The sequence below is a fragment of the Rubrivivax gelatinosus IL144 genome, assembly GCF_000284255.1.
Classification (GTDB): domain Bacteria; phylum Pseudomonadota; class Gammaproteobacteria; order Burkholderiales; family Burkholderiaceae_C; genus Rubrivivax; species Rubrivivax gelatinosus_A.
Map to the genome: position 1 here is coordinate 1602695 of NC_017075.1, position 226365 is coordinate 1829059.

The 226365-nt window shown below is 71.0% G+C and carries 196 protein-coding genes, 2 tRNA genes, 2 pseudogenes and 1 riboswitch (2 of these 201 only partly in view); of the genes and pseudogenes, 112 read left to right on the plus strand and 88 right to left on the minus strand.

All coding sequences use genetic code 11. From position 1 onward, the window contains the following. The 10 genes in view from nuoG to RGE_RS07730 are tightly spaced (at most 30 nt apart) and all read left to right on the plus strand, a layout consistent with a single transcriptional unit that may run on beyond the window. Positions 1–1463: the 3' portion of an NADH-quinone oxidoreductase subunit NuoG gene (gene nuoG, locus RGE_RS07685; protein ID WP_014427772.1), read on the plus strand. Its footprint begins 862 nt before the window's first position; the window shows 1463 of its 2325 coding nt (coding positions 863–2325); its start codon lies beyond the left edge, outside the window; it ends in the stop codon at positions 1461–1463. A gap of 2 nt (positions 1464–1465) precedes the next feature. After that, on the plus strand, positions 1466–2527 hold the full coding sequence (gene nuoH / locus RGE_RS07690; RefSeq protein ID WP_014427773.1) for an NADH-quinone oxidoreductase subunit NuoH: 1062 nt from the start codon (positions 1466–1468) through the stop codon (positions 2525–2527). Between the two features lie 8 nt (positions 2528–2535). Beyond that, a complete protein-coding gene (gene nuoI, locus RGE_RS07695; RefSeq protein ID WP_014427774.1) occupies positions 2536–3033 on the plus strand; it encodes an NADH-quinone oxidoreductase subunit NuoI in 498 nt (165 codons plus the stop codon). Positions 3034–3037: 4 nt separating this feature from the next. After that, the gene (locus RGE_RS07700) at positions 3038–3676 is read left to right on the plus strand and encodes an NADH-quinone oxidoreductase subunit J (RefSeq protein WP_014427775.1); all 639 of its coding nucleotides are present in this window, start codon (positions 3038–3040) and stop codon (positions 3674–3676) included. Beyond that, on the plus strand, positions 3673–3990 hold the full coding sequence (nuoK, locus tag RGE_RS07705; protein ID WP_014427776.1) for an NADH-quinone oxidoreductase subunit NuoK: 318 nt from the start codon (positions 3673–3675) through the stop codon (positions 3988–3990). The genes RGE_RS07700 and nuoK overlap by 4 nt, the downstream gene beginning before the upstream one ends. 8 nt (positions 3991–3998) lie before the next feature. After that, positions 3999–6026 carry an NADH-quinone oxidoreductase subunit L gene (gene nuoL, locus RGE_RS07710; protein ID WP_014427777.1) on the plus strand — a complete coding sequence of 676 codons (2028 nt, stop codon included), beginning with the start codon at positions 3999–4001 and terminating at the stop codon, positions 6024–6026. A 30-nt stretch (positions 6027–6056) separates the two neighbouring features. Beyond that, entirely contained in the window at positions 6057–7532 is a 1476-nt protein-coding gene (locus RGE_RS07715) for an NADH-quinone oxidoreductase subunit M (RefSeq protein ID WP_014427778.1), read from the plus strand. A 13-nt stretch (positions 7533–7545) separates the two neighbouring features. Further along, entirely contained in the window at positions 7546–9039 is a 1494-nt protein-coding gene (gene nuoN, locus RGE_RS07720; protein ID WP_014427779.1) for an NADH-quinone oxidoreductase subunit NuoN, read from the plus strand. A gap of 7 nt (positions 9040–9046) precedes the next feature. Continuing rightward, the gene (locus RGE_RS07725) at positions 9047–9652 is read left to right on the plus strand and encodes an NUDIX domain-containing protein (RefSeq protein WP_014427780.1); all 606 of its coding nucleotides are present in this window, start codon (positions 9047–9049) and stop codon (positions 9650–9652) included. A gap of 6 nt (positions 9653–9658) precedes the next feature. Then, complete coding sequence (locus tag RGE_RS07730; RefSeq protein WP_014427781.1) at positions 9659–10108, plus strand: DUF1178 family protein; 450 nt, start codon at positions 9659–9661, stop codon at positions 10106–10108. A gap of 19 nt (positions 10109–10127) precedes the next feature. Here RGE_RS07730 and RGE_RS07735 read toward each other — a convergent pair whose 3' ends face one another. After that, the gene (locus RGE_RS07735) at positions 10128–11534 is read right to left on the minus strand and encodes an FAD-binding oxidoreductase (protein ID WP_014427782.1); all 1407 of its coding nucleotides are present in this window, start codon (positions 11532–11534) and stop codon (positions 10128–10130) included. Continuing rightward, positions 11531–11905, minus strand: a complete 375-nt coding sequence (locus RGE_RS07740; protein ID WP_014427783.1) for a DUF2069 domain-containing protein — start codon at positions 11903–11905, stop codon at positions 11531–11533. Before RGE_RS07740 ends, RGE_RS07735 begins: the two co-directional genes overlap by 4 nt. A gap of 18 nt (positions 11906–11923) precedes the next feature. Between RGE_RS07740 and RGE_RS07745 the strand changes: the two genes are divergently transcribed. The 3 genes from RGE_RS07745 to RGE_RS07755 all read left to right on the plus strand — a co-directional run bounded on the left by RGE_RS07745 (position 11924) and on the right by RGE_RS07755 (position 16621). Continuing rightward, entirely contained in the window at positions 11924–13162 is a 1239-nt protein-coding gene (locus tag RGE_RS07745) for a YihY family inner membrane protein (protein ID WP_052310976.1), read from the plus strand. Between the two features lie 118 nt (positions 13163–13280). Then, complete coding sequence (locus RGE_RS07750) at positions 13281–16073, plus strand: ExeM/NucH family extracellular endonuclease (RefSeq protein ID WP_014427785.1); 2793 nt, start codon at positions 13281–13283, stop codon at positions 16071–16073. Positions 16074–16087: 14 nt separating this feature from the next. Beyond that, positions 16088–16621, plus strand: a complete 534-nt coding sequence (locus tag RGE_RS07755; protein ID WP_043783895.1) for a PEP-CTERM sorting domain-containing protein — start codon at positions 16088–16090, stop codon at positions 16619–16621. A gap of 7 nt (positions 16622–16628) precedes the next feature. Here the strand turns inward: RGE_RS07755 and RGE_RS07760 are convergent, their stop codons facing one another. From RGE_RS07760 to RGE_RS07780, 5 genes are all read right to left on the minus strand, one after another. Continuing rightward, a complete protein-coding gene (locus RGE_RS07760; RefSeq protein WP_014427787.1) occupies positions 16629–17666 on the minus strand; it encodes a DctP family TRAP transporter solute-binding subunit in 1038 nt (345 codons plus the stop codon). Positions 17667–17689: 23 nt separating this feature from the next. Continuing rightward, on the minus strand, positions 17690–18988 hold the full coding sequence (locus RGE_RS07765; RefSeq protein ID WP_014427788.1) for a TRAP transporter large permease: 1299 nt from the start codon (positions 18986–18988) through the stop codon (positions 17690–17692). Beyond that, a complete protein-coding gene (locus RGE_RS07770; RefSeq protein WP_014427789.1) occupies positions 18985–19518 on the minus strand; it encodes a TRAP transporter small permease in 534 nt (177 codons plus the stop codon). Before RGE_RS07770 ends, RGE_RS07765 begins: the two co-directional genes overlap by 4 nt. Positions 19519–19763: 245 nt before the next feature. Beyond that, positions 19764–20570 carry an alpha/beta fold hydrolase gene (locus RGE_RS07775; protein ID WP_014427790.1) on the minus strand — a complete coding sequence of 269 codons (807 nt, stop codon included), beginning with the start codon at positions 20568–20570 and terminating at the stop codon, positions 19764–19766. Next, on the minus strand, positions 20567–21865 hold the full coding sequence (locus RGE_RS07780) for an O-acetylhomoserine aminocarboxypropyltransferase (RefSeq protein WP_014427791.1): 1299 nt from the start codon (positions 21863–21865) through the stop codon (positions 20567–20569). Before RGE_RS07780 ends, RGE_RS07775 begins: the two co-directional genes overlap by 4 nt. Before the next feature lie 52 nt (positions 21866–21917). On the opposite strand from RGE_RS07780, the gene RGE_RS07785 reads away from it, so the two are divergent. The 6 genes from RGE_RS07785 (at position 21918) to RGE_RS07810 (ending at position 31749) form a co-directional block, all read left to right on the plus strand. Continuing rightward, positions 21918–22379 (plus strand): CBS domain-containing protein, encoded by a 462-nt coding sequence (locus RGE_RS07785; protein WP_014427792.1) that lies wholly within the window; start codon positions 21918–21920, stop codon positions 22377–22379. Between the two features lie 53 nt (positions 22380–22432). Continuing rightward, positions 22433–23542, plus strand: coding sequence for a chorismate synthase (gene aroC, locus RGE_RS07790; protein ID WP_014427793.1), 1110 nt, complete (start codon positions 22433–22435; stop codon positions 23540–23542). Next, a complete protein-coding gene (locus tag RGE_RS07795) occupies positions 23539–24726 on the plus strand; it encodes an MFS transporter (RefSeq protein ID WP_014427794.1) in 1188 nt (395 codons plus the stop codon). The genes aroC and RGE_RS07795 overlap by 4 nt, the downstream gene beginning before the upstream one ends. Positions 24727–24793: 67 nt before the next feature. After that, entirely contained in the window at positions 24794–27196 is a 2403-nt protein-coding gene (locus RGE_RS07800; protein WP_014427795.1) for a putative bifunctional diguanylate cyclase/phosphodiesterase, read from the plus strand. A gap of 158 nt (positions 27197–27354) precedes the next feature. After that, positions 27355–28524, plus strand: coding sequence for an efflux RND transporter periplasmic adaptor subunit (locus RGE_RS07805; RefSeq protein WP_231384646.1), 1170 nt, complete (start codon positions 27355–27357; stop codon positions 28522–28524). Between the two features lie 3 nt (positions 28525–28527). Next, positions 28528–31749, plus strand: coding sequence for an efflux RND transporter permease subunit (locus tag RGE_RS07810; protein WP_014427797.1), 3222 nt, complete (start codon positions 28528–28530; stop codon positions 31747–31749). Positions 31750–31813: 64 nt separating this feature from the next. Here RGE_RS07810 and RGE_RS07815 read toward each other — a convergent pair whose 3' ends face one another. The 8 genes from RGE_RS07815 to gcvT all read right to left on the minus strand — a co-directional run bounded on the left by RGE_RS07815 (position 31814) and on the right by gcvT (position 42069). Then, positions 31814–32878, minus strand: coding sequence for an ABC transporter ATP-binding protein (locus RGE_RS07815; RefSeq protein WP_014427798.1), 1065 nt, complete (start codon positions 32876–32878; stop codon positions 31814–31816). 3 nt (positions 32879–32881) lie between these two features. Beyond that, positions 32882–33736: a carbohydrate ABC transporter permease gene (locus tag RGE_RS07820; RefSeq protein WP_014427799.1), complete on the minus strand. Its 855-nt coding sequence runs from the start codon at positions 33734–33736 to the stop codon at positions 32882–32884. Beyond that, complete coding sequence (locus RGE_RS07825; RefSeq protein ID WP_043783897.1) at positions 33733–34611, minus strand: carbohydrate ABC transporter permease; 879 nt, start codon at positions 34609–34611, stop codon at positions 33733–33735. The genes RGE_RS07820 and RGE_RS07825 overlap by 4 nt, the downstream gene beginning before the upstream one ends. Before the next feature lie 67 nt (positions 34612–34678). Continuing rightward, the gene (locus RGE_RS07830; RefSeq protein WP_014427801.1) at positions 34679–35929 is read right to left on the minus strand and encodes an ABC transporter substrate-binding protein; all 1251 of its coding nucleotides are present in this window, start codon (positions 35927–35929) and stop codon (positions 34679–34681) included. 249 nt (positions 35930–36178) lie between these two features. Next, positions 36179–37573: an L-serine ammonia-lyase gene (locus tag RGE_RS07835; RefSeq protein ID WP_014427802.1), complete on the minus strand. Its 1395-nt coding sequence runs from the start codon at positions 37571–37573 to the stop codon at positions 36179–36181. Positions 37574–37618: 45 nt separating this feature from the next. After that, entirely contained in the window at positions 37619–40507 is a 2889-nt protein-coding gene (gene gcvP / locus RGE_RS07840) for an aminomethyl-transferring glycine dehydrogenase (RefSeq protein ID WP_014427803.1), read from the minus strand. A 29-nt stretch (positions 40508–40536) separates the two neighbouring features. Continuing rightward, positions 40537–40911 carry a glycine cleavage system protein GcvH gene (gene gcvH / locus RGE_RS07845; protein ID WP_014427804.1) on the minus strand — a complete coding sequence of 125 codons (375 nt, stop codon included), beginning with the start codon at positions 40909–40911 and terminating at the stop codon, positions 40537–40539. Positions 40912–40929: 18 nt separating this feature from the next. Continuing rightward, a complete protein-coding gene (gene gcvT, locus RGE_RS07850) occupies positions 40930–42069 on the minus strand; it encodes a glycine cleavage system aminomethyltransferase GcvT (RefSeq protein ID WP_043783900.1) in 1140 nt (379 codons plus the stop codon). Between the two features lie 40 nt (positions 42070–42109). After that, positions 42110–42226, minus strand: a riboswitch (glycine riboswitch). Between the two features lie 193 nt (positions 42227–42419). On the opposite strand from gcvT, the gene RGE_RS07855 reads away from it, so the two are divergent. Genes RGE_RS07855 through RGE_RS07865 form a run of 3 tightly spaced genes read left to right on the plus strand, consistent with a single transcriptional unit; the run spans position 42420 to position 46859 of the window. Then, entirely contained in the window at positions 42420–44066 is a 1647-nt protein-coding gene (locus RGE_RS07855) for an acyl-CoA synthetase (RefSeq protein WP_014427806.1), read from the plus strand. A gap of 10 nt (positions 44067–44076) precedes the next feature. After that, positions 44077–44871, plus strand: a complete 795-nt coding sequence (locus tag RGE_RS07860) for an enoyl-CoA hydratase (protein WP_014427807.1) — start codon at positions 44077–44079, stop codon at positions 44869–44871. After that, positions 44868–46859: a S9 family peptidase gene (locus RGE_RS07865; RefSeq protein ID WP_052310977.1), complete on the plus strand. Its 1992-nt coding sequence runs from the start codon at positions 44868–44870 to the stop codon at positions 46857–46859. Before RGE_RS07860 ends, RGE_RS07865 begins: the two co-directional genes overlap by 4 nt. A gap of 63 nt (positions 46860–46922) precedes the next feature. On the opposite strand, the gene RGE_RS07870 is transcribed toward RGE_RS07865, so the two are convergent. Both RGE_RS07870 and RGE_RS07875 read right to left on the minus strand, forming a co-directional pair. Beyond that, positions 46923–48599 carry an electron transfer flavoprotein-ubiquinone oxidoreductase gene (locus RGE_RS07870; protein ID WP_014427809.1) on the minus strand — a complete coding sequence of 559 codons (1677 nt, stop codon included), beginning with the start codon at positions 48597–48599 and terminating at the stop codon, positions 46923–46925. Positions 48600–48670: 71 nt separating this feature from the next. Then, positions 48671–49798 (minus strand): NAD(P)/FAD-dependent oxidoreductase, encoded by a 1128-nt coding sequence (locus RGE_RS07875; protein WP_014427810.1) that lies wholly within the window; start codon positions 49796–49798, stop codon positions 48671–48673. A 71-nt stretch (positions 49799–49869) separates the two neighbouring features. Here RGE_RS07875 and RGE_RS07880 point away from each other — a divergent pair, with 71 nt between their 5' ends. The 4 genes from RGE_RS07880 (at position 49870) to RGE_RS07895 (ending at position 52253) form a co-directional block, all read left to right on the plus strand. Further along, the gene (locus RGE_RS07880; protein WP_014427811.1) at positions 49870–50652 is read left to right on the plus strand and encodes an SDR family oxidoreductase; all 783 of its coding nucleotides are present in this window, start codon (positions 49870–49872) and stop codon (positions 50650–50652) included. 12 nt (positions 50653–50664) lie between these two features. Beyond that, a complete protein-coding gene (locus RGE_RS07885) occupies positions 50665–51324 on the plus strand; it encodes a YceH family protein (RefSeq protein WP_014427812.1) in 660 nt (219 codons plus the stop codon). 46 nt (positions 51325–51370) lie between these two features. Next, on the plus strand, positions 51371–51793 hold the full coding sequence (locus RGE_RS07890) for an acyl-CoA thioesterase (protein ID WP_014427813.1): 423 nt from the start codon (positions 51371–51373) through the stop codon (positions 51791–51793). A gap of 190 nt (positions 51794–51983) precedes the next feature. Continuing rightward, positions 51984–52253 carry a hypothetical protein gene (locus tag RGE_RS07895; protein ID WP_043783902.1) on the plus strand — a complete coding sequence of 90 codons (270 nt, stop codon included), beginning with the start codon at positions 51984–51986 and terminating at the stop codon, positions 52251–52253. 52 nt (positions 52254–52305) lie between these two features. Here RGE_RS07895 and RGE_RS07900 read toward each other — a convergent pair whose 3' ends face one another. Together RGE_RS07900 and RGE_RS07905 are read right to left on the minus strand one after the other, a co-directional pair. Then, positions 52306–52980 (minus strand): glutathione S-transferase, encoded by a 675-nt coding sequence (locus RGE_RS07900; RefSeq protein ID WP_014427815.1) that lies wholly within the window; start codon positions 52978–52980, stop codon positions 52306–52308. A 16-nt stretch (positions 52981–52996) separates the two neighbouring features. Beyond that, the gene (locus RGE_RS07905; protein WP_014427816.1) at positions 52997–53542 is read right to left on the minus strand and encodes a PAS and helix-turn-helix domain-containing protein; all 546 of its coding nucleotides are present in this window, start codon (positions 53540–53542) and stop codon (positions 52997–52999) included. 103 nt (positions 53543–53645) lie between these two features. Between RGE_RS07905 and RGE_RS07910 the strand changes: the two genes are divergently transcribed. From RGE_RS07910 to RGE_RS07935, 6 genes and pseudogenes are all read left to right on the plus strand, one after another. Further along, the gene (locus RGE_RS07910) at positions 53646–54350 is read left to right on the plus strand and encodes a CoA transferase subunit A (protein ID WP_014427817.1); all 705 of its coding nucleotides are present in this window, start codon (positions 53646–53648) and stop codon (positions 54348–54350) included. Positions 54351–54362: 12 nt separating this feature from the next. Beyond that, positions 54363–55003: pseudogene (locus RGE_RS07915) on the plus strand (3-oxoacid CoA-transferase subunit B). 121 nt (positions 55004–55124) lie between these two features. Beyond that, entirely contained in the window at positions 55125–57641 is a 2517-nt protein-coding gene (gene ptsP, locus RGE_RS07920) for a phosphoenolpyruvate--protein phosphotransferase (protein WP_014427820.1), read from the plus strand. Then, positions 57638–58609: a 1-phosphofructokinase family hexose kinase gene (locus tag RGE_RS07925; protein WP_014427821.1), complete on the plus strand. Its 972-nt coding sequence runs from the start codon at positions 57638–57640 to the stop codon at positions 58607–58609. The genes ptsP and RGE_RS07925 overlap by 4 nt, the downstream gene beginning before the upstream one ends. Beyond that, positions 58606–60363 (plus strand): fructose-specific PTS transporter subunit EIIC, encoded by a 1758-nt coding sequence (locus RGE_RS07930; RefSeq protein ID WP_014427822.1) that lies wholly within the window; start codon positions 58606–58608, stop codon positions 60361–60363. The genes RGE_RS07925 and RGE_RS07930 overlap by 4 nt, the downstream gene beginning before the upstream one ends. 68 nt (positions 60364–60431) lie before the next feature. Continuing rightward, complete coding sequence (locus RGE_RS07935; protein ID WP_014427823.1) at positions 60432–61655, plus strand: lanthionine synthetase C family protein; 1224 nt, start codon at positions 60432–60434, stop codon at positions 61653–61655. Position 61656: 1 nt separating this feature from the next. Here RGE_RS07935 and RGE_RS07940 read toward each other — a convergent pair whose 3' ends face one another. Then, positions 61657–62697: a quinone-dependent dihydroorotate dehydrogenase gene (locus tag RGE_RS07940; RefSeq protein WP_014427824.1), complete on the minus strand. Its 1041-nt coding sequence runs from the start codon at positions 62695–62697 to the stop codon at positions 61657–61659. 56 nt (positions 62698–62753) lie between these two features. On the opposite strand from RGE_RS07940, the gene rpiA reads away from it, so the two are divergent. Beyond that, positions 62754–63416 (plus strand): ribose-5-phosphate isomerase RpiA, encoded by a 663-nt coding sequence (rpiA, locus tag RGE_RS07945; protein ID WP_014427825.1) that lies wholly within the window; start codon positions 62754–62756, stop codon positions 63414–63416. A gap of 116 nt (positions 63417–63532) precedes the next feature. Then, entirely contained in the window at positions 63533–63715 is a 183-nt protein-coding gene (locus RGE_RS07950; protein ID WP_014427826.1) for a hypothetical protein, read from the plus strand. Here RGE_RS07950 and mnmC read toward each other — a convergent pair whose 3' ends face one another. From mnmC to earP, 4 genes are all read right to left on the minus strand, one after another. Further along, entirely contained in the window at positions 63716–65635 is a 1920-nt protein-coding gene (gene mnmC / locus RGE_RS07955; RefSeq protein ID WP_014427827.1) for an FAD-dependent 5-carboxymethylaminomethyl-2-thiouridine(34) oxidoreductase MnmC, read from the minus strand. Then, positions 65632–66561 carry a heme-dependent oxidative N-demethylase subunit alpha family protein gene (locus RGE_RS23080; protein ID WP_014427828.1) on the minus strand — a complete coding sequence of 310 codons (930 nt, stop codon included), beginning with the start codon at positions 66559–66561 and terminating at the stop codon, positions 65632–65634. Before RGE_RS23080 ends, mnmC begins: the two co-directional genes overlap by 4 nt. A 67-nt stretch (positions 66562–66628) precedes the next feature. Further along, entirely contained in the window at positions 66629–67183 is a 555-nt protein-coding gene (gene efp, locus RGE_RS07965; RefSeq protein ID WP_009855330.1) for an elongation factor P, read from the minus strand. A gap of 124 nt (positions 67184–67307) precedes the next feature. Beyond that, positions 67308–68327 carry an elongation factor P maturation arginine rhamnosyltransferase EarP gene (gene earP, locus RGE_RS07970; protein WP_014427829.1) on the minus strand — a complete coding sequence of 340 codons (1020 nt, stop codon included), beginning with the start codon at positions 68325–68327 and terminating at the stop codon, positions 67308–67310. A gap of 35 nt (positions 68328–68362) precedes the next feature. On the opposite strand from earP, the gene uvrC reads away from it, so the two are divergent. The 8 genes from uvrC to RGE_RS08010 all read left to right on the plus strand — a co-directional run bounded on the left by uvrC (position 68363) and on the right by RGE_RS08010 (position 75930). Further along, positions 68363–70381 (plus strand): excinuclease ABC subunit UvrC, encoded by a 2019-nt coding sequence (gene uvrC / locus RGE_RS07975; RefSeq protein WP_014427830.1) that lies wholly within the window; start codon positions 68363–68365, stop codon positions 70379–70381. Then, entirely contained in the window at positions 70368–70841 is a 474-nt protein-coding gene (locus RGE_RS07980; RefSeq protein ID WP_014427831.1) for a hypothetical protein, read from the plus strand. Before uvrC ends, RGE_RS07980 begins: the two co-directional genes overlap by 14 nt. A gap of 44 nt (positions 70842–70885) precedes the next feature. Next, positions 70886–71449 (plus strand): CDP-diacylglycerol--glycerol-3-phosphate 3-phosphatidyltransferase, encoded by a 564-nt coding sequence (gene pgsA, locus RGE_RS07985; RefSeq protein WP_014427832.1) that lies wholly within the window; start codon positions 70886–70888, stop codon positions 71447–71449. Positions 71450–71537: 88 nt separating this feature from the next. Then, complete coding sequence (locus tag RGE_RS07990) at positions 71538–71849, plus strand: HU family DNA-binding protein (RefSeq protein ID WP_259371777.1); 312 nt, start codon at positions 71538–71540, stop codon at positions 71847–71849. An 11-nt stretch (positions 71850–71860) separates the two neighbouring features. Then, a tRNA-Val gene (locus RGE_RS07995) sits at positions 71861–71936 on the plus strand. 127 nt (positions 71937–72063) lie between these two features. Further along, positions 72064–73971, plus strand: coding sequence for a SurA N-terminal domain-containing protein (locus RGE_RS08000; protein ID WP_014427833.1), 1908 nt, complete (start codon positions 72064–72066; stop codon positions 73969–73971). A gap of 40 nt (positions 73972–74011) precedes the next feature. Continuing rightward, a tRNA-His gene (locus tag RGE_RS08005) sits at positions 74012–74087 on the plus strand. A gap of 115 nt (positions 74088–74202) precedes the next feature. After that, positions 74203–75930: a site-specific integrase gene (locus tag RGE_RS08010; protein ID WP_014427834.1), complete on the plus strand. Its 1728-nt coding sequence runs from the start codon at positions 74203–74205 to the stop codon at positions 75928–75930. Positions 75931–76034: 104 nt separating this feature from the next. Here the strand turns inward: RGE_RS08010 and RGE_RS08015 are convergent, their stop codons facing one another. After that, complete coding sequence (locus RGE_RS08015) at positions 76035–77864, minus strand: hypothetical protein (protein WP_014427835.1); 1830 nt, start codon at positions 77862–77864, stop codon at positions 76035–76037. A 660-nt stretch (positions 77865–78524) separates the two neighbouring features. On the opposite strand from RGE_RS08015, the gene istA reads away from it, so the two are divergent. The 6 genes from istA to RGE_RS08045 all read left to right on the plus strand — a co-directional run bounded on the left by istA (position 78525) and on the right by RGE_RS08045 (position 88980). After that, on the plus strand, positions 78525–79829 hold the full coding sequence (istA, locus tag RGE_RS08020; protein WP_014427981.1) for an IS21 family transposase: 1305 nt from the start codon (positions 78525–78527) through the stop codon (positions 79827–79829). Further along, complete coding sequence (istB, locus tag RGE_RS08025) at positions 79829–80629, plus strand: IS21-like element helper ATPase IstB (protein WP_014426902.1); 801 nt, start codon at positions 79829–79831, stop codon at positions 80627–80629. Before istA ends, istB begins: the two co-directional genes overlap by 1 nt. 509 nt (positions 80630–81138) lie before the next feature. Continuing rightward, a complete protein-coding gene (locus tag RGE_RS23575; protein ID WP_014427836.1) occupies positions 81139–83931 on the plus strand; it encodes a site-specific DNA-methyltransferase in 2793 nt (930 codons plus the stop codon). After that, positions 83928–85013, plus strand: a complete 1086-nt coding sequence (locus RGE_RS08035; protein ID WP_014427837.1) for a DUF3883 domain-containing protein — start codon at positions 83928–83930, stop codon at positions 85011–85013. Before RGE_RS23575 ends, RGE_RS08035 begins: the two co-directional genes overlap by 4 nt. Then, a complete protein-coding gene (locus tag RGE_RS08040; RefSeq protein ID WP_014427838.1) occupies positions 85010–88165 on the plus strand; it encodes a BPTD_3080 family restriction endonuclease in 3156 nt (1051 codons plus the stop codon). The genes RGE_RS08035 and RGE_RS08040 overlap by 4 nt, the downstream gene beginning before the upstream one ends. Positions 88166–88527: 362 nt before the next feature. Then, complete coding sequence (locus RGE_RS08045; protein WP_043783907.1) at positions 88528–88980, plus strand: hypothetical protein; 453 nt, start codon at positions 88528–88530, stop codon at positions 88978–88980. Here the strand turns inward: RGE_RS08045 and RGE_RS23980 are convergent. Together RGE_RS23980 and RGE_RS08050 are read right to left on the minus strand one after the other, a co-directional pair. After that, a complete protein-coding gene (locus tag RGE_RS23980) occupies positions 88914–89411 on the minus strand; it encodes a helix-turn-helix domain-containing protein (RefSeq protein ID WP_014427839.1) in 498 nt (165 codons plus the stop codon). The genes RGE_RS08045 and RGE_RS23980 overlap by 67 nt on opposite strands. Continuing rightward, positions 89408–89599 (minus strand): helix-turn-helix transcriptional regulator, encoded by a 192-nt coding sequence (locus tag RGE_RS08050; RefSeq protein WP_014427840.1) that lies wholly within the window; start codon positions 89597–89599, stop codon positions 89408–89410. The genes RGE_RS23980 and RGE_RS08050 overlap by 4 nt, the downstream gene beginning before the upstream one ends. A gap of 170 nt (positions 89600–89769) precedes the next feature. On the opposite strand from RGE_RS08050, the gene RGE_RS08055 reads away from it, so the two are divergent. Beyond that, the gene (locus RGE_RS08055) at positions 89770–90663 is read left to right on the plus strand and encodes a hypothetical protein (protein WP_014427841.1); all 894 of its coding nucleotides are present in this window, start codon (positions 89770–89772) and stop codon (positions 90661–90663) included. A gap of 342 nt (positions 90664–91005) precedes the next feature. On the opposite strand, the gene RGE_RS08060 is transcribed toward RGE_RS08055, so the two are convergent. Genes RGE_RS08060 through RGE_RS24380 form a run of 3 tightly spaced genes read right to left on the minus strand, consistent with a single transcriptional unit; the run spans position 91006 to position 92204 of the window. Continuing rightward, the gene (locus RGE_RS08060; protein ID WP_232504995.1) at positions 91006–91728 is read right to left on the minus strand and encodes a reverse transcriptase family protein; all 723 of its coding nucleotides are present in this window, start codon (positions 91726–91728) and stop codon (positions 91006–91008) included. Beyond that, positions 91706–92014: a helix-turn-helix transcriptional regulator gene (locus tag RGE_RS08065; protein ID WP_014427843.1), complete on the minus strand. Its 309-nt coding sequence runs from the start codon at positions 92012–92014 to the stop codon at positions 91706–91708. Before RGE_RS08065 ends, RGE_RS08060 begins: the two co-directional genes overlap by 23 nt. A 37-nt stretch (positions 92015–92051) precedes the next feature. Beyond that, positions 92052–92204 carry a hypothetical protein gene (locus RGE_RS24380; protein ID WP_014427844.1) on the minus strand — a complete coding sequence of 51 codons (153 nt, stop codon included), beginning with the start codon at positions 92202–92204 and terminating at the stop codon, positions 92052–92054. A gap of 537 nt (positions 92205–92741) precedes the next feature. Between RGE_RS24380 and RGE_RS08070 the strand changes: the two genes are divergently transcribed. Beyond that, positions 92742–93647 (plus strand): ArdC family protein, encoded by a 906-nt coding sequence (locus tag RGE_RS08070; protein WP_014427845.1) that lies wholly within the window; start codon positions 92742–92744, stop codon positions 93645–93647. Between the two features lie 46 nt (positions 93648–93693). On the opposite strand, the gene RGE_RS08075 is transcribed toward RGE_RS08070, so the two are convergent. From RGE_RS08075 to RGE_RS08080, 3 genes are all read right to left on the minus strand, one after another. After that, complete coding sequence (locus RGE_RS08075) at positions 93694–94455, minus strand: reverse transcriptase domain-containing protein (protein ID WP_014427846.1); 762 nt, start codon at positions 94453–94455, stop codon at positions 93694–93696. After that, positions 94427–94570, minus strand: coding sequence for a hypothetical protein (locus RGE_RS24270; RefSeq protein ID WP_014427847.1), 144 nt, complete (start codon positions 94568–94570; stop codon positions 94427–94429). The genes RGE_RS08075 and RGE_RS24270 overlap by 29 nt, the downstream gene beginning before the upstream one ends. Before the next feature lie 547 nt (positions 94571–95117). Further along, positions 95118–95765: a TetR/AcrR family transcriptional regulator gene (locus RGE_RS08080; protein ID WP_014427849.1), complete on the minus strand. Its 648-nt coding sequence runs from the start codon at positions 95763–95765 to the stop codon at positions 95118–95120. 220 nt (positions 95766–95985) lie between these two features. Here RGE_RS08080 and RGE_RS08085 point away from each other — a divergent pair, with 220 nt between their 5' ends. The 5 genes from RGE_RS08085 to RGE_RS08105 are packed head-to-tail and all read left to right on the plus strand — an operon-like array spanning position 95986 to position 103436. Then, positions 95986–97176: an efflux RND transporter periplasmic adaptor subunit gene (locus RGE_RS08085; protein ID WP_014427850.1), complete on the plus strand. Its 1191-nt coding sequence runs from the start codon at positions 95986–95988 to the stop codon at positions 97174–97176. A gap of 24 nt (positions 97177–97200) precedes the next feature. Beyond that, positions 97201–100362 carry an efflux RND transporter permease subunit gene (locus tag RGE_RS08090; protein WP_014427851.1) on the plus strand — a complete coding sequence of 1054 codons (3162 nt, stop codon included), beginning with the start codon at positions 97201–97203 and terminating at the stop codon, positions 100360–100362. Between the two features lies 1 nt (position 100363). Next, the gene (locus tag RGE_RS08095) at positions 100364–101827 is read left to right on the plus strand and encodes an efflux transporter outer membrane subunit (protein ID WP_014427852.1); all 1464 of its coding nucleotides are present in this window, start codon (positions 100364–100366) and stop codon (positions 101825–101827) included. Between the two features lie 13 nt (positions 101828–101840). After that, complete coding sequence (locus tag RGE_RS24900) at positions 101841–102533, plus strand: TetR family transcriptional regulator (protein WP_014427853.1); 693 nt, start codon at positions 101841–101843, stop codon at positions 102531–102533. A gap of 60 nt (positions 102534–102593) precedes the next feature. After that, entirely contained in the window at positions 102594–103436 is an 843-nt protein-coding gene (locus RGE_RS08105; protein WP_014427854.1) for a hypothetical protein, read from the plus strand. Here the strand turns inward: RGE_RS08105 and RGE_RS08110 are convergent. Next, positions 103433–103972, minus strand: a complete 540-nt coding sequence (locus RGE_RS08110) for an outer membrane beta-barrel protein (protein ID WP_014427855.1) — start codon at positions 103970–103972, stop codon at positions 103433–103435. The two genes, RGE_RS08105 and RGE_RS08110, sit on opposite strands and share 4 nt — an antisense overlap. 132 nt (positions 103973–104104) lie before the next feature. Then, positions 104105–106666 carry an ATP-binding protein gene (locus RGE_RS23095; RefSeq protein WP_014427856.1) on the minus strand — a complete coding sequence of 854 codons (2562 nt, stop codon included), beginning with the start codon at positions 106664–106666 and terminating at the stop codon, positions 104105–104107. Positions 106667–106680: 14 nt separating this feature from the next. Here RGE_RS23095 and RGE_RS08120 point away from each other — a divergent pair, with 14 nt between their 5' ends. Then, complete coding sequence (locus tag RGE_RS08120) at positions 106681–107439, plus strand: response regulator (protein WP_014427857.1); 759 nt, start codon at positions 106681–106683, stop codon at positions 107437–107439. Here RGE_RS08120 and RGE_RS23100 read toward each other — a convergent pair. Both RGE_RS23100 and RGE_RS08130 read right to left on the minus strand, forming a co-directional pair. Continuing rightward, positions 107403–107936 (minus strand): tetratricopeptide repeat protein, encoded by a 534-nt coding sequence (locus tag RGE_RS23100; protein ID WP_014427858.1) that lies wholly within the window; start codon positions 107934–107936, stop codon positions 107403–107405. The two genes, RGE_RS08120 and RGE_RS23100, sit on opposite strands and share 37 nt — an antisense overlap. A gap of 133 nt (positions 107937–108069) precedes the next feature. After that, positions 108070–108444: a hypothetical protein gene (locus RGE_RS08130; RefSeq protein WP_014427859.1), complete on the minus strand. Its 375-nt coding sequence runs from the start codon at positions 108442–108444 to the stop codon at positions 108070–108072. Between the two features lie 137 nt (positions 108445–108581). Between RGE_RS08130 and RGE_RS08135 the strand changes: the two genes are divergently transcribed. Then, a complete protein-coding gene (locus RGE_RS08135; protein WP_014427860.1) occupies positions 108582–108950 on the plus strand; it encodes a translation initiation factor Sui1 in 369 nt (122 codons plus the stop codon). Between the two features lie 28 nt (positions 108951–108978). Here the strand turns inward: RGE_RS08135 and RGE_RS24825 are convergent, their stop codons facing one another. Beyond that, on the minus strand, positions 108979–109113 hold the full coding sequence (locus tag RGE_RS24825; RefSeq protein ID WP_259373736.1) for a hypothetical protein: 135 nt from the start codon (positions 109111–109113) through the stop codon (positions 108979–108981). A gap of 263 nt (positions 109114–109376) precedes the next feature. On the opposite strand from RGE_RS24825, the gene RGE_RS08140 reads away from it, so the two are divergent. From RGE_RS08140 to RGE_RS08165, 6 genes are read left to right on the plus strand one after another with little or no spacing between them, the layout of a single operon-like run. Next, positions 109377–110666, plus strand: a complete 1290-nt coding sequence (locus tag RGE_RS08140) for a DUF3422 family protein (protein WP_014427862.1) — start codon at positions 109377–109379, stop codon at positions 110664–110666. 33 nt (positions 110667–110699) lie between these two features. Further along, positions 110700–111695, plus strand: coding sequence for a magnesium chelatase ATPase subunit I (bchI, locus tag RGE_RS08145; protein ID WP_014427863.1), 996 nt, complete (start codon positions 110700–110702; stop codon positions 111693–111695). After that, positions 111695–113440, plus strand: a complete 1746-nt coding sequence (locus tag RGE_RS08150; RefSeq protein WP_014427864.1) for a magnesium chelatase subunit D — start codon at positions 111695–111697, stop codon at positions 113438–113440. Before bchI ends, RGE_RS08150 begins: the two co-directional genes overlap by 1 nt. Continuing rightward, entirely contained in the window at positions 113433–114266 is an 834-nt protein-coding gene (gene bchO, locus RGE_RS08155; protein WP_014427865.1) for an alpha/beta fold hydrolase BchO, read from the plus strand. The genes RGE_RS08150 and bchO overlap by 8 nt, the downstream gene beginning before the upstream one ends. A 33-nt stretch (positions 114267–114299) precedes the next feature. Further along, positions 114300–115829, plus strand: coding sequence for an acyl--CoA ligase (locus RGE_RS08160; RefSeq protein WP_014427866.1), 1530 nt, complete (start codon positions 114300–114302; stop codon positions 115827–115829). Continuing rightward, a complete protein-coding gene (locus tag RGE_RS08165; protein ID WP_014427867.1) occupies positions 115826–116833 on the plus strand; it encodes a 2-dehydropantoate 2-reductase in 1008 nt (335 codons plus the stop codon). The genes RGE_RS08160 and RGE_RS08165 overlap by 4 nt, the downstream gene beginning before the upstream one ends. A gap of 60 nt (positions 116834–116893) precedes the next feature. On the opposite strand, the gene RGE_RS08170 is transcribed toward RGE_RS08165, so the two are convergent. The 4 genes from RGE_RS08170 to RGE_RS08185 form a co-directional block, all read right to left on the minus strand. Next, positions 116894–117328 carry a universal stress protein gene (locus tag RGE_RS08170; RefSeq protein ID WP_014427868.1) on the minus strand — a complete coding sequence of 145 codons (435 nt, stop codon included), beginning with the start codon at positions 117326–117328 and terminating at the stop codon, positions 116894–116896. Positions 117329–117405: 77 nt separating this feature from the next. Further along, positions 117406–118242, minus strand: a complete 837-nt coding sequence (locus tag RGE_RS08175; protein WP_014427869.1) for a sulfurtransferase — start codon at positions 118240–118242, stop codon at positions 117406–117408. Then, complete coding sequence (locus RGE_RS08180) at positions 118239–119162, minus strand: DMT family transporter (RefSeq protein WP_014427870.1); 924 nt, start codon at positions 119160–119162, stop codon at positions 118239–118241. Before RGE_RS08180 ends, RGE_RS08175 begins: the two co-directional genes overlap by 4 nt. Continuing rightward, the gene (locus RGE_RS08185) at positions 119159–120271 is read right to left on the minus strand and encodes an aromatic ring-hydroxylating oxygenase subunit alpha (protein WP_014427871.1); all 1113 of its coding nucleotides are present in this window, start codon (positions 120269–120271) and stop codon (positions 119159–119161) included. Before RGE_RS08185 ends, RGE_RS08180 begins: the two co-directional genes overlap by 4 nt. A gap of 225 nt (positions 120272–120496) precedes the next feature. Here RGE_RS08185 and xseB point away from each other — a divergent pair, with 225 nt between their 5' ends. The 4 genes from xseB to folE2 all read left to right on the plus strand — a co-directional run bounded on the left by xseB (position 120497) and on the right by folE2 (position 124514). After that, positions 120497–120727: an exodeoxyribonuclease VII small subunit gene (gene xseB / locus RGE_RS08190; protein WP_014427872.1), complete on the plus strand. Its 231-nt coding sequence runs from the start codon at positions 120497–120499 to the stop codon at positions 120725–120727. After that, positions 120712–121602, plus strand: a complete 891-nt coding sequence (locus RGE_RS08195) for a polyprenyl synthetase family protein (RefSeq protein ID WP_014427873.1) — start codon at positions 120712–120714, stop codon at positions 121600–121602. Before xseB ends, RGE_RS08195 begins: the two co-directional genes overlap by 16 nt. Before the next feature lie 108 nt (positions 121603–121710). Next, positions 121711–123597, plus strand: a complete 1887-nt coding sequence (gene dxs, locus RGE_RS08200; RefSeq protein WP_014427874.1) for a 1-deoxy-D-xylulose-5-phosphate synthase — start codon at positions 121711–121713, stop codon at positions 123595–123597. A 116-nt stretch (positions 123598–123713) separates the two neighbouring features. Then, the gene (gene folE2 / locus RGE_RS08205; protein ID WP_014427875.1) at positions 123714–124514 is read left to right on the plus strand and encodes a GTP cyclohydrolase FolE2; all 801 of its coding nucleotides are present in this window, start codon (positions 123714–123716) and stop codon (positions 124512–124514) included. A gap of 21 nt (positions 124515–124535) precedes the next feature. On the opposite strand, the gene fliR is transcribed toward folE2, so the two are convergent. The 13 genes from fliR to fliF all read right to left on the minus strand — a co-directional run bounded on the left by fliR (position 124536) and on the right by fliF (position 135285). Continuing rightward, positions 124536–125297, minus strand: coding sequence for a flagellar biosynthetic protein FliR (gene fliR / locus RGE_RS08210; protein WP_014427876.1), 762 nt, complete (start codon positions 125295–125297; stop codon positions 124536–124538). Between the two features lie 22 nt (positions 125298–125319). Continuing rightward, positions 125320–125589: a flagellar biosynthesis protein FliQ gene (gene fliQ, locus RGE_RS08215; protein ID WP_014427877.1), complete on the minus strand. Its 270-nt coding sequence runs from the start codon at positions 125587–125589 to the stop codon at positions 125320–125322. Between the two features lie 11 nt (positions 125590–125600). Then, complete coding sequence (fliP, locus tag RGE_RS08220) at positions 125601–126362, minus strand: flagellar type III secretion system pore protein FliP (RefSeq protein ID WP_014427878.1); 762 nt, start codon at positions 126360–126362, stop codon at positions 125601–125603. Continuing rightward, positions 126352–126705 carry a FliO/MopB family protein gene (locus tag RGE_RS08225; RefSeq protein WP_014427879.1) on the minus strand — a complete coding sequence of 118 codons (354 nt, stop codon included), beginning with the start codon at positions 126703–126705 and terminating at the stop codon, positions 126352–126354. The genes fliP and RGE_RS08225 overlap by 11 nt, the downstream gene beginning before the upstream one ends. An 8-nt stretch (positions 126706–126713) precedes the next feature. Then, entirely contained in the window at positions 126714–127148 is a 435-nt protein-coding gene (fliN, locus tag RGE_RS08230) for a flagellar motor switch protein FliN (RefSeq protein ID WP_014427880.1), read from the minus strand. Continuing rightward, positions 127141–128145 (minus strand): flagellar motor switch protein FliM, encoded by a 1005-nt coding sequence (fliM, locus tag RGE_RS08235; RefSeq protein ID WP_014427881.1) that lies wholly within the window; start codon positions 128143–128145, stop codon positions 127141–127143. Before fliM ends, fliN begins: the two co-directional genes overlap by 8 nt. Positions 128146–128155: 10 nt before the next feature. Continuing rightward, the gene (locus RGE_RS08240; RefSeq protein WP_014427882.1) at positions 128156–128758 is read right to left on the minus strand and encodes a flagellar basal body-associated FliL family protein; all 603 of its coding nucleotides are present in this window, start codon (positions 128756–128758) and stop codon (positions 128156–128158) included. 154 nt (positions 128759–128912) lie between these two features. Further along, on the minus strand, positions 128913–130013 hold the full coding sequence (locus RGE_RS08245) for a flagellar hook-length control protein FliK (RefSeq protein ID WP_014427883.1): 1101 nt from the start codon (positions 130011–130013) through the stop codon (positions 128913–128915). Positions 130014–130031: 18 nt separating this feature from the next. After that, positions 130032–130487, minus strand: coding sequence for a flagellar export protein FliJ (gene fliJ, locus RGE_RS08250; protein WP_014427884.1), 456 nt, complete (start codon positions 130485–130487; stop codon positions 130032–130034). Position 130488: 1 nt separating this feature from the next. Beyond that, on the minus strand, positions 130489–131898 hold the full coding sequence (gene fliI / locus RGE_RS08255) for a flagellar protein export ATPase FliI (RefSeq protein WP_014427885.1): 1410 nt from the start codon (positions 131896–131898) through the stop codon (positions 130489–130491). After that, positions 131895–132617, minus strand: coding sequence for a FliH/SctL family protein (locus tag RGE_RS08260; RefSeq protein WP_014427886.1), 723 nt, complete (start codon positions 132615–132617; stop codon positions 131895–131897). Before RGE_RS08260 ends, fliI begins: the two co-directional genes overlap by 4 nt. Beyond that, complete coding sequence (gene fliG, locus RGE_RS08265) at positions 132601–133596, minus strand: flagellar motor switch protein FliG (RefSeq protein WP_043783911.1); 996 nt, start codon at positions 133594–133596, stop codon at positions 132601–132603. The genes RGE_RS08260 and fliG overlap by 17 nt, the downstream gene beginning before the upstream one ends. 24 nt (positions 133597–133620) lie before the next feature. Next, the gene (gene fliF, locus RGE_RS08270; RefSeq protein ID WP_014427888.1) at positions 133621–135285 is read right to left on the minus strand and encodes a flagellar basal-body MS-ring/collar protein FliF; all 1665 of its coding nucleotides are present in this window, start codon (positions 135283–135285) and stop codon (positions 133621–133623) included. A 116-nt stretch (positions 135286–135401) separates the two neighbouring features. Between fliF and fliE the strand changes: the two genes are divergently transcribed. Continuing rightward, positions 135402–135737, plus strand: a complete 336-nt coding sequence (gene fliE, locus RGE_RS08275; RefSeq protein WP_014427889.1) for a flagellar hook-basal body complex protein FliE — start codon at positions 135402–135404, stop codon at positions 135735–135737. 123 nt (positions 135738–135860) lie between these two features. On the opposite strand, the gene RGE_RS08280 is transcribed toward fliE, so the two are convergent. From RGE_RS08280 to RGE_RS08325, 10 genes are all read right to left on the minus strand, one after another. Further along, the gene (locus RGE_RS08280) at positions 135861–137801 is read right to left on the minus strand and encodes a putative bifunctional diguanylate cyclase/phosphodiesterase (protein WP_014427890.1); all 1941 of its coding nucleotides are present in this window, start codon (positions 137799–137801) and stop codon (positions 135861–135863) included. Further along, positions 137795–138289 (minus strand): GspH/FimT family pseudopilin, encoded by a 495-nt coding sequence (locus tag RGE_RS08285; RefSeq protein ID WP_014427891.1) that lies wholly within the window; start codon positions 138287–138289, stop codon positions 137795–137797. Before RGE_RS08285 ends, RGE_RS08280 begins: the two co-directional genes overlap by 7 nt. Further along, positions 138286–138708 carry a type IV pilin protein gene (locus RGE_RS08290; RefSeq protein ID WP_014427892.1) on the minus strand — a complete coding sequence of 141 codons (423 nt, stop codon included), beginning with the start codon at positions 138706–138708 and terminating at the stop codon, positions 138286–138288. The genes RGE_RS08285 and RGE_RS08290 overlap by 4 nt, the downstream gene beginning before the upstream one ends. Then, complete coding sequence (locus RGE_RS08295; protein WP_014427893.1) at positions 138705–139463, minus strand: flagellar brake protein; 759 nt, start codon at positions 139461–139463, stop codon at positions 138705–138707. Before RGE_RS08295 ends, RGE_RS08290 begins: the two co-directional genes overlap by 4 nt. 57 nt (positions 139464–139520) lie before the next feature. Further along, on the minus strand, positions 139521–139820 hold the full coding sequence (locus RGE_RS08300; RefSeq protein WP_014427894.1) for a flagellar protein FliT: 300 nt from the start codon (positions 139818–139820) through the stop codon (positions 139521–139523). Between the two features lie 25 nt (positions 139821–139845). After that, positions 139846–140280 (minus strand): flagellar export chaperone FliS, encoded by a 435-nt coding sequence (gene fliS, locus RGE_RS08305; RefSeq protein WP_014427895.1) that lies wholly within the window; start codon positions 140278–140280, stop codon positions 139846–139848. A gap of 163 nt (positions 140281–140443) precedes the next feature. Beyond that, positions 140444–141886, minus strand: coding sequence for a flagellar filament capping protein FliD (fliD, locus tag RGE_RS08310; RefSeq protein WP_014427896.1), 1443 nt, complete (start codon positions 141884–141886; stop codon positions 140444–140446). 163 nt (positions 141887–142049) lie between these two features. Beyond that, positions 142050–142919, minus strand: a complete 870-nt coding sequence (locus RGE_RS08315) for a flagellin domain-containing protein (protein WP_014427897.1) — start codon at positions 142917–142919, stop codon at positions 142050–142052. A gap of 241 nt (positions 142920–143160) precedes the next feature. Then, on the minus strand, positions 143161–144027 hold the full coding sequence (locus RGE_RS08320) for a flagellin domain-containing protein (protein WP_014427898.1): 867 nt from the start codon (positions 144025–144027) through the stop codon (positions 143161–143163). A 232-nt stretch (positions 144028–144259) separates the two neighbouring features. After that, positions 144260–145123: a flagellin domain-containing protein gene (locus RGE_RS08325; protein WP_014427899.1), complete on the minus strand. Its 864-nt coding sequence runs from the start codon at positions 145121–145123 to the stop codon at positions 144260–144262. A gap of 454 nt (positions 145124–145577) precedes the next feature. Between RGE_RS08325 and RGE_RS08330 the strand changes: the two genes are divergently transcribed. From RGE_RS08330 to RGE_RS08340, 3 genes are read left to right on the plus strand one after another with little or no spacing between them, the layout of a single operon-like run. Further along, positions 145578–147590: an O-linked N-acetylglucosamine transferase, SPINDLY family protein gene (locus RGE_RS08330; protein WP_014427900.1), complete on the plus strand. Its 2013-nt coding sequence runs from the start codon at positions 145578–145580 to the stop codon at positions 147588–147590. 17 nt (positions 147591–147607) lie between these two features. Continuing rightward, positions 147608–148372: a glycosyltransferase family 2 protein gene (locus RGE_RS08335; RefSeq protein WP_014427901.1), complete on the plus strand. Its 765-nt coding sequence runs from the start codon at positions 147608–147610 to the stop codon at positions 148370–148372. Between the two features lie 36 nt (positions 148373–148408). Continuing rightward, positions 148409–149053 (plus strand): class I SAM-dependent methyltransferase, encoded by a 645-nt coding sequence (locus RGE_RS08340; RefSeq protein ID WP_014427902.1) that lies wholly within the window; start codon positions 148409–148411, stop codon positions 149051–149053. Between the two features lie 83 nt (positions 149054–149136). On the opposite strand, the gene RGE_RS23105 is transcribed toward RGE_RS08340, so the two are convergent. The 5 genes from RGE_RS23105 to glf all read right to left on the minus strand — a co-directional run bounded on the left by RGE_RS23105 (position 149137) and on the right by glf (position 158275). Continuing rightward, positions 149137–152031, minus strand: coding sequence for a glycosyltransferase family 29 protein (locus tag RGE_RS23105; protein ID WP_014427903.1), 2895 nt, complete (start codon positions 152029–152031; stop codon positions 149137–149139). 151 nt (positions 152032–152182) lie between these two features. Continuing rightward, positions 152183–154900 carry a glycosyltransferase family 2 protein gene (locus tag RGE_RS23110; RefSeq protein ID WP_014427904.1) on the minus strand — a complete coding sequence of 906 codons (2718 nt, stop codon included), beginning with the start codon at positions 154898–154900 and terminating at the stop codon, positions 152183–152185. A gap of 106 nt (positions 154901–155006) precedes the next feature. After that, complete coding sequence (locus RGE_RS23115; RefSeq protein WP_014427905.1) at positions 155007–155999, minus strand: DUF707 domain-containing protein; 993 nt, start codon at positions 155997–155999, stop codon at positions 155007–155009. 16 nt (positions 156000–156015) lie between these two features. After that, positions 156016–157134, minus strand: coding sequence for a class I SAM-dependent methyltransferase (locus RGE_RS08365; RefSeq protein ID WP_014427906.1), 1119 nt, complete (start codon positions 157132–157134; stop codon positions 156016–156018). Between the two features lie 25 nt (positions 157135–157159). Beyond that, positions 157160–158275: a UDP-galactopyranose mutase gene (glf, locus tag RGE_RS08370; protein WP_014427907.1), complete on the minus strand. Its 1116-nt coding sequence runs from the start codon at positions 158273–158275 to the stop codon at positions 157160–157162. A 391-nt stretch (positions 158276–158666) separates the two neighbouring features. On the opposite strand from glf, the gene flhD reads away from it, so the two are divergent. From flhD to RGE_RS08435, 13 genes and pseudogenes are all read left to right on the plus strand, one after another. Further along, positions 158667–158990, plus strand: a complete 324-nt coding sequence (gene flhD, locus RGE_RS08375; RefSeq protein WP_014427908.1) for a flagellar transcriptional regulator FlhD — start codon at positions 158667–158669, stop codon at positions 158988–158990. 37 nt (positions 158991–159027) lie between these two features. Beyond that, positions 159028–159594: a flagellar transcriptional regulator FlhC gene (gene flhC, locus RGE_RS08380; RefSeq protein WP_014427909.1), complete on the plus strand. Its 567-nt coding sequence runs from the start codon at positions 159028–159030 to the stop codon at positions 159592–159594. Between the two features lie 210 nt (positions 159595–159804). Next, positions 159805–160587, plus strand: a complete 783-nt coding sequence (locus RGE_RS08385) for a class I SAM-dependent methyltransferase (RefSeq protein ID WP_052310980.1) — start codon at positions 159805–159807, stop codon at positions 160585–160587. A 60-nt stretch (positions 160588–160647) separates the two neighbouring features. Beyond that, on the plus strand, positions 160648–161508 hold the full coding sequence (gene motA / locus RGE_RS08390) for a flagellar motor stator protein MotA (RefSeq protein ID WP_014427911.1): 861 nt from the start codon (positions 160648–160650) through the stop codon (positions 161506–161508). A 352-nt stretch (positions 161509–161860) separates the two neighbouring features. After that, entirely contained in the window at positions 161861–162820 is a 960-nt protein-coding gene (gene motB / locus RGE_RS08395; protein ID WP_014427912.1) for a flagellar motor protein MotB, read from the plus strand. Positions 162821–162849: 29 nt separating this feature from the next. After that, positions 162850–163245 carry a chemotaxis response regulator CheY gene (gene cheY / locus RGE_RS08400; RefSeq protein ID WP_014427913.1) on the plus strand — a complete coding sequence of 132 codons (396 nt, stop codon included), beginning with the start codon at positions 162850–162852 and terminating at the stop codon, positions 163243–163245. 14 nt (positions 163246–163259) lie between these two features. After that, positions 163260–163893: pseudogene (locus RGE_RS08405) on the plus strand (protein phosphatase CheZ). A gap of 268 nt (positions 163894–164161) precedes the next feature. Then, positions 164162–165319 carry a flagellar biosynthesis protein FlhB gene (flhB, locus tag RGE_RS08410; protein ID WP_014427915.1) on the plus strand — a complete coding sequence of 386 codons (1158 nt, stop codon included), beginning with the start codon at positions 164162–164164 and terminating at the stop codon, positions 165317–165319. An 8-nt stretch (positions 165320–165327) separates the two neighbouring features. Next, positions 165328–167406, plus strand: coding sequence for a flagellar biosynthesis protein FlhA (gene flhA / locus RGE_RS08415; protein ID WP_043784973.1), 2079 nt, complete (start codon positions 165328–165330; stop codon positions 167404–167406). A gap of 43 nt (positions 167407–167449) precedes the next feature. Continuing rightward, positions 167450–169009, plus strand: a complete 1560-nt coding sequence (flhF, locus tag RGE_RS08420) for a flagellar biosynthesis protein FlhF (RefSeq protein WP_014427917.1) — start codon at positions 167450–167452, stop codon at positions 169007–169009. A gap of 17 nt (positions 169010–169026) precedes the next feature. Then, on the plus strand, positions 169027–169809 hold the full coding sequence (locus RGE_RS08425) for a MinD/ParA family ATP-binding protein (protein WP_014427918.1): 783 nt from the start codon (positions 169027–169029) through the stop codon (positions 169807–169809). Between the two features lie 33 nt (positions 169810–169842). Beyond that, positions 169843–170556, plus strand: coding sequence for an RNA polymerase sigma factor FliA (locus RGE_RS08430; RefSeq protein WP_014427919.1), 714 nt, complete (start codon positions 169843–169845; stop codon positions 170554–170556). Positions 170557–170578: 22 nt separating this feature from the next. Then, positions 170579–171937 carry a methyl-accepting chemotaxis protein gene (locus RGE_RS08435; RefSeq protein ID WP_014427920.1) on the plus strand — a complete coding sequence of 453 codons (1359 nt, stop codon included), beginning with the start codon at positions 170579–170581 and terminating at the stop codon, positions 171935–171937. Here RGE_RS08435 and RGE_RS08440 read toward each other — a convergent pair whose 3' ends face one another. The 4 genes from RGE_RS08440 to flgA form a co-directional block, all read right to left on the minus strand. Beyond that, positions 171938–174115 carry a sensor histidine kinase gene (locus RGE_RS08440; RefSeq protein WP_014427921.1) on the minus strand — a complete coding sequence of 726 codons (2178 nt, stop codon included), beginning with the start codon at positions 174113–174115 and terminating at the stop codon, positions 171938–171940. It abuts the gene before it with no gap. A 290-nt stretch (positions 174116–174405) separates the two neighbouring features. Continuing rightward, positions 174406–174804, minus strand: coding sequence for a hypothetical protein (locus RGE_RS08445; protein ID WP_014427922.1), 399 nt, complete (start codon positions 174802–174804; stop codon positions 174406–174408). Positions 174805–174820: 16 nt separating this feature from the next. Then, entirely contained in the window at positions 174821–175114 is a 294-nt protein-coding gene (gene flgM / locus RGE_RS08450) for a flagellar biosynthesis anti-sigma factor FlgM (RefSeq protein ID WP_043784976.1), read from the minus strand. A gap of 135 nt (positions 175115–175249) precedes the next feature. Beyond that, positions 175250–175969, minus strand: a complete 720-nt coding sequence (gene flgA / locus RGE_RS08455) for a flagellar basal body P-ring formation chaperone FlgA (RefSeq protein WP_014427924.1) — start codon at positions 175967–175969, stop codon at positions 175250–175252. 131 nt (positions 175970–176100) lie between these two features. Here flgA and flgB point away from each other — a divergent pair, with 131 nt between their 5' ends. Genes flgB through flgF form a run of 5 tightly spaced genes read left to right on the plus strand, consistent with a single transcriptional unit; the run spans position 176101 to position 179706 of the window. Next, complete coding sequence (gene flgB, locus RGE_RS08460; protein WP_014427925.1) at positions 176101–176553, plus strand: flagellar basal body rod protein FlgB; 453 nt, start codon at positions 176101–176103, stop codon at positions 176551–176553. A gap of 15 nt (positions 176554–176568) precedes the next feature. Next, positions 176569–176988, plus strand: coding sequence for a flagellar basal body rod protein FlgC (flgC, locus tag RGE_RS08465; protein WP_014427926.1), 420 nt, complete (start codon positions 176569–176571; stop codon positions 176986–176988). Positions 176989–177004: 16 nt separating this feature from the next. Next, complete coding sequence (locus RGE_RS08470) at positions 177005–177649, plus strand: flagellar hook assembly protein FlgD (RefSeq protein WP_014427927.1); 645 nt, start codon at positions 177005–177007, stop codon at positions 177647–177649. 13 nt (positions 177650–177662) lie between these two features. Then, positions 177663–178958, plus strand: a complete 1296-nt coding sequence (flgE, locus tag RGE_RS08475) for a flagellar hook protein FlgE (RefSeq protein ID WP_014427928.1) — start codon at positions 177663–177665, stop codon at positions 178956–178958. Between the two features lie 25 nt (positions 178959–178983). Beyond that, positions 178984–179706 carry a flagellar basal-body rod protein FlgF gene (flgF, locus tag RGE_RS08480; RefSeq protein WP_014427929.1) on the plus strand — a complete coding sequence of 241 codons (723 nt, stop codon included), beginning with the start codon at positions 178984–178986 and terminating at the stop codon, positions 179704–179706. Between the two features lie 15 nt (positions 179707–179721). Here the strand turns inward: flgF and RGE_RS08485 are convergent, their stop codons facing one another. Genes RGE_RS08485 through RGE_RS08500 form a run of 4 tightly spaced genes read right to left on the minus strand, consistent with a single transcriptional unit; the run spans position 179722 to position 183560 of the window. Beyond that, a complete protein-coding gene (locus tag RGE_RS08485; RefSeq protein ID WP_014427930.1) occupies positions 179722–181215 on the minus strand; it encodes an ArnT family glycosyltransferase in 1494 nt (497 codons plus the stop codon). Next, on the minus strand, positions 181184–182431 hold the full coding sequence (locus tag RGE_RS08490; protein ID WP_014427931.1) for a beta-ketoacyl-[acyl-carrier-protein] synthase family protein: 1248 nt from the start codon (positions 182429–182431) through the stop codon (positions 181184–181186). The genes RGE_RS08485 and RGE_RS08490 overlap by 32 nt, the downstream gene beginning before the upstream one ends. Further along, positions 182428–182691 carry an acyl carrier protein gene (locus tag RGE_RS08495; RefSeq protein ID WP_014427932.1) on the minus strand — a complete coding sequence of 88 codons (264 nt, stop codon included), beginning with the start codon at positions 182689–182691 and terminating at the stop codon, positions 182428–182430. The genes RGE_RS08490 and RGE_RS08495 overlap by 4 nt, the downstream gene beginning before the upstream one ends. A gap of 5 nt (positions 182692–182696) precedes the next feature. After that, positions 182697–183560, minus strand: a complete 864-nt coding sequence (locus RGE_RS08500; RefSeq protein ID WP_014427933.1) for an alpha/beta hydrolase — start codon at positions 183558–183560, stop codon at positions 182697–182699. A 169-nt stretch (positions 183561–183729) separates the two neighbouring features. On the opposite strand from RGE_RS08500, the gene RGE_RS08505 reads away from it, so the two are divergent. The 11 genes from RGE_RS08505 (at position 183730) to RGE_RS08555 (ending at position 197852) form a co-directional block, all read left to right on the plus strand. Continuing rightward, positions 183730–184425: a response regulator gene (locus RGE_RS08505; RefSeq protein ID WP_014427934.1), complete on the plus strand. Its 696-nt coding sequence runs from the start codon at positions 183730–183732 to the stop codon at positions 184423–184425. Beyond that, positions 184422–185807 (plus strand): sensor histidine kinase, encoded by a 1386-nt coding sequence (locus tag RGE_RS08510; RefSeq protein WP_014427935.1) that lies wholly within the window; start codon positions 184422–184424, stop codon positions 185805–185807. The genes RGE_RS08505 and RGE_RS08510 overlap by 4 nt, the downstream gene beginning before the upstream one ends. A 123-nt stretch (positions 185808–185930) precedes the next feature. Next, positions 185931–186713, plus strand: coding sequence for a flagellar basal-body rod protein FlgG (gene flgG, locus RGE_RS08515; RefSeq protein ID WP_014427936.1), 783 nt, complete (start codon positions 185931–185933; stop codon positions 186711–186713). Continuing rightward, complete coding sequence (locus tag RGE_RS08520) at positions 186713–187396, plus strand: flagellar basal body L-ring protein FlgH (RefSeq protein ID WP_043783914.1); 684 nt, start codon at positions 186713–186715, stop codon at positions 187394–187396. Before flgG ends, RGE_RS08520 begins: the two co-directional genes overlap by 1 nt. A gap of 13 nt (positions 187397–187409) precedes the next feature. Continuing rightward, positions 187410–188516: a flagellar basal body P-ring protein FlgI gene (locus RGE_RS08525; RefSeq protein WP_014427938.1), complete on the plus strand. Its 1107-nt coding sequence runs from the start codon at positions 187410–187412 to the stop codon at positions 188514–188516. Further along, the gene (gene flgJ, locus RGE_RS08530; protein WP_014427939.1) at positions 188516–189376 is read left to right on the plus strand and encodes a flagellar assembly peptidoglycan hydrolase FlgJ; all 861 of its coding nucleotides are present in this window, start codon (positions 188516–188518) and stop codon (positions 189374–189376) included. Before RGE_RS08525 ends, flgJ begins: the two co-directional genes overlap by 1 nt. A 3-nt stretch (positions 189377–189379) precedes the next feature. Then, complete coding sequence (flgK, locus tag RGE_RS08535; RefSeq protein WP_014427940.1) at positions 189380–191377, plus strand: flagellar hook-associated protein FlgK; 1998 nt, start codon at positions 189380–189382, stop codon at positions 191375–191377. A 21-nt stretch (positions 191378–191398) separates the two neighbouring features. Continuing rightward, on the plus strand, positions 191399–192331 hold the full coding sequence (flgL, locus tag RGE_RS08540) for a flagellar hook-associated protein FlgL (protein WP_014427941.1): 933 nt from the start codon (positions 191399–191401) through the stop codon (positions 192329–192331). Next, positions 192331–193578 carry an EAL and HDOD domain-containing protein gene (locus RGE_RS08545; protein ID WP_014427942.1) on the plus strand — a complete coding sequence of 416 codons (1248 nt, stop codon included), beginning with the start codon at positions 192331–192333 and terminating at the stop codon, positions 193576–193578. The genes flgL and RGE_RS08545 overlap by 1 nt, the downstream gene beginning before the upstream one ends. A gap of 9 nt (positions 193579–193587) precedes the next feature. Beyond that, positions 193588–197202, plus strand: a complete 3615-nt coding sequence (locus tag RGE_RS23120; protein WP_014427943.1) for a PAS domain S-box protein — start codon at positions 193588–193590, stop codon at positions 197200–197202. 65 nt (positions 197203–197267) lie between these two features. After that, the gene (locus tag RGE_RS08555) at positions 197268–197852 is read left to right on the plus strand and encodes a response regulator (RefSeq protein WP_148280137.1); all 585 of its coding nucleotides are present in this window, start codon (positions 197268–197270) and stop codon (positions 197850–197852) included. Positions 197853–197868: 16 nt separating this feature from the next. On the opposite strand, the gene RGE_RS23125 is transcribed toward RGE_RS08555, so the two are convergent. Then, entirely contained in the window at positions 197869–199404 is a 1536-nt protein-coding gene (locus tag RGE_RS23125; RefSeq protein WP_014427945.1) for a PAS domain-containing sensor histidine kinase, read from the minus strand. A 310-nt stretch (positions 199405–199714) separates the two neighbouring features. Between RGE_RS23125 and RGE_RS08565 the strand changes: the two genes are divergently transcribed. From RGE_RS08565 to RGE_RS08580, 4 genes are all read left to right on the plus strand, one after another. Beyond that, the gene (locus tag RGE_RS08565; protein ID WP_014427946.1) at positions 199715–200059 is read left to right on the plus strand and encodes an Hpt domain-containing protein; all 345 of its coding nucleotides are present in this window, start codon (positions 199715–199717) and stop codon (positions 200057–200059) included. Next, a complete protein-coding gene (locus RGE_RS24550) occupies positions 200056–202269 on the plus strand; it encodes a putative bifunctional diguanylate cyclase/phosphodiesterase (protein WP_014427947.1) in 2214 nt (737 codons plus the stop codon). Before RGE_RS08565 ends, RGE_RS24550 begins: the two co-directional genes overlap by 4 nt. Then, a complete protein-coding gene (locus RGE_RS08575) occupies positions 202269–203918 on the plus strand; it encodes a GGDEF domain-containing protein (RefSeq protein WP_014427948.1) in 1650 nt (549 codons plus the stop codon). The genes RGE_RS24550 and RGE_RS08575 overlap by 1 nt, the downstream gene beginning before the upstream one ends. 74 nt (positions 203919–203992) lie before the next feature. Next, positions 203993–204613 carry a hypothetical protein gene (locus RGE_RS08580; protein ID WP_148280138.1) on the plus strand — a complete coding sequence of 207 codons (621 nt, stop codon included), beginning with the start codon at positions 203993–203995 and terminating at the stop codon, positions 204611–204613. A gap of 28 nt (positions 204614–204641) precedes the next feature. Here RGE_RS08580 and RGE_RS08585 read toward each other — a convergent pair whose 3' ends face one another. From RGE_RS08585 to RGE_RS08595, 3 genes are read right to left on the minus strand one after another with little or no spacing between them, the layout of a single operon-like run. Then, positions 204642–204998 carry a DsrE/DsrF/TusD sulfur relay family protein gene (locus RGE_RS08585; RefSeq protein WP_014427950.1) on the minus strand — a complete coding sequence of 119 codons (357 nt, stop codon included), beginning with the start codon at positions 204996–204998 and terminating at the stop codon, positions 204642–204644. 52 nt (positions 204999–205050) lie between these two features. Further along, positions 205051–205680, minus strand: coding sequence for a LysE family transporter (locus RGE_RS08590; protein WP_014427951.1), 630 nt, complete (start codon positions 205678–205680; stop codon positions 205051–205053). Between the two features lie 33 nt (positions 205681–205713). Continuing rightward, positions 205714–206964 carry a putative Na+/H+ antiporter gene (locus RGE_RS08595; protein WP_014427952.1) on the minus strand — a complete coding sequence of 417 codons (1251 nt, stop codon included), beginning with the start codon at positions 206962–206964 and terminating at the stop codon, positions 205714–205716. Positions 206965–207406: 442 nt separating this feature from the next. On the opposite strand from RGE_RS08595, the gene RGE_RS08605 reads away from it, so the two are divergent. The 8 genes from RGE_RS08605 to RGE_RS08640 all read left to right on the plus strand — a co-directional run bounded on the left by RGE_RS08605 (position 207407) and on the right by RGE_RS08640 (position 217123). Beyond that, the gene (locus RGE_RS08605; protein ID WP_310732397.1) at positions 207407–209194 is read left to right on the plus strand and encodes a carbon starvation CstA family protein; all 1788 of its coding nucleotides are present in this window, start codon (positions 207407–207409) and stop codon (positions 209192–209194) included. Positions 209195–209300: 106 nt separating this feature from the next. Next, a complete protein-coding gene (pflB, locus tag RGE_RS08610) occupies positions 209301–211556 on the plus strand; it encodes a formate C-acetyltransferase (protein ID WP_043783920.1) in 2256 nt (751 codons plus the stop codon). Further along, a complete protein-coding gene (gene pflA, locus RGE_RS08615) occupies positions 211543–212361 on the plus strand; it encodes a pyruvate formate-lyase-activating protein (RefSeq protein ID WP_014427955.1) in 819 nt (272 codons plus the stop codon). Before pflB ends, pflA begins: the two co-directional genes overlap by 14 nt. A 102-nt stretch (positions 212362–212463) precedes the next feature. Next, positions 212464–213948 carry a bifunctional enoyl-CoA hydratase/phosphate acetyltransferase gene (locus tag RGE_RS08620; protein WP_014427956.1) on the plus strand — a complete coding sequence of 495 codons (1485 nt, stop codon included), beginning with the start codon at positions 212464–212466 and terminating at the stop codon, positions 213946–213948. A 7-nt stretch (positions 213949–213955) separates the two neighbouring features. Continuing rightward, positions 213956–215218: an acetate/propionate family kinase gene (locus tag RGE_RS08625; protein WP_014427957.1), complete on the plus strand. Its 1263-nt coding sequence runs from the start codon at positions 213956–213958 to the stop codon at positions 215216–215218. Next, positions 215185–216120 (plus strand): formate/nitrite transporter family protein, encoded by a 936-nt coding sequence (locus RGE_RS08630; RefSeq protein ID WP_014427958.1) that lies wholly within the window; start codon positions 215185–215187, stop codon positions 216118–216120. Before RGE_RS08625 ends, RGE_RS08630 begins: the two co-directional genes overlap by 34 nt. 12 nt (positions 216121–216132) lie before the next feature. Continuing rightward, entirely contained in the window at positions 216133–216465 is a 333-nt protein-coding gene (locus RGE_RS08635) for a hypothetical protein (RefSeq protein WP_014427959.1), read from the plus strand. Between the two features lie 262 nt (positions 216466–216727). Next, positions 216728–217123 carry a YidB family protein gene (locus tag RGE_RS08640; RefSeq protein ID WP_014427960.1) on the plus strand — a complete coding sequence of 132 codons (396 nt, stop codon included), beginning with the start codon at positions 216728–216730 and terminating at the stop codon, positions 217121–217123. Here the strand turns inward: RGE_RS08640 and btsR are convergent, their stop codons facing one another. The 6 genes from btsR to RGE_RS08670 form a co-directional block, all read right to left on the minus strand. Further along, the gene (btsR, locus tag RGE_RS08645; RefSeq protein ID WP_014427961.1) at positions 217124–217837 is read right to left on the minus strand and encodes a two-component system response regulator BtsR; all 714 of its coding nucleotides are present in this window, start codon (positions 217835–217837) and stop codon (positions 217124–217126) included. Positions 217838–217851: 14 nt separating this feature from the next. After that, positions 217852–219549: a sensor histidine kinase gene (locus RGE_RS08650; RefSeq protein WP_043783922.1), complete on the minus strand. Its 1698-nt coding sequence runs from the start codon at positions 219547–219549 to the stop codon at positions 217852–217854. 143 nt (positions 219550–219692) lie between these two features. Continuing rightward, positions 219693–221831 carry a putative bifunctional diguanylate cyclase/phosphodiesterase gene (locus RGE_RS08655; RefSeq protein WP_232504996.1) on the minus strand — a complete coding sequence of 713 codons (2139 nt, stop codon included), beginning with the start codon at positions 221829–221831 and terminating at the stop codon, positions 219693–219695. Between the two features lie 159 nt (positions 221832–221990). Beyond that, positions 221991–223766 carry a methyl-accepting chemotaxis protein gene (locus tag RGE_RS08660; protein WP_014427964.1) on the minus strand — a complete coding sequence of 592 codons (1776 nt, stop codon included), beginning with the start codon at positions 223764–223766 and terminating at the stop codon, positions 221991–221993. Positions 223767–223934: 168 nt separating this feature from the next. After that, positions 223935–225506: a methyl-accepting chemotaxis protein gene (locus RGE_RS08665; RefSeq protein ID WP_014427965.1), complete on the minus strand. Its 1572-nt coding sequence runs from the start codon at positions 225504–225506 to the stop codon at positions 223935–223937. A gap of 262 nt (positions 225507–225768) precedes the next feature. Beyond that, positions 225769–226365: the 3' end of a methyl-accepting chemotaxis protein gene (locus tag RGE_RS08670; RefSeq protein ID WP_014427966.1), read on the minus strand. 1212 nt of this gene lie beyond the right edge of the window; 597 of the gene's 1809 nt are visible here — the last part of the coding sequence; the start codon falls outside the window, past its right edge; it ends in the stop codon at positions 225769–225771.

Here is a 226365-nt window from a genome sequence, read left to right on the forward strand (position 1 = left end):
TGGACTGGAACACCGCGCTGGGCTACGTCGCCGACGGCCTGAAGCGCGTCATCGCCGAGTTCGGCCCGCAAGGCGTCGGCGCGATCGGCAGCGCGCACTCCACCGTCGAGGAACTGCACCTGCTGGCCAAGCTCGTGCGCGGCCTGGGCAGCCAGAGCATCGACTTCCGCAGCCGCCACGCCGACTTCGCCAACACCGCACCGGCCGGCCGTGCGCGCTGGCTGGGCCTGCCGATCGCCGCGCTGTCGACGCTCGACACGGCGCTCGTCGTCGGCTCCTTCCTGCGCAAGGACCATCCGCTGTTCGCGCAGCGCATCCGTCAGGCCGCGCGCCACGGCGCCCGCGTCTATTCGCTGTCGGCATCGCGCGAGGATTGGGCGATGCCGCTGGCCGGCCACCTGACGGCGCTGCCGTCGGCCTGGCACGGCGCGCTGGCCGAAGTGGCCGCCGCGGTCGCCGCTGCCAAGGGCGTCGCCGCACCGGTCGCCGCCCAGCCGGGCGAAGCCGCGCAGGCCGTCGCCGCCGCGCTGGTGGCGGGCGAACACAAGGCGGTGCTGCTGGGCAACGCCGCCGCGCAGCACCCGCAGGCCTCGGCGCTGCTGGCGCTGGCGCAGTGGCTCGGAGAGCAGACCGGCGCCGCCGTCGGCTATCTCGGCGAAGCGGCCAACACGGTCGGCGCCCAGCTCGTCGGCGCCCTGCCGGGTGAAGGCGGGCTGAACGCCGGCCAGATGCTGTCGCAGCCGATGAAGGCGCTGCTGGCGCTGAACCTCGAGCCGGTGCTCGACGCCGCCGATGCCGCCGCCGCGCGTGCCGCGCTGGGTGGCTCGGGCCTGGTCGTCGCGCTGTCGCCGTTCCAGGACGCGATGGCCGACGTCGCCGACGTCATGCTGCCGATCGCACCGTTCACCGAGACCGCCGGCAGCTTCGTCAACGCCGAAGGCCGGCTGCAGAGCTTCCAGGGCGTCGTTCGCCCGCTGGGCGACACGCGCCCGGCCTGGAAGGTGCTGCGCGTGCTCGGCAACCTGCTGGGCCTGCCGGGCTTCGACCAGGACAGTGCCGAAGCCGTGCGAGCCGAGGCCATCGGCGACGCCGCCTCGATCGCTTCGCGCCTGGACAACACGCCGGCCGCCGCCTCGGGCACGCCGGTCCTGCGCCAGGGCGCGCTCGAACGTGTCGCCGACGTGCCGATCTATGCCACCGACTCGCTGGTGCGCCGTTCGCCGCCGCTGCAGCTCAGCGCCGACGCGCGCGTGCCGCGCGTGGGCCTGCCGTCGTCGCTGTGGCGCCAGCTCGGCCTGGCCAAGGGCGACAAGGTGATGGTCGCGCAAGGGCAGGGGGCCGTGCTGCTCGCGGCGCGTGAAGAGCCCTGGCTGGCCGACGGCGCCGTGCGCGTCGCGGCCGGCCACCCGGACACCGTCGCGCTGGGCGCGTTGTTCGGGCCGATCACGGTGGAGAAGGCCTGACCATGCTGGACACGCTGAACCAATACGGCACCGCCGCGCTCGGCGCCAACGGCTGGCTGGTGCTGTGGACGCTGATCAAGATCGTCGTCGTCGTGCTGCCGCTGATGGGCTGTGTCGCCTACCTCACGCTGTGGGAGCGCAAGGGCATCGGCTTCACCCAGATCCGCCTGGGCCCCAACCGCGTCGGCCCCTGGGGCCTGCTGCAGCCGATCGCCGACGCGGTCAAGCTGATCTTCAAGGAGATCATCCGCCCGACCGCGGCCAGCAAGGGCCTGTTCTTCGTCGGTCCGGTGATGACGATCACGCCGGCGCTGGTCGCCTGGGCGGTGATCCCCTTCGGGCCCGAAGCCGTGCTCGCCGACGTCAACGCCGGCCTGCTGTTCCTGATGGCGGTGACCTCGATCGAGGTCTACGGCGTCATCATCGCCGGCTGGGCCTCGAACTCGAAGTACGCCTTCCTCGGCGCGCTGCGCGCCTCGGCGCAGATGGTCAGCTACGAGATCGCGATGGGCTTCGCGCTCGTCGTCGTGCTGATGGTCTCGGGCACGCTGAACCTCGGTGGCATCGTCGCCGCCCAGGGCCGCGGCATGGGTGCCGACCTCGGTGCCGGCTTCCTGTCCTGGAACTGGCTGCCGCTGCTGCCGATCTTCTTCGTCTACTTCATCTCGGGCCTGGCCGAGACCAACCGTTCACCCTTCGACGTCGTCGAAGGCGAGTCGGAGATCGTCGCCGGCCACATGATCGAGTACTCGGGCATGGCCTTCGCGATGTTCTTCCTCGCCGAGTACGCGAACATGATCCTCGTCAGCACGCTGACGGTGCTCCTGTTCCTCGGCGGCTGGCTGTCCCCGTTCGCCTTCCTCGACTTCATCCCCGGCTGGATCTGGTTCGCGGCCAAGGTCTTCGTCGTCGTGACGATGTTCCTGTGGGTGCGCGCGACGCTGCCGCGCTTCCGCTACGACCAGATCATGCGCCTGGGCTGGAAGATCTTCATCCCGGTGACGCTGGTCTGGCTGGTCCTCGTCGGCCTGGTGATCCAGTCGCCGTTCAACATCTGGAAGTGAGGTCGACGATGCCCAACGCCTCCGCCATCAAGGACGTGTTCTCGAGCTTCATGCTCACCGAGATCTTCAAGGGCATGGCGCTCACGGGCAGGCATTTCCTGTCCAAGGCGATCACGATCCAGTACCCCGAGGAGAAGACCCCGCTGTCGCCGCGCTTCCGCGGGCTGCACGCGCTGCGCCGCTACGAGAACGGCGAGGAACGCTGCATCGCCTGCAAGCTCTGCGAAGCCGTCTGCCCGGCGATGGCGATCACGATCGAGAGCGACGTGCGCGCCGACGGCACGCGCCGCACGACGCGCTACGACATCGACCTGACGAAGTGCATCTTCTGCGGCTTCTGCGAGGAGAGCTGCCCGGTCGATTCGATCGTCGAGACCCACATCTTCGAATACCACGGCGAAAAGCGCGGCGACCTGTACTTCACGAAGGACATGCTGCTGGCCGTCGGCGACCGCTACGAGAAGGAAGTCGCGGCCAACCGCGAGGCGGACGCTCCCTACCGCTGAGAACATGAACACGACCACGGCGCTCTTCCATCTCTTCTCCGCGGTGCTGCTGTTCGCGGCGCTGCGCGTGATCACCGCGCGCAGCACGGTGCACGGCGTGCTCTACCTCGTGCTCGCGTTCTTCAACGCCGCCTGCATCTGGATGCTGCTGCAGGCCGAGTTCCTGGCCATCGTGCTGGTGCTGGTCTACGTCGGCGCGGTGATGGTGCTGTTCCTGTTCGTCGTCATGATGCTGGACCTCAACAGCGACTCGGTGCGAACGGGCTTCTGGAAGCACTTCCCGCTGGCAGGCATGCTCGGCGCGGTCATCGCGCTGGAGATGTCGCTGGTGCTGCTGCGCGGCTTCCAGCCGGTGCAGGCGCCCGAGCTCTCGGCGCAGGCGCTGGAGATCGGCAACACCCGGCTGCTGGGCATCGCGCTCTACACCCACTACCTGTACCCGCTGCAGCTGGCGGCGGTGCTGCTGCTGGTGGCCATCGTCGCGGCGATCGCGCTGACGCTGCGGCACCGCAAGGACAGCCGCCGCGTCGATCCGGCGGTGGCCGTGCGAGTCAAGCGCGCCGACCGGGTTCGCCTGGTGAAGGTGCCGTCGGCCAACGCCGCCGCGGCTGCCGCGCCTGAAAACAAGGAAGGCCAAGCATGAGCCTCGGACCGATCACGCTCGGCCACTACCTGTCGCTGGGCGCCCTGTTGTTCGCGCTGTCGGTCGTCGGCATCTTCATGAACCGGCGCAACCTGATCGTGCTGCTGATGGCCATCGAGCTGATGCTCCTGGCCGTCAACCTGAACTTCGTCGCCTTCTCGCACTACCTGGGCGACCTGGCGGGCCAGATCTTCGTGTTCTTCATCCTGACCGTCGCCGCCGCCGAGTCGGCGATCGGCCTGGCGATCCTCGTCGTGCTGTTCCGCAACCGCGCGTCGATCAACGTCGAGGAACTCGACGAACTGAAGGGCTGAGTTCCGACATGGCAGCGACTCTCTCGCAAAACCTCCTGCTCGCCGTCCCGCTCGCGCCGCTGGTCGGCGCGCTGGTCGCGGGCCTGGCCGGCAAGGCCGTCGGCCGCCGCGGCGCGCACACGGTGACCATCCTCGGCGTGCTGATCTCGTTCATCTGCTCGGCGCTCGTGCTCAAGGCCGTGGCGATGGACGGCGCGCGCTTCGCCGGCACGATCTACGAATGGGCCGTCGTCGGCGGTCTGAAGATGGAAGTCGGCTTCCTCGTCGACGGCCTGACGGCGATGATGATGTGCGTCGTGACCTTCGTGTCGCTGATGGTGCACGTCTACACCATCGGCTACATGGAAGAGGACCCGGGCTACCAGCGCTTCTTCTCGTACATCTCGCTGTTCACCTTCTCGATGTTGATGCTCGTGATGAGCAACAACTTCCTGCAGCTGTTCTTCGGCTGGGAGGCGGTGGGCCTGGTGAGCTACCTGCTGATCGGCTTCTGGTTCAAGAAGCCGAGCGCGGTCTTCGCCAACATGAAGGCCTTCCTGGTCAACCGGGTCGGCGACTTCGGCTTCATCCTGGGCATCGGCCTGATCGTCGCCTACGCCGGCACGCTGGACTACGCCGAAGCCTTCGCCAAGGCCCCGCAGCTGGCCGCGATGAGCTTCCCCGGCCAGGACTGGATGCTGATCACCGTGATCTGCATCTGCCTGTTCATCGGCGCGATGGGCAAGAGCGCGCAGTTCCCGCTGCACGTCTGGCTGCCCGACTCGATGGAAGGCCCGACCCCGATCTCGGCGCTGATCCACGCCGCGACGATGGTCACCGCCGGCATCTTCATGGTGGCGCGCATGTCGCCGCTGTTCGAGCTGTCGGACACGGCGCTGAACTTCGTGCTCGTGATCGGTTCGATCACCGCGCTGTTCATGGGCTTCCTGGGCATCATCCAGAACGACATCAAGCGGGTCGTCGCCTACTCGACGCTGTCGCAGCTGGGCTACATGACGGTCGCGCTGGGCGTGTCGGCGTACTCGGTGGCGGTGTTCCACCTGATGACGCACGCGTTCTTCAAGGCGCTGCTGTTCCTGGCCGCGGGCTCGGTGATCATCGGCATGCACCACGATCAGGACATCCGCAACATGGGCGGCCTGCGCAAGTACATGCCCATCACCTGGATCACCTCGCTGCTGGGCTCGCTGGCGCTGATCGGCACGCCGCTGTTCGCCGGCTTCTATTCCAAGGACAGCATCATCGAGGCGGTGCACGCCAGCCATCTGCCGGCGGCCGGCTTCGCGCTGTTCGCCGTCACCGCCGGCGTCTTCGTCACCGCCTTCTACTCGTTCCGGATGTACTTCCTCGTCTTCCACGGCGAGGAGCGCTTCCGCCACAAGCCCTTCCCGCCGGAAGACGACCACGCGCACGACGATCACGGCCATGGCCACGACGCCACGCCGCACGAGTCGCCGTGGGTCGTCACCGGGCCGCTGCTGCTGCTGGCGCTGCCCTCGGTGGTGATCGGCTTCATGACGATCGGCCCGATGCTCTACGGCGACTTCTTCGCCGGCGCGATCTTCGTCGACGCCGCCAGGCACCCGGCGATGGCCGAACTGGCCGAGGAGTTCCACGGCGCCGCGGCGATGGCGATGCACGCCTTCACGACCGCGCCGTTCTGGCTGGCGCTGGCCGGTGTCGTCACCGCCTGGGTCTTCTACCTGAAGGCGCCGCAGATCCCGGCCGCGCTGGACCGCAGCCTGAAGCCGCTGCGCACGGTGCTCGAGAACAAGTACTACATGGACTGGTTCAACGAGAACGTGCTCGCCGCCGGCGCGCGCCTCGTGGGCACCGGTCTGTGGAAGGGCGGCGACGTCGGCCTCATCGACGGCGCGATCGTCAACGGCTCGGCCAAGACGGTGGGCATGCTCGCGGGCGTGCTGCGCCGCGTGCAGACCGGCCACCTGTACTGGTATGCGCTGGTCATGCTGCTGGGCATCTTCGGCTTCATGACCTGGCGCCTGTGGCCGTTCTTCGGCGGCCTCGCAGGCTGACCGCGCGACCGGATAACAAGAGAGCAAAGAATGGGTCTTCTGAGTCTCGCGATCTGGATGCCGATCGCCTTCGGGGTGGTGCTGCTGGCCGTCGGCCGCGACAGCAATCCCAACCTCGCGCGCTGGATCGCTCTCGTCGGCGCCATCGTCAGCTTCCTGGTGACGATCCCGCTGATCACCGGCTTCGACGCCGGCACGGCGGCGCTGCAGTTCCAGGAGAAGGTCTCCTGGATCGAGCGCCTGAACGTCTTCTACCACCTCGGCGTCGACGGCCTGTCGGTGTGGTTCGTGCTGCTGACCGCCTTCATCACCGTCATCGTCGTCATCGCCGCCTGGCAGGTGATCACCGACCGGGTGCCGCTGTACCTGGGCGCGTTCCTGATCCTCTCGGGCCTGATGTGCGGCGTGTTCTCGGCGGTCGACGGCCTGCTGTTCTACGTCTTCTTCGAGGCGACCCTGATCCCGATGTACATCATCATCGGCGTCTGGGGCGGGCCGCGGCGCGTCTACGCGGCGTTCAAGTTCTTCCTCTACACGCTGCTGGGCTCGCTGCTGATGCTGGTCGCGGTGGTGTACCTGTACTACCAGTCGGGTGGCAGTTTCGAGATCCTCGACTGGCACAAGCTGCCGCTGTCGCTGCCGGCGCAGACGCTGCTCTTCGTCGCCTTCTTCGCCGCGTTCTCGGTCAAGGTGCCGATGTGGCCGGTGCACACCTGGCTGCCCGACGCCCACGTCGAGGCGCCGACCGGCGGCTCGGTGGTGCTGGCGGCGATCATGCTGAAGCTCGGCGCCTACGGCTTCCTGCGCTTCTCGCTGCCGATCGCGCCCGACGCCGCGCGTGAGTACGCCTGGGTCATCGTCACGCTGTCGCTGATCGCGGTGGTCTACATCGGCCTCGTCGCGCTGGTGCAGCGCGACATGAAGAAGCTGGTGGCCTATTCGTCGATCGCCCACATGGGCTTCGTAACGCTGGGCTTCTTCATCTTCAACCAGCTCGGCGTCACCGGCGCGATCGTGCAGATGATCTCGCACGGCTTCGTCTCCGGCGCGATGTTCCTGTGCATCGGCGTGCTCTACGACCGCGTGCACAGCCGCGAGATCTCGGCCTACGGCGGCGTCGTCAACACGATGCCCAAGTTCGCCGCCTTCGCGGTGCTGTTCGCGATGGCCAACTGCGGCCTGCCGGGCACCGCCGGTTTCGTCGGCGAGTGGATGGTCATCCTCGGCTCGGTCAAGTACGACTTCTGGGTCGCGGGCCTGGCCGCCACGACGCTGATCTTCGGCGCCGCGTACACGCTGTGGATGGTCAAGCGCGTCTACTTCGGCCCGGTGACCAACGAGCACGTCAAGAAACTCGAGGACATCAACAGCCGCGAGTTCCTGATGCTGGCGCTGCTGGCCGCCGCGGTGCTGTGGATGGGCCTGTATCCCAAGCCCTTCACCCAGGTGATGGACGTGTCGGTGAGCGAGCTGCTCAAGCACGTCGCCATCTCGAAGCTGCCCTGAACCGAGCCAAGCGATGCAGAACCTGAACCCGATGAACTGGCTCGCCCTCCAGCCCGAGATCTGGCTGCTGGCCGCGATCTGCGTGATCGCGATCGTCGATCTCTTCATCAGCGACCCCGAGCGCCGCCCGACCTTCTGGCTGACGCAGCTCGCGGTGCTGGTGTTCTCCGGCATCCACTTCGCTGCCTTCGACTCCGGCGCCACCACCTACGCGATGGGCGGCCAAGTCGTGACCGACCCGATGGGCCATCTGCTGGCCTTCTTCGCCGGCGTCGCGCTGCTGGTCACCGTGGCCTACGCGCGGCCGACGCTCGGCCCGCGCGAGATGCAGAAGGGCGAGTTCTACGTGCTCGCGATGCTGGTGCTGCTGGGCGTGTCGGTGATGACCTCGGCCAACAGCTTCCTCGTCGTCTATCTCGGCCTGGAACTGATGAGCCTGTCGCTGTACGCGCTGGCCGCGCTGCGCCGCGACCACGCCGTCGCCACCGAGGCGGCGATGAAGTACTTCGTGCTCGGCGCGCTGGCCAGCGGCTTCCTGCTGTACGGCATGTCGATGATGTACGGCGCCACCGGCTCGCTGGAGATCCCGCGCGTCTTCGAGGAGATCTCGACCAACCCGAACATCAACCGCGAGGTGCTGGTCTTCGGCGTCGTCTTCGTCGTCGCCGGCGTCGCCTTCAAGCTCGGCGCCGCGCCCTTCCACATGTGGGTGCCCGACGTCTACCAGGGCGCGCCGACCTCGGTGACGCTGCTGATCGGCGGTGCGCCCAAGTTCGCCGCCTTCGCGATCACGATCCGCCTGCTCGTCGAGGGCATGCTGGGCCTGGCGGTCGACTGGCAGCAGATGTTCATCGTGCTGGCCGTGGCCTCGCTGGTCGTCGGCAACGTCGTCGCCATCGCGCAGACCAACCTGAAGCGCATGCTGGCGTATTCGACGATCGCGCAGATGGGCTTCATCCTGCTCGGCATGTCCGCCGGTGTCGTCAGCGGCAACACGCTGTCGGCCGGCAACGCCTACAGCTCGGCGATGTTCTACGTCGTCGCCTACGTGCTGACGACGCTGGGCACCTTCGGCCTGATCATGGTGCTGTCGCGCCAGGGCTTCGAGAGCGAGCAGATCGAAGACCTCGCCGGCCTCGGCCGCCGCAGCCCGTGGATCGCCGGCGTGATGAGCATCTTCATGTTCTCGCTGGCCGGCCTGCCGCCGATGGTCGGCTTCTACGCCAAGCTGGCGGTGCTGCAGGCGCTGGTGTCGACCAACGTCGAAGGCTACGTCTGGCTGGCGGTGTTCGCGGTGATGATGTCGCTGATCGGCGCCTACTACTACCTGCGCGTCGTGAAGGTCATGTACTTCGACGAACCCAAGCTCGCCGGCCCGGTGGGCCAGAGCTCCGGCGTCAACGCGCTGCTGGCGGTCAACGGCCTGGCGGTGCTGGTCTTCGGCCTGCTGCCGGGCGGCCTGATGGCGATGTGCCGCGACGCCATCGTCAAGGCCCTCACCAGCTGATGCCCCGATGAACGACGAAACCAACGACGGCCACCTGCGCGAACGCCGCACCGGCGGACGCACGCTGCTCGAAGGCGGTTTCCTCGAAGTCCACCGCGACGACGTCGTGCTGCCCGACGGCAGCGCGGCGACACGCGAGTACATCCGCCACCCTGGCGCGGTGGCCGTCGTGCCGTTGCTCGACGACGGCCGCGTCGTGCTGGTGCGCCAGTACCGCTACCCGATCGCCCGCACGATCGTCGAGATCCCGGCCGGCAAACGCGACGCGGGCGAGAGCACGCTGGAGTGCGCGCGGCGCGAGCTGCGCGAGGAGACGGGTTTCCGCGCCCGCGAGTGGGCCTTCGCCTGCGAGATCCACAACGCCGCCGCCTATTCCAGCGAGAGCATCTGGATCTACTTCGCGCGCGGCCTGATCGGCGGCGAGCAGAAGCTCGACGACGGCGAGTTCGTCGAGGTCATGAAGCTCAGTGAAGCCGAGCTCGACGCGCTGGCGATGGGCGACGGCCTGCCTGACGTGAAGACGCGCATCGGCCTGCACTGGCTGCAGCGCTGGCGCGCTGGCGCCTGGCCGCTCGCGTGGCAGCCCGACCCGGAGGACGGCGAGCCCGCCTGAAGCGCGATGAAGGTGCTGGACCTGCGCTGCGCGAACGGCCATCGTTTCGAGGGCTGGTTCGCTTCCGACGACGACTTCATGGACCAGAACGGCCGCGGTCTTGTCGAGTGCCCGATCTGCGGCGACCACGTCGTCACGCGGCTGCCCAGCGCGCCGCGGCTGAACCTCTCCGGTGCCAAGGAGCCGCCGCCCGAGCCGCCCCAGGCGCCCAAGGCACCGGCGACCGACGCCGACCTGCAGGCCGCCTGGCTGGGCGCGGTGCGCCAGCTGCTGGCCGACACCGAGGACGTCGGCGGCCGTTTCGCCGAGGAGGCGCGGCGCATCCACTACGGCGAGAGCGAGAACCGCGGCATCCGCGGCCAGACCACGCCCGAGGAGCGCCAGGCGCTCAGCGACGAAGGCATCGAGGTGCTGACCGTGCCGCTGCCGGCGGCGCTGAAGGGGCCGCTGCAATAAGCGGCCGCCTGGCGCGGCGTCAGAGGACGCGGCCGGGGTTCAGCAGGTTCTGCGGGTCCAGCGCACGCTTGATCGCGCGCATCATCGCCAGCGCCACCGGCGACTTGCGTTCGGCGAGCTCCTCGCGCTTCAACTGCCCGATGCCGTGCTCGGCCGAGATCGAACCGCCGCAGGCCATCACCGCGTCGTAGACGATGCGGTTGACCGCCGGCTCCCGTTCGGCGAGGAAGGCCTTGGCGTCCTGGCCCGCGGGCGCCTGCACGTTGTAGTGCAGGTTGCCGTCGCCCAGGTGGCCGAAACACACCAGCCGCACGCCGGGAATCGCCGCGGCCAGCGCGGCGTCGGTGGCGGCGCAGAAGCGGGGAATGGCCGACACCGGCAGCGCGATGTCGTGCTTGATGTTGAGCCCTTCCTCGGCCTGGGCCAGCGGGATCGACTCGCGCAGATGCCACATCGCGTGGGATTGCGACAGATTGGCGGCCACCGCGGCGTCGCCGACGATGCCGTCTTCCAGCGCCGCGCCCAGCAGGGCCTCGAAACGCTCCTGCGCCGCGGCTTCGCCGTCGGTGTCGCTCTGCTCCAGCAGCACCGTCCACGGCGCACCGGGCAGCGGCCGCGGCAGTGCCGGGAAGTGTTTGGCCACCAGTTCCAGCGCGAAGCGGCCCATGACCTCGAAGCCCGTGAGCCCGGCGCCCAGCCGCGTGCGCGCCAGATTCAGCAGCGCGACGCAGTCGTCCAGGCTCTGGCAGGCGGCGAGTGCCGTCGTCACCGCCGCCGGCTGCGGGAACAGCTTCAGCGTCGCCGCGGTGATGATGCCCAGCGTGCCCTCGCTGCCGACGAAGAGGTCGCGCAGGTCGTAGCCGGTGTTGTCCTTGCGCAGGCCCGACAGGCCGTCCCAGACCTCGCCGGTGGCGGTGACGACCTCCAGCCCCAGGCACAGCTCGCGCGCGTTGCCGAAGCGCAGCACCTGGGTGCCGCCGGCGTTGGCCGCGAGGTTGCCGCCGATCGTGCAGCTGCCTTCGGCCGCCAGGCTCAGCGGGAACAGCAGGCCCTGCGCGGCCGCCGCTTCCTGCACCGCCTGCAGCACGCAGCCGGCTTCGGCGGTCAGCGTCAGGTTGGCGGCGTCGATCGTGCGGATGCGGTTCAGGCGTTGCAGGCTCAGCAGCACCTGCCGGCCGCTGTTGTCGGGCACGCCGCCGCCGACCAGGCCGGTGTTGCCGCCCTGCGGCACGATAGCCGCGCCGGCCGCGGCGCAGGCGCGCACGACGGCCGCGACTTCGGCGCTGCTGCCCGGGCGCACGACGGCCAGCGCACGGCCGCGCCAGCGGCGGCGCCAGTCGAGCTCGTAGGCCGAGAGATCGCCGTCGGTCAGCACCTGCGCTGCGCCGACCACCTCGCGCAGCGTCTGCAGCAAAGCGTCGCTCATGCCGCCGCCTTCACACCGCGCAGCCGCCGGCGCACGTACAGTGAGCAGAAGACGAAGAGAGCGATGCACAGCACCAGCTCGACGACGGCCATCGCCTGGCCGGCGCCGTGTTCGCTGGTCGAACGAACCAGCGCCTCGGTGACGTAGAGCCACAGCGCCATGCTCAGCCAGCGGAAGGTGTAGAGCCGGTGGCGCAGCATGCCGGGCACGGCGGCCACCAGCGGCAGCACTTTCAGCGCCAGCGTGCCGCTGCCGGTGGGCGCGATCCACAGCTCCCAGGCCAGGCCCTGCACGATCAGGGCGATCAGCGAGGCCAGGGCCAGCGCGCGGGTCTGCCGCACGGCGGCGTCGGGGACAGCGGGGGAAACCATGCTGGCATCATATCCAGCATGACTCCCCCTTCGGCCGCTGCGATCGGCCGCCGTTTGCGTGCCCTGTGGCACGACGCCGCCGCCGCCCTGCGCCAATGGCCCTGGCTGGACACGCTGCGCACGCTGCGCCAGCGTTTCCGCGAAGACCGCCTGGGCCTCACCGCCGGCAGCCTGACCTTCACGACGCTGATCGCGCTGGTGCCGCTGGTCACGGTGATGCTGGCCATCTTCACCGCCTTCCCGATCTTCGCCAAGTTCCAGATCGCGCTGGAGAAGTACTTCCTGCAGGCGCTGGTGCCGGACACGATCGCCCGCCCGGTGATGCGCGCGCTGACGCAGTTCGCCGCCCAGGCCAACCGCGCCGGCTCGGTGGGCCTGCTGTTCCTGGGCGCCACGGCGCTGGCGCTGATGCTGACCATCGACCGCACGCTCAACGCGATCTGGCGCGTGCGCCAGCCGCGGCCGATCGCCCAGCGGGTGCTCGTCTACTGGGCGGCGCTGACGCTGGGGCCGCTGGTCGTCGGCGTCAGCCTGTCGATGACGTCCTACGCGCTGTCGGCCTCGCGCGGGCTGGTCGGCGTGCTGCCCGGCGGCGTCAGCGCGGTGCTCAACCTCATCGAGTTCGGCCTGCTGGCCGCGGCGCTGGCCGGCCTGTTCCGCTACGTGCCGAACACCACGGTGCGCTGGCCGCACGCCTGGGCCGGCGCGCTGTTCGTCGCCGTCGCCTTCGAGTTCGCCAAGGAAGGCCTGGCCTGGTACGTCGACAAGGTGCCGGTGTACTCCTCGGTCTACGGCGCCTTCGCCTCGCTGCCGATCCTGCTGCTGTGGATCTACCTGAGCTGGGTCATCGTGCTGCTCGGCGCGGTCATCGCGGCCTATGCGCCCAGCCTGCAGATGCGCGTCGTGCGCCGGCCGCCGACGGCCGGCTACCGCTTCGAGCTGGCGCTGGTGGTGCTGCGCGAACTGGCCGCCGCGCGCCACGGGCCGGGCCACGGGCTGTCGCTGCCGACCTTGTCCGAGCGCCTGCGGGCCGACCCGCTGGAGCTCGAGCCGGTGCTGGAACTGCTGACCGCCTTCGACTGGGTCGCCCGGCTCGACGAAGGCGGTACCGCGCGCCACGTACTGCTCTGCGATGCCGAGGCCACGCCGGCGCTGCCGCTGTTGGACGCCTTGCTGCTGGCCCCCGGCGCGACGGTCGACGGGCTGCGTGAACGCCTGCGCCTGCGCGAGCTGACGCTGGCCGAACTGCTGCGCTGAGGTCGTCGCCCGGGGCCGCCCATCTCGGGGGGCCGCCGCGCCCGGCTCACGAGTCGTCACGGACGCTTCATCGCCCGCCGATAGCGTGCGCCCCCATTCACCTGAAGGAGGGGCATCCATGCACAAGCAGGCTTCGGCCATCGCGGCGGCCGTCGCGGCCTTGCTGGCGTCGACGCCGGCGTCCGCCGGCGTCGTGATCAGCCAGATCTACGGCGGCAACGGCAACGCGTTCGCGAGCGACTACGTCGAGCTGTTCAACAACGGCCGCAGCGCGGTCGACCTGAGCGGCTGGTCGGTCCAGTACGCCAGCGCCACCGGCACCGGCAGCTTCGCCGGCAACGGCGTGACGCCGCTCGCCGGCACGCTGCAGCCCGGGCGCTGGTACCTGGTACAGCTGAAGTCGACCTCGGGCAACGTGCTGCCGACACCGGACGCCATCGGCAACTCCGAGCTGTCTGCCAGCAACGGCAAGGTCGCGCTGCTCGACACCGCCACCGGCCTGGCCTGCAACGGCGGCTCCACCGCCTGCAGCGCCGAGCAGCAGGCGCATTTCGTCGACCTCGTCGGCTACGGCAGCGCCAACTTCTACAAAGGCAGCGGCGCCGCGCCGGCGGCCAGCAGCAGCAGCGCGCTGCTGCGCAAGGCCGGCGGCTGCACCGACAGCGGCAACAACGCCAGCGATTTCGTCACCGGCACGCCGGCACCGCGCAACAGCGCGACGGCGGCGGTGCCCTGTTCCGGCAGCGGCGGCAACGACGGCGGCACGGTCGCCTTCCGCCGCATCTACGAGATCCAGGGCAGCGGCGATCAGAGCCCGCTCGTCGGCCAGACGGTCACGACCTCGGGCGTCGTCACCAAGCTGACGAACAACGGCTTCTTCCTGCAGGACGCCAGCGGCGACGGCAACCCCGCCACCTCCGACGGCATCTTCGTCTTCACCAGCAGCGCGCCGACGGTTTCCGCCGGCCAGCTGGTGCAACTGACCGGCAAGGTCGCCGAGTTCGCCGCCGGCAGCGGCAGCGTCACCCAGCTCACCACGCCCAGCGCGATCACCTTGCTCGGCAGCGGCAGCATCACGCCGCTGCCGATCACGCTGCCGGTCGCCGGCGGCCTGGAGCGCTACGAAGGCATGCTGGTCACGCTGGCCGGCCCGCTGACGGTGGACCAGAACTACTTCCAGGCGCGCTACGGCCAGCTGACGCTGTCGGCCGGCGGCCGGCTGGAGACGCCGACCAACCGCTACCGCCCCGGCGCGCAGGCCCAGGCGCTGGCCGCCGACAACGCCGCGCGCCGCATCGTGCTCGAAGACGGCAGCTCGGCGCAGAACGTCAACCCGACGCCGTTCACCGGCCCGACCGGCGCGCTGCGCGCCGGCGACCTGATCGGCTCGATCACCGGCGTCATCGACTACGGCCTGTCGACCTCGACCAGCGGCGCCGGCGCTCCCAGCGACTACCGCATCCTGCCGCTGGACAAGAGCGCGCTGCGCTACACGACGGCCAACCCGCGTCCGGCGGCGCCGGCGCTCGGCGGCAACGTCAAGGTGGCCAGCTTCAACGTGCTGAACTACTTCACCACCTTCACCAACGGCGCCACCGCCAGCGGCCAGACCGGCCAGGGCTGCAGCCAGGGCGGCACGGTCTCGGCATCCAACTGCCGCGGCGCCGACAGCCTGGCCGAGTTCCAGCGCCAGCGCGCCAAGATCGTCGAGGCGCTGGCCGCGCTCGACGCCGACGTCGTCGGCCTGATGGAGATCCAGAACAACGGCGCGGTCGCGGTGCAGAACCTCGTCGACGCGCTGAACCAGCGTGTCGGCAGCGGCGTCTACGCCGCGGTGCCCGAGCCGGCCGCCGGCACCGGCAGCGACGCGATCAAGGTGGCGATGATCTACAAGCCTTCGCGCCTGACGCGCATCGGTGCGCCGGCCAGCGACACCGCGGCGGTCAACAGCCGCCCGCCGCTGGCGCAGACCTTCGCGCCGGCCAACGGCGAGCGTTTCACCGTCGTCGTCAACCACCTGAAGAGCAAGAGCAGCTGCCCGGCGGCCGGCGACGCCAACGCGCCGGGCAACGTCGACAGCGGCGACGGCCAGGGCTGCTGGAACGCGCTGCGGGTTTCGCAGGCCGACCAGCTGCGCCGCTTCGTCGCCCAGCTCCAGACCGCCAGCGGCAGCAACGACGTGCTGCTGGTCGGCGACTTCAACGCCTACGCCCAGGAGGATCCGGTCTACCAGCTCACCGGCAGCGGCTACGTCGACGAGGTCGGGCGTTTCGACGGCTTCGGTTACTCCTACGTCTTCGACGGCGCCGCCGGCCGCCTGGACCAGGCGCTGTCCACCGGCACGCTGTCGCCCAAGGTGGCCGGCGCGGCGCACTGGCACATCAACGCCGACGAGTCGCTGGCCCAGGACTACAACCTGGAGTTCAAGCAGCCGGCCTGCGCCAGCTGCGCGCCCGATCCCTACGCGCAGACGCCGTACCGCTCGTCGGACCACGATCCGGTGCTGGTCGGCCTGAACCTGGTGAAGACGATTACCGCGTCGCCGACCAGCAGCAGCGTCACCGGCACGCCCGGCGACGACGTCATCGTCAGCGGCGCCGGCCGGCGCACGCTGACCGGCGGCGGCGGCCGCGACACCTTCGTCTTCAGCGCCGGTTTCGCCGGCGGCGCGACGATCACCGACTTCACGCCGGGCGACGACCGCATCTCCTTCGCCGAGCTGCTGCGCAGCCTGCGCGTGCCGTCCACCGACCCGATCGGCCAGGGCTACCTGGGCTGCTCGGCCTCGGGCGCCGACGCGCTGCTGACGATCGACCCCGACGCCGCCGGCCCGGCCGCCGCGCGCCCGATGGTGCTGGTCAAGGGCCGCTCGTGTGCCGAGCTGCTGAAGGCCTCGAACTTCCTCTTCTGAACCCGGAGACCTGGATGACCCGCCAACTCTTGTCCGCCGTGGCGCTCGCCGCCACGCTGTTCGCCGGACTGGCCGCGCCCGCGCAGGCCGCGCTTTACCGCATCGACGGCGCCGTCGACTCGGGCTCGCTGATCGGCAGTGCCTTCAGCGGCAGCTTCGGCTTCGACGACCCGGCGGCCGGCTTCGACGGCAGCGTCGAACTTTCCAGCTTCACGCTGGATTTCGCCGGCCACCGCTACACGCTGGACACGGTCGACGCCGGCAGCCTGCCGGTCGCCTGGTTCTCGGGTGGCGATCTGCTCGGCGTCGACGTCTCGTTCGCCTTGGCCGACCCGCTGCTGCAGCCGCTGCTGCAGCTGGTGGCCGGCTTCGGCTCGGCCAGCGAGGCCTTGCTCGCCTACGACACCACCGGTGGCGGCACCGAGGGCTACGGCAGCGTCGCCTTCACCGCGGTGACGCAGGACGTGCCGGAGCCGGCCAGCGCGGCGCTGGTGATGGCCGCGCTGGCCGCGGCGGGGCTGGCGCGCCGCCGCCGCCGCGTCGCCTGACAGCGGCTTACTTGCGCGCCGCGATCGCCTTCTCGGCGGCGCCGACGAGATCGGCGCCGATCTGCGCCTTCCACTTGTCGTAGACCGGGCGCGTGGCCTTGACGAAGGCCTCGCGTTCGGCCGGCGTCAGCTGCGTCACCGTGACGCCGTGGCCGCCGATCTCCTTGAGCAGCGGGTGATCGGCCTCGACCAGCCCCTTGCGCGCGATCGCCGTTTCTTCCTTGCCGGCGTCGATCGCCGCCTGGCGCACGATGGCCTGGTCGGCCGGCGTCCAGCTCTTCCAGACGTCCTTGTTGACGACGAAGATCAGCGGATCGGCGACGTAGCCCCAGAGCGTCAGATGCTTCTGGCCGACGGTGTGCAGCTTGGCCGCGGTGAAGATCGACAGCGGGTTCTCCTGGCCGTCGACGGCGCCCGAAGCCAGCGCCGGCTGGGCGTCGGCCCAGCTCATCTGCGTCGGGTTGGCGCCCAGCGCGGTGAAGGTGTCCAGGAACAGCGGCGAACCGACGACGCGGATCTTCAGGCCCTTCAGGTCGGCCGGCGACTTGATCGCATGCTTGCTGTTGCTGATCTCGCGGTAGCCGTTCTCGCCCCAGGCCAGCGGCAGCGCGCCGGCCTTGTCGATCACCTGGAACAACTGCTTGCCGACCTCGCCCTGCGTCAGCGCGTCCAGCGCCTTGTAGTCGGGCAGCAGGAAAGGCAGCGAGAACAGGTTGAGCTGCTTGATCTGCGGCGACCAGTTGATCGTCGAGCCGATCGCCAGGTCGATGACGCCCTGGCGGATCGCGGCGAACTCGCGCGTCTGGTCGCCCTGCACGAGCGCCGTGCCCGGGTAGAGCTTGATGTTGATGCGGCCCTGCGTGCGCTCGCGCACGAGCTTGGCCCAGATCTCGCCGCCCTGGCCCCAGGGGAAGGCCGGGCCCAGCACCAGGCTCATGCGGTACTCGGCCTTGTAGCCGGCGGGCAGCGGCGCCTGGGCGTTGGCGACGCCGGCGGCGGCCAGCGCGCAGGCGGCGAGCGTGAACTTCAGGAACGTGCGCTTCATCCTTGTCTTCTCCTCGTTGTGACTCAGTAACCCATCTGCCGCGGCAGCCAGAGCGCCAGCTCGGGCCAGACGATGACCGCGACCATCACCATGAACATCGCCAGCAGCATCCAGCCGACCCAGCGCACGGTCTCCTCCATGCGCACGCCGGCGATGCGGCAGGAGACCATCAGGTTCACCGCCAGCGGCGGCGTGAACTGGCCCAGCGCCACCTTCAGTGTCAGCAGCACGCCGAACCACACCGGATCCCAGTGGTAGTGGTTGGCGATCGGCATCAGGAGCGGCACGAAGATCAGGAAGATCGACACGCCGTCCAGGAACATGCCGACGACGATCAGCATCAGGATCAACAGCGCCAGCACGCCGTACTCGCCGAGGCCGGAGTTGACGATGGCGTTGGTCACCGGGTCGATCAGCCCCAGCGTCGACAGCGAGTACGCGAAGATGCCGGCCAGCGCCACGACGAGCAGGATCACCGCCGACAGCTCGCCCGACTCGCGCAGGATGGTGACGAGGTCGCGCAGCCCGATCGTGCGGTGCACGACGACGCCGACGAACAGGCCGTAGAAGACGGCGACGACGGCGGCTTCGGTCGGCGTGAACCAGCCGGCGCGCATGCCGCCGAGGATCAGCACCGGCGCGAACAGGCCCCAGCTCGCTTCGCGCAGGCTGGCCCAGAACGGCGGCCGCGGCAGCGTCGCCTCGGCGGCGCCCATGCCGTGCTTGCGCGACAGCCAGACCGCCGGCGCGATCAGCGCGATGCCGGCGAGCACGCCGGGGATCATGCCGGCGGCGAACAGCGCCGGCACCGAGGCGCCCGAGACCAGCACCGAATAGACGATGAAGGCGACGCTCGGCGGGATCAGGATGTCGGTGGCCGCCGCGGCGCCGACGACGCTGGCCGAGAACGCCGCCGGGTAGCCGGCGCGCGCCATCGCCGCGATCATCACGCCGCCCACCGCGGCGGCGTTGGCCGGGCCCGAGCCCGAGATTCCGCCGAGGAACATCGCGACGACGATCGCCACCAGCGGCAGCATGCCGGGGCCGCGGCCGACGATCGCGATGGCGAAGTTGACCAGCCGCAGCGCGACGCCCGAGCGGTCGAAGATCGAGCCGACGAGCACGAACATCGGGATCGCCAGCAGCGGGTACTTGCCCAGACCGGCGTAGAAGTTCTGCGGCACGGCCAGCAGGCCGAACCACTGCGTGTCCCAGTTGGCCAGCGCGATCGCCGCGGTGCCGGCCAGGCCGAGCGCGGCGCCGATCGGCACGCCCAGCAGCATCAGCGCGATGAAGGCGACGAAGAGCAGGGTGCCGATCATCGGCCGTGCTCCTCGCCGTCGCGCGGGGCGCGCCCGGCGCGGATGAACAGGCCGATCGCACGCCCGGCGATGGCCACCGACAGCAGCGGCAGCCAGATCGAGTACCACCACTGCGGCACGCCGATCGCCGGCGAAGTCTCTTCCCACTGGATGTGGTCCCAGACGACACGCGCGCTGAGCACGGCCATGATGGCGAACAGCAGCGCCACCATCAGCGCGCCGAAACGCGCCAGCGCCCGCCGGCGCCAGGCCGGGCCGGCGTCGGCGAAGGCCTCGATGCGGATGTGGCGGTTGCGCGCCACCGCGGCCGACCCGGCGACCAGCGCCAGCACGATCATCAGGAAGACCGAGATCTCCTCGGTCCAGGCGAAGGACTGGTCGGTGAAGTAGCGCACCACCACGTTGGCGAAGGTGATCAGCGCGAGCGCGGCCATCACGGCCACGGTGAGCCAGTCCTCGATCTTCAGCGGCACGGCCGTTTGTTCATCGGGCGCGGCGGGATCGGGCGGCAGTTCTGAAGGCGAGGACATCGGGGGGCGACGGCGCAAGAAGCGAAAGCCGGCGCGCGCCGAATGGCGCCGCCGGGCTGCACCGGGGGCGCGAGCGCGGGGGTAGGCTCGCGGCGGCGCGCGGCGCGGGCCGCGGCCGTAGCGAAGACGGCAGGCCTGGTGCGGCCCGCGTGCGCCGCGGTGTCGCGGCGTCTTCGCTCCCGGTTCATCCGTCGTGGGGACGAGGCGCCATTGTAGGAGCCTGTTACCGGCGCGCCGCCGCCGGGCTAATCGAGCAAGGCGCGCAAGGCCGCGAGCACGCCGTCGGGCGCCTCGGCCATCAGCGAGTGGCCGCCGGGCAGCGTCGTCACCGTCGCGCGCAGCGCCTCGCCGAGTTCACGCGCCGCACGCGGCGGCGTCATCGAGTCTCGCCGGCCCAGCACCAGCGCCGCCGGGCAGCGCACCGTGGCCGCCGCCTGCAGGCCGCCGGCATAGGCGTCGCAGATCGCGAAGTCGTGTGCGAAGAGGTTCAGCCCGCCGGCTTCGGCCTGCCCCTGCAGCCGGCGCATCAGCGCCCGCTGGCCGCCGTGCAGCCAGGCGCCGGGCCCGGGAAACGAGGGTTTGGCGGCGATCGTCGACAGCGAGAAGGCGTTGACCATGTCGATCGCCGCCCGCGGCGTCTCGCGCGCGGTGGCCAGCAGCGCCGGGCTGACCTTCATCGGGAACGCGGTGCCGACGAGGCCCAGCTGCGTGACGCGCGCCGGCGCACGCGCCGCGGTCTCCAGCGCGATCAGCGAACCCAGGCTGTGGCCGACGAGCGCGGCACGTTCGACGCCGGCGGCGTCCAGCAGCGCTTGCACGCCGTCGGCCGCGGCCTCGACGCTGGCCGGCGGCGGGCCGTCGCTGCGGCCGTGGCCGGGCAGGTCGACGGCCAGCACCGAGCGGCCGTGGTGCGCGAACCAGCGCGCCAGCAGCGTCCAGACGCTGTGGTCGTTGAGCGCGCCGTGCACGAAGACGACGCAGGGCAGGGCGGGGTCGAACTCGACGCCGCCGGTGTAGGCATAGGCCGTGCGGCCCTGGACGCTGAGCTTCATGCCGCACGCTCCGCGGCCTTCAGCGCGCGCTTCAGGTCCTCGATCAGGTCGGCCGGGTCTTCGAGGCCGATCGACAGCCGTACCGTGCCCGGCCCGATGCCGGCGGCGGCCAGCGCCGCGTCGTCCATGCGGAAGTGCGTCGTCGACGCCGGGTGGATGACGAGCGAGCGGCAGTCGCCGACGTTGGCCAGGTGCGAAAAGATCTGCAGCGCCTCGATGAAGGCCTGGCCCTGATGGCGGCTGCCGCGCAGGTCGACGCTGAACACCGAGCCGCAGCCGCGTGGCAGCAGGCGCTTGGCGAGGGCGTGGCTCGGGTGGCCGGGCAGCTCCGGGTGGCGCACCCGTTCGACGAAAGGCTGGCCGGCCAGGAACTCGGCGACGCGGCGTGCGTTGTCGACATGGCGCGCCATGCGCAGCGGCAGCGTCTCCAGCCCCTGCAGCACCAGCCAGGCGGTGTGCGGGCTCATGCAGGCGCCGAAGTCGCGCAGGCCTTCGCGGCGTGCTCGCAGCAGGAAGGCGGCGACGGTGCTCTCCTCGCTGAAGACCATGCCGTGGAAACCGGCGTAGGGCTCGGTCAGCTCGGGGAAACGGCCCGAGGCCTCCCAGTCGAAGCTGCCGCCGTCGACCAGCACGCCGCCGACGACGGTGCCGTGGCCGGACAGGAACTTGGTCGCCGAGTGGAAGACGAGGTCGGCGCCGTGTTCGAAGGGGCGGATCAGCCAGGGCGTCGTGAAGGTCGAGTCGACCAGCAGCGGCAGCCCGGCGTCGTGCGCGACGGCGGCCACCTCCGGGATGTCGAGCACGTCCAGCCCGGGGTTGCCCAGCGTCTCGCCGAACAGCAGCCGGGTGTTGGGCCGGATCGCGGCGCGCCAGGCGTCGACGTCGCCGGGATCGACGAACGTCGTCTCGATGCCGAAACGTGGCAGCGTCCAGGCCAGCAGGTTGTGCGAGCCGCCGTAGAGCGCGCGCGAGGCGACGACATGGCTGCCGGCGCCGGCGATCGTCGTGATCGCCAGGTGCAGCGCCGCCTGGCCGCTGGCGGTGGCGATCGCGCCGACTCCACCTTCGAGCGCCGCCATGCGCTCCTCGAACACCGCCGTCGTCGGGTTGCTGATGCGGCTGTAGACGTGGCCCGAACGTTCCTGGTCGAAGAGCGCGGCGGCGCCTTCGGCACTGTCGAAGACGAAGCTCGTCGTCAGGTGGATCGGGACCGCTCGCGCGCCGGTGGCGGGGTCGGGCGCGGCGCCGGCGTGCAGCGCCAGCGTGTCGAAACCAGGGTCGGCAGGACCGGCCATGATGGACCTTCCACAGAGGGGATGGCGCCGGATTGTGGGCTATATTGATCGCATGAAAGTCACCGACATCCTGCGCGTCAAGGGCAACACGACGTACACGGTCTCGCCGGATCAGCTGCTCGCCGAAGCGATGAAGTCGATGTCGGAGTTCGACGTCGGTTCGCTGGTCGTCATGGAGCACGGCGACCTCGTCGGCATGCTGACCTTCCGCGAGGTGATCTCGGCGGTCGTCGAATGCAACGGCAACGTCGGCACGCGCCACGTGCGTTCGGTGATGGACGACGCGCCGCTGACCTGCACGCCCGAGACCAACATCGACGAGGTGCGCCGCATGATGCTGCTGCGCCACGCGCGCTACATGCCGGTGCTGGACCACGGCACGCTGATGGGCGTGATCTCGTTCTACGACGTCGCCAAGTCGGTGGTCGACGCGCAGGACTTCGAGAACCGCATGCTGAAGGCCTACATCAAGGACTGGCCCGAGGAAGACGCGGCCGCGCGCCCGACGGCCTGACGGCCGGCTGGGGGCCGCCGCATAGAATCCGCTGCCCTCAACGCAGCGTTCCCATGTCCGGCAGCACCCTCGGCGAACTCTTTCGCGTCACCAACTTCGGCGAGAGCCACGGCCCGGCGATCGGCTGCGTCATCGACGGCTGCCCGCCCGGCCTGGCGCTGTCGGAAGCCGACATTCAGCCCGAGCTCGACCGCCGCCGCCCGGGCACCAGCCGCCACGTCACGCAGCGCCAGGAAGCCGACCGGGTGCAGATCCTGTCGGGCGTCTACGAAGGCCGTACCACCGGCACGCCGATCGCGCTGCTGATCCCCAACACCGACCAGCGCAGCAAGGATTACGGCAACCTGCTGGACACCTTCCGCCCCGGGCACGCCGACTACGCCTACTGGCGCAAGTACGGCATTCGTGACCCGCGCGGCGGCGGCCGCTCGTCGGCCCGCACGACGGCACCGACGGTGGCCGCCGGCGCCGTCGCGCGCAAGTGGCTGCGCGAGCGCCTGGGCTGCACCTTCACCGGCTGGATGAGCGCGCTCGGCGAGATCGAGATCCCGTTCGAGGATGAAGAACACATCGCCGCCAACGACTTCTTCGCCGCCAACACCAGCGACATCCCGCGCCTGGAAGCCTTCATGGACGCGCTGCGCAAGGCCGGCGACTCCTGCGGCGCGCGCATCGAGGTCCGTGCGCGCGGCGTGCCGGCCGGCCTCGGCGAGCCGCTGTACGACCGGCTCGATGCCGACATCGCGCACGCGATGATGGGCCTCAACGCCGTCAAGGGCGTCGAGATCGGCGCCGGCTTCGCCTGCGTCGCCCAGCGCGGCAGCGTGCACGGCGACGAGCTGACGCCCGAAGGCTTCGCCAGCAACCACGCCGGCGGCGTGCTCGGCGGCATCTCCACCGGGCAGGAGCTGGTGGTGCGCCTGGCGATCAAGCCGACGAGCTCGATCCGCATCGCACGCGCCTCGATCGACCGCGCCGGCCAGCCGACGACGGTCGAGACCCACGGCCGCCACGACCCCTGCGTCGGCATCCGCGCGACGCCGATCGCCGAGGCGCTGCTGGCGCTGGTGGTGATGGACCACGTGCTGCGCCAGCGCGCGCAGTGCGGCGACGTCGAGCTGCCGATCCCGGCGATTCCCGCGGCCCGGCCCGCAGGCGCTTGAGCGCCGCGCCCTCCGGGCTGCGCGCCTTCGGCGCGGTCTGGTTCGTCTATTTCGCCGGCATCGGGCTGTTCAACCCGTATGCGCCGCTCTGGTTCAAGGAGCTGGGCTTCTCGACGCTGCTGATCGGCGCCGTGGCCTCGCTGCAGAGCTGGACGCGCGTCGTCGCGCCTTACGGCTGGGGCTGGTGGGCCGACCACGGCGGCGGCCGCGTGCGGCTGATCCGGCTGGCCGCGGCGATCGCGCTCGCAGCGGCGGCCGGCTACCTCGTCGTGCGCGGCGAATGGACGGTGGCGGCCTGCACCGCGGCGCTGTTCCTGGCCAACGGCGCGATCGTGCCGCTGTCCGAGGCGGCGCTGGCGGCGCGGCTCAGCGCCAGTGGCGGCTTCGACGCCCGGCGCTACGGCCGCGTGCGCGTCTGGGGCTCGCTGGGTTTCGTCGTCGCGGTGGTCGCCGGCGGCGCGCTGCTGCAGCGTGCGGGCATCGGCCTGTTCCCGCTGCTGGTCTGCGCGATCTACACCGTGCTGCTGGCGACGAGTTTCCGGCTGCCGCAGGGCGGCACCGACGCCGCGCCGACGAGCGCGCCGCCGCCGGTGCTGCCGGTGCTGCGCCAGCCCGCGGTGGCCTGGTTCTTCGCCTCGGTCGCGCTGACGGTGCTGGGCCACACCGCGCTCTATGCCTTCTTCTCGCTGCTGCTCGACGCGCGCGGCTACGAGAAGTCGGCGGTCGGCGCGCTCTGGGCGGTGTCGGTGCTGGCCGAGATCGTCTTCTTCTGGTTCCAGGGCCATGCGCTGGGGCGTTTCGACGCCTATCGCTGGCTGCAGTGGGCCGGGCTGGCGTCGGCGGCGCGTTTCGCGCTGACGGCCGCGGCCGGCGGTTCGACGGCGCTGCTCGTCGCCGCCCAGTTGCTGCACGCGCTGACCTTTGCCGCCCACCACGCGGCCAGCATCGTGCTGGTGAGCCGCCACTTCCCCGGCGCGCTGCGCACGCGCGGCCAGGCGCTGTATTCGGTGCTGGGCTACGGCATCCCGGGCGTGCTCGGCGGCCTGGCCGGCGGCTGGGTGGCCGAGCATCACGGGCTGGACACGGTGTTCTGGCTGGCTGCGCTGGCCGGCCTCGGCGGCACCGCGGCAGCGTTCAAGGCGTCGATTTGTGACGCTGCGGACACGAAACCCGCTTCAGACTGAAACCGCGGCTGCCGATATACGGGACGGCGAATCCCGCCCCGGCCGGCCCGTACCCGCTTCAGCCTTGATGGAACTCAGCACGTCGACGACGCCGCAAAGCGTCGACCGAGCGCATCGGCGCATCCGCCATGCGCTGCTGTTCACGTTCGTCACGCTGGTCGCGCTGGCCGGCTTCCAGGCCTGGTACAACGGCCGGCTGGAGCGTGTGCGCGCGCTCGACGCCGACCTCGTCGGCCTGGCCAGCACGCAGCGCATCTTCTGCCAGCAGGTCGGCCGCCTGGCGGCGCTGGCCGAAGGCGGCGAACTGCGCTCCAACGCCGACGCCGAGCTGATCTCCGAAGCCATCGAACGCTCGCGCAGCGACGCGCTGCTGGTCGAGACGCTGCTGGCCGCGCAGCGCGGCCTGTCCGGGCGCGACGAGGCGCCGGTGGCCGCGGCGCTGTCGCGCTGGCAGGACGCCCGCGAGCGCCTCTGGTACCGCGCCGACACGATGAGCCTGCACGTCGGCAGCCACGACGCCTTCGCCGTCACCCATTCGGCCTCCGCGCTGCAGGCCGAGGTGGAGCCGGCGCTGGCCGCCGCCGACCTGCTGTACCAGCGCCTGCAGGAGGCCTCGCAGTCGCGCGCCACGCACCAGGCGCGCATGCTGCAGTGGGGCGTGGGCCTGACGCTGCTGGTGCTGGCCGCGGTGGTGATGCTGGTCGCCGTGCCGACGGCGCGCGCCTTGCGGATGCAGGTGCAGCGCCTGTCGACGCAGACGCGCGAGCTGCAGCGCCTGGCGCAGATCGTCGCGCGCACCGACAACGGCGTCGTCGTCACCGGGCTGGACGGCCGCATCGAGTGGGTCAACGACGGCTTCGTGCGCCTGACCGGCTGGTCGGCCGACGACGTGCGCGGCCGCCCGGTCGACGTCGCGCTGCACAGCGAGCACAACGACCCGGCCGACGTCGCGCCGTACCACGAGGCCTTGCGCACCGGCCGGGCTGCGCGTTTCGAGGTGCTGACGCGGCGCAAGCACGCCAGCGACGGCTGGTTCGAGGTCGACCTGCAGCCGATGCTCGACGAGGAGGGCCGCCACCGCGGCTACGTCTTCCTGGCCACCGACGTCACCGGCCGCCACGAGCTGAGCGAACGCCTGCGCCTGGCCGCCAGCACCGATGCGCTGACCGGCCTGCCCAACCGGGCCGCGGCGATCCAGCGCCTGCATCGTGCGATCGGCCATGCCCGCCGCCATCCGGGCTACGGCTTCGCGGTGCTGTTCATGGACTTCGACCGCTTCAAGCAGATCAACGACACGCTGGGCCACCACGAGGGCGACGAGCTGCTCAAGCAGATGGCCCAGCGCATCGAGCTGGCGCTGCGCCCGGGCGACGCGGTGGCGCGGGTCAACGGCGAGCACACCGCGGCGCGCCTGGGCGGCGACGAGTTCGTCGTCGTGCTCGACGGCGTCTCGCGCGTCGAGGACGCGCGCGCGATCACCGACCGCCTGCTGCGCGACCTGGCCGAGCCCTACGTCATCGACGGCCGCAGCGTGCAGTCGACGGTCAGCATCGGCGTCGTCGTCGCCCGCGACGACGCGCGCAGCCCCGACGAGCTGCTGCGCGACGCCGACACCGCGATGTACGAGGCCAAGCGCGCCGGCCGCGACTGCTGCATGGTCTTCGACCCGGCGATGCACGAGCGTGTCGTGCGCCAGCTCGAGATCGAGAACGACCTGCGCCGCGCGTTGCGCGCGGGCGAGCTCTTCGTCGTCTACCAGCCGATCGTCGCGCTGCCGGGCGGCCGCGCCACCGGCGTCGAGGCGCTGGTGCGCTGGCGCCATCCGAGCCGCGGCGTCGTGACGCCGGGCGAGTTCATCGCCGTCGCCGAGGAAGTGGGGCTGATCGACCAGATCGGCGAGTTCGTGCTGCGCGAGAGCTGCGCGCGTTTCGCCGACTGGCGCGCCCGCTTGGGCCCGCGGGCGCCGGGGCAGCTCAACGTCAACCTGTCGCGCGCGCAGCTGCGCTCGCCGGGGCTGGTCGAGCAGGTGCGCGCGACGCTGGCCGAGCACGAACTGGCGCCGCGCCTGCTGCAGCTGGAGGTGACCGAGACGCTGGCCGCCCAGGACGAGGCGGTGCAGGCCACGCTGCGCGCGCTCAAGCAGCTGGGGGTGCGCCTGGCGCTCGACGACTTCGGCACCGGTTATTCTTCGCTCGCCTGCCTGCACCTGCTGCCGGTGGACACGGTGAAGATCGACCGCAGCTTCATCGCCCATGCCGAGAGCGTGGAGTACCACCGCGTGCTGATCGAGGCGACGATCCGCGTCGCGCAGTCGCTGGACATGGTGACCGTGGCCGAAGGCATCGAGACCGCCGGCCAGGCGGCGCTGATGACGCGGCTGCGCTGCGACCACGGCCAGGGATGGCTCTACGGCCGGCCGGTCGAGGCGGCCGAGCTGGAACGGCGCATCACCGAAGCCGCGGCTGCCTGAGCGCGGCTGTCACCGTGGGTCACCGCGGGGCGCCGTCCGTCGGCGCGTCCGGCAGCTGATGCCGCCGCCGCTGCGCTTCGTCGCAGCGCGGCCAGGGGCAAGCGCGGCCTTTCTACACTGCGAGCCGCTGCCCGCCGAGGGCGGCCAGGAGGCATGGAATGAGAACGAGAACCTGGGTGTCGGCGGCCGTCGTGCTGGCACTCGTCGGCGGCGGGGCCGCCGTCTGGATGAAGACCGCCGGCGGCAAGTCCGCCGAGAAGCCGGCCGGCCCGCCGCCGCTGGAGTTCGTCGCCCGCGAGGTGACGCTGCCGCAGCGCACCGCCATGCCCGAGCGCATCGAGTTCTCGGGGCCGCTGGTCGCGCCGCAGACGGCCATCGTGCGCGCCAAGGCCGCCGGCACGCTGCTCGTGCTGGACGTCGCCGAAGGCAGCCGCGTCAAGGCCGGCCAGGTGCTGGGCCGCATGGATTTGTCCGAACTGGCCAGCCGCGTCGCCGAACGCGACGCCCAGCTCGCCGCGGCCAAGGCCACGCTGGTGCAGGCCCAGCGCACGCACGAGTCCAACGAACGCCTGGCGCAGCAGAAGTTCATCTCGCCGATCGCGCTGGAGAACTCGCGTGCCGCGCTGGACACCGCGCGCGGCGCCTACGACGCCGCCGCCGCGGCGCGCGATACGGTGCGCACGACGATGCGCGAAGCCGCGCTGGTGGCGCCGATCTCGGGCATCGTCGCCAAGCGCCACGCGGTGCCGGGCGAGAAGCTGGCGGCCGAGCAGCAGCTGCTGACCATCGTCGACATCCGCGAGCTGGAGCTCGCCGGCAGCGTCGGCACGCACGAGGTCGGCAAGCTGAAGCCGGGCATGACGGCCGAAGTGCGCGTCGAAGGCCTCACCGAACCGTTCTCCGGCCGCATCGCGCGCATCTCGCCGGCGGCCGAGGCCGGCACGCGCTCGATCGGCGTGACGATCGCGCTGGACAACCCCGGCGAGCGCCTGCGCGCCGGCCAGTACGCCGTCGCCGGCGTGACGCTGAAGGACAGCGCCGAACGCCTGACGCTGCCGGTCGAGGCGGTCGCACGCGTCGGCGGCGAGGACCACGTCTGGGTCATCGAGAACGGCGTGCTTGCGCGCCGCGCGGTCAAGCTCGGCCGCCGCGACGCGGCCAGTGGCCGCGTCGAACTGCTGTCGGGCGTGCCCGACAAGGCGACGGTGCTGGCGATGCGCTTCGACAACCTGCGCGAAGGTGCCAAGGCGCGTGTCGCCAGCGGCGGCGCGGGCGGTGCCGGTTCGGTGGCCTCGGCCGCCGCGTCGGCGCCGGCGCGCGTGGAGTGAGCCATGTGGATCACCCGCGTCGCGATCCGCAACCCCGTCTTCGCGACCATGGTCATGGTCGCGCTGTGCGTGCTGGGCGTCTTCTCCTACGTGCGGCTGGGCGTCGAGCAGATGCCCGACATCGCGCTGCCCGGCGCCTACGTCGAGGTGTCGTACCCGGGCGCCTCGCCCGAGGCCGTCGAGCGTGAGATCACCAAGCCGCTGGAGGAGTCGGTCAACGGCATCGCCGGCGTCAAGCGCCTGACCTCGCGCAGCTTCGAGGGCCGCAGCCAGACCAGCATCGAGTTCACGCTGGACACCGACATGGGCCGCGCGATGCAGGACGTGCGCGACCGCGTTGCCGCCGCCCAGGCGCGTTTCCCCGACGACGCCAAGCCGCCGCTGATCAACCGCTTCGACAACGAGAACTCGCAGCCGGTCGTCGCCCTGGCGCTGCTGTCGGACACACGCAGCCAGCGCGAGCTGTCGATCATCGCCGACCAGGTGGTGAGCCGGCGGCTGCAGCGCGTGGGCGGCGTCGCCCGCGTCGACGTCAGCGGCCTGGCCCTGCGCGAGGTGCGCATCGACCTCGACCCCGAGCGCCTGCGCGCCTACGCGGTGACGCCGGCCGAAGTGGCCACGGCGCTGAAGGAAGCCAACGCCGACGAGCCGGTCGGCCTGCTCAGCAACGACCGCGCCGATGCCATCCTGCGTGTCGAAGGCCGGGTGCGCGACCCGCACCAGTTCGAGCAGGTCATCGTCGCCCACCGCAACGGCCTGCCGCTGCGCCTGGGCGACCTGGGCCGGCTGGTCGAGCGCGAGCGCGAAGCCGACTCGTTCGCGCGGCTCAACGGCCGCACGGCGATCAACTTCAACGTCTTCAAGCAGCAGGACGCGAACATCGTCGCCACCGGCGAGAAGGTGAAGGAGGCGATGGACGAACTCGGCCGCACGCTGCCGCCGGACACCAAGCTGGAGCTCGTCTACGCCGCCAGCGACTGGGTCAAGGGCTCGCTGGTCGGCCTGCGCCACACGTTGATCGAAGGCGCGCTGCTGACGGTGGCCATCGTCTTCCTGTTTCTGCACTCGTGGCGCAGCACGGTGATCACCGGGCTGACGCTGCCGATCGCGGTGATCTCCAGCTTCGTCGCCGTGCATGCCTTCGGCTTCACGCTGAACTTCATGACGATGATGGCGCTGTCGCTGTGCATCGGCCTCTTGATCGACGACGCCATCGTCGTGCGCGAGAACATCGTGCGCCACGTGCACATGGGCAAGGACCACCACACCGCCGCCGACGAAGGCACGCGCGAGATCGGCCTGGCGGTGATGGCGACGACCTTCGCGCTGTGCGCGGTGTTCGTGCCGGTGGCCTTCATGGGCGGGATCATCGGCAAGTTCTTCTACCCCTTCGGCATCACCGTCGTCGTCGCGGTGCTGGTGAGCCTGTTCGTCAGCTTCACGCTCGACCCGATGCTGTCCAGCGTCTGGCGCGACCCGCCGTCGGCGCGCCTGGCGCGGCTGCCGGTGATCGGCGCGATGCTGCGCGGCGTCGACCGCGGCATGGACCTGCTGCACACGGTCTACGAACGCCTGATCCACTGGGCCTTCGGCCCGAAGCGCTGGCGGCTGGTCGGCGTGCCGGCCTTCGCCCGGCCCTTCGGCGCCGACGGCCGGCGCGACCGCAGCCAGCGCCGCCGCTGGCGCTGGGTGACGCTGACGCCGCGCGGCGTCGTGATGGCCGCCGGCGGCGCGAGTTTCGTCGGCGCGCTGATGCTGGCGCCGCTGGTCGGCTCGGAGTTCGTGCCGCAGACCGACCAGGGCTTCACGCAGCTGTCGATCCGCATGCCGGTGGGCTCCAGCCTGGAGCGCAGCGACGCCAAGGTGCGCCAGGTCGAGGAGATCGTCGCCTCGTTCCCCGAGGTCAAGAACGTCGCCACCACGGTCGGCGGCCAGGGCGCGGGGCTGTCGACCGGCCGCAACCAGGCGGTGCTGAACATCAGCCTGCTCGACCGGCGCGAACGCTCGCGCACGCAGAAGCAGGTCGAGGACGCGATCCGCGAGCGCATCGCGGGGATCCCGGGCATCGAGACCTCGGTCGGCTTCGACCGGCCGATCTACGTCGCGATCCTGGGCAGCGACCCCGAGGGCCTGGCGCGCGTGGCCAGCGAGTTCGCCGAGAAGGTGAAGAAGATCCCGGGCATCGCCGACGTCGAGCTCTCGGTCAAGCCCGGCGTGCCGGCCTACGCGGTGCGGCTGCTGCCGGCGGCGGTGCGCGAACTCGGCCTGACGGCGCCGCAGCTGGCGTCCAGCCTGCGCGCCTACGTCAACGGCGAGGCCGCGACCTACTGGACGACGCCCGACGGCGAGCAGGTCGAGGTGCTGCTGCGACTGCCGCAGGCCTCGCGCGAGCAGCTCGAGCAGATGCGCAAGCTGCCGGTGGCCTTCGCCAAGGACGGCACGCCGATCCCGCTGGACGCGGTAGCCTCGATCGAGTCGGTGGTCAACCCCGAGGTCATCCGGCGCCAGAACCTGCTGCGCCGCGAGGCGATCTTCGCCGGCGTGCAGGGCCGCCCGGCCGGCGACGTCGGCGCCGACGTGCAGAAGCTGATCGCCGAGACCTCGCTGCCGCCGGGCTTCACCTTCGACGTCGGCGGCCAGACCAAGGACCAGAACGAGGCCTTCACGGCGATGCTCGGCGCGATGGCGCTGGCGGTGATCTTCATCTACATCGTGCTGGCCAGCCAGTTCGGCAGCTTCGTGCAGCCGGTGGCGATCATGGCCTCGCTGCCGCTGTCGCTGATCGGCGTGATGATCGCCCTGCTGGTCTCGGGCTCGACGCTCAACGTCTTCTCGATGATCGGCCTGGTGATGCTGATGGGCCTGGTGACGAAGAACGCGATCCTGCTCGTCGACTTCGCCAACCACGCGCGCCGCGACGGCGCCAGCGTGCACGAGGCGCTGCTGCAGGCGGGGCTGACGCGCATGCGGCCGATCGTCATGACGACCGCGGCGATGGTCTTCGGCATGCTGCCGCTGGCGCTGGCGCTCAACGACGGCGGCGAGATCCAGGCGCCGATGGGCCGCGCGATCATCGGCGGCGTCATCACCTCGACGCTGCTGACGCTGGTCGTCGTGCCGGTGCTCTACAGCTACCTGGTGCGCGAGCGCAGGCCGAAACCGTCCCCGGCGGTCGAACCGGGCGGCGGCGTGCTGCCGGCCGGCGCCAGTGCCGACCGCGACTGACGCTGGAACGTTGAACGAGAAGGCCGCCCGAGGGCGGCCTTCTTCTTGGAGGCGCGTCGCGCGTTCAGGCGATGCGCTTCTCGCTCGCCGCGTCGAACAGGTGCGCGTGTTTGGCCGCCCAGTGCAGATGCACCGTGCCGCCGACCTGGCCTTCGGCGGTGCCCGGCAGGCGCGCGGTCAGCTTGCCGGCCGCGGTGCTGGCGGTGATGTAGGTCTCGGGGCCGGTCGGCTCGACGATGACGAGTTCGCCCGGCAGGCCTTCGACGCCCAGGCAGACGTTCTCCGGTCGCAGGCCGTAGATGACGTCGCCGCTGCCGCCGGCCAGCGCCTGGCGTTGCGCGGCGTCGAGCGGCAGCGCGTGGCCGGCCGCCGTCAGGCCGCCGTCGGCGCTGCGCTGGGCGAGGATCATGTTCATCGCCGGCGAGCCGATGAACTCGGCGACGAAACGTGTCGCCGGCCGGGTGTAGATCTCGTGCGGCGAACCGAGCTGCTGCACGGCGCCGTCCTTCATCACCGCGATGTGGTCGCCCAGCGTCATCGCCTCGACCTGGTCGTGCGTGACGTAGACCGTCGTCGTGTGCGTGCGCTGGTGCAGCAGCTTGATCTCGGCGCGCATCTCGACGCGCAGCTTGGCGTCGAGGTTGGACAGCGGCTCGTCGAACAGGAACAGCTTGGGGTCGCGCGCCAGCGCCCGGCCCATCGCGACACGCTGGCGCTGGCCGCCGGACAGCGCGCCGGGCTTGCGGTCGAGCAGGTGGTCGATCTGCAGCATCTTGGCCACGCGCTGCACCGCGGCCTCGCGCTGGGCCTTGGGCACCTTGCGCATCTCCAGCGCGAAGGCGATGTTCTGGCGCACGTCCATGTTGGGGTACAGGGCGTAGCTCTGGAACACCATCGCGATGTCGCGGTCCTTGCTGGGCACGTCGGTGACGTCGCGGCCGTCGATGTGGATGCGGCCCGAGCTCGGCGCATCCAGGCCGGCGATCATGTTCAGCAGCGTGCTCTTGCCGCAGCCCGAGGGGCCCACCAGGATCAGGAAGTCGCCGGCCTCGACCTCGATGTCGATGCCCTTGAGGATCTCGGTCTTGCCGAAGGCCTTGCGCACGGAGCGGATGGAAAGGGCTCCCATGGTTCAGCCTTTCACCGCGCCGGCCGTCAGGCCGCGCACGAAGTACTTGCCCGCGACGACGTAGACGAAGAGGGTGGGGAGGGCCGCGATCAGTGCCGCGGCCATGTCGACGTTGTATTCCTTCACGCTGCTGGAGGTGTTGGCGAGGTTGTTGAGACCGACGGTGACCGGCTTGCTGTCGGCACCGGAGAAGACGACGCCGTAGAGGAAGTCGTTCCAGATGTTGGTGAACTGCCAGATCAGCGTCACGACGAGGATCGGCGTGGACAGCGGCAGCACGATGCGGGTGAAGATCTTCCAGAAGCCGGCGCCGTCGAGCATCGCGGCCTTGATCAGCTCATCGGGCAGGCCGACGTAGTAGTTGCGGAAGAACAGCGTCGTGCTCGGGATGCCGGCGACGACGTGCACCAGGATCAGGCCCCAGATCGAGCTGGCGATGCCCAGCCAGCCGAGCACCTGGCTCATCGGCAGCAGTACCACCTGCATCGGCATGAACACGCCGAAGAGCATCAGCGCGAACATCGTCTCGCTGCCGCGGAAGCGCCACTTCGACAGCACGTAGCCGTTGACCGAGCCGATCGCCGTCGACACCAGCACCGCCGGCACGACCATCAGCACCGAGTTCATGAAGAAGGGCTTCAGGCCGCCGCAGTCGGTGCCGGTGCAGGCGCTGCTCCAGGCGCGCGCCCAGGCTTCCAGGCTCGGGCTGGTGGGCAGCGACAGCAGGCTGCCGGCACGCACCTGGTCCATGTCCTTCAGCGAGGTCGTGAGCATCACGTACAGCGGCGTCAGGAACCAGGCCGCGAACAGCAGCAGGAGCGCCCACAGCAGGGCGCGTTGCATGGCGTGGCGGCTCATCGCTTGGCCCTCAGTTCGCTGTAGAGATAGGGCACGACGATCGCGGCCACGGTGGCCAGCATCACCGTCGCGCTGGCTGCGCCCAGGCCGATCTGGCCGCGCGAGAAGGCCATCGCGTACATGAAGGTGGCGGGCAGGTCGGTGGCGAAGCCGGGGCCGCCGGCGGTCAGCGCCATCACCAGGTCGAAGCTCTTGATCGCCAGGTGGCTGACGACCATCAGCGTGCTGAAGAACACCGGCCTGAGCGTCGGGATCACGATGCGCCAGTAGATCAGCGGCAGGCTGGCGCCGTCGACCTGGGCGGCCTTGATGATCGAGTCGTCGATGCCGCGCAGCCCGGCCAGGAACAGCGCCATCACGAAGCCCGCGCTCTGCCAGACGCCGGCGATCGCGACGCAGTAGATGGCCATCTCGGGGTCGACCAGCCAGCCGAAGCTGAAGTTCTCGAAGCCCCACTGCTGGACGAGGTGCTCCAGCCCCAGGCCGGGGTTCAGGATCCACTTCCAGGCCGTGCCGGTGACGATGAACGAGATCGCCATCGGGTACAGGTAGATCGTGCGCAGCAGGCCTTCGGCGCGGATCTTCTGGTCCAGCAGGATGGCCAGCAGCAGCCCCAGGGCCATCGAGCCGCCGATGAACAGCGTGCCGAAGATGCCCATGTTGACGAGCGCGACGTGGAAGCGCTCGTTGTCGAACAGGCGAACGTACTGCTCGAGCCCGACGAACTCGTAGTTGGGCAGCAGGCGCGAAGCCGACAGCGACAGGTAGCCGTTCCAGGCGATCAGCCCGTAGATGAACAGGAACGACAGGACGAAGGACGGGGCGACGACCAGCTTGGGTAGCCAGCGTGCGCCCGCGGGCGATGAAGACACCATGGAATAGGACGGCAAACGCGCCGCGTCCCGCTGGCGGGGAACGCGGCGCGTCGTTTCTACGGCTTGGTTACTGGGCCTTGGCGGCGGCCGCGATGCGCGTCATCGCGTCCTTGGCGCTCATCTTGTCGCTGTTCCAGTACTGGCTGACGACGTCCTTGATCGCGCCTTCGATGGCCGGGGCGACGGCCATGCCGTGGGCGATCGACGGCACCAGGCCGCCGTTCTTCGAGGTCGCGACGAAGTCCTTGGCCGACTGCTTGGCGCAGTCGTCGAACTTGTCCATGTTCATGCCCAGGCGCACCGGGATCGAGCCCTTGTTGAGGTTGAACACCTCCTGGAAGTCCGGCGACATGATGGCCGCGGCCAGCGCCTTCTGCGCCTTGGTGTTCTCGGCGTTCTTCAGCTTGAACATCGCGAACGAGTCGATGTTGAAGGTGAAGGCCTGGGCGGTGCCCGGGGCCGGGGCGCAGACGAAGTCCTTGCCCGGCACCTTGCCGGCGGCGACGAACTCGCCCTTGGCCCAGTCGCCCATCAGCTGCATGCCGGCCTCGCCCTTGATGACCATCGCGGTCGCCAGGTTCCAGTCGCGGCCGGGGGCGTTCTTGTCGGTGTAGCCCTTGACGCGCTTGAAGGTCGTCAGCACCTTCTCCATCGTCGGGCTGTTCAGCGTCGCCGGGTCGAGCTGGACCAGGGCCTTGCGATAGAACTCGGTGCCGCCGACCCCCAGCGCCACGCTCTCGAAGGTGGTGAAGTCCTGCCAGTTCTGGCCGCCATGCGCGACGGGGATGATGCCGGCCTTCTTCAGCGCCTCGGCGGCGACGAAGAACTCGTCCCAGGTCGTCGGCACCTTGGCGCCGGCCTTCTTGAACGCCGCCGGGTTGGCCCACAGCCAGTTCACGCGGTGCACGTTCACCGGCGCGGCGATGTAGTTGCCCTTGTACTTCATGACGTCGGCCACGGCCTTGGGCAGCACGGCGTCCCAGTTCTCGGCCTTGGCCACGTCGTCGATGTTGGCGAGCACGCCTTCGGCCGCCCATTCCTGCAGCGCCGGGCCCTTGATCTGCGCCGCGGCCGGGGCGTTGCCTGACACGACCCGCGACTTCAGGACCGTCATCGCCGAGTCGCCGCCACCACCGGCCACCGCGAAGTCCTTCCAGGTGTGGCCCTTGGCCTGCATCGTGGCCTTCAGCGCCGCCGCCGCCTTGGCCTCGCCGCCGCTGGTCCACCAGTGCAGGACCTCGACTTCGCCGGCCTGCGCCAAGCCGCAGGCGGCCAATGCGGCGGCCGCCGCCAGAGTGCGGATGGGGATGTTCTTCATGTCGGTCTACCTCGTTGCGCCGCTCGTGGCGGCTGTCGTTCGTGGTGGGTTGCGCGCGGTGCCGCCATCGTCATCGTGGTTACGTCGCCGGCACGCGCTCCGGCGAGGATGCGCCCATGCGGCGGCCAGATCAAGGGTCGTAACCCGGTGGAATCCGATGAAAGCGCGCATTGAGGGCCGGGCGCAACGCCGCTCCCCCCATACGCTTGACTCGGTCTGCGGGCCCGGGCTTGGCCGCCTGCGGCGGCCTCAGCATTCGACGATGTTGACTGCCAGGCCGCCGCGCGCCGTTTCCTTGTACTTGGTCAGCATGTCGGCGCCGGTCTCGCGCATGGTCTTGATGACCTGGTCCAGGCTGACCTTGTGCGTGCCGTCGCCGCGCAGCGCGATGCGTGCGGCGTTGATCGCCTTCACCGCGCCCATCGCGTTGCGTTCGATGCAGGGGATCTGCACCAGGCCGCCGACCGGGTCGCAGGTCAGGCCCAGGTGGTGCTCCATGCCGATCTCGGCGGCGTTCTCGGCCTGCGCCGGGCTGCCGCCGAGCACCGCGCACAAGGCCCCGGCGGCCATCGAGCAGGCGACGCCGACCTCGCCCTGGCAGCCGACCTCGGCGCCCGAGATGCTGGCGTTCTCCTTGTAGAGCAGGCCGATGGCGCCGGCGGTGAGCAGGAAGTCGACGACGCCGCGTTCGCTGGCGCCGGGCACGAAGCGCATGTAGTAGTGCAGCACCGCGGGCACGATGCCGGCGGCGCCGTTGGTCGGCGCGGTGACGACACGGCCGCCGGCAGCGTTCTCCTCGTTGGTGGCGAGCGCGAAGAGGTTCACCCAGTCGAGCACCGCCAGCGGGTCGACCGGCGCGCCCTCGGGCTGGTGCGCCTGCAGCGCCTCGGCCAGGTCGGGCGCACGCCGCTGCACCTTGAAGCCGCCGGGCAGCGTGCCGCGCGTGCGCATGCCGCGCGCCACGCACTGCTGCATCACCTGCCAGATCGCCAGCAGGCCGGCGTCGATCTCGGCGTCGGTGCGCCAGTGGCGCTCGTTGCGGCGCATCACGCCAGCGATGCCGCAGCCCAGTTCGGCGGTCAGCGCCAGCAGTTCGGCGCCGGTGTGGAACGGGTGCGGCAGCACGGTCGTGTCGGGCGCGATCACCGGGTGCCGGCTGCCGTCGGCCGCGACTTCGTCGCTGACGACGAAGCCGCCGCCCACCGAGTAGTAGCGGCGTTCGGCCAGCAGCGCGCCGGCGGCGTCCCAGGCGGCGAAGGCCATGCCGTTGGCGTGGAAGGGCAGGGTCTCGCGGCGGTGGAACTTCAGGTCGCGCTTCTCGACGAAGTCCACCGCCTGGCGGCCCAGCAGTTCGAGGCGGGCGCCGGTGCGGATCGCCGCCAGCAGCGCCGGCACCTCGTCGATCGGCACCGTGTCGGGCTCGTGGCCGGCCAGGCCCAGCAGCACCGCGGTGTCGCTGCCGTGGCCCTTGCCGGTGGCGCCCAGCGAGCCGTAGAGCTGCGCGGCGACCCGCGCCGTGCGTTCGAGCAGGCCGTCGTGCGCCAGCCGCGAGACGAACAGCCGCGCGGCGCGCATCGGCCCCACGGTGTGGCTGCTGCTCGGCCCGATGCCGATCTTGAAGAGGTCGAAGACGGAAACGGCCATCGTGACCTCCAACGATGGCGGGCGCGGCGGAGCGCGCCCGCGGGTTCAGGCGTAGTCGGCGAGCGGCGGGCAGCTGCAGCTGAGGTTGCGGTCACCCCAGACGTTGTCCACGCGGCCGACCGGCGACCAGTACTTGTGGCGGCGCAGCGCCGGCACCGGGTAGGCGGCTTCCTCGCGGGCGTAGGCGTGCGGCCACTCGGCCGCGAGCAGCGCCTCGGCGGTGTGCGGGGCGTGCTTGAGCGGGTTGTCCTCGCGCGGCCAGGCACCGGACTCGACCTGCGCGATCTCGGCGCGGATCGCGATCATCGCGTCGCAGAAGCGGTCCAGCTCGACGAGCGGCTCGCTCTCGGTCGGCTCGACCATCAGCGTGCCGGGCACCGGGAAGCTCAGCGTCGGGGCGTGGAAGCCGTAGTCGATCAATCGCTTGGCGACGTCCTCGGCGCTGACGCCGCTGGTCTCCTTCAGCGGCCGCAGGTCGAGGATGCACTCGTGCGCGACACCGCCGCCGGCGATGCCGGCTATGCCGCCGCTGTAGTGGATGTCGTAGTGCGGCGCCAGCCGCGCGGCGACGTAGTTGGCGCTCAGGATCGCGGTCTCGGTGGCCTGGCGCAGGCCGTCGGCGCCCATCATGCGCACGTACATCCAGCTGATCGGCAGCACGCCGGCGTTGCCCAGCGGTGCGGCACTGACGGCGCCCACCGGCGCGCCAGCGTCGCCGTGGCCGGGCAGGAAGGGCACCAGGTCGGCGACGACGCAGACCGGGCCGACGCCCGGGCCGCCGCCGCCGTGCGGGATGCAGAAGGTCTTGTGCAGGTTCAGGTGGCTGACGTCGCCGCCGAACTCGCCGGGCGCGGCCAGGCCGACCAGCGCGTTCATGTTGGCTCCGTCGACGTAGACCCGGCCGCCGTGGCGGTGCACGATCTCGCACAGCTGCTTGACGCCCGGCTCGAAGACGCCGTAGGTCGACGGGTAGGTGATCATCACGCAGGCCAGGCGTTCGGCGTGCTGGACGCACTTGGCCTCGAGGTCGGCGAGGTCGACGCTGCCGTTGGCGTCGCACTTGACGACGACGACCGAGAGGCCCGCCATCTGCGCGCTGGCCGGGTTGGTGCCGTGCGCCGACTCGGGGATCAGGCAGAGGTCGCGCTTCGCGTCGCCGCGCGAGGCGTGCCAGCCGCGGATCGCCAGCAGGCCGGCGTACTCGCCCTGCGAGCCGGCGTTGGGCTGCAGGCTGATGCCGGCGTAGCCGGTGGCTTGCGCCAGCCAGGCGCAGAGCTGGTCGTTCATCTCCCAGACGCCGGCCAACTGGTCGCGCGGCGCGAAGGGGTGCAGGTTGGCGAACTCCGGCCAGGTGATGGGGATCATCTCGCTGGTCGCGTTGAGCTTCATCGTGCACGAGCCCAGCGGGATCATCGTGCGGTCCAGCGCCAGGTCCTGGTCCGACAGGCGGCGCAGGTAGCGCAGCATCTCGGTCTCGCTGTGGTGCGAGTTGAAGACCGGGTGCGTCAGGAAGGCGCTGCTGCGGCGCAGCGCCTCGGGCAGCAGCGGCTCGACGCCGCGCTCGAACTCGTCGAGCGAGGGCAGCGTCGCGCCTTCGGGTGCGAACCAGCGCCAGAGGTCGGCGATGTCGGCGCGGCTCGTCGTTTCGTCCAGCGCCGCGGCGACGCGCGTCGCCGACAGCCGGCGCAGGTTGGCGCCATCGGCCAGCGCGCGTGCCATCACCGCGTCGGCGCGCTCGCCGAGCTCGACGGCGACGGTGTCGAAGCCGGCTTCGGTCAGCACCTCCAGGCCCATCGCGCGCAGGCCGGCGGCCAGCGCCGCGGCGTAGGCGGCGATGCGCTGGGCGATGCGCTTGAGCCCCGCGGGGCCGTGGTAGACGGCGTACATCGAGGCCAGCACCGCCGGCAGCACCTGGGCGGTGCAGATGTTGGACGTCGCCTTCTCGCGGCGGATGTGCTGCTCTCGCGTCTGCAGCGCCAGGCGGTAGGCCGGGCGGCCGTGCACGTCGACGCTGACGCCGACCAGGCGGCCGGGCATCGCGCGCTTGTACTCGTCGCGGCAGGCGAGGTAGGCGGCGTGCGGGCCGCCGGCGGCCATCGGCACGCCGAAACGCTGCGTCGTGCCGACGGCGATGTCGGCGCCGAACTCGCCCGGCGGCACGAGCAGCGTCAGCGCCAGCAGGTCGGCGGCGACGACGAAGGACGCCTGCTTGGCGTGCACCGCGTCGGCCAGCGCGGGCAGGTCGTGCACCGTGCCGTCGGTGGCCGGGTATTGCGCGACGACGGCGAAAAACTCGCCGTCGTCGGCCAGCGTCGCGAACGGGCGCACGTCGACCGCCAGCCCCAGCGGCTCGGCGCGCGTGCGCAGCACCTCGATCGTCTGCGGGTGGCAGTCGCCGGCGACGCGGATCGTGTCCGACTTGGCGCGCACGCTGCGCTTGGCCAGCGTCATCGCCTCGGCGACGGCGGTGGCCTCGTCGAGCATCGAGGCGTTGGCGATCGCCATGCCGGTCAGCTCGGCGATCATGGTCTGGAAGTTGACCAGCGCTTCCAGCCGGCCCTGCGAGATCTCGGCCTGGTAAGGCGTGTAGGCCGTGTACCAGGCGGGGTTCTCGAGCACGTTGCGCAGCACCACCGTCGGCGTGCGCGTGCCGTGGTAGCCCTGGCCGATGAAGCTGCGCAGCGTGCGGTTCTTCGCCGCGATCGCACGCAGCTCGGCCAGCGCCTGGTGCTCGGGCACCGGCGCCGGCAGCTGCATCGGCTGCGGCCGGGCGATGGCACGCGGCACCACCGCCTCGATCAGCGCCTGCCGCGAGGCGGCGCCGATCGCCGACAGCATCTGCCGTTCCTCGGCTTCGTTGGGCCCGAGGTGGCGGGCGGCGAACTCGTCGTGGTGCTCGAGCTCGGCGAGCGTGGGAAGGGCAGACATCAGCATGGGCGGGGGACTGCTAGAGGGGTTTGGGGTCAGAGCGTCTTCAGCAACGCGTCGTAGGCGGGCGGGTCCATCAGCTGGTCGAACTCGCCCATGTCGCTGACGTGGACCTTGAAGAACCAGCCGCTGCCCATCGGGTCGCTGTTGGCTAGCGCCGGCTCGTCGCGCAGCGCTTCGTTGACCTCGACGATCTCGCCGCTGACCGGCATGTAGATGTCGGCGGCGGCCTTCACCGATTCGACGACGCCGGCCACTTCGCCCTTCTTGAACGTGCGGCCCACCTCGGGCAGCTCGACGAACACGACGTCACCCAGCGCGTCCTGCGCGTGCGGCGTGATGCCGACGACCGCGGCCTCGTGGTCTTCGATGTTGATCCATTCGTGGTCGGGGGTGAACATGGTGGTCATCGGCTTCTCCTGAAGATTTCAACCGCGGTGGTAGCGGTGGGGTTGGAACGGCATCTTGGTCACGCGCATCGGCAGGCGTTTGCCTCGCACCTCGGCGTAGACCTCGTGTTCGGGGGCGGCATGGTCCTGCGGCAGATAGGCCATCGCGATCGGACGGTCGACCCCGGGCGCCAGCGTACCGCTGGTCACGCGGCCCAGCGCGTGGCCGTGGGCGTCGACGATCGCCGTGCCTTCGCGCACCGGCACACGTTCCAGGCCGACGAGGCCGACACGCTTGCGCATCGCGCCGCCCGCCAGGTGGCGCTCGACGGCCGCCGCGCCGGGGTAGCCGCCTTCGCGCGCGCCGCCGGGGCGGCGCACCTTCTGGATCGCCCAGGTGAGGCCGGCTTCGACCGGCGAGGTGTTCTCGTCGATGTCGTGGCCGTACAGGCACAGCCCGGCTTCCAGGCGCAGCGTGTCGCGTGCGCCCAGGCCGGCGGGCTTGACCTCCGGCAGCGCCAGCAGCGCCGAGGCCAGCGCCTCGGCACGTTCGGCCGGCACCGAGATCTCGAAGCCGTCTTCGCCGGTGTAGCCCGAGCGCGTGACGAAGCAGGGCGCGTCGGCGAGCTCGAAGACGCCGCCGGTCATGAACACGAGGTCCTTCACGCCCGGGTTCAGCCGCGCCAGCGCGTCGGCGGCCTGCGGGCCCTGCAGCGCCAGCAGCGCGCGTTCGGGCATGCCGACGACGGTGCAGCGGTGGCCGATGTTCGTCTGCAGGTGGCGCAGGTCGGCGTCCTTGCAGCCGGCGTTGACGACGAGGAACAGGTCGCCGAAGCCGGTGCCCGGCGCGGGGCGCGAGATCATCAGGTCGTCGAGCAGGCCGCCGTGCTCGTTGGTGAAGAAGGCGTAGCGCTGACGGCCGACCGCGAGGTCGACGACATCCACCGGCACCAGCGTCTCCAGCGCGGCCGCGGCGTCGGCGCCCGACAGCCGCACCTGGCCCATGTGCGAGACGTCGAACAGCGCCGCGGCGCTGCGGCACTGGCGGTGTTCGGCGATCAGGCCGTCGCGGTACTGCACCGGCATCGCGTAGCCGGCGAACGGGACCATGCGCGCACCCAGGCTCAGGTGCAGCGCATGCAGGGGCGTCTTCAGAAGCTCGGTCACGGGGGACTCCATCGAGGGCATCGTCTTCGGACCGCCGGCTGTCGCCGACGTACGTGCCCCCGCTGTCCGCTTTACCTGAGAGATTCGGAAGCCACCCCGGCGGTGGTCCTTGCCCCTTCGGTGGGCCGCCGTTCGCTCGAATCGGCGGCCTCTCTCCAGTGAGGTGGAAAGCCAGTCCTTTTGCCTGAGCGTTCGGGCTGACCCTGCGCCTTCGGCGGCCCGCGCTAGGCGGGCTCTCTCCTGACGGCGCGCAGTGTATCAGCGCCTTTGCGGCGCCGCGCACCCGCCGCGGACGTGGGGCCGAGGCAGCCTCGTGTCAGCCGCTTGCATAACATTCGCCGCGCACCGACAGGAGACCGGGCATGAACATCTACGAGCAGCAGCTGGACCGCAACGCGGCCAATTTCGTGGCGCTGTCGCCGACGAGCTTCGTCGAACGCAGCGCCGAAGTCTTCGGCGACCTGCCGGCCGTGATCCACGGCGCGCGGCGCTACACCTGGGCCCAGGTGCGCGAGCGCAGCGCCCGGCTCGCGGCGGCGCTGCGTTCGCTGGGCGTGGGCCGCGGCACCACGGTCAGCGTGATGCTGCCGAACACGCCGGAGATGGTCGAGGTGCACTACGCGGTGCCGGCCGTCAACGCGGTGCTGAACACGCTCAACACGCGACTGGACGCGCCGCTGCTGGCCTGGCAGATGAACCACTGCGAGACCGCGGTGCTGATCACCGACCGCGAGTTCGGCCCGCTGATGGCCGACGCGCTGGCGCGGCTGAAAGCCGAACACGGCCGCGAGCCGGTCGTCATTGACGTCTGCGACAGCGAGTACACCGGCCGCGGCGACCGCGTCGGCACGCTGGAGTACGAGGCGCTGCTGGCCGCGCACGCGCCGCTGGCGCGCCTGGAAGGCCCGGCCGACGAGTGGGACGCGATCGCCGTCAGCTACACCAGCGGCACCACGGGCGACCCCAAGGGCGTCGTCACCCACCACCGCGGCGCCTACCTGAACGCGGTCGGCAACGCGGCGACCTGGACCATGCCGCACTTCCCGAAGTACCTGTGGACGCTGCCGATGTTCCACTGCAACGGCTGGTGCTTCCCCTGGACGATCGCGATGCTCGGCGGCACGCACGTCTGCCTGCGCCGTGTCGAGCCCCGCGCCATCCTCGACGCGATGCGCGAGCACGGCGTCGACCACTACTGCGCCGCGCCGATCGTGCACGGCCTGATCATCAACGCGCCGGCCGAATGGCGCGAAGGCATCACGCAGCAGGTGCGCGGCATGGTCGCCGGCGCCGCGCCGCCGGCGGCGATGATCGAAGGCATGGCCAGGCTCGGCTTCGACATCACCCACGTCTACGGCCTGACCGAGGTCTACGGCCCGGCTGCGGTGGCCGTCAAACGCCCGGCCTGGAGCGACGCCGACCTGTCCGAGCAGACGCGGCTCAACGGCCGCCAGGGCGTGCGCTACGCGCTGCAGGAAGGCATGACGGTGCTCGACCCCGAGACCATGGCCGAGGTGCCGGCCGACGGCCAGACGATGGGCGAGATCATGTTCCGCGGCAACATCGTCATGAAGGGCTACCTGAAGAACCCGTCGGCGACCGACAAGGCCTTCGCCGGCGGCTGGTTCCACACCGGCGACCTGGCGGTCATCGAGCCCGACCGCTACGTGAAGATCCGCGACCGCAGCAAGGACATCATCATCTCCGGCGGCGAGAACATCAGCTCGCTGGAGGTCGAGGACGCGCTGTACCGCCACCCCGCGGTGCTGGCCTGCGCGGTGGTCGCGCGGCCCGACCCGAAGTGGGGCGAGACGCCGGTGGCCTACGTCGAGCTGAAGCTGGGCGTCGACGTCACGGCGGCCGAGCTGATCGCGCACTGCAAGAGCGTGCTCGCGCACTACAAGGTGCCCAAGGAGATCCGCTTCGAGGCGATCCCCAAGACCAGCACCGGCAAGATCCAGAAGTTCCAGTTGCGCCAGCGGGCCAAGAGCTCGTCGGCGATCGAATGAGGAGTCCGTCATGAACGACACGACGCCGCTGCTGCGGCACGAGAAGGACGAGCGCGGCGTCGTCACGCTGACGCTGGACCGGCCGCAGGCCTTCAACTCGCTGTCCGAGGCGATGATCGCGGCGCTGCAGGCCTCGCTGGAACGGGTCGCCGAGGACACGACGGCGCGTGTGGTCGTCATTGCCGCCGCCGGCCGTGCCTTCTGCGCCGGCCACGACCTGAAGGAGATGCGCGCCGAGCCTTCGCTGGGCTATTACGAGCGCCTGTTCGCGGCCTGCGCGCGCATGATGCTGACGATCCAGAAGCTGCCGGTGCCGGTCGTCGCGCGTGTGCACGGCATCGCCACCGCGGCCGGCTGCCAGCTGGTCGCGATGTGCGACCTGGCGGTCGCCTCGCGCGACGCGAAGTTCGCCGTCAGCGGCGTCAACCTGGGCCTGTTCTGCGCGACGCCCAGCGTCGCGCTGGCGCGCAACCTGCCGCGCAAGGCGGCTTTCGAGATGCTCGTCACCGGCGAGTTCATCGGCGCCGACGAAGCCTGCGCCAAGGGCCTGGTCAACCGTGTCGCCGCGCCGGAAGCACTGGACGCCGAGGTCGAGCGCCTGGTCGCCGCCATCGTCGCTAAGCCGCAGGTCGCGATCGCCGCGGGCAAGGCGCTGTTCTATCGCCAGGTCGAGACCGGCATCGCCGCGGCCTACGAGGACGCGGGCCGCACGATGGCCTGCAACATGATGGACCCGGCGGCGCTGGAAGGCGTGCAGGCCTTCATCGACAAACGCAAGCCCTCGTGGGCGGAGGGCGCACGATGAGATTCGCGCTCGTCGCCGCGCTCGCGGCCTTCGCCTGGCTGGCCGGTTGCGCCAGCGCGCCGTCGCCCGAGGCGGTGGTCGCACCCAACGCCAACCTCGTCGTGCAGGGCATCCCGCCGATCCCTCAGTCGCTGGCCGAGCGTGTGCAGCGCTACAACGACTTCCGCGGCCACGGCTTCGCCGACTGGCACCCGACACGGCGCGAGATGCTGGTGCTGCACCGCGGCGAAGGCGACGCCACGGCGCAGCTCTGGCGCGCGGTTGCGCCCGGTGCCGCGCTGGAGCGCCTGACCGCCGAACCCGACCCGGTGGCCGAAGCGAGCTGGGAGCCGCGTGAAGGCCGCTACATCGTCTTCGCGCGTGGCCGCGGCGGCAACGAGGCGACGCAGCTCTACCGCCTGGACCCGGCGACGCGCCAGGCGACGCTGCTGACCGACCCCGACCAGCGCCACGATCCCGTCGGCTGGCTGCACGGCGCGTCCAAGCTGGTCTACGGCGCCGTGCCGCTGGACCGCACCGCCGACAGTGGCAAACGCGCGGCGATCGACACGACGCTGTGGCTGATGGACCCGCTCTCGCCCGAGGGCCGGCGCCAGATCGCCGTGCTGCCCGGCGCCGGCTGGTTCGGCGGCGCAATCTCGCACGACGACCGCACGCTGGCGATCACACGCTATGTCTCGGCCACCGAGTCCGAGGCCTGGCTCGTCGACCTCGCCAGCGGCGAGCGCCGGCGTGTGCTGCCGGCGCCCGGCGAGACGACGAAGGCCTCGCACTTCCCGGTCGCCTTCCGCCCCGACGGCTCGGGGCTGCTGTTCCTCAGCGACCGCGCCGGCGAGTTCCGCGAGCTGATGCTGCTGTCGCTGGCCGACGGCCGCATCACCCGGCTCACGTCGCAGATCCCCTGGGACGTCAGCAGCGTCGCACCCAGCGAGGACGGGCGCTGGATCGCCTTCCAGGCCAACGTCGAGGGCCGCGACGAGCTGCGCCTGCTCGACGGCCGCACGCTGAAGGAGGTGGCGCTGCCGCCGCTGCCCGCCGGCAGCATCGGCAGCGCGGCCTTCGACCGCCGTGGCGACGAACTCGCGTTCTCGACCAACAGCGCGCAAGGCCCGAGCCGGCTGCATTCGCTGCGTCTGGCCGGCGGCCAGGTCGCCGACTGGACCGCGCCCTACGTGCCGCCGGGCCTGGACGCGTCGCGCTTCGGCGAGGCCGAGATCGTGCGCTGGACGAGCTTCGACGGCCGCACGATCTCCGGCCTGCTGCACCGCCCGCCGGCGCGTTTCACCGGCCCGCGCCCGGTGCTGATCCAGATCCACGGCGGCCCCGAAGGCCAGGCCACCGTCGGCTTCATGGGGCGCTACAACTACCTGCTGCAGGAGCTGGGCATCGCCATCGTGCAGCCCAACGTGCGCGGCTCGTCGGGCTTCGGCAAGACCTTCCTGTCGCTGGACGACGGCTACAAGCGCGAGGACTCGGTCAAGGACATCGGCGCGCTGCTGGACTGGATCGCCAGGCAGCCGGGGCTGGACGCCTCGCGCGTGCTGGTCGCCGGTGGCAGCTACGGCGGCTACATGAGCCTGGCGGTGGCCACGCACTACGCCGACCGCATCGCCGGCTCGGTCGACGAGGTCGGCATCTCGCACTTCGTGACCTTCCTGCAGAACACCGAGAGCTACCGCCGCGACCTGCGCCGCGCCGAGTACGGCGACGAGCGCGACCCGGCGATGCGCGAGTTCCTCGACCGCATCTCGCCGCTGTCCAACGCGGCCAAGATCCGCAAGCCGCTGTTCGTCGTCCAGGGCCGCAACGACCCGCGTGTGCCGTACACCGAGGCCGAGCAGATCGTCGCCCAGGTGCGCGCCAACGGCACGCCGGTCTGGTACCTGCGCGCCGAGAACGAAGGCCACGGCTTCCAGCGCAAGGAGAACGCCGACTGGCGCTTCTACGCCTTCGTGCGGTTTGCCGAGCAGGTGCTGGCGGACCGTTGAGCCGGCAGGCGTGAAAACAAAACGGCGGGCCCAGGCCCGCCGTTTTTCATGCCGCGTGCGGCTTCACATGCCCGCGTAGTTCGGCCCGCCGCCGCCTTCGGGCGTGACCCAGACGATGTTCTGCGTCGGGTCCTTGATGTCGCAGGTCTTGCAGTGCACGCAGTTCTGGGCGTTGATCTGCAGGCGCTCGCCGCCGTCGGCCGCGGCGACGAACTCGTAGACGCCGGCCGGGCAGTAGCGGCTCTCGGGGCCGGCGTAGCGCGCCAGGTTCACCGCCACCGGCACCGACGCGTCCTTCAGCGTCAGGTGCGCCGGCTGGTTCTCCTCGTGGTTCGTGTTGCTGAGGAAGACCGAACTCAGGCGGTCGAAGGTCAGCTGGCCGTCGGGCTTGGGGTAGGCGATCGGCTCGACCTGGCTGGCCGCGTGCAGTCGTGCGTGGTCCGGCGTGTGGCGGTGGATGGTCCACGGCGGGCTCTTCATGCCCAGCTTGGGCAGCAGCCACTGCTCGATGCCGGTCATCAGCGTGCCGACCGTGTTGCCCTTCTTGAACCAGGTCTTGAAGTTGCGGCTGGCCTCCAGTTCCTCGTGGAGCCAGCTGGTGCGGAAGGCCTGCGGGTAGGCGTCGAGCTCGTCACCGGCGCGGCCGGCGGCGATGGCGGCGGCGGCGGCCTCGGCGGCCATCATGCCGGTCTTGATCGCCGCATGGCTGCCCTTGATGCGCGCCGCGTTCAGCGTGCCGGCTTCGCAGCCGACCAGCGCCCCGCCCGGGAACACCAGCTTGGGCACCGACAGCAGGCCGCCGGCGGTGATCGCGCGGGCGCCGTAGCCGACCCGTTTGCCGCCTTCGATGTGACGCCGGATCGCCGGGTGCGTCTTCCAGCGCTGCATCTCCTCGAACGGGCTGATCCAGGGGTTCTGGTAGTCCAGGCCGACGACGTAGCCGAGCGCGACCTGGTTGCCTTCCATGTGGTACAGGAAGCCGCCGCCGTAGGTCTGCTCGTCGACCGGCCAGCCGGCGCTGTGTAGCACCAGGCCGGGCTTGGCGACCGACTCGGGCACTTCCCACAGCTCCTTGATGCCGATGGCGTAGGTCTGCGGGTCGCGGCCCTTGTCGAGCGCGAAACGCTCGATCAGCCGGCGACCCAGGTGGCCGCGTGCGCCCTCGGCGAAGATCGTGTACTTGCCCAGCAGCTCCATGCCGAGCTGGAAGCCGTCGTGCGGCTGGCCGTCCTTGCCGACCCCCATGTTGCCGGTGGCGACGCCGCGCACCTGGCCGTCCTCGCCGTACAGCACCTCGGCAGCGGCGAAGCCGGGGAAGATCTCGACGCCCAGCTCCTCGGCCTGCGCGGCCATCCAGCGCGTCACCGCGCCCAGGCTGATGATGTAGTTGCCGTGGTTGTGCAGGCAGCCCGGGATCAGCCAGGACGGCGCTTCGTGGTGCGTGCCGTTGGCGTGCAGGAACAGCACCTCGTCCTCGCCGCAGGGCTGGTTCAGCGGCGCGCCGCGTTCCTTCCAGTCGGGGATCAGTTCGGTCAGCGCTCGCGGGTCCATCACCGCGCCGGACAGGATGTGCGCGCCCGGTTCGCTGCCCTTCTCGAGCACGACGACCGACAGTTCGGGGTTCAGCTGCTTGAGCCGGATTGCCGCCGCGAGCCCGCCGGGGCCGGCACCGACGACGACGACGTCGTACTCCATCGCCTCGCGCGGACCGTACTGCTCGAGGATTTCTTCTGGGCTCATCTTGACCTTTGTCTCCTGGGTGAGGCCGCGCGCATTCTATAAGCGCGGGTCCGAAAAAACGAACGGTCGTTCTATTTTTGCGTCGCGCAGGGGACAATCCGGCCGGCCACCTCGTCGGCGAGCGCAAGGCAAGCGGTGAGCCCGGGCGATTCGATGCCGAAGAGCTGCACCACGCCGGGCACGCCGTGCTCGGCCGGACCGGCGACGACGAAGTCCGCCGCCGGCTCGCCGGGGCCCGAGATCTTGGGCCGGATGCCGCTGTACGCCGGCTGCAGCGCGCCGGCTGGCAGGCCCGGCCAGTAGCGCCGGATGTCGGCTTCGAAACCCGCCTGGCGGCCGGGGTCGACGGCGTAGTCCAGCGCCGCCCCGGGCGCCAGCCATTCGACGTCGGGGCCGAAACGCGCCTGGCCGCCCAGGTCCAGCGTCAGGTGCACGCCCAGGCCGCCGTCGACCGGCGTCGGGTAGACGAGGCGCGAGAACGGCGCCCGCCCGGCGAGCGAGAAGTAGTGGCCCTTGGCACGCCAGACCGGCGGCACCGCGGCGGCCGGAAAGCCCTGCATCGCCAGCGCGACCTGCTGCGCGTCGAGTGCCGCGGCGTTGACGATCCAGCGTGTCGCCAGCTCGAAGGGCTCGTCGCCGCCGGTGGCGACGACCCAGCCGTCGCCGTCGCGGCGTGCCCCGGCGAACGGCGAGCGCAGCGCCAGCATCGCGCCGGCGTTCTCGGCGTCGCCGAGCAGCGCGGTCATCAGGCCGTGGCTGTCGACGATGCCCGACGACGGCGACCACAGCGCGCCAGCGCAGGCCAGCGCCGGTTCCATCGCTATCGCCTCGGCGGCCGACAGGCGCTGCAGGTCGACGACGCCGGCGGCGCGGCCGCGGGCCTCGATCGTGTCCAGCTTGGGCAGGTCGGCCGCGGTCGTCGCGACGACCAGCTTGCCGCAGCGCCGCACCTCGACGCCGCGCTCGGCGCAGTAGGCGTAGAGCCGCTCGCGGCCCGCCACGCACAGCCGCGCCTTCAGGCTGCCGGCGGGGTAGTACAGCCCGGCGTGCACGACCTCGCTGTTGCGCGACGAGACGCCGCTGCCGATGGCGCCTTCGCGCTCGAGGATCAGCACCTCCGACCCGGCGCACGCCAGCGCGCGCGCCACCGCGAGGCCGACGACCCCGGCCCCGACGACGACGACTTCGACACGGTCCATGCGGCCATTGTCGGCCACGGCTTCGGTGCTATCGTCCCCGCGCCTCGACAGAGCGAACAAGGACCCCTCCGATGACCTATCAGATCGACCTTTCCGGCCGCGTCGCCTTCGTCACCGGCGCTTCCAGCGGCCTGGGCGCGAGCTTCGCGAAGACGCTGGCGCGTGCCGGTGCCGGCGTGGTGCTGGCCGCGCGCCGCGTCGAGCGGCTGAAGACGCTGCGTGCCGAGATCGAAGCCGAAGGCGGCGATGCCCACGTCGTCGCGCTCGACGTCACCGACACGGCGAGCATCGCCTCGGCCGTGGCCCACGCCGAGACCGAGATGGGCACGATCGACATCCTGGTCAACAACTCGGGCGTCGGCCAGTCGCAGAAGCTCGTCGACGTCTCGCCCGACGACTACGACTTCGTGATGGACACCAACACGCGCGGCGCCTTCTTCGTCGCCCAGGCGGTGGCCAAACGCATGATCGCGCGCAGCCGCGGCACGGCGCCCGGCACCTTCACCGGCGGGCGCATCGTCAACATCGCCTCGGCGGCGGGGCTGCGTGCCTTCGGCCAGCTCGGCGTCTACGCGATGAGCAAGGCCGCGGTGATCCACATGACGCGCTCGATGGCGCTGGAGTGGGGCCGCTACGGCATCAACGTCAACGCCATCTGCCCGGGCTACATCGACACCGAGATCAACCACCACCAGTGGCAGACCGAGGCCGGGCGCAAGCTGGTCGACATGCTGCCGCGCAAGCGCGTCGGCAAGCCCGAGGACCTGGACGCGGTGCTGATGATGCTGTGCGCCAACGAGAGCCACTTCGTCAACGGCGCGGTGATCTCGGCCGACGACGGCTTCGGCATCTGAGGAGCGGCCCGGATGCGTGACCTGACCCCGCTGGAAGCGCGTGTGCTCGGCGTGCTCGTCGAGAAGCAGCACACCGTGCCCGACACCTACCCGCTGTCGCTGAACGCGCTGGTGGCCGGCTGCAACCAGAAGACCGCGCGCCAGCCGGTGATGGAAGCCGCCGACGCCGACGTGCTGGCGGCGCTGGAAGGGCTGAAGTCGCTGGCCCTGGTCAACGAAGTCAGCGGCAGCCGCGTCGTGCGTTTCGATCACAACGCCGCGCGCGGCCTCGGCGTGCCGGGCGCGGCCGTCGCGCTGCTGGCGGTGCTGATGCTGCGCGGCCCGCAGACCGCGGCCGAGCTGCGCCTGAACAGCGAGCGCCTGCACCGCTTCGCCGACATCTCCTCGGTCGAAGGCTTCCTGGAGGAGCTGGCCGAGAAGCAGCCGCCCAAGGTCGTCAAGCTGGCGCGTGCGCCGGGCGAACGCGAGTCGCGCTGGGCGCATCGGCTGTGCGGCGAGGTCGCGCAGCCGGTCTGGCCGGCCGGCGCCGCGGCGCTGCCGGCCGAGGCGGTGTCGGCGGGCGAGCTGTCGGCGCTGAAGGCCGAGCAGGCCCGGCTGGCGGCCGAGGTCGCCGACCTGCGCGCGCTGGTCGAGCGGCTGGCGCGCGAGCTGGGCGTTTCGGCCACCGATTGAACCCCGCGCCCGGTCGCGGGCAGGCCGGGCGACGCTGGAGAGCGCGATGCGTTTCACCCTGCCCGAACACAAGACCCTGACCCACGAGACGGTGATCCCGATCCGTTGGGGCGACATGGACGCGATGGGTCATGTCAACAACACCGTCTACTTCCGCTACCTGGAGATCGCGCGGCTGGAGTGGCTGTACCGCATCGGCGGCCCGGCGCACCCCAGCCACGGCAGCGGCCCGGTGATCGTCAACGCGTTCTGCAACTTCGTGCGCCAGCTCGAGTTCCCCGGCGAGGTGCTGGCGCGCCACTACATCGCCAACCCGGGGCGCACGAGCTTCGAGACCTACGTCGTGATGGAACGTGTCGGTGAGCCCGGCGTCGTCTACGCCGAAGGCGGCGCGAAGACGGTGTGGACAGACTACGCGGCGAAGAAGGCGGTGCCGCTGCCGGCGTCGGTGCGGGCCTTTTTCGGCTAGGCGCGGGCGGTTGTCGCACGCCGGAGGGAGAACCGTCGAGGTGGCGATCAGGTCTGGCGGATCGGCCGTGTGATCATCGCCTCGCTCGGTCTGTGACGGGCCTGCGGTGCTGCCGCGAGGGCTGTCGCAGCCGACGCCTTGATTGATGGAAGCGCCCGCGGGGCGATGAACAATGGACGGTGAACTTCTCTTGCTGCTCCTGCTGTGGGCCCTCGTCACCGCGCTCGTCCTGTGGGGGCTGCGCGCCGGCTGGTTGAAGCCGTCGGGCTTCGTTTCAAGCACTGCCAAGCCCTCCCGCCGGGAGCTGCTGCTGGTGTCGTTCGCCGGCCTGCTCGTGGCCGGCCTCTGGCTCGTCGGCGGCTACTTCTCGCTTCCCGCGTCCTTCGTCTGTGGCTACGGCGTCTTCGCGGTGGGCTGTCTGCGTGTGGTGGCGCAGCGCCTGTACAAGGCACCGAACTAGGCGCTCGCGGCAGGACAACTCGCCTGCCTGAGCGCCGACCGGCGATCCGGCCTCAGCCGATGATCGAATACGGCCCGCCGCGCTCCAGCGCGCGGCCGTAGGCGGCGCGCGTGTGCACGCGCTTCAGCCAGTCCTGCAGCTTCGGGTAGCGGGCATCCAGCCCGGCGCGGGCCGCCGCGGCTTCGAGCGGGAAGCTCATCATCACGTCGGCGGCGCTGAAGGCCTCGCCGGCGAACCAGGGGCGGGCGCTCAGTTCGGCTTCCATGAAAGCCAGCTGCGCGGCGATGTTCGGGGCGATGAAGCTGCCCGTCACCTTGTCGGCGATGCCCTTGACGACGGGCTTGATGAAGAACGGCACCGGCGCGCTGCGCACGCGGTCGAAGACGAGCTTCATCAGCAGCGGCGGCATCGCGCTGCCTTCGGCGAAGTGCAGCCAGTAGGTGAAGCGCCGGCGCGCCTCGGTGGCTGGCGGCGGGCGCAGGCGGCCGTCGGGGTCGTAGGTGTCGAGCAGGTATTCGACGATGGCGCCGGTCTCGGCCACCGTCACCGCGCCGTCGACGATCACCGGCGACTTGCCCAGCGGGTGCACACGCTTCAGTTCGGGCGGCGCGAGCATCGTCTCGCGGTCGCGCTCGTAGCGCTTCACTTCGTAAGCCAGGCCCAGTTCCTCGAGCAGCCACAGCACACGCTGCGAGCGCGAGTTCTCCAGGTGGTGGACGACGATCATGCGTTGTTCTCCAGGTTCAGCCGTTGAGCAGCTTGTTGACCAGTTCGGGCGTCGTCGCCGCGCCCGTCTTGCGCATCAGCCGTGCGCGGTAGACGTCGACCGTGCGCGGGCTGATCGCCAGCTTGCGGCCGATTTCCTTGCTCGTGTGGCCCTCGATGACCAGGGCCGCGATCTCGCGCTCGCGCGGCGTGAAGTCGACCTTCAGCACGCGCCGCGCCGACAGGTCCTCGAAGGACCAGATGCCGGCCGCGTGCGGCGTGCGCGTGTCCAGCGCGTGGCCCGAGACGTGGCACCAGAAGAGTTCGCCGCCGGCGCGCTTCATGATGCGGTCGTCGGCGTAGCGGCCCTGGGCGTCGAGCATCTCGACGATGCGCTCGCCGGTGCGTTCGTATTCGGCCGCAGTCGGGTACAGCACCTCGAAGGACTGGCCGACGATCTGCTCGCGCACGGCGCCGAAGATCGCCAGCATCTCGGCGTTGCAGTCGATCATCACGCGTTCGCGGCTGATCACCAGGCCGATCGGCGCCAGTTCGAACGCGCTGCGGTAGTCCAGCGTCTGCATCGCGGGGTCCTTCGGGGCAGATCCGTAGTCAATTCTACGTAACGACTACTTAACCCCTTACGTAGTACGCTGCGCCGGTTTCCCGAGCGCGAGAGGCGTCCCGATGAAGAAGCTCTATCCGAGCGCGCAGGCCGCGCTCGCCGGCATCGTGCGCGACGGCCAGCTGATGGCCGTCGGCGGCTTCGGCCTGTGCGGCATCCCCGAGGCGCTGATCGCCGCGCTGCGCGACAGCGGCGTCAAGGACCTGACCGTCGTCTCCAACAACGCCGGTGTCGACGGCTTCGGCCTCGGCCAGCTGCTGGAGACGCGCCAGATCCGCAAGATGGTCTCCAGCTACGTCGGCGAGAACAAGGAGTTCGAGCGCCAGTTCCTGGCCGGCGAGCTGGAGCTGGAGTTCACGCCGCAGGGCACGCTGGCCGAGAAGCTGCGGGCCGGCGGCGCCGGCATCCCGGCCTTCTTCACGCGCACCGGCGTCGGCACGCTGGTCGCCGAAGGCAAGGAGACACGCGAGTTCGACGGCAAGCTCTACGTGATGGAGCGCGCCATCGTGCCCGACGTGTCGCTGGCCAAGGCCTGGAAGGCCGACGAGAGCGGCAACCTCGTGTTCCGGCGCACGGCGCGCAACTTCAACCCGGCGGTGATCATGGCCGGGCGCGTCAGCGTCGTCGAAGTCGAGGAGATCGTGCCGGTCGGCACGTTCGACCCGGACGAGGTGCACCTGCCCGGCATCTACGTGCACCGCGTCGTGCACAACCCGCACCCGGAGAAGCGCATCGAGAAGCGCACGATCCGCGAGAAGACCGCCTGAAGGAGCGCGAGCATGGCCTGGACCCACGACGAGATGGCGGCGCGCGCCGCCAAGGAACTGCAGGACGGCTTCTACGTCAACCTCGGCATCGGCCTGCCGACGCTGGTGGCCAACTTCGTGCCGCCGGACATCGAGGTCTGGCTGCAGAGCGAGAACGGCATGCTCGGCATCGGCCCGTTCCCGACCGAGGACGAGGTCGACGCCGACCTGATCAACGCCGGCAAGCAGACGGTGACGACGATCGCCGGCTCCAGCATCTTCGGCAGCCACGACAGCTTCGCGATGATCCGCGGCGGCAAGGTCAACCTGTCGATCCTGGGCGCGATGCAGGTCAGCGCCAAGGGCGACCTGGCCAACTGGATGATCCCCGGCAAGATGGTCAAGGGCATGGGCGGCGCGATGGACCTCGTCGCCGGCGTGCGCAGCGTCGTCGTGCTGATGGAGCACGTCGCGAAGAAGAAGGATGGCTCGGGCTTCGAGTTGAAGATCCTGCGCAGTGCACGCTGCCGCTGACCGGCGTCGGTGTCGTCGACCGCATCATCACCGACCTCGCGGTGCTCGACGTCACGCCGCACGGGCTGAAGGTCGTCGAGATGGCGCCCGGCGTCACGCGCGAGGAGCTGCAGGCCAAGACCGGCGTGCCGCTGCAGTAGCGTTTAGCGTGTTTCGGGCCGCTTTGCGCGGCCCGCGCACGACGACCATCCGGGATGGTCGGAACTCGCCGGTCGCGGCGGCCTGCGCTACCGTCGCGGGAAAAACCGACGGAGAGCCGACGTGTCCACCTTCAACGCCAGCGGCCTGCTGCCGCGCGAACTCGTCCACCTGGACGCTCGCGTGGCCGACAAGGCCGACGCGATCCGACAGGCCACCGGCCTGCTGACCGCCGCCGGTTGCGTGCGCCCGGCTTTCGAAGCCAGCATGCTGCGCCGCGAAGCCGCCGCCGACACCTTCCTCGGCAAGGGCATCGCCATCCCGCACGGCATGGTCGACGAGCGCGAGCTGATCCAGCGCGACGGCATCGCCGTGCTGCAGGTGCGCGACGGCGTCGAATGGAACGCCGGCCAGCGCGCCCATCTGGTCGTCGCCATCGCCGCGCGCTCCGACGCCCACATCGGCATCCTGCGCCGGCTGACGCGGCTGATGGCCGACGACGCGCGCCTGGCGATGCTGGCGCGCACCGACGACCCCGACGCGCTGATCCGCGCGCTGGCCGGCGTCGAGGTCGCGCCCGACGAAGCCGACGCGCCGGCCGAGGACTTCGCGCGCCGCTTCGACTGGGTCGTCGACTACCCGAGCGGTCTGCACGCGCGCCCGGCCACCGAATGGGCCGAGACCGCACGCCGCTTCGCCGCCCGCGTGCGCGTGCGCCACGGCGCCGAAGCCGCCGACGCACGCAACCTGATCGCGCTGCTCCAGCTGGGCCTGCGCTACGGCGACACCGTCACCGTCTCGGCCGACGGCCCCGACGCCGCCGACGCGCTGGCCACGCTGCGCATCGTGCTCGCCGGCCTGAGCGCGCGCGAGAAGGCCGACGCCGAGAAGGCCGAGCGCAAGCGCCGTGCCGCCGCCGGCGCCTGGCAGCCGCCGGGTGCAGCCGAGGCCGTCACCGGGGTCGGCGCGTCGCCGGGGCTGGCGATCGGCCGGCTGCACCGCCTGCACGCCGGGCCGATGGTCGTGCCCGACGAGCCGGTCGACCTGGTCGAGGCCGCCGACCGATTGCACGGCGCGCTGGCGCGTGCCCGCGACGAGCTGCGTGCCGTCGCCGACGACACCAGCCGCCGCCTGGGCGCCGCCGACGCGGCGATCTTCCGCGCCCAGGCCGAGCTGCTGAACGACCCGGCGCTGATCACGCTGGCTTCGCAGCACCTGGTCGAAGGCCACGGCGTCGCCTGGGCCTGGCACGCGGCCGTCGAGGAGACCGCCGGCCGCCTGGCCTCGCTGGGCAACGCCGTGCTCGCCGGCCGGGCGACCGATCTGCGCGACGTCGGCCACCGCGTGCTGGCGCAGATCGACCCGGCGCTGGCGCGCCCGGCCGCCGCCGAGGTGCCGGCCGGCAGCATCCTCGTCGCCGAGGACCTGACGCCCAGCGACACCGCCGGGCTGGACGCCGAGCGCGTCGTCGGCATCGTCACCGCCCAGGGCGGGCCGACCTCGCACACCGCGATCCTGGCGCGCACGCTGGGGCTGCCGGCGGTGGTCGGTGCGGGGGCCGCGCTGGCGGCGCTGGAAGCCGGCGCCCCGGCCATCGTCGACGGCAGCGGCGGCCGGCTGTTCCTGGCGCCGTCGGACGCTGACCTGGCCTCGGCGCGCGCCTGGATCGCCGCCGAGGAGGCGCGCCGCGCCCAGGCCGCCGAGGCGCGCGCGCTGCCGGCGCGCACGCGCGACGGCCACTCGGTCTCGATCGGCGCCAACATCAACCTCGCCGACCAGGCCGCGTTCGCGATCGCCCAGGGCGCCGAAGGTGTCGGCCTGATGCGCACCGAGTTCCTGTTCCTCGAACGCGGCGAGACGCCGTCCGAGGAAGACCAGTACCAGGCCTACAAGGCGATGGCCGACGCGCTGCAGGGCCGGCCGCTGGTCATCCGCGCGCTGGACATCGGCGGCGACAAGCAGGTCGCGCATCTGGAGCTGCCGCGCGAGGAGAACCCCTTCCTCGGCGTGCGCGGCGCCCGCCTGCTGCTGCGCCGGCCCGAGCTGCTGGTGCCGCAGATCCGCGCGCTGTACCGCGCCGGCCGCGACGGCGCGCCGATCTCGGTGATGTTCCCGATGATCACCTCGGCTGCCGAGCTGCTGGCGCTGCGCGAGACCTGCGAGCGCATCCGCGAGGAGCTGCAGGCGCCCAAGCTGCCGCTGGGCATCATGATCGAGGTGCCGTCGGCGGCGCTGCTGGCCGCCGACCTGGCCCAGCACGCCGACTTCTTCTCGATCGGCACCAACGACCTGACGCAGTACACGCTGGCCATCGACCGCCAGAACCCGGTGCTCGCGCCCGAGGCCGACAGCCTGCACCCGGCGGTGCTGCGGCTGATCGGGCTGACGGTGCAGGGCGCGCACATGCACGGCCGCTGGGTCGGCGTCTGCGGCGGCCTGGCGGGCGACCCGCACGGCGCCGCGCTGCTCGCCGGCCTGGGCGTCGACGAGCTGTCGATGACGCCGCGCGACATCCCGGCGGTCAAGGAGCGGCTGCGCGCCGCCGAGCTGCCGGCGCTGCAGGCGCTGGCACGCCAGGCGCTGGCCGCGCCCGACGCCGCCGCGGTGCGTGCGCTGGCCGACGGCGGGGAGGGCGCATGACGATGCGCTGCGTCAGCTTCAACCCGGCGATCGACCAGACGGTGACGCTGGAACGCCTGGTGCCCGGCGAGGTGGTGCGCGCGCTCGCCGTGCGCCACGACGCCGGCGGCAAGGGCGTCAACGTCGCCTCCTGCCTGGCCGACGCCGGCCAGGCGGTCGAGCTGCACGGGCTGCTGGGCCGCGACAACGCGGCGATCTTCGAGCAGCTCTTCGCCGCCAAAGGCATCGCCGACCGGCTGCGCCGCGTGCCGGGCGCGACACGCACCAACGTCAAGCTGCTGGAGACCGGCGGCCGCACGACCGACGTCAACCTGCCGGGCTTCACGGCCGCCGAGGCCGACGCCGAGGCGGTGTTCACCGGGCTGGCGCAGGTCGGCGCCGGCGAACTGGTCGTGATCTCCGGCAGCCAGCCGGCCGGGCTGGCCGCCGACACCAGCGCGCGCCTGGTCGCGGCGCTGGCCGGGCGCGGCGCACGCGTCGTCGCCGACCTCAGCGGCGTGGCGCTGGACGCCGTGCTCGCCCTCCCGCCCGGCGCGCTGCCGCACGCCGTCAAACCCAACCGCGCCGAGCTCGAAGCCTGGGCCGGGCGGCGCTTCGACGAACGCGCGGCGCTGGTCGACGCGGCGCGCGCGCTGGTCGCACGCGGCATCGCGCTGGTCGTCGTCTCGCTGGGCACCGACGGTGCGGCCTTCGTCAGCGCCGACGGCGCGCTGCAGGCGGCGCCGCCGCGGCTGGCGACCGGCAGCACGGTCGGCGCCGGCGACGCGATGGTCGCCGGCATCGCCTCGGCGCTGGCCGACGGCCTGGCGCTGGACGCGCTGGCGCGTCGTGCGACGGCTTTTGCCGCCGGCAAGCTGGGGCGCGAAGGCGCGCACCTGCCGCCGGCCGCCGAACTGGATGCCCTGGCCGCCGCCGTGCGGCCGCAGCCGCTGGACGTCTGGGCCGCGGCCCCCGGGAGCAGAACATGAGTCACATCGTTGCCGTCGTCGGTGCCGGGGACCGCGGCACCCACGCCTACCTCGTGCGCGAGGCCTTGAAGCGCGCCGCGCGCGAGGCCGGGCGCACGATCGCCGTCGAGCTGCACACCGACGACGGTGTGATCGACCCGCTGGACGCCGCCGCGCTGCGTGAGGCGCATGCCTTGCTGCTGGTCGGCGACCTGCGGCCCGACGCACGTTTCGACGGCCTGTCGCCGTACACCGCGACGCTGGCCGAGGTGCTGCACGACGCCCGCGCCGTGCTCGTGCTGGCCGGGGCCGCAGCGGCGACGCCGGCGGCTTCCGCAGCGGCCCGGCCGGCCGCGCCGGCCGGCGCCACGCCTGCCGCTGCGGCGGCGCTGAAGATCGTCGCCATCACCTCCTGCCCGACCGGCATCGCGCACACCTTCATGGCCGCCGAAGGGCTGCAGGAAGGCGCCAAGGCGCTGGGCCACCAGATCCGCGTCGAGACCCAGGGCTCGGTCGGCTCGCAGGATGCGCTGACGGCCGAGGAGATCGCCGCCGCCGACCTGGTGCTGGTCGCAGCCGACCGCCAGGTGGAGCTGTCGCGTTTCGCCGGCAAGCGCCTGTTCCAGTCGCCGACCAAACCGGCGATCGGCGATGGCGCCGGGCTCATCAAACGGGCGCTGGCCGAGGCGCGTGTGTACGGCGGCGAAACCGCGCCGCAGGCGGCTTCGGCCGCTGCCCCGGCCGCACGCACCGGCGTCTACAAGCACCTGATGACCGGCGTGTCCTTCATGCTGCCCTTCGTCGTCGCCGGCGGGCTGCTGATCGCGATCGCCTTCGCGCTCGGCGGCATCTACGTCTACGAGGACGTGCACAAGGGCACGCTGGGCTGGACGCTGTTCCAGATCGGCGCCAAGGGCGCGTTCACGCTGATGGTGCCGGCGCTGGCCGGCTACATCGCCTATTCGATCGCCGACCGGCCGGGCATCACGCCGGGCATGACCGGCGGCGTCATCGCCGGGGCGATCGGCGCCGGTTTCCTGGGCGGCATCGTCGCCGGCTTCATCGCCGGTTACGGCGTGCTGTGGCTGAACAAGGCGATCAAGCTGCCGCGCACGCTGGAGGGCCTCAAGCCCGTGCTGATCCTGCCGCTGCTGGGCACGGCGGCGACCGGGCTCTTGATGTACTACGTCGTCGGCGCGCCGGCGGCCACGCTGCTGGCGGCGCTGACCACCTGGCTGCAAGGCATGCAGGGCGCGTCGGCGGTCGTGCTCGGGCTGATCCTGGGCGGCATGATGGCGGTGGACATGGGCGGGCCGATCAACAAAGCGGCCTACGTCTTCGGCACGACGCTGATCGCGGCCAACGTCACCGAGCCGATGGCGGCGGTGATGTGCGCCGGCATGACGCCGCCGCTGGCGCTGGCCGTGGCCTGCAAGCTGCTGCCCTCGCGTTTCACCGCCGAGGAGCGTGAAGCCGGCAACGCCGCTTTCGTGCTCGGGCTGGCTTTCGTCACCGAAGGCGCGATCCCGTTCGCGGCGCGCGACCCGCTGCGCGTGATCCCGTCGCTGATCGCCGGCTCGGCGGTCGCCGGCGCGATCTGCCTGGCGATGGGCGTGCAGCTCAAGGTGCCGCACGGCGGTGTCTTCGTGCTGCCGATCCCGAACGCGGTGACGCACCTGGGCGCCTTCGTCGTCGCGCTGGTGGTCGGCACCGCGGTGTCGGTGGCGGCGCTGGCGATCGCCAAGCGCCGCGTCGTGGCGCCGGCGGCGGCATGAGCCCTCAGGACTTGTCCGGGGCTCATTCCCGCCTGGCGGGACCGGCCGTCAGGCCGTAGGGTGCTCCAGTGAGCGTCGTTCTTCTCGACCCTTCGCGCCACGAGCCGCTGGCGGCGGCCTGGTCCGAAGCCGCGGCCCGCCAGTCGCTGGCGCGCATCGTCGCATCGGCGCTGGACGAAGCCGACGCGCTCGGCTGGCCCGCCCACCCGCTGGACGACCCCGAATCGCCCGACGACCACCGCCACGCGCTCTACGAGGGCGCCGGCGGCGTGCTGTGGACGCTGCGCCGGCTGGTGCAGGACGGCGCGATCGCCGATTCGCCGCGGCGCCGGGCGCTGGAAGACCGCCTGCTCGACGGCCTCGTCGAACGCAACGCCGCGGCGCGCAAGCCCGACGAACGCGGTTCGTTCTGGCTCGGCGACACCGGGCTGGAACTGCTGGCCTGGCAGGTGACGAAAGACGCCGCGACGCTGGACCGGCTGGAGGCGCTGCTGACGGCGCAACTCGATCACCCGTCGCTGGAGTCGCTGTGGAGCTTCCCGGGCAGCGCGCTGGCCGCGGTGCACCTGGCCGAGCAAGACGGTGGCGCACGCTGGCGCTCGCTGGCCGAAGCGGCGGTCGCGCGGCTGCAGGCGACGCTCATCGCCGACCCGGAGACCGGCACGCCGGTCTGGGAGCAGGACCTCTACGGCCGCCGTGTGCGCTGGCTGGGTGCCGGCCACGGGCTGGCCGGCAACGTCTACCTGGCGCTGCGGGCGCGCCGTCTGGTGCCCGAGGCCGCGGTCGCGTCGCTGCTGGACGGCGCGTACACGACGCTGGCCGCGACCGCGCTGCGTGGTGAAGGCGAGCAGCGGGGCGCCTGGAACTGGCACCCGATGATCGACGCCGCGCGGGTCGCCGGCCGGCTGCCGCTGCTGCAGGACTGCCACGGCTCGCCCGGCATCCTCGCCCGGCTGGCCGACGCGCCGCGTACGCCCGAGTGGGACGAACTGCTGCTCGCCGCCGGCGAAGCGGTCTGGCTCGCCGGCCCGCTGAACAAGGGCCCGAGCCTGTGCCATGGCACGGCCGGCAACGCGCTCGCGCTGCTGCGCCTGGCCGAGCGCAGCGGCGACGATCGCTGGCGCGAACGTGGCCTGGCGATGCTGGCGCACGCCGCGGCCCAGGTCGAGACTGCGCGCGCTCACCACGGCCGCGGCCGGCCGTCCTTGTGGACCGGCGACCTGGGCGTCGCCTGGGTGCTGGCCGAGGCGCTGGCCGGGCGCGCCCGGCTGGCGCTGCTCGACGTGTTCTGAGTCAGCGTCGCGCCAGCGCGCGCGCCGCTTCGCCGACCAGCGCGGAGCCGCGGTAGATCAGCCCGGTGTAGATCTGCACCAGGTCGGCGCCGGCTTCGATCTTGGCGCGAGCGTCCTCGGCGTCCATCACGCCGCCGACGCCGATGATCGGGAAACCCGCGCCCAGCGCAGCGCGCAGCCGGCGGATGACGCGGTTGCTGGCTTCGGCCACCGGCCGGCCCGACAGGCCGCCGGTTTCTTCGGCGTGGCGCAAGCCCTGCACGGCCTCGCGCGAGATCGTCGTGTTGGTGGCGATGACGCCGTCCAGCCCGTGCCGGCGCAGCGTCGCGGCGACGACGTCGACCTGGGCTTCGTCGAGGTCGGGCGCGATCTTCACGAACATCGGCACGCGCCGGCCCAGCGTCCCGGCGAGTGCGTCGCGGCGCGCGGCGAGTGCGCCCAGCAGCGCGTCGAGCGCCTCGTCGCTCTGCAGCGCACGCAGGTTCTTCGTGTTCGGGCTGGAGATGTTGACGGCCACGTAGTCGGCGTGCGGCGCGACGCCGTCCAGGCCGATCAGGTAGTCGTCGACGGCGTTCTCGATCGGCGTCGCGGCGTTCTTGCCGATGTTGAGGCCCAGGATGCCGCCGCCGGCGCGGAAGGACTTCGCCCGCTGCACGTTGGCGACGAAAGCCGCCAGGCCGTCGTTGTTGAAGCCCATGCGGTTGATCAGCGCCCCGGCCTCGGGCAGGCGGAACATTCGCGGCTTCGGGTTGCCGGGCTGCGGCTTGGGCGTCACGGTGCCGACCTCGATGAAGCCGAAGCCCATCGCGCCCAGCGCGTCGATGCAGCGGCCGTTCTTGTCCAGCCCGGCGGCCAGGCCGATGCGGTTGGGGAAACGCAGGCCGGCGACGGTGACCGGGTCGTCGATGCGCGTCTCGCTCCAGGCGCAGCGCAGCGGCGTGTCCTGCAGCCGGGCCAGGCCGGAGATCGTCAGGTCGTGGGCGGCTTCGGGGTCGAGGCCGAAGAGGAAGCGGCGGGCCAGGCCGTAAGGCAGCAAGGACATGGGCGGCGATTGTCGCAAACGGTGTCGCGCCCGGCCGGCGCGGATAATCGGCGCCCATGACACAGGACGAACTGAAGGCCCTGGTCGCCCAAGCGGCGATCGAGCACGTCGTCCCGGGCGCGCTGGTCGGCGTGGGCACGGGATCGACGGTCAACCACTTCATCGACGCGCTCGCGAAGATCAAGGACCGCATCGCCGGCGCGGTGTCGAGCTCGGTGCAGAGCACCGAACGGCTGCGCCGCCACGGCATCCCGGTCGTCGAGGCCGCGGCGCTGGACAAGCCGCTGCCGGTCTACGTCGACGGCGCCGACGAGATCGACCACCACGGCTACATGATCAAGGGCGGCGGCGCGGCGCTGACGCGAGAGAAGATCGTCGCCGACCTGGCCGAACGTTTCGTCTGCATCGCCGACGAGAGCAAGCTCGTCGACACGCTGGGGCGTTTCCCGCTGCCGGTCGAGGTGATCACGATGGCCGCGCCGCAGATCGCGCGCCGCTTCGAGGCCATGGGCGCCACCGCGACGCTGCGCCTGGGCGTGACGACCGACAACGGCCACCCGATCCTCGACGTGCGCGGCCTGAAGATCGCCGATCCGCTGGCGCTGGAGACCGAGATCAACCAGTGGCCGGGCGTCGTGACGGTGGGCATCTTCGCGCGCCACAAGGCCAGCCTGTGCCTGCTGGGCACCGCCGGCGGCGTGCGCACGCTGCGTTTCTAGAGCCTGTTCCCGAGGGCGGCCGGCGTCGAGCTTGGCCCTTCTCAAACCCGCGCCATTGCGGTGCCCGGGCACGATGCCCGGCCCCATAATGGCGCCCCCTGATCAAAGGACCGCCCGTGGCCAAACCGAATTACGCCTTCGAAAAGCGCCAGCGAGAACTCGCCAAGAAGCGCAAGAAGGAGGAAAAGGCATCGCGCAAGGCCAGCCCCTCGCAGCACGACGATGCGCCGCAGGGCCAGCCCGGCGAGGCTGCGGCCGAGAATCCGCCGCCGGCCGGCAACACGCCGCGCGAAGACTGATCAGCCGCGGCGCCGCAAGGCGCGCGCCGCGAAACGCGCCGGATCGACGGCGTCCACCAGGTCCTGCTCCAGCGGCCACGGCGCGCCGGTGGCCATCGCCGCCACCAGGCGGCCGGCCAGCGGCGCCAGCGTGATGCCGCGGCTGCCCAGCGCCGTGCAGGCGAACAGCCCCTCGTGCCGCGGCCAGCGCCGCGGCTGCTCGGCGCGGTGCGCCGGCACCGCGGCCGGCAGCGCGCCGACGATCGGCATCTTGTCCTCCGCCGCCAGCCGCCAGCCGACCCGCCCGGGCCAGGCTCGTGCGTCGGGCGGCGGCTCCAGCCCGGTCAGGCGTTTCAGCTTGGCGAGGTTCTCGGCGTGGTCGGCTTCGCGCCGTGCCGGGTCTTCGTCGCCGGCCTGGCTGCTGGCACCGAAGACGACGCCGCCGTCGGGCCCGGGCAGCGCGTAGCCGCCACCGGCCACCGGCAACGCCAGCGGCGCACGCGGGCCCGTCCAGGCGCTGACCTGGCCGCGCACGCGCTGCAGCGGCCAGGCGCAGGCCTCGGGCATCCAGGCTGCGGCCAGGCGCGCGGCGTCGGAGGCATTGGCCAGCACGACGATCGCCGTCTCGGCCAGCGTGCCGCCGGCCGCGTTGAGCAGCCGCCAGCGCCCGCCGGCGCGTTCCAGCCGCGCGACCTCGGTGCCGCCGACGAAAGCCACGCCCGGCGTCGCGATCCAGTGCGCCGCCAGCGAGGCCGGTGAACACCAGCCGGCGCCCGGGTAGAACCAGGCCGGCGAGGGCAGCGCCAGCCCGGCCAGCGCCGAGGCCGCGGCGGTGTCCAGCACCTGCACCCAGTCGGCCGGCAGCCCGGCGCGGGTGGCGAGCGCCTGCATCGCCTCCACCGGCCCGGCGTCCAGGCGCAGCAGGCCGCGCGTCGAACCGGGCACGAGACCGGCGTCGAACAGCGGGGCGTAAGTGCGTGTCGCGAGCAAGGCCCCGGCGCGCAGCAGCCGCGCGTGCGGGCCGTCGTCGGCGTTCACGGTGCCGTGGAAGATGCCGGCCGGGTTGCCCGAGGTCTCGGCGCCGGGCGCGGCCTGGCGTTCGAAGACGGTTACCGCCAGCCCTTCGGCGGCCAGGGCCTGCGCGACCGCGGCGCCCGCCAGCCCGGCGCCGATGACGACCGCGTCGCGCGCCAACGGCTGGGCCGCGGCGTCGCGCGGCGGCGGCGGAGGCAGATAACGCGGCGCGTAGCGGGCGACGCTGATCTCGCGTTTGCCGCCGATGCCGGCGCGGCGTTCGAGTTCGAAACCGACCGCCGCCAGCCCGTCGCGCACCGCGCGTGCGACGCTCCAGGTGGCCGCCGTCGTGCCCGGCGCCGACAGGCGCGCCAGCGCCTGGAACACCGGCGCCGACCACATCGCGGCGTTGCGGCCGGGCGCGAAGCCGTCGAGATAGATCGCGTCGGCCACCAGGCGCAGCTCGGGCAGCAGTGCCGCGGCGTCGCCGTAACCCAGCAGCAGGCGCACGCGGCCGCCGTCGAAATCGATCGTGTGCAGCCCGGGTGTCGCCGGCGGCCAGGCGGCGACGAGTTCGGCCGCCAGTTCCGGCTGCGGCGAGCCGTGCAGCGCCCGCGCCAGGTCGGCGCGCGTCGGCGGATGGTGTTCGACGCTGACGAAGACCAGCTGCGCACAGCGCGCCGGGTCGTCGCGCCACGCGGCCCAGGTGGCGAGGAAGTTGTTGCCCAGGCCGAAGCCGGTCTCGGCGACGACGAAACGCCGCTGCCCGGCCCAGCGCCCGGGCAGGCCGTTGCCGGCCAGGAACACGTGCCGCGCCTGCTCGAAGGCGCCGACCTGGGCGTGGTAGACGTCGCCGAAGTCCGGCGCGTGCGGCAGGCCGGCGGCGTCGAAATCGATGCGCGCCGGGACGACAGGTTCGGTTTTCATGTCTGCGTGCGGAGCCAGGCCAGCAGCGGCTCGCGCACGCCGCCCAGGCCGCGGTAGGCCAGCACCGCCGGGCTCATCGATTCGATCGCCGCGTGCAGCCGCGCGGCGCGGCCGGGTTCGGCCAGCGCCTCGGCCAGCGGCTGCAGCTGGACTTCGATCGTGAACACCGCCTGGCGCCGGCCTGGCACCGGCAGGAAGGTCTGGCGCTCGGTGCGCCACGCGGCGCGTTCGACCGGCGTGTGGCGCCAAGCGTCGGGGTCGACGCGGCGCGGGTGGGCGTGCAGCCGCGGGTGCGGCGTGACGTTCCAGACGAAACGTTCGCGTGCGCCGCCGTCGGTGACGAGCCGCGTCAGGCCTTCGGCGGCCTGGACGATGAGGCGGTTGTCGGCCACCGGCGCGTGCACGGCGGCGAAGCCGCGGCCGATCTTGTCTTCTGGCGCCCAGTGCGAGGGCAGGGCGACGGCCAGCCAGGGCAGGCTGGCGTCGTCACCGTCGACGACGGCGAAGTCTTCGGCGAAGCCGAGCGACAGCAGCCCGGCGCGGCGCCACGGCGGCGGCAGCAGCTTCAGGCAGCGTTCGATCTCTTCGCCGGGGCCGAAACGCGCGTCGTCGGCACGCTCGACACGCTCGCCGTGCACCGCGACGCCGAAACGCCGGGCCGTGGCGCGTTCGCCGTCCCAGGCGAAGGCCTCCGGATGTTCGGCGGCGGCGTGCGCACACAGCGCGTCCAGCGCCGGGGCGGCGTCGAAACCCGGGCGCACGAGCAGCGCGTCGCTGGCGAAGGCCGAGAGCACGGCCAGCTTCTCGCGCTGGTGGCGCGAGCCCGCGGCCAGCGGCGTCAGGTGGTTGGCGCCCGGCGCCAGGCGGCGCAGCCCGGGCTGCATGCGAAACGGCGCCGAGACCGCCGCGTCGAAGTCGAAGGCCATGCGTCGATGATGCCCCAGCAACGACAAAGGGCACCTCGCGGTGCCCTCGGTCAGGAGCGAAGACGCGTCAGACGCGCTTGCGGTACTCGTGGGTGCGGGTGTCGATTTCGACCTTGTCGCCGTTTTCGACGAACAGCGGCACCGAGATCTCGAAGCCCGTGCCGACGATCTTGGCCGGCTTCATGACCTTGCCCGAGGTGTCGCCCTTGACGGCCGGCTCGGTGATGATCTCGCGCACGACGGTGGTCGGCAGTTCGACCGAGATCGCCTTGCCGTCGTAGAAGACGACTTCCACCGGCATGTTGTCTTCGAGGTAGCTGATGGCGTCACCCATGTTCTCGGCCTCGACCTCGAACTGGTTGTATTCCGGGTCCATGAACACGTACATCGGATCGGCGAAGTACGTGTACGTGCACTCCTTCTTGTCCAGGATGATCTGGTCCATCTTGTCGTCGGCCTTGAAGACGACTTCGGCCCCGCCGCCGTTCAGCAGGTTCTTCATCTTCATGCGGACCGTGGCGGCACCGCGGCCACCGCGGCTGTATTCGGTCTTCAGCACGACCATCGGGTCCTTGCCCTGCATGATGACGTTGCCGGCGCGGATTTCCTGAGCGAGTTTCATAGCGTCGAGCGGGGCGGGCCCCCGCGGCTGGTTGATCCCCGGCGAGCGCTGCGATCGAGCCGCTCTTCTTACCGGTGTAGAACTGGGCGAGCCCGACGGGCCCGTTTATGCAAAGCCCTTGATTCTAGCATTCGGGGCCGGATTTGCCTTGTGCGAACTGCCACAGAGCGCCGGTCAGATCAAGTCTGGACGCTTGTCCGTCGCGAAACTCGGCCATCGCGGCGCGCCAGGGGCCGGTTTCGGGCAGCGGCGCCCAGGGTCCGAGGCCGTTCCAGCCTCGCCAGAACTCGGCCAGCCCGGGCACCGCGGGCATGCGTGCCAGCAAGGCCTCCAGCTTGTCGGCGTGCACCCCGTCGTGCTGCGGGTAGATGTGCCAGACGAAAGGCCGGCCGGCCCAGATCGCGCGCACCAGCGAGTCTTCGCCGCGCACGAAGTTCAGGTCCGAGGCACGCAGCAGGCGGTCGAACTCGGGCTGCGGCAGGTGCGGCAGGGCGGCGCTGCGCACGCCGGGCGGCGTGGCCGTCACCAGGCGCCGGGCGTGGCCGGGCGTCAGCAGCAGCAGCGTCGGCTCGCTCGCCAGCGCGTCCAGCAGCGCCGGCACCGCCGGGTTGTCGTAGCAGAACAGCGTGACGACACGTTCGCCGTCGCGCCGCGCCAGGCCCGACGCCGCCAGCCAGGCGTCGCGGTCGAAGGCGGCGTGCGCCTGCAGCAGCCCGGGCTCGCGCAGCAGGCCGCCGGTGGCCGACGTGAAGCCGGGGTGGAAGAACCACTTGTCCAGGCCCGAGCGCTGCGGGGAGCGCAGGCCGTGCACGCGTTCGACCCAGGGTTCGGCGCTCAGGTATTCGAGGTTGATCCACACCGGCGCCGGCGTGCGCGCGGCCATGCGCTCGACGAAGGCCGGCGGCGGGTCGCAGGCGAAAGCCTCGACGACGACGTCGCCGGGCTCCAAGGCGGCGTCGAAGGCGCCGACCTCGACGCCTTCGCTGCCGCCCGGCGCCATCCAGGTCAGCGCGCTGGTGTCGTCGATCCACAGCCGCACGCGTGCGCCACGCGCCGCCAGGTCACGCGCCAGGCGCCAGCAGACGCCGACGTCGCCCCAGTTGTCGATGACGCGGCAGAACAGGTCCCAGGTCCAGGCTCGCATCCGAAGGATTATCGGCAGCCGCGACAATAGGGCCCGTGATCCCCGAGCCCGAGTCTCCCGCCACACCCGAAGCCGCCGCGCCCGACGCCGTCCGCGAGCGCCTGCTGGCCGAAGTGGCCGCGCTGCCCGGCCTGCCCGGCGTCTACCGCTATTTCGACGCCGCCGGCGCCGTGCTCTACGTCGGCAAGGCGCGCAACCTGAAGAAGCGCGTCTCCAGCTACTTCCACAAGGACCACGGCGGCACGCGCATCGGCGCGATGGTCGCGCGCATCGCGCGGCTGGAAACGACGGTGGTGCGCACCGAGGCCGAGGCGCTGCTGCTCGAGAACAACCTGATCAAGACGTTGAACCCGAAGTTCAACATCCTGTTCCGGGACGACAAGAGCTATCCCTACCTGAAGATCACCGGGACGCGCCCCGCCGACGGGGCAGGGGCCCTGTCGGCTTCCAGTTGCGCGCGTGTCGCCTATTTCCGCGGCGCGGTCGACCGCAAGCACCGCTACTTCGGGCCCTACCCGAACGCCTGGGCCGTCAAGGAGACGATCCAGCTGATCCAGAAGGTCTTCCGCCTGCGCACCTGCGAGGACACGGTCTACGCCAACCGCTCGCGGCCCTGCCTGCTCTACCAGATCCAGCGCTGCTCCGGCCCCTGCGTCGGCCTCGTGTCCAAGGACGAATACGCGCGCGACGTGCGCGACGCCGAACGTTTCCTGCTCGGCGAGCAGCAGGAGGTCGTCGCCGACCTGCAGGCGCAGATGATGGGTTATGCCGAGACCTTCGAGTACGAGAAGGCGGCCGCCGTGCGCGACCGCATCGGCTCGCTGTCTCGCGTGCTGCACCAGCAGGCGATGGAAGCCAGCAGCCTGTCGGCCGGCGACAAGGACGTCGACATCCTCGCCGTGCGCGTGGCCGGCGGCCGCGCCTGCGTCAATCTGGCGATGGTGCGCGGCAGCCGCCACCTCGGCGACCGCGCGCACTTCCCGACCCACGTCGACGACGGCGCGGCGCTCAGCGCCACCGAGGCCGACGAGCGTGCCGGCGCGCCCAGCCCCGAGACCGCGGTGCTCGAGGCCTTCATCGCCCAGCACTACCTGGGCCAGGCGGTGCCGCCGCAGCTCGTCACCAGCCACCCGGTGGACCCGGAGCTGATCGACGCGCTGTCCGAGACCGCCGGCGTGCGCGTGCGCGCCACGCAGCAGCCGCGCGAGCAGAAGCGCATCTGGCTGGAACTCGCCGAGAAGGGCGCCGAACTGGCGCTGGCGCGGCTGCTGGCCGAAGAAGGCTCGCAGCGCGAACGCACGCGCGCGCTGGTCGAGGCGCTGGAGATCGACGTCGAGCCCGACGCGCTGCGCATCGAGTGCTTCGACATCAGCCACACCGCCGGCGAGGCGACGCAGGCCTCCTGCGTGGTCTACGAGGCGCACGCGATGCAGAGCGCGCAGTACCGGCGCTTCAACATCGAGGGCGTGACCGGCGGCGACGACTACGCGGCGATGCGCCAGGTGCTGACGCGGCGCTACGCCCGGCTGGCCGAGGCGCGCCGCCAGGACGCCCAGGACGGCGCCACCGAAGAGGCCGCCGCGCCGGCGAAGAAGGGTGCGGCGCGCCTGCCCGACCTGGTGCTGGTCGACGGCGGCCGCGGCCAGGTGTCGATGGCGCGCGAGGTGTTCACCGAACTCGGCCTGCCGCTGTCCATCATCGTCGGCGTCGAGAAGGGCGAGGGCCGCAAGGTCGGCCTCGAAGAACTCGTGTTCGCCGACGGCCGCGAGAAGGTGTACCTGGGCCACGACTCGGCGGCGCTGATGCTCGTCGCGCAGATCCGCGACGAGGCCCACCGTTTCGCGATCACCGGCATGCGGGCCCGCCGCGCCAGCGTGCGCACCGGCGGCAGCAAGCTCGAGGACATTCCCGGCGTGGGGCCGCGCAAGCGCTCGCGCCTGTTGCAACGTTTCGGGGGCGTGCGTGGCGTCGCCGCGGCCAGCGTCGAAGACCTGGCCTCGGTCGAAGGCATCTCGCACGACCTCGCGGAGGAGATCTACCGTGCGCTTCACTGAAACCCGCGGCTGGCTGGCCGCGACCCTGGCCGCCGTGCTGGCCGGCTGCGCGTCCAAGCCGACGCCCAAGCCCGAGCTTCGGCCCGTGCCGCCGAGCGCGGCGACGGCGCCCGGCACGATGCCGCTGCCGCCGGCGCGCAGCTGGGAGGAGTACCAGCGCCGCGCCGCCGAGCGCCTGGTCGCCGCCAACCCGGGCCGCACCTATCTCGGCCCGGTGCCCGAGCCGCTGCTCGCCATTCCGGTGCTCGACATCGAGCTCGAGCGCGACGGCCGCGTGCGCGAGATCCGCGTGCGCCGCGTGCCCTCGCAGGCCAAGGACACGACGCAGCTCGCGATCGAGGCCGTGCGCCGTGCCGCACCGTTCGGCGACGTCTCGCAACTGCCCAAGCCCTGGACCTTCACCGAGGTCTTCCTGTTCGACGACGAGCGCCGATTCAAGCCGCGCACGCTGGACGACTGAACGGGCGTCAAGTCCCTCTGCGTCGCTTTCGGTACGATCCGCCGATGTTCTTCACGGTCCCCACGCTGCTCACCTGGGCGCGCATCGCCGCGATCCCGCTGATCATCGGCGTGTACTACCTGCCTCTCGAATGGGGCACACGCAACCTCGCGGCCACCGTGATGTTCGTGTTCTTCGCCGCCACCGACTGGCTCGACGGCTTCCTGGCGCGCAAGCTCAACCAGACCTCGGCCTTCGGCGCCTTCCTCGACCCGGTGGCCGACAAGTTCCTGGTCTGCGCCTCGCTGCTGATCCTGGTGCACCTGGGGCGTGCCGACGTCTTCGTCGCGCTGATCATCATCGGCCGCGAGATCGCGATCTCGGCGCTGCGCGAGTGGATGGCGCAGATCGGCGCGTCGCGCAGCGTCGCCGTGCACATGCTCGGCAAGCTGAAGACGACGGCGCAGATGGTGGCCATCCCGTTCCTGCTCTACGACGGCCGCATCGTCGGCCTGGATACCCGGGTCTGGGGCACCTGGCTGATGTGGATCGCCGCGGTGATGACCGTCTGGTCGATGGTCTACTACCTGCAGCGCGCGATTCCCGAGATCCGTGCCAAGGTGCGCTGAAGACCGCGCCGCGCGTCGGCGCTTGGGCGGCGTCCGGCGCACCTGACCCATAATCCGCGGCCTCGCCGCCCGCCCGGCCCACGAAGCCGTGCCGGCGACCCGCACGAACCACACGAGGAATAACGACGTGAACAAGACGGATCTGATCGCCCACATCGCCCAGCAGGCGGACCTGTCCAAGGCCTCGGCCACGCGCGCTCTCGAAGCCGCGCTCGAAGGCGTGCAGACCGCGCTGAAGAACGGCGACAGCGTCGCGATCGCCGGCTTCGGCACCTTCGAGGTCTCCGAGCGCGCCGCGCGCACCGGCCGCAACCCGCGCACCGGCGAGGCCATCGAGGTCAAGGCCGCCAAGGTTCCGAAGTTCCGTCCGGGCAAGGCCCTGAAGGACCTGCTCGGCTGAAGTCTCCAGCCGGGTGCTTAGCTCAGTCGGTAGAGCGGCGCCCTTACAAGGCGTAGGTCGGCGGTTCGAACCCGTCAGCACCCACCAAGGACCAGGCATCGGCGCGGCATAGAATGCCGCGCCGACCGCCCACCCGGAAGGCGAACCGCGGTTCGCCTTCTTTCGCTTCAGGGCCCCGTCTTTCGCCGTCACGGCCCTCCCATCCCTCACAACGATGTTCGATTTCGTCCGCAACCACTCGCGCCTGGTGCTGGGCATCATGGTGCTGCTGATCTTCCCGTCGTTCATCTTCTTCGGGATCCAGGGCTACACCCGCTTCACCGAGGGCGGTGCCGTGACGGTGGCCAAGGTCGACGGCCAGTCGATCTCGCGCGCCGAATGGGACGCCGAGCACCAGCGCAACGTCGACCGCCTGCGCCGCCAGCGCCCCGACGTCGACGCCAAGCTGCTCGAGACGCCCGAGATGAAGCGCGAGACGCTCGACGGTCTGGTGCGCGACCGCGTGCTGATCGCCACGGCCCGCCAGTACCACCTCGTGCCCGACGACGCGCGCCTGCAGCGCCTGTTCGTCACCGACCCGCAGTTCGCCGGCCTGCGCAACCCCGACGGCAGCGTCAACCGCGAGATCCTCGCCGCCCAGGGCATGAGCGTCGAGGCCTTCGAGCAGCAGCTGCGCCAGGAGTTCGGCATGCAGCAGGTGCTGGGCGCGGTCGCCCAGTCCTCGTTCACGCCGCCGGCCGTCGCCGCGACCTCGCTGGACGCGCTGCTGCAGCGCCGTGCGGTGCAGATCCAGCGCTTCGACGCCAACGCCTTCCGCGCCCAGGTGACGCCGGCCGACAGCGACCTTCAGGCCTATTACGACGCGCACGCCGCCGAGTTCCGCGCGCCGGAACAGGCGCAGATCGAGTACGTCGTGCTCGACCTCGCCGCGCTCGCCAAGGACGCCTCGGTGCCCGAGGAAGACCTGCGCCGCTACTACGAAGAGAACGCCAGCCGCTACACGCAGGCCGAGGAGCGCCGCGCCAGCCACATCCTGGTGAAGGTCGACCCGTCGGCGCCGGCCGACGAGAAGAAGGCCGCCAAGGCACGCGCCGAGCAGCTGCTCGCCGACGTGCGCCGTTCGCCGAACTCGTTCGCCGAAGTGGCACGCAAGAACTCGCAGGATCCGGGCTCGGCCGCACGCGGCGGCGACCTCGACTTCTTCGGCCGCGGCATGATGGCCAAGCCTTTCGAGGACGCGGTCTACGCGATGAAGCCGGGCGAGATCAGCAACGTCATCGAGACCGACTTCGGCTACCACATCATCACGCTGACGGGCATCCGCGGCGGGCAGAAGAAGTCCTTCGAGTCGGTGCGTGCCGAGGTCGAGCAGGAGGTCCGCCGCACGCTGGCGCAAAAGCGCTACGCCGAGGCCGCCGAGACCTTCACCAACACCGTCTACGAGCAGTCCGACAGCCTGAAGCCGGTGATGGACAAGCTCAAGCTGCAGAAGCAGACCGCCACCGTGATGCGCCAGCCGGCCCCGGGCGCGGCCGGCGCGCTGGCTTCGGCCAAGCTGCTCGAGGCCGTGTTCTCCGACGACTCGGTGCGCAACAAGCGCAACACCGACGCCGTCGAGATCGGCCAGAACCAGATGGCGTCGGCGCGCATCGTCAGCTACTCGCCGGCGCGCACGCTGCCGCTGGCCGAGGTGCGCGACCGCGTGCGCGAAGCCGTCGTCGCGCAGAAGGCCGCGACGCTGGCCAAGGCCGAGGGCGCCAAGCGTGTCGAGGCGCTGAAGAAGACGCCGAACGAGGCGCTGCCGATCTCGCTGACGGTCTCGCGTGCCCAGCCGCAAGGCCTGCCGCGCCCGATCATGGAAGCCGTGCTGCGCGCCGATCCGAAGAAGCTGCCGGCCACCGTCGGCGTCGACCTCGGCACCCAGGGCTACGCCGTCGTGCGCGTCACGCAGGTGATGGCGCGCGAAGCCGAGCCGGCCACCGACGCGATGCTGCAGCAGCAGCTCGCCCAGACCTGGGCCACCGCCGAGGCGTTGGCCTACCTGGACGCGCTGAAGCGCCGCACCAAGGCCGAGATCAAGGAAGCCGCGGTTGCCGCCGCGAGCAAGTCGACCACTCCTTGATAACGGCACTTTCGCGCTATACTCTCGTTTCTTTGCTGCGGTGGCTGTAGCTCAGTTGGTAGAGTCCCAGATTGTGATTCTGGTCGTCGTGGGTTCGAGTCCCATCAGCCACCCCACCGAATACCGTTAGCGCACGCAAGGCCTTGATTCCCAACGGAATCAAGGCTTTGTTGCTTCTAGGCTAAACAGCGGTTGCAACACGGTCTGTCACCCAACCTTGTGGAACAGACCATGAAAGCCATCGCCGAAAACATCTACACCCGCGGCCAGCACGGCATCCAGTACGTGCGCCGTCGCATCCCGGCCGCCATCCGTGCGGCCTATCCCGCCAAGCAGACGCACATCGTGCGCAGCCTGGGCACTGCCGACCGCCGCTTGGCCAAAGGGCTCGCCAACGCCGAGCTCGCGCGCATCGACGCCGAGTTCAAGCTCAAGAGCCAACAGCTCGAACTGAGCCGGGCCTCCTTGTCGGCCAAGCGCATCGCCAAGCTCGACGACGAGCAGCTCAAGGGTATCGCCCGTTTCTGGGTGCGGCAGGTGCTGCTGGCCGACGACCAGCGGCGCCAGGCCGGCCTGGACGATGCCGAGTTCGACGAGCTGGGTGCCGAGCTGTCCGAGCAGCGCGCGCAGCTCGGTCGCATGCTGGCCCAGGGCAAGAGCATGAGCATGTTCCCCGCCATGCACGGCTTCCTGCACCTGTGCGGCCTGGACTTCGCCCCCGATGAGGCGGAAGCCAAGCGTGCCGCCTACGTGTTCCTTCGTGCCGTCGTCGAGTCGGTCGACCATCGCCTCGGCCGTCAGCGTGGTGACCTGGTCGATACCGAGGTGGTCGCGCCGGAGGTGCCGCATCCGCTCCCCGCCGCGGCGCCCGAGCGCGCTCCGGCGAACCTGCGCGCGCCCACCTGGGAGGCGGTCTTCGAGACGTGGCGCGACTACGTCGAGAACCGTCCCAAGCCGACGACCATCGCCTCGCAGACTGCCTGGCGTGACCTGCGGGGCTTCGCCGAGGGGCTGGGTGTTCGTCACCCTGGCGCTGTCACACCCGAACAGATGACCGCCTTCGCCGAGCGCATGCGCGAACGTGGGCTTGCGGTGCCGACCATCAACGAACGCATTCTCAAGGTCCGAGCCATCTACAAGATTGCCGTGGGCAAGCACGTGCTGAAGGACAACCCTGCGGCCGGCACCATCGGCTTCAAGCAGGCAGCGGCCCGGCAGCGGCAGAAGCGCCGACTGTCGTTCGACGCGGCTGACCTGGGCGCCCTGTTCGGCTCGCCCGTGTTCACCGAGCACAAGCGGTCGGTGGGCCAGTCGGGCGAGGCCAGCTACTGGCTCCCGGTGCTCATGTTCTACACGGGCGCTCGGCCCGAGGAACTGGCTGGCTTGGCCCTGAGCGACCTGCAGCACGACGAGAAGCTGGGCTGGTACCTGAACCTAATCGACCGGCCCAGCGATGAAGACGCCGACCTGTTCGAGGACGGCGATGTTCCGCAGTCGCATCGGCGGACCCTGAAGAACGCACCGTCGGTGCGTCGTGTGCCGGTGGCGCAGGAGCTCATCGACCTGGGCCTGCTGCGCTATGCGGAGTGGGTGCGCCAGCGCGGCGCCGCTGTGCTGTTCCCGACGCTGACGAAGGACAGTCACGGCAAGCTGTCTGGTTCGTTCTCCAAGTTCTTCGGCCGCTACAAGCGTGCCGTGGGCATCACGGACAGCCGCAAGGTGCTGTACTCGTTCCGGCACACCATGAAGGACATGCTCGAGGCGGCAGCCGTGCCGTCCAAGTACCTGAAGCGGCTGATGGGCCATACCACCGGGGACGGCGCCATCACCGACGGCTACGGTTCCGACCTGCCGTTCGAGCTGCTGGTCGAGCAGTTCCGCAAGGTCCGCTTTCCTGCCTTGGCCGCCAAGCCGTGGCAGCCAGGGCAAGGCTACGTGAGCCTCAAGGTCGAGGCCTGATGGCAGGGCGCCGGGTCCACCGGCGCCGCACAAAGCAAAGCGGCACCAGGCCCGATGGCTTGGTGCCGCTTTGTACGTGGGGACACGCCCCGTCAGCGCTTCACTCAGACCACCCACTCGCCTCGCGCCGTAGCGCTCGCGCCTGCCGGCTGTCGCGGTGTCGGGGCATCTTCGTCGTTGACGCTCGGCGGGTTGCTAATAGCGGCCGGGGCCGGCACCAGCACCGCCTTCACGCTGACGCCTGCGAAGCGCTGCTGCCCGCGCGTTGCGCCAGGCAGCGTCAACAGTGCGGCCTTCCAGGTGCCTCGCGCCCACGCCGTGCCCTGGAACAACTGCCGGGCGCCGACGTGGTGCTCGGACGACGCCACTGCCAAGGTCCAGGCCTCGCGCTGGCGGTCGAACAGGGCCCGCACGCCCAGCATGGCCAGGTGCTTTTCCAGCGCCGCCAGGGTGTTACGGTCGGCGTCGCCAGACACCAGCGTCTGCAGCGCCTCGCGCACCCGGGTGTAGAGCTTGGCGGTCTTGCCGTCCGCTTCGACCCGAACCACCACCTTGCGGTCCAGCATCGCGCCGAGGCAGGCTTCGCCGTGCGACTCGTGCTCGTCCTGCGGCACCACGTTCAGCCCCCACTGCGCAATCAGCGCAGCCAGGTCGCGCAGCGGCGGCACGGTGTCGTGTTTCAGGGCGATGTAGCCGGCCAGCAGCGGGCTCCACGTGTCGGCTCGCCGGTCAGGGTGCCCGATGTCTTGCAGCATGCGGTGCACCGCTGCACGGGCGTCGCGCATCACCTGCCAGCGAGCTACCAGCAGGCGCCGCAGCCGCGCGCCCAGCTCACCGGGCTGCACACCGCTGGCCGGGTCCAGCAGCGGGCTCTTCGTCATCCCCGCACGCTGCTTCGGCACCATCGACAGCCGCACCGAGCGGCTTTCCAGCGCCGGTTCGAGCTCGGGCAGGTGGATGCCGCAGAGCACCACACCGGCCGGCGCGTTGAAGTACTGCACCTTGCCGCCGATGACACGCGAGAACTTGCCCTTGCCCGGTGTCTTGGTGAAGCCGCTGTTGAACACCTCGGCCAGCTTCAGCATTTCGCCCTTGCTGACCTTCAGCGGCTCGAACTCGTCGCAAATCATCGCCAGCGACGAGTCTTTCACCGCGTGCAGCACCTGCGCCACCGTCGGAACGCCGTCACGCCGTACCGCCTGCCTGCCGAGCAACGCAGTCTGCAGGTCCACCCAGGTGGTCTTGCCCGACCCGCGTTCCGCCGTGACGATGAGCGAAGGGCTGTGCGGCAGAACCGCCCCCATCGCTGCGCTGGCCAGCCAACCCAGCGACACCGCCGCGCCGTGCTGCTGCTCGAAGCCGAACGACTCGAAGGTGCTTTCGACCAGGTGCACATCGGCTGCCGATGCCGAGGGCGTCGAGTCGTCGAAGCCGAGACTCTCGCCCGCCACGTACACGCGCTGCTTGGTGGGCGTGGTGTCCACCGGCGTGCCAGTTTCGTCGTAGACCGCCAGGCCGTAGTGGACGACCAGTTTGCCGTCGTCCTCGTACAGGCCCGGGCCGCGGACCGTTTCGGCCTGCGCAGGCCCGAACTCGTCGCAGCCCAGCCGGATTTCCTCGGCCAGCACGTCCGACGCGAAAACGCGTTTGCGGGTCTTCGGGTCCATCGTGCCGTAGTGGTCGAGGCAGTACGCCGCGCCGAGCTTGGTCAGCAGCGTCGCTTCGTCCAGCTTGCCGCTCAGCGTGACGAGCTGGCCGGTCTTACGGGAGAGGACGCGGTAACTGCCGTTCAGGTCGTAGCCCGCGACATCGAAGCCGCCGCCGGGGTGAATCAGCTCAGCGCGGGAAGGCGAGGGCGGCACCGCCTTCAGTGCCGGGGCTGCCGCAGCCTTGTGGCTGCCGAACAGTGCGCTCAGGATTTTGTTGTTGCTCATGTTGAAGTCTCCAAAGACGAAAGCCCTGCCGGCGACGCCGCCGGCAAGGCTTGATGTGTGAGGGGGAGCGCTGCCGAAGACTCAGGCAGCGCAAGTCGGCAGCTCAAGGCCAGAACGGCTGGAGCATGCGGGGCACGAGGTGCCCAACGCCGAGCCCGTCGAACGGGTGGCGTCTACTGGCGCACCACGGAGCTGTGGGGCCAGGCCTTGGAAGTTGGGAGTTGGCTTGTCGGCGCCGACCCCAGGGCGCGAAGGCTAGTTAGTCTGTTCTAAGCGCGGGTCTGGGGTATGCCGACAGGCAGGGATTTTTAAAGAACACGACCCCGATGCCACCAGCTTGGGTGGGGGGAGCGTGTTCTTGCGCGGGAGGTGCGCTGATGAAGTAGGAGCCGAACTGTATCGCCGCCGCGCAGCTTGGCAAGGCAATAGTTCACGGCCGGCCTTGGTGGCAGACCGTCACCGGCGACCGTCTTGCAGACCGTCGCCCAGGCCGAGACGGTAGAAGCAGACGCTTCCACCGTGGGGGAGCGGGGCACCCCGGCTCACGGTCGCTAGGGCGACACGCCGTGTTTCGGGCTGGACGCCCTGTTGGGCGACACGCAAAACTGCCCCCCTGGCGTCATTGAGAACTGACCCCCTTCGCTGACGAAGGAGAGGTCGATGGAGGAAGTGTTCCAAGCTCAGCCGGTCCAACGAGGCCCGGGGAGCGACACGATGCTGGCGCCACAGGAGGTGCAGAAGATGCTGGCGCTGCAGGCGCTGGGATGGGGAGCCAAGCGCATCAGCCGGGAACTGGGCTGCAGCCGCAACACGGTGCGCGAGTACCTGCGGCAAGGCGGCTGGCGGCCGATGCGCACGACGCACCGCGAGAGCGTCCTGGAGCCGCACCGGCAGTGGCTGGCCGAGCGGCTGCGGCAGCACCGCGGCAACGCCGACGTCGTGCGCCAGGACCTGCAGCGAGAGCTGGGCATCCGCGTGAGCCTGCGCACCGTCCAGCGTGCCGTCGAGCCGCTGCGTCGGGAGTTGCGGGCCGAGAGCGTGGCCACAGTGCGCTACGAGACCGCGCCCGGCCAGCAACTGCAAATCGACTTCGGCAGCACGTCAGTCATCGTGGACGGCGAGCCGCTGCGCATCCACCTGTTCGTCGCCACGCTCGGCTACAGCCGGCGCTGTCACGTCGCCGTCTTCCTGCATGAGCGCCAGTCGTCGTGGCTGCACGGCCTGGAAGGCGCCTTCCGGCGCTTCGGCGGCGTGCCGCACGAAGTCCTGCTGGACAACGCCAAGCCGCTGGTCACCGAGCACAACGCGCAGACGCGCGAGGTGCGCTTCAACGACCGCTTCCACGCGTTCTGCCGTTACTGGGACTTCACGCCGCGGGCCTGCGCGCCGTATCGCGCGCGGACCAAGGGCAAGGACGAGCGTGGCGTCGGCTACGTCAAGCGCAACGCCATCGCCGGGCACCGCTTCGCCAGCGTCGAGGAACTGCAGGCGCACCTGGAGCGCTGGGTGCGCGAAGTCGCCGACGTGCGCATCCACGGCAGCACCGGCGAGCCGCCGCTGCAGCGCTTCGAGCGGCACGAGCGCGCCGCGTTGCGGCCGCTGCCGTCCAAGGCGCCGTTCCTGCAGGTGCGCGAGGTCACGCGGCGCGTGCACACCGACGCCTGTATCGAGCTGGACACCAACCGCTACAGCGTGCCGTGGCGGCTCATCGGCGAGACGGTCACCGTCGTCGTCGCCGAGCGTCAGGTGCGAGTGCTCTACGCCGGCCAGGAAGTGGCCTGCCACGCGCAGAGCGCGCTGCGGCGCTGCAGCGTCATCGAGCGCAGCCACCTGGTGGGCATCGTCGGCGGCCAGTTGGCCGGGATGACGTGGCTACCGAAGATGCCGCCGCCGATAGCCCCGGTGCCTGGCGAGTTGCAGCGCCCGCTCGATCAGTACGAGGCCGTCGCCGGAGGAAGCTGGTGATGGCCGCGTCGAAGAAGACCGAGGAACTCGACGCGCTCGAGCCCATGCTTACGCGGCTCAAGCTCACCGCCATCCGAGACCAGCTCGACACGCTGTTGGACCAGGCCGCGCGGGCCGAGCTGAACCTGCGCGAGGCGCTGTCGATGCTGTGCGCGGCCGAGGTCGCCCGCAAGGACGAGCGGCGCATCCAGATGGGCATGTCCATCGCCAAGTTCCCCTGCGTGCGCACGCTGGAGGGCTTCGAGTACGACGCGCAGCCGTCGGTGGACCCCAAGCAGATCCGCGAGCTGGCCACCTCGCGCTGGGTTGCCAACGGCGACAGCGTGCTGCTGCTCGGGCCGCCCGGCGTCGGCAAGACGCACCTGGCTGTCGCTCTCGGGCGCGAGGCCATCGTGCGCGGCTACAGCACGCTCTTCGTGCCAGCGACGAGCCTGGTGACGCAGCTGGTGCGGGCGCACGTCGAAGGCCGGCTGGAGGAGAAGCTCGTGCACTTCGCCAAGCCCAAGCTGCTGGTCGTCGACGAACTCGGCTACCTGCCGTTCGAGGCCAACGCCGCACACCTGTTCTTCCAGCTCGTAAGCCGCCGCTACGAGCGCGGCTCGATGCTCGTGACCAGCAACCGCTCGGTGGCCGAGTGGGGCGGCGTCTTCGGCGACGCCGTCGTCGCCACCGCCATCCTCGACCGGCTGCTGCACCACAGCCACGTCCTCACCATCCGCGGCGACAGCTACCGGCTGCGGACCAAGCGCCGCTCCGGCCTGGTTAACCAGGCCGGAGCGAACCCCGCAACAACCAACTGAACCACCACCCGGGGGTCACTTCTGGATGTCGCCGGGGGGTCAGTTCTCGATGTCGCTTGACACGCCCTCATCCCCTTGCCAATGCCGCGCCCCATCCCGCTGCCTCTGCACGGCAGAGCCAACGGGCGGGCAACCCGCGCGCTGCTTGCCTTTGGTGTCGCTGTTCGCGCCATCCGCAGGCGCCTCCTGAACGTCAGCCATCGCCCGGGTTGCCCGCCCGCTTTCAGCGGGTGGGGCGGGGCTTCGCCCCCACTGCGTCACCGGCCCGTGGGCGGGCCTGATTTCGCTGGGGCGAAACCTGACTTGCGGCGCCCCCTGCCGCGCGTTGACCGTGTGGGCACGGTGCAACGCACGGGGCTGCGGCTGGACGCCTTGCCCCACGTCCTACGGCGTGGCACCTGCACACGCTGGCGCGCGATAACGCCGATGTCGATTCGACCGGCGTAATGCAGCAATTCGGCCGGTATCCTTGTCGGTTACGTCATGCAATAACCGAACGGGAGCACGTCTTGGCCACCAAGAAGAGCGCAGCCACGCCGCAAAGCCAAACCACCGACTACCAGCACGCCCAGCAGGCCACCCAGCGCCCTGATGTCGGCGTGCAGGACCAGTTCAACACCAAGAAGCCGCCGAAGACCTACCGCTACGACAGCAGCCTGGACCCGGCGCTGAGCTGGGACGAGAACCGCGACCGCGACTTGGCCGAATGGCTGCTGGGACTGGTGCAGCGCTGCGCCACCGAAGGCGAGGCGGCGGTGTTCACCGCACCGCAGGTGTGGGCCGGCGGTGGCGTGCAGGTGCAGTCGCTGAAAGCGGCGGCCGACCTGCTGCAGGCGTTGAGCCAGCCCTTCCTGAACTGGGCCGGCAAGGCCGAGCGCCACCAGATTTCAGTGCCCACGGTGCCGCTGTTCGTGCACGAGCGGCACTCGACCAAGGCCATCTTGGAAGGCATCAAGCACCGCAAGGCCAAGGGCACCACCTACGACCTGTTCGGCGACGGTGGCGGGTTGGACGTGACCGATAAGCTCGATGCTTACGAGCATAAGGGACCTTGGCAGAACCGAATGATTCTCGGGGATAGCCTGCAGGTGATGAATTCACTGCTGGAGTTCGAGGGGCTCGGTGGCCAAGTCCAGATGATTTATATGGACCCACCTTATGGGGTTCGTTTTGGCTCGAACTTTCAACCGTTTGTCAGAAAGCGCGAGGTCAAGCATGGCGGCGATGCTGATATGTCTCGCGAGCCGGAGATGGTTAAGGCGTACCGGGACACATGGGAACTCGGTCTTCACTCGTACCTGACCTACTTGCGCGACAGGCTGCAGCTTGCCAAAGAGCTTCTTCATGACAGCGGGAGCATCTTTGTTCAGATTTCAGATACCAACCTGCACCATGTCCGGGAGGTCATGGATGAAGTTTTTGGTCAAGACAACTTTCTTGGTGTCATTGCATTCAAGAAGGCTACTGGATTAACCAGTGACTTGGTTCCCAGCATTTGTGACTTCTTGGTGTGGTACGGCAAAAATAAGTCGATGGTCAAGTTTCGGCGCCTGTTCGTCCCGCAGGACTTGAAAGAGGAGGTCCAGGGGGAGTTTCGATACGTTCAGCTTGAGGACGGGAGTCATCGAACGCTGACAAAGGCTGAAAAGGAAAATCCGGAGCTAATTGATACCACAAGGCTCTTCCGAACCAACTCCGCGGTCTCGCCGGGCGTCCGCGCCAACACCACAGGAGGATTCGAGTTTCGAGGCCTGAAGTTTGATTCAGGACCAACGAGGAACTGGAAGACGACTATTCCCGGGATGCTTCGCTTGGCAGAAGTTGGGCGACTTATCTTGCAGGCTGGGGCGACGCGTATCTATAAGCAGTTTTGGAACGACTTCCCGTTTGTACCGCTATCAAATGCCTGGTTGGATGTGCGGTCAGAGCAAGACAAGCTCTATGTGGTGCAGACGTCGGTCGAAGTAGTTAAGCGATGCATTCTGATGGCGACTGACCCGGGCGACCTAGTTTTCGACCCTTGCTGCGGGTCCGGTACTACCGCCTTTGTTGCAGAGCAGTGGGGGCGCCGCTGGATTACTTGTGATACGTCCCGAGTTCCTCTTGCTCTAGCTCGGCAGAGATTGCTCACGGCGACCTTTCCCTACTACGAGCTCAAGAATCACGCAGCTGGACCGCAAGGTGGTTTTGTTTACAAGCGGAAGCAGAATCGCAAAGGAGAGGAATCCGGTGGCTTGGTCCCACACATTACCTTGAAATGTGTTGCAAATGACGAACCGCCTGCTATGGAGGTGTTGGTAGACCGTCCGGAGGTGAACGATAAGGTCACGAGAGTCGCAGGCCCCTTCGTTGTGGAGGCAACGATTGCTCCCGCGCAGACGGTCGAGATGAATGACAGCGTTCAGCCAGGGCGTGAAGTCCAGAGCTTGGATGCCGCCTTGGGTGATGCCGATGCTGCCAACGGCGGCCTGCCGCTTCAGGTAGCCGAACCCGCAGGCAGGTACTCGGACCCCGCGACGCACATCGAGCGCATGACCCAGGTGTTGCGCCAGTCCAAGACGCTGCGCCTGCCCGGCAACCGTGAACTGGTGCTGGCCGACATTCGCCGTATGACCGACAGCGAGGCCATCCATGCCGAGGGCCTGGACGCCGAGGGCAACCGTATCGCTGTGGTCTTCGGCCCGGAGGACGGCGCCATCTCGTCCGACGTGGTGTTCGAGGCCGCCCGCGAGGCCTACTTCCTGAAGTTCCCGCACCTGTACTTCTTCGGATTCGCCATCCAGGCCAAGGCTCGCGAGCTGCTGGAAGACCGCGCCAAGCTGCGCGTGCCCTGCACCTACGTCACGGTGACGCCGGACGTGGCCATGAGCGACCTGCTGAAAACCAGCCGCGCCAGCGAAATCTTTTCGGTCACGGGCCTGCCCGATGCCGTGGCGCGCAAGACCGGCAAGAAGAACGACGATGGCGCCGACCTGTACGAGGTTGAACTGCGCGGCCTGGACATCTTCAACCCGGCCACGATGGACCAGGAGGACATCCCTGCGCAGAACCTGCCGGCGTGGATGCTGGACACCGACTACGACGGCATGTGCTTCTACGCCACCCAGGTCTTCTTCCCCAAGACCGCCGCGTGGGACAACCTGCAGAAGTCGCTGAAGGCCGACTTCGACCCGTCGGTGTGGGAGCACCTGGCCGGCACCGTGAGCGAGCCGTTCCCCATCGGGCCGAAGCGCCGCGTGGCAGTGAAGGTCATCGACGAGCGCGGTAACGAGCTGATGCGCGTGCTGGAGGTGAAGGCATGACGGCGCCCCTGCTGGTGCTCCGCGTCGGCTACATGGCGCGTTACGACGGGCCCGACACCATCACCGGCGGCGGCGCCTACATCACCGCCAATGGCGTGGGCGGCGAGGTCTTCAACTTCAAGCCGAGCCGGGGCAAGTGCTATGGCTACGCGATGAGCCTGCACTTCGCGGGTGTGAACCTGCGCCGACTAGATGACTCGCGCACCTGGTCGCGTGGCGACGAGCTGGCAGGCGTGGACGTGGTGTTCATCGCCAAGCGGCCCGGCGTGGGCCAGGTCGTCGTGGGCTGGTATCGCAACGCCACCGTGTTCCATCAACAGTACCGCGTGCGACGGGGCAGCATCCCGGGCATGGCGCCAATGGCGGGCATGTCAGCCGAGGGCGCCGATACCAGGCGTCAGTTTCTGTGCGTGACCAGTGCGGAGAACGCGTTCTTGCTGCCCGAGGACGAGCGGACCTTCGAGGTGCCCGCCGCGCAGGCCGGGCACAAGGGGTTCCCGGGCCAGTCCAACGTCTGGTACCCCGGCCACCACGGTGACCAGCCGGGGGTGAAGGCGTTCGCCAAGAAGTTGCAGCGCTACATCGACACCGCCGCAGCGCAGACACCGGACGACGACGAAGAGCCAAGCAACGGCAGCGGGAAGGGCGGCAGACGAAACGGTCGGCCCGATACGGCACACAACGCCGCCGTCGAGCAGGCTGCCGTCGATGCCGTGACCGCCCGGCTGGAAGGTCAAGGCTACCTGGTTGCATCTGTCGAGGCGGAGAACAAGGGCTGGGACCTGGAAGCCACCAAGGGCAAGAAGACGCTCTACGTCGAGGTGAAAGGGACCGCCGGGGCCGCCATCTACTTCGAGCTCACCCCCAACGAGTACCGCCGGTTGAGGGAACACGCCGAACGCTATCGCGTGTGCGTGGTGTGCGATGCGCTGGGCGCGCCTCGGGTCTTCGACCTGCTGCCGAGCGAGGGGGCTGACGGCTGGGAACTGCGCAGCGAAGACGGCGAGGTCTACGTCCCGCTGATGGAGCGCATCGCAGCCATCGGCGCTGAGGTGCGGCAGGACGAGGAGGCTGCAGCATGAGCCAAATCAACGCCGTCGAAGCGCCCATCATCAACAGCCCCTACGACCCGCCGGCCTTCCACTGGCACATCGAAGAGGGCAAGCACCCGGAGAAGCGGCCAGGCCGGCGCTTGGCCTCGTACTTCTTCCGCGTGCCCGACCGCGCGGCGCGCGGGCGCAAGGCCAAGGGCCAGCAGTCGCTGCTGGACGACGCATCCAAGGGCCAGGAATACCTGCTGGACCTGGCCAACCTCATCCGCCAGCGGCTGCAGGAGTGGCGCGAGCGCGACTATGCCGGCGCCACCAAGGTCACGCGGGAACTGCTGGAACTGTGGCGCTCGCCTGACCGTTCGCAGCGGCTGTTCTTCGCCCAGCTCGAAGCAGTGGAGACGGTGCTGTTCCTGGTGGAGGGGCCGGACGACCTGAAGCAGGGCATCAACGTGCCCAGCGACGAGCCAGGCGACGACGCCAAGGCCGAGGGCTACAAGGCCTTCGTGCGCTATGCGCTGAAGATGGCCACGGGCAGCGGCAAGACCACGGTGATGGGCATGCTGTCGGCCTGGTCCATCCTGAACAAGGTGGCCCAGCCGCAGGCCTCGGCCTATTCGGACACGGTGCTCATCGTGTGCCCGAACGTCACCATCCGCGACCGCCTGCGCGAGCTCGACCCCAACCTGGACGAGCTCAGCCTGTACCGCACCCGGCAACTGGTGCCGCTGCACCGCATGCCGGACCTGCGCAAGGGCGAGGTCTTCATCACCAACTGGCACAACCTGGAGCGCCGCGAGCTGACCGACGTGAACGGCACGTCGGCCAAGGTGGTGAAGCGCGGCGTGCCGGTGGAGAAGCTGCGCACCGTGAAGGTGGGCGGCAAGGACGCGGTGACCGAGGCCGACATCCGGCAGCAGGCGCTGACCGGGGCCTTCGACATCCTGCGCGAGCTGCGGGACAACAAGGGCCAGCTCACCGGCTTCGAGGTGAAGGAGGTGCGCTACTACGAGAGCGACACCGCCTTCCTGCGCCGTGTGCTGGGCAACCGCAAGGGGCGCAGCTCGGCCATCCTGGTGATGAACGACGAGGCCCACCACGCCTACCGGCGCGGCAAGCTCGACGCCGAGGACACCTTCGCCATCGACGAGGAAACGGCCGAGGTAGATGCCCGCGAGGCGACGGTGTGGATTGAAGGCCTGGACCGCATCAACAAGGCGCTGGGCGGCCGGACCAACGGCGTGCGGCTGTGCGTGGACCTGTCGGCCACGCCGTTCTTCATCCAGGGCAGCGGCAACGAGGTGGGCAAGCCCTTCCCGTGGGTGGTGTCCGACTTCAGCCTGCTGGAGGCCATCGAAGCCGGCTTGGTGAAGATTCCGCAGCTCCCCACCCAGGACATCGGCGGCACCGAGACGCCGGCCTACTTCAACGTGTGGCGGTGGGTGCAGGAGATTGCCGAGAAGGAAGGCCACAGCGGCAAACTCACGCCCGACGTGCTGATGCGCTACGCCACGCAGCCCATCGTGCAACTGGCCGACGAGTGGCGCAAGACGGCCGAGCAGTGGTCGGCGCAGTTCAAGGCCGGCCACCGCAAGACCGACGTGCCGCCGGTCTTCATCATCGTGTGCCGCGACACCGCGCTGGCCAAGGAGCTGTACGACTGGCTGGCCAATGGCAACCCCACCTACGGCGCGGCGCCTGAGCAGTTCCGCAACGCCCCGGGCCGGGAATGGACCGTGCGGGTGGACAGCAAGGTGGCCGAGGACATCGCGGAAGGCGGCGGCAAAAACGATGAGGCGCGGCGCCTGCGCTTCGTGCTGGAGACCATCGGCAAGACCGGCTGGCCGGGCAACAAGGTGCCCGAAGAGTACGTTGCCATGGTCGAGAAGCACAACCGCAAGGCCCTGGAGGACGACGACAACGGCCTGGTGACCATCGACGCCAGCGTGCCGCCCGGCCGCGACGTGCGCTGCATCATCAGCGTGGCCATGCTGTCCGAGGGCTGGGACGCCACGACCGTGACGCACGTGGTGGGCCTGCGCCCCTTCGGCTCGCAACTGCTGTGCGAACAGGTGGTCGGCCGGGCGCTGCGGCGCACCTCGTACGCGGTGGACGAGGCCACCGGCTTCTTCCGCGAGGAGACGGCCAAAGTCTTCGGCGTGCCCTTCGAGCTCATCCCGTTCAAGGTGGAGGGCGGTGCCCAGCAGCCGCCGTCACCGCCGGCCAACCAGATTTACGCCGTGCCGGCCAAGGCACAGTACGAGCTGGCCTTCCCGGTGGTGGAGGGCTACACCGACCCCGGCGTGACCCGGCTGACCATGGACTGGCCCAAGGTGCCGACCTTGGAGCTGAACCCCATGACGGTGCCGGACGTGACGCTGATGAAGGGCCTGACCACGCAGGACGGTGCCCTGGCCGCCTACGGGCCTGGCGCGGCCGACGTGGTGAACCTGGACCAGTGGCGGGCTAAGGTGCGGGTGCAGCAGGTGGCCTTCACGATGGCCAAGGTGCTGACGCAGCAGTGGCTGGCCGACCGTGGCGATGTCATCCCCACGCACCGCCTGTTCCCGCAACTGCTGGGCTACACGACCCGGTTCCTGGCCGAGAAGCTGAAGCTGTCGGGCAACCGGGCGCCGCAGGACGTGGCACTGAACCCGTACTTCCAGCAGGCGGTGGGCATCCTGTTCGACTCGCTGGTGCCGGTGGACGAGAGCGGCAAGACGCAGGAGCGGCCCATCATCGTGCCGGGCCCGGCGGGCGAGCGCTCGACGCGACACGTCGAGTTCTTCACCGGGCGGCAACCCTGGCCGGTGCAGAAGTGCCACCTGAACGCCATCGTCGCGGACACGAAGACCTGGGAGCAGGCAGCGGCCACCGCACTGGACGCCCACGAGGGTGTCGCCAAGTGGGTCAAGAACGACCACCTGGGCTTCATCGTGCCGTATCGCAAGGACGGCATCCGCCGCCGCTACCTGCCCGACTTCATCGTGGACCTGACGACGGGCGAGCGCCTGATGGTCGAGGTGAAGGGCCAGCCCGGTGACGCCGAGGTGAAGGCCCAGGCCGCGCACCGCTGGTGCACCGCCGTCAACAACGACGGGCGCTTCGGGCGGTGGAGCTATCACATCGTCCGGCAGCCGCCGGACCTGATGAAGCTGCTCGACAAGCTGACTGGCGTCATCTGAAACGACGTCACGCCGTAACGGTGCCGGGTGACCACCACCCGGATACCGTTACCGCGTGACCACCACCCACGAATAACCAAAGTCCTTCAGACCAGAAGCGGTTGCAGAAAACCTGTTCTGAGAACCGAAGAAGAAGCCGCCCTGCGGGCGGCTGTCGCCCGGTGAAGAGCACCCGCAAGGCAGGGGGGCCTGGGCTGGGGGCGACGCGAGGGCGGGCCTGGCCCGCCCCGTGTCAGGCAGGCTGAAGCCTGCAGAAGCGCGCGAGTGTGACGAGCGTCTGGCCCGGTGCCGGGCTCAAGTCCCTGCCCGTCGGGCCGATACCTGCGTGACGGAAGGCACCGGCCCAACAGTCACAAACTCTCATGCCCCAACGCTCGTACACCTGGTTGCTGCTGACCTTCGCCGGGGCCTTCCTGTTCTTCGGCGGCTTGCTGTTCAACCCGGGCATTCGTGTCTTCGGCAAGCCGGTGGACCTCTTGGCCATTCTGGTCGGCCCCGTGGTGTTCCTGGTCGGTGTTGTCTGGGCGCTGGTGCTTGCGGTGCAGAGCCTGCGCGGGCCAGGCAGCCTGAGCCAGCGCCTGGGCTTGACTGCCCCTGCGAGGTACGCCCCAGGCGATGACGACGACGGTCACCGCCGGCGGCACGGCAGCAATGACCGCCGCGGGCCGGCGGTCAACGTTGACGGTACGCCCATGGCCACCGGCCATGTGGACGTGAACGGGAATGCCTATGGCTTCTCCGACCACCGTCACGATGCTGGCGGCTTCTCCAGCGGCGGTTCGTTCGGCGGCGGATTCAGCAACTCTCGTTGGTGACCGCCATCCGTCGCTGATGGCGCTGCCCTCTGAGCCAGCGCGCGGCGCTGCTGCCGCGCCAGCTTGCGTGACGTGATTTCGGCTGCACCGTCCTTGATGCGCTGGCGGTCGGGGCACAGGAACAGCACCTTGAAGCCTTGGCCAAGCGGCTCTCGGCGGATGAGGCCCAGCGTTTCCAGGTCAGCGAGATGGCCGCGGACAGCCCGCTCGTCCTTGCCCGTGAGCTTGGCGATGTGCGGCCCAGCGTAGGTCGTGTTTCCCTCGTAGTGGCAGGAGGCGAGAGCGAGGTACACATACATGGCCGCGTTGTCGATGCAGTCGACCACGTTGAACAGCATCGCCCGCGGCAGGCAGAAGTACCCGCCCTTGCCGTAGCGCTCGAACCAGCGGTCGTTCTCGGTGCTGGCGATGCGGTTGCGAGGGCGCTTCATGCCTGGCCCCCTTCGGTGAGCTCGCGTTCCAGCCAGGCTTCAACCTCGGCCACGTCGAAGAACGACAGCCGGCTGCCTGCCAGGTGGCGCGGGGCGGGGAATGCGCGCTGCGCAATCCAGTTTTCCAGGGTGCGGGTCGAGACGCCGAGGGCTTCGACCAGCGCGGACTTGGGGATGAACTTGTCCATCGAGATGCTCCAGGTGACGGGTGCGCCCGTCGGGCGAAGCGCGGCGGAACTGCCGGCTCGATGGAGTGAAGCCCCCCGTTTTAGCCTTCGCGCAATGACGCGCAGGCACTCGGGACGGCGGTGGCCGGCGAGACGGTGGCTAGACAGTGGACCTACCACCGGAAGCCACCATGAAAGTCTCGACCTCCGACTTGCAGGGCGTGCTGGGCGCCACGCCCGCCGCCGCGCCACCATCACGCGCGCCGCGACAAACCAACAGCCGCAGCGGGCGCGAGCAGGCCCGCATCAACGAGCTGAAGTGCATGCGTGTCGTCGCCCACCATGGACACGTCCGCATCGCCGAGCTGGCCCGCGCCGTCTGGCCCAAGGCGCGATACGCCGAGCAGGTCAGTAGGCGCGTTGCCAGCCGGCTGGTCGCCGAGGGCCTGCTGCTGGAACGCCGTAACGCGCTGGGCTCGCGCAGCCTGTGCCTGACCCGTGTCGGCGCAACCTGGCTGGAGGCCCGGGGCATCGAGGCGCAGCACACGCTAGACCTGTCGAGCGTGTCCGGCAGCACTTTCTTCCACCGAACTCTCGCCACGCGTTACCTCATTGAACGCCAGGTCGAGGGCTTCCAGACCGCAGGGGAGTACCTGCTGCTGCGGCGCAAGGCGCCGTTCCCGGTGGACCGGATGGTGAAGATGCTGCGCAAGATGCCAGACGGTGCTGTCTGGCAGCGCCGCGCCGACGGGCCGGCGACGGTGGAGGTGTGCGAGGTCGAGGCCGCCCGCAAGGCGCTGCCGCAGCTCGCGGCCTGCCTGCGGTGGGCAGAGCTCGTCGGCCAGCCGCTCGACCAGGCCGGCGCCTACCGGCTTGGAGGCTTGGTCTTCGTCTACGACCGCGAGCTGAACCATGCCCGCCGCATCCTGCTGGCCGCGACTTCGCTGTGGGGCCACCGACCCTTGCAGGAACGCGTAACGCTGGAACGCCGGGTCAAGCTCGTCGCGGTCGAGCTGCGCGACCCGCTGGTGTGGGTCGGTTCCAGCGTGACGACGTTACACGACCTGAGGCAGCGCGCCGTTTAAAACCTGGGAGCTACCCTAGGTAGACCCTCAGACGATGACCCGCAGGCAATCGGGACCAGCTGATTAGGCGCGTTCCCGCGCGCCCGTTCGTGGCCTCGGCCCCGTCCGGAAAATGCACTGTACGGCCCCGCAAGGGGGGAGAGGCGCCTTCGGGCGCCTCTCTTGTTTACGACCGTTGCCAGGTTAGGTCGCCCGCGCCACGGGTCGAAGAATCTGCGCGGCCTCTTGCTGGCGTCCACGCAGCTGGCGGCCGAGCTTCGCTCGCTCATCGCCGTCTGCGGCGACGTATGCGGAACGGGTCTCATGCAGCTTTCGATGGCGCTCGTTTGGCAGCCGCAGTTCTTAACCGACGATGACCGCGCCGGTGACACTCTTAGGCGCGCCGGCAGCGAAGGTGGCCGACTTCTTGCCCTTGGACTTCAAGCCATGGCGAGCAATGAGCATGCGTACTTCACCCAGTAGGCGCTTCGTGGCGTTCGGACCTGAGAGCGCGATGTCATCGACGTAGATGGTCAGTTTGCAGCCTGAGGCAACTGCGAGCTTGGCGATGTCCTCGAACAGCCCCCTCGCGGCGAAGAATGCCACCCGGCCGCTCAGCGGACTTCCGGTAGGCAGATGCAGTTGCCTGTAGCAACAGATGTCGGCCAGCCGGTCCGCGACATCGGCGGCGCACTCGAAGTCGCGCACGAACATCCGGAACACCATGGCCCGGGTCACGCTTGGATAGAACTTGTTGATGTCGGTCTTGATGACCGGGTGGTTACCGAGGTGCTGCCGCGCGTTGTCCGCATACGAACGGCCCTTCTGCGAGAACACGTAGTCCGGGACCTCAATGCGTGCGAGCAGGTCGGCGATGACCTTGTGCACTGCCGCCATCCAATGGATGGGCGCCTGGATTTCCCGGTCCTTCGGCCCCTTCCAGACCCGAAAAGATTCGGCAGCCAGAAGGTCCGTCACCGACTCCCATTTGACGCCGATGACGTCCTCAAACCGCCCCTTGCCGCGCAAGCGGAAGAGCGGCGACTGATTCAGCGCGTAGGCCTTACGCGGCGCGCTCGACGGCATCGCGTTCCTGAAGCCACTCAAGCAGCCTCAGTATCTTGTCCGCCGCCGCCACCCGCAGCTTCGCCCCGGGCTTTCGGTCCTCATTGATGGACTCCGAGAACAAGAGGATGGAGGACACGGGCATCTTGAAAACCTCGGAATACCGCTCCAGCAGGTCCAGCCCGGGCGTCTTGTCGCCTTTCTCCAGCTCGCTCAGGTACGAGTTGGAAATCCCAAGGCGCTTGGCCAGCTCCACTTGGGTGTACTGGTGGTAGGTCCGAAGCAGCTTCAGGGCGCGATTCAACATGGCATGCCTCTCGAATTTGAAATAAAGGGGTGACGAATCACCGAAGCAGGAAGTCAATCAGCTTGGCGACCATCGAGACGAGCCGGACCACCGCGGTGGCCAGGCGGAACGTCTCGGGACGCACCCACCAGGACTTCTTGCGTTGCTTCTTCGTCGCCCGCCGCTGAGGAGGCTTCAGAACGTCACTCATGACGATTCCTTTCGGCTGCACCAAACAACGCACACGGGATGTGTGCGCCGTGGCTGTCGCCCGCAACCGAACAGAGCAAAGCGGCGAGTTGACCCCCTTCACTTCCAGATGCCTGCCCGGGGTCGCCCGGGCAGGCTCGCACCGGCCCCAACCGTACCGCGCACCGGAGGACCGGCACCGTGCGGCGTGGGCTTGCGAGTAGTTAGAGCCTTTCGGCCCCACAGGGTGCTGTAGCACCCCAACAGTCGACAGTTATCTCTGTCAGCCTCGGGGCGGAGTGTAGCCGAAGAACTTCGCCCAGCGCAAGTTGTGTTTCGCTGTCAGCGAAATTTCGATATGACCCTGCTAAGGGGTCTCCCCTCGCGCCGCGCAACCGTCCGCACGCTGCGGCGTGCCCTCCGGCCTGGCATCCCCAGCTTCCTGTCGTGCAGCCGGGGTGTGCCCCTTCCAGGCCTGCGGCGGTTGCGCTCTTCTACCCCCGGTCTCGCCGACGGGCACGGGGTGCCACACGCACCCCCAGCCCTAAAGGAGCAAGTCATGGAAGGCAAGCAACAGCAGCGCGACCTCTACGCCGAGGTCACCCGTCGAATCGTCGAGGCCCTGGACCGGGGCGTCCGCCCCTGGTCGTGCCCGTGGTCCCGTGGCGCCGCCAGCGGCGGCATGCTGCCCCGCCGGCACGGCGGCGAGCCGTATCGTGGCGTGAATGTTCTGCTGCTGTGGGGCGCAGCGATGGAACGCGGCTTCACATCGCGCACCTGGTTGACCTACCGCCAGGCCGAGGCGCTGGGCGGGCAGGTTCGCAAGGGCGAGCGCGGCACGATGGTGGTCTATGCCGGTCAGTTCAGCCCCAGCAAGGAGGGCACCGAGGCGGTCGAAGGCGAAGCCCCGGCACGGCGGGCGGTGGCTTTCCTGCGCAGCTACACGGTCTTCAACACCGAGCAGGTGGATGGGCTGGCTGCGCCAGCCGCACCCGAGGTGCCCGCGGCCATCCAGCCCGACGCCGACGCGCTGGCCCTGGTGGCGCGGGCAGGCGCGACGGTTCGCCACGGCGGCGACCGCGCGTTCTACGCACCGGGGCCTGACCTCGTGCAGATGCCCGATGCTTCGCGTTTCCGCGATGCCGCCGCGTACTTCGGCACCCTGGCGCACGAGCTCGTGCACTGGACCGGCCACCCGGACCGCCTGGCGCGCCAGTTCGGCCAGCGCTTCGGCGACCAGGCCTACGCGATGGAAGAGCTCGTTGCCGAGCTCGGCGCCGCCTTCGTGTGCGCCGGCAGCCGGCTCAGCCCGGAACCGCGTGAGGACCATGCCGCGTACCTGGCCGCGTGGCTGGCCGTGCTGAAGCACGACAAGCGCGCCATCTTCACCGCCGCCGCTCAGGCCCAGCGGGCGGCCGACCTGCTGTGCGGCGTCGAGTCGGCGCAGGTCGAGGGCAGCCCGTAACGCGAAAGGCGCCCATCGGGCGCCTTTCGCGGACATGTCCGGCCTGTCAGGGCAACGAGTCCGCCTGAACCGGGTTCACGCTGCGCACGTAGCCCTGAATGCCCGCGCGTTGCAGTTCGCTCGTCGAGGCCTGGAAGGCTTCACGAAACTCGGCCAGCTTCGGTGGCAGGACCGAAAGCGGAGTACCTGCCGCAAGTTCGATGTTGAACGCGGAGATGGTTGCCGCCGGGCCCTGTTCCTTGTCGTCGCTGAAGGCGAGGCGCGACCGCTGCGCTTTGGTCTTCATCGTCGTCAGCACGTCACCTAGTTCTTCGGGGTCGTTACCCGACACGATGATGTCGTCGACGTACACGGTGACGACGACGCTGTTCTCGCGATGCAGTTGGTCGAGGTACTTGCCCAGCCCGCTTTTGTGCAACGCGAGCGAGGCCAGCAGCGGCGACTGGACGAACCCATATGGCAGGATTTGCCGGGCTGGGTCTTCGGGATGTTGAACCGTGCTCGCCGTTGCAATCCGTCTGGCCTCCGCGTGGCTGACGAACTCCTTCAGCACGCGCGAGATGCGGGAGCGACTGACTGAGCCGAAGAAGTCGGCGATGTCGACCTTGACGAAGCAGGTGCTTCGTTGGTGGCGCATCAGTGCGGCGACGTGGCCTCCCTGCCGCAGGTGAAAGTAGTAGCTTGGGGCCTTCCAGTGGGACTCGACGAGCTCTTTGACCTCGACGCCCTCTGCGCGCGCTTCAGGGGAAGGCTCGAAAACCCAACGACCTGGCTTTCGCTCAAACTTGTGCAGCCACTTCGCGGGCATTGGCTAGCTGATAGTTGAAGACCGCGTTCACGATGGCAGTGATGAGTTGCACAAGTGCAATGCCCATCCCAAACCAATCGCGAACAGGGCGGTCGTTGGGACGTTTCTTCTTCATCTCAACGATTCCTTTCACAACCCTGGCGCGCCCAGCGCGCAAGCGCGCGGATATTCAGCTAACCAATATGGCGCTGCCAACAGGGATACACCAAGTTGACCAGGACGCCTACAGGAGGTCACAGAGTGACAGTGAAAGGTGACTGCAGGTAGCCGGGGGGCCGCCTACCGCCAGGGCACCGCAAATCTAGCACATCGGTCCCGGGTTTGGCGACCTTGCCAGGCGCTTGCCGTGCGCTCGGTCCTGTCACACAATCTGATGCACAGACCTGTGTTGCGTCGGCTCTAAGTGCCTGTGAGAGCTGGGGTTTCGCGGTGGCCAATGGTCTCCCATCAGCCACCCCACCGAATAAGCGGCAACGCACAAAATGCCTGATTCCCCTGGAATCAGGCATTTTTTCTTTGTGCGTTCCGAAAGTTGTCGCACGGGCTGTGAGACGGCCCGGTGTCACGACGCTCGATGAGCGAACCGGCGGACGCAAGGTGCTGCATCCCTCGCGCCACACGCTGAAGGTCCGCCTGGGGCAGGCGGGTGTCCCGCCTAAGTACTAGCGCGGCTGATCCTTCCCGGTGGCGCTCAGCACGGTGTCGGCGTCCAGGCCGTAACCCCGCAGCCACAGGTCGACGCCCTGAGACACCGTCGTGCGAACCGTTGTCGCCGGCGGCATGTCGCGATAGACGCCGAGCTGGCGCTTCTCGCGCAGTTCGGATTCCACCAAGGCCTTGAAGTGCCAGGCCGCCGTCATGGCGTCCACATCGGCGCGCCCTTGCGCGGCCAGCAGCTTCGCGAGGAAGTCGCGCATCTTCCCCCAGCCCTTCGAGATGCCTTTCTCGAAGACCAGGCGGCCGACGTCGCTGCGATCCCCTTCGGCGATGGCCATGCGGCCGAAGGCCACCATGTCGGGCGACAGCAGGCCTTCGATGTACTGCACGCCGATGTTCACGAGGACCTCGCGCAGCGGGCCCGGGCGCTCGAGGTGGTCGAACACCGAACCCATGAGCCGATGAGCGGAGCGGTCCATGACCGCCACGAACAGCTCTTCCTTGGAGCTGAAGTAGTTGTAGAGCGTGGCCTTGGAGCCTCCGACTCTCTGGGCGATCTCTGCCATGGAGGCCTTGTCGAAGCCCACCTCCTCGAACACCCCGGCCGCGACGTTGACGATGTGCTGTCGGCGCTCTTCGCTCTTGGTACGCATGGGAGTCGGTCCCGCAATCGGTAGTTCGGGGGCGGGCTGAAGCGGCTCCGGCCTGGGTGCGGGATTGTGCCCGCCCCGCCGGCCGCCGGCGGCCGGCGCCGGGCGTGGACTCCGTCACGGCCTCGGCCCCCAAGTCCGCGTTGCCGAGCAGGGAGTCGCGAAACCCAATAAGATACCGTACAGTTCAGTTTAGAAAAGCTCTCGGCCGGAGTGCCCCACCATGTCTCACACCCCCTTCACCAAAAGCGTGCCGGCTGCTGCCGCCGCCACCGCCATCGTCTTGCTGACGGCCTGCGGCAAGCCGCCCGCCGGCGGTCCGCCGCCTGCACTGGCCGTTCCCCAGGTGGGTGTCGTCACGGTGCAGGCCCAGGCCTTGCCGATCACGCGCGAACTGCCTGGCCGGGTGACGGCGGAGATGGTCTCGGACGTGCGTCCGCAAGTCGGCGGCATCGTGCAGCGCCGTGCCTTCATCGAAGGAAGCCTGGTCAAGGCCGGCGACCTGCTCTACCAGATCGACCCCGCGACCTATCAGGCGACGGTCGATTCGGCCCAGGCGGCGCTGGAGCGTGCCGAAGCCACCCTGGTCAGTGCCCGGCTGAAGGCCGAGCGTTACGGCGAGCTGGTGAAGATCAGGGCCGTCAGCCAGCAGGACGCCGATGACGCCGCCGCCGCCTTGCTGCAGGCGCGTGCCGACGTCAATTCCGCCCGGGCGGCCCTGGCCACCGCCCGCATCAACCTGTCCTACACGCGGGTCAGTGCCCCGATCTCCGGCCGGGTGGGGCGGTCCTCGGTGAGCCCGGGGGCGCTGGTCACGGCCAACCAGACCACCGCGCTGGCGACCGTGCAGCAGCTCGATCCGATCTACGTCGACGTCACGCAGCCCAGCGCGGCGCTGCTGCGGCTCAAGCGCGCGCTCGAGGCCGGTCAGCTCAAGCATGCGGGTGCCGACGCCGCCAAGGTGGATCTGCTGCTGGAAGACGGCAGCCGCTACCCCCTGGCAGGCAAGCTGAAGTTCGCTGAAGTCTCGGTCGACCCGACCAGCGGCGCCGTGACCATCCGGGCCGAGTTCCCGAACCCCAAGGGCGAACTGCTGCCGGGCATGTACGCGCGCGCCGTCGTCCAGCAAGGCGTCGCCGAGCAGGCCATCGCCGTGCCCCAGCGTGCCATCGTGCGCGACACCAAGGGCGACCCCACCGCATACGTCGTCACGCCGGACAACAAGGTCGAGCTGCGTTCGCTGCAGACGGGGCAGACCATCGGGGACCGCTGGATGGTGACATCGGGCCTGAAGGCCGGCGACCGCCTGGTCGTCGACGGGCTGCAGAAGATCCGTCCCGGTCAGACCGTGGAGGTGCTGCCCGCCGGCGCCGGGCCCACTCCGCCGCAAGCCGCTTCGGCCGCCCGTTCCTGACCCCGCGCTGGAGACGCACACATCATGGCTCGCTTCTTCATCGAACGGCCCGTCTTCGCCTGGGTCCTGGCCATCGTCACCATGCTGGCCGGCATCCTGTCGATCAAGGCGTTGCCGGTCGCGCAGTACCCCAGCATCGCGCCGCCTTCGATCGCCATCTCGGCGACCTACCCGGGCGCTTCCGCCAAGACCCTGGAGGACACGGTCACCCAGGTCATCGAGCAGAAGATGCAGGGGCTGGACCGCCTGCTCTACATGAGCTCGACCAGCGACTCGACCGGCAACGTGTCGATCACGCTGACCTTCGAGAACGGCACCAATCCCGACACCGCCCAGGTGCAGGTGCAGAACAAGCTCGCGCTGGCCACGCCGCTGCTGCCTCAGGCGGTGCAGTCGCAGGGCGTCAAGGTCACCAAGTCTTCCAGCAGCTTCCTGGCCGTGCTGGCCTTCATCTCCGAAGACGGGAAGATGAGCAGCGCGGACATGTCCGATTACGTCGCCTCCTCCGTACAGGAGCCGATGAGCCGTGTTCCCGGCGTCGGCGAGACCCAGCTCTTCGGGGCGCAGTACGCGATGCGCATCTGGCTGGACCCCAGCAAGCTCAACCAGTACAAGCTCACCCCGGCCGACGTCAGCGCCGCCATCCAGGCGCAGAACGCGCAGGTCTCGGCTGGCGAGTTCGGCGGTGCCCCATCGCTCAAGGGCCAGCAACTGAATGCCACCATCAATGCCCAGACGCGGCTGCAGACGGTGGACGAGTTCAATCAGCTCCTGCTGCGCACGCAGACCGACGGCTCGCAGGTCTTCCTGTCGGACGTCGCGAGGGTGGAACTCGGCAGCGAGAACTACGCCATCAGCGGCACCTTCAACGGCAAGCCGGCCATGGGCCTGGCCCTGAAGCTCGCGACGGGGGCCAATGCGCTGGACACCATCAAGGCCGTCGAGGCCAAGATGGACGAGCTTCAGCCCTACTTCCCCGCGGGCATGAAGGTGGTCAAGCCGTACGACACGACGCCTTTCGTGCGCATCGCCGTCGAGGAGGTGGTCAAGACCCTGGTCGAGGCCGTCGTGCTGGTGTTCCTGGTCATGTACCTGTTCCTGCAGAACTTCCGCGCCACGCTGATCCCGACGATCGCGGTGCCGGTCGTGCTGCTGGGCACCTTCGGCGTGCTGATGGCCGCCGGCTTCAACATCAACACCCTGACGATGTTCGCGATGGTCCTGGCCATCGGCCTGCTGGTCGACGACGCCATCGTGGTCGTGGAGAACGTCGAGCGGGTGATGAGCGAGGAAGGGCTGTCGCCGAAGGAAGCGACCAAGAAGTCCATGAACCAGATCACCGGGGCGCTGGTGGGCGTCGCCCTGGTCCTCGCGGCGGTGTTCGTGCCGATGGCGTTCTTCGGCGGCTCCACGGGTGTGATCTACCGCCAGTTCTCGATCACCATCGTCTCGGCGATGGCGCTGTCGGTGCTGACCGCCCTGGTGCTGACGCCGGCCCTGTGCGCGACCTTGCTCAGGCCGGTGGAAAAAGGGCACGCCGAGGCCACGTCCGGATTCTTCGGCTGGTTCAACCGCAACTTCCGCCGCAGCAGCGTCGCCTACGGCGGCGCGGTGCGCCACGTGCTGCACCGCAGCCGCCGCTACCTGCTGATCTACGGCGTTCTGTCGCTGCTGGTGGTGGGCGCCTACATCAAGCTGCCCAAGGGCTTCCTGCCCGACGAGGACCAGGGCACCGTCTTCACGCTGGTGCAGTTGCCGCCGACCGCCACGTCCGAGCGGACCAGCGAAGTGCTGGCGGCGGTCGAGAAGCACTATCTGGTCGACGAGAAGGACGCCGTCGAGTCGACCTTCGCGGTCAGCGGCTTCAGCTTCGCCGGCCGCGGCCAGAACATGGGCCTGGTCTTCACGCGGCTGAGGCCCTGGGACGAACGCAAGAGCGCAGATCTCAAGGCCAGCGCCGTGGTGGCGCGTGCGCAGCAAGCCTTCACGCTGATCCGCGACGCCTCGGTGTTCGCCATCATCCCGCCGGCCGTGTCCGAGCTGGGCAACGCCACCGGCTTCGACCTGATGCTGCAGGACCGGGGCAACCTGGGACATGCCGCGTTGATGGACGCGCGCAACCAGCTGCTGGGCATGGCGTCCCAGGAGAAGGGCCTGGCCGGCGTGCGGCCCAACGGCATGGACGACAAGCCGCAGTACGTGCTCAGCATCGACAAGGCCAAGGCCACGGCGCTCGGCCTGTCGGTGGCGGACATCAACGCGGTGCTGTCGGCCGCCTGGGGCAGCGCCTACGTCGACGACTTCATCGACAAGGGCCGGGTCAAGAAGATCTATGTCCAGGGAGATGCCGCCTACCGAATGGTGCCTGAGGACCTGAGCCGCTGGTACGCGCGCAACAGCGCCGGTCAGATGGTGCGCTTCGACACGTTCGCCAGCGGCCACTGGACGTCCGGCTCGCCGCGCCTGGAGCGATACAACGGCGTCTCGTCGGTGGAGATCCTGGGAATGGCCATCCCCGGCATGATGTCCAGCGGCGAGGCCATGTCCAAGATGGAGGAACTGGTCGCGCGCCTGCCCAAGGGCATCGGCTACGAATGGACCGGCTTGTCGCTGCAGGAGCGGCAGGCGGGCTCGCAGGCGATGATGCTCTACGCGCTGTCGGTGCTGATCGTCTTCCTGTGCCTGGCGGCGCTGTACGAGAGCTGGGCGATCCCGTTCGCGGTGATCCTGGTCGTGCCGCTGGGCGTGCTGGGCACGCTGGTGGCGGCTCTTCTGACCTGGAAGCTCAACGACGTGTACTTCCAGGTCGGCCTGCTGACGACCGTCGGCCTGGCGAGCAAGAACGCCATCCTGATCATCGAGTTCGCCAAGGACCTGGTGGCCCAGGGCCGCAGCCATATGCAGGCGGCGGTGGAGGCCGCCCGGCTGCGTCTGCGGCCGATCATCATGACCTCGCTGGCCTTCGTGCTGGGCATCGTGCCGCTGGCGCACAACAACGGCGCCGGCTCCGGCGCTCAGAACGCGCTGGGCAATGCCGTGATCGGCGGCATGCTCACCGGCACCTTCCTGGCGATCTTCTTCGTGCCGCTGTTCTTCGTGGTCGTCATGCGGCTGTTCGACCGGCGTCCCGCGCCGGACGCCGCGGCGTCCTCGGGCGGCCAACCCACCGTGACGGAGGTGCGTTGAGATGCGCCGCTTGCTGACTTCCCCCACGCTCCTCGCCACGGCGGCGCTTGCCCTGCTGGGCGGCTGCAGCCTGATGCCCGTCTACGAGCGGCCGCCGCTGCCGGTGGCGGACCACTACCCGGCGCCGGCCACGCCCGCGGCGAACTCCGTGAGCGCCGCCGAACTCGGCTGGCGCGACTTCTTCGCCGACGAGCGCCTGCGTGAACTCATCGGCCTGGCGCTGGACAACAACCGCGACCTGCGGGTGGCCGTGCTCGGCATCGAGAAGTCCCGCGCGGCCTACCGCATCCAGCGGGCCGACCTGTTCCCCGGTGTCAACGCGACAGCCGCGGGCACCGGCACCCGCACCCCGGCGGAGCAGACCGGCACCGGCCAGGCGGCGGTCAGCCATGCCTACAGCGCCGGCATCGGCTTCTCGGCTTACGAGCTGGACCTGTTCGGCCGCGTGCGCAGCCTCAACGAGCAGGCCCTGCAGGCCTACCTCGGCACCGCCGAGGCGGCGCTGAGCACGCGCATCAGCCTGGTGGCCGAGGTCGCCGGCGACTACCTGACCCTGGCCGCCGACCAGGCCCTGCTGGACCTCGCCCGCCGTACGCTGGAGTCCCGCCAGGCGACGCTGGAGCTGACCGAGCGCGCCTACGCGCTGGGCTCGTCGTCCGAGCTGACCCTGCGTCAGGTGCAGAGCAGCCTGGAGTCGGCGCGGGTGGACGTCGCGGCCTACACGGCCCAGGTCGCGCAGGACCGCAATGCCCTGGCCCTGGTGGTCGGCACCGAGGTGCCGGAGCGTCTGCTGCCGCCGGCGCTGCCGCAGGTGCTGCCCCGGGTCTTCGGCGCCGGCGACCTGCCGCTGGGCCTGCCTTCGGACCTGCTGGCGCGCCGGCCCGACATCCGCTCGGCCGAGCACACGCTGCAGGCCGCCAACGCCAACATCGGCGCCGCACGCGCGGCGTTCTTCCCGCGCATCAGCCTGACGGCCTCGGCCGGCTACAGCAGTTCCGAGCTGAGCCAGCTGTTCAAGAGCGGACACGGCGGCGGCTGGACCTTCTCGCCCGGGCTGTCGCTGCCCCTGTTCGACGCCGGCAGCAACCAGGCCACGCTGGACAGCGCCAAGGCCGAGCGCGACATCGCCGTGGCCAGCTACGAGAAGACCATCCAGTCCGCCTTCAAGGAGGTGGCCGACGCCTTGGCGGTGCGCGCCACGGTCAGCGACCGCCAGTCTGCCCAGGCCCGGCTGGTCGACGCCACGCAGCAGAGCCTGCGCCTGTCCGACGCGCGCTTTCGCATGGGGGTGGACAGCTACCTGGACGTCCTGGACGCCCAGCGCAGCCTGTACAGCGCCCAGCAGGGCCTGATCAGTGTCGAGCTGGCGCGGGCCAACAACCTGGTCACCCTCTACAAGGTTCTGGGTGGCGGCTGGACCGAGCAGACCGCGGCGCAAGCGCCTGCCGAGCCGGCACGTCGCTGACGGTGGCGACGCCATGGGTGCCCGGCGCGCAGCCTCCGGCCTCAAGGCGCAGCAGGCCGACGAGACCCGGCAGCGCCTGCTCGATGCTGCCGGTCGCGTCTTCGTCGAGACGAGTGTGGCCTCGGCCACGCTGGAGGCGATCGTGCGGTCGGCCGGGCTGACGCGCGGGGCGCTGTACTGGCACTTCGACGGCAAGTCCAGCCTCCTGCAGGCGCTGCTGCAGTCGCGGCGGCTGCCCCTGGAGCAGCTGGCACCCGAGGACATGCGCAGGGCACCGGCGCCGACCCTGGCGCGGGCGGTGGCCGAAACCGTGTCCGATGCTCGCCACCGCGAACTCTGCCAGCTGCTGGTGCGCAACCCCGACGTGCCCGAGGTGCGCGAACGCATCCTGCTGGCGCGCTGTCGCCTGCAGCGGGCCATCCAGCGGGCGCTCGGCACGCGGCAGGCGGCGGCGCGGCATCTGGGATGGCCCGTGCGCGCCTGCGTGATCGGCACGCTGGCCGAGTGGCTGGAGCTGCCGCCGCCGGCCGGCGTGGACGTCGACGGGCTGGCGGCCGTGCTCGAGCAGGCGCTGGGCGTTTCGCGCCAGCCCGATGCTCCGCATCCGTCCCCGTGCGGCGTCGTTCAAGAGGACGGCATGCGGCCTTCGTCGGTGCTGCCGCCGCCCTGCGCGCACTGGGCCGGGCGCTACTGCGGCAAGCGCTGAGCGCACTCGCGTCCTCGGGCTCGCCGCCGGTGCCCGCCCTGCGTGCCGCAGGCGGAGGCCGTGGCGAACCCCGTCGCGGTGCAGGCGAGCCCTTCGGCGCCGCCGCCGTCGCCGCCCCAGGCCCACCCGTCGCGGGCTTCGGTCCGGCAGCTGAACACGGCCTCGCCCGAGGATCTGTACGCGATCTATCGCGCGGGCCTGGAGTCGGACTCGGTCGAAGCCAAGTTCATCGCCAGCGAGGCCGTGGGTCATTGCCTGCTGTCCGTGCACGACGTCCACGCCGGGCTGGCGATGGCCGACGCACAGATCAAGGGCGATATCGAACTGGCCAGGACCCAGCTTCGCGATCGCTGCAAGCTCTTCTACGGCGAGTCGCCGCAGGCGCTGCGGGCCGGGCGCAAGGCGCTGCACGATGCCGTGTACGGCCCGGACTCTCCGATAAGCTCGGTCGCACTCGACTTGCCGGATGACCCGGGCGACGCCCAGGTCCGGCAGGTCAGGGCGGCCCTGTCCCGGACCCTGCAGCGCGACGGCGGTGACGCGCTGCCGTGGGCCGGGGGGGCTTTGTCCGACTGGCTGCAGTTCCTACAGCAGCACCCGGACCAGGCTGCCGGACTGGACGAGACGCTGAGGGAAGGCGCGACCCTGGGCGAGGCCGTGCTGCTGGCCAGCTGCACGCTCGGCGGCCATTGCGGCCGCGGCACGCTGCTTCAGTTGATGTTCTGCATGCAGATGGGCCGCTGCGACGCGGTCGACGCGACCGTCGTCGCCGGCGCGGAGGACGCGCCGGCTGCCGAGCGCATGCAGGCCCAGGCTGCGGTGATCGCCGAGGCGATCCGCACCGGGCGGCTGTCGCGGCTGGGGCTGCCGGCCGCACGGCCTCCCGGTCTTCGGGGGCCTTAGAACGCGAAGTTCGCGCCGAAGGTCGTCTGGCCGACGTAGGGCTTGGCGTCGAACGCGTTGACGAAGCGGTAGCGCTCGTAGCCCAGGCGCAGCGAGGTCTTCTGGTTCAGGTCGTACTGCAGGCCGGCGCCGACCTTCAGCGCCGGGCTGTTGTCGGTGCCGTCCGAGGTCTTCAGGTGGCCTTCGGCGACGCCCAGGCTGCCCAGCACCGACCACTTCGGCACGAACTCGTAGCTGGCGACGCCGTCCAGGAACACGCCCTGGGCCTTGGCGGTGCCGCCGGTGCCGTCTGCGTGCGAGCGGCCGAGGTTGAAGTAGCCGCCTTCGACGGCGAAGTTCGGCGTCACGTGGTAGCCGCCATAGAGCTTCAGGCCCGGGCCCGAGCCGCCGTCACCGCCGCCGAAGCCGTTGATGCGGCTGCTGTAGTCCGGTGCGCTCAGCGCGCCGCCGACGTACAGCCCTTCGGCGTGCGCGACGCCGCCGATGCCGGCCAGCAGAGACATGACGACGAGGGGCTTGGCGAAACGAGTGGACATCTTGCTTTCCTTCTTCGATGTCGCACCGGGGATCGATGCGATGGCTCCACTGTGCGAGCCGCGCTGCAAGCCGCGGTTTCGTCGCGCCGTGCCGGGCGTTACGCGTGTAGCCCGTGCTGCAACGCGGCGTCTTCAGCCGCGCAGCGCCCGCGCGATGGCCCGCGCGAGCTCGGCGCGCGTCAGCGGCTTGGCCAGCGTCACCGTGATGCCCGCGCCGGCCGCACGCTGCTCGAACTGCGGCCCGCCCCAGCCGCTGGCCAGCACCACCGGCAGCCCGGGGCGCAGCGCGTGCACCGCCTGCGCCAGCGCGGTGCCGCTCAAGCCGGGCATCAGCTCGTCGGTCAGCAGCAGCGCGTAGCGCTCGGGTTCGGCCTCGAAGCGGCGCAGCGCTTCGGCGCTCGACGCGGTGCCGAAGGGTTCGTAGCCCAGGCCGGCCAGCAGCTCCGACGCCAGGTCGACCAGCGCCGGCTCGTCGTCGACGACGAGCAGCGCCTGGCCGTCGCCCATCGGCAGCGTGGCGGTGTCGTCGGCCGCCGCGTCGTCGGCCACCGCCTCGTCGCACCACGGCAGGTAGAGTTCGAAGCGTGTGCCCTGGCCGGCGCGCGTGTGCAGGTCGATCGCGCCGCCCAGGTCGACGACGACGCCGTGCACCACCGCCAGCCCCAGCCCGGTGCCGCGATGCGTGCCGCCAGCGCCGCCCGCGCTGCGGGTCGTGAAGAAGGGTTCGAACAGATGCGGCAGCACCTCGGCCGGGATGCCGGTGCCCTGGTCCTCGACGACCAGGCGCACGTAGCGGCCGGGCGCCAGGCGGCCGTCGAACAGGCGGCGTTCCTCGGCGAGCTCGACGCGGTCGAGCGCCACGCCCAGCGTGCCGCCTTGCGGCATCGCCTGCAGGCCGTTGGTGCAGAGGTTCATCACCGCCTCGAAGACCGCGGTCGCGTCGCCGCGCACGACGGCGTCGGGGGCCTGGCGCTGCTGCTGCAGCGAGGTGCCGGCCGGCAGCTGCGAGGCCAGCAGCTTCAGCACCTCGTCGACCACCGGCTGCAGCCGCAGCGGCACGCGCGAGCGCGGCGCGCCGCGGCTGAAGGCCAGGATGCGTTCGACCAGCGCCTTGCCGCGCTGTCCGGCCTGCAGCACGCGCTCGACCGGGCGGGCGGCGGCGGAATCCGGCGGCAGGCCGTCGCGCGCGATCTCGCCGTAGCCGATGACCGACGCGAGGATGTTGTTGAAGTCGTGCGCGACCCCGCCGGCCAGCGTGCCCAGCGCCTCCATGCGCCGGGCGCGGCCCAGTTCGTCCTCGAGCCGCTGCCGTTCCTCGCGCGCCTGCACCTCGTCGCTGACATCGATCGCGGTGCCGCTCAGCAGCACGCCTTCCGGGCCGGCGACCGCCAGCCCGCGCGTGCGCACGTGGCGCCAGCCGCCGTCGGGCGTGCGTACGCGGAACACGCGGTCGAAGGCGCCCTGGCGGCCGGCAGCATGTTCGACGAAGGCCGCGCGCAGCGGCTCGACGTCCTCAGGGTGCAGCAGCGCGGTGGCCACCGGGCCGTCGTGCACTTCGGCATCGCGCGCCAGGCCGAGCAGTTCCTTCATGCGCGGAGACAGGTAGCTGTGGCCGGTGGCGGGGTTCCACTCCCAGGCGCCTTCCTGCGCCGCCTGGAAGGCGCGCAGCGTGCGCGCCTGCTCGGCTTCCAGCGCCGCCTCGCTGGCCCGGCGGCGCGCCTGCTCGCACGCGTTGCGCACGCCCATCAGCAGCGTCACCAGCAGCGCCGAGCCGGCGAAGCCGCCGACCAGCCAGGCCTGGCGTGTCCACGGCGCCAGCGCCGCGGCGCGGCTGCGCGAGACCACCAGCAGCAGCGGCGCGCGCGCCAGCGCCCGGGCCGCGACCAGCCGGCGCTCGCCGCCGGGCAGCTGCAGCTCGCGCGTCCGGGCGCGCTGCGGGTCGTCCCAGAGGCCGTGCGCGGCGTCGTCCTGGGCCCATTCGCGCGAATGGTCGCCGGGGCCGTCGGCGACCAGGCCGAGGTCGCGGCGGTAGATCGCCATGCGCGTGTCGGCCGACGGCGACAGGCGGTCGAAGTCGCGGTCGAGGAAATCGGGCGCCGCCTCCAGCATCACGACGCCGCCGAAGCGGCCGTGCGCGTCGCGCCAGTCCATCGCCACGCTGATCGACGGTGGGTCCTCGGGCCGCAGCACGTGCGGCAGGCTCAGGTGCAGCGCGCCGGTGGCGCCGTCGCGCGCGGCGACGAAGAACTCGTGTGCGGCCAGCGGCGCGGCCGGCGCGGTGTCGGCATGCGACGAGGCGATGCGCCGGCCCTCGGCGTCGGTGATGTCCAGCGCGCGGAACTGCGGCAGCCCGGCGACGTGGGCGCGCAGCAGCGCGTCGGCGCCGGGGGTGCCGGGGGCGATCAGGCCGCGCGCGAGTTCGTCGCGTGTCGTGCCCAGCGCCGCGGCGGCGGCTTCCAGCGTGGCGTCGGCCTGCGCCGCCATCGCGCCGGCCAGCGAGGCCAGCTCACGCTGCTCGGCCTCGACGACCTGGCGGCGCGTCGACCAGAGCTGGCCGACGACCGCCAGCGCGACGACCAGCTCGATGGCCAGCAGCACGCGCAGCGAACGGCTGCGCAGCAGCGTCGCCCAGGCGCCGGCGGCTGCCGGCGCGGCGGGCAGGGCAGGCGCTACAGTCTCGGCCGTCAGTTCCACCGCCCAAGTCTGTCATGTCCGTCGACGCCACCGATTCGCCGCTGCCCCTGCCGCACGTGCTGGTGGTCGACGACGACCCTTCGATCCGCGAGCTGCTGCAGCAGTACCTGGGCGACCACGACCTGCGCGTGACGGTCGTCGAGAGCGGGGCGCGCATGATGGCCGTCTTCGACGAGCAGGCGATCGACCTCGTCGTGCTGGACCTGCGCCTGCCCGGCGAGGACGGCATGCAGCTCGTGCGCCGGCTGCGCGAACGCGCGATGCTGCCGATCGTGCTGCTCACCGGCCGGGCCGAGGAGGCCGACCGCGTGATGGGCCTGGAGTTCGGCGCCGACGACTACGTCACCAAGCCGTTCAGCCCGCGCGAGCTGCTGGCGCGCATCCGTGCCCAGCTGCGCCGCAGCACGCTGGCGGCGCAGGCGGCCGAAGCGCCGGCGCGCGAGGACCGCCGCCGTGCCTTCCGCTTCGCCGGCTGGGAGCTGAACCTGCGCACGCGCCGCCTGATCTCGCCCGACGGCGCGCAGGTCGAGCTGAGCAACCACGAGTTCAACCTGCTGGCCGCGTTCTGCGGCGCGCCGCAGCGGGTGCTCAGCCGCGACCAGCTGCTCGCGATGTCGCGCCTGAACGGCGCCGAGGTCTACGACCGCACCGTCGACGTGCAGGTGCTGCGGCTGCGCCGCAAGCTCGAGGCCGATCCCTTCCATCCGACGCTGATCGTCACCGAACGCGGCGCCGGCTACCGCTTCGACACGCCGGTCGAGACGCTGGTCTGACGCGCCAGGCGCATCAGCGCCCAGGCGACCAGGCCGCCGGCGGCCACCGCCAGCAGCAGGCTCAGCGGGATGACGGCGTCGCTGGCCGGAGCGGGTGGCGGCGCGGCGGCGTGCGTGCTGCCCAGCCGTTCGAGCTGCAGGTCCAGTGCGCGCACCGCATCGGGCCGGGCGAAGGGCAGGCCGGGCGCCAGCCGCCGCGCCGCGGACAGCTCGTCCTGGGCCGGCCCGAACAGGCCTTGCCGCGCCAGCAACTCGGCGTCGACGTAGTGCGCCTGGGCGTCGTCGGGATGGGCCTGCAGCACGCGGCCGAGCTGGCGCCGCGCTTCGTCGAGATGGCCGGCCTGCACGCTGCGGTCGACCTGCTCCAGCGTGGCCGCTGCCGCCGGCTGGGCGGCCGCGACGTGGACCAGCAGCGCACAAGCCGCGGCCAGCAGCACGGTGGCCGGCAGGCAGAGACGGTGCAGGCGAGAGGGCGTGGGACGGGCGGCAGTGGCCATGGCTCCTCCGGGCGGTGGCGCCGGGCCACGGGGCCCGGACGGGTCACTGTGCGCATCCCGGTGCAAAGAACGATTGCGCGGCGCGCCGCGGCCGATGACAACTGCAACCGAATCCCGACAGGGACTCGCGCCCTCAGGCGTCTTCGTCGGCCTCGATCGTCAGGCGCAGCCGTTCGCCGCCGCCGCATTCGACGAAGGCCTGCAGCCGCAGTTCGCGCCCGACCGGCACGTCGCGGCGGAAGCGGTAGTCCAGGCCGTCGTATCGGCCGGCGGGATCGGTGGCGATGCGCCGCGACCACTGCAGCTCGCCGTCGGCCAGCACCCGCAACTCGTGCCAGGGCTCGCGTGCGCCGGGGCGGGGCCGCACGCTCATCGTCACCGAGATCTCGAAGCGGCGCTCGCGGCGAGCGTCGGCGGGCACGACGAGCAAGGCGTCGGCGCGGTCGCCGGCGTCCAGGCGCCAGTGTTCGGGGCGCGGGGCGGGGTCGGGGCGGGCGGCAGGGGTCACGGCGCGGTGCAGTGCGGGAACGGGCCGGGAGCGTAGCGCAGCGCCGCGCCCGATGCATGGGCCCGGGCGGCGCGCGTTTATGCTCGCGCGATGACCTCGACGAAGCCGAACCCGACCCGGCGCCCACGATGGGCGCGATGAGCGATCGCCGCCGCAGCGGCGCCGGCGGTCTGGTCTATTCCACCGACAGCGGGCGCATGTGCCCGGCCTGCCGCCTTCCGCTGGCCGACTGCGCCTGCCGCGCGCCCAAGGCCACGCCTGCCGGCGACGGCATCGTGCGCGTCGGCCGAGAAACCGCCGGCCGCGCGGGCAAGGGCGTGACGGTGGTGCGCGGGCTGGCGCTCGACGCCGCCGCGCTGGACACGCTGGCGCGGCGCCTGAAGGCGCACTGCGGCAGCGGCGGCACGGCGCGCGACGGTGTCATCGAGATCCAGGGCGAGCACCGCGACAAGGTGCAGGCCTTCCTCCAGCAAGAAGGCTGGACGGTGCGCCGCAGCGGCGGCTGAGCACGCTGCGGCCTCGGCAACGACCGACTCAGGTCGCCGGGCTGGTGATGCCCAGGCAGTTGTTGCAGCGGCCCAGGCCGCGCAGGCGCGGATCGGGCTTGCCGTCGCCCGTCTTGAAGTTGGCGTGGCACTTGATGCACACGTACATCTTCGAGCTGGACATCATCGGCTTGACGCCGGGTTCGGCATTCGGACGGGCAGCGGTGTACTCGGCCTGGGTCTGACGGAGTTTCGGGCCTTGTGGGGCGGAATTGGACGGTGCTGCGGAACGGCGGGTGGCCATGGCGCTTTATCGGGGGCTCGGGGGCCTCGTGCTATCGCTAACCCCTTATTGTCCGCTGAAATGGAGGCACTCCGCTGCTTGATCCGTGTCGCCTCGATCGATCAGGGGGGATGCCATACTTCGCAACCCTCAGGTCACCTCTGATGCCGCAGCTTCCACCCGACTATCCAGGTCGTTTCGAACTCGCCGACGAAGTCCACGCCCGGCCGCCCGAGCCTCTGGAACTGCCGTCGCGTGCGACCTATGTGGCCGTGATGGTCGACCCGGTCGATCGCGAGTCCGAACGCGCCCACGTCGTGCGTCTGTTCGAGGCTTTCGGCGTCGAGCCGCCGGATGCCGGGCTGACACAGTTCAGCGCTTCGCTGGGCGAGCTGCGCATCAAGTGGGAGCGCCACGGCGAGTTCTCCGGCTACGTCTTCCTGCTGCCGGGCCTGAGCCCGACGCCGTTCACCGAGCCGGCGACGACGCGCCTGCCGGCCGGCTGGCTGGAGACGATTCCCGGCCAGACCATCGTCGCCGCGCACGCCAAGCTCGTCGCCGGTGCCGAGGCGGTGCCCGATCCGCAGGCCCTCAGCGACCACTTCGCCGGCAACATCGTCGTCGGCTCGTCGATCGGCGAGGGCGCGGGTTACGCCTTCACCGACTTCAAGATCCACGCCGACGGCTGCGCGCGTTTCGTGCTGATGGACCGCGGCCTGACGCCGCGCCAGGCCGGCCGCATGCTGCAGCGCCTGCTGGAGATCGAGGCCTACCGCATGCTCGCGCTGCTGGCGCTGCCGATGGCGCGCGAGCAGCTGCCGCGCATCGTGCAGATCGAACGCTCGCTCGAGACGCTGACCGGGGCCATCGCCCACGAAGGCGCCGACGAGGAGCGGCTGCTGCAGGAGCTGACGCGCACCGCGGCGCAGATCGAGCACGAGCTCACCGCGACCCAGTACCGCTTCGGCGCCACGCGCGCCTATGCCGAGCTGGTGCGCACCCGCATCGCCGAGTTGCGCGAGGTACGCATCCCCGGCACGCAGACCATCGAGGAGTTCATGGCCCGGCGCTTCACGCCGGCCGTGGCCACCTGCAACACCGTCTCGCAGCGCCTGCACGAGCTGGCCGACCGCGTCGCCCAGGCCAGCGGCCTGCTGGCCACGCGCGTGGGCATCGCCCGCGAGAAGCAGAACCAAGCGCTGCTCGCGTCGATGAACCGGCGCGCGCAGCTGCAGCTGCGGCTGCAGAAGGCGGTCGAAGGGCTGTCGATGGCGGCCATCGTCTACTACGCCGCCGGCCTCGTCGGCTACGTCGTCAAGGGCGGCAAGGCCGCCGGGCTGCCGCTGGACGCCGAGCTGATCGTCGGCCTGTCGATCCCGGTGCTGGCCGGCGTCGCCTACCTCGTGCTGCGGCGCGCCCGCCGCCACCTCGCCTCCAGCGAGCGTGATTCCTGAAGAACTCCGACCCTCCTGAAAGCCCGTTTCCTCATGAAGTTGACGTATCCCTTCTCGGCCATCGTCGGCCAGGACGAGATGAAGCTCGCCATCCTCATCGCCGCGGTGGACCCGAGCGTGGGCGGGGTGCTGGTCTTCGGCGACCGCGGCACCGGCAAGTCGACCGCCGTGCGTGCGCTGGCGGCGCTGCTCCCCAAGATGAAGGCCGTCGTCGGCTGCCCCTACAACCGCGACCCGGCGCTCGAGCCTGCCGACGCGCCCAAGCCCAAGACGCACCAGGTGCCGGTGCCGGTCGTCGACCTGCCGCTGGGTGCCACCGAAGACCGCGTCGTCGGCGCGCTCGACCTGGAGCGTGCGCTGTCGCAAGGCGTCAAGGCTTTCGAGCCCGGCCTGCTGGCGCGCGCCAACCGCGGCTTCCTGTACATCGACGAAGTCAACCTGCTCGAAGACCACCTGGTCGACCTGCTGATCGACGTCGCCGCCTCGGGCGAGAACGTCGTCGAGCGCGAAGGCCTGTCGGTGCGCCACCCCGCGCGCTTCGTGCTGGTCGGCTCGGGCAACCCGGAAGAAGGCGAACTGCGGCCGCAGCTGCTCGACCGTTTCGGCCTGTCGGTCGAGGTCAAGACGCCGACCGACATCCCGGTGCGCATCGAGATCGTGCGCCGCCGCGACGCCTTCGAACGCGACCCCGAGGGCTTCACCGAGAAGTGGAAGGCCGAGGACGACAAGATCCGCCGCCGCATCCTGGCCGCGCGCAAGCGCCTGGAAGACGTGCAGGTGCCCGACGCGGCGCTGGAGCGCGCCGCCCAGCTGTGCATGAAGCTCGGCACCGACGGCCTGCGCGGCGAGCTGACGCTGATGCGTGCCGCGCGCGCGCTGGCCGCGATCGACGGCGACAAGGCCGTCGGCGACAGCCAGCTGAAGCGCATCGCCGCGCCGGCGCTGCGCCACCGCCTGCGCCGCAACGTGCTCGACGACGCCGGTTCCACGGTGCGCGTGGATCGCGCGGTGCAGGAACTGTTCGCCTGATGTCCTCCAAGGCCTGGGAAGACGCCACGCTGGCGGCGGCGGTGTTCGCCGTCGACCCGGCGGGCATCGGCGGCGTGCACCTGCGCTCGCCGGCCGGCCCGGTGCGTGACCGCTGGCTCGCGGCGCTGTCGCGCGCGCTGCCGGCGCCGCCGCGGCGCATGCCGGTGGGCATCGCCGACGACCGCCTGCTCGGCGGCCTGGACCTCGCCGGCACTCTGCAGGCCGGGCGCCCGGTCGCGCAGCGTGGCCTGCTCGCCGACGCCGACGGCGGCGTCGTGCTCGCGGTGATGGCCGAGCGCCTGCCGCCGGGCACCGCGGCGAAGATGGCCGCGGTGATGGACCGCCAAGAGGTCGTCGTCGAACGCGACGGCGTCGCGCTCTCGCACCCGACACGTTTCGGCGTCGTCGCCTTCGACGAAGGCGGCCCCGACGACGACCCGGTGCCGATCGCGCTGACCGACCGCCTGGGGCTCAAGCTCGACTTCACGCAGATCCCGCCGCGCGAGGCGCCGGAGATCGACTTCGGCGACGTCTCCGACGCGCGCGCGCTGCTGCCGCGCGTGCGCTGCGGCGACGAGGCGCTGCAGGCGCTGGTGCAGGCCGCCGTCGCGCTGGGCATCGCCTCGCTGCGCGCGCCGCTGCACGCCTTGCGCGTGGCCTGCGCGCACGCCGCGCTGAACGGCCGCGAGACCGTCGAGGCCGAGGACGCCGCCGCAGCAGCGCGCCTGGTGTTCGCGCCGCGCGCGACGCAGCTGCCGGCGCCGCCCGAGCAGGAAGCCCCGCCCGAGGAGCCGCCGCCTCCGCCGCCGGATCAGCAGGACCCGAACCAGGACCCGCCACCGCCGGACGACGAGCAGCAGGCCGAAGAGCTGAAGGGCCCGATGGAAGACCAGGTGCTCGACGCCGTGCTCGCGTCGCTGCCGCCGGCGCTGCTGGCGCAGATGCAGGCCGACTACGCCTCGCGCGAACGCGCGCGTTCGTCGGGCAAGTCGGGCGCGCTGCACAAGGGCGGCCACCGCGGCCGGCCGTCGGGCATCCGCCGCGGCGAGCCCAAGGCCGGCCAGCGCCTGAACCTGATCGCGACGCTGCGCGCTGCCGCGCCCTGGCAACGGGTGCGCGGCGCCATCAAGCCGCGTGTGCAGGTGCGGCCCGACGACTTCCACGTCACGCACTACCGCCAGCGGCGCGAGACGACGACGATCTTCGTCGTCGACGCCTCGGGCTCGTCGGCGCTCAACCGCATGGCCGAGGCCAAGGGCGCGGTCGAGCTGCTGCTGGCCGACTGCTACGTGCGGCGCGACAAGGTGGCGGTGATCGCCTTCCGCGGCAAGGCCGCCGAACTGCTGCTGCCGCCGACACGTTCGCTGGTGCGCGCCAAGCGCAGCCTGGCCGGCCTGCCCGGCGGCGGCGGCACGCCGCTGGCGGCGGCCGTCGATGCCGCCGGGGCGCTGGCCGAGTCGATCCGCCGGCGTGGCGACACGCCGCTGGTGGTCTTCCTGACCGACGGCCGCGCCAACGTCGCGCTCGACGGCACCGGCGGGCGCCCCAAGGCCGAGGCCGATGCGCTCGACGCGGCCAAGCGCATGCTGGCCAGCGGCGCGGCGACGATGCTGATCGACACTTCGCCGCAGCCGGCGGCGCAGGCGCGCAAGATCGCCGGCGCGATGCAGGCCACCTACATGCCGCTGCCTTACGCCGGCGCGCAGACCCTGTCGCAGGTGGTGCGCGCACGCGCCGGTGGCTGAAGACCGCCGCTTCGTCAACGCCGCCGGCCTGCGCTGGCACGTCGAACGTTCCGGGCGCGGCCCGGGCACGATGCTGCTGCTGCACGGCACCGGTGCGTCGGCGCACAGCATGGCGGCGCTGGGCGAACGCCTGGCCTGGCGCTGGCGCCTCGTCGCGCCTGACCTGCCGGGCCACGGCGAGACCAGCCGGCCGACGCCCGGGCAGCTGACGCTGCCCGGCATGGCCGCCGCGGTCGGCGCGCTGCTGGCCGAGATGAAGCTAGCACCCGACGTCGTCGTCGGCCACTCGGCCGGCGCCGCGGTCGCGGTGCGCATGGTGCTCGACGGGCTGGTGAAGCCCTCGGTCGTGGTGTCGATCAACGGCGCCTTCCTGCCGTTCGGCGGCCGTGCGGCGGCGCTGCTGTCGCCGCTGGCGCGGCTCCTGTACGCGCAGCGCTGGGTCTCGCACCTGTTCGCGCGCCGCGCCGAGGATCCGGCGGTCGTGCGCCGCTTGATCGAAGGCACCGGCTCGCACCTGGACCAGGACGGGCTGGACGCCTACCGGGCGCTGATGACACGCCCCGGCCACGCCGAGGCCGCGCTGGGCATGATGGCCCACTGGGACCTGAGCACGATGGAGCAGGATCTGCGCCGTTTCCCGGTGCCGCTGTGGCTGATCACCGGGCTGCGCGACCGCGCGGTGCGGCCGTCGCAGGCGCGGCGCGTGGCGGCGCTGTGCCCGCGTGCGCTCTTGCTGCCACTGCCAGGTGTCGGCCACCTTGCACACGAGGAAGCCCCCGACGCCGTCGCTCGCCTGCTCGGGACGCTGCCGTCGCCAGCGGTATAAACGCCCGACGCATCCGTTTCCGAGGAGTACCCGATGCACCAGACCCTGGAGGCGCTGCTGCGGGCCGGCGCCGAAGACGCCGTCGCGCTGGCCGCTCCCGGCCGCGCGCCGCTCAACTACCGCGGCCTTCGCGCGCAGATCGCCGGCACCGTTTCGACGCTGAACACGCTGGGCGTGGGCCGCGGCGACCGCGTCGCCATCGTGCTCGCCAACGGCCCCGAGATGGCGAGCTGCTTCGTCGCCTGCGCCAGCGGCGTCGCCAGCGCGCCGCTGAACCCGGCCTACCGCGCCGAGGAGTTCGAGTTCTACCTGTCGGACCTGCGCGCCAAGGCGCTGATCGTCGAACGCGGCAGCGCCTCGCCGGCGGTGGCGGTCGCCGAACGCCTGGGCGTGCGTGTGCTCGACCTCGTCGTCGCCGACGGCGCGCCGGCCGGCAGCTTCACGCTGGTGCCGCGCGACGGCTCTGCCGCCAGCACGCCGACGGCCGACGGCGGCGAGGCCCAGCCCGGCGACGTCTCGATGGTGCTGCACACCTCGGGCACGACCTCGCGGCCGAAGATCGTGCCGCTGTCGCAGGCCAATCTGGCGGCGTCGGCGCAGCACATCCGCGACACGCTGCAGCTGACGCCGGCCGACGGCGGGCTCAACGTGATGCCGCTGTTTCACATCCACGGCCTGATCGCCGGCGTGCTGGCGCCGCTGTCCGCGGGCTCGCGCATCTTCTGCACGCCGGGCTTCGACGCGCTGAAGTTCTTCGGCTGGATGGACGAGGCCGCGCCCACCTGGTACACGGCGGTGCCGACGATGCACCAGGCGATCCTCGGCCGCGCGCGGCGCAACGCCGAGGTCATCGCGCGGCATCCGCTGCGTTTCCTGCGCTCGTCCTCGTCGTCGATGCCGCCGCAGGTGATCCGCGAACTCGAAGAGGTGTTCGGCGCGCCGCTGATCGAGGCCTACGGCATGACCGAGGCCACGCACCAGATGGCCTGCAACCCGCTGCCGCCGGCCGTGCGCAAGCCCGGCAGCGTCGGCCCGGCGGCGGGGCCCGAGATCGCGATCATGGACGAGCACGGCACGCTGCTGCCGCGCGGCGCGGTCGGCGAGATCGTCATCCGCGGCCCCAACGTCACCGCCGGCTACGAGTCCAACCCCAAGGCCAACGCCGAGGCCTTCACCAACGGCTGGTTCCGCACCGGCGACCAGGGCACGCTGGACGCCGAGGGCTACGTCACGATCACCGGGCGCTTGAAGGAGATCATCAACCGGGGCGGCGAGAAGATCAGCCCGCGCGAGATCGACGAGATCCTGATGGACCACCCGGCCGTCGCCCAGGTCGTGTGCTTCGGCATGCCGCACCCGAAGCTGGGCGAGGAGGTCGCCGCCGCCGTCGTGCCGCGTGAAGGCCAGCAGCCCAGCGAACGCGAGCTGCAGGACTTCGTCGCCGCGCGTGTCGCCGACTTCAAGGTGCCCAAGCGCATCCTGTTCATGGCCGAGATCCCCAAGGGCGCGACCGGCAAGCTGCAGCGCATCGGCATGGCCGCCAAGCTGGGGCTGGGCGGATGAAGATCACGATCGTCGGCGCCGGCGCGATCGGCGGCTATCTGGGCGCACGGCTTTCGGCCGCGGGCGAAGACGTCAGCTTCATCGCGCGCGGGCGCAACCTGGAGGCGATCCGCGCGCGCGGCTTCCGCCTGATCCTCGAAGACGGCAGCGAACTCGCGGCGCCCGAGGCACGCGCTTTCGAGCGCACCGAGGACGCCGGGCCGCAGGACGTCGTCGTGCTGGCGGTCAAGGCGCACCAGGTCGCCGACCTGCTGCCCGGGCTGCCGGCGCTGCTGGCGCCGCACACCAGCGTCGTCACGATGATCAACGGCGTGCCCTGGTGGTACTTCCACAAGCTCGCCGGCCCCTACGAAGGGCGCCAGCTGCAGAGCGTGGACCCGGGCGGACGCATCGCCGCGGCGATCGCGCCGGAGCGCATCCTCGGCGGCATCGTCTACCCGGCGGCCGAGCTCGTCGAGCCGGGGCTGGTGCGTGTCGTCGAAGGCAACCGCTTCACGATCGGCGAGCCCGACGGCAGCCGCAGCGAACGGGTCGAGGCGCTGTCGCAGGCGCTGATGAAGGCCGGCTTCAAGGCGCCGGTGGCGCGCGACATCCGCGCCGAGCTCTGGGTCAAGCTCTGGGGCAACCTGTGCTTCAACCCGATCAGCGCGCTGACGCACGCGACGCTGGAAGACATCACCCGCTTCGGCCCGACACGGGCGCTGGCCGCCGCGGCGATGGCCGAGGCCCAGGCGGTGGCCGAGGCGCTGGGCGTGCGTTTTCGCATCACGCTGGAGCAGCGCCTGGCCGGTGCCGAGGCGGTGGGCGCGCACAAGACCTCGATGCTGCAGGACGTCGAACACGGCCGCGCGCTGGAGCTGGAGGCGCTGGTCGGCGCGGTGGCCGAACTCGGCCGTATCGTCGGCCGGCCGACGCCGACGGTGGATGCGCTCTACGCGCTGGCCTCGCTGCTGGCGCGCACGCTGGCGGCACAGAAAGGCCGGCTGGCGCTGCAGCCGGCCTGAGGCGGCCCAAAGAAAAACCCCGCCGGACGGCGGGGTTCAACACGAAATCGGAGCGTGCGTTCAGCGCACGACCAGCACCGGCAGCGTGCTGTGCGTCAGCACCTTCTGCGTCTCGCTGCCCAACAGCAGCGCGCTGACGCCGCGGCGGCCGTGCGAGGCCATGACGATCAGGTCGCAGTTCTGGTTCGTCGCGTGTTCGATGATCGCTTCCCAGGGGTGCAGCGCCTCGATCGTGTGGCCGCTGCAGGGCACCTTGACGGCGCCGGCGGCCTCGATGACGGCCTTCACGCGCGACGAGGCGATGCGTTCCTGCGCGTCGTAGAACTCCTGCGGCGGCACCGGCTGCATCTCCGAGATCGCGCTGTACGGGAAGGGCTCCTTGACGCCGATGACGAACAGTTCGGCGCCGGCGAGCTGGGCCAGCTCCAGAGCCGTCTGGACCGCCTTGGCCGTGATCTCGGAGCCGTCGGTGGGGACCAGGATGCGCTTGTACATGGAGACTCCTTGGGGTTCGATGTTTCGAGTGTTCTGCAGGGTCGGCGTTCCTGCAAGCGGGATCGGATTGATGAACGTCAGCCGCGGGCGATCGGCCGCGAGGGATCGCGGCACCACTCGCTCCACGAGCCGGGATACAGCCGCATGCCCTCGAAACCGGCATGCGCCATCGCCAGCAGGTTGTGGCAGGCGGTGACCCCGCTGCCGCACTGCAGCACCACCTGCTCGGCCGGCGTCGCCCAGCGTTCGATCTCGGCGCGCAGCAGCGGCGCCGGCTTGAAGCGGCCGTCGGCCTGCAGGTTGTCCTTGAAGCAGCGGTTGGTCGCGCCCGGGATGTGGCCGCCGACCGGGTCGATCTGCTCGACCTCGCCGCGGAAACGTTCGCCGGCGCGCGCGTCGACGACGCGCACGTGGCCCAGCGCGGCCAGCAGCGACTCGGCGGTGATCGTCGCCATCGCCGGTTCGCGGGTCATCGGGTAGGGCGGGCGGGCGGCCAGTGCGGCGGTCGCGGTCACGAGTTCGCCGCCGGCGGCCGTCCAGGCGGCCGGGCCGCCGTCGAGCACCGCGACCTTCTCGTGGCCCAGCCACTTCAGCATCCACCAGGCGCGCGCCGCGTACGGGCCGCCCTGGGCGTCGTAGCAGACGACCTGGGTCTCGGGGGCGATGCCCCAGGCGCCGACGGTCGCGGCGAAAGCCTCGCGCGTGGGCAGCGGATGGCGGCCGTGGCTGCCGTCGCCCTTGGGGCCGGACAGGTCGCGCTCCAAGTGGGCGTAGATCGCGCCCGGCAGGTGGCCGGCGGCGAAAGCACGTTCGCCGGCGGCCGGGTCGCCGAGGTCGAAGCCGCAGTCGAGCACGACGATGCCGGCCGGCGCGGCGCGCAGGTCCTCGGCGCTCACGAGGGTGGTGAAGCTCATCTCAGGTCTCCGTGGATGTCCGTGGAAGAGGTGACGCGCGGCGTGCGTGCCAGCCAGGTGGCGGCGATGCCGGCGCCGACGATCAGCGCCATGCCGGCCAGCGCCGACAGCGTGACCGGGTCGTCGAACAGCCAGACGCCGAAGCCGAAGGAGAACACGATGCCCAGGTATTGCAGCACCGCGTTGGTCATCGCCTGGCCGATCGCGTAGGCGCGTGTCAGCATCAGCTGTGCCGCCGAAGCGAGCGCGCCGGTGGCGAGCAGCAGCAATGCGCCGCGCAGGGTGTGCGGATGCGGCCCGCCGCCGACGAGCATCAGCAGCGCACCGGCCGCGACGCCGGCGACGGAGAAGTAGAAGACGATGCGTTCTTCGGGCTCGCCGGCCTGACCCAGCGAACGCACGTGCAGATAGGCGCGCGCCGACAGCAGCCCCGACACCAGTCCGGCCAGACCGTGCAGCAGCTGGCGTGTCTCGAGCGTGGGTTGGAGGATCAGCGCGACGCCGCCGAAACCGGCCAGCACCGCGATCACCAGCCTCGCGTCCGGCCGCTGGCCGCTGCCCCAGGCGGCGCCGACGACGAAGACCGCGACCCACACCGACGAGGTGTAGTTCAGCGTCATCCCGGTGGCCAGCGGCAGCGCGCCCAGGGCGTAGAACCACAAGCACATGCCGCCGAGGCCGGCGGCGCTGCGCTGCAGGTGCAGCCAGGGCACGCGCGTGGCCAGCGACGTGCGGCCGGCGCGCAGCATCAGCGCCATCAGCACGACGCCGACGGCCGAGCGGTACATGACGATCTCGCCGGCGCCGTACTGCGCCGAGGCGAGCTTGACGCACAGCCCCATGGCCGCGAACAGGAAGGCGGCGCCCGTGATCAGCAGGGGCGCGCGCAGCGGCCCGGGGGCCGCGCGCGTGCGGCTCATCGTGCGAGCTTCATCTGCCGCCGGTACCACTCGTGGAACTGTTGCATGCCGTCTTCCATCGGGCTCTGGTAGGGCCCGACCTCGTTGTCGCCGCGCTCCATCAGCGCGCGGCGGCCGGCGTCCATTCTCTCCGCGATCTCGTCGTCCTCGACGCAGGTCTCCATGTAGGCGGCCTGCTGGGCCTCGACGAACTCGCGCTCGAACAAGGCGATCTCCTCGGGGTAGAAGAACTCGACCAGGTTCAGCGTCTTGCGCGGGCCCTTGGGGAACAGCGAGGACACGACGAGCACGTGCGGATACCACTCGACCATGATCGTCGGGTAGAGCGTCAGCCACACCGCGCCCTGCGCCGGCGGCTGGCCGGCGCGGTAGGCGAGCAGCGCGTCGTGCCAGCGGCGGTAGACCGGCGAGCCCGGCCGCGCCAGCGCCTGGTGCACGCCCACCGTCTGCACCGAGTGGTGCGCGCCGAACTCCCAGCTCAGGTCGTTGCAGGTGACGAACGAGCCCAGCCCCGGGTGGAACGGGCCGACGTGGTAGTCCTCGAGGTAGACCTCGATGAAGGTCTTCCAGTTGTAGTCGCACTCGTGCACCACGGCGCGGTCGAAGACGTAGCCCGAGAAGTCGAGCAGCGGCTGCGGCGCCATGCCGGCCAGGTCGGCGGCGATGTCGCGCCCGTTGTCCTCGAACAACAGCCCGTTCCAGGCGCGCAGCGGGTACTGCTTCAGGTTCAGGCAGGGGTCTGCGGGGAAATGCGGCGCGCCGACGAGCCGGCCTTCGAGGTCGTAGGTCCAGCGGTGCAGCGGGCAGACGATGCCGCCCTGGGTGCGGCCGCGGCCCTTGAGCATGATCGCCTGGCGATGCCGGCAGACGTTGGAGACGAGCTCGATGCCGCGTTCGTGGCGCACCAGCGCGCGGCCCTCGCCTTCGTGCACGAGGGCGTGGTAGTCGCCTGTGGCGGGGACGGCGAGCTCGTGGCCGACGTAGCGCGGTCCGGCATCGAAGATGAGTTTCTGTTCCTGCTGGAACAGACCCTCGTCGAAATAACTGGTGACGGGAAGCTGAGACGTGCTTCGCTCGAGAGCTTCGAGACTGATGCTCAGGTCAGACATGATCCGAGGGGATCCTCCGTGACGGATGTCCAAACCCCCGCCCGGTGGCCCCGCGGGCGGGCATGGCGCCTGACGCTCGACGCCCCTCGGCGGCGTCGCATGGTTTCGTCAGGCGAACCGAACATTGTACCGGCCGGGGTGCCCGCGGTCCGGGGCAGGTGGAGTGCCCGAGCGCGGCAGTCCCGTGTGTCTAGAATGCCCGGCTTGCTGTCACGTTCCCACCGAATGTCGTCCGTCCCCGCCCCGCAGGAGCCCGCCAGCTACGAGGAAGCCGTCGCCGAACTGGACCGCCTGGTCCAGCGCATGGAGACCGGCCAGATGCCGCTGGACCAGTTGCTCGACGGCTACAGGCGCGGCAGCGAACTGCTGACCTTTTGTCGTAACCGGCTGCAGGCGGTCGAGGAACAGGTCAAGCTACTTGACGATGGACAGCTGAAGACATGGAGCGCACCCTGAACTTCGATCACTGGGCGCGACACCAGCTCGACGCGGTGGAAGCCGCACTCGAGACCTGGGTTCCCGAAGATGCCCCCGCCGGCCTCGGCGAGGCGATGCGCTACGGCGTGCTCGACGGCGGCAAGCGGCTGCGGCCGCTGCTCGTGCTCGCCGCCTGCGAGGCGCTGGGCGGTTCGCGCGAAGCCGCGCTGCGCAGCGCCGCGGCGGTGGAACTGATCCACGCCTACTCGCTGGTGCACGACGACATGCCCTGCATGGACAACGACGTGCTGCGCCGCGGTAAGCCGACGGTGCACGTGAAGTACGGCGAGGCCCAGGCGATGCTCGCCGGCGACGCGATGCAGGCGCTGGCCTTCGAGATCCTCACCCCCGACGAAGGCGTCGAGCCGGTGCTGCAGGCACGCCTGGTGCGCCTGCTGGCGCGCGCCGCGGGCCACGCCGGCATGGCCGGCGGCCAGGCGATCGACCTCGCCAACACCGGGCGGATGCTCGACGAGGCGACGCTGCGCGAGATGCACCGCAAGAAGACCGGCGCGCTGCTGCTGGCCAGCGTGCAGATGGGGGCGGCCTGCGGTTCGCCGACGCCCGCCACCTGGCAGGCGCTGTCGGTCTACGGCGAAGCGATCGGTCTGGCCTTCCAGGTCGTCGACGACATCCTCGACTGCACCCAGGCCTCCGACAAGCTCGGCAAGACCGCCGGCAAGGACCAGGAGGCCAACAAGCCGACCTACGTCTCGGTGCTCGGCCTGGAGCCCGCCCGCCGCTACGCGCAGGAACTGCGCGCGCAGGCGCTCGCGGCGCTCGAGCGCAGCGGCCTGGCCGATGTCGCGGCCCTGGCCGCGATCGCCGACAAGGTGGTGGAACGCGAGAACTGAACTGACGGCTTGATCCCCGTTGCCGGCCGTTGGGAGGCGGACGGCGGCGGGAGCGGTTCGTGGTGCCGTCATCGGCGCCGCGGCTCGTCCAGCGCGGTGGAAACTGACATGAGCAAATATCTCGATTCGATCCAGACGCCCGCCGACCTGCGCCGCATGTCGCGCAGCGACCTGCCCGGGCTCGCGCGCGAAGTGCGCGAGTTCGTGCTGAACACCGTCAGCCAGACCGGGGGTCACCTCGGCAGCAACCTGGGCACGGTGGAACTGACGGTCGCGCTGCACTACGTCTTCAACACGCCGCACGACCGCATCGTCTGGGACGTCGGCCACCAGACCTATCCGCACAAGGTGCTGACCGGCCGGCGCGAGCGCATGCACACGCTGCGCCAGCTCGGCGGCATCGCCGGCTTCCCGCGCCGCGACGAGAGCGAGTACGACACCTTCGCCACCGGCCACAGCTCGACCAGCATCAGCGCCGCGCTGGGCATGGCGCTGGCGGCCAAGCAGAAGGGCGAGGACCGCAAGGCCATCGCCGTCATCGGCGACGGCTCGATGACCGCCGGCATGGCCTTCGAGGCGCTGAACAACGCCGGCGTGCCGCATGCCGGCGTCAACGCCGACATCCTCGTCGTGCTCAACGACAACGACATGTCGATCAGCCCGCCGGTGGGCGCGCTGAACAAGCACCTGGCGCGGCTGATGAGCGGCAACTTCTACGCCGCCGCGCGCGAAGGCGCCAAGGCCGTGCTGAAGGCCGCGCCGCCGCTGTTCGAGCTGGCGCGCCGCTTCGAGGAGCACGCCAAGGGCATGGTCGTGCCGGGCACGATCTTCGAGGAGTTCGGCTTCAACTACGTCGGCCCGATCGACGGCCACGACCTCGACGCGCTGATCCCGACGCTGGAGAACCTGCGCAACAAGAAGGGCCCGCAGTTCCTGCACGTGGTCACGAAGAAGGGCTACGGCTACAAGATGGCCGAGGCCGACCCGGTCAAGTACCACGCCGCCAGCGGCCGCTTCAACCCGGCCGAGGGCTTCCCCAAGAGCAGCGGCGGCAAGCCGACCTTCACCCAGGTCTTCGGCCAGTGGCTGTGCGACATGGCCGAGGCCGACGAGCGCCTCGTGGGCATCACGCCGGCGATGCGCGAAGGCTCGGGCATGGTCGAGTTCCACAAGCGCTTCCCGCGCCGCTACCACGACGTCGGCATCGCCGAGCAGCACGCGGTGACCTTCGCCGCCGGTCTGGCCTGCGAAGGGCTCAAGCCCGTGGTCGCGATCTACAGCACCTTCCTGCAGCGCGCCTACGACCAGCTGGTGCACGACGTCGCGCTGCAGAACCTGCCGGTGGTCTTCGCGCTCGACCGCGGCGGCATCGTCGGTGCCGACGGCCCGACGCACGCCGGCGTCTACGACATCGCCTTCATCCGCTGCATCCCGAACTGCGCGCTGCTCGCGCCCAGCGACGAGAACGAGTGCCGCCAGGCGCTGACCACGGCCTACCGCCGCGACCAGCCGGTGGCCGTGCGCTACCCGCGCGGCAGCGGCTGCGGCGCCGAGATCGAGACCGGCCTCAGCGAATGGGAGTGGGGCAAGGGCGTCGTGCGCCGCGAAGGCCAGCGCATCGCGATCCTGGCCTTCGGCACGCTGCTGCACCCGGCGCTGGCCGCCGCCGAGAAGCTCGGCGCGACGGTCGTCGACATGCGCTTCGTGAAGCCGATGGACGAGGCCCTGGTGCTCGAGATGGCGCGCCGCCACGAGGCCCTGGTCACCGTCGAGGAAGGCTGCGTGATGGGCGGCGCCGGCAGTGCGGTGCTCGAATGCCTGGCCGCCGCCGGGGCGACGACGCCGGTGCTGCAGCTGGGCATCCCCGACCGCTTCGTCGAACACGGCGACCCGGCCAAGCTGCTGTCCATGCTGGGCCTGGACGCCGCCGGCATCGAGGCCTCGATCCGCAAGCGCTTCGGCAGCCGCCCGGCGCTGGCCGCGGTCAACGGCTGATCCGCCTGCCACCCGACGACGAAGGCCGCCTGCGGGCGGCCTTCGCCTTGATTGAACGCTGCGTGGAAACCCTTGCACCGACCGTTGCGCCGAACGCAGGCATCATTCAGTCCGAGATGACGAACCTGACCGACGCCCTCCACATCCCCGACACCCAGAGCGCACGCGACGAGCGCCACGTCGCGATCCAGCGCGTCGGCGTCAAGGACGTGCGCTATCCGCTGCAGCTGCGCGTCGCCGGCGCGGTGCAGTCGACGGCCGCGTCCTGGACGCTGGACGTCGCGTTGCCGGCCGAGCAGAAGGGCACGCACATGTCGCGCTTCGTCGCCTGGCTGGACGCGCTGGACGAGCCGCTGGACGCCGCCGCGCTGGCGCGCCGCCACGCGACGATGCTCGAGAAGCTGGGCGCGCGCGAAGGCCGCGTCGAGGCCGCGTTCTCGTTCTTCCTGAGAAAGCGCGCCCCGGTCTCCGGTCTGCAGAGCCTGCTCGACTACCAGGGCCGCTGGATCGCCGAGACGCGACTGGACGGCGAGACGACGAAGACGACGCTGTGGGCCGAGGTCGCGGTGCCGGTGAAGAGCCTGTGCCCGTGCTCCAAGGAGATCTCCGACTACGGCGCGCACAACCAGCGCTCGATCGTCACGATCCGCATCGAGCTGCTGCAGCCGGTCGAGTGGCACGAACTCGTGCGTTTCGCCGAGGACGAGGCTTCCAGCGAGATCTGGCCGATGTTGAAGCGCGGCGACGAGAAGTGGGTCACCGAGCGGGCCTACGAGAACCCGAAGTTCGTCGAGGACCTGGTGCGCGACGTCGCGCTGCGCCTGAACCGCGACGCGCGCATCGGCCGCTACGTGGTCGACGTCGAGAACTTCGAGTCGATCCACAACCACTCGGCCTGGGCGCGAATCGAACGCTGAGGCGGCCGCAGGCCGCCGAGGCTACTGGAACAAGGCCAGCAGCCGCTCCAGCGCGACGGTGAACGGCGCCTGCATGCCCGGCAGCGTCAGCAGGATGCCCAGCAGGCCGACGCCCAGCGTGATCGGGAAACCGACGGCGAAGACGTTCATCTGCGGCGCCACGCGCGACACCGCGCCGAGCACGATGTTGACGAACAGCAGCATCGCCAGCAGCGGCAGCGCGATCCACAGCCCGGTCGAGAAGATCTCCGCGGCCCAGAGGTGCGGCCGCGCTTCCTTCAGGAAGGCGAAGGGTTCCGGCCCGACCGGAAACGCCGTGAAGCTCTGCACCAGCGCGGCGATGACCAGCAGGTGGCCGTTGATGACGATGAACAGCCACGCGATCGTCGTGCCGTAGAAGCGGCTCGTCGCGGTGGCGGTGCCGCCGCGGATCGGGTCGAAGAAGCCGGCGAAGTTCAGCCCCATCTGCAGGCCGATGATCTCGCCGGCGAACTCGACGGCGGCGAAGACGACGCGCACCGCGAAGCCCATCGACAGCCCGATCAGTACCTGCTGCACGATCAGCACGAAGGCGATCGGCGAGTCCAGCGGCACCGGGTCCACCGGCGGCATCGAGGGCTGGGCGGCGAAGGCGATGAGCCCGGCCAGGCCGATGCGCACGCGTGTCGGCACGGTGCGCGTGCCCAGCACCGGCATCGCGGTGAACAGCGCCAGCGCGCGCAGGAAGGGCCAGATCAGCGGCGTGATCCAGCCGAGGATCTGCGCTTCGTCGAAGCTGATCACGCGCGGCCCGTCGGTACGGCGTTCAGCCGACCACGCTCGGGATCGACTGCAGCGTGCGCTGCAGGTACTCGACCAGCGTCGTGATCATCCACGGCCCGGCGAAGCCGAGCACGGCGCCGGCGGCGACGATCTTGGGCACGAAGCTGAGCGTGGCCTCGTTGATCTGCGTGGCCGCCTGCAGCACGCTGACGACCAGGCCGACGGCCATCACGACCAGCAGCACCGGGGCGGACACGAGCAGCAGCAGGTACAGGCCCTGCTGGCCCATCGAGAGGACTTGTTGTGCGTCCATGCGGGCGGCTTTCAGGTGACGAAGGAGGAGGCGAGCGAGCCGAGCAGCAGGTTCCAGCCGTCGGCCAGCACGAAGAGCATCAGCTTGAACGGCAGCGCCACCAGCACCGGCGACAGCATCATCATCCCCAGGCTCATCAGCACGCTCGCGACGATCATGTCGATGATCAGGAACGGGATGAAGATCATGAAGCCGATCTGGAACGCGCTCTTCAACTCGCTGGTGACGAAGGCCGGCACCAGCACGCGCAGCGGCACGTTCTCGCTCTTTACCTCGGCCGGCAGCTTGGCCAGCTTGGCGAAGAGCTGCACGTCGCTCTGGCGCGTCTGCTTGAGCATGAACTCGCGCATCGGCACCTCGCCGCGCTTCAGGGCTTCGTCGAAGGCGATCTGGTTCTCCGAGAAGGGCTTGTAGGCCTGGTCGTAGACGCGGTCCAGCGTCGGCGACATCACGAAGAAGGTCAGGAACAGGCTCATCCCGATGATGACCTGGTTCGGCGGTGCGGCCTGCGTGCCCAGCGCCTGGCGCAGCAGCGACAGCACGATGACGATGCGCGTGAAGCCGGTCATCAGCAGCAGCGTCGCCGGGATGAAGGACAGCGCGGTGAAGAACAGCAGCGTCTGGATCGGCACCGAGTAGCTGGCGCCGCCCGGGCCCTGGCCGACGAGCAGCGGCAGGCCGCCGCCCGGCGCCTGCTGGGCGAAGGCCGCGGCTGCCGGCAGCGCCAGCAGGGCGGCCGTGCCGAGCGCGCGGACGAGGCGGTCAGCGCGCATCGTGGTCCCCGCGGCCCTGCAGTCGGCCGAGCATCTGGCCGAAAGGCGTGGCCGCGCCATTGGCCGGCGTCGGCGCTTCGTCCTGCGGCGCCATCGTGTGCAGCGTGCTGATCGAGCCCGGCGTCACGCCGAGCACCAGCCAGCGGCGCTCCTCGCCGCTGCCGACCTCGACGGTGACGATGCGCTGCGTGTTCGACAGCGGCAGCGCGGCGACGGTGCGCATGCCGGCCGACGAGGCGTTGCGGCCCATCGGCGTGCGCCGCAGCAGCCACAGCGCGACCGGGATCAGCGCGATGACCGCAGCGAAGGAGAAGAGGGCGCCGAGTCCGGCGGAAGCATCCATGAGGGTCCTCAGGTGCGCGACAGGCGGCGCATGCGTTCGCTGGGCGTGACGATGTCGGTGAGCCGGATGCCGAACTTGTCGTTGACGACGACCACCTCGCCCTGGGCGATCAGGTAGCCGTTGACGAGCACGTCCATCGGTTCGCCGGCCATCGCGTCGAGCTCGACGACCGAGCCCTGCGCGAGCTGCAGGATGTGCTTGATCGGGATGCGCGTGCGGCCGAGTTCGACGGTGAGCTGGACGGGGATGTCCAGGATCATGTTGATGTCGTTGCCCGAGCCGGAAGTGGGCGCCGACGTGCTGAAGTTCGTGAACGCCGCCGGCGCCACCGTCTCGGCCGGCCCGCGCACCTCGGAGGCGACCTCGGGTTCCTTGCTCTCGGCGAGCGCGGCCGCCCACTCCGCGGCCATGCGGTCCTCTTCGGACATGTTGGTGTCAGCCATGGTTTTGCTCTCCGAGCCAGCCCACGTTCGAGCTGGTCAGCAGTCGGTCGATCTTGATCGCGTAGCGGCCGTTGGACGTGCCGTAGTGACAGTCGAAGACGGGCACGCCGTCCACCTTCGCCTGGATCATCGGGTCGAGGTCGAGCTCGATGAAGTCGCCCGGCTTGAACGACAGCAGCTGCTCGACGGTGGCCGGGGCGTGGCCCAGCTCGGCGACGAGGTCGACCTCGGCGGCCTGGATCTGGTGCTTGAGCAGGTTGACCCAGCGCCGGTCGGGTTCGGCCGAGTCGCCCTGGATCGTCGAGTACAGGACGTCGCGGATCGGCTCCAGCGTCGAGTACGGGATGCAGAAGTGCACCGAGCCCGAGGTGTCGCCGATCTCCAGCGTGAACGCGGTGGAGACGACGATCTCGCTGGGCGTGGCGATGTTGGCGAACTGCGGCTGCATCTCCGAGCGCTGGTACTCCAGCTCGAGCGGGTAGATGCCGTGCCAGGCCTTCTTGTACTCGCCGATGATGCATTCGACGAGGCGCAGGATGACGCGCAGCTCGGTCGGCGAGAAGTCGCGGCCCTCGATGCGCGTGTGGAACTTGCCGGCGCCGCCGAACAGCGCGTCGATGACGGCGAAGACCACGTTCGGGTCGCAGACGATCAGCCCCGAGCCGCGCAGCGGCTTCACCGACACGAGGTTGAAGTTCGTCGGCACGACGATCTCGCGCAGGAAGGCGCTGAACTTCTGCACCTTGATGCCGCCGATCGAGACTTCCGGCGACTTGCGGATCAGGTTGAACAGGCCGACGCGGATGTTGCGGGCGAAGCGCTCGTTGATCACCTCCATCGTCGGCATGCGTCCGCGGACGATGCGCTCCTGGGAGGAGAGGTCGTAGTCGCGGATGCCGCCGGCGGTCTGCTCTTCCTGCTCGAGCTTCTGGCTTTCGCCGGTGATGCCCTGCAGCAGTGCGTCGACTTCGTCCTGCGAGAGGATCTGCTGGTTCATCGAGCGGGTGTCACTGGATGATGAAGTTCGAGAAGTGAACGGCCGAGATCGGCATCTCCTCTTCCTTCTTCTTTTTCTTCTTCTTCGGCTTGTCCTCGTCGGCAGCGGCGGCCTCGTCGGAGGGTTCCTCGACCTCGTAGCCCATCGCGCGCGAGGTCTCGCGGCGCACCTGCTCGGCGAACTTGGCCTTGCCTTCGCGGTCGGAGAGCTGGGCGGCGGTCTTGTCGGCCAGCGCCATCAGGATGTTGTTGCGGATCGCCGGCATGTAGGCCTTGATCGTGTCGCCCATGTGGGCGTCGGCCACTTCCAGCGTGATGCCGACCTGGGCATAACGCTCGGCGTCGCGGTCGGCGAGGTTCACGGTGAACGGGTCCAGCGGCACGAAGGTCGGCGCGGCCTTGGGGTCGTGCTTGGCGGCGGCCTTGGCGGGAGCGGCCTCGTCGGCGGTCTCCTCGGTGTCGGCGGCCTTCTTCTTCATCATGAAGACCGCGGCACCACCGCCGATCGCGAGCACGGCGACGAGCGCGCCGACGATGATCAGCAGCTTCTTCTTGCCTTTCTTCGGCGCGACCGCGTCGGTTGCGGCGGCAGCGGCGGGGGCGGCGGTGGCCATCGGACGGACTCCTTCCAGTCGGGACCCCGTCGTGGCCAGGCCGGCCTTCGACGGGTTTGGAAGGAATTATTCGGGCCGCGGCCCGCGGCGAAAGCGCCGATAAGCGGCCCGAAAGCCCGGCTTAAACCGCTGGCGCCGGACGCGCCGGGCCGGCTCAGGCGTAGGTGTCGAGCACGCCGCGCGTGCGCCGCTGCGGTGCCGCGGCCAGCGCGGCGTCGTCGCCGGACTCGCCGCCGCGCGCGCCGGCGACGCCGGCCGGGCCGCGGTTGCCGGGTTCGCCGCCGGCGTCTCGTTCGCCGCCCTGGCGCTGCTCGAAGACGCCGCCGCCGGTGAGCGTCAGGCCGGCTTCCTGCAGCGCGCTGGCCAGGCTGGGCAGCGCCTGCTCGAGCGCCTGGCGGGTGTCGGCCTGCTGCGCGGCCATCACGACCTGGGCGTTGTTGCCTTCGACCTGGATCTGCACCGTGATCGGGCCCATCTCGGCCGGGTTGAGCTGCAGCCGCGCTTCCTGCACGCCGTCGCGCAGCATCACGCTGACCTGGGCCGACAGCCCGGGCGCGAAGTCCGGCGAGCCCACCGGCGCGGCGATCTGGCCGGCGTAGGGCGTGGCGGTGGCAGCGGCGCGTGCGTCGGGGGCGGCGGCCTGCTGCGCCGGCGCCTGCGCGGCCTGCGGGCTGAAGGCGGCCAGTTCGGCGCGGAAGTCGGCACGGCGCTCGCCGCCGGCGGCTTCGGCCGGCGCGGCCTTGGCCTCGGCGGCACCGGCCTTCAGCGCTGCGGCGAGATCGGTCTTGGCACTCGCGGCACCGGTGTGGCCGCGGCCGGCAGCGGCGGTGCCGCCGGCGGCTTCGCCTTCGCTGCGCGTGGCGCCGCCGCGGGCGGCGTTGCCTCGGGCTGCGGCGGCCGCGGCGCGGGCCGCCGGATTCAGCAACCCGGCCAGCAGCGCCGAGACGTCGCCGGGGGCCGTGTCCTCGTCCTCGCCCTCGGCGTCGGCCTTGCGCGTGTCTGTCTCGTCCTTCGCCGCCTTGCCGTCGTCGGCGCGCTTGGTTTCGCTGCCGGGCTTGTGCGCGGCCTTGTTCTCCTGGGCGCGGTCGTTGCGGTCGGCCTGGCGGGCCTCGGCGCGGCGTGCGCCCTGGCCGTCGTCGGCGGCGCGGCCCAGTTCGCGGGCGAAGGCCCCGGGCTCGGTGTTCTGGCGCGCGGCCGTCTGCGGCGCCGGTGCGGCGGGGGACGGGTTGACGTTGGCGATGGCGGCGGTCGTCATGGCGGTCGGGCGGTTGGACTAGTGCTGGGCCGATTCGGCCTGGCTGGCGCGCCAGCGGATCTGCTGGGCGGTCTCGTCGGTCTGGCGCTGGTCGCGGCGGGCCTGCACGCGCTGGCGCTCGAGCTCGCGGCGTTCGATCAGCTTGCGCACCGAGGCGACACGGGTCTCGGCGGCGACCAGGCGCTGGCGCAGGCGCTCGAGGTTGGCCTTGGCGGTCTCGATCTGCTGCTGCTGCTGCACCAGGGCCTCGTCGATGCGGTCGCCGAAGCTGCGGTAGCAGTGCAGGATCTCGACCGCGCCGAGCTGGCGGAACTGCGTCGACCAGCGGTTCTGGTACTCGCCGCGGTAGCCGTCGAGCTGCTCGGCCTGCGCCTGGGCGCGGCGGGCGTGTTCCTCGGCGCGCTGCACGGCGGCCTGGATCTGGTCGCGCTCGGACTCGGCTTGTTCGAGCAGGGTGGCCAGGGCGGTGCTCATGTCAGGTCCTCACGATCGCGAGCAGTTCCTCGCGGCTGGCGTCCAGGTCGGCGCATTCGCGCATGTCCTGCTGCAGCAGCGCGACGATCTGGCCGTGCAGGCGCACGGCGGTGTCGAGTTCGGCGTCATGGCCGGGGGCGTAGGCGCCGAGCTGGATCAGGTCGCGCGCCTTGTTGTACTTGGCCAGCAGCTGGCGCAGCTTGCGTGCGGCGACGATGTGCTCCTGCGGCGCCACCGAGGTCATCACGCGCGAGATCGAGCGCTCGACGTCGATCGCCGGGTAGTGGCCCGACTCGGCGAGTTCGCGCGACAGCACGATGTGGCCGTCCAGGATGCCTCGCGCCGCGTCGGCGATCGGGTCCTGCGGGTCGTCGCCTTCGGTCAGCACGGTGTAGAACGCGGTGATCGAGCCGACGCCGTTCAGGCCGTTGCCGCTGCGTTCGACGAGCTGCGGCAGCTTGGCGAAGACGCTGGGCGGGTAGCCCTTGGTGGCCGGCGGCTCGCCGATGGCCAGCGCGATCTCGCGCTGCGCCATCGCGTAGCGCGTCAGGCTGTCCATCAGCAGCAGCACGTGCTGGCCGCGGTCGCGGAAGTGCTCGGCGATCGCCGTGGCATAGCTCGCGCCCTGCATGCGCACCAGCGGCGGTGCGTCGGCCGGCGCGGCGACGACGACGCTGCGGCGGCGGCCTTCGTCGCCGAGGATGTCCTCGATGAACTCCTTGACTTCGCGGCCGCGCTCGCCGATCAGGCCGACGACGATGACGTCGGCGGCGGTGTAGCGCGCCATCATGCCCAGCAGCACCGACTTGCCGACGCCGGTGCCGGCGAACAGGCCCAGGCGCTGGCCGCGGCCGACGGTGAGCAGGGCGTTGATCGAGCGCACGCCGGTGTCCAGCGCCTGGCGCACCGGGTCGCGGTCCATGGCGTTGATCGGGCGGCGGATCATCGGCTGGGCGTGCACGTCGGCGATCGGGCCGCCGCGGTCCAGCGGGTGGCCGTGCGAGTCGACGACGCGGCCCAGCAGTCCCTCGCCCATCGGCAGGTGCAGGCCGCGGTCCTCGCTGCGCCGCCAGGGGTGGTTCTCGACGCCGAAACGCGGCGGCACGCGCGGCGCCGGGCGCGGGATGACGCGCGCGCCGCTGGCCAGGCCGTGCAGGTCGCCGGTGGGCATCAGGAAGGCGCGGTCGCCGTTGAAGCCGACGACCTCGGCCAGCACCGGCGGCTGCCCCGGCTGGCGGATCTCGCAGATCGAGCCGACCGGGACGCGCACGCCGGCGGCCTCGAGCACCAGCCCGGTGACGCGCAGCAGCGTGCCCACCGCTTCCAGCGGCTGCGGCGCGGCGGCGAAGTCCTGCAGGTCGGCCAGGTAGCGCGACCACTTGCGCGCGCGGGTGTCGGCGACCGGGGTCATGGCGTCGGCTCCCAGGGCTCGTCGCTGCCCAGCACCGAGGCGGCCTGGGTCCAGCGCGAGGCGATGCGCGCGTCGATCGAGCCGACGTCGGAGTCGACCAGCACGCCGCCGCGTTCGATGGTCTCGTCGGCCAGCAGCCGCGCGCCGCGCGCCGTCAGCGCCTCCTCGGCGCCTTCGGCGACCAGCGGCAGGTCGTTGGGGTGCACGCGCACGGTGATGTGGCGTGCGCTCAGCAGCACGTTGTTGACGGCCTCGGCGGCGACGCGCGCCACCAGCGAGGGGTCGACGCGCAGCTCGCTGCGCAGCACCTGGCGCGCCAGCTGCACCGCGGTGCGGGCCACGGCCTCGGCGATCTCGGCGTCGAGCCGGTCGAGCTGGGCGTTGAAGCTGTTGACGACGGCGCCGACCTGCGAGGTCGCCTGCGCCGCGAAGCTCTGCTTGAAGCCTTCGAGCGCGACCAGCCCGTCGCGGTAGCCGTCGTGGTAGCCGGCCTGGCGCGCGGCGGCGATCTTCGCCTGCCATTCCTCGGGCGTCGGCTCGGGCGGCGCGACCGGTTCGGCCGGCATCTCCGGCTCGGGCTCGCCGTGGAACGAGCCCGGCTTCCAGGCGGCGAAGTCGCCCAGCTCCTCGCGCGGGATGAAGCGCGTGTAGGCGCTCGCCGGCTTGCTGCCCTGCGGCGGCGGGACGTTGCGGAACCCGTGTTTAGACGAACTGCTCATCACCACCGCTGCTCAGCATGATCTGCCCTTCGTCGGCGAGGCGGCGGACGGTCTTGAGCATTTCCTTCTGTTCGGCCTCGACCTCGGACAGCCGCACCGGACCGCGCGACTCGAGGTCTTCGCGCAGCGTCTCGGCCGCGCGAGTGGACATGTTCTTGAAGATCTTCTCGCGCAGGCCCGGCGTGGCGCCCTTGAGCGCGACGATCAGCGACTCGGACTGCACCTCGCGCAGCAGCGCCTGGATGCCCTTGTCGTCGATCTTCTCCAGGTCGTCGAAGGTGAACATGTTGTCCATGATCTTCTGAGCCAGCTCGTTGTCGGCCTCGCGCACGAAATCGAGCACCGAGGTCTCCACCGAGCTTCCCAGCATGTTGAGGATCTCGGCGGCCGCCTTGACGCCGCCGAGCGTGCTCTTTTTCATGCGATCGCCGCCGGCGAGCACCTTGCTCATCACTTCGTTGAGGTCCTTGAGCGCCGCCGGCTGGATGCCGTCGAGCGTGGCGATGCGCACCAGCACCTCGTTCCTCTGGCGCTCGGTGAACTGCTTGAGCACTTCGGCGGCCTGGTCGAACTCCAGGTGCACCAGGATCGCGGCGACGATCTGCGGGTGCTCGTGGCGCAGCAGCTCGGCCACCGAGCTGGCGTCCATCCACTTCAGGCTCTCGATGCCGGTGACGTCGCTGCCCTGCAGGATGCGGTCGATCAGCAGCGCCGCCTTGTCCTCGCCCAGCGCCTTGCGCAGCACCGACTTCACGTACTCGTCGGTGTCGGGCACGAGGATGTGCTCGCGCTCGGCGACCTCGGTGAACTTCTCCAGGATGGTGTCGACGCGCTCGCGCGGCACGGCCTTCATCTTGGCGATCGTCTCGCCCAGGCGCTGCACTTCCTTCGGGGCGAGGTGCTTGAAGACCTCGGCGGCCTCCTCCTCGCCCAGCGACATCAGCAGGATCGCGGCGTCTTCCAGCCCTTCGTCGTCCATCGGCGCAGCCATCGGATTCTCCCGTCAGGCGGTTTCGCCGCTGACCCAGCCGCGCACGATGTTCGCGACGGCGGCCGGGTTCTCGCGCGCCAGCTTGCGCGCGGCTTCGAGCTTGTCGTTGGAGCGCGGGGCCTCCAGCGCCGGCAGCTGGTCCGGGCCCGGCAGCGCGGCGTCGCCGTCGACGAGCTCGTCGACCGTCTCGCCCTTGAGCGGCTCGGGCTTGGCGGTGGCGGCCTTGATCGCCGGGCGGATCAGCGTGAAGGCGACGATCAGCGCGACGAGCACCAGCGCCGCCGGCGTCGCGCCGCTGCGCAGCAGGTCCAGCACCCAGGGCTGCTGCCACAGCGGCACTTCCTCGGCCTCGGGCGCCTTCTCGACGCGGAACGGGGCGTTGACCACGCGCACCGAGTCGCCGCGCTCCTTGCTGAAGCCGATGCCCTGCTCGACGAGCGAGGTCAGCTTGTCCAGCTCTTCCTGCGACAGCGGCGTGCTCGTCGGCTTGCCCTTGGAGTCGGTGCCGGTGCGGTGGTTGACGACGACCGCGGCGTTCAGGCGGCGCACGATGCCGGTGGCGCCGCGCACCACGCGCACCGTCTTGTCGACTTCGTAGCGCGTCTCGGCGTCGCGCTGGGCGTTGCCGCCGCTGGCGCCGCCGTTCGTGGCCTGCAGCGCTTGCGCCGTGCCGTTGATCGGCGCCGAGGCCGGCACCGGCGGCTGGTTGCTGACCGCGCCGGGCACGCCGGTGGGCGTGTTGGCGCCGGGGCGGTTGGACTCGGAGACGCGCGAGGCGCGCACCGCGGCGGCGTTCTCGCCCTGGTTGGGCTTGAACTCCTCGGAGGTCTGCTCGGTCTGCGAGAAGTCGACCTCGGCGGTGACGGTGGCGCGCAGGTTGTCGCGACCGACCACCGGCTCGAGCAGGTCGTTGACGCGGCGCAGATAGGTCGCCTCGACCTCGCGCACGTACTGCAGCTGCTGGGTGTCAAGGCCCTGGGCGCTGTTGTCCTGGTTGGACAGCAGCGTGCCGTCGCCGTCGAGCACGCTGACCGCCTTGGCGGCGAGCTCGGGCACGCTGGAGGACACCAGGTGCACGATGCCGGCGAGCTGGGCGCGGTCCAGCGTGTGGCCCGGGCGCAGCGTCAGCACGACCGAGGCCGAGGGCTTCTGCTGCTCGCGGAAGAAACCGTTCTGGTTGGGCAGCGCCAGGTGCACGCGCGCCGTCTCCACCGACGACAGCGTCTGGATGGTGCGCGTGAGCTCGCCTTCGAGCGCACGCTGCAGGTTGATGCGTTCCTGGCCCTGGGTCTGGCCGAAGGCCGTCTTGTCCAGCAGTTCGTAGCCGGTGATCGAGCCCTTGGGCAGGCCGGCGGCGCTGAGCTTCAGGCGCAGGTCGTAGACCTGGTTGGCCGGCACCATGATCGTGCCGCCGCCTTCGCTGAAGCGGTAGGGCACGTTCATCTGGGCCAGCTTCTCGACGATGGCGCCGCCGTCCTTCTCGCCGACGTTGGCGAAGAGCACGCGGTACTCCTCCTGCTTCAGCGACATCGCCAGCACGACGACGATGGCCAGCAGCGCGGCGATGCCGACGCCGGCCATCACCTTGGTCTTCATCGGCAAGGCCGCGAGTCGCGCCACGAATCCGGGCGGGGTCTCGGGCACGAGCGGGGGTTGCGCAACGACGGCAGTCTCCATGGCCGGCGATTCTTCGCTGGCATGCCGGGTCGCGGTGGCGCAAGAAAACCGGCAAACACTCGCCTGTTCGCGCCTTAGGCTGCCGGACGGCGCCCCTACAGTGCGGTATCGGCACCATGGACCTCAAACTCAAGCCCTTCGACTTCAACCAGGCGGTGGCGCGGGCCGGGCTGCGGCCCGACGGCACGCCCCTGGTCGGCAAGACCGAGGCCCCGGCGGCCGTCGGCGGCAGCAACTTCCGCTCGGCGATGGCCGAGGCGCTGCAGGACGTGAGTCGCAACCAGCTCGAAGCGCAGCGCATGCAGCGCGAGGTGGCGCTGGACAACCCGACCGTCAGCCTCGAGGAGACGATGGTCGCGATGCAGAAGGCGCAGCTGGGCTTCCAGGCGACGCTGCAGGTGCGAAACCGGCTGGTCTCGGCTTACACCGAGATCATGAACATGCAGGTGTAGGCCCCCCCCCGTAGCGCCTTCGGCGCTCCCCCCCAGGGGGGCGACGCCGGCGGACCGGCGGAGCCGGATCCGCGGCGTCAGCTTGACTCGGTCGGTGCTGCCGCTTTTCTTTGTCCTCGGGACTCAGACCAAGGCTTTGTCGGCGTTTTGGTTGTTCTGGTGGGGCAGGCGGTCCGGAGCGGCGGGGCGGCCGAGCAGGAAGCCTTGCAGGACGTCGCAGCCGTGGGCGGCGAGGGCCTGGCGCTGGGCTTCGGTTTCGACGCCTTCGGCGGTGACGCTCATGCCCAGGGCGTGGGCCATCGAGACGACCGAGCCGACGATGACGCCGACCTTGGCGTCGTCGGCCAGGCTCTGGGTGAACTCGCGGTCGAGCTTGACGCGGTCCAGCGGGAAGCGCCAGAGGTGCGCCAGGCTGGAGTAGCCGGTGCCGAAGTCGTCCATCGCGATGCTCACGCCCAGGCCGCGCAGCTCGCGCAGCGCGCGCAGCACGGGCTCGGTGCGCGCCATCAGCAGCGACTCGGTGATCTCCAGCTCCAGCCGCTCGGGCGCCAGGCCCGATTCGCGCAGCGCCACCGACACGAACTCGGCGATCGCGCCGTCGCGGCGGAACTGCGCCGGGCTCAGGTTGACGGCCACCGTCAGCGGCGCCGGCCAGCGGGCGGCTTCGCGGCAGGCCGCGCGCAGCACCCAGACGCCCAGGTCCTCGATCAGCCCGGTCTGCTCGGCCAGCGCGATGAAGGTGGCCGGCGGCACCCAGCCGCGCTCGGGGTGGGGCCAGCGCGCCAGGGCCTCGTAGCCGACGATGCGGCCGCTGCCGGCGTCCATCAGCGGCTGGAAGTGCAGGGCCAGCGCATTGGTGGCGAGCGCGTCGCGCAGCTCGGCGCTCAGGCGCCGGCGGCGCTGCAGCTCGTCGTCCAGGCGTGCGTCGTAGAAGCGGAAGGTGCCGCGCCCGTCGGCCTTGGCGCGCGCGAGCGCCAGGTCGGCGTGCTGCAGCAGACGGTCGGCTTCCTGGCTGTCGACGCCGTGCAGCGCGATGCCGATGCTCGCGCCGATCTCGCAGCGCCGGCCGCCGACGTCGTAGGGCTGGCGCAGCGCCTCGACGATGCGCTGCGACAGCGTCGCCAGCGCGTCGGCGTCGCCGGTGTCGGCCAGCACCGCGAACTCGTCGCTGCCCAGGCGCGCGACGAGGTCGCCGCTGCGCACCGTGGCGCGCAGCCGCGCCGCCACCTGGCGCAGCAGCGCATCGCCGGCGCCGCGGCCCAGCCATTCGTTGAACTCGCGGAAACGGTCCAGGTCCATGCACAGCACGGCGCTGTGGCCGCTGCCGCGCGCCGCGGCGCGGCGCAGCGCGGCGACGAAGCTCTCGCGGTTGAGCGCGCCGGTCAGCGGGTCGTGCTGGTCGAGGTAGTCGATGCGTGCGCGCGCGCTGCGTTCGGCCCGGGCGTAGGCGCGCCACAGCAGCAGGCCGGCCAGGCCCACGCCCAGCAGCCCGGCGAAGGTGACGCTGGCGGCGCTGACCGCCGAGCGTGTCGTCACCGCGGCGATCTCGTCGAGGTCCACGCGCACCTCGGCCACGCCCAGCAGCATGCCCTCGGCATGCACCGGCAGCCAGACCTCGGCATGCACCGCGGCGCGCTCGTCGGGCTGGCGCTCGAGTTCGACCCACTGCGCCGTCTGGCCGCGGGTCAGCTCCTGCACGCGCTGCGTGGCCAGGTCCGGCGCGGTCGCCGGCAGGCCTTCGGAGGCCAGCGAGACGCGGCCGTCCGGCGCGTAGAGGCGAAAGGCGTAGATCCCGGTCGGCCCGCGCAGCCCGGCCAGCGGCAGCAGCGCCCGCGGCGCCGGCGACGGGCCGAACAGCGATGCGGCCTGCGGCACCACCGTGCCGAGCTGCTGGGCCCAGCCGCGCGCCATGCGCGCGGCTTCCTCCTGCAGATGGCGCTCGGCGACCGCGTGCAGGCGCAGCGCCACGGCGACGATGGCGACGACGATGACGGCGAACCACAGCGCCACGGCGCGTGGCAGCGACAGGCGGGGCAGGGACGTGCGCGGCGTGGGCGTCAGCATGCAGGGTAACCGGGCACGGCGGCTGCGGGCGCGCAGATGCGGGCTCGGCCCAGCGGCGACAGCGATACCTGCAGGCGCTCGCCGCGTGTCGATTCGAAGAGTGCCGGCCGCGGCGTCGCCTGGGCCTGGCCGTCGGCCTCGAGCTGCGTCGGCGCCGCGTCCACGAGGCGGATGCCGCCGTGGTCGGCGGCGCGCTCGGTCTTGAGCTGGCAGGCGCGGTGGGCGTCGCAGCCGCAGCCGGGTTGGGTGGCGATCGCCCAGCACCAGCCGGCGCCGGGGCGCACCTCCAGCTGCAGCGGCTGGCCGCGGCGCGCGGCCTCGAAGCGGGCCTCGCCCAGGTCGGAAGCCAGCGTCTCGGCGGCGAAACGCAGCCGCGAGCGTTCGGCGGCGCTGCCGAAGGACGGCACCGCCAGCGACGCGAGCAGGGCGACGATCGCGACGGCGATCATCGTCTCCAGCAGCGTGAGGCCCAGCGCGCGGTGTTTCATCGGTTCCAGCAGCGGCGCGTCGGCCCGGTCTGGGCGAAGCCGCTGTCCACGGCCAGGGTCAGCGCGGCGCAGTCCTGGTCGGCATGCTGCGGGCCGCCGCTGGCGGGCGTCGCGCGTGCGAGGTAGCGGCCGGCGGCCTCGCGCTGCAGCGCCAGCGTGTAGTAGCCGGCTTCGCTGCGCTCGGGCAGGCGCAGCGCATCGAGCGAGTCGGCGTAGCCGCCGTGGTCGTCGCGGTAGCGTTCCTGCGCGGCCTGCAGCCGGGTCAGCGCCTGCACGGCGTCCACCCGCCGGCTCTTGCGCAGGCTGTCCTGCCAGCTGGGCACCGCCAGCCCGGCGAGGATGGCGGCCACGGCGCAGGCCGACATCACGTCGACGAGACTGAAGCCGCGCGCGTCGCGGGCGGGGGCCGAAGCGTTCACAGCGACATCAGCCGACGGCGGCGTTGCGTGAGGTCGATCCAGCGCTGCAGCAGCCGCTCGGCGCCGGGCGGCAGGGCCACCCATTCGCAGCCCAGGCGCAGGCCCTGGCCGTCGGCCGGCAGCGCGGTGACGTGGCGCAGCGCCAGCGCGAGCGTGAAGCGGGTCTCGACGTCGAGCTCGATCTGCACGTCGGCGATCTGGATGCCCGGGGCCATCGGCGGCACGTCGTGCGGCAGCAGCAGCGCGCAGCCGCCGGCGCTGATGTCGATCACGCGCAGCGCCAGCGACATCTCGGGGATAGCCGGGTGGCGCAACCGCGCCGTCGGCGCCGTGCGGCCCTGCGGCCGCACGCGGAAGGCGCTGCGGCGCTGGAAGCGGTAGAGCGAACGCGGGATCTGGGCCTGCAGCGCGCAGGCGCGGGCGCTGCGCACCAGCAGCAGGCCCTGCAGCTCGAACTGCAGCTTGACGCTGTCGAGGTAGGCCACGGCCGTCGCCTCGTCGGCATCGACCAGGCCCTGCAGCCCGGGGTGGCCGTCGTCGGCGCTGAACGACAGCCGGTCCGAGGCCGCGTCCAGCGACCACAGCGTCGTCGTGAGCCCGATGCCGCCGGGTGCGTTCAGGTGCACCGGCACGTTGCCGTCGCAGAGCTGGCGCAGCAGCGCCTGCAGCTCGCGCGGGTGCTCGACGCGGAACTCGGCCCACCGGTCGATCGAACCGCCGTCGTCCAGATCGGCGGGGCGGGTGTCCTGGAACATCGCTGTGTCTCGCGGCAAAACGGCAAACGCCGCCCGGAGGCGGCGCAGGGGTGGGCTTCAGTGCAGGGTCTTCTCGCGGCCTGCCAGGGTGTCGTCGAGGTCCTGCAGCCAGGGCTCGGCCAGGTGCCGGATCTCGGCGTCGTTGATGAGGATGCGCTGCATGATCCGGGACTTGGTCTTGGCCGCCTCGGCGTCGAGCGAGGCTTCGCGGGCCGCGTGCTTGAGCTGGCTGATCAGCAGCACGCAGGCGCCCTCGAGCTTGACGACCTCGTCCCAGTTGCCGGCCTTGGCAGCCGAGAGCATGTCGGCGCTCGCCTGCTCGATGGCCTCGTAGTACTTCAGGAGGTCGGTGTTCATCTCGGGTCCTCGTGGTGGCGTCGGCTCAACCCCGGCCGGAGAAACCGCCGACGGTTTCGCCGATGGCGTTCCAGGCATCCTGCAGCGGCTGCATCAGGCGCTGGCATTCGTCGAGGATGGCCTCGTCGTTGCGGATGTTGGCCTGCGTCAGGCGCAGCTCCAGGTAGCCGTACAGGTCGTTCAGGTCCTGCGCCAGGCGGCCGCCGGACTTCATGTCCAGGTTCTCGCGCAGGCCTTCGCCGACGATGCGCAGCGCACGCTGGATGCCGCGGCTCTTGCGTTCGACGTTGCCGGCGCGCATGCCGCCTCGGGCCTGGGCGACGGCGTCCATGTAGCCTTCGAACAGCATCGCCACCAGGCGGTGCGGCGTGGCCCCGCTGACGCCGGTCTCGGTACCGATGTGCCGGTAGGCGTTGGCGAACTGCTGCGGGCGGGCGTACGCGGTGGCGGTGCTGAACATGTTGGGCTTCGAATGGGGAATCAGCGACAGTGACGGATTTATCGGCCGCCCCGGCCGGCACTTGAGCCGCAAAAACGCGCTCCTGCAGCCTCTGTCCCGGCCCCAATGCCGACGGCCCCGCCCCGCGGGACGCGGGCACGGGGCCGTCGGGCTCGGGGGGCGGTCAGCTCGACTTGTTCAGCGCCGCGAGCTGCTGCGAGACGTAGTTCGACAGGCCCGACAGGCTGGCCATGCTCGAGTCCAGCGCCTGGTACTGGCGCCGCACGCGGGCCTCGGTGCTCGTCAGCCGGGTCTCCATCGCGTCCTGGCTCTTGCTGTTGAGCGTGATCTCGGCCTTCAGGCCCTCGCTGCGCGTGGTCAGCAGGCCGTCGGTGTCCAGCGCGCTGCGTCCCAGGTCGCGGAAGCGGTCCATGAAGCCCGAGCTCGACGTCGTGCCGGTGTCGGCGGCGAAGAGCTTGCGCAGCTCTTCGCGGTTGCTGCTCAGCGCGTTCTGCAGCTTGGTCTTGTTGACCGCGAGCTTGCCGTCGGCGCCCATCGCGATGCCGACGTCCGACAGCCGCGAGTACACCGACGACGCGGTGCTGCCTTCGTTGATGACGCCGCGCAGCTGCGACAGCAGGTTGCCCGTCGTGCGGTCGCCCTGCAGCACGCCGCCGGTCTTCTTCGTCGCGTCATACTGGGTGTTGTCGCGGATGTAGCCGGCGAGGTCGTTGAACGACTTGACGAAGGTGTCGACGGCGCTGGTGATGGCGTCGTCGTCGGCCGTCACGGCCACCGCGACGTCGCTGCCGGTTGCCTTGTTGAGCGTCAGCGTCATGCCGTCGGCGACGTTCTTCAGCGTGTTGCTGGCCGAGCTGATGGCGATGCCGTTGATCGTCGCCGCGGCGTTGACCGCGGTCTGGGTGCGCGTCATCGGGCTGCTGCCGGCGGCGTCGAAGCCCAGCGTCGACAGCCCGGTGGTGGCGCTGCCGTCGTCGGAGGTCTCGGTGGCGGTGATGCGAAAGCCGTTCTCGGCGCCGGTGTCCGTGGAGCGCAGCGCCAGCCGCGCGCCGCTGGCGTCGTTGACGATGGTCGCCGACACGCCGGCCTTGGCCGAGTTGATCTTGTCGCGGATCTTCTCCAGCGTGTTGTCGGCGTCGGTGATGGTCACCGTCACCGGCGTGCTGCCGCTCTTGGCGTTGAAGCCGGTGGGCGAGGGCTCGCCGGCCCAGCTGCCGAGCTCGATCTTCAGCGTGCCGGTGCCCACTGCGGCGGTCGACGAGGCGAAGGCCTTGCTGACGGTCGTCTGCACGCTCGCCAGCCGCGACACGTTGACCGCGTAATTGCCCAGCGCGGCGCCGGTCTCGGTGCTCACCGTCACCGAGGCGGAGTCGCTGCTGGAGGACTTGGTCTGCTTCCAGGTCAGCACCGAGGCCAGCGAGTTCGCCGCGTCGCGCAGCGCGCCGGTGTAGCTGGTGAGCTTGCCGACCGCCGACAGCTTGGTGTTGAGCGAGTCCTGCTGGTTCTGCAGCAGCGCCAGCGGACGCCTCTCGATCGACATCAGCTTGGTGACGATCGATTCGACGTCCAGGCCGCTGCCGAGACCGGTAGAGGTGATCGTGGCCATGGGAGCTTCCTAGGGTTCTCGAGCGGTTATCGGCGGTCGCGGTGCGTCACTTGAGTCCGCGTCCGCGAAAGGCGTCACGCCGTACGGCGCGCCGGCGCATCAGGAGGCGTCGGCCGCGGTACGGCGTGTCAGGGGCGTGCCGGCGCGGCCGGCGTCGCGGGCGTCAGCCTTGCAGCAGGCGCAGCACCTGCTGCGGCAGCTGGTTGGCCTGGGCGACCATCGCGTTGCCGGCCTGCTGCAGGATCTGAGCGCGGCTCAGGTTCGCGGTCTCGGAGGCGAAGTCGGCGTCCATGATGCGGCTGCGCGCGGCCGACTGGTTCTCCGACGAGACCATCAGGTTGGAGATCACGGCGTCGAAGCGGCTCTGCGACGCACCCAGCGTCGCGCGCTCGGTGTTGACCTTGTTGATCGCGTCGTCGATGCCGTCGATGACCAGGCCGATCGCCGCGACCGAGGCGGCCGAGCCGATGCTCTTGCGCGTGCCGGCGACGTCGGTGTAGGTGCCGGCGATCGAGGTGATCTCGGCGGCCTGCGTCAGGTCGGAGGTGGTCAGCACGATCGTGTCGTCGGCGGTCGTGTTGGCGCCGACCTGGAAGGTCAGCGACGCCGCCTCGGAGCCGAGGATGTGCTTGCCGTTGAAGGTGGTGCCGCCCAGCACGCGCTGGATTTCCTTGGCCAGCTCGCCGAACTCCTTGTCCAGCGACTCCTTGTCGTCGTCGGAGTTGGAGGCGTTGCGCGCCTGCACCGCCAGTTCGCGCATGCGCTGCAGCGCGTCGCCGACCTTGCCCAGCGCGCCTTCGGCCGTCTGCGCCATCGAGATGCCGTCGTTGGCGTTGCGGATCGCGACGTTCATGCCGCGCACCTGGGCGTTCATGCGTTCGGCGATCGCCAGGCCGGCGGCGTCGTCCTTGGCGCTGTTGACGCGCAGGCCCGAGGACAGGCGCTGCATCGAGGTCGCCAGCGAGGACTGCGAGGCCGCGAGGTTGCGCTGCGCGTTCAGCGAGGCCAGGTTCGTGTTGATGGTCTGCGGCATGTCGAGTGCTCCTCAAGTGACGATGGCTTCCGGCCACCGCCCCGACCGTGAATCCGGGTGTTCCGCCGCAGAGACGACGCGACAGGACATGGCTGGATTGTGGGAATCGCTTGAGGCTTTCGATCCGCCGAAATGAGGCCGAATCGCAGCGCAGTTCGGTCCCCCTGACGTGCCGCGACCCCGGCGGGCAGGGCCCGGCCGGGGTCGCGTTCGGGAGACCCGGGGCGAGGCCCCGGCTCGCTCAGCCGCGCAGCAGCGACAGTACCTGCTGGGGCAGCTGGTTGGCCTGGGCGACCATCGCGTTGCCGGCCTGCTGCAGGATCTGCGAGCGGCTCAGGTTCGAGGTTTCGGCCGCGAAGTCGGCATCCATGATGCGGCTGCGTGCGGCCGACTGGTTCTCGATCGAGGTCTGCAGGCTGGAGATGACGGCGTCGAAGCGGCTCTGCGAGGCGCCCATCGTCGCGCGCTGGGTGTTGACGGTGTCGATCGCCTTGTCGAGCGCGTCGATGACGGTCTTGATCGTCGCCGTCGTCGCCGACGAGTCGATCTTCGAGCGTCCGGTGCCGATGTTGTCGGTGCCGGCCACCGAGGTGATCGTCGCGTCCCCGGTGAGGTTGGTGGTGATGACGTCGATCGTGTCGTCGGTGGTCGTGTTGGCGCCGACCTGGAAGGTCAGCGAACCGGCCTCCGATGCCAGGATGTGCTTGCCGTTGAAGGTGGTGCCGCCCAGCACGCGCTGGATTTCCTTGGCCAGTTCGCCGAACTCCTTGTCCAGCGAGTCCTTGTCGGCGTTGGAGTTCGAGGCGTTGCGCGCCTGGACGGCCAGTTCACGCATGCGCTGCAGCGAGTCGCCGACCTTGCCCAGCGCGCCTTCGGCGGTCTGCGCCAGCGAGATGCCGTCGTTGGCGTTGCGGGCCGCCACCGTCATGCCGCGCACCTGGGCGTTCATGCGTTCGGCGATCGCCAGTCCTGCGGCGTCGTCCTTGGCGCTGTTGACGCGCAGGCCCGAGGACAGGCGCTGCATCGAGGTGGCCAGCGAGGACTGCGAGGCCGAGAGGTTGCGCTGCGCGTTCAGCGAAGCGAGGTTCGTGTTGATGGTCGAGGGCATGTCGGTTCCTTGTCGGATGAAGAAGGCCCGGCCGGTCGACTGGAGGAACCTGGCGGGACAGGCGTGGTGCCTGTCTTGGGTATCGGTGGCGGGGCGCCGGCGCTTGATGCGGCGGAAAGCTCGATAAGCGGGGTGGAAACCGGCGCTTTTCGGGCGATGGTCCGCGGAAACGAAAACGCCGCCCGGAGGCGGCGTCAGCGCGGCGCGCACGAGGCGCGCCGGGCGTCGTCGTTCAGCGCAGCAGCGACAGCACCTGCTGGGGCAGCTGGTTGGCCTGGGCGACCATCGCGTTGCCGGCCTGCTGCAGGATCTGCGAGCGGCTCAGGTTCGAGGTTTCGGCCGCGAAGTCTGCATCCATGATGCGGCTGCGGGCGGCCGATTGGTTCTCGATCGAGGTCTGCAGGTTCGAGATCACGGCGTCGAAGCGGCTCTGCGAGGCACCCATCGTCGCGCGCTGGGTGTTGACCGTGTCGATCGCCTTGTCGAGCGCGTCGATGACGGTCTTGATCGTTGCCGTCGTCGCCGACGAGTCGATCTTGGCGCGACCGGCGCCGGTGTTGTCGGTGCCGGCGACCGAGGTGATCGTCGAGTCGCTCGTCATGTTGGTCGTGACGATGTCGATCGAGTCGTCGCTGGTCGTGTTGGCGCCGACCTGGAAGGTGAGCGAACCGGCCGCGGAGCCGAGGATGTGCTTGCCGTTGAAGGTCGTGCCACCCAGCACGCGCTGGATTTCCTTGGCGAGTTCGCCGAATTCCTTGTCCAGCGAGTCCTTGTCGGCATTGGAGTTCGACGCGTTGCGCGCCTGGACGGCGAGTTCACGCATGCGTTGCAGCGAGTCGCCGACCTTGCCCAGCGCGCCTTCGGCGGTCTGCGCCAGCGAGATGCCGTCATTGGCATTGCGCGTGGCGACGTTCATGCCGCGCACTTGCGCGTTCATGCGTTCGGCGATCGCGAGGCCGGCCGCGTCGTCCTTCGAGCTGTTGACGCGCAGGCCCGAGGACAGGCGCTGCATCGAGGTCGCCAGCGCCGATTGCGAAGACGCAAGGTTGCGCTGCGCCGTCAGCGAGTTGATGTTGGTGTTGATGGTCGATGCCATTGAATGACTCCAGTCAGTTTGCGATCCAAGTTCCCGGCAAGAGCGCCGGCACACACCGGACCTCCACGGTCGCCTCGCGGCGCGGCGTGTCGTCCCGTTGCCTGCCGGAGCCCTCGGACTCACACCCTTGGACACCCGGCTCGCCCGCGCTAGTCAACCGTGGGGCCCTGGAAGTCGCTCTGACGTGCTTCTCGGGCATCGGCCGGCCAACCGGACCACGGAACCTCGATTCATTGATTCCGTTGAGGCTGGTATCGGAGCGAGCCGGCGCGAACTTGAGGACTTTTCGAGATCCGCCCTGAAGCCGAGATCGCACCCGCCGCGGCGCGATGCGGCGTAATGCACGGGAAAGCGGGCGCTGTTGTGCGCATTGCGCGCGGGGGCGGCTGCCTAAAGTCCGCCCACGGCCTGGCACGGTTTCGCGCCAGGCTGCCCGTTGCCACCCGGAGCCGCCATGTCCCCAGCCCTCTCCGCCCCGATCCGCCCGCAGTCCGCCGCGGCTGCACCGCATGCGCGCAACGTGCCGCAGCGTGGCAGTCCGGGCGCCCACCAGCAGTGGAACCAGGGCGTCGCGCTCGCGCGCCAGGGGCGGCTGGTGGAGGCCGTGGCCTGTCTGGAGCGTGCCGTGCGCATGTCGCCGAGCGTGCCGCTGTACTGGCTGAACCTGGCCAGCGTGCGGCGCAAGCTGTTCCGATATGCCGAAGCCATCGACGCCGCACGCCGCGCCTTCGCGCTGAACACCGCCGACGAGACCGCCTGCCACCTGCTGGTCGAACTGCTGCGCACCAACAACCGCGGTGCCGAGGCGCTGGAGGCGCTGGACACGCTGGATGCGACCGTGCCGCGCACCGCGCGCCACTGGCTGCTGCGCGGCTCGCTGCTGATGACGGCGCAGGAGTGGCAGGACGCCGCGCTCGCCTTCCTTCAGGTGTTGCAGGAGAAGCCGGCCGACCTGGAGGCCTACCAGCAGCTCGGCTTCGCGCTCGCCAACCTGCGCCGCTACGGTGACTCGGCCGAGTGCTTCCGCACGATCTCGATCCTCGAGCCGGCGCACTTCGGTGCCGCCGTCTACGCCGCGCACTACGCCGCCTGGGCCTGCGACTGGAGCCAGGGCGTCGAGGACCAGCAGCGCCTGGCCAACGCGCTGGCACTGCAGACCGACCCGACGCAGACGACCTCGTTCAGCCCGTTCTGCCTGCTGTCGATGAACGACGACGCCGCGTTCCACCGCGCCGCCGCCGAGATCGAGGCCGCGCGCATCGAACGCCTGGTCATCGCCGGTGCCGGCCGCGGCGCCTATACCGCTTGGCCGCGCGCCGCCGAGGCGGTGGCCTCCGGCCGCATCCGCGTGGGCTTCGTCTCCGCCGACTTCCGCACCCACGCCACCAGCATGCTGGCCGTGCGCACGCTGGAGAAGCTTCCGCGCGATCGTTTCGAGGTCGTGCTCTATTCGCACGGCGCCGACGACGGCTCGGCGCTGCGCGAGCGCATGATCGCCGCGGCCGACCGCTTCGTCGACTGCAACGAGATGAGCGCCACCGAGCAGGCGCAGCAGATCCACGACGACGGCATCGCGCTGCTCGTCGACATGAGCGGCTACACCGGCAACACCCGCATAGGCGTCTTCGCGCTGCGCCCGGCGCCGGTGCGCACGCTGTGGCTGGCCTATCCGAGCACGCTGGGTGCACGTTTCGTCGACTACGTCGTCGGCGACCCCATCCTCACGCCGCTGGAGCACGCCGAGGACTTCACCGAGCACATCGCCCAGCTGCCGCTGTGCTACGAGCCGACCGACCCGTTGCGCGAGCACCCCGAGCCCTCGTCGCGCGCCGAGGCCGGGCTGCCCGAGCACGCGTTCGTCTTCGCCTGCTTCAACCAGAGCTACAAGATCACCGAGCCGGTGTTCACGCGCTGGTGCCGCATCCTCGAGCGTGTGCCCGGCAGCGTGCTGTGGCTGCTGGTGCCGCAGGTGGAGATCCAGGCCGCGCTGCGCGCGCGTGCCGCCGAACGCGGCATCGAGCCCGAGCGCCTGATCTTCGCCCCCTTCGTCACGCCCAGCGAGCACCTGGCGCGCCTGCCGCAGGCCGACCTGTTCCTCGACACCTTCCCCTACGGCGCGCACACCACCTGCTCGGACGCGCTGTGGATGGGTCTGCCGGTGCTGACCCAGATCGGCCGCAGCTTCTCGGCGCGTGTCGCCGCCAGCCTGCTGGCCGCCGTCGGCCTGCCCGAGCTGGCGGTCGAGTCCGAGGAGGCCTACGAGGAACTCGCGGTGCGCCTGGCGACCGTGCCGGGCGAGCTGCAGCGCGCGCGCCAACACCTGGACACCAAGCGCCTGGAGCTGCCGCTGTTCGACAACGAGCGCTTCACGCCCGAGCTGGCCGCGCTGTTCGAGCGCATGGTCGGCCGCTGGCGCGACGGCCTGCCGCCGGCACCGCTGGCCGCCGAGCCGCTGAAGCACGCCTGAACCGCCAGGAGGATCGCATGCACGTCGCCGTCGTCACGCCGTACTACAAGGAATCGCGCGCCTGGGTGCAGCGCTGCCTGGACAGCGTGCGCGCGCAGACGCGCGCGTGCGAGCACATCGTCGTCGCCGACGGCCACCCGCAGGACTGGATCGACACCGCGGGCGTGCGCCACATCCGGCTCGACCGCGCGCACGGCGACTACGGCAACACGCCGCGCTCGATCGGGGCCCAGCTCGCGCTGTCCGAGGGCTACGACGCCGTCGCCTTCCTCGACGCCGACAACTGGTACGAGCCCGATCACCTCGAGGCCTGCATCACGGCCGCCGAAGCCAGCGGCGCCGATTACGTCGCCGCACGCCGCAACTGGGTGCGCGAAGACGGTTCGCGCATGCCCTACGAGTCCGACGAGGACCGGCGCGGCACGCACGTCGACACCAACTGCTTCTTCCTGACCTTCGGGGCGTTCCACACCCTCGCGCGCTGGCTGATGATGCCCAAGCCGATGGCCATGCTGGGCGACCGCTTCTTCCTCGCCTCGCTGCGCGAGGACGGCCTGTGCGGCGCGAAGACCTCGCGGCCGACGGTCAACTACCTCTGCACCTGGGCCCACGTGTTCCGCGAGATCGGCGAGGAGCCGCCGGCGTCGGCCAAGGACGGGCTGCCCACCGCCAAGTTGCGGCGCTGGGTGGGCCAGTTGCAGAATGAAGACTTCCGACAGATCAAGCGTCTGGCCGGCTGCGACCTGCAGGCCTTGCTGGACATGCGCCCGTCCCCGGGCTGATCCTTGTCGCCCGCGGCCGCGGGCCGGAGGTCGACGATGCTCGAACGCACGCGCGAGTTGCTGGACAGCTTCTACCGCGGAGACCCCCAGCCCGGCATCGACGGCGTGACACACGCGCTCGACCCCGCGACACGCGTCAGCCGCGAGCAGGGCGAACTGCTGGCGGCACTGCACGAGCGGCTGCGGCCGGCGGTGTCGATCGAGATCGGCATGGCCTACGGCTACTCGACGCTGTTCATCGCCGACGCCATGCACGAACACGGCTACGGCCGGCACTTCGCGATCGACCCCTTTCAGCGCGGGCACTGGCACGGCATCGCACTGGCGGCGCTGGAGCGCCTGGACTTCGGCCACCGCGTGCGCCACGTCAACGACTATTCGCTGCCGGCGCTGGTGCGCATGCACGAGCAGGGCGTTCGTGCCGACTACGTCTTCATCGACGGCATGCACACCTTCGACGGCGCCTTCGTCGACTTCGTCTGCGCCGACCGGCTGCTCAACGTCGGCGGCATCATCGTGCTCGACGACATGTGGATGCCGTCGATCCGCAAGGTCGCGGCCTTCATCGCCGCCAACCTGGAGCACTACCAGGTCGTCGACACCCCGGTGGCCAACGTCTTCTGCGTGATGAAGAAGGCCGAGGACCGCCGCGCCTGGGACCACTTCGCCGACTTCGGCTGAAGACCGCGGCAGCGGCCATGAGAAAGGGCCGCATCCGCGGCCCTTCTGCATTTCCGGGCCCGGCCTGTGCCGGGCTCGCACCGTCAGTCGGCGAAGGCCATCACGCGCGCCCGGGCACCGGCCTGGCTGCCGCCGGGGGCGGCCTGCGGCGCGGTGGCCGGCGGGGCCACGCGGGTGGCGCCGAAGCGGCTGTCGGCGAGCGCCGGGTGGCGCGGGTTGACGACGACCGCGAGGATCGTCGCCGGGCGGTTGTCGCGGTCGTTGCTGCGTGTCAGCGTCGTCGTCGCCAGCGTGAAGCCTTCGCGCTCCAGCAGGCGCTGGAACTCGGCGAGCTCCCACTCGCGGGTGTGGGCCCGGTTCGGCGGCGGCCCCATGTGGCCGCTGCCGTGGGTCTGCACGCGGTCTGGCGTCGAGATCACCGCCGCCGGCGCCTGCTCGAGCAGCGAGCGCAGCGTCTTCAGCAGCGGCCGCGGGTCGCGGGTGTGCTCGATGACGTCCGAGCAGACGACCACCGAGCGCGCGAGCACGTGGTCGGGGATCGGCAGCAGCGTGCCGCTCTCGAGGTCGCTCTCCAGCCAGTTGCCGAAGCGGAACTGGCGGCGGCAGTGGGCGATGTTCGGTCCGAAGTCGACGCCGACGACCTCGAACTCGGGGTGCAGCAGCGACAGCTTGCGGGCGTGGCCGCAGCCGATGTCGACGATGGTCTTGCAGCCCAGCGAGCGCGCCAGCTCGGCGGCCAGCGGGTAGACGTCGGGCTGCCAGGTGACGCCATGGTCGCCTTCGGCCGAGTCGACGTAGTACTCGGGCATCGCGCGGGCGCTGTACTGCGCCGGCAGCTCGTAGCCGTCGGCAGCGGTGGGCGCTGCGGCCGGGCGCGCCGGCCGGCCGGCGTGGCGCCGGCCTTCGACGACGAGCTGGCCGATGTCGTGGCCGCGCGTGGCCTTGACGTCGAAGAAGAGCTCGAACTGCGCCAGCCACCACTCGACCGGGCGCACCGTCAGGTGCAGGTTCTCGCCCTTGGGCCCGAGCAGGCCGCTCGGCCGCGTCGACACCGTCACCAGGATCGAGTCGGCCAGGCGCGCCGCTTCGCGCAGGACGATGCGGATGTCGTTCTCGGTCAGGTGCTCCAGCACGTCCATCGAGACGAAGCGGTCGAAGTGCGCGTCCAGCAGCGGCAGCGTCAGGCAGTCGCCCTGGATCTTGCTGGCCACCGGGATGCGTGCGAAGGCGACGCTGGAGACCTCGACGGCGGTGACCTGGTTGCCCTGGCGCTCGAGATGCGCCGAGAGCTGGCCGTTGCCGGCGCCGAACTCGATGATGCGTTCGCCGCGCAGCGCCGTGCCCATGCGCTGGTAGATCGCCAGGCCCTCGTTGTAGTTGTAGCCCTCGTGCTCGGCGTGGCAGAAGTCGTAGAGCTGGGCGTACGGATAGGACTCGCCGTACAGCGTGACGCCGGGCAGCGCGAGCAGCACGCCGAGTTCGTCGTGCGAGTGCGTCGTCGCCATCGGCTGGCCGGGCCGCCAGTAGTGGCCGGTGGCGAAGCCGTCGAAGCCGAAGAGGTCGACCTGCTGTCCCAGCGTGGACAGCAGCTGCACCAGCGCCAGCCCGGTCGAGGGCCGCGGCAGTGCCGGCAGCAGCGCATGGACGTCGATTTCGGCGCTGAGCACCGCAACACCGCTGCGGGCGCGGTAGGCGGAGAGTTCGGCCGACTCGGCCGAAGCCTCGGTGAAGGGGCTGAACTCGATCAGCTCGCCGCGCGGCTCGATGTCGTGCCAGCCGGAGGTGCAGCGTGCCGTCGTGCGGCTGCCGACCGCGGCCTCGAAGCCGGCGGTGCGATAGTTGTTCAGCCGGATCACCGTCGGATAGCGGTCGATGACGGCGCCGAAGTCGCGAGCCGGGTGGCCGTTGCCGACGACGGCGATCGGGCCGGGCAGGCTGCACAGGAAGTCCTCGGTGCAGCGCCAGGCCGGGTCGTGGCGAACCGGCGCGGCCGGCATCGGCATCGGCATCGGCATCGGCGCCGGTTCGTCGCCCGCGTCGACCAGACGGTCGCGCATGTCGACGCTGACGCCGAGCTCTTCGGTGACCAGCGGCGTCAGCGCGACGCCGGCACGGCGCAGGAAGTCGCCGACCATCTTGTCCTCGTAGTGTTCGCCGCCGAACTCGTCGGGGAACAAGGCCCACTCGTGGTGGATGAGGTCGACCGCGCGTCGGCCCAGCAGATAGGCGCCGCCGCGTGCCCAGGGGCCGTTGAAGCGCTTGCCGTAGGGTGTGATGCCGGCGTCGGCGGTCTTGCCGATGTGCCAGCAGCGGTCGTGCGTCGGCGCACCGACCGGCACGCCGGCGTAATCGGCGGCCGCCGCGAGCTGCGAGAAGACCGCCGGATGGAAGTTGGCGTCCAGCTGGCAGTCGTCGTCGAGCTTGAACACCGCGACGCTGCCGTGGCGGCGCACGATGGCGTCCAGCGCGGCCAGCAGCTTGGCCGGCAGCGCTTCGTAGCTGTCGGCGGCGTCGACGACGACGACCCCGTCGTCCAGCCAGCGCGCCTCGCCGGTGCCGGGTTCGCCACGAGCCACGTAGGCCAGGGCGCCGCGCTCGCCCAGTTGCGCGCGCAGCCGGCGGGCCTTGTCCAGGTGCCGGGTGCAGCTGAGGATCAGGAAGACGACGGCGTCGGCGGGCAGCGGCTGCACGCCCTGGCCGCGCCACAGCGAGTACAGGCCCTCGGCTTTCGGGTGGTACGGCGCGATGCGCAGGAAGTCGGCGATCAGCGGGTTCAGCTCGGCCGCGTTGTCGGCGGCGGAGACCGCCTTCAGCACCTCCAGCCAGGCCGAGGCCACTTCGTTGGAGTCCAGGCGCCGGCCGGCCGCTTCGTTCAGGTAGGCCAGGCGGTCGACGAGCGTGGCGGGCGACAGCATGCGCGCCAGGTCGAGACGCAGCGAGGCGCTCTCGGCTGCGGTCCGGGACGGGGAGTTGGCCATGGGCGGCTCCGGCAGTTGGATAGGGCTTGTTGCGTCGGCGCACGGCCCCGATCGGGACGCGGTGCGCCGTGCCGTCGATGATGCGGCGGCTGCCGGTTGCCGAAGCCGGCGATAAGCGGGGGCTCCCGCGGGCAGTTCGCGGCTTAGGCGCTCAGGCCGGCCAGTGCAGTTCGGTCGCGGCGCGGCGCAGGTAGTCCGGCAGCTGCGCCGAGGACACGACCCCGACGGTGTCGTAGTACCACTTGACGAAGAGCAGCGCCGGGAAGAGCTGCGCTGCCGCCTTCTGCAGCGACGGCGCGTTCTCCCGCGATGCCTCGGCAGTGTGGCGCTCGACATGGCGCGTCAGGGCTTCGATGAAGTCCACCAGCCGCTCTTCGCTCCAGCGCCACAGGTTGTAGAAGTCCAGCCGTTCGGTCGGGTCTTCGCGCAGGTCGATGCTCGGGCCGTCGGCGACGTAGGGCAGGGCGTCGGCGCGTGCCAGCGCCTGCTGCAGCCCGCTCAGCAGCGGCTGCAGGCGCTGGTGCTGGGCGGCGAACTCGGCGATGCGGGACACCGGCATCGGCGCGTAGTGCGGCCGCAGATGGGTCTGGCAGGCATGGAGGTAGACGCCGCCGCGGCCGCGGAACTCGAACATGCGCGCCAGGCCGATGGCGTCGAGCCGGTGTGCATGGTGGCCGACGCAGTCGGGGCGGAAGAAGACCCGGCAGCCCTGACGTTCCAGGCGCACGCCGATCTCGATGTCCTCGGCGCCCATGCGCACGAAGCCTTCGTCGAACCCGCCGACGGCGAGCACCAGCTCGCGCGCCAGGCTGATGTTGCAGGTGTAGAAGTGCAGCGAGCCGTGCGGGTGCCCGGGCTGCATGTTCGGGTAGTCGAACACGAGCGTCGTGTGTTCCATGCACCAGCCCACCGGTCGCGTCGGCGGCGTGAAGTCCGGGTGCATCGGGAAGTAGCCCAGTACCGCGTCGTTCGGTCCGCGGCGCGCGTGTTCGTCGAGGTGGATCTGCAGCGCCTCGGGCACCAGAAGGGCGTCGTCGTTGAGGAACAGCACCCAGTGCCCGCGTGCCACCTGCAGGCCGCGGTTGCGTGCCGCCGCCGGGCCCAGGTTGGGCTGGCGCAGCCGCGTCAGGCGCAGGCCGGCCGGCGCCGCGTCCAGCACCGCCTGGGTGTGGTCGCTGGAACCGTCGTCGACGACGATGACCTCGAAGCGCTCGCAGCCCAGCGTCTGCTGCGCCAGGTGCTGCAGACAGCGTGCCAGGATGTCGGCGCGGTTGAACGTCGGCATCACGACGCTGATCTCCGGCACCGTGGCGGGCGCCGCCACGTGGGCCGGCGCCGGCGCGGCGGCGCTCGCGGCCCCGTCGGGGTTGCGGGCGAGCAGGTCGTCGAACCACAGGGACAGCAGCCTGCCCAGCGCCTCGTCGAGCGCCTGACGCTCGGCCGCCGCCGCGGTGGCGCGGCGCGGCAGCAGGTACAGCAGCAGATCGCCCAGCCGGCGGTCTTGTGCCGGCCGCCAGGCGGCGCCTTGGGCGATGCGTTCGAACAGCGCCAGCGCCTCGGCCGGCGCGGCAGCCGGGGCGCCGGCGGCGGCTGGCGAGCGCAGCGCGATCGCGGCCGGGCGCACCGGCAGTCCGGCGGCCAGCGGCAGCAGCAGCGCGTGCTCGCCCCACAGTGGCGCGCCGACGGCCGGCGACGCCTGCAGCGTGCCGACCGTGGCCAGCGCGGCGGTGTCCCAGAACAGCGCCTGCAGCGAGCCTTCGTGGCGCAGATAGGCTAGGCCGCCGGCGGCCTCCCCGATGGCGGCGGCCACGGCTGGGCCGCCGCCGGCGTCCAGCTCCAGCCCGGCGTGCAACCAGCCGCCTTGCGGCAGCCCCTGGGCGCTGAACCATTGCGACAGTTCGTCCAGGCGCGGTGCCGTCTCGGTGGCGACGAAGTCCAGCTGCGGGTACAGCGGCCGCAGCGTGCGGATCTCGTCGGCGGTGTTGAAGGCCACCGGCACGAAGCCGGCGGCCAGCCAGCTGGCGACGGCCTGGCGCTGGCGTGCATCGTCGGCCGGCGACAGCGTCGTGGCGACGATGCGCGCGGCCGGGGCCGCCGGGCGGCGGCCCGGGGCCAACGCTGCCCGGTGTGCGGCGACGAGCGGCTCGCGACGTGCGGCGTCCAGCGCGGACCAGCCGGCGGCCAGGCGGTCGACGAAGGCCGCGGCCGAGGCGTCGGCGAGCGGGTGCAGACGGCCGTCCAGGTCGTAGCCGGCGGTGCTCAGGCCCGACAGGCGCGAGTGCGGCGAGGCGCGGCCGGGGCGGCGAACGACGACGCGGTCGACGATCACGCAGCCGCGCGCGGCATCGTCCAGCAGGCTCGGCAGGCGCTGGCCGAGCAGGCTGTCGTCATCGCTGTCGGCCAGCAGCGGCAGGGCGCGCTGCAGCAGCGCCGCGGAGAACATCGCCGCCGAGGGCTCGACGGTGCTCGCGTAGCGCAGCGAGAAGGCGTCGTTGTGCACCGACAGCGCCTGCACCCCGGCGCTGTCGGCGCTGAACGAGGGCTGTGCCAGCGGCAGGGCGAGCGAGCCGACGATGGCGAACAGGCGGTTGACGTCCTCGACGCTGGACTCGAGAGCGCCGTCGGCGATCCAGACGTATTCGTAAGCCGTCCAGGCGCTGAGCGTCTCGCCCAGCAGGGCGGCCACGGCGGGCCATTTGGGTCCCGGACGGTGCAGCACGATGGCGCTGTCGCCCAGTGCCGCGTGACGGCGGGGATCCGCGCTGCTGACGACGGCCAGATCCCAGTCGCGCTGGTCGGCCGCAGCCAGCCACCAGGCCGGCAAGGGCGCATCGCCCGCGTGTGCGACGACCAGAAAACGCTTGTTCATGAAGTCTCCAACGATCGGGCACCGTGGCACGGCCCCTGTTCGAGACTTTAGGCACGCGGTGCAGGGCGGGCGGGCGGAAAAGCAGCCGCTTGGCCTTGCAGTTCGTTCAGTACAGCGGCGCGTCCAGGTGCGCCATCGGCCCCCGCCCGGTGGCGCCTTCGGGTGGCGGCGGGAACTCGATGCCGGTGCCGGCCAGCGCCCGCTTCAGTACCACTCTCAGCAGCGCGCGCGGATAACGCGGCGTGCCCAGGCCGCTGCCCGCCCAGTAGTTGAGGTGGTTGGCCAGGTAGCGTGTCAGGTACAGCGCGTTCGTGTCGATCGGCCGCAGCGACTCCATCACGTGGCCCAGCATGCGCTCGATCTCGGCGGCGGCGGTGCCGATGCAGATCGGATCGCCGTTCTGCAGCAGGCCTCCGAGGTTGACCTGATCGTCGGCAGCGGTCTCGATGAAGTGGTTGGCCGACACGAGCCAGTCCTCGTGGCTGGGGGCGATGCCGGCGTCCTTGTTGAACCGGTAGTTCGGGCCGCCGACCGGCCGCGTGTGCTTGACCGGCGTGTCGTCGATGATCGCGACCTTGCCCATGTGGCACAGCCGCGGCCACAGCGCGTCCAGGCCGAATCCGCTGATCTGCCCGGCCAGCGTCGGCAGCACGCGCTCCAGAGCGGCCTGGCTCAGGATCGGCGCCATGATCTCGACGAAGTTCGTGAAGCGCAGCTGGAAGCGCTCGTGCTGCAGCGTGATCAGATGGGTGTAGTACGAGTCGGGCGTCAGCGCCGGCTGCGCCAGTTCCAGCCCCAGGTCTTCGCAGATCGCGAACATGCGCGAGGCCAGCTCGGGCTGGATCAGCAGGTCGTCGTCGGGGAACCAGACGTAGCGGTACTGGCGGATGGTGTCCCAGTGCTGCAGCAGCGTCTGTTCCAGGCCGGGCCACTTCGCGCCCTTCTGGTAATGCACGAAGACCGCCTGCTCGCCGCCCGGAGGCGGCTGGTCGCCGTACCAGGACAGGGCCACGTCGTAGTTCTGCTGCGCCAGGCCCTCCATCGCATGCGGATGCAGGGAACCGCGGCCGGCGCGGAACAGGGCGAGATTGCTCTTCATGTCGTCTCCTTGCAGCTCAGGTGGCCAGCGGACGGAAGCGCTGCATCAGCGTGAGGCCGTGGCGCACCGGCAGACGCGCGTCGCCGCGCGCGAGCGGCATGTGCAGGCTGAGGGAGTTCCAGCCGCGGCTGTGCAGCACGTTCACCATCTTGCGCTCGGCATCCTGGTGAACCCATCCCTCCAACTGCCCGTTCTCGGTGATCGGGTAACCGGCGGCGACCGTCTTGCGCGGGTGCAGGTTGGTGTCGTGCAGCGCCACCACGGTGTCCGGGCGCAGCAGCCCGGCGGCTTCCAGCCGGTCGAGCAGCGCGATCTGCGGCAGCACGACGTGGGCGTCGAAGAACACGAGCTCGAACGGATCGCCGCCCAGTTGCTCGGGCTGGATCCGGGCGCAGTCGCCGGTCAGGACGCGGTGGTTCGGAGCCAGGCGCGGCACCGGGTTGAGGTCGATGGTCACCACCTCGGCCGCCGTCTCGTCGCCGAGCGCGGTGAGGAAGTTGCGCGCGGAGTAGCCGTCCAGGCCGCCCACCTCCAGCACGCGGCGCACGCGCATCACGCGCACCAGCGCGTACAGCAGCAGCGCTTCGTCGTCCTGGATCGGGCCGCCGACGTCCTGGTTCGCCGCCTGGTTCAGGTGCGACAGCTCGTACTTCGCGGCGCCGATGCCGGAAAAGCGTGTCGACGCGGCAGCCGCCTGCGCCGGGGCCGGCGCGAAGGTGAAGGTGCTTGGGGGCGGCATCTCGGCCAGCGCCTGCTGGGCGTGGCTGGCCAGCTGAGGGTAATCCGCCGCGAAGCGCCGGGCGCGTGTGCCCTGGGTCAGCTCCAGCAGCAGCGAGCGCGCTTCGGTGCCCGCGGGCAGCGCCAGCGCCAGCATGTAGGCGGCCATGTCGCGCGCCGGGTCCAGCGCCAACGCCTGGCGCGCCGCCTCGGCGGCCTTGGCCGGCTGGCCGGCGTGCAGCAGGATGCCGGCCAGATCGGCCAGCAGCACCGGGCTGTCGGGCTGCAGCCCGATTGCGCTGCGCAGGGTCAGCAGCGCGGAGTCGTGGCGGCGGGCGGCGCAGAGGTCGAGCGCACGACGGCGCAGAGCCTCGAGGGTTTCGGCCTGCGCGCCGGCAGGCACCGTGGTCATCGTCATCGGGGAGTTCCTCGGAGTTGGGTGGTCAGGCTGACGGCCGGTCGACCAGCCGTTGTGCGAGCGCGAGCGCCGCGGCGACGACCTGGTCCATGTTGTAGTAGCGGTACTGCGCCAGCCGGCCGAGGAAGAAGACCTCGGTCTCGGCCTCGGCCAGCGCCTCGTAGCGCTTGTAGAGCGCCTCGTTGGCCGGGTTGGGGATCGGGTAGTAGGGCTCGGCGCCGGGAGCGTCCATGCCCTGCGGGATCTCGCGCACGACCGAGGTGCCGGCGTGCTGCTGGCCGCTCAGGTGCTTGAACTCGGTGATGCGCGTCCAGGCGTGGTCGTTGGGGTAGTTGACCGTGCCCACCGGCTGGAACTGCGCCGTGCCGGGCAGGTGCTCGTGCTCGAAGCGCAGGCTGCGGTAGGGCAGGGCGCCGAAGCGCTGGCCGTAGTACTCGTCGACCGGGCCGGTGAAGACCGTGCGCCGGCGGTCGGTGTCGGCGACGCGGGCGTACTCGACGCCGGTGCGGACCTCGATGCCCGGGTGGTCGAGCATGCGCTCGAACATCCGCGTGTAGCCCTCGGCGGGCATGGCCTGGAAGCGGTCGGTGAAGTAGCGGTCGTCGTCGTTGGTGCGCGTCGGGATGCGCGCGGCCACGCCGCCGGCGAGCTCGGACAGGTCCAGCCCCCACTGCTTGCGCGTGTAGCCGCGGAAGAAACGTTCGCAGAGGTCGCGGCCGACCGAGTTCAGCACCACGTCCTCGCTGGTGCGGATCGGCTCGCGCGGCTCGCGCACACGCTCCAGGTAGGCGGCGACGCCGGCTTCGTCGAGGTCCAGCCCGTACAGCGAGTTGATCGTCGTGCGGTTGATCGGCAGCGGGAAGGCGCGGCCGTCGGCAGCGTTGGGCACGGCGAGCACGCGGTGCTCGTAAGGGCGCCACTCGGTGAAGCGCGAGAGCCACTCGAAGACGCGCTCGCTGTTGGTGTGGAAGATGTGCGGGCCGTATTCGTGGATCAGCACGCCGGACGCGTCGAGCCGGTCGTAGGCGTTGCCGGCGATGTTGGCGCGCTTGTCGATGACGAGCACGCGCTCGCCGGCTTCGGCCAGTTCCCGTGCGGTCACGGCGCCCGCGAAGCCGGCGCCGACGATGAGGGTGTCCATGGGGCTCCTTGCCGGTGGGGGCGTCGCGGCTGCGGCGCACGGCGGACCGGCTTGGGGGCAGTCTAGGCAGGCGTCTTGGATGACAGCGCCCGGAAATGAGCCGCGAAACGCGCGCTGTTCGTCACGGCCGAACCGACCGCCGCCAGCAGCCGGCGATGAGGGGCCAAGTGCTTGTCATGAAAGGGGATTCGGCCGCCTGATCGGTCTCTGTCCGGGCCTCACGGCGCATCGCCGGCATGGATGACAAGCAGCCCGCGTGTAGGAATTTGCCTGACAGGCCACGTAGAAAAACCGGGACTCAAGCCACGGAAGTGGCCCGATGTTGCGTCCGTTCGCCGGTCCATACAGTTCGTATCACACCAGTCGCCTACCGACACACAGGAGCCCCGAGATGACCGCCGACCAGATCCTTGCCGAAATCCGCGAAGCCAACCTCTCGTACCTGATGCTGGCCCAGAGCCTCATCCGCACCGACCGCGAACAAGCCCTGTACCGCCTGGGCGTCAGCGAAGAGACCGCGATGCTGATCGCCACGCTGACCCCGGCGCAGATGATGAAGATCGCCGGCGGCAACACGCTGCTGTGCCGCTTCCGCATGGACGACGACATCGTCTGGAGCCTGCTGACCAGCCACGGCAAGAGCTCGGCCAACGACGGCGTCTCCCGCCTGCATGCTTCGATCCTGATGGCCGGGCGCCATCAAGAAGCGGCCTGACCTCCGGTCAGACACCCCACGCAGGAAGGAGAACACCATGGCCCGCAACAAGAGCATCCTGACCGAAGCCAAGCAGATCGAGCGCGCGGTCACGCTGATCAACCTCGGCGCGCGGCTGCAGGTGCTGGAAAGCGAGACCGACCTGAGCTACGAGCGCCTGCTGCGCCTGTACAAGGAAGTCTCGGGCAAGAGCCCCAGCAAGGGCCAGCTGCCGTTCTCCACCGACTGGTTCATGACCTGGCAGCCGAACATCCATTCGAGCCTGTTCCTGAACATCCACGAGTACCTGAACAAGGTCGCCGTGCTCGACGAGATCGACATCGTCATCAAGGCCTACCAGCTGTACCTGGAGCAGATGCAGGCCCAGGGCCTGGAGCCGCTGCTGTCGGTGACGCGCGCCTGGCGCCTGGTGAAGTTCGTCGACAACGGCATGCTGACGATGACCGCCTGCAGCAAGTGCGGCGGCCACTACGTCACCCACCCCCACGAGATCGCGCGCCACTACGTCTGCGGCCTGTGCAACCCCCCGGCGCGTGCCGGCAAGGGCAAGGCCGGCGGCCTGCAACTCGCCGGCTGCCACGGCGAAGGCGAACTGGCGCATTGAGGCATTCCGTCACGGCGGCGGTGCTTGAGCCGCCTGCACGACGGACGAAACAGGTTTCATCCGGCTCCATTGCGTTTTGTCTCCTCCTGGCACAGACCGCTGTGCATTAGGCGGCGGATCCCGGCGGGATCCGCCGCTTTTCTTTTCTGGGCCGGCATCGCCCCGTTTCTCCGCCCCTTGCCCCGACGCCGGGCGCCGCACACTGGCTGCATGTCATCCCTGAGCGCTCCGCGACTGCCCTGGCCGCTGCCGGCCGTGGCCGCCTGGCTGCTGGCCTGGGGCGCGTTCGCCGCGTCGGCCGCCGCCGGTGCCGGCGCCGGCCCGGCCTTCGCCGCGGCGGTGGTGGTGGGCGCCGCGGTGGCGGCGACCGCGCAGGGCCGCTGGCGGCGCCTGCTGGCCGGCGCCGGTTTCCCCTTGTCGGCGCTGGCGCTCGGCGCGCTGCCGGGCATGCCCGGCTGGGCCTGGCTGGCCGCGGCCGTGCCGCTGGCGCTGGCCTACCCGATGAAAGCCTGGCGCGACGCGCCGTTCTTCCCGACACCGGCCGACGCGCTGCAAGGCCTGGACGGCGTCGTCGCGCTGCCCCCCGGCGCCCGCGTGCTCGACGCCGGCTGCGGTCTGGGTCACGGTCTGGCGGCACTGCACCGGCTGTGGCCGGCGGCGCGCTGCGAAGGCGTCGAATGGAGCGCGCCGCTGGCCTGGCTGGCCGCGCGCCGCTGCCGCTTCGCCCGCGTGCGGCGCGGCGACATGTGGGCCGGCTCCTGGGCCGGCGTGGATCTGCTCTACGTCTTCCAGCGGCCCGAGAGCATGGACCGCGTGGCCGCCCGTGCCGACGCCGAGATGGCGCCGGGCAGCTGGCTGGTCAGTCTGGAGTTTCCGATCGCCGGACGCGAGGCGCTGGCGCGCGTGGGTGTGCCCGGCGGCCGCCCGGTCTGGGTCTACCGCGTCGGTCAGAGCGGTAATTCGTCCTCAAACCTGCGCCCTCGGCGCCGATAACACGCCAAGTGCCCTGCGTGTCGTTCATGCCGGGGCTTGCTCGAGGTCAAGCACAACACCATGTTCGTCATCATCGGTTGGGTCATCGTGCTCGGATGCGTGTTCGGTGTCTTCATCGTTCACGGCGGCAACATCATGGTGATCCTCCATGCCTTGCCGTTCGAGATCATCACGATCGGCGGTGCCGCCGGCGGCGCCTTCCTGGCCAACAACCAGCCCAAGGTGCTGAAGGCCACGATGAAGGGCGTGGGCAAGTGCTTCAAGGGCAGCAAGTACACCAAGGCCCGCTACATGGAGCTGATGGCGCTGCTCTACGACATCCTGCAGAAGGCCCGCAAGGAAGGCCTGATGTCCATCGAGAAGGACGTCGAGGACCCGCACAACTCGCCGCTGTTCCAGAAGTACCCGGCGGTCGGCAACGACCACCACGTCTCGGAGTTCATCACCGACTACCTGCGCATGATGGTGTCGGGCAACCTGAACGCGCACGAGATCGAATCGCTGATGGACAGCGAGATCGAGACCCACCACCACGAGGAACACGCGGCGGTGGCCGCGATCCAGCGCCTGGCCGGCGCGCTGCCGGCCTTCGGCATCGTCGCCGCCGTGCTGGGCGTCGTGAACACGATGGGCTCGGTCGGCCAGCCCCCGGCGGTGCTGGGCGGCATGATCGGCTCGGCGCTGGTCGGCACCTTCCTCGGCATCCTGATCGCCTACGCCTTCGCCGAGCCGCTGGCCGGCCTGCTGGAGCAGAAGGTCGACGAGGGCACCAAGGAGCTGCAGTGCATCAAGACCACGCTGCTGGCCAGCATGCAGGGCTACGCCCCGCAGGTCGCGATCGAGTTCGGCCGCAAGGTCCTGTACTCCACCGAGCGCCCCAGCTTCACCGAGCTGGAAAGCCACGTGAAAGGCAAGAAGTAGTGGCCCCCCCCCGTAGCGCCTTCGGCGCTGCCTTGCAGGCCGCGCCGGGCCGGTGGCCCGGCTCCTCGGCAGGCACGATTCGTCCACTGGACGAATCGTGTCCGGCCTCGGCCCCGCGGGGGGGAGCCGCCAGCGGCCCGGCAGAGCCGGTTCCGCGGCGTCCGCTTGAAGTCGCCGCCCGCTGGCGCGGTGCGGCGACTGCGCTTCAGCGGCAGGGGGCGTCCGCGATCGTTCCAACCTGCTTGGCTGGTCGCAGCCGCGACCAAGCCACCGCCGCGGATCCGGCTCTGCCGGTCCGCCGGCGGGCGGCCCCCCTGGGGGGTAGCGAGCGCAGCGAGCTTGGGGGCACGTGATGGCGGGGGACGCGAAAAAGCTCCAGCCGATCATCATCAAGCGCATCAAGAAGGGCGGCCATGCCGCCCATGGTGGCGCCTGGAAGATCGCCTATGCCGACTTCGTCACGGCGATGATGGCCTTCTTCCTGCTGATGTGGCTGCTGGGCAGCACCACCGAAGGCGATCGCAAGGGCATCGCCGACTACTTCACCTCGCCGCTGAAGGTGGCGCTGAACTCCGGCGGCAGCGGTGCTGGCGACGCCTCGCACGTGCTCAAGGGCGGCGGCCAGGACCTCACGCGCACCACCGGCCAGGTCAAGCGCGGCGACATCGAGGCGCCGCGCGCGACGGTCAATCTGCAGGCGCTCAAGCAGGAGCAGGTGCGTGCCGAGATCGTGCGCCTGCAGGACCTGAAGCGCCGCATCGAAGAGAAGATCCAGGGCAACAAGCGGTTGGCGGCGATGCGCTCGCAGCTGCGCCTGGACATGACGCGCGACGGCCTGCGCATCCAGATCGTCGACGAGCAGAACCGGCCGATGTTCGCCAGCGGCAGCGCCGTCGTGCAGTCCTACATGCGCGAGCTGCTGCAGGAGATCGGCTCGGTGCTCGGCGAGGTGCCCAACCGGCTGACGCTGGAGGGTCACACCGACGCCACGCCCTACGCCGGCGGCGAGCGCGGCTACAGCAACTGGGAACTCTCGGCCGACCGCGCCAACGCCTCGCGCCGCGTGCTCGTCGAGGGCGGCCTGCCCGACGACCGCATGCTGCGCGTGCAGGGCCTGGCCTCCAGCCAGCCCTTCGACCGCCAGGATCCGCTGGCGCCGAGCAACCGGCGCATCAGCATCATCGTCATGAACCGTGAAGCGGAGGACCGCTTCTTCCGCACCGAGCCCGACGCCGTCGACGTGACCGGCGACGACGCTCCCGTCAATGTCGCGCCCGCCACCGGCTCAAGTCCGGCCGCGGCTGGCCGATAAACCTCGAAGCCGTCTTTTCAAGGTCCGCCATGAACCCTTCCGACCTTAAGTTCCTCATCGTCGACGATTTCTCGACCATGCGTCGCATCGTCCGCGGCCTGCTCAAGGAGATGGGCTGCAACAACGCCGACGAAGCCGAGGACGGTGTCGTCGCGCTGAACATGCTGCGCGCGTCGAAGTACGACTTCGTCGTCTCCGACATCAACATGCCCAACATGAACGGCTTCGAGTTGCTGAAGTCGATCAAGGCCGACGGCTCGCTCAAGCACATCCCGGTGCTGATGGTGACGGCCGAGGCGCGCAAGGAAGACATCGTGCTGGCCGCCCAGAGCGGCGCGGCCGGCTACATCGTCAAGCCCTTCACGAAGGCGACTCTGGAAGAGAAGGTCCAGAAGATCCTGCAGAAGCTCGCCGCCACCGCCTGAGCGAAGGACACGACATGAAGATGGAAGACCTGACCTCGTTCAATCCGGCCGAGCCGCTGACCGTCTCGCCCGAGGTGTTCCAGCAACTGGGGTCGATCACCCGCCTGCTGCACGACACGATGCAGCAGCTGGGCGTGATGCCCAAGCTGCAGATCGCCACCGACGGCCTGCCCGACGCGCGCAGCCGCCTGAACTACATCGCCAACAAGACCGCCGACGCTGCCAACAAGGTGCTGAACTCGGTCGACCAGGCCAAGGCCGAGCACGCCAAGATCTCGGAGGCGACGCGCCAGATTGCGGCGCAGATCGTCGCCGATCCGGTGCGCGCCGTGGCCTCCGGCGCGGTGCTGAACTTCACGCAGGACGTCGAGCGCTCGACTTCGGCGATCGACGGGCACCTCACCGACATCATGATGGCCCAAGGACTTCCACGACCTCACCGGTCAGGTCGTGGCCAAGGTCGTGACGCTCGCCAACGACCTCGAGGACAGCCTCGTGAAGCTGCTGGTGCAGGTCGTGCCGCCGGAACAGCGCGAGAAGGTCGACCCGAACGTGCTGCACGGTCCGGTCGTGAGCCCGGAAGGCCGCACCGACGTCGTCAGCAACCAGGGCGAAGTGGACGACCTGCTGGCCAGTCTGGGGTTTTGAGCCGACGGCCCCCGGCCGTCTAGCGGCCGCCCCCCGAGGGGGCTCCGAACCCGACCGGGAGACCCGGATCGGGTTCGGCCCGTTTGCCAACGCTGCTCCCCCTGACCGCCTGCGGCGGTCTGTCCCCGAGGGGAACTCCGCTCCGGCGCCGTTCATGGGTAGGTGGCACGGCGCTGCGGAACACCGGGTCTTTTGACCCGCTTATCGGGCTCAAGTCCGGCGGTGCTGCCGGCACCATGGCGAGGCTCTCTTCAGAGTCGATATCGCCATGGCCGACGACGCCCAGGACCGCCGCTTACCCGCATCAGCACGAAAGCTCCGCAAGGCCCGCCAAGACGGCCAGGTCGCGCGCTCGCGTGACCTCGCGCACCTCGCGGCGATGGGCACCGGGCTGGCGCTGCTGATCGCCTTCGCGCCGCGGCTCACCGACTGGATGCGCCGGCTGCTCGAGAACGGCCTGCGCTTCGACCACAAGGCCGTCGACAACACCGGCACCATGCTCGAGCGCCTGGCGTCCTCGGGCATCGACATGCTCTTCGTCGTGCTGCCGCTGGGCACCTCGGTGGCCGTCGTCGCCGCCGGCTCGGCGGTGCTGTCGGGCGGCTGGAACTGGACGACCAAGCCGCTGCACCCGAACTTCTCCAAGTTCAACCCGATCACCGGGCTGGGCCATCTATTCAAGGTGGATCAGCTGACGAACACGCTGAAGGTCTGCCTGCTGGCGCTGCTGCTGGGCGCCATCGGCGCGATGTACTTCCAGGCCCAGCTGCCCGAGTTCGCGTCGCTGATCTCGATGCCGCTGCCCACCGCGCTGGCCGAGACCGGCTCGCTGCTGCAGGGCGGCATGGTGCTGATGCTGATCGCGATGGCGCTGTTCGCGCTGGTCGACGTGCCGCTGCAGCGCTTCATGCTGATGCGCAACCTGCGCATGACCTTCGACGAAGCCAAGCAGGAGCACAAGGACTCCGAGGGCAACCCCCTGGTGAAGGGCAAGATCAAGGCCAAGATGCGCGAGCTGGCGCGGCGCAAGATGATCGCCGCGGTGCCCAGCGCCGATCTCGTGGTGATGAACCCGACCCACTATGCGGTGGCGCTGAAGTACGACGAGGCGACGATGGCCGCGCCGCGTGTCGTCGCCAAGGGCACCGACCTGCTGGCCTTCCGCATCCGCGACGCCGCCAAGGCCGCCGACGTGCCGGTGCTCGAGGCGCCGCCGCTGGCGCGCGCGCTGTACCGCCACGCCGAGGTCGACCAGGAGATCCCGGCGGCGCTGTTCGGCGCCGTCGCCCAGGTGCTGGCCTGGGTCTACCAGCTGCGCGCCGCGCTCGCCGCGGGCCGCCCGCTCAACGCTCCGGCACCGGCCATCGTCGTGCCGCCGGGCTTCGATCCCGCCGAAGGGCGCGGCACCAGGAGAGCTGAACCGTGAACGCGCTGATGCAACGTCTGAACGCGCTGCTGGGGCCCAACGCGGCCGCGGCGAAGATGCTGATGCTGCCGGTCTTCGTCGTGATGATGCTCGCGATGATGGTCCTGCCGCTGCCGCCGTTCGTGCTGGACCTGCTGTTCACCTTCAACATCGCGCTGGCGCTGGTGGTGATGATGGTCGCCGCGCAGATGGTCAAGCCGCTGGACTTCGCCGCGCTGCCGACCGTGCTGCTGGTGACGACGCTGCTGCGCCTGTCGCTGAACGTCGCCTCCACGCGCGTCGTGCTGCTCGAAGGCCACAACGGCCCGGGCGCCGCCGGCAAGGTGATCGAGTCCTTCGGCCACTTCCTCATCGGCGGCAACTTCGCCGTCGGCCTGATCGTCTTCGCGATCCTGGTCGTCATCAACTTCATCGTCGTCACCAAGGGCGCCGAGCGCATCGCCGAAGTCGGCGCGCGCTTCACCCTGGACGCGATGCCGGGCAAGCAGATGGCGATCGACGCCGAGCTGAACTCGGGCCTGATCGACGAGAACGAGGCCCGCCGCCGCCGCGCCGAGGTCGGCGAGGAAGCCGACTTCTTCGGCTCGATGGACGGTGCCAGCAAGTACGTGCGCGGCGACGCGATGGCGGGCCTGCTGATCCTGTTCATCAACATCGTCGGCGGCCTGATCATCGGCATGGCGATGCACGGCCTGTCGGCCGGCCAGGCGGCCGAGAGCTACATCCTGCTGGCCGTCGGCGACGCGCTGGTGGCGCAGATCCCGGCGCTGCTGGTCTCGGTGGCCTCGGCGATGGTCATCTCGCGCGTCGGCAAGGAACAGGACATCGGCTCGCAGATCCGCGGCCAGGTCTTCGACTCGCCGCAGTCGCTGGGCATCGCCGCGGCCATCGTGCTGATGCTGGGCTTCGTGCCGGGCATGCCGCACTTCGTCTTCCTGCTGATCGGCGGCGGCCTGGCGCTGCTGTCCTGGCAGCTGCAGCGCAAGAAGAAGCGCGCCGCCGCGGTGCCCGAGCGCAAGGAGGCCACCGACCCCGCGCAGGCCAACGCCGAGGCCAGCTGGGACGACCTGACGCCGGTGGACACGCTGGGCCTGGAGGTCGGCTACCGGCTGATCCAGCTCGTCGACAAGGCGCGCCAGGGCGACCTGCTGGCGCGCATCAAGGGCGTGCGCAAGAAGTTCGCCCAGGACGTCGGCTTCCTGCCGCCGCCGGTGCACATCCGCGACAACCTCGAACTCAAGCCCAGCGTCTACCGCGTGACGCTGCGCGGCGCCGTCGTCGGCGAAGGCGAGGCCTTCCCCGGCCAGCTGCTGGCCATCAACCCCGGCGGCGCGCAGCAGCAGCTGCCCGGCACCAAGACCACCGACCCGGCGTTCGGGCTGCCGGCGATCTGGATCGAGCAGCGCCACCGCGAGATGGCCCAAATGGCCGGGTTTACGGTCGTTGATTGCGCGACCGTGGTGGCGACCCATCTTTCACACTTGATGCAACTGAATGCATCCCGCCTGCTGGGCCGTGTCGAGACGCAGCAACTCGTCGAGCACGTGACCAAGCTGGCCCCGAAGTTGATCGAGGACGTGGTTCCCAAGATGGTCGGTATCGCCACCCTGCAGAAGGTCCTCCAGCTCTTGCTGGAAGAGGGCGTGCACATCCGCGACATGCGCTCGATCATCGAGTGCCTCGCCGAACATGCCGCCACCGTGACCGACCCGGTCGAGCTGGTGCGCCGCATCCGCACCCACCTGGCGCCGGCCATCGTCCAGCAGATCTACGGCCCGACCAAGGAACTCGACGTCATCGCGCTGGAGCCCGAGCTCGAGCGCCTGGTGACGCAGGCGCTGACCTCGCCGCACGGCGCGGCGCTGGACCCGGGCGTCGCCGAGGCGATCACCCAGCGTGCCGCCGACACCGCGCGCCGCCAGGAGGACCTGGGCCTGCCGGCCTGCCTGCTGGTACCCGACGTGATCCGGGCGCCGATGGCCCGGCTGCTGAAGCGTTCCGCACCGCGCCTGAAGGTGCTGGCGCACAGCGAGATTCCCGAGACCCATTCGATCCGGATCGGTTCGATCATCGGAGCCAACGCATGACCACCGTCACGACCCTCACCCTGCGCTCTGATCGGGAGGCCGCATGAACGTCAAGCGTTTCACCGCCCGCACCTCGCGCGAAGCCCTCGCGCTCGTGCGCCAGGCCTTCGGCGAAGACGCCGTCGTGATGTCCACCCGCCCCTGCGCCGACGGCGTCGAGGTGCTGGCCATGGCTCCCGAGTCGCTGCAGCAGCTCGAACGTGTCTCCGCCGCGCCGGCCGCGCCGCGTGCCCGCGCCGCCGCGCCGCGTGCCGCCGCCCCGCGGGTCGAACCGCGCGTCGAGCCGGCTTTCGACGCCGCCGAGGTCGACGAGGACGTCGAGCAGCTCGAGATGAGCACGCTGTCGTTCCAGGACTACGTGCGCGAGCGCATGTTGAAGCGCCGCCAGACCGAACTCGCCCGCGAGGCCGCCGCCGAGCCGCGCCAGCCCGGCGCCGTCAGCGCCCGCCGCGCCGAAGCGCAGCGCGAGGAGCCGCCGGTGCGCGCCGCCGCCCCGGCCGCCGAACCGCGGGCCCGCGCCGCCGCGCCCGCGGCTGCCGCGCCGGCTCCGCGTGCCGCCGAGCCGCGCCGGGAGCCGCCGGTGCTGCGCGAGGAGATCCGCCACGCCGAGCCGCTGCTGCCGCAGGCGCCGGTGCTGGCCGACGGCGCGCCGCGCCGCGACCAGGCCGAGATGATGGAAGAGCTGCGCTCGATGCGCGGCCTGATCGAGCAGCGTTTCGGCGCGCTGGCGTTCATGGAAAAGCTGCAACGCCAGCCGCGCCAGGCGCAGCTGACGCAGAAGCTGCTCGGCTGCGGCTTCTCGCCGTCGCTGGTGCGCAAGCTGGTCGAAGGGCTGCCCGGCGGCTGCGACGAACTCGCCTGGGCCGCCGGCGTGCTCGAACGCAACCTCGCCACCGGCGAGCGCGAGAGCCCGCTGGAGGACATCGGCGGCGTATTCGCGATGGTCGGCCCGACCGGCGTCGGCAAGACGACCAGCACCGCCAAGCTGGCCGCGGCCTTCGCCACCCGCCACGGCGCCGCCAACCTGGGCCTGATCACGCTGGACGCCTACCGCGTCGGCGCCCACGAGCAGCTGCGCACCTACGGCCGCATCCTCGGCGTGCCGGTGCACACCGCGCACGACCGCGCCTCGCTGGAAGACCTGCTGGACCTGCTGTCGGCCAAGAAGATGGTGCTCATCGACACCGCCGGCATGGCCCAGCGCGACGCCCGCACCCGCGAGCTGCTGGACATGCTGTCGCACCGCTCGATCAACAAGCTGCTGGTCGTCAACGCCGCGGCCCAGGGCGAGACCATCGAGGAAGTGCTGCTGGCCTACGGCGCCGCCGCCTGCCGCGGCATCGTGCTGTCGAAGATGGACGAAGCGGTGAAGCTGGCGCCGGCGCTGGACGCGCTGATCCGCTACAAGCTCAAGGTGCTCGCCGTGGCCAACGGCCAGCGCGTGCCCGAGGACTGGCACCGCCTGTCGGCCAACGCGCTGGTGCAGCGCGCGCTGCGCGGCGGCGGCAGCCCCGCCTGGCGCATGGACAGCGCCGACATGAACCTCGTCTTCGCCGCCGTGCCGACGCCGACCCCGGCGCCGGGCCATCCGCTGCACGCCTGAACCGCCGCGACAGCTCCATGCGCGACTTCTACGACTCCGCCCCCGCGCCGCTGGACCAGGCCCACGGCCTGCGCCGGCTGTTCGCGGCCTCGCGCCAGCGTTTCGTCCCGCTGGCCGCCAACCCGCACGTGCCGTTCTCCGGCGTCGTCATCGACGAGCTGACCGCCGCCTTCGTCGGCCGCGGCCAGCGCGTGCTGGTCGTCGACGCCGCCGACAGCTCGCCGGCACCGCGCGAGATCGCGCTGCTGGACGTCGGCGCCGCGATCGAGGACCTGTCGCCGCAGATCGGCTACCTCGCCGCACGCGGGCTGCCGCTGCGCCACGTCGACACGCGCGGCTCGGCCGCCGGTTTCGCCGACGCGCTGGCCCAGGCCGCGCCCAAGGCCGACGTCGTGCTGGTGCATGCCAACCCGGGCGACCTGGCGCGCATGTTCGGCCAGCGCGCGGCGCGGCCGATCCTGATCGGCGCCGACCACCCGGAGAGCATCAAGCACGCCTACGCGGCCTGCAAGCTGCTCGCCCAGCGCTGCGGCCTGATGACCTTCGACCTCGTGCTCGCGGCGCCGCTGGCCTCGCGGCGCGTGCGCGCCATCGCCACCAGCCTGGCGAGCTGCGCCGACGCCTTCCTGGGCGCGCTGCTGCACGACTGGGCCGTCGTCGACCCGGCCACCGACCTGCGCGCCGGCCCCGGGGCCGCCGTCTCGCGCCTGGTCTCGGGCCAGCTCGCGCTCGACGGCCAAGGCCTGCCGGCCGCCGCGGCGCCGGCCGCGGCCCAGCGCGCCGCGTTCGCGACGAACTGAACCGACGGAACACGCCCTCGAAAGGCTGCTCTCATGTACACCGCCAAGGGACAACTCGATGCCAACGCGATGCTCCGGCAATACAGCCCGCTGGTCCGTCGCCTGGCGCACCAGATGATCGCCAAGCTCCCGGCGAACGTGGAGCTCGACGACCTGATCCAAGTGGGCATGATGGGCCTGTCCGACGCGCTGTCGCGTTTCGATGCCGCCCAGGGTGTGCAGTTCGAGACCTTCGCGACGCAGCGCATCCGCGGCGCGATGCTCGACGAGCTGCGCGGCAACGACTGGATGAGCCGCGGCGACCGCCGCCACCAGCGCACGATCGAGGCCGCGGTGCACAAGCTCGAGCAGAAGCTGCACCGCGCGCCCAGCGAGAGCGAGATCGCCCAGGAGATGGGCCTGTCGCTCACCGATTACCAGGAACTGCTGACCAAGGTGCGCGGCACCCAGCTGATCTACCTGGAGGACATGAGCGGCGACGACGGCGACGACGACTACCTCGACCGCCACGTGCACGACGAAGAGGCCAACCCGCTGGGCCGGCTGCAGGACCAGCGCATGCGCCAGGCGCTGGTCGAGGCGATCAAGAACCTGCCCGAGCGCGAGCAGTACGTGATGAGCATGTACTACGAGCACGACATGAACCTCAAGGAGATCGCCGCGGTGCTCAAGGTGACCGAGAGCCGCGTCTGCCAGCTCCACAGCCAGTCGATCGCACGCCTGCGCACCCGCCTGCGCGAGTGGTAGTCCTCCCGTCAGGAGACAGCCCATGTTCAAGTCCTTCCGGCGCCCCGCTTCCGGGCCGCCGCCGACGGCTGCGCGCGACGCCGCCGCGCCGGCTCCCGCGGCCGTCGACGCTACAGGCGCGCTGCGCCTGGTCAGCGAGCGTGCCTCGGGGCTGGGCCGCGAGGCCGCCGAGGTCTGCGGCGTCATCGCCGACACGCACCGCGTCGCCACCGCCCAGGCCGCCGCGCTGCAGGCGCTGGCGCGCCAGCTTCAGGACGTGGTCTCGGCGCAGGCCGCGATCGCCGGCGAGACCGAGAACGGCCTGCGCGCCGTCGCCGAGGTCGGCGAGGCGGTCCAGGCCGTCGGCACCGAGGTCGGCGGCATCGTCGACACGCTGCGCCAGGTCTCGGGCGCGGCCGACCAGATCACCCAGATCGCGCTGCAGACGCGGCTCGTGGCCTTCAACGCCTCGGTCGAGGCCAAACGTGCCGGCGAAGCCGGGCGCGGCTTCGGCGTCGTCGCCGATGCGGTCAAGGACCTGGCGGCCAAGGTCGAGGTCTCGTCCAAGGAGATTCTGGCCACCGTCGGCCGGCTCGACGAGCGCATCGCCGCGCTGGCGCGCGAGATCCAGCGCAGCGAAGGCAGCCCCGCCGGCGGCGTGCACCGCGCGCTCGACGGCGTCGTCGAAGGCGTGGGCCGCATCCACGACGCCAGCCGGCGCAGCTCCGAGGTCTGCTCGGTGCTCGAGTCGCAGATGGCCGGCATCGAAGGCGAGGTGCGCCTGACGACGCGCTCGCTGGACGCCGCGCTCGGCCGCACCGAGAACTTCCTGCGCATCTCCGAGCAGCTGATCGAGGCGTTCACCGCCAGCGGCCTGGAGACCGAGGACTCGCCCTATATCCGCGCCGCGCAGCAGGCCGCCGCCCAGGTCGCGGCGCTGCTGGAGGACACGCTGGCCGCCGGCCGCACGACGCTCGCCGACCTGTTCGACGAGCGCTACCAGCCGATCGCCGGCACCGAGCCGGCGCAGCACATGACGCGTTTCTCGGCGCTGGCCGAGCAGCTCTTCCCGCAGGTCCAGGAAGCGGCGCTGTCGCTGTCGGACAAGGTGGTGTTCTGCATCGCCGTCGACCGCAACGGCTACGTCGCCTGCCACAACCGGCGCTACAACCAGCCGCAGCGCCCGGGCGACCTGCTGTGGAACACCGCCAACAGCCGCTGGCGCCGCATCTTCAACGACCGCACCGGGCTGGCCTCGGCGCGCAACGAGCGCCCGTTCCTGCTGCAGACCTACCGTCGCGACATGGGCGGCGGCCGCTTCGTCGTGCTCAAGGAAGTCGCCGCGCCGATCGCCGTCGGCGGCCGCCACTGGGGCGGCCTGCGGCTGGCGTTCAACTTCTGATCAGGCGGCTGCCGGCGCGAGCGTGAACTCGAAACGCGCGCCGAGACCCGGCGCGCCGTAGGCGGCAACCGTGCCGCCGTGGCGCTCGACGATGCGCTGCACGATGCTCAGCCCGACGCCGGTGCCGCCGTAGTCCTCTCCGGCGTGCAGCCGGCTGAAGGGCACGAACAGGCGACCGGCGAGCGCCGGGTCGAAGCCGGCGCCGTTGTCCTCCACCGTCACGCGCAGCCGGCCGTCGTCCTGCAGGCTGGCGGCCAGCCGCACCCGCGGCTCTTCGACGCGGCGCGTGAACTTGGCGGCGTTGCCCAGCAGGTTGGCGAGCACGATGCGCAGCGCGCCCGGGCAGCCGTGCACCTTCAGGCCGGGCTCGATCGTCCAGGCCACCGGCGCGGCGCGCGGCAGCTCGGGCAGTTCGGCGGCGGCTTCCTCGGCCAGGCGGCTCAGGTCCACGGCTTCCATCGGCATCGCCTGCACCGTCGAGCGCGCCAGCAGCATCAGCGCCTCCAGCGTCTCGCGCATCGTGCGCGCGGCGCGCGCCTGCAGCGCCAGCAGCTCGCGGTCGCCGGCGTCCAGCCGCGCCGCGGCGCGCGTGCTCAGCAGCTGCGCCACGCCTTCGACGTGGCCGATCGGCGTGCGCAGCTCGTGCGCGAGCTGGCGCGAGAAGGCGTCGAGGTCGAGGTTAATCTGCTCGAGCTCGCGCGTGCGCTCGGCCACCGCCTGCTGCAGCGCCTCGTTGTCGCGGCGCAGCACGTCTTCGGCCTGCTTGCGCACCGTGATGTCGCGGCCGACGCCGCGGTAGCCGAGGAACCGCCCCTGGCCGTCGAAGCGCGCGATGCCGCTGATCGACACCCAGTGGTGCGAGCCGTCGGCGGCCTGGGTCGGGAACTCGAAGGAGCGGAAGGGCCGGCGCGCGGCGAGGTCGGCGCGGTGCTGCTCCCACCACTCGGCCGGGGTCGCGGCGTGCACCTCCCAGCGCGTGCGGCCGTCGCCGGGTTCGTAGTAGTCGACGGCGCTGCGGTAGACGGCGCGGCCCACCGGCTGCAGCCGGTGCTCGGCGTCGGTCTCCCAGTACCAGTCGGAGGCCAGGTCGACCATCAGCGCCCAGCGCTGCTCGCTCTCGCGCTGGCGCTCGTAGTCGAGCTTGCGCGTGCTGATGTCGCGGCCCACGCCTTCGTAGCCGCAGAAGCGGCCCGCGGTGTCGTAGCGCGGGCGGCCGCTGAGCTGGATCCACAGCGCGTGCTCGCCGCGGCGCGATCGCGCCCGCAGCTCCAGGTCACGGAAGGACTCGCGCCGCGTCATGCGCTCGGCCAGCCAGTCCCAGCCCAGCGCCGGCGCGTCGTAGGCGCCGATCTCGTCGCGGCGGCGGCCCAGCAGCTCGCCGATCGGCCAGCCCAGCTGGGTCGTCAGCGGCGTCGAGCTCGACACCCAGGACAGGCGCATCTGCTCGTCGGTCTCCCAGTACCAGTCGGCCGACAGGTCGGCGAGCGCACGCCAGCGCCGTTCGGAGACCTCGGCCGGGGCGGCCTCGGGCGCGGTGAGCTCGGGCGCGACGGTGTCGCCGCTGCGCGCCAGCGTGTCGGAGAACTCGCGCAGCGCGCGGCGCAGGCGCCGGCGCTGGCGCCAAAGTCCGTGGGCCGGCAGCAGCAGCGTCAGCGCCAGCGCGGCCGACAGCGCCTTCAGCCAGCGTTCCAGCCGCTCCTGGCGCAGCGCGACCTCGTGGCGCACGGCGGCGCCCACGTGGTCGGCGGTCTGGGCCAGGGCCTGCAGCTCGGCACGGTCGGCCTGCGGGCCCAGCGCCGCCAGCCGCGACTCCAGCAGCGTGATGCCCGGCGCTTCGAACCCGGCGCTGGCGCCGGCGGCCTTCAGCGCGGCGACGCGCCGCTTCAGCTCGGCGCTGCTGCGCAGGCGCTCGCCCGGCCCGGCGTCGGACGCGGTGGCCCAGGCCAGTTGCGAGGTCGCCGCGCCGAGGCCGTCGGCGGCCTCGGCGAGCGTGCCGCCGGGGCGCTGCTGCAGCAGCGCGATGAGCAGCGCCGCCGCGCAGGCCGGGCCGGCCAGCAGGACGATCCAGCGCCGTTCGGCGCAGCTCCGGAGTCTCTCCAGAAGGGTGCGGGCCGCCTCGGCGCCCGCGGCAGCAGAGCCCGGCGCAGACGCAGTCCAGGCAGTGTCGATGTTTCCCAACGCAAGTCGTCAAGCAAGGCGCCGCACGCGGCGGCGCACAGGTGATTCGGTCGGAGGCCGCGGTCGTGGCCGGGTCTCTCGGTTTCGTGAACAGGCCATTGTCGCGCCATTCCAGCGTGCAAATGCCAGTTGTCGGTGCAGCTGCACACTCGCTGTGCGCGTCATGCCCCTTGCCGGCGAAACCAGGCACTAAGCAAGCGCCGTGCACGAAACCTGTGCGTCGCAAACGAAACGGCCGGGTCGCGTGGGCGACCCGGCCGTCGGGGGATGAGGGCGCCGCGAGGCGCGGTTCAGGCGAGCAGCGAGCCGCCTTGGCTGGCGCGGGTGCTGGCGCCGGCAGCGCCGTAGCCGCCGGTGCCCAGGTTGGGCAGCAGCACGTCGATCGCGCGGTCCAGCGCCGCGGTGGCGCGGGCCAGGGCCTCACGCTGCGCGGCGACCTGGCCGCTGGCGACGGCCAGCCGCTGGCGCAGCGGCATCGGCACGCCGCCTTCGCGCGCGGCGCGGGCGAAGTGCTCGACGGCCTGGGCCAGGGCACGGTGCAGGTCGCTGGCGGCGGACTCCACCGCGCCGGCGTCGCTGGCGGCCAGCGCCGCACCCAGCGCGGCCAGGCGCTGTTCCAGCGCCTGCAGCGGCGCTTCCAGTTCGGTGGCACGTTGCAGCGCGTGCATCTCGGCGGCGGTGGTCAGCATGAACGCTTCGCCAGGGTCAGCGGTTGTAGGTCCGGCCCAGCAGTTCCTGGGCGTTCGAGATCAGCTTGTCGGCGATGGCCTCGTGGTTGACCTGGTAGTCGCCGTCGCGGATCGCCTGGGCGATGCGGCCGACCTTGGCAGAGTCGAAGCTGCCGTCGCCCGAATCGGTCGCCGCCAGTGCCGCGGCCGACAGCTGGACCTTCGCGCTGGGCTCGGCCGTGCTGTCTGGCGTGCGGGTCTGCGAAGTCGCCTTGCGTTCGCCGTTCACCGAGTTGGCGGACGACGTGGTATCGAGGAGACCGATCTTCATCTTGAACTCCAATGGGGGCCTCCCGGACGGGCGGACCTCCCTTGACATGATCGCTGTATCGGAGCGCCGGCGGGCAACTTTAGGGCCGGCAGGGATGAATTTTCGTCGGTCCCCTGAATGCGGGGGGATTCGGGCTCAAAGCGTGACATCGACCCGCCCTTCGGCCGTCGGCAGGCCGGTGAGGATGCGTCCGGCCTCGGTGCGCACGCGCACCGGCCGGCCTTCGATGCCGCGGGTCAGGGCTTCGCCGCGTGTCGAGACCGCGAAACCGTTGCCGCGCGCGACGATGTGCACGGCGTCGCCGGCGGCGAACCACTCGCGGGCCTTCAGGTCGTCGACGCGCAGCGACTCGCCGGCCGCGAGGTTGCGCGCCAGCGTGCGGCCGGCCAGCGCCTCGACGGCGGCCAGCGGCGGTGTCGCCTCGGCGGCCCAGTCGACCTGGCCCAGCGTCAGCTGATCGGGCGCCAGCACGGTGCCCTGGGCCAGCGCCGAGACGGCGACTACGCCCGGGCCCCAGACCTTGACCGTCACCGGCAGGTAGACGTTCCAGGCCACGGCGCCGCCCTGGCAGCGCAGGCCGACACGCGCGCGGCCCCAGGGGCGCACGCCGGGCGGCAGGTAGGGTTCGATGCGCGGGCAGGGTGCGAGCTTCAGGCGCGGGTCCAGCGCGCCGGGCACGACCTCGACACGCAGGCCCGCGGGCGCGAGCGCCGCGGCGGCGTCGCCGGCGATGGCGCGCACGGCCTGCAGCGTCGCCGCGGGCAGTTCCTCGGCGCGGGCCGCCGGGCAGGCGGCCACCGCGGCCAGCGCCAGCGCGCCGGCCGTGCGTCGCAGGATCGACCCAGGCTTTTCCACCCGCCGCACTCTGCCAGCCGGCGCCCGCGGCACGGGCGCGAAAAAGGGGTGGAAGTGCCCGCTTATCGGGCTCATGTCCGGCGAGCGGCTGCCCAGAATCGGCCACGACCATCCGAAGGAGCGTGCGCCTCATGATCAACCGCCTGACCGGACAGCTGGACTTCCAGGCTCAGGCGCTGGCGCTGCGCTCGGAGCGCCAGCGCGTGATCGCCAGCAACATCGCCAACGCCGACACGCCGGGCTACGTCGCGCGCGACTTCAATTTCTCGCAGGCGCTGCGCGACGCGACCGCCTCGCTGCCCCGCCCGCCGGCCAGCGGCGCGGCCAGCCCGACGGCGTCCAACGACCTCGGCGCGCCGATCGCCGGGCCGCTGCTCGACGGCGGCTTCGGCCGCCTGAAGCCGACGACCGACCTGCGCTACGCGACGCCGGCCCAGACCAACCTGGACAGCAACACCGTCGACATGGACCGCGAGCGCGCCGCCTTCGCCGACAACGCGCTGAAGTTCGAGGCCTCGCTGCGTTTCATCAACGGCAGCGTCAGGACGATGACCGACGCGATGAAGAGCCCCAACCAGGGCTGAGGAGGGCACTGAAGCATGAGCATGTTCCGCATCTTCGACGTCTCCGGCAGCGCGGTCAGCGCGCAGAGCCAGCGCCTGAACGTCGTCGCCTCCAACCTGGCCAACGCCGACACCGTGGCCGGCCCCGACGGCCAGGCCTACAAGGCCCGCCAGGTGGTGTTCCAGACCGCGTTGATGGACGCCGGCGGCGACCCCGCCAGTTCGGCCGGCGTGCGCGTCTCGACGATCAAGGAAGACGCGAGCCCCGGCCGGCGCGTGCACGACCCCAAGCACCCGGCGGCCGACGCCGAGGGCTACGTCACCTACAGCAACGTCAACGCCGTGCAGGAGATGGTCGACATGATCTCCGCCTCGCGTTCCTACCAGAACAACGTCGAGGTGATGAACACCGCGAAGAACCTGCTGCAGAAGACCCTGCAGATGGGCCAGTCCTGACTGAACGGAACGCGCGATGAGCACCACCGTCGATCCCTACGCCGCCATCAACACGCCGACCGAGAGCAAGAACTCGGGCAGCACCTCGGCCAGCGCCGACCGCTTCCTGAAGCTGCTGGTCGCGCAGATGCAGAACCAGGACCCGTTGAACCCGATGGACAACGCCCAGGTGACGAGCCAGATGGCGCAGATCAACACCGTCACCGGCATCGAGAAGCTCAACGAGACGGTCGGCACGCTGAACACGCAGTTCCTGCAGATGCAGGCGATGCAGGGCGCCTCGCTGGTCGGCCGCGACGTCACCGTCGAGGGCAAGCGCCTGGACGTGCGCGAGGGCGTCGGCGTCGGCGGCATGGATCTGTCGGGCACCGCCGACTCGGTCAAGGTCGACATCCTCGACGGCTCCGGCCGCGTCGTCGACACGCTGGACCTGGGCGCGGCCAAGGCCGGCCCGCACAGCTTCACCTGGGACGCGAGCAAGGTCGCCGACCCGAGCAACTACACCTTCCGCGTCACCGCCAAGCTCGGCGCCGCCAGCGTGACGTCGACCTCGCTGATGCGCGACACCGTCGCCGCGGTCAGCACCTCGGGCAATGCGCTCAAGCTCGAGCTCGCCCACGCCGGCACCGTCGATTACAGCGCCATCAAGGCCTACAACTGAACAGGACACCACGATGAGCTTCCAGCAAGGCCTTTCCGGGCTCAACGCGACCAGCAAGAGCCTGGACGTGATCGGCAACAACATCGCCAACGCCAACACCTACGGCGCCAAGTTCTCGCGCGCCGAGTTCTCCGACATGTACGCCACCGCGCTCAACGGCGCCGGCGTCAACAACGTCGGCATCGGCGTGAACCTGGCCGCGGTGTCGCAGCAGTTCACGCAGGGCAACATCTCGACCACCGGCAACGCGATGGACCTGGCGATCAACGGCGCCGGCTTCTTCCAGGTGACCGACGGCGTCAGCCCGACGCAGTACACGCGCAACGGCCAGTTCAAGGTCGACCGCGACGGCTACATCGTCAACAACGACAAGCTCAAGCTGATGGGCTACCCGGCCGACGCGCTGGGCAACATCCAGCCCGGCCTGGCGCAGCCGCTGCAGCTGCCGACCTCGGGCATCGCGCCGAACAAGACGACGAAGATGGAGATGGAGTTCAACCTCGACTCCCGCGCCGCCGTCACCGCCCCGGCCGCCTCGGTGACGCCGCAGATCGACTTCACCGACTCCAAGACCTACAACAACGCCACCTCGGTGACGGTGTACGACTCCAAGGGCCAGGACGTCGCGCTGACCTACTACTACCAGAAGTCGGGCGACAACACCTGGAACGTCTACGTCACCGCCAACGGCCAGCCGGTCAACGGCACCGCCGCGGCACCGACGCCGTGGCAGACGCTGACCTTCTCCACCGACGGCAAGACGCTGACCTCGCCGTCGCCGGCCACGGCGCTGAACCTCACGCTCAACGGCCCGCTGACCAAGACCGACCCGAAGACCGGCGCGGTGACGACGACCATCGTCACGCCGCTGTCGACCACCGTCTCGCTGGCCGGCGCCACGCAGTACGGCTCGACCTTCGGCGTCACCAACCTCACGCAGGACGGCTACGCGCCGGGCCAGCTGACCTCGATCACGATCGACGCCGACGGCGTCCTGCTGGCGCGCTACAGCAACGGCCAGAGCAAGCCCGCGGGCCAGCTCGAGCTGGCCAACTTCCGCAACCCGCAGGGCCTGCAGCCGCTGGGCGGCAACGTCTGGGCCAGCACCCACGCCTCGGGCGAGGCCGTGCTCGGCACGCCCAGCCAGGGCAACATGGGCGTGCTGCAGTCGGGCGCGCTGGAGGAATCGAACATCGACCTCACCGGCGAGCTGGTCAACATGATCACCGCCCAGCGCATCTACCAGGCCAACGCGCAGACCATCAAGACGCAGGACCAGGTCATGCAGACCCTGGTCAACATGCGCTGACGGCGCCGACGGCGGAGGCTGAAGCGTGGACCGGCTGATCTATTTGTCGATGGGCGGCGCCAAGGCGACGATGGAGCGCCAGGACGTGCTCGCCAACAACCTGGCGAACGCGTCGACGACGGGTTTTCGCGCCGAGCTGCAGGCCTTCCGCGCCGTGCCGGTGCGCGGCGACGGCGCCAGCACGCGCGTCTATTCGCTCGAGTCCACCGTCGGCTACGACGAGCAGGCCGGCCCGCTGCAGCAGACCGGCCGCAACCTCGACGTCGCGATGCGCGGCAAGTCCTGGCTGGCCGTGCAGTCGCTCGACGGCACCGAGGCCTACACGCGTGCCGGCGCGATGGAGATCAACTCCGAAGGCGTGCTCGTCACGCCCTCGGGCCTGCCGGTGCTCGGCGACGGCGGCCCGATCACGGTGCCGGCCAACGCCACGGTGAACATCGGCGCCGACGGCACCGTCTCGGCGGCCAGCAACGGCGGCAAGCCGCAGGCCATCGGCCGGCTGAAGATGGTCACGCCCGAGACGCCGCTGACCCGCGGCACCGACGGCCTGTTCCGCGGCGCCGACGGCGACCTGCCGGCCGACCAGTCTGCGCGGCTGCAGGACGGCGCGCTCGAGGGCAGCAACGTCAGCACCGTCGAGACCATGGTGCAGATGATCTCGGCGGCGCGCCAGTTCGAGCAGCAGATGAAGATGCTGCAGACCGCCGAGCAGAAGGAACAGTCGGCGACCAAGCTGCTCGGCCCCTGAGCGGCCGCGCCCGGCTCAGGGCGGCGGGCAGCCGCCCGCGCCGGCCTGCGCCGGCCGCGTGCGCCAGCGCAGCGTCTCGAAGCCCGGCCCCGCGTCCTGCGTGTCCGGCCCGTCGAGCCCGGGGCCGACGTCCAGCGCGCCACAGCGCGCGGCCAGGTCGGGTGGCACCCAGGGGCTGCGGTCCAGGCGGCCGTCGATCAGCACCAGCGGGTGTTCCGCCATCGCCTCGGCCAGCGCTCCGGCCAGCGCCGGCGGGCCGACGATCAGGCGCACCGGGCCGCCCAGCGCGCGGCGCGCCTCGGGCGCGATGCGCGTCGCCAGCTCCCCGGCGTCGAAGTTGCGCCAGTGCGCCTGGCGCATCGCGTCGGGGCCGCCGGCCGATCCCATCCAGCTCTGCAGCAGCAGCAGCGCCTGCAGCAGCACGAAGAGCGGGAGCAGCCGCAGCCGCGGCACCGCCGCCCAGCCGGCGCGCGGCGCCGCGAGTTCCATCGCCGCGGCGACGGCGAAGGGCAGGAAGGGCGTGCCCCAGTGCAGCTGCAGGTCGGCGCCGAGCAGCACGCCGGTCAGCGGCATGAAGGCCAGCGGCACGAGGCCCCAGGCGAGCAGCAGCGCCCGCGCGGCGTCGTGCGGCCTGCGCCGGCCCGGCGGCAGGCGGCGGGCGAGCAGCGCCGCACCGGCCAGCAGCAGCCAGGCCGGGCCGCTGCGGTTGCCGATCTGGTCGGCCAGCCAGTGCAGCGCGTCGAAGCTGCGCGAGGCCGCGCCGAGGCCGGCGCCCAGCGAGCTGCCCACCGCGTAGTGCACCGGCGCGAAGTCGTGCTGCAGCAGCCACAGCAGGTGCGGCAGCACCGTCAGCAGCGCGACGGCCGCCGCCAGCGCGGCGCCGCGGCGCTGGCGCGCCTCGCGCCACAGCCCCTGCTGGACGAAGAACACCGCGGCCGCGGTGGCGGTGACGGCGATCTGGTACTTGGCCAGCGCCCCCAGGCCGAAGCCCAGTCCGACGGCGGCCCACCAGCGCGCCTGCCCGGTGGCCGCGGCCTGCCAGAGCAGCGCCGCGCAGGCGGTGGACGCCAGCAGCAGCACGATGTCGTGGTTGTAGTAGTCCAGGCGGCCGTTGTAGTAGGTGATGCACAGCACCGCGAGCAGCGCGACGAAGGCGTGCACCTCGCCGCGCAGCCGGCGCAGCAGCCACCAGAAGATCGCCAGCGAGGCCCCGGTCGTCGCCGCGCCCATCGCGTAGACCGTCCAGCGGTTCGGCCCGAACAGCTGCTCGGGCCCCCAGATCAGCCAGGTCGGCAGCGGCGGGTGCTTGTAGTAGCCCCACTGCAGCGCGTGTGCCCAGGTGAGCTGCTCCAGGTCGTCGACCGGCGGCACCAGGTTGCTGAGGCCCAGGTGGCCGATCCAGACCGCGGCGAAGACCAGCAGCAGCGCGGCGACGAGCCGCGTCTCGCGCTGCGCCGCCGTGCCGCGTGGCGCGGCCTCAGTCCACGGCGCGGAAGGCGAGAACCGCATTGCTGCCTCCGAAGGCGAAGGAGTTGGACAGCGCCAGCCGCAGCGCGGCGGCGTCGCGGCCGCTGCCGGCGACGTGGTCGACGCCGGTGCAGGCGGGGTCGGGCGTGTGCAGCGTCGCCGTCGGCGGCAGCGCGCGGCGGGCCAGCGCCAGCACCGTGACCAGCGCCTCGACGGCGCCGGCGGCGCCCATCAGGTGGCCGTGCGCGGCCTTGGTCGAGCTGAGCGCCAGGCGCGCCGCGTGGCCGCCGAAGACCTGGCGCAGTGCCGCGATCTCCACCGGATCGCCTTCGACCGTGCCGGTGCCGTGGGCGTTGACGTAGCCGACCTCGTCGACTGCGGCGCCGGCATCGCGCAGCGCGGCCTCGAGCGCACGCACCTGGCCGGCCGCCGACGGCGCCGTCAGGTGGTGGTGGTCGCAGCTCGCGCCGTAGCCGACGAACTCGGCGTAGATGCGGGCGCCGCGGCGGTGCGCGGCGTCCCAGTCCTCGAGCACCAGCGCCGCCGCGCCTTCGCCGGGCACCAGGCCGCGGCGGCGCGTGTCGAAGGGCGCGCAGGCGCCGGCGGCCGCCTCGCCGTCGGGCGGGTCGGCCAGCACCTGCATCGCCTGCCAGGCGCGGGCGAGCGCATAAGGCATCGCCGCTTCGCTGCCGCCGGCGACGACGGCGCTGCATTCGCCGCGGCGCAGCCGGGCGAGCGCCTCGCCCAGCGCCACCGACGACGAGGCGCAGGCCACCGAGTAGGTGAGGCAGGGGCCGCCGAGCCCCAGCCGCAGCGCGATCTGCGAGGCCGGCGCGTTGTGCATGCCGAGCACCACGGTCAGCGGCGAGACGCGTTCGCGCCCGCGCAGGAAGAGTTCGCGATAAGCCCGTTCGCTGGCCACGACGCCGCCCGCGCCGGTGCCCCAGGAGACGCCGACACGCTCGCGCTCCGCCGCCGGCAGCGCCTCCAGCCCGGCGTCGCGCCAGGCCGACAGCCCGGCGGCCAGCGCGAGCTGGGCGCCGCGGTCCATCGCCAGCAGCTGCGGCCTGGGCGCCAGCGCCGAGGCGTCGAAACCTTCGCAGACCGCGGAGACGGTGCGCGTCTCGTGCGGCGCTTCGCCGACGAGGTGGCGCGCCACCGCGCTGCGGCCGGCGAGCAAGGCGTCGAAGAAGTCCTGCGGCCGCTCGCCGAACGGCGACACCAGCCCCAGGCCGGTGACGGCGACGCGGCGCGTCATGCGCGCAGCGGCTGCGCCAGCCGCGGCAGATGGGGCTCGATCAGCGCGACCAGCTCGCGCACCGTGCGCGGCAGCACCGGCTGCTCGCCGAGGTCCACCGAGATGCGGTCCTCCAGCGCGAACAGCAGCTCGGCCAGCGTCAGCGAGTCGGCGCCGATGGCCGCCAGCTCGGTGTCCAGCGCGATGTCGGCGGGCTTCACGTCGAGGTACTCGGGGAGGATGTCGCGGACGAGGACGAGGGCGTCGGTTTCGGTGCTCATGGTGTTCAGGCGCAGGCGCGCGCGGTGGGTTGCAGGGGCAGGGCATGCAGGTCGGCGCGGCCGCCGCGTTGCTCCTGGTCGAGAAAGGCGCGCATCTCGGCGAGCACGGTGTGCTTCTCGCGGTCGATGCTGAGCATGTGGTAGCTGTCGTTGAGCAGCACGCAGCGCACGCGTGCGGCGACGAGCTCGCGTGCCGCTTCGAGCGCGCTGCGCGGCGACACCGCCTCGTCCTCGCGGGCGTGCACCAGCAGCGTCGGCGCGTCGACCGCGGCCAGCTGCGGCCGCAGCCCGGCGATCAGCTCGCGCGCTTCGAGCAGGTGGTGCACCGACAGCGCCGCGGCGCCGGCGTCGGAGCTGCCCGACTGGTTCATCTGGCGCTCGATGAAGGCGCGCATGCGCTCGTCCTTCACGCCGTAGGGCGCACGCTCGCGCACGAGGATGCGGCGGGCGCCGGGCAGCACGCGCGCCAGCGGCAGCAGGCGGCGTGTCCAGGGCGTCGCCCAGCCGTCGTAGTACAGCGTCGTCGACAGGCCGATGCAGGCGGCGACGGCGCCCGGCCGCGCGGCGGCCACGTGCAGCGCCAGCACGGCGCCGATGCACAGCCCGCCGACGGCGACGCTGTCGTGCGCGGCGGCCAGGGCGTCGAACTCGGCCAGCGCCGCGGCACGCCAGCGGGCCTGCGTCGATTCGCTGGCCGGCAGGCCGTGCGAGTAGCCGGGCAGCACCGGCAGGCGCACGGTGTAGCCGGCGCGCTGCAGCCCGCGGGCCAGGAACTGCAGCTCCTGCGGGCCGCTGCACAGGCCGTGCAGCAGCAGCACCGCGTGCGGACCGGCCGGCAGCTGCAGCGGGCCGGGAAGATCTGGAGTCATCAATGCTCTCGAAGGACGCCGTGGACGGCGGACCTGCAGCACCGTAGGCACGCGAGCTTGCGGATACCCTTCGGTCGGGCCGCGGGCGCGGGCATCGCCCCGGCGGCTGGCGCCGGTGCCGCGGCAGCATTACGCTGGCCGCCGTCCCTTGCCCCACCGACTCCTTTCCATGCGCCTCCTGCTGATCGAAGACGATGCGCTGATCGCGCGTGAACTGCAGCTGCGCTGGCGCCCGCGCGGCTGGATCGTGCACGCCGCGGCGACGCTGGCCGAGGCCGACAAGCTGCTGGCCGCCGGCCAGGCCCAGGGCGGGCTGGAGCTCGTCGTGCTCGACCTCGGCCTGCCCGACGGCGACGGCCTGGACTGGCTGAAGGCGCTGCGCCGCCAGGACCGCCAGCTGCCGGTGCTGGCGCTGACCGCACGCGACCGCATCGCCGACCGCGTGCTCGGGCTGCAGAGCGGCGCCGACGACTACCTCGTCAAGCCTTTCGCGCCCGAGGAGCTGGACGCGCGCGTGCAGGCGCTGGCACGGCGCGGCGAGCAGCAGCGCGGCGACCTGCTGCACTTCGGCCGCATCAGCTGGTACGGCCAGGAAGGCATGGCCTACGTCGACGGCCAGCCGCTGGAGCTGTCGCCGCGCGAGCACGAGGTGCTGGGCCTGCTGATCCGGCGCGCGCCGCGGCTGGTGCCCAAGCGTGTGCTCTGCGACGCGCTGGCCGAGCGCAACCTGGAGGTCGGCGACACCGCGGTCGAGGTCTACGTCTCGCGCCTGCGCCGCCGGCTGCAGGGCTCGGGCTCGGCGATCCGCACGCTGCGCGGTTTCGGCTACCTGCTGGTGCCCGAGACGGCGCTGCCGCCGGCATGACGCGCGCCAGCGCGCGCGTGCTCAGCCGCGAGCTGCTGCTGCGGCTGATGCCGCCGGTGCTGGTGCTGGTGGCGCTCACCGCCGCGCTCGGCGCCTACAGCGCCAAGCAGCTCGCCGACCACGTCTTCGACCGCTGGCTGTTCGACGCCTCGCGCTCGCTGGCCGGCCAGGTGCACTTCGACGCCGACGGCCGGCCCTCGCTGCGCCTGCCGGCCGAGGCCCAGGCGATGCTGCTCTTCGACGACGTCGACCGCACCTGGTTCAGCGTGCAGGCCGACGGCCGGCTGCTCGCCGGGCAGCCCGGGCTGCCGACCTCCGGCGACGACGAGGTCGTGCGCTCGCCGCACGGCCGCGCCTTCGGCGCCACGGTCGACGGCCGCCCGGTGCGCGTCGCGCGCGAGGACCTGCTCGGGCCGCAGGGCGCGCGCGTGACGGTGCTGGTGGCCGAGACGCTGGGCAAGCGCGAGCGCGCCAGCGCCTGGCTGCGCGACATGCTGTGGCCGATGGCCGCGCTGGTGCTGGCCACGGGCCTGGCGATCGTGCTCGCGGTGCGCGCGACGGTGCGGCCGCTGGAGCAGATCGCGGCGCGCTGGCGCCAGCAGTCCAGCGTCTCGCTCGACGCCATCGAGGCCGGCGACGTGCCGCGCGAGCTGGTGCCGTTCGCCACCGCGCTCAACGGCCTGCTGGGCCGGTTGCGTGGCCTGCTCGAGCGCGAGCGCCAGTTCTCCAGCGTCGCCGCGCACCAGCTGCGCACGCCGCTGGCCGGGCTGCAGCTCGGCCTGGCGCGGGCGCGCGAGGCCGGCGACCTGGAAACGGTGCGCGCCGTGCTCGGCGAGCTCGAGCAGACGACGCAGCGCACCGCGCGCGTCGTGCAGCAGCTGCTGGCGCTCGGCCGCCTGACGCCCGAGAGCGACGGCGTGCAGCCCGGCCCGCCGGTCGACCTGGTGGCGCTGGCGCAGGAAGTCGGCGCCGCGCAGGCCGACGCCGCGCTGGCGCGCGGCCTGGACCTGGAACTCGACGCCCCGGACACGCCGGTCAGCGTGCCCGGCCAGGCCGACCTGCTCGCCGAGGCCCTGGCCAACCTGCTGGACAACGCGATCCGCTACACGCCGGCCGGCGGCCGCATCGTGGTGCGCGTGCAGGACGCGCCGCCGGCGCTCGGCGTTGACGACTCCGGCCCCGGCATCCCCGAGGACGAGCGCGAGGCGGTGCAGCAGCGTTTCGTGCGCGGCCGCGGCGCCGCCGGCGACGGCAGCGGCCTGGGGCTGGCGATCGTGCGCGACGTCGCCGCGCTGCACGGCGCGCGCCTGGAACTGGGCGACGGCGCCTGGGGCGGGCTGCGCGCCGAACTGCGTTTCGACGCCCGGCGCCCGGTGCCCTGAGCCTGCCGCCGGCAGCCGCTCGCGGCGGAGAAGCGGGGCCAACCCCGCTGTTTTCAGCGCTTCGAAACGGGGGCCCAGGGCTCAAGATCCGGCCGTACCTGTCCGCCCCACGAGGAACCCGACATGCTTCGTTCGCTTTGGATCGCCAAGACCGGCATGGAGGGCCAGCAGACCAAGCTGGACGTCATCTCCAACAACCTCGCCAACGTCGGCACCAACGGCTTCAAGCGCGGTGGCGTCCAGTTCGAGGACCTGATCTACCAGAACCTGCGCCAGGCCGGCTCCGCCAGCAGCGAGCAGAGCCAGCTGCCCACCGGGCTGCAGGTCGGCCTGGGCGTGCGCGCCGCGGGCACGACGCGCAACTTCACCCAGGGCAACCTGCAGCAGACGGGCAACAGCTACGACATCGCGATCAAGGGCAACGGCTTCTTCCAGATCCAGATGCCCGATGGCACCACCGCCTACACGCGCGACGGCGGCTTCCAGGTCAGTTCCTCGGGCCAGCTGGTCACCAACCAGGGCTATGCGGTGCTGCCCGGCATCACGATCCCGGCCGACGCCAAGACCGTCACCGTCGCCGACGACGGCACGGTGCAGATCACGACCGCCGGCAGCTCGACGCCGACCACCGTCGGCCAGCTTCAGCTCGCCAACTTCGTCAACCCGGCCGGCCTGGAGTCGCTGGGCGGCAACCTGTACGCCGAGACCGCCGCCTCGGGCACGCCCAACACCGGCACGCCGGGCACCAACGAGCTGGGCGCGCTGCAGCAGGGTTTCGTCGAGACCAGCAACGTCAACGTCGTCGAGGAGCTCGTCAACATGATCGCGACGCAGCGGGCCTACGAGCTGAACTCGAAGGCCATCCAGACCTCCGACCAGATGCTGCAGAAGCTGGGGCAGCTGTGATGACCGCCGCCCGCCTCCTCCTCGCCGCGGCCGCGCTGGCGCTCGCGGGCTGCGAGACGATGTACCCGACGGTGCAGTTCGAGCAGCCCACCGGCGCCGAGCAGCCGGCGGTTGCCAACACCGCGGTCGAGATGCCGCACACCGGCGCGATCTACCAGACCTCGCAGTACCGGCCGCTGTTCGAGGACCACCGCGCGCGCCAGCCGGGCGACACGCTGCAGGTGCGCATCGTCGAGAAGATCAGCGCCACCGCCAAGTCGACGAGCTCGCTGGACAAGTCCAGCGACCTGAGCGGCGGCGTCACCGCGCTGCCGGGCCTGAACGCCGCCGCGGCGCTGCGCCGCGCCGAGATCACCGGCAGCTCCGAAGGCAAGTTCGCCGGCAAGGGCAGCACCGAGAACAGCAACGACTTCCAGGGCACGATCACCGTCACCGTGCGCAGCGTGCTGCCCAACGGCCACCTGATCGTCGGCGGCGAGAAGCAGATCGGCGTCAACTCCAACGTCGACGTGCTGCGCTTCTCGGGCCAGGTCGACCCGCGTGCGATCGAGCCGGGCAACGTCGTGCAGAGCACGCGCATCGCCAATGTGCGCCTGGAGCAGCGCGGCCGCGGCGCGCAGGCCGACACCAACGCCGTCGGCTGGCTGAGCCGGGTGTTCTTCAGCGTGCTCTGGCCGCTGTGAAGGAGACCGAGCGATGCGACGCCTGATCCTGCTCGCCGCCGCGGCCCTGGCCGTCGGCGCCCTCCATCCCGCGGCCGCCGCGGTGCGGCTCAAGGAAGTCGCCGCGGTGCAGGGCGTGCGCGCCAACGCGCTCGTCGGCTACGGCCTCGTCGTCGGCCTCGACGGCACCGGCGACCAGACCACCCAGACCCCGTTCACGACGCAGAGCCTGAACGCGATGCTGCAGCAGATGGGCATCACCGTGCCCAGCGGCGCGCAGATGCAGCTGAAGAACGTCGCCGCGGTGATGGTCACGGCGCAGCTGCCGGCCTTCGCCCAGCCGGGCCAGCAGATCGACATCAACGTCTCGTCGATCGGCAACGCCAAGAGCCTGCGCGGCGGCACGCTGATCGCCACGCCGCTCAAGGGCGCCGACGGCCAGGTCTACGCGCTGGCCCAGGGCAACCTGATCGTCGGCGGCGCCGGGGCCTCGGCCAACGGCTCCAAGGTCCAGATCAACCACCTGAGCGCCGGCCGCATCCCGATGGGCGCGAGCGTCGAACGCACCGTGCCGACGCCGCTGCTCGAAGGCGACGGCGTGCAGCTCGGCCTGCAGGCCGACGACTTCGCCACCGCGCGCGCCGTGGCCGACGCCATCAACCGCGCCAAGGGCGAAGGCACCGCCGTCGCGCTCGACGGCCGCAGCGTGCGCGTGCGCGCGCCGCAGACCCCGGGCGAGCGCATCGCCTTCCTCGCCGACATCGAGAACCTGCCGGTCGAGATGGCCAAGCCCGCCGCGCGCGTCGTGCTCAACGCGCGCACCGGCTCGGTGGTGATGAACGACGCCGTGACGCTGGGCGCCTGCGCCGTGGCGCACGGCAACCTGTCGGTGACGATCAGCACCTCGCCGCAGGTCAGCCAGCCCAACGCCTTCGGCCAGGGCCAGACGGTCGAGTCGGCCAAGTCGGACATCGCGATCACGCAGCAGGGCGGGGCGCTGGTGCAGCTGCCCGCCGGCACCAAGCTGGCCGACGTCGTCAAGGCGCTGAACTCGCTGGGCGCCACGCCGATGGACCTGCTGGCCATCCTGCAGGCGATGAAGAGCGCCGGCGCGCTCAACGCCGAGATCGAGGTGATCTGATGGCCGCCCAGCCGTCCTCGCTGTCGCTGGATTCGCGCTCGCTGGCCACGCTGCAGTCGCAGGCGGCCAAGGATCCGAAGGCCGCGGTGCGCGAGGCGTCCAAGCAGTTCGAGCGCCTGTTCATGAACGAGCTGCTCAAGAGCATGCGTTCGTCGACGATGGCCACCGGCCTGTCCGACGACGCCGGCGCGAAGATGGGCACCGAGATGCTCGACGACCAGTACGCCGGCAAGCTCTCCGGCCTGCCGGGCGGGCTGTCCGACGTCATCGCGCGCCAGCTCGAGCGCCAGATGGGGCTGACGCCGGGCCCGATCCCGTTCACCGGCTCGGCCAACAACACGCCGGCGCCGCTGTCGGCCAAGGCCCAGGCCACGCGCATCCCGCAGACCGGCGCCGCCGGCTTCGTGCAGCAGCACGCCGCCGCGGCCGAGAAGGCCGAGCAGAAGACCGGCATCCCGTCGGAATTCATGATCGCCCAGGCCGCGCACGAGACCGGCTGGGGCCGCAAGGAAATCCGCCACGCCGACGGCTCGCCGTCGTTCAACCTCTTCGGCATCAAGGCCGGCGCCAACTGGAAGGGCCCGGTCGCCGAGGTGAAGACCACCGAGTACGTCGACGGCAAGGCGCAGAAGGTGGTGCAGAAGTTCCGCGCCTACGCGAGCTACGAGGAGTCCTTCGCCGACTACGCGAAGATGATCTCGGAGAGCCCGCGCTACCGCGACACGGTGGCCGGCGCCACCGACGCCAGCACCTTCGCCCGCGGCCTGCAGAAGGCCGGCTACGCCACCGACCCGGCCTACGCGGACAAGCTGACCCGCGTCATCAACACCACGCTGCGCGTGCAGCGCAGCCTGGGATAAGCCATGAGCGCCTCCTCGCTTCTGTCCCTGGGCACCTCGGCCATGACGGCGGCCTACGCGTCGCTGCAGGTCACCGGCCACAACATCGCCAACGCCAGCGTCGCCGGCTACTCGCGCCAGCAGGCCGAGCTGGCCACGGCCAAGGGCCAGTACACCGGCGCCGGCTTCTTCGGCAAGGGTGTCAACGTCGCCTCGGTCACGCGCTCGCACGACGAGTTCCTGACGCGCGCGGCCTTCACCGCCAAGTCGCTGTCCGAGCTCGACGCGGTGCGTTCGCAGCGCCTGCAGCAGCTGGAGAACGTCTTCCCGACCGGCGAGAGCGGCCTGGGCAACTCGGTCAGCACCTTCCTCAACGCGATGGTCGACCTGGCCTCGCGGCCGTCGGACTCGGCCACGCGCGAGGTCGTGCTGGCGCGCGCGCAGGATCTGGCGACGCGCTTCAACGCCGCCAGCGACCAGCTCGACACGCAGCAGGCCGGCGTCACCGCCGACCTGAAGACCACCGTCACGGCGATCAACGGCATCACCCAGAGCCTGGCGAAGATCAACAACCAGATCGCCGCCGTGCGCGGCCTGGGCCAGCCGCCCAACGACCTGCTCGACGAACGCGACCGCCTGGTCTCCGAGCTGTCGTCCAAGATCCAGGTGTCCACCGTCGCCGCCGACGACGGCACCGTCGGCGTGTTCATCGCCGGCGGCCAGAACCTGGTGCTCGGCGCGACCTCGCAGCAGCTGTCCGTCGTCACCGACCCGCGCGACGCCTCGCGTTCGGCGCTGTCGCTGGCCGACGGCAACGGCCAGCGTGTCATCGACGAGAACGCGCTCGGCGGCGGCTCGGTGGCGGCGCTGCTGCGCTTCCAGAACGAGGACCTGGTCGACGCGCGCAACATGGTCGGCCAGCTCGCCGCCGGTGTCGCCGGGGCGATGAACGCCCAGCAGCAGCTGGGCCTGGACCTCAACGGCAACCTCGGCAAGGCGCTGTTCGCCGTCGGCGCGCCGCTGGCCCGGCCGCTGACCACCAATGCCAAGGACGCCAGCGGCAACTACCTCGCCGGGATCAGCGTCTCGACGCCCGACGGCACGGTGCTCAAGGCCTCCGACTACGAGGTGCGCCGCGACCCCAGCGTCACCAACGGCTACCTGATCACGCGGCTGTCCAACCCGCAGCAGACCTTCTCGCGCACCGCCGACGCCAGCGGCAACTTCGAGGTCGAGGGCATGCAGGTGCAGATCACCGGCACGCCGGCGGCGACCGACCGCTTCATGCTGCAGCCGGTGGCCGCGGCCGCCGGCGGCATGGCCGCGCTGATCAAGGACGGGCGCCAGGTGGCCGCGGCCTCGCCGCTGGTCTCCAAGCTGGGCTCGGCCAACACCGGCACCGCGTCGGTGGCCTCGCTGACGATGGTCGCGACGCCGGCCACCGGCTCGACGGCCACCGTCAGCTTCTCCAACGACGCCAGCGGCAAGCTGCAGTACAGCTGGAGCGTCACCGATGCCGGCGGCACGACGACGAACTTCGGCCCCAAGCCCTGGACCGACAACGGCGTCGTCCCGCCCGAGCCCGACTCGATCAACGGCGCCCGGCTCAAGCTCGCCGGCGTGCCCAAGGCCGGCGACACGGTGCAGATCTCGGACATCCAGCCGGCCTACATCGGCGCCAACAACGGCAACGCGATGGCGATGAGCGCGCTGCGCGACGCCACGATCGTCGGCCGCACCCAGACCGGCGGCGTCTACAGCGGCGGCTCGCTGGCCACCGACGCCTATGCCGCGACGCTGTCGGACATCGCCGTGCGCGTGCAGACCGCCAAGGCGGCGTCGACGATCTCGGGCTCGGTCTCGGCCCAGGCCGACCAGGCGGCCAGCGAGGTCTCCGGCGTCAACCTCGACGAGGAAGCCGCGCGGCTGATCCAGTACCAGCAGAGCTACCAGGCTGCGGCCAAGGTGCTGCAGATCGCGCAGAGCGTGTTCGACACGCTGCTGCAGACGGCCGGGCGCTGAGCCCGCATTGCCAGGGATTGAATGACCATGCGAATCACCAGCGCCAACGCGTTCGAGAGCACGATCGCCAACCTGCAGCAGCGTCAGACCGACGTCTCGGACGCGCAGAACCGGCTCACCGCCGGCAAGCGCGTCGTCAAGGCCAGCGACGACCCGGTGGCCGCGGCGCGGGCCGAACGCGCGCTGGCGGCGATGGTGCGCAGCGAGGCCAACCAGCGTGCGCTCGAAGCCAGCCGCAACGTCATGCAGCAGGCCGAGTCGGCGCTGGGCGACGCCGGCGAACTGCTGCAGCAGGCGCGCGAACTCGTCGTGCAGGGCGGCAACGGCAGCTACGACAGCGCCAACCGCAAGACGCTGGCCGAGGCGCTGCGCGGCCTGCGCTCGCAGCTGCTGGGCGTGTCCAACCGCGGCGACGGCGCCGGCGGCTACGTCTTCGCCGGCCAGGGCTCGGACTCGCCGCCCTTCGTCGACACGCCCTCGGGCGTCGTCTTCCGCGGTGCCGGCGGCCAGATCGCGGCGCCGTCGGACGAGCCGCTGGCGCTGTCGGTCGACGGCCAGCAGGCCTGGCTGGGCGCGCCCGACCCGAGCGGCAGCGGCACGGTCTCGGTCTTCGGCTCCCTGGACAACATCATCGCCAAGCTCGAGGACCCGACGCTGGACTCGACCCAGGTCAGCACCGCGGTCAAGGACGGCCTGTCGGACCTGGACGCGGTGATGAACAACGTCGGCGCGGTGCGCGCCGCCGCCGGCGAAACGCTCAACCGCACCGACATGGTCGAGGGCCGCATCGCCGAGAGCAAGCTGGCCGCGCAGACCGAGCGCTCCAACGCCGAGGACCTTGACATGGTTCAGGCGATCTCGGACTTCCAGACGAAACAAACCGGCTACGATGTGGCACTGAAGACCTATTCGTTGGTGCAGCGGCAGTCGCTGTTCCAGTACATCAGCGCCTGATGCACGATCTCCCGATCCTGGGCCAGGTGGCCCTCGGCTACAGCCCCGTCATCGACCGCCAGCACGCGGTCGTCGCCACCCGGCTCACGGTCTTCCCCGATCAACCCGACGCCGCGACCGACGTCGACGCGCTGCTGGCCGCCGTCGACGTCGTCTGGCCGCCCGAGGCCGGCGACGGCACGCCGGCGCTGTCGCTGAACCCGCGGCCGCTGCGCCCCGGCGCCGCACGCCCGGCGGCGACGCTGCGCCCGGTGTCGCTGAACCTCGCCGGCGAGCGCCTGCTCGCCGACGTGCTCGCGGCGCCGCCGCGGCCGCAGGCGATGATCGAGGTGCCCGCCTTCCTGGCCGCCGAACCGGCGTTCGCCGAACGCCTGATCGCCCACGCCGAAGCCGGCGGCACGCTGCTGATCAAGGGCCGGCCGCTCGGCGAGCTGCCGGCCGCGGTGCTCGACGCCTTCTCGTTCGCCATCGTCGACCACGACGCGGCGCCGATCGGCGCCGCGCTCGGCGGCCTGGCCGAGCTGCGCGCCGGTGCGCGCACGATGGGCGCCGTCGACGCGGCGCTGCAGCGCGGTGCCGTCGCCACGCTGGGCTGGCCGAGCGACGAGCCGGTGGCGCGCTCCGGCCGCCCCGGCGTGCCGCCCGACGTGCAGGTCGTCATGCAGCTGATCCAGGGGGTCGACCGCGAAGAGCCGGTCGCGCGCCTGGAAGCCGTGCTCAAGCGCGACCCGACGCTGGGTTTTCGCCTGCTGCGCTACCTCAACTCGCCGGCCTTCGGGCTGTCCGTGGAGATCAGCTCCTTCGGCCACGCGCTGATGATGCTCGGCTACCAGCGCCTCAAGCGCTGGCTGGCGCTGCTGCTGGCCTCGTCCTCGCGTTCGGCGGCGGCCAAGCCCCTGATGTACGAGGCGGTGCGCCGCGGGCTGCTGATGGAAGAGCTGGCGCGCGACAGCGGCGACGCCGAGATGCGCGGCGAGATGTTCATCTGCGGCGTGTTCTCGCTGCTCGACCAACTGCTGCAGCAGCCGGCGGCCGACCTGCTGAAGAGCGTGCCGGTGCCCGAACGCGTGCGCCAGGCGCTGGTCGACGAGACCGGCCCCTTCCATCCCTACCTCGAGCTGGTGCGCGCGATCGAGCAGGAGTCGGGCTTCGACATCCGCGAGCGTGCCGAAGGCCTGCTGCTGGCGCGCGCCGAGCTCAACCGCGCCGTGCTGGCCGCGCTCGCCGCCGCGCGCGCGCTGGACTGACGCGCCGCCTTGGGCCCCCCGCCGTCGTCCCCGTCGTCGTCGCCAGCGCTGCTCGCGGCCCTGCTGGACGAGGTCGCCGACGCGCTGCTGTGGTTCGACGCGCGCGGCGTGCTGCGGCTGTGCAACGAGGCCGCGCTGCGCCTGCTCGGCTGCGAGCCGGGGCAGGGCACGCTGCAGCTGGCGCCGGTGCTCGGCGTCGACGCGGTGCGCTGGATCGACCGCGCCTTCCGCAACCCTGATCGCAGCGAGACGCTGCTGCCGGCCACCGACGGCACGCTGCTCAGGCTGGCCACGCGGGCGATCGGCGGCGGCTGCGCGCTGCGCGTCGTGCCGCAGCCGCAGCTGCCGCCGCCGCGCCCGCCGCTGCCGATCGACGGCGCGCGCACGACCGATGAGGCGCGCCGCACCGTCGCGCTGCTCTGGGGCTCGCCCTTCGCCGCGACGCTGCAGGACGAGAACTTCCGCCTGCTCGACGCCAACGACGCCTTCGTCGAGCTGAGCGGCTACCCGCGCGAGGCGCTGGTCGGCCGCGACCCGGCCGAGCTGCAGCTGCCCGAGGACGGCGACCTGCACCTGAGCGCGCGCTCCGAGCTGCGCGCCGCGCTGGCCGCCGGCGTGCCGCTGCCGGCGACGCCGCGCAGCCTCGCCGACGCCCAGGGCGGGCGCCACTGGTTCATGCTGGTGCCGCAGAACCTGGCACCGGCGGGTACGCCGCCGCTGTGGCTGGTGGTCTGGCAGGACGTGACTTCCGAGCACCATGCGCGCGTGCACGCGCGCCGTGCGCAGGACGAGCTGCTGCGCTGGTTCGAGCTGGCGCGCGCCGGCATGCTGGTCTACGACGACAGCGGCCTGGTGCTGAGCTCCAACCCGGCGCTCGAGGCGCTGCTCGAGCAGGTGCCGGTGATGCTCTCCGACGCCGACGAGGCGCTGCAGGGCCTGCTCGGCTGGGAGGCAGGCGCGCCCTCGGCGGCGCTGGTGCCCGGCGTGCCGCCGATCGAGCGCCAGGCCCTGGTGCCGCTGCCCGGCGGCCGCCGCCGGCGCCTGGGCGCGCGCGTCGCCGGCTGGGCCACCGAACTCGGCCAGCGCCGCGTGATGGCCGTCGTCGAGGACCGCAGCGCCGAGGAGGAGCGCGACCTCGCGCAGCTCGAGATCGGCATGCTGATGGACACCGCCAGCGTCGGCGTCGCCACCTACGACCCGGCGCGCGGCTGGCTGGTCTCCGAGCGCCCCGCGCCGTCGGGCCCAGGCAAACGCGCGGGCGCCGGGCTGCAGGGCATCGGCCGCGAGCTCGTCGAGCCCGACTCGATGCCTGAGTACGAACGCCTGCAGCGCGCGCTGCGCCTGGGCGAACGTGCCGAGGTGCGCTACGCCGTGCGCCACCCCGACCTGGGGCTGCGCTGGCTGCTGACGCGCGTCGAGCCCGGCGCGCTGTCGGGCGGGCGCACCACCTCGGTCGTGACGCTGGACGTCACCGAGCAGGAGGTCGCGCAGCGCCGCAACGAGCAGCTGCTGCGCGAGCTGACGACCATCCTCGACGGCTCCAACGCCGGCATCGCCTACCTGCGCGGCGCGCTGCTGGTGCGCTGCAACCGCCGCTTCGAACGCATGCTGGGCGTCGCCGCGGGCGCCGCCGCCGGTGCCTCGCTGCAGCAGCTCTTCGGCGCGCCCGACGGCAGCGGCGGCATCGCCGCCGAGATCACGCGTGCGATGGCCGAGGGCCGCGGCTACGAGACCGAGCTCGTCGCCGGCGAACGCCGCGGCCAGCCGCTGTGGTATTCGCTGTCGGTGCACCGCGCCGAGTCGGCGCTGCCCGAGGCCGAGGCCGAGGCGGTGGCGGTGCTCACCGACATCTCCTCGCTGAAGGCGCAGCAGGGCGAACTCGAGCGCCTGCTGCGCGAGCGCGACCTGATGTTCGACCTGTCCGACGTCGGCATCGCGACGATGCGCGGCGCGGTCATCGAGCGCGCCAACCAGGCGATGTCGCGGCTCACCGGCTACAAGGCCGAGGAGCTGCTGCAGCTGCCGATGTCGCGGCTGTGCCCCGACGGCGAATGGGAGACGCGCGAGCGCGAGGTGCGCGACGCGCTGGCCACCGACGGCCGCTTCAACGGCGAGCGCACGCTGCGCCGCAAGGACGGCGAACTGCTCTGGGTGCAGGCCGCGGTGCGCCCGGTCGACCCCGAGGACGCCGGCGCCGGGCTGATCTGCTCCTTCGTCGACATCGACGCCGCGATCCGCGCCCGCCGCTCGCTGCAGGTGCAGGCCGAGCGCACGCGCGCGATCCTGAACTCGGTGCTGGTCGGCATCGTCACCGTCGGCGACTCGGGCATCACCTGGATGAACCGCTCGGCGCAGCGCATGTTCGCCGGCGAGCTGGCCGACTTCATCGGCCGGCCGATCGCCACCGTCGCGACGCCCGAAGCCGAGCACCCGCTGCGCCGCGGCGACTGGAACGAACGCCTGGCCGCCGGCGAGACCGAGCCTTTCGAGTGCCAGCTGCAGGCGCGCGACGGGCGCGAGTTCTGGGTCGTCGGCAGCGTCGTCGCCACCGCCAGCGAATCGAGCGGCCCGCAGCTGACCTTCGCGCTGCTGGACGTCGAGCGCCGCCGCCAGGCGCAGATCGCGATCGAGCAGGCGCGCGAGTCGCTGCGCCGCATCATCGAGACCGCGCCGCTGGCGATCGCGCTGTTCGATGCCAGCGAACTGCGCGTGCAGGAATGCAACCACGTCGCCGCGACGCTGTTCGGCCGCCCGGTCGACGAGGCGCTGGGGCGCACGCCGGCCGAGCTGTGCACGCCGGCCACCGCCGCCGCCGTCGAGGACTGGCTGCGTGCCGCCGCCGCCGGCGCCGAGCTGCAGCGCCACGAGCTGCGCGAGGTCGGCGCGGCCGGCCAGACCACGGTCTGGGACACGCGCATCGCGCCGGTCGCAGGCCCCTTGGGCGCGCCGCTGCTGCTGCTGGTGGCCAGCGACGTCACCGAGGAGCGCGAGGCCGAGCAGGCGCGGCTGACCGCCGAGATCGCGCAGCGCGAGTCGCTGGTGCGCGAGGTGCACCACCGCATCAAGAACAACCTCCAGGGCGTCGCCGGCCTGCTGCGCCACAACGCCAAGCAGCACCCGGAGATGGGCTGGCTGCTGTTCGAGGCCGAGGCCCAGGTGCAGGCCATCGCCCAGGTCTTCGGCCTGCAGGTGCGCAGCGGCCCGCTGGGTGCTGCCGCCGTGGTCGGCGCGATCGCGCAGTCAGTGCGCCGGGCCTTCGGCCGGCCGGTGCTGTTCTCGGCGGCCGCCGGCGCCGAGCGCTACCTGCTGCCCGAGGCCGAGGCGATCCCGATCTCGCTGTGCGTCAACGAGCTGCTGGCCAACGCCGTCAAGCACGCGCCCGAAGGCGATCTGCAGTGCCTGATCGCGCCCGGCGACGTCGCCGGCGAGCTGGTCGTCGAGGTGCGCAACCCCGGCCGGCTGGCCGAAGGCTTCGACATCGAGCAGGTGCCGCGCGGCATGGGCGGGCTCGCCCTGGTGCGTTCGCTGCTGCCGCGCGGGGCCTCGCTCTCCCTCGAACAGGCGGGTGAGGAGGTGCGCGCGCGCATCCTGCTGCGTCCGCCGCGCGTTCTGCTGCAGCCGTAGGCGAGAATAGCGGCGGTCGCGCGGAGGGCGACGGTTCGATGGCTTCGAAGGGCAGGATTCTGGTGGTGGACGACGACCGCCTCGTGCTCGCCGCCGTGACGCACGGTCTGGCGCAGGCGGGGTACGAGGTCGTGGACGCCGACAACGGTGACGAGGCCATCCTCAAGGCGCGCCAGCTGCGCCCGGAGATCGCGCTGCTGGACATCCGCATGGAAGGCAAGAGCGGCTTCGACGTCGCCGAATACCTGCGCGACGTCGCCCGCATCCCCTTCATGTTCCTGTCGGCCTTCGCCGACGAGGCGACGATCGCCAAGGTGCACGAGCTCGGAGCCGTGGCCTACCTGATCAAGCCGCTGGACATCGACCAGATCCTGCCGACCGTCGACGAGGCCTTCGCGCGCCTGCGTGCCGGCGATCTGGCGCCGCAGCCGGCAGCGCAGCCGGCGTCGGCCCCGGTGGCCGCGCCGGTGGCCGAGCCGCTGTCCGACCCGCTGCCGCTGGCCGTCGGCGTGCTGATGCACCGCCATTCGCTGACCCGCGCGGCCGCGCGCCAGCGCCTGCAGCGCATGGCCGCCGAACAAGGCATCAGCGAAGCGGCGCAGGCCGAACGGCTGGTCGCCGCGGTCGAGGAGCTGGCGCGCAGCGCCTGAGCCCCCGGGCGCCGCGCTACTCGCGCAGCGTGAAGTGGAAGGTGGCGCCGCGGCCGGGTTCGGCCTCGGCCCAGACCTCGCCGCCGTGGCGGCGCACGATGCGCCGCACCGAGGCCAGGCCGACGCCGCTGCCGGGGAACTCGCTGGCGCTGTGCAGGCGCTGGAACAGGCCGAACAGGCGGTCGGCCGAGCGCATGTCGAAACCGGCGCCGTTGTCGCGCACGTAGAACGCGCGCCGGCCTTCGTGCGGCTGGCTGCCGAAGACGATGCGCGCCTTGGGGTTGCGCGCGCTGTACTTCCAGGCGTTGCCGAGCAGGTTCTCCAGCACCAGGCGCAGCAGCGTCGGGTCGCCGCGGGTCTGCAGCTCGGGCTCGATGTCGACGTCGACGCGGCGCTCCGGCGGCGACTGCCGGCGCAGGTCGTCGACGATCCAGGTGGCGAGCTGCGACAGGTTGACCGGCTGGCGCGCCAGCGGCTGCTGCGACAGCTTGGCCAGCGCCAGCATCGAGTCGATCATGTGGTTCATGCGCGCCGCGGCGCCCAGCACCCGGTCCAGGTGCTCGTTGCCCAGGCGGTCGAGCTGGCGGCCGTAGTCCTCCTTGAGGATGCGGGTGAAGCCTTCGACGACGCGGATCGGCGCGCGCAGGTCGTGCGAGACGGTGAAGCTGAAGGCCGCGCCGTCGCCGTCGTCGCCGCCGCCGGCCCGCGTGGCCTGCATCACCAGCAGGCCGGCACCGGCCGCGGTCTCGTAGCGGCGCAGCACCCAGCCGTCGACCTCGGCGGCGCTGTCGGCCTCGGCACCGGCCAGCGCCTCGCGCACCGCCGCGGGCAGGTGCGAGACGACGTCTCCCCAGGCTGGGGCGTCGCGTTCGAGCCAGCGCCGCGCCGCGGGGTTGGCCTCGCGCAGCGCCCAGCCGCAGCCCTCGTCGGCGGCGAGCACGGCCGGCGCGTCGATGCCGTGCAGCAGCGCCTGCAGCGCGGCGTGGTCGGCGGCCAGCGCGTCCTGCGCAGCCACCGGCTCGGCGCTGCCGCTGAAGCCGGCGAAGCGGCCCAGGTCGTCGAAACTCGGCGCGCCGCGCAGACGCCAGGGGCTGCCGTCGGCGCGCAGGCGCACGCGCAGCGCGTGGAAGGCGCGCTGCGAGGCCAGACGGGCGCCGAGTTCACCGTCCAGATCGGGCCGCGCGCTCTCGAACAGCTCGGCCAGCGGCGCGCCGACGGTCGGCGCCGGGCCGCCGGCCTGGCCTTCGGGCGGCTGCATCGCGACGACGCGCAGCGTGGCGTCGGTCTTCCAGATCCAGCCGTCCAGCAGCGAGGCGGCGTCGCGGCTCTCGGCGCGCGCGCTGCGCAGCGCGCTCTCGGCGGCATGGCGCTCGCGCAGGCTGCCGACGGCGTAACCCGCGGCGCCGACGGCCAGCAGCGCCAGGCCGCCGAAGAGGCCGCCGCGGGCGCTGCCGTCGGTGCAGCCGGCGAGCGAGGCCAGCCCCGCGAGGGCCGCCAGACGTGGCGCGAAAGCGCGGCCGACGGGACTCTGGCGAGGGCGGGTGACGGGCATGCAAACGATTGTACGGACCGGTGTGACATGTACGCGGACCTCGCGAACCCTGCGGCAGGACACGAAACAGGCGCCGGAAACGGTTAAGGTCACGTCCTCGCGCGTAACACCCGGCGCCCGCGCCGGGACCGACCTTGAGCGCTCCGGCAAGATTCCGCATCGCGACGTTTCCCGTTGTCCCGCCTGGCGTGACGGCGCTTGACCGCTGCCTCGCCGGGCCGCATCCTCGCCGCCTGTCCGGCGGCATGGAGCTTGCCTCGAACGCCCGCTTATGACCGGCCCGAACCACCCGTACGACTCCTCTGCCCCGATGCTCGACGACACCGCGCTCGCACGTCTGCGCGAACTGGACCCGGACGGAAGCCTGGGCGTCGTCGGTCGGGTGCTCGAGACCTTCCGCATGGCCCTGGGCCGCGACCTCGACCGGCTGAAGCAGGCGCGTGACGCCGGCGACCTGAAGACCGTCGGCGAAGTCGCGCACAAGGTGAAGTCCTCGTCGGCCAGCGTCGGCGCGCTGGAGCTGTCGGCGCTGTGCGCCGACGTCGAGCGCCGCGTGCGCGTCGGCGACACCGCCGACATCGCGCCGCGCGTGCAGGCGCTGCTGGCCGAGGCGCAGCGGGCGCAGCTCGCGGTCGCCGCGGCGCTGGGAACGTGAGCGCGGCGCGAGCCATCTCCACGACCCCGCGTCCCGACGGCGCGGCGCTGCTGCCTCGCCCCGAGGTCCTGCTCGTCGACGACGACGAGGTGGGCCTGCTGACCACCGCCATCGCGCTGCGCGAGCGTGGCTTCTCGATCATCGAAGCCACGCGCGGCGACGAGGCGCTGGCCATCCTGCAGGAACGCAAGCCCGACCTGGTGGTGCTCGACGCCCAGATGCCGGGCCTCGACGGCTTCGAGACCTGCGCCCGCATCCGTGCGATGCCGGGCTTCGAACGCCTGCCGATCGTCATGCTCACCGGCCTGGACGACGAGGCCTCGATCAAGCACGCCTTCGACGTGCACGCCACCGACTTCTACACGAAGGACAAGGACCGGGCGCTGAACTGGAGCCTGCTGGCGCGCCGGCTGGAATACGTGCTGCGCGCCGCGCGCACCACCGTCGAACTCGACCGCAGCCGCGAGAAGCTGGCCCGGGCGCAGCAGCTCGCGCGCATGGGCAGCTTCGAGTGGCGCCAGGGCAGCGGCCTGGCGCTGTCGCGCGAAGCGCTCGAGGTGCTGAAGGTCGAGGGCCGGCCGCCGGCCTTGCGCGCGCTGCTGCGCCGCATCCCCCGCGCCCAGCGCCTGCCCTCGCTGCGCCTGCTGCGCGACCGCGTCGCCCAGCGCCGCCCGCTCGACCAGGACCTGACGCTCGACGAGGGCCTGCTCGTCGTGCACGTCGCCGGCAAGGCCGAGGAGGACGAGCACAAGCGTTTCGTCGGCTACGACGGCTTCCTGCAGGACATCACCGACCGCCACCGCGCGCAGAGCCAGTCGCGCTACCACGCCGCCTTCGACATGCTGACCGAGCTGCCGAACCGGCGCGAGTTCATCCGCCGCGCCGACCTCGCGCTCGAAGCCAGCCGCCGCCACGGCCTGCGCCACAAGGTCGCGCTGCTGCAGATCGACCTCGACCGCTTCAAGCAGGTCAACGACACGCTGGGCCACCAGATCGGCGACGACGTGCTGCGCGAGGTCGCGACGCGGCTGCGCGGCTGCATCCGCTACCACGCCGAGATCGATGACAGCGCGATCGAGGCCGCCGGCCCGCGGGCCCACCGCGACCTGGAGACCGTCGGCCGCGTCGGCGGCGACGAGTTCGTCGTGCTGCTGCCCGAGATCACCGACCCGGCGGACGCCGAGCGCGTCGCCCAGCGCATCGTGCTCGCGCTGCGCGAGCCGCTGCGCCTGGCCGGCGGCCACGAGCGCCTGGTCACCGGCAGCGTCGGCGTCGCCATCTTCCCCGAGGACGGCGAGACGGTGCAGGAGCTGCACCGCAACGCCGACCTGGCGATGTACGAGGCGAAGAAGGAACGCGACTCGAGCATGGTCTACGGGCCGGGGTTGCTGAAGCGCCCGATGCTGGAAGCCGCGCTGCCCGGCGCCGCCGAGCGCGGCGAGCTCGAGCTGCACTACCAGCCGCAGGTCGACGTCGCCAGCGGCCGCCTGGTCGGCGTCGAGGCGCTGATGCGCTGGCGCATCGACGGCCGCCTGGTGATGCCCGGCGACTTCATCCCGCTGGCCGAGGAGTCGGGCGACATCCTCGAGATGTCCAAGTGGGCCCTGCGCGAGGCCGCCCAGCAGGCGCGCCGCTGGCAGGCCGACTTCGGCTTCGACGGCACCATCGCCGTCAACCTGCCGCCCAAGCTGTTCCTGCGCAACGACCTGATCGACCTGATCGACCAGCTCACCGCCGAAGGCCGCAGCCGATTGCTGTCGCTGGAGATCACCGAGACCAGCCTGATGCGCGACGTCGTCGGCGTCGGCCCGGCGCTGTTCCGGCTGCACCAGATCGGCGTCGACGTCTCGATCGACGACTTCGGCACCGGCTACTCGAGCCTGTCGCACCTGTCGGGGCTGCACTGCGCGGAACTCAAGATCGACCGCAGCTTCGTCGCCAAGCTCGGCATCGAACCCACGGCCGTGCACATCGTGCGCACGATCATCGCGCTGGCGCGGCATCTGTCGCTGCGCGTCATCGCCGAGGGCGTCGAGACCGAGCATCAGGTGGAGCTGCTGCACAGCCTGGAGTGCACCCGCATGCAGGGGTACTACATCGGCCGGCCGGTGCCGGCCGCGCAGTTCGAACACTGGTTCGCGACCGTCGACCTGCCCGCCCCGCCGGGCAACGGCGGGCCGGCTCGCCTTCTCGCCGCAGGCACCCGCTGATGAGCGCCGCGACCCCGGCGCAGATCGCCAAGGGCGCGCTGCGGCGCCTGGCCATGGCCAAGCTCGAGCCGACGCCCGAACACTATGCGCGCGCCTACGCCGAGGAGGCCGGCCTGCCGGTCTCGCCGCTGGCCGACCCAAAGGCCCAGGGCCCGGCCTGGGCGGCGCTGATCGAGAAGCTCGTCAAGGGCGTCGAACGAGGCGGCCGGCAGTGGACCACGGCGCGCAAGAAGGAGAGCCTGCAGCGCGTGCTCGACGGCAGCCGCGGCGACCTGCAGCGGCTGCAGCAGCGGCTGCAGGCGCTGGCCAGCGCCTGGGACGGCGACCGGCATTTCGAGGATCCGGAGGCGCCGCCCGGCGCCGCCGACGACGCGCCGCCGCTGGAGATGCCGCCGACGATGCCGGCACCGCTGGACGAAGCGCCGGCCGCCGACCCGGTCGTCACGCCCGAGCCCTGGCGTCCGGTCGTCTCCAGCCTTGAAGGCGCGCTGCGCGCCGGCCTGCCGCCCGAGGAGCCGCGTGCCGCCGAGATCGCCGACCGCCTGGCGGCGCTGGCCGACGCGATCGCCGCCGAAGGCGTGTCGGCCGAACGGGTCGCCGAGGTCGACGAGCTCTGCGCGCGCGCGCGCCGGCTCTTCGCCCACCGCCACCATCTCGTCGAGCAGCTCGGCACGCTGTGCCGCGAGCTGAGCCGCGGCCTGGTCGAGGTCGCCGAGGACGACAGCTGGGCGCGTGGCCAGTGCGAGAGCCTGGAGCAGCGCCTGGCCGACGGCGTCACCGCGCGCAGCGTGCGCGCCGCCACCGAGCTGCTGGCCGAGACCCGCACCCGCCAGCAGCGTGTGCGCGACGAGCGCAATGCCGCGCGCGACGCGCTGAAGTCGCTGATCCACCGCATGCTGGCCGAGGTCGGCGCCCTGGGCGAACACACCGGGCGCTTCCACGAGAGCGTCGGCCGCCACGCCGAGGCCGTGGCGCGTGCCGAGTCGCTGGAGAGCCTGGCCGGCGTGGTGCGCGAGATCGTCGACGAGAGCCGCGCCGTGCAGGAGCTGGTCGGCGCCGCGCAGCGGCGCATGGAAGACGAACACGCCAAGGCCAACGAGCTCGAGACCCGCGTGCGCGAGCTCGAGGGCGAGCTGCGCCGGCTGTCCGACGAGGTCTCGACCGACGCGCTGACCCAGGTCGCCAACCGCCGCGGCCTGGCCCAGGCCTTCGACGCCGAACGCGCGCGCGTCGACCGCGCCGGCCCCGAGGCGCCGCCGCTGGCGATCGGTCTGATCGACATCGACAACTTCAAGCGGCTCAACGACACGCTGGGCCACGCCGCCGGCGACCTGGCGCTGAAGTCGCTGGCCGGCGCGGTGCGCGAGCGCCTGCGCCCGGTGGACCACCTGGCGCGCTTCGGCGGCGAGGAGTTCGTCGTGCTGCTGCCAGCCACGCCGCTGGCCGAGGCCCAGCAGGCGCTGACGCGGCTGCAGCGCGGCCTGACCGAGGCCCTGTTCCTGCACGAGCAGCGCGAGGTCTTCGTCACCTTCTCTGCCGGCGTCACCGCCTGGCGCCCGGGCGAGGCGCTCGAAGCCGCGCTCGAACGCGCCGACGAAGCGCTCTACGAAGCCAAGCGCAGCGGGAAGAACCGCACCTGCACCGCCTGATCGGCGGGGTGGTTACGCGTTGTTGCGATCCGGCGCTCAAGCCGGACCCCGGGACGGCCGACTGATCGAAGACGATGAGTTCCGCACGTTCCCCCTTCGCCATGCTGAAGGCGGCGTTCGACGCCGTCTTCCGTCAGGACGTCGCACTGCGCCGGGGTCCCGGCGGCGTGCGCGTCGTTCTCCAGCGCGCCGACGGCCGCAGCGAAGCGCCGCCCACACCCGAAGAACTGGAGCGCCGGCGCCGCGAGGCCGAGCTGCTGGCCGCACGCGAAGACCTCACCCGCTTGCTCGACGAGGACCACGCCAGCCGCGCGACGATGCGCCATCTGGCGGTGGTCGAGCACTCGCTGGGCCGCCTGGGCTGGCAGGCGCTGGAGCGTGTGCCGCTGGACGTGCTGCAGCGTGCGCTGGAGCAGCTGGAGCAACGCGTCAGCAACTGGTCGGCGCGTGGCTTGGCCTGCTTGCGCTCGCGCATGGCGGTGGCGGTCACCGAACGGCTGCGTCGCGAGGGGCCGCCCACCGGCGAAGCCGCCGCCGCGCTGGACTCGCCGCCCGAAGCGGCGCGCAAGGCGATCGACCAGGCGCGTGCACGCGCCGCGGACGTCGAGGTCACCGAAGCCGCCGACGACGAGGACGCGCAGGCGCTGCTCGCCGCCTACGGCTCGCTGGTCGACGCGTCCAAGCCCGGCGCCTGAACCGCCGCGCACCGGGCGCGGTCCGGCCTCAGAAGGTGATGACCTTGTCGGCCCAGAGCGTCCACTGGGCGAGTTCGGGCAGCGTGCCGATGCGCGTGCCTTCGACCAGCGGCAGCTCGGCGACGCCGCGTGCCAGCGCGCAGGTGCGGCACAGGGCGATCGGCACCTCGCGCGCGGCGAGCTCCTGCACCAGCCCCAGCAGACCGTTGCCGCTGCCGTCGACCTGGTTCGGCAGGCCGAGCACGACGGCGTCGGACATCAGGAACAGGCGCAGCTCCGGCGGCGTGCCGTCGCTGCCGGCCAGCGCGTTGGCCAGCCGGAGGGCCGAGAGCACGCGTTCGCTGCCATAGGGCGGCGCGTGCACGATGATCAGGATCCGCTGCATCGAAGTCTTTCGCTGCGGCGCGCGGCGCCGGGCGGCGACGATGATAGGCCGCTCAGGCCGCGCGCTTGAAGACCGACAGCAGCGCGCCGGCGGCGATGAACAGCGAGCCGAAGACGCGGTTGAGCACGCGCACGTGCGCCGCCGAGTGCAGCGAACCGAGCACGCGCGCGGCCAGCGCCGTGTAGCCGGCCATCACGACCAGGTCGGTGAAGCCCAGCGTCAGGCCGATCACCAGGTACTGCGGCGCCAGCGGTTCGTTCAGGTGCAGGAACTGCGGCACCACGGCGAGCAGGAACACCGTGCCCTTCGGATTGACGGCGTTGACCATCCAGCCGCGCAGCACCATGCGCCGGCGCGGCATCGCCGCGGCTTCGGCGCGCGCGGCAGCCAGCGGCCGCGCCGGTGCGCGCCACTGCTGGATGCCGAGCCAGACGAGGTAGGCCACGCCGCACCATTTGACGGTCTGGAAAGCCGTCGACGAGGCGGCGATCAGCGCGCCCAGGCCGACGCCGACCACCAGCAGCTGGCTCCAGATGCCGGCCACCAGGCCGACCGTCGTCCAGTAGCCGCGGCGGAAACCGTGCTGCAGCCCCGAGTTCATCGCCGCCAGCGCGCCGGCACCGGGCGACAGGCTGATGGCCCAGGAAGCGGCGAAGAAGGCGAGCCAGGTGGCGAGGTCCATCGGTGGTCGGGGCAGGGCGGCGGGGCGCCGAGTCTAGAGCAGCAGCAGCGCCGCGGCGGCCACCCCGGTCGGCCCCAGCGCGCCGAGCAGCAGGCCGCCGGCGCCGATGCTCTCGTCTGCGAAACCGCGGCGCAGCAGCGCGACGCCGGCCGGGTTGGGCGCGTTGGCGATCACCGTCAGCCCGCCGCCGGCCACCGCGCCGGCCATCAGCATGTACTGGGCTTGCGCGTCGATGCCGGGGATCAGCGAGCCGAGATAGGTCAGCGCCGCGTTGTCGGTCACCGCGGTCAGCGCCAGCGCGCCGAAGAAGAGTTGCAGCGGCTGCAGCGACTCGACGATCGGCCGCAGCCACCAGGCCTGCAGCCCGCCCAGCACCACCAGCCCGGCGAGGAAGAACGCGACCAGCAGCGCCTCGCGGATCAAAAGCGGGCTCTGGTGGCGCTCGTAGGCCTGGGTGAAGCCGAGGAACAGCAGGAACAGCGCCAGGAAGGCCACCGGGTGGTGCGCCAGCAGCACGATAGCCGCGAGCACGCCCAGGTGCACGAGCACGATGGCCAGCGGCGGGCGCGCCGGGGCCGGCGCGCCGGCGTCCTCGCGCAGCGTGCGCCGCATCAGCCAGGTGGAGAGGCTGGCGTTGAACATCACCGCCAGCGCGGCTTTCCAGCCGAAGGTCTGCAGCATGAAGGCGCTGTCCCAGTTCCAGGCTGCGGCCACCATCAGCACCGGCGGCGCGGCGTAGGACGTCAGCGTGCCGCCGATCGAGACGTTGACGAACAGCACGCCGAGCGCCAGGTACTTCATACGCTCTGGCATCTCCGGGCGGAAGACCAGCGGCGCCAGCGTCAGCGCGGCGATCGTCATCGCCGCCGGCTCCGTGACCAGCGAGCCGGTCAGCGGCACCACGCCCAGGCCCAGCCAGGTGACGGCCAGCGCACGCCGCATCGGCAGCCGCGCCGCCAGCGCGTCCACGGCGTGGCGCACCGCGGCCAGCACCGGCCCGGAGCCGGCGACGACCATGACGACGAAGACGAACAGCGGCTCGGTGTAGTTGCGCGACTCGGCGTAGCCGAGCGCCTCGCCAGGGCCGGCGACGAAGGCCAGCAGCAGCACCAGCACGATGGCCCAGAAGCCGAACACGACCTCGACCTCGCCGAGCAGGTGCAGCAGCCCGGCGTGGCGAGGGAAACGGTGCGACAGGCGCTCGAACTGGCGCGCGGAGAAGGTGTGCAGCAGCGCGACGGCAAAGACGGTCGCGGCCACCGCGTCGACGGCAGGGTGGTTCATCGGCGGAAAGACGGCTTGAGGCCGCGCGGCGGCCCGACCTGCGCATGAACCTGCCGCGGCGGTCGCCACGGCACCCGGGCCGGACTGTAACCGCTGGCGCCTTGTGCCCGCCGGTGCGGGGGCTTGGCGGCCGTCGCCGTTCGCTCCCGGCCGGCGACCGTTCGCCGTGGAAATTCTGCCGCTCGGCAGAAATATCGGCTGATCGGCGCCCGGTTTGATTCAGTCGAAATCATCGTCGGGGAATCTCTGAAGGCGATTTTGGGGCCACCACTGGCACCTGCGATTTCACCGTTCAGGGGGCGGAGCGTACCGCTGGCGTGAAAGCCCCGCGGCCTTCCCGGCGACTCCTAGGATGCATCCCGTCAGACAAACGTTCCGACACTACGATCGATCAACCAACCGGATGGAAATAGAAATGGACCAAGCCATCTATTTCGTCGTCATGGCTGTTTGCGTCCTCGCCCTGGCATATCGCTTCTACGGGATATTCTTCGTGCGCAAGGTACTCGCGGCTGACGACAAGGAAATCACCCCCGCTCACCAACTCGAGGACGGCAAGAATTACGTCCCGACGAAGAAATGGGTCAACGCCGGCCAGCACTTCGCCGCCATCGCGGCTGCCGGCCCTCTCGTCGGCCCGGTTCTCGCGGCCCAGTTCGGTTATCTGCCAGGTTTTCTCTGGCTGCTCGTCGGTGCCGTCATCGGCGGCGCGGTGCACGACACGGTCGTGCTCTTCGCGTCGATGAAGCACCAGGGCAAGTCGCTGTCGGAAGTCGCCAAGGCCGAACTCGGCCCGGTGGCCGGCTGGACGACGGGCCTGGCGATGCTGTTCATCATCACGATCACGATGGCCGGTTTGTCCATCGTGGTCGTGCACGCGCTGGAACGCAACGCCTGGGGCACCTTCGCGGTGTTCATGACGGTGCCGATCGCCATCGCGCTGGGTCTGTATGAACGCTACGTCGGTTCGTCCAAGTGGGCGACCTACGTCGGTGTCGCCGCCGTCGCCGCCTCGGTGGCCGTCGGCCCGCACCTGCAAGGCACGCTGCTCGGCGACTGGCTGACGCTGCACAAGACGACCGTCAGCTGGGCGCTGCCGATCTACGCCTTCTTCGCCACCGCGCTGCCGGTCTGGATGCTGCTCACCCCGCGCGGCTACCTCTCCAGCTTCATGAAGGTCGGCGTCTTCCTGGCGCTGGTCGTGGGCGTGATCTTCATCAACCCGACGATCCAGTTCCCGGCGGTGACCGACTTCATCCACGGCGGTGGCCCGATCCTGAAGGGTTCGGTCTGGCCGTTCATCTCGATCACGATCGCCTGCGGTGCCATCTCCGGCTTCCACGCCTTCATCGGCTCGGGCACGACCCCGAAGCTGGTCGACAAGTGGACCGACATCCGTCCGGTGGCCTTCGGCGCGATGCTGGCCGAGTCCCTGGTCGGTGTCATGGCCCTGATCGCCGCGACCTCGCTGCACCCGGCCGACTACTTCGCGATCAACTCGACGCCTGAAGTCTTCAAGACCCTGGGCATGACGGTCGTCGACCTGCCGCGCCTGAGCCAGGAAATGGGCATCGACCTCGTCGGCCGCACCGGTGGTGCCGTCACGCTGGCCGTCGGCATGACCTACATCTTCACCAAGATCTCCTGGTTCACCGAGCTGGCCGCGTACTTCTTCCAGTTCGTCATCATGTTCGAGGCGGTGTTCATCCTCACGGCCGTGGACTCCGGTACCCGCGTCTCGCGCTACCTGATCCAGGACCTGCTGGGCGACTTCTTCCCGGCCATGAAGAAGCTGGACTCGATGCCCGCCGCGATCATCGCCAGCGTCATCGCCTGCGTGCTCTGGGGCTACCTGCTGCTGTCCGGTGACATCGGCTCGGTCTGGGCGCTGTTCGGTGTCTCCAACCAGCTGATGGCTTCGATCGGTCTGATGATCGGCGCGACCATCATCCTGCGCATGGCGTCCAAGCGCGCCTACATGCTGACCTGCCTTGTTCCGCTGGCGTACCTGTTCGTGACCGTCAACTATGCCGGTTACTGGATGATTACCAACGTATACCTGAATAGCGCCTCGAAGGGCTACAACATCTTCAACGGCGTCATCGCGTCGATCATGCTGGTTCTCGGCATGATCATCATGGTGGCCTCGGTGAAGCGCTGGCTGGTTCTGTGGAAGGTTCGTGGCGAATCCAAGGCGATTCCCGCTGACCTCACCGTGGCACACGCCTGAGTTCTCCCCACGACGTTTTAGCGAATAACAACAACAAAGGCTCCGGCCGACCCGGCCGGAGCCCTCACGAAACGCCAACAAGCAGTTTTCGTTTTAAGGAATCCAAATGAATACCATGACCCTCGTCACCAGCCGCGCCAACGCCTGGGAAGGTTTCGCCGGCGGCCGCTGGGAAACCGCCGTCGACGTCCGCGACTTCATTCAGAAGAACTACACGCCGCACCTCGGCGACGCCACCTTCCTGGAAGGCCCGACGACGCGCACGCTGGCGCTGTGGAAGAAGCTGGCCGAGCTGCTGAAGCAGGAGCAGGCCAAGGGCGTGCTGGACGTGTCGGCCGACCGTCCGTCGACCATCGTGGCGCACGACGCGGGTTACATCGACCAGGGTCTGGAGCTCATCGTCGGCCTGCAGACCGACGCCCCGCTCAAGCGCGCGATCATGCCCAACGGCGGCCTGCGCATGGTGCAGTCGGGCCTGAAGGCCTACGGTTTCGAGAGCGACCCGACGGTCGACGAGATCTGGACCAAGTACCGCAAGAGCCACAACCAGGGCGTCTTCGACGTCTACTCCACCGAGATCGCCAAGGCGCGCAAGTCGGCGGTGCTGACCGGCCTGCCCGACGCCTACGGCCGCGGCCGCATCATCGGCGACTACCGCCGTGTCGCGCTGTACGGCGTGGACGCGCTGCGCAAGTTCAAGCAGCAGGAATACAAGGACCTGGACAGCCGCGACTTCAGCGAAGACGTGCTGCGCCTGCGCGAAGAGCTCTCCGAGCAGGGCCGCGCGCTGGAAGAACTCAAGGTCATGGGTGCCAAGTACGGCTTCGACCTGGGCCGCCCGGCGCAGAACGCGCGTGAAGCGGTGCAGTGGACGTATCTGGGCTACCTCGCCGCGGTGAAGGAGCAGAACGGTGCCGCGATGTCGCTGGGCCGCGTCTCGACCTTCCTGGACATCTACATCCAGCGCGACCTCGACGCCGGCCTCATCGACGAAGCGCGCGCCCAGGAGTTCATCGACGACCTCGTCGTCAAGCTGCGCATCGTGCGTTTCCTGCGCACCCCCGAATACGACCAGCTGTTCTCCGGCGACCCGACCTGGGTGACCGAAGCCATCGGCGGCATCGGCGAAGACGGCCGCCCGCTGGTCACCAAGAACAGCTTCCGCTTCCTGCAGACGCTCAACAACCTGGGCCCGGCGCCCGAGCCCAACCTCACCGTGCTGTGGTCGGAGAAGCTGCCGCAGGGCTTCAAGGACTTCTGCGCCAAGACCTCCATCGACACCTGCTCGGTGCAGTACGAGAACGACGACCTGATGCGTCCGTACTGGGGCGACGACTACGGCATCGCCTGCTGCGTGTCTGCCATGCGCATCGGCAAGCAGATGCAGTTCTTCGGCGCGCGCGCCAACCTGGCCAAGGCGCTGCTGTACGCGATCAACGGCGGCCGTGACGAAGTCAGCGGCGAGCAGGTCGGCCCCGTCACCGAGCCGATCACCGGCGAAGTGCTGGACTACGACGAAGTCATCGCCAAGTTCGTGCCGACGATGGAGTGGCTGTCGGGCGTCTACATGAAGTCGCTCAACGCGATCCACTTCATGCACGACAAGTACGCCTACGAGCGCATCGAGATGGCGCTGCACGACCGCGACATCCTGCGCACGATGGCCTGCGGCGTCGCCGGCCTGTCGGTGGTCGCGGACTCGCTGTCGGCGATGCGTCACGCCAAGGTGCACGTCGTGCGCGACGAGCGCGGTCTGGCCACCGAGTTCCGCCTCGAAGGGCGCTACCCGGCCTTCGGCAACAACGACGAGCGCGTGGACACCATCGCCAGCTGGATCGTCGAGACCTTCATGGGCTTCCTGCGCAAGCAGAAGGCCTACCGCGGCGCCACGCCGACGATGTCGGTGCTGACGATCACGTCCAACGTCGTGTACGGCAAGAAGACCGGCAACACGCCCGACGGCCGCAAGGCCGGCGAGCCCTTCGCGCCGGGGGCCAACCCGATGCACGGCCGCGACTACAAGGGCGCGGTGGCCTCGATGGCCTCGGTGGCCAAGCTGCCGTACAGCTGCTCGCAGGACGGCATCTCCTACACCTTCACGATCGTGCCCAGCGCCCTGGGCCCGGACGAAGGCCAGCGTGTGGCCAACCTGGTGAACCTGATGGACGGCTACTTCGGCTCCGGCGGGCACCACATCAACGTCAACGTCTTCGACCGTTCGACGCTGCTGCACGCGATGGAGCACCCGGAGCTGTACCCGCAGCTGACGATCCGGGTGTCGGGTTACGCGGTGAACTTCATCAAGCTGACGCGCGAGCAGCAGCTCGATGTCATCAGCCGTACCTTCCATGCCTGCCACTGACGTCAAAAGCGTCGCGGTCGCCGCCCCGTGCGGCGGCACGCGGCCGGTGTCCGCGCCCGGCGCGGCGCCGGCTGCCGCCGTCACCGAAGGCTGGGTCCACTCGACCGAGACCTGCGGGACGGTGGACGGCCCGGGGATCCGCTACGTGCTGTTCCTCTCGGGCTGTCCGCTGCGCTGCGCGTACTGCCACAACCCCGACACCTGGCACCGTCACGACGGCACGCTCACCAGCGTCGCCGAGATCCTGACGGACATCGGCCGCTACCGCGGCTTCATCCAGGCCAAGGGCGGCGTGACGCTCAGCGGTGGCGAGCCGCTGACGCAGCCGCGCTTCGTCAAGGCGCTGCTGCGCGGCTGCAAGGCGATGGGCCTGCACACCGCGCTGGACACCTCGGGCTACCTGGGCGCCAAGGTCGACGACGAGATGATGGCCGACCTGGACATGGTGCTGCTGGACATCAAGGCCTTCAGCGAGAAGACCTACCACCGGCTGACCGGCGCCGAGCTCAAACCCACGCTGGACTTCGCGCGCCGGTTGGCCGCGCTGGGCAAGCCGATCATCCTGCGCTACGTGCTGGTGCCCGGCTGGACCGACCACGACAACGAGATCCGCGCGCTGGCCGCTTTCGCCGCCAGGCTGGGCAACGTGCAGCGTGTGGACGTGCTGCCGTTCCACCAGATGGGCGAGCACAAGTGGCAGGAGCGTGAGCTGAACTACCGCCTGGCCGGCGTGAGCCCGCCGTCCGAAGAGCTCGTCGAGCACACGCGCTCGATCTTCCGCGACGCCGGGCTGCAGGCGACCTGAGCCACCGCCGAGCCCGCCCAACCCCCCGACCGAGACACCGGGCAACACCCCGGTCGGGCCTCCTATTGCCTGCGAACTGCCCGCGACACCGCACAGACCGCCATGCTGACCGAAACCCGCCCCACCGCCGCGCTGCACGACGGCGCCCGTTTCCCGGCCGCCACCTCGACGTCGCGGCCGCCCGTGATCGACGCCGACGAAGACGTCAGCGAGAACCTGCCCTACGACGAGATCCTCGTCGGCCAGTCGGCCGTGCGAACGCGCGAGCTGACGATGGACGACGTGCGGCTGTTCGCCACGGTCTCGGAGAACCGCAACCCGGTGCACCTGGACCCGCGTTTCGCGGCCGGCACCGGCCACGGCAAGGTCATCGCGCACGGCATGTGGACCGGGGCGCTGGTCTCGGGCCTGATCGGCTCGCGCCTGCCGGGCCCGGGCACGGTCTACCTGAGCCAGGACCTGCACTTTCTGCACACGATCAGCGTCGGCGACCGCATCACCGCGACGGTGACGGTGGTCGAGAAACGCGAAGCCGACCGCGTCGTCGTGCTCGACTGCGGCTGCGTCAACCAGGACGGCATCCTGGTGGCCGGCGGCGTCGCCGAGGTCGTGGCCCCGCTGACCAAGGTGCAGACCGCGCCGGTCGAGCTGCCCGAAGTGCAGCTGATCGGCCACCACCAGCACGACGCGCTGCTGAAGAAGTGCGAGCGCCTGGCGCCGGTGCCCACGGCCGTCGCCTATCCCTGCAACGAACCCGCGCTGCGTGCTGCCATCGACGCCGCCGAGGCCGGGCTGATCGCCCCGGTGCTGGTCGGCCCGGCGCGGCAGATGAAGGCCATCGCCGCCGAACACGGGCTGGACATCTCGGCCTGCCGCATCGTCGACGTCGAGCTGCCCAAGGACGCCGCCGAAACCGCCGCCCGCCTGGCGCGCGACGGCGAGGTCGGCGCGCTGATGAAGGGTTCGCTGCACACCGACGAGCTGATGGCCGCCGTCGTGCGCAAGGAGAACGCGCTGCGCACCGCGGCGCGCATCAGCCACGTCTTCGTGATGCACGTGCCGACCTACGAGCGCACGCTGCTGATCACCGACGCGGCGATCAACATCTCGCCGACGCTGGACGACAAGGTCCACATCATCCAGAACGCGATCCACCTCGCGCAGGCGCTGGGCATCAAGAAGCCCAACGTCGCGATCCTGTCGGCGGTCGAGAACGTCAACCCGAAGATCCCGTCGACGATCGAAGCCGCGGTGCTGTGCAAGATGGCCGACCGCGGCCAGATTACCGGCGGCGTGCTCGACGGCCCGCTGGCCTTCGACAACGCGATCTCGGTCGAGGCCGCGCGCACCAAGGGCATCGACTCGCCGGTGGCCGGCAAGGCCGACATCCTGCTGGTGCCCGATCTCGTGGCCGGCAACATGCTCGCCAAGCAGCTCAGCTTCCTGGCCAACGCCGACGCCGCCGGCATCGTGCTCGGCGCCAAGGTGCCGGTGATCCTGACCAGCCGCGCCGACAACCAGCGTTCGCGCCTGGCGTCCTGCGCCATCGCCGCGCTGCTGGCCGACGCCCGGCGCGCCACCGAGTGAGGCCGCGATGAGCCGATACGAATCCTGCCTCGTGCTCAACGCGGGCTCGTCGAGCCTGAAGTTCTCGGTGCTGCGCCGCGTCGAGGCCACCGACGACCTGCAGCAGGTGCTGTCCGGCCAGATCGCCGGCATCGGCACCGACGCGACTTTCGAAGCCAAGGACGCCAACCGCCGCGTCGTCGCCCAGCGTCGCTGGAACGCCGAGGACTCGCAGCGCCGCGGCGCGCTGCTCGAGTACCTGCTCGCCTGGCTGGGCCAGGCGCTGCCCGAGGACCGCATCGTCGCCGCCGGCCACCGCGTCGTTCACGGCGGCCGCGCCTTCAGCCGCCCGGTGCGCGTGACGCCGGCGGTGCTGTCGGCCCTCGAGGCCCTGGTGCCGCTGGCGCCGCTGCACCAGCCGCACAACCTGGCGCCGATGCGCGCGCTGGCCGCCAGCCACCCGGATCTGCCGCAGATCGCCTGCTTCGACACCGCCTTCCACGCCGACCTGCCCTGGGTCGCCAGCAGCTACGCGCTGCCGCAGGAACTGGCCGACGAGGGCGTGCAGCGCTACGGCTTCCACGGCCTGTCCTACGAGTACGTCTCGCAGCACCTGGCGGCGCTGCGGCCGGAGCTGGCCAACCAGCGCATCGTCATCTGCCACCTGGGCAACGGCTCCAGCCTGGCGGCGGTGCACGCCGGCCGCGGCGTCGACACGACGATGGGTTTCACCGCGCTGGACGGTGTGCCGATGGGCACGCGCTGCGGCGCGATCGACCCCGGCGTGCTGCTGTACCTGATGCGCGAGAAGGGCATGGGCGCGGCCGAGCTCGAGGACCTGCTGTACCGGCGTTCGGGCCTGCTCGGCGTCTCGGGCCTGTCCAACGACATGCGCGCGCTGCAGGAGTCCAGCGACCCGGCGGCGCAGCGCGCCGTCGAGCTGTTCTGCTTCCGCGTCGCCAAGGAAGTGGCGGCGCTGGCCGGCTCGATGGGCGGCATCGACGCGCTGGTGTTCACCGCCGGCATCGGCGAGAACTCGCCGGGCGTGCGCGCCGCGGTCTGCGAGCGCCTGCGCTGGATGGGCGTGGCGATCGACGACTACGCCAACAGCCGCCGGGCGCTGGAGATCTCGGCCGACGACTCGATCCTGCCGGTGTTCGTGCTGCCGACGAACGAAGAAAAGATGATCGCGCTGCATACGCTGGCCGTGCTGGCCGCGGGCGCGCCGCACGGCCGTGAGGCCGACGAAGGACTGACATGCTCGACCGCACGAACCCCCGCTACCTGCTGAACGAGGAAGAGCCGTCGCCGGCCTATGGCGCGGCCGCGCCGCGTTCGCTGTTCGACCCGCTGGCGCCCGCCGCGGTGGCCTGCGCCGCCGAGGAGATGGGCGTCAAGAAGGCCAAGGCCTCGGCCGCCCAGCAGTTCGGCCTGGCCGTGCTCGGCGGCGCCTTCGTCGCGCTGGGCGCGATGTTCGCCACCATCGCCATCGCCGGTGCCGACCATGTGCTGCCTTGGGGGCTGATGCGCCTGCTGATGGGCGCGGCGTTCTCGATGGGGCTGATGCTGGTCGTCGTCGCCGGCGCCCAGCTCTTCACCAGCGACGCGCTGATGGTCATGGCCTGGGCCAGCGGCCGGCTGGACACGCGGCGCATGCTGCGCGTCTGGACCATCGTCTGGTTCGGCAACCTCGTCGGTGCGCTGGGCACCGCGATCATCGTCTTCCTCGGCGGCCAGTACGGTTTCGGTCACGGCGAGGTCGGCGCCAGCGCGCTGTACCTGGCCGCCAGCAAGGCCAGCCTGCCGCCGTTCAAGGCCTTCTCGCTGGCCATCCTGTGCAACGTGCTGGTGTGCCTGGCGACCTGGCTGTCGCTGGCCGCACGCAGCGTGACCGACAAGATCGTCGCGATGTTCCTGCCGATCACGGCCTTCGTGGCCGCCGGCTTCGAGCACTGCGTGGCCAACATGTACTTCGTGCCTTACGGCCTGATGGTGCGCTGGTTCGCGCCGGCCGCCTTCTGGGGCGAGCCCGCGGCGCAGGCCAAGGCGGCCACCGAGATCCCGGTGGCGCAGTACCTCGTCAACCTCGGCGTCGTGACGCTGGGCAACTGGGTCGGCGGCGCGCTGCTCGTCGCCGGCGCCTACTGGTGGCTGTTCCGCCGCGGCGCACGCGCCGCGGCCAAGGCCGCCTGATCGGAGCACACGATGTCCGGATTCATCGACTACACGGCGACGGCGCGCGAGACCGAACGGGCGCTGCTGCGCGCCGGCCTGGCGCTGGGCGTGGACTGGGACGACGCCGTCGCGGTGCAGGCGCTGGTGCGCGAGACGCTGGACCGCCGCCAGGGCATGCGCCGCGCCGCGGCGCGCGTGCCGCACGGGCCCGAGCGCCAGCGCCTGAATCTGTGCGCGTTGGTCGTGCTGCGCCGGCGCATCGAGGTCGAGTACGACCTCGCCGGCCGCTGCGATGCCGGCCCCGCCTGGCGCGCGATCTCGTCGGCGCTGGACCGCGAACTCGACGGCCGGCTGGCCGGCTGAAGGCCCGCGCCGTGGCCGCCGCGAGACGCCGGCCGGATTTTCCGGCGAACGGTCGCGAGGCGGCGCCGAACGGCGCCCCGGCGACCGTCAGCGGCATTTTCCCGGGGTTTCTTGCGGCGATTTTCCGGGGTTTCCCGGCGGGCGCCCGCGGAATGTGCTGGACGATATCCCGGCGAGGGATTATGTTGGACTCAGAAGATTCTCCGGCGGGACACCGGGGGCGAAACCAGTCGAGGTTGTGATGTGCTGTGAATTCGAAGAAATGGCGATCGGGCTCGCGCGCAAGGCGCGGCGTTGCGGCGGCGAGAACAGCAAGCTCGTGCAGTCGCTGATGCGCCTGCTGCGCCAGCACGACGGCGGCCTCACGGCGCTGGCGGCGCGTTTCGACGCCGAAGGCTGCGGCGAGGCGATGCGCGGCTGGATCACCCACGGTGCCGACAACACGATGGACGGCAAGACGATGCGCCGCGCGCTCGGCGAGCGCCTGTACGACAAGCTGGTGCGCCGCCTGGACCTGGACCCGGTCGACGCCGCCCAGGTGCTGGCCGAGATCGTGCCGATGGCCGTGAACCGCCTGACGCCCGACGGCCGCATCGACGTCGAGCCGGAGCGCGCCGGCGTGCAGGGCTGGTTCGCGCGCGTCGTCGGCGCGGTCTGATCAGGCGAAGCCCAGCTTCTCCTTCAGCTCGCCGAGCAGGCGGCGGCTGACCGGCACGCGCCGGTCGCCGTGGGTCACGATCTCGGCGCCGCCGAGCTCCTGGAACACGATCTCTCGGATCTGTTCCGGGTTGACCAGGTACTGGCGGTGGCAGCGCAGCATCGGCGTGCGCTCCTCCAGCGTGCGCAGCGTCAGCTCGGTGAAGTGCTCGACGCCGTCGGTCGTCACCAGGAACACGCCGGTGCCGGTGGAGTTGGCGTACTCGACCTGTTCCACCTTGACGAGCTGCACGCGCTGGTGCCCCGGGCAGGGGATCTGGCGCAGCGGCGTCGCCAGCTTGGCCAGGTCGGCCACCGGCGCCGAGTCGCGGCGCAGGCGCTGCAGCGTGACGTCCAGCCGTGCCGGGTCCACGGGTTTGAGCAGGTAGTCGTAGGCGTCCTGCTCGAACGCCTTCAGCGCGTACTCGCTGTACGCGGTGAGGAAGACGACGCGCGGCATCTCCTCCGGGTCGAGCATGCCCAGCAGCTCCAGGCCGCTGATCTGCGGCATGTTGATGTCGAGGAAGACGACGTCGGGGTGCAGGTGGTTGATCGCCGACAGCGCCTCGACGGCGTTGGCGCACTGGCCGACGATGTTCACGTCGGCCACCCGGGACAGCAGGCGCGCGATCTCCTCGCGCGCCGGGGTTTCGTCGTCGACGATCAGGACGTTCATCGCTCGCTCGCAGGTCAGAGTTCGCTGGGGGAGAAGGGCAGGCGCAGGGTCACGCGCGTCATGACCTCGGGCTCGCACTCGATGTCCATGCCGTAGCCGGCACCGTAGCGGTTGGCGATGCGGCGGCGCACCAGGTTGACGCCCAGGCCGTCGTTGCCCTCGGCCGGGGGTTTGTACAGGCCGGCATTGTCTTCGACGCACAGCAGCAGGTCGTTGCCGTCCTGGCGCGCCGAGATCCTGACCCGGCCGATGCCCAGCAGCTGCGAGGTGCCGTGCTTGATCGCGTTCTCGACCACCGGCTGCAGCGAGAAGGCCGGCAGGCGCACGTGCTGCAGCCGGTCGGGCACGTCGAACTCCACCTGCAGCCGGTCGCCGAAACGCGCCTGCTCGATCTCGAGATAGGACGAGACGTGGGCCAGCTCCTCGATCAGCCGCGCGTCCTCGCTGGGGCGCTTGAGGTTGCTGCGGAAGAAGGTCGACAGGCTGAAGACCAGCGTGCAGGCGCGCTCCGGGTCGCGGCGGATCACCGAGATCAGCGTGTTCAGCGCGTTGAACAGGAAGTGCGGGTTGATCTGGGCCTGCAGCAGCTTGATCTCCGACTGCTGCAGCATCTCGCGCTGGCGCAGGTAGCGCCCGGCGAGGATCTGGTTGGACAGCAGCCGGCCGATGCCTTCGCCCAGCGTGCGGTTGATGTTGGAGAACAGCCGGCTGCGCGGCTCGTAGAGCTTGATCGTGCCGATGACCTGGTTCTCCTCGTCGGTCAGCGGGATGATCAGGCACGAGGCCAGCGAGCACTTGGGGGGGATCGAGCAGCGGTAGGGCACCTCGTTGCCGTCGGCGTAGACGACCTCGTTGCGCTCGATCGCCTGCAGCGTCAGCGCCGACTCGATGACCGTGCCCGGCAGGTGGTGGTCGGCGCCGATGCCGGTGAAGGCGACGAGCTGGCGCGTGTCGGTCATCGCCACCGCGCCGACGCCGCTCTCCTCCTGGATGACCTTGACCAGCCGCGCGGCGCGCGCCGAGGCGTCGGGGTCGAAGCCCTCGCGCAGCAGGCCTTCGACGCGCGCGGCGATCGCCAGCGCCTTGGTCGAGAACACCGTCGACTGGCGCTCGAAGAGCTTGCGCCGGTCGACGAGGATGCGCATGAACATGCCCGCGCCCAGCGTGTTGGCCACGCCCATCGGGATCGCGATCTGCTCGACGAGGTGCCAGTTCGCCGGGGCCTTGAGCATCAGCAGCAGGATCGCCATCTCGACGACGATGGCCACCAGCGTCACCAGCGCCACCGGCACCGGACGGAAGACGGTGGCCGCCTTGCCGCGGCCGATCATGTAGCGGTGGTAGCCGCCGCCGATCAGGCCGCCGACGACGGTGGCGATGGCGCAGGGCAGGGCCGAGCTGCCGCCCAGCGAGTAGCGGTGCAGGCCGCCGGTCAGGCCCACGGCCAGGCCGACGACCGGGCCGCCGAGCACGCCGCCGAGCACCGAGCCGATGGTGCGCGTGTGCGCGATCGAGTCGTCGATGTGCAGCCCGAGGTAGGTGCCCATGATGCAGAACAGCGAGCAGACGACGTAGCAGGCCGTGCGCTGCGGCAGCCGGATCGTCACGTGCATCAGCGGAATGAATATCCGAGTGCCGGCCAGGAGATAGGCCACGACGAGATAGACGCAGGTTTGCTGCAGTAAGGTGAGGCTCAGCGCAACAGGATTCATGAATATCGGCCTCAGCCTCTGGAAACCGCCGTCGGGGCAGCGTGACAAGCCTCAGTTTGGCAGCCGCGGGGATTCCCGGCAACCATCTCCGGGTGCCGCCGGAAAAACTCGCCGGTGTTTGCTGAAACTCGCCGCCGCGGCCTTCAGGCCGGCGGTGGGCGGCGATCGAGCATCAGCGCCAGGAACGCCTCGGCGGTCATCGCGCGGCCGTACAGCCAGCCCTGGGCCGACTCGCAGCCGGCGGCCAGCAGCGCCTCGCGCTGCGCCGGCGTCTCCACGCCTTCGGCCACGGTGTGCATGCGCAGCGTGCGCGCCAGATTGACGATGGCCGCGACGACGCTGTTCTCGCTCACCCCGCTGGTGATGTTGGCGACCAGCGAACGGTCGATCTTCAGCGTGCCGGCCTGGAACAGGCTCAGGTGCGTGAACGAGGTGTAGCCGGCGCCGAAGTCGTCCAGCGCGATGCGCAGCCCCATCGCGCGCAGCCGCGCGACCTGGCGCGCCGAGCCTTCCGGGTCGTCCCAGGCCATGGTCTCGGTGAGCTCCAGCTCCAGCCAGGCCGGTTCGATGCCGTGGCGGCGCAGCAGCTCGCCCACCAGGTCGGCCAGCCCGGGCTGGCGCAGCTGCACCGCCGAGAGGTTGACCGCCATGCGCAGCGGCGGCAGGCCGGCATCGAGCCAGGCGCGCAGCTGGCGCAGCGCGGTGTCCAGCACCCAGCGGCCGATGACCGCGATCTGGCCGCTGGACTCGGCCAGCGGCACGAACTCCGCCGGGCCGATCCAGCCCAGCTCGGGGTGGTTCCAGCGCAGCAGCGCCTCGACGCCGACGACGTGGCCGTCGGCCACCGTGCACTGCGGCTGGTAGTGCAGCTGCATCTCGCCGCGGTCCAGCGCCCGCCGCAGCGCGTTCTCGACACGCAGCGTGCGCGCCATCTGCGCCTGCATCTCGGCGGTGTAGAAGCTGAAGGTCGCGCGGCCCGACATCTTGGCGCGGTACATCGCCGCGTCGGCGAAGGCGAACAGCGTGTCGAAGTCGGCGGCATCGGTCGGGAAGACCGCCACGCCGATCGACGGCGTCACCGTCAGCTCGTGGCCTTCGACCTGCAGCGGCTCCTGCACGATCTGCAGCAGCTTCTGCGCGACGTGCGTCGCGCCCGCGGCGTCGGTGGCGGGCAGCACGAGCACGAACTCGTCGCCGCCGACACGCGCCAGCGTGTCCTGGTCGCGCAGCACCGGGCGCATGCGCTGCGCCAGCGCGACCAGCAGCCGGTCGCCCACCGGGTGGCCCAGCGTGTCGTTGACGTTCTTGAAGTGGTCCAGGTCCAGGAACATCAGCGCCACCGGCTCGCCGTGGCGCACCGCGATCTGCAGCGCCTGCGAGGCGCGCTCGTGCAGCAGCGCGCGGTTGGGCAGGCCGGTCAGCGGGTCGTAGTACGCCAGGCGGCGCACGTTCTCCTCGGCGTGCTTGCGTTCGGTGATGTCGCTGAACGAGGCGACGTAGTTCACCGTCTGGCCGGCGTCGTCGACGACGCGGCCCACCGACAGCCATTCGGGGTAGACCGAGCCGTCCTTGCGGCGGTTCCAGATCTCGCCTTCCCAGCGCCCGCGGGTCTGCAGCTCGTGCCAGAAGCGCTGGTAGAAGTTCTCGTCGTGCAGCCCCGACTTCAGCAGCCGCGGGTTCTGCCCCACGGCCTCGTGCTCGGCGTAGCCGGTGATGCGCGTGAACGCGTTGTTGACGGCGACGAAGCGGCCGTTGAGGTCGGCGATGGCCAGCGCCTCGTTGCTCTGCTCGAACACGCGCGCGGCCAGCGACAGCTTGTTCATCGCGTCGCGGCGTGCCGTGACGTCGCGCTGCACGCCGACGAACTGCGTGATGACGCCGTCGTCGTCGCGCACCGGGACGATCTTCAGCTCGTTCCAGAACGGCGTGCCGTCCTTGCGGTAGTTCAGCAGCTCGCCGTGGAAGGGCTCGCCGCGGTCCAGCGCCTCGCGCATCGCCTGCACGGTCTCGGCCGAGGTCGCGGCGCCCTGCAGCAGGGCGCAGGAGTTGCCGAGCATCTCCTCGGCGGTGTAGCCGGTCAGCTCGACGAAGGCGGCGTTGACGTAGGTCGTGCGCCGGTTGGCGTCGGTGATCAGGACACCCTGGGAGATGGCGTCGAGCGCGTTCTGGTGCAGGCGCAGCAGCCGCAGCACGGCAGCATGCACCGCCTGCAACTCGGTCTCGGCGCCGATGTGGCGGCCGGTCTCGTCCATGCCCGGTCGGGCGTGGTGGGGGGAAGGCACCGAAACAGTCTTTCGATTCGTGACGACGGCGGCGGCCCGTGACGCCGCCCGAAGCCTGGATTCTGGATCGCCCACCCGATGGCCGGTTCGTTGAATCGATGAAAACGTGAGTTGCTGCCGCGAATCAGCCGATTCACGGCAGCGTGGCTGCCGGCACGATCAGAAGCTCGTCCAGTCGTCTTCGCCGGCCGGCACCGCGACCCGGGCCGGGCGCTGACGCGGCGCCGGCTCGGCGGGGGAGGCCGCCGGCGCGGCGGGTGCAGTGCGGGCGGGCGGCACCGGCGCACGCGCGGCGGTCGCGCGTGGTGCCACGGCTGCCGGCGGTGTCGGCCTCGGCGTTTGCGCAGGCGTCGGTGTCGGCGTCGGCGTCGGTGCCGCGCCGGAGAGCTTGAACACGCCGACGAGCTCCGTCAGCCGCGCGGCCTGGATGCGCAGGCTCTCGGCGGCGGCGGCGCTTTCTTCGACCAGCGCGGCGTTCTGCTGCGTCACCTGGTCGAGCTGGCCGACGGCGTCGCCGACCTGGCTGATGCCCGAAGACTGCTCGACGGTCGCGTTGGTGATCTCGCCGATCAGCTGGCTGACGCGCTGGACCTCGGCGACGATGGCGGTCATCGATTCGCCCGCTTCGTCGACCTGGCGGGCGCCGGTCTCGACCTTCTCGACGCTGGCGCCGATCAGGCTCTTGATCTCCTTGGCCGCTTCGGCCGAACGACTGGCCAGCGTGCGCACCTCGCCGGCCACGACCGCGAAGCCGCGGCCCTGCTCGCCGGCACGCGCAGCCTCGACGGCGGCGTTGAGCGCCAGGATGTTGGTCTGGAAGGCGATGCCGTCGATCGTGCCGATGATCTCGGCGATGCGCTTGGAGGAGCTGCTGATCTCCTGCATCGTGTGCACGACGTTGCCGACCCTCTCGCCGCCACGCGCGGCAGCGGCCGCGGCCGACGACGCCATGCGGTTGGCTTCCTGCGCGGTCTCGGCGTTCTGCTTGACGGTGCTGGAGAGCTGCTCCATCGACGCGGCGGTCTGCTGCAGGTTGCTGGCCTGCTCCTCGGTGCGCTGGCTCAGGTCGGCGTTGCCGGTGGCGATCTGCGACGAGCCGGTGGCGATGCTGTCGCTGCTGGCGCGGACCTGGGCTACGATGCGGGCCAGGCTCTGCTGCATCGCGCCCAGCGATTCGAGCACGCTGTTGCGCGGTGCGCGTTCGACACCGTCGACCGGGCTCAGGTCGCCTTCGGCGACCCGCTGCGCGATGCGGCCGAGATCACCCGGTTCGGCGCCCAGAGCCGCCTTCAGACGGCGCACCATCAACCAGGTGACGCCCGCGCCGATGGCGGCCATCAGCGCCGCCAGACCGGCCAGGATCGTCGAGTCGGTGCCGGCACGGGCGACCGCCGTGCTGCCCAGTTCCCGTGCCAGCCGCTGCTGCATCGCCATCGAGTCGTCGACCGCCTGGAAGACGATGCGCTGCTTCTGCAGCGACTCGCCCATCAGCAGCGCGCCGGCGCCCTGCGCGTCGCCCTTGGCATCGAGCGCCAGGGCCTCGTCGACGAGGCGGTTGTATTCCGGCCGGGTGTCCTCGATCGTCTTCAGCAGCGCACGCCCTTCGGGCATCACGATCAGCTTGTCGAGCTCGGCCATCAGCTTGCCGCTGTCGGCGCGCATGGCGGCGATCTTCTCGCGCTCGGCCTTCTCGAAGGCCTCGTCGGCGACGATCACGATGTTGCGCGCGTAGCGCGCGACACCGTTCATGTTGTCCTTCAGGCGGGACAGCTTCTCCATCTTGACCATGCGGTCGGACGCGAGGGCGTCGATGTCGGCCGACAGGCCGCGCAGCTGCACCATGGCGTAGACGGCGATCGCGACACCGAGCATGGCGACGGCGCTGAATCCGACGACCAGCCGCATGCCGACCGTCATCTCTTTCTTCTCGGACATCCTGGACCTCCTGTTGTCCTCGGGCGGGCGCGACCACGACCGGCACGATCGAGTCACTGCTCTCCACGATGATCGGCGTCCGGGTCCGGGAACTTGAAAGCCGCCTCGGCGTTCGAGGCCCGCTTGAAACGTTCGGATACAGGTCGCTTCAAGCGCTCCGGTCGGAAGTCACGCGGCCGCGCCGGCGAGCCGGAAGACGCCGACGAGTTCGGTCAGCCGTGCGGCCTGCAGCCGCAGGCTCTCGGCGGCGGCGGCGCTTTCTTCGACCAGCGCGGCGTTCTGCTGCGTCACCTGGTCGAGCTGGCTGACGGCGTCGCCGACCTGGCCGATGCCCGAGGACTGCTCGACGGTGGCGGTGCTGATCTCGCCGATCAGCTGGCTGACGCGCTGGACCTCGGCGACGATGGCGGTCATCGACTCGCCGGCCGCGTCGACCTGGCGGGCGCCGGTCTCGACCTTCTCGACGCTGGCGCCGATCAGGCTCTTGATCTCCTTGGCCGCCTCGGCCGAGCGGCTGGCCAGCGTGCGCACCTCGCCGGCGACGACGGCGAAACCGCGGCCCTGTTCACCGGCCCGCGCGGCCTCGACGGCGGCATTGAGCGCCAGGATGTTGGTCTGGAAGGCGATGCCGTCGATGACCCCGATGATCTCGGCGATGCGCTTGGAGGAGCTGCTGATCTCCTGCATCGTGTGCACGACGTTGCCGACCATCTCGCCGCCTCGCGTGGCCGCGGCGGCGGCCGCGGACGCCATGCGATTCGCTTCCTGCGCGGTCTCGGCGTTCTGCTTGACGGTGCTGGAGAGCTGCTCCATCGAGGCCGCGGTCTGTTGCAGGTTGCTGGCCTGCTCCTCGGTGCGCTGGCTCAGGTCGGCGTTGCCGGTGGCGATCTCGGAGGAGCCGGTGGCGATGCTGTCGCTGCTGGCGCGCACCTGGCCGACGATGCGGTTCAGGCTGTCGTTCATCCGGCCCAGCGAGCGCATCAGGTCGGCGATCTCGTCGCGGCCCTGGGCTTCGATGCGGGCGCTGAGGTCGCCTTCGGCGACGGCGGCAGCCACCTCGACGGCGCGGCGCACCGGCCGCACGATCGAACGCGTGATCAGCAGGGCCGCGACGACGCCCAGCACCAGCGCGACCAGCGTCATCGCGCCCAGCGCCAGCTTGGCGGTCGACGAGGTGTTCGCGGCCGTCGTGGCCTGCTCCTGCGCCAGCTTGACGTTGTAGTCCCACCACTGCGTGATGGCCGTCTGCACTGCGTCGTATTTGGGCGCCGAGGTGGCGACCAGGTAACGCGTGGCTTCGGCGGCTTTGGCCGGGTCGGTGAGCGTCGCTCGTGACAGCGGCTGCAGCGTCGCCCAGGTGGCGAGGTAGTCGTCCATCGTTTTGCGGGCCTGGCTCAGCAGCTGACGGTCACGGTCGTCGGACACCAGTTCGTGCTCGTAGCGATCCAGTTGTTCGGCGATGAGCTTGCGCTGCTGCGCCATGCGGCTCTCCACCGCGTCCATGTCGGCGGCGCTGTTCAGCAGGACGTGGCGGTTCTCCATGCGGCGGATCTCGCCCAGCGCCAGCGCCACCGTGTGCTCGGCCTCGTACGAGGGCACGAGGTTCTCGGCGTAGTAGCTGGAGTTGTCGGCCAGCCGGGCCACCTGGACGGCCGCCACCCCCGCCATCGCGCACAGCAGCGCGAGCAGCAGGCCGAAGGCGAGCGCGAGCCGCTGGCCGATCTTGAGAGTGCTGAACATGGAAGTCATTTCGGGCTGCGCGGCGATCGGGCCGCAGGGGCTGAGGTGGCTCGTCGTCGCGGGTGGCACCGCCAGGCGTCGTCGAGGTCCGAGTTGTCTGTATTTGTATTAGAAATGATAGTTATGATTCCAGTGGCCGGCGTTTCGTGATGGCAGTCACGGCAGTGCGGCACCAGAACGAACGCCCGGCGCGGTGCAACTGCACCGGCCGGGCCTCACGGGGAGAAGGGCGCCGCCCGGTGACCCCGGGCGCGCGGATGCGTCAGAAGCTGGTCCAGTCGTCGGCGCCTGCGGGCGCCGGCACACGTTCGGCCGGCGCGGCGGCCGGCGCCGCCTTGCGGCGCGAAGCGGCAGGCACCACCGGCGGCGGCGTGCGCACCGGCGTCGCGCTGCGCGGGGCGGCGGTGGAGGTGGCGGTGGAGGCGGCCGAGGTCACGGCGGCGCTGCTCGCGTCGAGCCGGAAGACGCCGACGAGTTCGGTCAGCCGCGCCGCCTGCACGCGCAGGCTCTCGGCGGCGGCGGCGCTTTCTTCGACCAGCGCGGCGTTCTGCTGCGTGACCTGATCGAGCTGGCCGACGGCATCGCCGACCTGGCTGATGCCCGAAGACTGCTCGACGGTGGCGTTGGTGATCTCACCGATCAGCTGGCTGACACGCTTGACCTCGGCGACGATGGCGGTCATCGATTCGCCGGCTTCGTCGACCTGGCGGGCGCCGGTCTCGACCTTCTCGACGCTGGTGCCGATCAGGCTCTTGATCTCCTTGGCCGCTTCGGCCGAACGGCTGGCGAGGTTGCGCACCTCGCCGGCGACGACGGCGAAACCGCGGCCCTGTTCACCGGCACGCGCGGCCTCGACGGC

What these genes read in the sequence shown, in the direction of transcription:
- nuoH (WP_014427773.1), top strand. Translation starts at nt 1,466, where the DNA reads ATGCTGGACACGCTGAACCAATACGGCACCGCCGCGCTCGGCGCCAAC.
- nuoI (WP_014427774.1), top strand. Translation starts at nt 2,536, where the DNA reads ATGCCCAACGCCTCCGCCATCAAGGACGTGTTCTCGAGCTTCATGCTC.
- RGE_RS07700 (WP_014427775.1), top strand. Translation starts at nt 3,038, where the DNA reads ATGAACACGACCACGGCGCTCTTCCATCTCTTCTCCGCGGTGCTGCTG.
- nuoK (WP_014427776.1), top strand. Translation starts at nt 3,673, where the DNA reads ATGAGCCTCGGACCGATCACGCTCGGCCACTACCTGTCGCTGGGCGCC.
- nuoL (WP_014427777.1), top strand. Translation starts at nt 3,999, where the DNA reads ATGGCAGCGACTCTCTCGCAAAACCTCCTGCTCGCCGTCCCGCTCGCG.
- RGE_RS07715 (WP_014427778.1), top strand. Translation starts at nt 6,057, where the DNA reads ATGGGTCTTCTGAGTCTCGCGATCTGGATGCCGATCGCCTTCGGGGTG.
- nuoN (WP_014427779.1), top strand. Translation starts at nt 7,546, where the DNA reads ATGCAGAACCTGAACCCGATGAACTGGCTCGCCCTCCAGCCCGAGATC.
- RGE_RS07725 (WP_014427780.1), top strand. Translation starts at nt 9,047, where the DNA reads ATGAACGACGAAACCAACGACGGCCACCTGCGCGAACGCCGCACCGGC.
- RGE_RS07730 (WP_014427781.1), top strand. Translation starts at nt 9,659, where the DNA reads ATGAAGGTGCTGGACCTGCGCTGCGCGAACGGCCATCGTTTCGAGGGC.
- RGE_RS07735 (WP_014427782.1), bottom strand. Translation starts at nt 11,534, where the DNA reads ATGAGCGACGCTTTGCTGCAGACGCTGCGCGAGGTGGTCGGCGCAGCG.
- RGE_RS07740 (WP_014427783.1), bottom strand. Translation starts at nt 11,905, where the DNA reads ATGGTTTCCCCCGCTGTCCCCGACGCCGCCGTGCGGCAGACCCGCGCG.
- RGE_RS07745 (WP_052310976.1), top strand. Translation starts at nt 11,924, where the DNA reads ATGACTCCCCCTTCGGCCGCTGCGATCGGCCGCCGTTTGCGTGCCCTG.
- RGE_RS07750 (WP_014427785.1), top strand. Translation starts at nt 13,281, where the DNA reads ATGCACAAGCAGGCTTCGGCCATCGCGGCGGCCGTCGCGGCCTTGCTG.
- RGE_RS07755 (WP_043783895.1), top strand. Translation starts at nt 16,088, where the DNA reads ATGACCCGCCAACTCTTGTCCGCCGTGGCGCTCGCCGCCACGCTGTTC.
- RGE_RS07760 (WP_014427787.1), bottom strand. Translation starts at nt 17,666, where the DNA reads ATGAAGCGCACGTTCCTGAAGTTCACGCTCGCCGCCTGCGCGCTGGCC.
- RGE_RS07765 (WP_014427788.1), bottom strand. Translation starts at nt 18,988, where the DNA reads ATGATCGGCACCCTGCTCTTCGTCGCCTTCATCGCGCTGATGCTGCTG.
- RGE_RS07770 (WP_014427789.1), bottom strand. Translation starts at nt 19,518, where the DNA reads ATGTCCTCGCCTTCAGAACTGCCGCCCGATCCCGCCGCGCCCGATGAA.
- RGE_RS07775 (WP_014427790.1), bottom strand. Translation starts at nt 20,570, where the DNA reads ATGAAGCTCAGCGTCCAGGGCCGCACGGCCTATGCCTACACCGGCGGC.
- RGE_RS07780 (WP_014427791.1), bottom strand. Translation starts at nt 21,865, where the DNA reads ATGGCCGGTCCTGCCGACCCTGGTTTCGACACGCTGGCGCTGCACGCC.
- RGE_RS07785 (WP_014427792.1), top strand. Translation starts at nt 21,918, where the DNA reads ATGAAAGTCACCGACATCCTGCGCGTCAAGGGCAACACGACGTACACG.
- aroC (WP_014427793.1), top strand. Translation starts at nt 22,433, where the DNA reads ATGTCCGGCAGCACCCTCGGCGAACTCTTTCGCGTCACCAACTTCGGC.
- RGE_RS07800 (WP_014427795.1), top strand. Translation starts at nt 24,794, where the DNA reads ATGGAACTCAGCACGTCGACGACGCCGCAAAGCGTCGACCGAGCGCAT.
- RGE_RS07805 (WP_231384646.1), top strand. Translation starts at nt 27,355, where the DNA reads ATGAGAACGAGAACCTGGGTGTCGGCGGCCGTCGTGCTGGCACTCGTC.
- RGE_RS07810 (WP_014427797.1), top strand. Translation starts at nt 28,528, where the DNA reads ATGTGGATCACCCGCGTCGCGATCCGCAACCCCGTCTTCGCGACCATG.
- RGE_RS07815 (WP_014427798.1), bottom strand. Translation starts at nt 32,878, where the DNA reads ATGGGAGCCCTTTCCATCCGCTCCGTGCGCAAGGCCTTCGGCAAGACC.
- RGE_RS07820 (WP_014427799.1), bottom strand. Translation starts at nt 33,736, where the DNA reads ATGAGCCGCCACGCCATGCAACGCGCCCTGCTGTGGGCGCTCCTGCTG.
- RGE_RS07825 (WP_043783897.1), bottom strand. Translation starts at nt 34,611, where the DNA reads ATGGTGTCTTCATCGCCCGCGGGCGCACGCTGGCTACCCAAGCTGGTC.
- RGE_RS07830 (WP_014427801.1), bottom strand. Translation starts at nt 35,929, where the DNA reads ATGAAGAACATCCCCATCCGCACTCTGGCGGCGGCCGCCGCATTGGCC.
- RGE_RS07835 (WP_014427802.1), bottom strand. Translation starts at nt 37,573, where the DNA reads ATGGCCGTTTCCGTCTTCGACCTCTTCAAGATCGGCATCGGGCCGAGC.
- gcvP (WP_014427803.1), bottom strand. Translation starts at nt 40,507, where the DNA reads ATGCTGATGTCTGCCCTTCCCACGCTCGCCGAGCTCGAGCACCACGAC.
- gcvH (WP_014427804.1), bottom strand. Translation starts at nt 40,911, where the DNA reads ATGACCACCATGTTCACCCCCGACCACGAATGGATCAACATCGAAGAC.
- gcvT (WP_043783900.1), bottom strand. Translation starts at nt 42,069, where the DNA reads ATGGAGTCCCCCGTGACCGAGCTTCTGAAGACGCCCCTGCATGCGCTG.
- RGE_RS07855 (WP_014427806.1), top strand. Translation starts at nt 42,420, where the DNA reads ATGAACATCTACGAGCAGCAGCTGGACCGCAACGCGGCCAATTTCGTG.
- RGE_RS07860 (WP_014427807.1), top strand. Translation starts at nt 44,077, where the DNA reads ATGAACGACACGACGCCGCTGCTGCGGCACGAGAAGGACGAGCGCGGC.
- RGE_RS07865 (WP_052310977.1), top strand. Translation starts at nt 44,868, where the DNA reads ATGAGATTCGCGCTCGTCGCCGCGCTCGCGGCCTTCGCCTGGCTGGCC.
- RGE_RS07870 (WP_014427809.1), bottom strand. Translation starts at nt 48,599, where the DNA reads ATGAGCCCAGAAGAAATCCTCGAGCAGTACGGTCCGCGCGAGGCGATG.
- RGE_RS07875 (WP_014427810.1), bottom strand. Translation starts at nt 49,798, where the DNA reads ATGGACCGTGTCGAAGTCGTCGTCGTCGGGGCCGGGGTCGTCGGCCTC.
- RGE_RS07880 (WP_014427811.1), top strand. Translation starts at nt 49,870, where the DNA reads ATGACCTATCAGATCGACCTTTCCGGCCGCGTCGCCTTCGTCACCGGC.
- RGE_RS07885 (WP_014427812.1), top strand. Translation starts at nt 50,665, where the DNA reads ATGCGTGACCTGACCCCGCTGGAAGCGCGTGTGCTCGGCGTGCTCGTC.
- RGE_RS07890 (WP_014427813.1), top strand. Translation starts at nt 51,371, where the DNA reads ATGCGTTTCACCCTGCCCGAACACAAGACCCTGACCCACGAGACGGTG.
- RGE_RS07900 (WP_014427815.1), bottom strand. Translation starts at nt 52,980, where the DNA reads ATGATCGTCGTCCACCACCTGGAGAACTCGCGCTCGCAGCGTGTGCTG.
- RGE_RS07905 (WP_014427816.1), bottom strand. Translation starts at nt 53,542, where the DNA reads ATGCAGACGCTGGACTACCGCAGCGCGTTCGAACTGGCGCCGATCGGC.
- RGE_RS07910 (WP_014427817.1), top strand. Translation starts at nt 53,646, where the DNA reads ATGAAGAAGCTCTATCCGAGCGCGCAGGCCGCGCTCGCCGGCATCGTG.
- RGE_RS07925 (WP_014427821.1), top strand. Translation starts at nt 57,638, where the DNA reads ATGACGATGCGCTGCGTCAGCTTCAACCCGGCGATCGACCAGACGGTG.
- RGE_RS07930 (WP_014427822.1), top strand. Translation starts at nt 58,606, where the DNA reads ATGAGTCACATCGTTGCCGTCGTCGGTGCCGGGGACCGCGGCACCCAC.
- RGE_RS07940 (WP_014427824.1), bottom strand. Translation starts at nt 62,697, where the DNA reads ATGTCCTTGCTGCCTTACGGCCTGGCCCGCCGCTTCCTCTTCGGCCTC.
- rpiA (WP_014427825.1), top strand. Translation starts at nt 62,754, where the DNA reads ATGACACAGGACGAACTGAAGGCCCTGGTCGCCCAAGCGGCGATCGAG.
- mnmC (WP_014427827.1), bottom strand. Translation starts at nt 65,635, where the DNA reads ATGAAAACCGAACCTGTCGTCCCGGCGCGCATCGATTTCGACGCCGCC.
- RGE_RS23080 (WP_014427828.1), bottom strand. Translation starts at nt 66,561, where the DNA reads ATGGCCTTCGACTTCGACGCGGCGGTCTCGGCGCCGTTTCGCATGCAG.
- efp (WP_009855330.1), bottom strand. Translation starts at nt 67,183, where the DNA reads ATGAAACTCGCTCAGGAAATCCGCGCCGGCAACGTCATCATGCAGGGC.
- earP (WP_014427829.1), bottom strand. Translation starts at nt 68,327, where the DNA reads ATGCGAGCCTGGACCTGGGACCTGTTCTGCCGCGTCATCGACAACTGG.
- pgsA (WP_014427832.1), top strand. Translation starts at nt 70,886, where the DNA reads ATGTTCTTCACGGTCCCCACGCTGCTCACCTGGGCGCGCATCGCCGCG.
- RGE_RS08000 (WP_014427833.1), top strand. Translation starts at nt 72,064, where the DNA reads ATGTTCGATTTCGTCCGCAACCACTCGCGCCTGGTGCTGGGCATCATG.
- RGE_RS08010 (WP_014427834.1), top strand. Translation starts at nt 74,203, where the DNA reads ATGAAAGCCATCGCCGAAAACATCTACACCCGCGGCCAGCACGGCATC.
- RGE_RS08015 (WP_014427835.1), bottom strand. Translation starts at nt 77,864, where the DNA reads ATGAGCAACAACAAAATCCTGAGCGCACTGTTCGGCAGCCACAAGGCT.
- istA (WP_014427981.1), top strand. Translation starts at nt 78,525, where the DNA reads ATGGAGGAAGTGTTCCAAGCTCAGCCGGTCCAACGAGGCCCGGGGAGC.
- istB (WP_014426902.1), top strand. Translation starts at nt 79,829, where the DNA reads ATGGCCGCGTCGAAGAAGACCGAGGAACTCGACGCGCTCGAGCCCATG.
- RGE_RS08035 (WP_014427837.1), top strand. Translation starts at nt 83,928, where the DNA reads ATGACGGCGCCCCTGCTGGTGCTCCGCGTCGGCTACATGGCGCGTTAC.
- RGE_RS08040 (WP_014427838.1), top strand. Translation starts at nt 85,010, where the DNA reads ATGAGCCAAATCAACGCCGTCGAAGCGCCCATCATCAACAGCCCCTAC.
- RGE_RS08045 (WP_043783907.1), top strand. Translation starts at nt 88,528, where the DNA reads ATGCCCCAACGCTCGTACACCTGGTTGCTGCTGACCTTCGCCGGGGCC.
- RGE_RS23980 (WP_014427839.1), bottom strand. Translation starts at nt 89,411, where the DNA reads ATGAAGCGCCCTCGCAACCGCATCGCCAGCACCGAGAACGACCGCTGG.
- RGE_RS08050 (WP_014427840.1), bottom strand. Translation starts at nt 89,599, where the DNA reads ATGGACAAGTTCATCCCCAAGTCCGCGCTGGTCGAAGCCCTCGGCGTC.
- RGE_RS08055 (WP_014427841.1), top strand. Translation starts at nt 89,770, where the DNA reads ATGAAAGTCTCGACCTCCGACTTGCAGGGCGTGCTGGGCGCCACGCCC.
- RGE_RS08060 (WP_232504995.1), bottom strand. Translation starts at nt 91,728, where the DNA reads ATGCCGTCGAGCGCGCCGCGTAAGGCCTACGCGCTGAATCAGTCGCCG.
- RGE_RS08065 (WP_014427843.1), bottom strand. Translation starts at nt 92,014, where the DNA reads ATGTTGAATCGCGCCCTGAAGCTGCTTCGGACCTACCACCAGTACACC.
- RGE_RS24380 (WP_014427844.1), bottom strand. Translation starts at nt 92,204, where the DNA reads ATGAGTGACGTTCTGAAGCCTCCTCAGCGGCGGGCGACGAAGAAGCAA.
- RGE_RS08070 (WP_014427845.1), top strand. Translation starts at nt 92,742, where the DNA reads ATGGAAGGCAAGCAACAGCAGCGCGACCTCTACGCCGAGGTCACCCGT.
- RGE_RS08075 (WP_014427846.1), bottom strand. Translation starts at nt 94,455, where the DNA reads ATGCCCGCGAAGTGGCTGCACAAGTTTGAGCGAAAGCCAGGTCGTTGG.
- RGE_RS24270 (WP_014427847.1), bottom strand. Translation starts at nt 94,570, where the DNA reads ATGAAGAAGAAACGTCCCAACGACCGCCCTGTTCGCGATTGGTTTGGG.
- RGE_RS08080 (WP_014427849.1), bottom strand. Translation starts at nt 95,765, where the DNA reads ATGCGTACCAAGAGCGAAGAGCGCCGACAGCACATCGTCAACGTCGCG.
- RGE_RS08085 (WP_014427850.1), top strand. Translation starts at nt 95,986, where the DNA reads ATGTCTCACACCCCCTTCACCAAAAGCGTGCCGGCTGCTGCCGCCGCC.
- RGE_RS08090 (WP_014427851.1), top strand. Translation starts at nt 97,201, where the DNA reads ATGGCTCGCTTCTTCATCGAACGGCCCGTCTTCGCCTGGGTCCTGGCC.
- RGE_RS08095 (WP_014427852.1), top strand. Translation starts at nt 100,364, where the DNA reads ATGCGCCGCTTGCTGACTTCCCCCACGCTCCTCGCCACGGCGGCGCTT.
- RGE_RS24900 (WP_014427853.1), top strand. Translation starts at nt 101,841, where the DNA reads ATGGGTGCCCGGCGCGCAGCCTCCGGCCTCAAGGCGCAGCAGGCCGAC.
- RGE_RS08110 (WP_014427855.1), bottom strand. Translation starts at nt 103,972, where the DNA reads ATGTCCACTCGTTTCGCCAAGCCCCTCGTCGTCATGTCTCTGCTGGCC.
- RGE_RS08120 (WP_014427857.1), top strand. Translation starts at nt 106,681, where the DNA reads ATGTCCGTCGACGCCACCGATTCGCCGCTGCCCCTGCCGCACGTGCTG.
- RGE_RS23100 (WP_014427858.1), bottom strand. Translation starts at nt 107,936, where the DNA reads ATGGCCACTGCCGCCCGTCCCACGCCCTCTCGCCTGCACCGTCTCTGC.
- RGE_RS08135 (WP_014427860.1), top strand. Translation starts at nt 108,582, where the DNA reads ATGAGCGATCGCCGCCGCAGCGGCGCCGGCGGTCTGGTCTATTCCACC.
- RGE_RS24825 (WP_259373736.1), bottom strand. Translation starts at nt 109,113, where the DNA reads ATGTCCAGCTCGAAGATGTACGTGTGCATCAAGTGCCACGCCAACTTC.
- RGE_RS08140 (WP_014427862.1), top strand. Translation starts at nt 109,377, where the DNA reads ATGCCGCAGCTTCCACCCGACTATCCAGGTCGTTTCGAACTCGCCGAC.
- bchI (WP_014427863.1), top strand. Translation starts at nt 110,700, where the DNA reads ATGAAGTTGACGTATCCCTTCTCGGCCATCGTCGGCCAGGACGAGATG.
- RGE_RS08150 (WP_014427864.1), top strand. Translation starts at nt 111,695, where the DNA reads ATGTCCTCCAAGGCCTGGGAAGACGCCACGCTGGCGGCGGCGGTGTTC.
- RGE_RS08160 (WP_014427866.1), top strand. Translation starts at nt 114,300, where the DNA reads ATGCACCAGACCCTGGAGGCGCTGCTGCGGGCCGGCGCCGAAGACGCC.
- RGE_RS08165 (WP_014427867.1), top strand. Translation starts at nt 115,826, where the DNA reads ATGAAGATCACGATCGTCGGCGCCGGCGCGATCGGCGGCTATCTGGGC.
- RGE_RS08170 (WP_014427868.1), bottom strand. Translation starts at nt 117,328, where the DNA reads ATGTACAAGCGCATCCTGGTCCCCACCGACGGCTCCGAGATCACGGCC.
- RGE_RS08175 (WP_014427869.1), bottom strand. Translation starts at nt 118,242, where the DNA reads ATGAGCTTCACCACCCTCGTGAGCGCCGAGGACCTGCGCGCCGCGCCG.
- RGE_RS08180 (WP_014427870.1), bottom strand. Translation starts at nt 119,162, where the DNA reads ATGAGCCGCACGCGCGCGGCCCCCGGGCCGCTGCGCGCGCCCCTGCTG.
- RGE_RS08185 (WP_014427871.1), bottom strand. Translation starts at nt 120,271, where the DNA reads ATGTCTGACCTGAGCATCAGTCTCGAAGCTCTCGAGCGAAGCACGTCT.
- xseB (WP_014427872.1), top strand. Translation starts at nt 120,497, where the DNA reads ATGTCGTCCGTCCCCGCCCCGCAGGAGCCCGCCAGCTACGAGGAAGCC.
- RGE_RS08195 (WP_014427873.1), top strand. Translation starts at nt 120,712, where the DNA reads ATGGAGCGCACCCTGAACTTCGATCACTGGGCGCGACACCAGCTCGAC.
- dxs (WP_014427874.1), top strand. Translation starts at nt 121,711, where the DNA reads ATGAGCAAATATCTCGATTCGATCCAGACGCCCGCCGACCTGCGCCGC.
- folE2 (WP_014427875.1), top strand. Translation starts at nt 123,714, where the DNA reads ATGACGAACCTGACCGACGCCCTCCACATCCCCGACACCCAGAGCGCA.
- fliQ (WP_014427877.1), bottom strand. Translation starts at nt 125,589, where the DNA reads ATGGACGCACAACAAGTCCTCTCGATGGGCCAGCAGGGCCTGTACCTG.
- fliP (WP_014427878.1), bottom strand. Translation starts at nt 126,362, where the DNA reads ATGCGCGCTGACCGCCTCGTCCGCGCGCTCGGCACGGCCGCCCTGCTG.
- RGE_RS08225 (WP_014427879.1), bottom strand. Translation starts at nt 126,705, where the DNA reads ATGGATGCTTCCGCCGGACTCGGCGCCCTCTTCTCCTTCGCTGCGGTC.
- fliN (WP_014427880.1), bottom strand. Translation starts at nt 127,148, where the DNA reads ATGGCTGACACCAACATGTCCGAAGAGGACCGCATGGCCGCGGAGTGG.
- fliM (WP_014427881.1), bottom strand. Translation starts at nt 128,145, where the DNA reads ATGAACCAGCAGATCCTCTCGCAGGACGAAGTCGACGCACTGCTGCAG.
- RGE_RS08240 (WP_014427882.1), bottom strand. Translation starts at nt 128,758, where the DNA reads ATGGCCACCGCCGCCCCCGCCGCTGCCGCCGCAACCGACGCGGTCGCG.
- RGE_RS08245 (WP_014427883.1), bottom strand. Translation starts at nt 130,013, where the DNA reads ATGACGACCGCCGCCATCGCCAACGTCAACCCGTCCCCCGCCGCACCG.
- fliJ (WP_014427884.1), bottom strand. Translation starts at nt 130,487, where the DNA reads ATGAGCACCGCCCTGGCCACCCTGCTCGAACAAGCCGAGTCCGAGCGC.
- fliI (WP_014427885.1), bottom strand. Translation starts at nt 131,898, where the DNA reads ATGACCCCGGTCGCCGACACCCGCGCGCGCAAGTGGTCGCGCTACCTG.
- RGE_RS08260 (WP_014427886.1), bottom strand. Translation starts at nt 132,617, where the DNA reads ATGAGCAGTTCGTCTAAACACGGGTTCCGCAACGTCCCGCCGCCGCAG.
- fliG (WP_043783911.1), bottom strand. Translation starts at nt 133,596, where the DNA reads ATGGACGACGAAGGGCTGGAAGACGCCGCGATCCTGCTGATGTCGCTG.
- fliF (WP_014427888.1), bottom strand. Translation starts at nt 135,285, where the DNA reads ATGGAGACTGCCGTCGTTGCGCAACCCCCGCTCGTGCCCGAGACCCCG.
- fliE (WP_014427889.1), top strand. Translation starts at nt 135,402, where the DNA reads ATGGACCTCAAACTCAAGCCCTTCGACTTCAACCAGGCGGTGGCGCGG.
- RGE_RS08280 (WP_014427890.1), bottom strand. Translation starts at nt 137,801, where the DNA reads ATGCTGACGCCCACGCCGCGCACGTCCCTGCCCCGCCTGTCGCTGCCA.
- RGE_RS08285 (WP_014427891.1), bottom strand. Translation starts at nt 138,289, where the DNA reads ATGAAACACCGCGCGCTGGGCCTCACGCTGCTGGAGACGATGATCGCC.
- RGE_RS08295 (WP_014427893.1), bottom strand. Translation starts at nt 139,463, where the DNA reads ATGTTCCAGGACACCCGCCCCGCCGATCTGGACGACGGCGGTTCGATC.
- RGE_RS08300 (WP_014427894.1), bottom strand. Translation starts at nt 139,820, where the DNA reads ATGAACACCGACCTCCTGAAGTACTACGAGGCCATCGAGCAGGCGAGC.
- fliS (WP_014427895.1), bottom strand. Translation starts at nt 140,280, where the DNA reads ATGTTCAGCACCGCCACCGCGTACGCCCGCCCGCAGCAGTTCGCCAAC.
- fliD (WP_014427896.1), bottom strand. Translation starts at nt 141,886, where the DNA reads ATGGCCACGATCACCTCTACCGGTCTCGGCAGCGGCCTGGACGTCGAA.
- RGE_RS08315 (WP_014427897.1), bottom strand. Translation starts at nt 142,919, where the DNA reads ATGCCGCAGACCATCAACACGAACCTGGCCTCGCTGAACGCGCAGCGC.
- RGE_RS08320 (WP_014427898.1), bottom strand. Translation starts at nt 144,027, where the DNA reads ATGCCCTCGACCATCAACACGAACCTCGCTTCGCTGAACGCGCAGCGC.
- RGE_RS08325 (WP_014427899.1), bottom strand. Translation starts at nt 145,123, where the DNA reads ATGGCATCGACCATCAACACCAACATCAACTCGCTGACGGCGCAGCGC.
- RGE_RS08330 (WP_014427900.1), top strand. Translation starts at nt 145,578, where the DNA reads ATGTCCCCAGCCCTCTCCGCCCCGATCCGCCCGCAGTCCGCCGCGGCT.
- RGE_RS08335 (WP_014427901.1), top strand. Translation starts at nt 147,608, where the DNA reads ATGCACGTCGCCGTCGTCACGCCGTACTACAAGGAATCGCGCGCCTGG.
- RGE_RS08340 (WP_014427902.1), top strand. Translation starts at nt 148,409, where the DNA reads ATGCTCGAACGCACGCGCGAGTTGCTGGACAGCTTCTACCGCGGAGAC.
- RGE_RS23105 (WP_014427903.1), bottom strand. Translation starts at nt 152,031, where the DNA reads ATGGCCAACTCCCCGTCCCGGACCGCAGCCGAGAGCGCCTCGCTGCGT.
- RGE_RS23110 (WP_014427904.1), bottom strand. Translation starts at nt 154,900, where the DNA reads ATGAACAAGCGTTTTCTGGTCGTCGCACACGCGGGCGATGCGCCCTTG.
- RGE_RS23115 (WP_014427905.1), bottom strand. Translation starts at nt 155,999, where the DNA reads ATGAAGAGCAATCTCGCCCTGTTCCGCGCCGGCCGCGGTTCCCTGCAT.
- RGE_RS08365 (WP_014427906.1), bottom strand. Translation starts at nt 157,134, where the DNA reads ATGACGATGACCACGGTGCCTGCCGGCGCGCAGGCCGAAACCCTCGAG.
- glf (WP_014427907.1), bottom strand. Translation starts at nt 158,275, where the DNA reads ATGGACACCCTCATCGTCGGCGCCGGCTTCGCGGGCGCCGTGACCGCA.
- flhD (WP_014427908.1), top strand. Translation starts at nt 158,667, where the DNA reads ATGACCGCCGACCAGATCCTTGCCGAAATCCGCGAAGCCAACCTCTCG.
- flhC (WP_014427909.1), top strand. Translation starts at nt 159,028, where the DNA reads ATGGCCCGCAACAAGAGCATCCTGACCGAAGCCAAGCAGATCGAGCGC.
- RGE_RS08385 (WP_052310980.1), top strand. Translation starts at nt 159,805, where the DNA reads ATGTCATCCCTGAGCGCTCCGCGACTGCCCTGGCCGCTGCCGGCCGTG.
- motA (WP_014427911.1), top strand. Translation starts at nt 160,648, where the DNA reads ATGTTCGTCATCATCGGTTGGGTCATCGTGCTCGGATGCGTGTTCGGT.
- motB (WP_014427912.1), top strand. Translation starts at nt 161,861, where the DNA reads ATGGCGGGGGACGCGAAAAAGCTCCAGCCGATCATCATCAAGCGCATC.
- cheY (WP_014427913.1), top strand. Translation starts at nt 162,850, where the DNA reads ATGAACCCTTCCGACCTTAAGTTCCTCATCGTCGACGATTTCTCGACC.
- flhB (WP_014427915.1), top strand. Translation starts at nt 164,162, where the DNA reads ATGGCCGACGACGCCCAGGACCGCCGCTTACCCGCATCAGCACGAAAG.
- flhA (WP_043784973.1), top strand. Translation starts at nt 165,328, where the DNA reads ATGCAACGTCTGAACGCGCTGCTGGGGCCCAACGCGGCCGCGGCGAAG.
- flhF (WP_014427917.1), top strand. Translation starts at nt 167,450, where the DNA reads ATGAACGTCAAGCGTTTCACCGCCCGCACCTCGCGCGAAGCCCTCGCG.
- RGE_RS08425 (WP_014427918.1), top strand. Translation starts at nt 169,027, where the DNA reads ATGCGCGACTTCTACGACTCCGCCCCCGCGCCGCTGGACCAGGCCCAC.
- RGE_RS08430 (WP_014427919.1), top strand. Translation starts at nt 169,843, where the DNA reads ATGTACACCGCCAAGGGACAACTCGATGCCAACGCGATGCTCCGGCAA.
- RGE_RS08435 (WP_014427920.1), top strand. Translation starts at nt 170,579, where the DNA reads ATGTTCAAGTCCTTCCGGCGCCCCGCTTCCGGGCCGCCGCCGACGGCT.
- RGE_RS08445 (WP_014427922.1), bottom strand. Translation starts at nt 174,804, where the DNA reads ATGCTGACCACCGCCGCCGAGATGCACGCGCTGCAACGTGCCACCGAA.
- flgM (WP_043784976.1), bottom strand. Translation starts at nt 175,114, where the DNA reads ATGAAGATCGGTCTCCTCGATACCACGTCGTCCGCCAACTCGGTGAAC.
- flgB (WP_014427925.1), top strand. Translation starts at nt 176,101, where the DNA reads ATGATCAACCGCCTGACCGGACAGCTGGACTTCCAGGCTCAGGCGCTG.
- flgC (WP_014427926.1), top strand. Translation starts at nt 176,569, where the DNA reads ATGAGCATGTTCCGCATCTTCGACGTCTCCGGCAGCGCGGTCAGCGCG.
- RGE_RS08470 (WP_014427927.1), top strand. Translation starts at nt 177,005, where the DNA reads ATGAGCACCACCGTCGATCCCTACGCCGCCATCAACACGCCGACCGAG.
- flgE (WP_014427928.1), top strand. Translation starts at nt 177,663, where the DNA reads ATGAGCTTCCAGCAAGGCCTTTCCGGGCTCAACGCGACCAGCAAGAGC.
- RGE_RS08485 (WP_014427930.1), bottom strand. Translation starts at nt 181,215, where the DNA reads ATGCGGTTCTCGCCTTCCGCGCCGTGGACTGAGGCCGCGCCACGCGGC.
- RGE_RS08490 (WP_014427931.1), bottom strand. Translation starts at nt 182,431, where the DNA reads ATGACGCGCCGCGTCGCCGTCACCGGCCTGGGGCTGGTGTCGCCGTTC.
- RGE_RS08495 (WP_014427932.1), bottom strand. Translation starts at nt 182,691, where the DNA reads ATGAGCACCGAAACCGACGCCCTCGTCCTCGTCCGCGACATCCTCCCC.
- RGE_RS08500 (WP_014427933.1), bottom strand. Translation starts at nt 183,560, where the DNA reads ATGACTCCAGATCTTCCCGGCCCGCTGCAGCTGCCGGCCGGTCCGCAC.
- RGE_RS08505 (WP_014427934.1), top strand. Translation starts at nt 183,730, where the DNA reads ATGCGCCTCCTGCTGATCGAAGACGATGCGCTGATCGCGCGTGAACTG.
- RGE_RS08510 (WP_014427935.1), top strand. Translation starts at nt 184,422, where the DNA reads ATGACGCGCGCCAGCGCGCGCGTGCTCAGCCGCGAGCTGCTGCTGCGG.
- flgG (WP_014427936.1), top strand. Translation starts at nt 185,931, where the DNA reads ATGCTTCGTTCGCTTTGGATCGCCAAGACCGGCATGGAGGGCCAGCAG.
- RGE_RS08520 (WP_043783914.1), top strand. Translation starts at nt 186,713, where the DNA reads ATGACCGCCGCCCGCCTCCTCCTCGCCGCGGCCGCGCTGGCGCTCGCG.
- RGE_RS08525 (WP_014427938.1), top strand. Translation starts at nt 187,410, where the DNA reads ATGCGACGCCTGATCCTGCTCGCCGCCGCGGCCCTGGCCGTCGGCGCC.
- flgJ (WP_014427939.1), top strand. Translation starts at nt 188,516, where the DNA reads ATGGCCGCCCAGCCGTCCTCGCTGTCGCTGGATTCGCGCTCGCTGGCC.
- flgK (WP_014427940.1), top strand. Translation starts at nt 189,380, where the DNA reads ATGAGCGCCTCCTCGCTTCTGTCCCTGGGCACCTCGGCCATGACGGCG.
- flgL (WP_014427941.1), top strand. Translation starts at nt 191,399, where the DNA reads ATGACCATGCGAATCACCAGCGCCAACGCGTTCGAGAGCACGATCGCC.
- RGE_RS08545 (WP_014427942.1), top strand. Translation starts at nt 192,331, where the DNA reads ATGCACGATCTCCCGATCCTGGGCCAGGTGGCCCTCGGCTACAGCCCC.
- RGE_RS23125 (WP_014427945.1), bottom strand. Translation starts at nt 199,404, where the DNA reads ATGCCCGTCACCCGCCCTCGCCAGAGTCCCGTCGGCCGCGCTTTCGCG.
- RGE_RS08565 (WP_014427946.1), top strand. Translation starts at nt 199,715, where the DNA reads ATGCTCGACGACACCGCGCTCGCACGTCTGCGCGAACTGGACCCGGAC.
- RGE_RS08575 (WP_014427948.1), top strand. Translation starts at nt 202,269, where the DNA reads ATGAGCGCCGCGACCCCGGCGCAGATCGCCAAGGGCGCGCTGCGGCGC.
- RGE_RS08580 (WP_148280138.1), top strand. Translation starts at nt 203,993, where the DNA reads ATGAGTTCCGCACGTTCCCCCTTCGCCATGCTGAAGGCGGCGTTCGAC.
- RGE_RS08585 (WP_014427950.1), bottom strand. Translation starts at nt 204,998, where the DNA reads ATGCAGCGGATCCTGATCATCGTGCACGCGCCGCCCTATGGCAGCGAA.
- RGE_RS08590 (WP_014427951.1), bottom strand. Translation starts at nt 205,680, where the DNA reads ATGGACCTCGCCACCTGGCTCGCCTTCTTCGCCGCTTCCTGGGCCATC.
- RGE_RS08595 (WP_014427952.1), bottom strand. Translation starts at nt 206,964, where the DNA reads ATGAACCACCCTGCCGTCGACGCGGTGGCCGCGACCGTCTTTGCCGTC.
- RGE_RS08605 (WP_310732397.1), top strand. Translation starts at nt 207,407, where the DNA reads ATGGCTGTTTGCGTCCTCGCCCTGGCATATCGCTTCTACGGGATATTC.
- pflB (WP_043783920.1), top strand. Translation starts at nt 209,301, where the DNA reads ATGAATACCATGACCCTCGTCACCAGCCGCGCCAACGCCTGGGAAGGT.
- pflA (WP_014427955.1), top strand. Translation starts at nt 211,543, where the DNA reads ATGCCTGCCACTGACGTCAAAAGCGTCGCGGTCGCCGCCCCGTGCGGC.
- RGE_RS08620 (WP_014427956.1), top strand. Translation starts at nt 212,464, where the DNA reads ATGCTGACCGAAACCCGCCCCACCGCCGCGCTGCACGACGGCGCCCGT.
- RGE_RS08625 (WP_014427957.1), top strand. Translation starts at nt 213,956, where the DNA reads ATGAGCCGATACGAATCCTGCCTCGTGCTCAACGCGGGCTCGTCGAGC.
- RGE_RS08630 (WP_014427958.1), top strand. Translation starts at nt 215,185, where the DNA reads ATGCTCGACCGCACGAACCCCCGCTACCTGCTGAACGAGGAAGAGCCG.
- RGE_RS08635 (WP_014427959.1), top strand. Translation starts at nt 216,133, where the DNA reads ATGTCCGGATTCATCGACTACACGGCGACGGCGCGCGAGACCGAACGG.
- RGE_RS08640 (WP_014427960.1), top strand. Translation starts at nt 216,728, where the DNA reads ATGGCGATCGGGCTCGCGCGCAAGGCGCGGCGTTGCGGCGGCGAGAAC.
- btsR (WP_014427961.1), bottom strand. Translation starts at nt 217,837, where the DNA reads ATGAACGTCCTGATCGTCGACGACGAAACCCCGGCGCGCGAGGAGATC.
- RGE_RS08650 (WP_043783922.1), bottom strand. Translation starts at nt 219,549, where the DNA reads ATGAATCCTGTTGCGCTGAGCCTCACCTTACTGCAGCAAACCTGCGTC.
- RGE_RS08660 (WP_014427964.1), bottom strand. Translation starts at nt 223,766, where the DNA reads ATGTCCGAGAAGAAAGAGATGACGGTCGGCATGCGGCTGGTCGTCGGA.
- RGE_RS08665 (WP_014427965.1), bottom strand. Translation starts at nt 225,506, where the DNA reads ATGTTCAGCACTCTCAAGATCGGCCAGCGGCTCGCGCTCGCCTTCGGC.